187 protein-coding genes, 2 tRNA genes, 3 rRNA genes and 5 pseudogenes (1 of these 197 cut by a window edge) are annotated in these 230,686 nt (G+C 46.2%); 61 read left to right on the top strand and 136 right to left on the bottom strand.

Annotated features, from left to right (window positions below; translation table 11 throughout):
- Positions 1-3,132 carry the 5' portion of an alpha-amylase family glycosyl hydrolase gene (locus tag ACRRSW_RS00985; protein ID WP_432460656.1) on the bottom strand. It extends 468 nt beyond the left edge of the window, so 3,132 of the gene's 3,600 nt are visible here — the first part of the coding sequence; it begins with the start codon at positions 3,130-3,132; its stop codon lies off the left edge, out of view.
- Between the two features lie 65 nt (positions 3,133-3,197).
- Positions 3,198-5,243, bottom strand: a complete 2,046-nt coding sequence (locus ACRRSW_RS00980; RefSeq protein ID WP_432460655.1) for a hypothetical protein — start codon at positions 5,241-5,243, stop codon at positions 3,198-3,200.
- A gap of 485 nt (positions 5,244-5,728) precedes the next feature.
- Here ACRRSW_RS00980 and ACRRSW_RS00975 point away from each other — a divergent pair, with 485 nt between their 5' ends.
- Together ACRRSW_RS00975 and ACRRSW_RS00970 are read left to right on the top strand one after the other, a co-directional pair.
- Positions 5,729-9,283 (top strand): alpha-amylase family glycosyl hydrolase, encoded by a 3,555-nt coding sequence (locus tag ACRRSW_RS00975; RefSeq protein WP_432460654.1) that lies wholly within the window; start codon positions 5,729-5,731, stop codon positions 9,281-9,283.
- Between the two features lie 12 nt (positions 9,284-9,295).
- Positions 9,296-9,484, top strand: a complete 189-nt coding sequence (locus tag ACRRSW_RS00970; RefSeq protein ID WP_432460653.1) for a hypothetical protein — start codon at positions 9,296-9,298, stop codon at positions 9,482-9,484.
- A 287-nt stretch (positions 9,485-9,771) separates the two neighbouring features.
- On the opposite strand, the gene ACRRSW_RS00965 is transcribed toward ACRRSW_RS00970, so the two are convergent.
- The 4 genes from ACRRSW_RS00965 to ACRRSW_RS00950 all read right to left on the bottom strand — a co-directional run bounded on the left by ACRRSW_RS00965 (position 9,772) and on the right by ACRRSW_RS00950 (position 15,108).
- Positions 9,772-11,139, bottom strand: coding sequence for a (Fe-S)-binding protein (locus tag ACRRSW_RS00965; protein ID WP_432460652.1), 1,368 nt, complete (start codon positions 11,137-11,139; stop codon positions 9,772-9,774).
- 235 nt (positions 11,140-11,374) lie between these two features.
- Entirely contained in the window at positions 11,375-12,868 is a 1,494-nt protein-coding gene (locus ACRRSW_RS00960) for a methyl-accepting chemotaxis protein (protein ID WP_432456117.1), read from the bottom strand.
- 11 nt (positions 12,869-12,879) lie between these two features.
- On the bottom strand, positions 12,880-13,734 hold the full coding sequence (locus ACRRSW_RS00955) for a substrate-binding periplasmic protein (protein WP_432455065.1): 855 nt from the start codon (positions 13,732-13,734) through the stop codon (positions 12,880-12,882).
- A gap of 687 nt (positions 13,735-14,421) precedes the next feature.
- Positions 14,422-15,108: a hypothetical protein gene (locus ACRRSW_RS00950; protein WP_432455066.1), complete on the bottom strand. Its 687-nt coding sequence runs from the start codon at positions 15,106-15,108 to the stop codon at positions 14,422-14,424.
- Between the two features lie 248 nt (positions 15,109-15,356).
- Between ACRRSW_RS00950 and ACRRSW_RS00945 the strand changes: the two genes are divergently transcribed.
- A complete protein-coding gene (locus ACRRSW_RS00945; protein WP_432460651.1) occupies positions 15,357-17,537 on the top strand; it encodes a phosphatase PAP2 family protein in 2,181 nt (726 codons plus the stop codon).
- A 103-nt stretch (positions 17,538-17,640) separates the two neighbouring features.
- Here ACRRSW_RS00945 and ACRRSW_RS00940 read toward each other — a convergent pair whose 3' ends face one another.
- From ACRRSW_RS00940 to ACRRSW_RS00915, 6 genes are all read right to left on the bottom strand, one after another.
- Complete coding sequence (locus ACRRSW_RS00940) at positions 17,641-18,336, bottom strand: aspartate/glutamate racemase family protein (RefSeq protein ID WP_432460650.1); 696 nt, start codon at positions 18,334-18,336, stop codon at positions 17,641-17,643.
- 5 nt (positions 18,337-18,341) lie between these two features.
- Positions 18,342-19,064, bottom strand: a complete 723-nt coding sequence (locus ACRRSW_RS00935; protein ID WP_432460649.1) for an ABC transporter ATP-binding protein — start codon at positions 19,062-19,064, stop codon at positions 18,342-18,344.
- A 3-nt stretch (positions 19,065-19,067) separates the two neighbouring features.
- Positions 19,068-19,850 carry an ABC transporter ATP-binding protein gene (locus tag ACRRSW_RS00930; RefSeq protein ID WP_432460648.1) on the bottom strand — a complete coding sequence of 261 codons (783 nt, stop codon included), beginning with the start codon at positions 19,848-19,850 and terminating at the stop codon, positions 19,068-19,070.
- Positions 19,847-20,818 (bottom strand): branched-chain amino acid ABC transporter permease, encoded by a 972-nt coding sequence (locus tag ACRRSW_RS00925; protein WP_432460647.1) that lies wholly within the window; start codon positions 20,816-20,818, stop codon positions 19,847-19,849. The genes ACRRSW_RS00930 and ACRRSW_RS00925 overlap by 4 nt, the downstream gene beginning before the upstream one ends.
- A 4-nt stretch (positions 20,819-20,822) precedes the next feature.
- Positions 20,823-21,692 (bottom strand): branched-chain amino acid ABC transporter permease, encoded by an 870-nt coding sequence (locus tag ACRRSW_RS00920; protein WP_432460646.1) that lies wholly within the window; start codon positions 21,690-21,692, stop codon positions 20,823-20,825.
- A gap of 91 nt (positions 21,693-21,783) precedes the next feature.
- The gene (locus ACRRSW_RS00915) at positions 21,784-22,971 is read right to left on the bottom strand and encodes an ABC transporter substrate-binding protein (protein ID WP_432460645.1); all 1,188 of its coding nucleotides are present in this window, start codon (positions 22,969-22,971) and stop codon (positions 21,784-21,786) included.
- Positions 22,972-23,329: 358 nt separating this feature from the next.
- Between ACRRSW_RS00915 and ACRRSW_RS00910 the strand changes: the two genes are divergently transcribed.
- Positions 23,330-24,019 carry a GntR family transcriptional regulator gene (locus ACRRSW_RS00910; protein WP_432460644.1) on the top strand — a complete coding sequence of 230 codons (690 nt, stop codon included), beginning with the start codon at positions 23,330-23,332 and terminating at the stop codon, positions 24,017-24,019.
- Positions 24,020-24,189: 170 nt separating this feature from the next.
- Here the strand turns inward: ACRRSW_RS00910 and ACRRSW_RS00905 are convergent, their stop codons facing one another.
- The 5 genes from ACRRSW_RS00905 to ACRRSW_RS00885 all read right to left on the bottom strand — a co-directional run bounded on the left by ACRRSW_RS00905 (position 24,190) and on the right by ACRRSW_RS00885 (position 33,731).
- Positions 24,190-25,116, bottom strand: a complete 927-nt coding sequence (locus ACRRSW_RS00905; RefSeq protein ID WP_432460643.1) for a homocysteine S-methyltransferase family protein — start codon at positions 25,114-25,116, stop codon at positions 24,190-24,192.
- A 373-nt stretch (positions 25,117-25,489) separates the two neighbouring features.
- Positions 25,490-26,125 (bottom strand): outer membrane beta-barrel protein, encoded by a 636-nt coding sequence (locus tag ACRRSW_RS00900; RefSeq protein WP_432460642.1) that lies wholly within the window; start codon positions 26,123-26,125, stop codon positions 25,490-25,492.
- Positions 26,126-26,149: 24 nt separating this feature from the next.
- Positions 26,150-30,712, bottom strand: coding sequence for a thrombospondin type 3 repeat-containing protein (locus ACRRSW_RS00895; RefSeq protein WP_432460641.1), 4,563 nt, complete (start codon positions 30,710-30,712; stop codon positions 26,150-26,152).
- Positions 30,713-31,208: 496 nt separating this feature from the next.
- Entirely contained in the window at positions 31,209-32,288 is a 1,080-nt protein-coding gene (gene alr / locus ACRRSW_RS00890) for an alanine racemase (RefSeq protein WP_432455079.1), read from the bottom strand.
- Between the two features lie 78 nt (positions 32,289-32,366).
- The gene (locus ACRRSW_RS00885; RefSeq protein WP_432455080.1) at positions 32,367-33,731 is read right to left on the bottom strand and encodes an alanine/glycine:cation symporter family protein; all 1,365 of its coding nucleotides are present in this window, start codon (positions 33,729-33,731) and stop codon (positions 32,367-32,369) included.
- An 816-nt stretch (positions 33,732-34,547) separates the two neighbouring features.
- On the opposite strand from ACRRSW_RS00885, the gene dgcN reads away from it, so the two are divergent.
- From dgcN to cspE, 4 genes are all read left to right on the top strand, one after another.
- Positions 34,548-35,555 (top strand): N-acetyltransferase DgcN, encoded by a 1,008-nt coding sequence (gene dgcN / locus ACRRSW_RS00880; protein ID WP_432460640.1) that lies wholly within the window; start codon positions 34,548-34,550, stop codon positions 35,553-35,555.
- Entirely contained in the window at positions 35,555-36,529 is a 975-nt protein-coding gene (gene dgcA / locus ACRRSW_RS00875) for an N-acetyl-D-Glu racemase DgcA (protein ID WP_432460639.1), read from the top strand. The genes dgcN and dgcA overlap by 1 nt, the downstream gene beginning before the upstream one ends.
- 12 nt (positions 36,530-36,541) lie before the next feature.
- Positions 36,542-37,399, top strand: a complete 858-nt coding sequence (locus ACRRSW_RS00870; RefSeq protein ID WP_432460638.1) for a D-amino-acid transaminase — start codon at positions 36,542-36,544, stop codon at positions 37,397-37,399.
- Between the two features lie 340 nt (positions 37,400-37,739).
- Positions 37,740-37,952, top strand: coding sequence for a transcription antiterminator/RNA stability regulator CspE (gene cspE, locus ACRRSW_RS00865; protein ID WP_432455084.1), 213 nt, complete (start codon positions 37,740-37,742; stop codon positions 37,950-37,952).
- A gap of 670 nt (positions 37,953-38,622) precedes the next feature.
- Here cspE and ACRRSW_RS00860 read toward each other — a convergent pair.
- The 5 genes and pseudogenes from ACRRSW_RS00860 to ACRRSW_RS00840 form a co-directional block, all read right to left on the bottom strand.
- Positions 38,623-38,858: pseudogene (locus ACRRSW_RS00860) on the bottom strand (hypothetical protein); the annotation flags it as partial.
- 43 nt (positions 38,859-38,901) lie between these two features.
- A complete protein-coding gene (locus ACRRSW_RS00855) occupies positions 38,902-39,657 on the bottom strand; it encodes an EndoU domain-containing protein (RefSeq protein ID WP_432460637.1) in 756 nt (251 codons plus the stop codon).
- Between the two features lie 244 nt (positions 39,658-39,901).
- Positions 39,902-40,705, bottom strand: coding sequence for a PoNe immunity protein domain-containing protein (locus ACRRSW_RS00850; protein ID WP_432460636.1), 804 nt, complete (start codon positions 40,703-40,705; stop codon positions 39,902-39,904).
- On the bottom strand, positions 40,702-41,454 hold the full coding sequence (locus tag ACRRSW_RS00845) for a PoNe immunity protein domain-containing protein (protein ID WP_432455091.1): 753 nt from the start codon (positions 41,452-41,454) through the stop codon (positions 40,702-40,704). The genes ACRRSW_RS00850 and ACRRSW_RS00845 overlap by 4 nt, the downstream gene beginning before the upstream one ends.
- 8 nt (positions 41,455-41,462) lie before the next feature.
- The gene (locus tag ACRRSW_RS00840) at positions 41,463-41,780 is read right to left on the bottom strand and encodes a hypothetical protein (protein ID WP_432455092.1); all 318 of its coding nucleotides are present in this window, start codon (positions 41,778-41,780) and stop codon (positions 41,463-41,465) included.
- A gap of 314 nt (positions 41,781-42,094) precedes the next feature.
- Between ACRRSW_RS00840 and nfi the strand changes: the two genes are divergently transcribed.
- A complete protein-coding gene (gene nfi, locus ACRRSW_RS00835; RefSeq protein WP_432455093.1) occupies positions 42,095-42,769 on the top strand; it encodes a deoxyribonuclease V in 675 nt (224 codons plus the stop codon).
- On the opposite strand, the gene ACRRSW_RS00830 is transcribed toward nfi, so the two are convergent.
- The 22 genes from ACRRSW_RS00830 to tagH all read right to left on the bottom strand — a co-directional run bounded on the left by ACRRSW_RS00830 (position 42,762) and on the right by tagH (position 72,749).
- Positions 42,762-43,631 carry a hypothetical protein gene (locus ACRRSW_RS00830; protein WP_432455094.1) on the bottom strand — a complete coding sequence of 290 codons (870 nt, stop codon included), beginning with the start codon at positions 43,629-43,631 and terminating at the stop codon, positions 42,762-42,764. The genes nfi and ACRRSW_RS00830 overlap by 8 nt on opposite strands.
- Positions 43,631-48,028, bottom strand: a complete 4,398-nt coding sequence (locus ACRRSW_RS00825) for an RHS repeat-associated core domain-containing protein (protein ID WP_432460635.1) — start codon at positions 48,026-48,028, stop codon at positions 43,631-43,633. Before ACRRSW_RS00825 ends, ACRRSW_RS00830 begins: the two co-directional genes overlap by 1 nt.
- A 16-nt stretch (positions 48,029-48,044) precedes the next feature.
- Positions 48,045-48,923, bottom strand: a complete 879-nt coding sequence (locus ACRRSW_RS00820) for a hypothetical protein (RefSeq protein WP_432460634.1) — start codon at positions 48,921-48,923, stop codon at positions 48,045-48,047.
- The gene (locus ACRRSW_RS00815) at positions 48,916-49,203 is read right to left on the bottom strand and encodes a PAAR domain-containing protein (RefSeq protein WP_432460633.1); all 288 of its coding nucleotides are present in this window, start codon (positions 49,201-49,203) and stop codon (positions 48,916-48,918) included. The genes ACRRSW_RS00820 and ACRRSW_RS00815 overlap by 8 nt, the downstream gene beginning before the upstream one ends.
- Before the next feature lie 8 nt (positions 49,204-49,211).
- Positions 49,212-51,026: a type VI secretion system Vgr family protein gene (locus tag ACRRSW_RS00810; RefSeq protein WP_432460632.1), complete on the bottom strand. Its 1,815-nt coding sequence runs from the start codon at positions 51,024-51,026 to the stop codon at positions 49,212-49,214.
- A gap of 70 nt (positions 51,027-51,096) precedes the next feature.
- Entirely contained in the window at positions 51,097-51,576 is a 480-nt protein-coding gene (locus ACRRSW_RS00805) for an Hcp family type VI secretion system effector (RefSeq protein WP_432455099.1), read from the bottom strand.
- Positions 51,577-51,767: 191 nt separating this feature from the next.
- Positions 51,768-54,350, bottom strand: coding sequence for a type VI secretion system ATPase TssH (gene tssH, locus ACRRSW_RS00800; protein ID WP_432455100.1), 2,583 nt, complete (start codon positions 54,348-54,350; stop codon positions 51,768-51,770).
- Positions 54,351-54,381: 31 nt separating this feature from the next.
- The gene (tssG, locus tag ACRRSW_RS00795) at positions 54,382-55,359 is read right to left on the bottom strand and encodes a type VI secretion system baseplate subunit TssG (RefSeq protein ID WP_432455101.1); all 978 of its coding nucleotides are present in this window, start codon (positions 55,357-55,359) and stop codon (positions 54,382-54,384) included.
- The gene (tssF, locus tag ACRRSW_RS00790) at positions 55,356-57,185 is read right to left on the bottom strand and encodes a type VI secretion system baseplate subunit TssF (protein WP_432455102.1); all 1,830 of its coding nucleotides are present in this window, start codon (positions 57,183-57,185) and stop codon (positions 55,356-55,358) included. The genes tssG and tssF overlap by 4 nt, the downstream gene beginning before the upstream one ends.
- A gap of 3 nt (positions 57,186-57,188) precedes the next feature.
- Positions 57,189-57,665: a type VI secretion system baseplate subunit TssE gene (tssE, locus tag ACRRSW_RS00785; RefSeq protein WP_432455103.1), complete on the bottom strand. Its 477-nt coding sequence runs from the start codon at positions 57,663-57,665 to the stop codon at positions 57,189-57,191.
- Complete coding sequence (locus ACRRSW_RS00780) at positions 57,665-58,474, bottom strand: type VI secretion system accessory protein TagJ (RefSeq protein WP_432455104.1); 810 nt, start codon at positions 58,472-58,474, stop codon at positions 57,665-57,667. The genes tssE and ACRRSW_RS00780 overlap by 1 nt, the downstream gene beginning before the upstream one ends.
- Positions 58,475-58,478: 4 nt before the next feature.
- Positions 58,479-60,032 (bottom strand): type VI secretion system contractile sheath large subunit, encoded by a 1,554-nt coding sequence (tssC, locus tag ACRRSW_RS00775; RefSeq protein ID WP_432455105.1) that lies wholly within the window; start codon positions 60,030-60,032, stop codon positions 58,479-58,481.
- A 32-nt stretch (positions 60,033-60,064) separates the two neighbouring features.
- Positions 60,065-61,558: a type VI secretion system contractile sheath large subunit gene (gene tssC, locus ACRRSW_RS00770; RefSeq protein ID WP_432460631.1), complete on the bottom strand. Its 1,494-nt coding sequence runs from the start codon at positions 61,556-61,558 to the stop codon at positions 60,065-60,067.
- Positions 61,555-62,070 carry a type VI secretion system contractile sheath small subunit gene (gene tssB, locus ACRRSW_RS00765; RefSeq protein ID WP_432455107.1) on the bottom strand — a complete coding sequence of 172 codons (516 nt, stop codon included), beginning with the start codon at positions 62,068-62,070 and terminating at the stop codon, positions 61,555-61,557. The genes tssC (ACRRSW_RS00770) and tssB overlap by 4 nt, the downstream gene beginning before the upstream one ends.
- Positions 62,071-62,117: 47 nt before the next feature.
- Complete coding sequence (tssA, locus tag ACRRSW_RS00760; protein WP_432455108.1) at positions 62,118-63,230, bottom strand: type VI secretion system protein TssA; 1,113 nt, start codon at positions 63,228-63,230, stop codon at positions 62,118-62,120.
- An 8-nt stretch (positions 63,231-63,238) separates the two neighbouring features.
- The gene (locus ACRRSW_RS00755; RefSeq protein ID WP_432460630.1) at positions 63,239-64,048 is read right to left on the bottom strand and encodes a PP2C family protein-serine/threonine phosphatase; all 810 of its coding nucleotides are present in this window, start codon (positions 64,046-64,048) and stop codon (positions 63,239-63,241) included.
- A complete protein-coding gene (tagF, locus tag ACRRSW_RS00750; protein ID WP_432460629.1) occupies positions 64,042-64,728 on the bottom strand; it encodes a type VI secretion system-associated protein TagF in 687 nt (228 codons plus the stop codon). Before tagF ends, ACRRSW_RS00755 begins: the two co-directional genes overlap by 7 nt.
- Complete coding sequence (gene tssM / locus ACRRSW_RS00745; protein ID WP_432460628.1) at positions 64,710-68,249, bottom strand: type VI secretion system membrane subunit TssM; 3,540 nt, start codon at positions 68,247-68,249, stop codon at positions 64,710-64,712. Before tssM ends, tagF begins: the two co-directional genes overlap by 19 nt.
- Before the next feature lie 21 nt (positions 68,250-68,270).
- Positions 68,271-69,575 (bottom strand): type VI secretion system protein TssL, long form, encoded by a 1,305-nt coding sequence (gene tssL / locus ACRRSW_RS00740; RefSeq protein ID WP_432460627.1) that lies wholly within the window; start codon positions 69,573-69,575, stop codon positions 68,271-68,273.
- Between the two features lie 24 nt (positions 69,576-69,599).
- Positions 69,600-70,922, bottom strand: coding sequence for a type VI secretion system baseplate subunit TssK (tssK, locus tag ACRRSW_RS00735; protein ID WP_432460626.1), 1,323 nt, complete (start codon positions 70,920-70,922; stop codon positions 69,600-69,602).
- A gap of 19 nt (positions 70,923-70,941) precedes the next feature.
- The gene (tssJ, locus tag ACRRSW_RS00730; protein ID WP_432460625.1) at positions 70,942-71,406 is read right to left on the bottom strand and encodes a type VI secretion system lipoprotein TssJ; all 465 of its coding nucleotides are present in this window, start codon (positions 71,404-71,406) and stop codon (positions 70,942-70,944) included.
- The gene (gene tagH, locus ACRRSW_RS00725) at positions 71,403-72,749 is read right to left on the bottom strand and encodes a type VI secretion system-associated FHA domain protein TagH (protein WP_432460624.1); all 1,347 of its coding nucleotides are present in this window, start codon (positions 72,747-72,749) and stop codon (positions 71,403-71,405) included. The genes tssJ and tagH overlap by 4 nt, the downstream gene beginning before the upstream one ends.
- Before the next feature lie 386 nt (positions 72,750-73,135).
- Here tagH and ACRRSW_RS00720 point away from each other — a divergent pair, with 386 nt between their 5' ends.
- Positions 73,136-75,187, top strand: a complete 2,052-nt coding sequence (locus ACRRSW_RS00720) for a serine/threonine-protein kinase (RefSeq protein ID WP_432460623.1) — start codon at positions 73,136-73,138, stop codon at positions 75,185-75,187.
- A 104-nt stretch (positions 75,188-75,291) separates the two neighbouring features.
- On the opposite strand, the gene ACRRSW_RS00715 is transcribed toward ACRRSW_RS00720, so the two are convergent.
- The 7 genes from ACRRSW_RS00715 to dmeF form a co-directional block, all read right to left on the bottom strand.
- Positions 75,292-76,734 carry an efflux transporter outer membrane subunit gene (locus tag ACRRSW_RS00715; protein ID WP_432460622.1) on the bottom strand — a complete coding sequence of 481 codons (1,443 nt, stop codon included), beginning with the start codon at positions 76,732-76,734 and terminating at the stop codon, positions 75,292-75,294.
- A 1-nt stretch (position 76,735) separates the two neighbouring features.
- The gene (locus ACRRSW_RS00710; RefSeq protein WP_432460621.1) at positions 76,736-78,676 is read right to left on the bottom strand and encodes a MacB family efflux pump subunit; all 1,941 of its coding nucleotides are present in this window, start codon (positions 78,674-78,676) and stop codon (positions 76,736-76,738) included.
- A gap of 2 nt (positions 78,677-78,678) precedes the next feature.
- Complete coding sequence (locus ACRRSW_RS00705) at positions 78,679-79,860, bottom strand: efflux RND transporter periplasmic adaptor subunit (RefSeq protein ID WP_432460620.1); 1,182 nt, start codon at positions 79,858-79,860, stop codon at positions 78,679-78,681.
- Positions 79,861-80,156: 296 nt separating this feature from the next.
- A complete protein-coding gene (locus tag ACRRSW_RS00700; RefSeq protein ID WP_432460619.1) occupies positions 80,157-81,899 on the bottom strand; it encodes a methyl-accepting chemotaxis protein in 1,743 nt (580 codons plus the stop codon).
- Between the two features lie 422 nt (positions 81,900-82,321).
- The gene (locus tag ACRRSW_RS00695) at positions 82,322-84,070 is read right to left on the bottom strand and encodes a methyl-accepting chemotaxis protein (protein WP_432460618.1); all 1,749 of its coding nucleotides are present in this window, start codon (positions 84,068-84,070) and stop codon (positions 82,322-82,324) included.
- A gap of 437 nt (positions 84,071-84,507) precedes the next feature.
- Positions 84,508-84,924, bottom strand: coding sequence for a MarR family winged helix-turn-helix transcriptional regulator (locus ACRRSW_RS00690; protein ID WP_432460617.1), 417 nt, complete (start codon positions 84,922-84,924; stop codon positions 84,508-84,510).
- Between the two features lies 1 nt (position 84,925).
- The gene (gene dmeF, locus ACRRSW_RS00685) at positions 84,926-85,885 is read right to left on the bottom strand and encodes a CDF family Co(II)/Ni(II) efflux transporter DmeF (RefSeq protein WP_432460616.1); all 960 of its coding nucleotides are present in this window, start codon (positions 85,883-85,885) and stop codon (positions 84,926-84,928) included.
- 205 nt (positions 85,886-86,090) lie between these two features.
- On the opposite strand from dmeF, the gene ACRRSW_RS00680 reads away from it, so the two are divergent.
- The gene (locus ACRRSW_RS00680) at positions 86,091-86,564 is read left to right on the top strand and encodes an NYN domain-containing protein (RefSeq protein ID WP_432460615.1); all 474 of its coding nucleotides are present in this window, start codon (positions 86,091-86,093) and stop codon (positions 86,562-86,564) included.
- A 280-nt stretch (positions 86,565-86,844) separates the two neighbouring features.
- Positions 86,845-88,233, top strand: coding sequence for an ATP-dependent RNA helicase DbpA (gene dbpA / locus ACRRSW_RS00675; protein ID WP_432460614.1), 1,389 nt, complete (start codon positions 86,845-86,847; stop codon positions 88,231-88,233).
- Between the two features lie 74 nt (positions 88,234-88,307).
- Here the strand turns inward: dbpA and ACRRSW_RS00670 are convergent, their stop codons facing one another.
- Both ACRRSW_RS00670 and ACRRSW_RS00665 read right to left on the bottom strand, forming a co-directional pair.
- A complete protein-coding gene (locus ACRRSW_RS00670; RefSeq protein ID WP_432460613.1) occupies positions 88,308-88,907 on the bottom strand; it encodes a glutathione S-transferase N-terminal domain-containing protein in 600 nt (199 codons plus the stop codon).
- Position 88,908: 1 nt separating this feature from the next.
- A complete protein-coding gene (locus ACRRSW_RS00665) occupies positions 88,909-89,799 on the bottom strand; it encodes a DMT family transporter (protein WP_432460612.1) in 891 nt (296 codons plus the stop codon).
- A 566-nt stretch (positions 89,800-90,365) separates the two neighbouring features.
- Between ACRRSW_RS00665 and ACRRSW_RS00660 the strand changes: the two genes are divergently transcribed.
- Complete coding sequence (locus ACRRSW_RS00660) at positions 90,366-90,566, top strand: cold-shock protein (RefSeq protein ID WP_137672498.1); 201 nt, start codon at positions 90,366-90,368, stop codon at positions 90,564-90,566.
- 101 nt (positions 90,567-90,667) lie between these two features.
- On the opposite strand, the gene ACRRSW_RS00655 is transcribed toward ACRRSW_RS00660, so the two are convergent.
- The 7 genes and pseudogenes from ACRRSW_RS00655 to ACRRSW_RS00625 form a co-directional block, all read right to left on the bottom strand.
- Positions 90,668-91,360, bottom strand: coding sequence for an aspartate/glutamate racemase family protein (locus tag ACRRSW_RS00655; protein ID WP_432455128.1), 693 nt, complete (start codon positions 91,358-91,360; stop codon positions 90,668-90,670).
- Between the two features lie 23 nt (positions 91,361-91,383).
- Positions 91,384-91,631 (bottom strand): annotated as a pseudogene (locus ACRRSW_RS00650) (DUF2164 domain-containing protein).
- 2 nt (positions 91,632-91,633) lie between these two features.
- Positions 91,634-92,167, bottom strand: a complete 534-nt coding sequence (locus tag ACRRSW_RS00645) for a GNAT family N-acetyltransferase (RefSeq protein ID WP_432455130.1) — start codon at positions 92,165-92,167, stop codon at positions 91,634-91,636.
- 291 nt (positions 92,168-92,458) lie between these two features.
- A complete protein-coding gene (locus ACRRSW_RS00640; RefSeq protein WP_432460611.1) occupies positions 92,459-92,926 on the bottom strand; it encodes a GNAT family N-acetyltransferase in 468 nt (155 codons plus the stop codon).
- Between the two features lie 201 nt (positions 92,927-93,127).
- On the bottom strand, positions 93,128-94,339 hold the full coding sequence (locus ACRRSW_RS00635) for a quaternary amine ABC transporter ATP-binding protein (RefSeq protein WP_432460610.1): 1,212 nt from the start codon (positions 94,337-94,339) through the stop codon (positions 93,128-93,130).
- Positions 94,332-95,231, bottom strand: coding sequence for an ABC transporter permease (locus ACRRSW_RS00630; RefSeq protein WP_432455134.1), 900 nt, complete (start codon positions 95,229-95,231; stop codon positions 94,332-94,334). The genes ACRRSW_RS00635 and ACRRSW_RS00630 overlap by 8 nt, the downstream gene beginning before the upstream one ends.
- A gap of 58 nt (positions 95,232-95,289) precedes the next feature.
- The gene (locus ACRRSW_RS00625; RefSeq protein WP_432460609.1) at positions 95,290-96,282 is read right to left on the bottom strand and encodes an ABC transporter substrate-binding protein; all 993 of its coding nucleotides are present in this window, start codon (positions 96,280-96,282) and stop codon (positions 95,290-95,292) included.
- Between the two features lie 138 nt (positions 96,283-96,420).
- Between ACRRSW_RS00625 and ACRRSW_RS00620 the strand changes: the two genes are divergently transcribed.
- Positions 96,421-96,912 (top strand): MarR family winged helix-turn-helix transcriptional regulator, encoded by a 492-nt coding sequence (locus ACRRSW_RS00620; RefSeq protein WP_432455136.1) that lies wholly within the window; start codon positions 96,421-96,423, stop codon positions 96,910-96,912.
- A gap of 32 nt (positions 96,913-96,944) precedes the next feature.
- Here ACRRSW_RS00620 and ACRRSW_RS00615 read toward each other — a convergent pair whose 3' ends face one another.
- A complete protein-coding gene (locus ACRRSW_RS00615) occupies positions 96,945-97,505 on the bottom strand; it encodes a pyridoxamine 5'-phosphate oxidase family protein (RefSeq protein ID WP_432455137.1) in 561 nt (186 codons plus the stop codon).
- Between the two features lie 72 nt (positions 97,506-97,577).
- Positions 97,578-98,048, bottom strand: coding sequence for a YaiI/YqxD family protein (locus ACRRSW_RS00610; protein ID WP_432455138.1), 471 nt, complete (start codon positions 98,046-98,048; stop codon positions 97,578-97,580).
- A gap of 268 nt (positions 98,049-98,316) precedes the next feature.
- Between ACRRSW_RS00610 and ACRRSW_RS00605 the strand changes: the two genes are divergently transcribed.
- Positions 98,317-99,663 (top strand): DEAD/DEAH box helicase, encoded by a 1,347-nt coding sequence (locus ACRRSW_RS00605; RefSeq protein WP_432460608.1) that lies wholly within the window; start codon positions 98,317-98,319, stop codon positions 99,661-99,663.
- A 192-nt stretch (positions 99,664-99,855) separates the two neighbouring features.
- Here ACRRSW_RS00605 and folE read toward each other — a convergent pair whose 3' ends face one another.
- From folE to ACRRSW_RS00530, 15 genes are all read right to left on the bottom strand, one after another.
- Positions 99,856-100,536: a GTP cyclohydrolase I FolE gene (folE, locus tag ACRRSW_RS00600; RefSeq protein WP_432455140.1), complete on the bottom strand. Its 681-nt coding sequence runs from the start codon at positions 100,534-100,536 to the stop codon at positions 99,856-99,858.
- Between the two features lie 54 nt (positions 100,537-100,590).
- On the bottom strand, positions 100,591-101,328 hold the full coding sequence (gene folM, locus ACRRSW_RS00595) for a dihydromonapterin reductase (RefSeq protein ID WP_432460607.1): 738 nt from the start codon (positions 101,326-101,328) through the stop codon (positions 100,591-100,593).
- Positions 101,318-101,728: a dihydroneopterin triphosphate 2'-epimerase gene (folX, locus tag ACRRSW_RS00590; protein WP_432455142.1), complete on the bottom strand. Its 411-nt coding sequence runs from the start codon at positions 101,726-101,728 to the stop codon at positions 101,318-101,320. The genes folM and folX overlap by 11 nt, the downstream gene beginning before the upstream one ends.
- Positions 101,729-101,823: 95 nt before the next feature.
- Entirely contained in the window at positions 101,824-102,375 is a 552-nt protein-coding gene (locus ACRRSW_RS00585) for a DUF3833 domain-containing protein (protein ID WP_432455143.1), read from the bottom strand.
- Between the two features lie 78 nt (positions 102,376-102,453).
- A complete protein-coding gene (locus ACRRSW_RS00580; protein ID WP_432455144.1) occupies positions 102,454-102,660 on the bottom strand; it encodes a DUF3565 domain-containing protein in 207 nt (68 codons plus the stop codon).
- Between the two features lie 6 nt (positions 102,661-102,666).
- Entirely contained in the window at positions 102,667-103,098 is a 432-nt protein-coding gene (locus tag ACRRSW_RS00575; RefSeq protein WP_432461086.1) for an Lrp/AsnC family transcriptional regulator, read from the bottom strand.
- 241 nt (positions 103,099-103,339) lie between these two features.
- Complete coding sequence (locus ACRRSW_RS00570; RefSeq protein ID WP_432460606.1) at positions 103,340-106,492, bottom strand: efflux RND transporter permease subunit; 3,153 nt, start codon at positions 106,490-106,492, stop codon at positions 103,340-103,342.
- 3 nt (positions 106,493-106,495) lie between these two features.
- Positions 106,496-107,650, bottom strand: a complete 1,155-nt coding sequence (locus ACRRSW_RS00565) for an efflux RND transporter periplasmic adaptor subunit (RefSeq protein WP_432455147.1) — start codon at positions 107,648-107,650, stop codon at positions 106,496-106,498.
- Between the two features lie 494 nt (positions 107,651-108,144).
- Complete coding sequence (locus ACRRSW_RS00560; RefSeq protein WP_432455148.1) at positions 108,145-109,356, bottom strand: MFS transporter; 1,212 nt, start codon at positions 109,354-109,356, stop codon at positions 108,145-108,147.
- Positions 109,357-109,359: 3 nt separating this feature from the next.
- Positions 109,360-109,800 (bottom strand): pseudoazurin, encoded by a 441-nt coding sequence (locus ACRRSW_RS00555; protein ID WP_432455149.1) that lies wholly within the window; start codon positions 109,798-109,800, stop codon positions 109,360-109,362.
- A 35-nt stretch (positions 109,801-109,835) separates the two neighbouring features.
- On the bottom strand, positions 109,836-110,621 hold the full coding sequence (locus ACRRSW_RS00550; RefSeq protein WP_432455150.1) for an ABC transporter ATP-binding protein: 786 nt from the start codon (positions 110,619-110,621) through the stop codon (positions 109,836-109,838).
- A gap of 2 nt (positions 110,622-110,623) precedes the next feature.
- Positions 110,624-111,679, bottom strand: coding sequence for a FecCD family ABC transporter permease (locus ACRRSW_RS00545; protein WP_432455151.1), 1,056 nt, complete (start codon positions 111,677-111,679; stop codon positions 110,624-110,626).
- Entirely contained in the window at positions 111,679-112,776 is a 1,098-nt protein-coding gene (locus tag ACRRSW_RS00540) for an ABC transporter substrate-binding protein (RefSeq protein ID WP_432455152.1), read from the bottom strand. Before ACRRSW_RS00540 ends, ACRRSW_RS00545 begins: the two co-directional genes overlap by 1 nt.
- A gap of 567 nt (positions 112,777-113,343) precedes the next feature.
- Positions 113,344-113,988 (bottom strand): outer membrane protein OmpW, encoded by a 645-nt coding sequence (gene ompW / locus ACRRSW_RS00535; RefSeq protein WP_432455153.1) that lies wholly within the window; start codon positions 113,986-113,988, stop codon positions 113,344-113,346.
- Between the two features lie 330 nt (positions 113,989-114,318).
- Positions 114,319-115,101, bottom strand: coding sequence for a PhzF family phenazine biosynthesis protein (locus ACRRSW_RS00530; protein ID WP_432455154.1), 783 nt, complete (start codon positions 115,099-115,101; stop codon positions 114,319-114,321).
- Between the two features lie 225 nt (positions 115,102-115,326).
- Between ACRRSW_RS00530 and ACRRSW_RS00525 the strand changes: the two genes are divergently transcribed.
- On the top strand, positions 115,327-116,205 hold the full coding sequence (locus ACRRSW_RS00525) for a DUF2167 domain-containing protein (RefSeq protein ID WP_432455155.1): 879 nt from the start codon (positions 115,327-115,329) through the stop codon (positions 116,203-116,205).
- A 57-nt stretch (positions 116,206-116,262) separates the two neighbouring features.
- Here the strand turns inward: ACRRSW_RS00525 and cobA are convergent, their stop codons facing one another.
- Positions 116,263-117,057, bottom strand: coding sequence for a uroporphyrinogen-III C-methyltransferase (cobA, locus tag ACRRSW_RS00520; RefSeq protein WP_432455156.1), 795 nt, complete (start codon positions 117,055-117,057; stop codon positions 116,263-116,265).
- Positions 117,058-117,396: 339 nt separating this feature from the next.
- Between cobA and yjeH the strand changes: the two genes are divergently transcribed.
- The 3 genes from yjeH to ACRRSW_RS00505 all read left to right on the top strand — a co-directional run bounded on the left by yjeH (position 117,397) and on the right by ACRRSW_RS00505 (position 120,569).
- Positions 117,397-118,671 (top strand): L-methionine/branched-chain amino acid transporter, encoded by a 1,275-nt coding sequence (gene yjeH / locus ACRRSW_RS00515; RefSeq protein WP_432460605.1) that lies wholly within the window; start codon positions 117,397-117,399, stop codon positions 118,669-118,671.
- Between the two features lie 348 nt (positions 118,672-119,019).
- Positions 119,020-119,961, top strand: coding sequence for a DMT family transporter (locus tag ACRRSW_RS00510; RefSeq protein WP_432460604.1), 942 nt, complete (start codon positions 119,020-119,022; stop codon positions 119,959-119,961).
- A gap of 104 nt (positions 119,962-120,065) precedes the next feature.
- Positions 120,066-120,569, top strand: a complete 504-nt coding sequence (locus tag ACRRSW_RS00505; RefSeq protein WP_432460603.1) for a M48 metallopeptidase family protein — start codon at positions 120,066-120,068, stop codon at positions 120,567-120,569.
- Positions 120,570-120,581: 12 nt separating this feature from the next.
- Here ACRRSW_RS00505 and ACRRSW_RS00500 read toward each other — a convergent pair whose 3' ends face one another.
- From ACRRSW_RS00500 to ACRRSW_RS00485, 4 genes and pseudogenes are all read right to left on the bottom strand, one after another.
- On the bottom strand, positions 120,582-120,797 hold the full coding sequence (locus ACRRSW_RS00500; protein WP_432460602.1) for an NAD(P)-dependent oxidoreductase: 216 nt from the start codon (positions 120,795-120,797) through the stop codon (positions 120,582-120,584).
- 322 nt (positions 120,798-121,119) lie between these two features.
- The gene (locus tag ACRRSW_RS00495; RefSeq protein ID WP_432460601.1) at positions 121,120-122,010 is read right to left on the bottom strand and encodes a DMT family transporter; all 891 of its coding nucleotides are present in this window, start codon (positions 122,008-122,010) and stop codon (positions 121,120-121,122) included.
- Between the two features lie 99 nt (positions 122,011-122,109).
- Positions 122,110-122,289 (bottom strand): hypothetical protein, encoded by a 180-nt coding sequence (locus ACRRSW_RS00490; RefSeq protein WP_432460600.1) that lies wholly within the window; start codon positions 122,287-122,289, stop codon positions 122,110-122,112.
- A 65-nt stretch (positions 122,290-122,354) separates the two neighbouring features.
- Positions 122,355-122,957: pseudogene (locus ACRRSW_RS00485) on the bottom strand (GNAT family N-acetyltransferase).
- A 599-nt stretch (positions 122,958-123,556) separates the two neighbouring features.
- Here ACRRSW_RS00485 and ACRRSW_RS00480 point away from each other — a divergent pair.
- The 5 genes from ACRRSW_RS00480 (at position 123,557) to ACRRSW_RS00460 (ending at position 129,831) form a co-directional block, all read left to right on the top strand.
- Positions 123,557-124,957: a TolC family protein gene (locus tag ACRRSW_RS00480; protein ID WP_432460599.1), complete on the top strand. Its 1,401-nt coding sequence runs from the start codon at positions 123,557-123,559 to the stop codon at positions 124,955-124,957.
- Positions 124,958-124,966: 9 nt separating this feature from the next.
- Positions 124,967-125,950: an HlyD family secretion protein gene (locus tag ACRRSW_RS00475; RefSeq protein WP_432460598.1), complete on the top strand. Its 984-nt coding sequence runs from the start codon at positions 124,967-124,969 to the stop codon at positions 125,948-125,950.
- Between the two features lie 13 nt (positions 125,951-125,963).
- The gene (locus tag ACRRSW_RS00470) at positions 125,964-127,139 is read left to right on the top strand and encodes an ABC transporter permease (protein WP_432455164.1); all 1,176 of its coding nucleotides are present in this window, start codon (positions 125,964-125,966) and stop codon (positions 127,137-127,139) included.
- Positions 127,136-128,308, top strand: coding sequence for an ABC transporter permease (locus ACRRSW_RS00465; protein WP_432460597.1), 1,173 nt, complete (start codon positions 127,136-127,138; stop codon positions 128,306-128,308). The genes ACRRSW_RS00470 and ACRRSW_RS00465 overlap by 4 nt, the downstream gene beginning before the upstream one ends.
- Positions 128,309-128,430: 122 nt before the next feature.
- Positions 128,431-129,831: a metallophosphoesterase family protein gene (locus tag ACRRSW_RS00460; RefSeq protein WP_432460596.1), complete on the top strand. Its 1,401-nt coding sequence runs from the start codon at positions 128,431-128,433 to the stop codon at positions 129,829-129,831.
- 88 nt (positions 129,832-129,919) lie between these two features.
- Here ACRRSW_RS00460 and ACRRSW_RS00455 read toward each other — a convergent pair whose 3' ends face one another.
- The 9 genes and pseudogenes from ACRRSW_RS00455 to ACRRSW_RS00415 all read right to left on the bottom strand — a co-directional run bounded on the left by ACRRSW_RS00455 (position 129,920) and on the right by ACRRSW_RS00415 (position 138,561).
- On the bottom strand, positions 129,920-131,317 hold the full coding sequence (locus ACRRSW_RS00455; protein WP_432460595.1) for a sensor histidine kinase: 1,398 nt from the start codon (positions 131,315-131,317) through the stop codon (positions 129,920-129,922).
- Positions 131,256-131,936, bottom strand: coding sequence for a winged helix-turn-helix domain-containing protein (locus tag ACRRSW_RS00450; RefSeq protein ID WP_432460594.1), 681 nt, complete (start codon positions 131,934-131,936; stop codon positions 131,256-131,258). Before ACRRSW_RS00450 ends, ACRRSW_RS00455 begins: the two co-directional genes overlap by 62 nt.
- A gap of 135 nt (positions 131,937-132,071) precedes the next feature.
- Complete coding sequence (locus tag ACRRSW_RS00445) at positions 132,072-132,623, bottom strand: PepSY domain-containing protein (RefSeq protein ID WP_432460593.1); 552 nt, start codon at positions 132,621-132,623, stop codon at positions 132,072-132,074.
- 251 nt (positions 132,624-132,874) lie between these two features.
- Positions 132,875-133,534 (bottom strand): substrate-binding periplasmic protein, encoded by a 660-nt coding sequence (locus ACRRSW_RS00440; protein ID WP_432460592.1) that lies wholly within the window; start codon positions 133,532-133,534, stop codon positions 132,875-132,877.
- 119 nt (positions 133,535-133,653) lie between these two features.
- A complete protein-coding gene (locus ACRRSW_RS00435) occupies positions 133,654-135,255 on the bottom strand; it encodes a M48 family metalloprotease (RefSeq protein WP_432460591.1) in 1,602 nt (533 codons plus the stop codon).
- 2 nt (positions 135,256-135,257) lie between these two features.
- Positions 135,258-135,659, bottom strand: a complete 402-nt coding sequence (locus ACRRSW_RS00430; protein ID WP_432455172.1) for a hypothetical protein — start codon at positions 135,657-135,659, stop codon at positions 135,258-135,260.
- A gap of 32 nt (positions 135,660-135,691) precedes the next feature.
- Positions 135,692-137,341: a CHASE2 domain-containing protein gene (locus ACRRSW_RS00425; protein WP_432460590.1), complete on the bottom strand. Its 1,650-nt coding sequence runs from the start codon at positions 137,339-137,341 to the stop codon at positions 135,692-135,694.
- 261 nt (positions 137,342-137,602) lie between these two features.
- Positions 137,603-138,049: pseudogene (locus ACRRSW_RS00420) on the bottom strand (PLP-dependent transferase); the annotation flags it as partial.
- Positions 138,050-138,105: 56 nt separating this feature from the next.
- On the bottom strand, positions 138,106-138,561 hold the full coding sequence (locus ACRRSW_RS00415) for a MarR family winged helix-turn-helix transcriptional regulator (RefSeq protein WP_432460589.1): 456 nt from the start codon (positions 138,559-138,561) through the stop codon (positions 138,106-138,108).
- Between the two features lie 112 nt (positions 138,562-138,673).
- Here ACRRSW_RS00415 and ACRRSW_RS00410 point away from each other — a divergent pair, with 112 nt between their 5' ends.
- Entirely contained in the window at positions 138,674-139,096 is a 423-nt protein-coding gene (locus ACRRSW_RS00410) for an organic hydroperoxide resistance protein (protein ID WP_432455175.1), read from the top strand.
- Positions 139,097-139,229: 133 nt separating this feature from the next.
- Here the strand turns inward: ACRRSW_RS00410 and ACRRSW_RS00405 are convergent, their stop codons facing one another.
- The 12 genes from ACRRSW_RS00405 to ubiE form a co-directional block, all read right to left on the bottom strand.
- Positions 139,230-139,709: a GNAT family N-acetyltransferase gene (locus ACRRSW_RS00405; RefSeq protein WP_432455176.1), complete on the bottom strand. Its 480-nt coding sequence runs from the start codon at positions 139,707-139,709 to the stop codon at positions 139,230-139,232.
- Between the two features lie 128 nt (positions 139,710-139,837).
- On the bottom strand, positions 139,838-139,927 hold the full coding sequence (locus ACRRSW_RS00400; protein ID WP_432460588.1) for a DUF1294 domain-containing protein: 90 nt from the start codon (positions 139,925-139,927) through the stop codon (positions 139,838-139,840).
- Positions 139,928-140,076: 149 nt separating this feature from the next.
- A complete protein-coding gene (locus tag ACRRSW_RS00395) occupies positions 140,077-140,721 on the bottom strand; it encodes an FMN-binding negative transcriptional regulator (RefSeq protein ID WP_432460587.1) in 645 nt (214 codons plus the stop codon).
- 293 nt (positions 140,722-141,014) lie between these two features.
- A complete protein-coding gene (locus tag ACRRSW_RS00390; protein ID WP_432455179.1) occupies positions 141,015-142,958 on the bottom strand; it encodes a methyl-accepting chemotaxis protein in 1,944 nt (647 codons plus the stop codon).
- Positions 142,955-143,878: a hypothetical protein gene (locus ACRRSW_RS00385; protein WP_432460586.1), complete on the bottom strand. Its 924-nt coding sequence runs from the start codon at positions 143,876-143,878 to the stop codon at positions 142,955-142,957. Before ACRRSW_RS00385 ends, ACRRSW_RS00390 begins: the two co-directional genes overlap by 4 nt.
- Positions 143,879-144,069: 191 nt before the next feature.
- Positions 144,070-144,879, bottom strand: a complete 810-nt coding sequence (locus ACRRSW_RS00380; RefSeq protein WP_432455182.1) for a TatD family hydrolase — start codon at positions 144,877-144,879, stop codon at positions 144,070-144,072.
- The gene (gene tatC, locus ACRRSW_RS00375) at positions 144,857-145,603 is read right to left on the bottom strand and encodes a twin-arginine translocase subunit TatC (protein WP_432455183.1); all 747 of its coding nucleotides are present in this window, start codon (positions 145,601-145,603) and stop codon (positions 144,857-144,859) included. Before tatC ends, ACRRSW_RS00380 begins: the two co-directional genes overlap by 23 nt.
- A gap of 3 nt (positions 145,604-145,606) precedes the next feature.
- Positions 145,607-145,987: a Sec-independent protein translocase protein TatB gene (gene tatB, locus ACRRSW_RS00370; RefSeq protein WP_432460585.1), complete on the bottom strand. Its 381-nt coding sequence runs from the start codon at positions 145,985-145,987 to the stop codon at positions 145,607-145,609.
- A 2-nt stretch (positions 145,988-145,989) separates the two neighbouring features.
- Positions 145,990-146,235, bottom strand: a complete 246-nt coding sequence (gene tatA / locus ACRRSW_RS00365) for a Sec-independent protein translocase subunit TatA (RefSeq protein WP_432460584.1) — start codon at positions 146,233-146,235, stop codon at positions 145,990-145,992.
- A gap of 44 nt (positions 146,236-146,279) precedes the next feature.
- Positions 146,280-147,908 carry a ubiquinone biosynthesis regulatory protein kinase UbiB gene (ubiB, locus tag ACRRSW_RS00360; protein ID WP_432460583.1) on the bottom strand — a complete coding sequence of 543 codons (1,629 nt, stop codon included), beginning with the start codon at positions 147,906-147,908 and terminating at the stop codon, positions 146,280-146,282.
- Positions 147,905-148,504, bottom strand: a complete 600-nt coding sequence (locus tag ACRRSW_RS00355; protein ID WP_432460582.1) for a ubiquinone biosynthesis accessory factor UbiJ — start codon at positions 148,502-148,504, stop codon at positions 147,905-147,907. Before ACRRSW_RS00355 ends, ubiB begins: the two co-directional genes overlap by 4 nt.
- 9 nt (positions 148,505-148,513) lie before the next feature.
- Entirely contained in the window at positions 148,514-149,266 is a 753-nt protein-coding gene (gene ubiE / locus ACRRSW_RS00350) for a bifunctional demethylmenaquinone methyltransferase/2-methoxy-6-polyprenyl-1,4-benzoquinol methylase UbiE (protein WP_432460581.1), read from the bottom strand.
- A 487-nt stretch (positions 149,267-149,753) separates the two neighbouring features.
- On the opposite strand from ubiE, the gene ACRRSW_RS00345 reads away from it, so the two are divergent.
- The 3 genes from ACRRSW_RS00345 (at position 149,754) to ACRRSW_RS00335 (ending at position 153,242) form a co-directional block, all read left to right on the top strand.
- Complete coding sequence (locus tag ACRRSW_RS00345) at positions 149,754-150,119, top strand: hypothetical protein (RefSeq protein ID WP_432460580.1); 366 nt, start codon at positions 149,754-149,756, stop codon at positions 150,117-150,119.
- 1,145 nt (positions 150,120-151,264) lie between these two features.
- Positions 151,265-152,365 carry an ISAs1 family transposase gene (locus ACRRSW_RS00340; RefSeq protein WP_432452595.1) on the top strand — a complete coding sequence of 367 codons (1,101 nt, stop codon included), beginning with the start codon at positions 151,265-151,267 and terminating at the stop codon, positions 152,363-152,365.
- A 202-nt stretch (positions 152,366-152,567) separates the two neighbouring features.
- On the top strand, positions 152,568-153,242 hold the full coding sequence (locus tag ACRRSW_RS00335; RefSeq protein ID WP_432460579.1) for an ankyrin repeat domain-containing protein: 675 nt from the start codon (positions 152,568-152,570) through the stop codon (positions 153,240-153,242).
- Positions 153,243-153,419: 177 nt separating this feature from the next.
- Here ACRRSW_RS00335 and ACRRSW_RS00330 read toward each other — a convergent pair whose 3' ends face one another.
- Both ACRRSW_RS00330 and ACRRSW_RS00325 read right to left on the bottom strand, forming a co-directional pair.
- Positions 153,420-153,956 (bottom strand): hypothetical protein, encoded by a 537-nt coding sequence (locus ACRRSW_RS00330; RefSeq protein ID WP_432460578.1) that lies wholly within the window; start codon positions 153,954-153,956, stop codon positions 153,420-153,422.
- An 8-nt stretch (positions 153,957-153,964) separates the two neighbouring features.
- Positions 153,965-154,852 (bottom strand): hypothetical protein, encoded by an 888-nt coding sequence (locus tag ACRRSW_RS00325; protein ID WP_432460577.1) that lies wholly within the window; start codon positions 154,850-154,852, stop codon positions 153,965-153,967.
- A gap of 158 nt (positions 154,853-155,010) precedes the next feature.
- Here ACRRSW_RS00325 and ACRRSW_RS00320 point away from each other — a divergent pair.
- From ACRRSW_RS00320 to ACRRSW_RS00310, 3 genes and pseudogenes are all read left to right on the top strand, one after another.
- Positions 155,011-155,961 (top strand): annotated as a pseudogene (locus ACRRSW_RS00320) (transposase).
- Between the two features lie 800 nt (positions 155,962-156,761).
- Positions 156,762-157,268 carry a hypothetical protein gene (locus ACRRSW_RS00315; RefSeq protein WP_432460576.1) on the top strand — a complete coding sequence of 169 codons (507 nt, stop codon included), beginning with the start codon at positions 156,762-156,764 and terminating at the stop codon, positions 157,266-157,268.
- A gap of 429 nt (positions 157,269-157,697) precedes the next feature.
- Positions 157,698-158,297, top strand: coding sequence for a hypothetical protein (locus tag ACRRSW_RS00310; RefSeq protein ID WP_432455194.1), 600 nt, complete (start codon positions 157,698-157,700; stop codon positions 158,295-158,297).
- A 107-nt stretch (positions 158,298-158,404) separates the two neighbouring features.
- Here the strand turns inward: ACRRSW_RS00310 and ACRRSW_RS00305 are convergent, their stop codons facing one another.
- Together ACRRSW_RS00305 and ACRRSW_RS00300 are read right to left on the bottom strand one after the other, a co-directional pair.
- Entirely contained in the window at positions 158,405-159,337 is a 933-nt protein-coding gene (locus ACRRSW_RS00305) for a ketopantoate reductase family protein (protein WP_432460575.1), read from the bottom strand.
- Positions 159,338-159,720: 383 nt separating this feature from the next.
- Entirely contained in the window at positions 159,721-159,972 is a 252-nt protein-coding gene (locus ACRRSW_RS00300) for a hypothetical protein (RefSeq protein WP_432455196.1), read from the bottom strand.
- Between the two features lie 517 nt (positions 159,973-160,489).
- Between ACRRSW_RS00300 and ACRRSW_RS00295 the strand changes: the two genes are divergently transcribed.
- On the top strand, positions 160,490-161,422 hold the full coding sequence (locus ACRRSW_RS00295) for an AEC family transporter (protein ID WP_432455197.1): 933 nt from the start codon (positions 160,490-160,492) through the stop codon (positions 161,420-161,422).
- A 124-nt stretch (positions 161,423-161,546) separates the two neighbouring features.
- Here ACRRSW_RS00295 and ACRRSW_RS00290 read toward each other — a convergent pair whose 3' ends face one another.
- The gene (locus ACRRSW_RS00290) at positions 161,547-161,831 is read right to left on the bottom strand and encodes a hypothetical protein (RefSeq protein ID WP_432455198.1); all 285 of its coding nucleotides are present in this window, start codon (positions 161,829-161,831) and stop codon (positions 161,547-161,549) included.
- 852 nt (positions 161,832-162,683) lie between these two features.
- Between ACRRSW_RS00290 and ACRRSW_RS00285 the strand changes: the two genes are divergently transcribed.
- The 6 genes from ACRRSW_RS00285 (at position 162,684) to ACRRSW_RS00260 (ending at position 171,840) form a co-directional block, all read left to right on the top strand.
- On the top strand, positions 162,684-163,439 hold the full coding sequence (locus ACRRSW_RS00285; protein WP_432455199.1) for a GntR family transcriptional regulator: 756 nt from the start codon (positions 162,684-162,686) through the stop codon (positions 163,437-163,439).
- On the top strand, positions 163,436-164,311 hold the full coding sequence (gene prpB / locus ACRRSW_RS00280) for a methylisocitrate lyase (protein ID WP_432460574.1): 876 nt from the start codon (positions 163,436-163,438) through the stop codon (positions 164,309-164,311). The genes ACRRSW_RS00285 and prpB overlap by 4 nt, the downstream gene beginning before the upstream one ends.
- A 457-nt stretch (positions 164,312-164,768) precedes the next feature.
- Positions 164,769-165,893 carry a bifunctional 2-methylcitrate synthase/citrate synthase gene (prpC, locus tag ACRRSW_RS00275; protein ID WP_432460573.1) on the top strand — a complete coding sequence of 375 codons (1,125 nt, stop codon included), beginning with the start codon at positions 164,769-164,771 and terminating at the stop codon, positions 165,891-165,893.
- Between the two features lie 119 nt (positions 165,894-166,012).
- Positions 166,013-168,607, top strand: a complete 2,595-nt coding sequence (gene acnD, locus ACRRSW_RS00270; RefSeq protein WP_432460572.1) for a Fe/S-dependent 2-methylisocitrate dehydratase AcnD — start codon at positions 166,013-166,015, stop codon at positions 168,605-168,607.
- Positions 168,608-168,616: 9 nt separating this feature from the next.
- Positions 168,617-169,795, top strand: a complete 1,179-nt coding sequence (gene prpF, locus ACRRSW_RS00265; protein ID WP_432460571.1) for a 2-methylaconitate cis-trans isomerase PrpF — start codon at positions 168,617-168,619, stop codon at positions 169,793-169,795.
- A gap of 104 nt (positions 169,796-169,899) precedes the next feature.
- On the top strand, positions 169,900-171,840 hold the full coding sequence (locus tag ACRRSW_RS00260) for a propionyl-CoA synthetase (protein ID WP_432455204.1): 1,941 nt from the start codon (positions 169,900-169,902) through the stop codon (positions 171,838-171,840).
- Positions 171,841-172,263: 423 nt separating this feature from the next.
- Here the strand turns inward: ACRRSW_RS00260 and efpL are convergent, their stop codons facing one another.
- The gene (gene efpL, locus ACRRSW_RS00255) at positions 172,264-172,839 is read right to left on the bottom strand and encodes an elongation factor P-like protein EfpL (RefSeq protein ID WP_432455206.1); all 576 of its coding nucleotides are present in this window, start codon (positions 172,837-172,839) and stop codon (positions 172,264-172,266) included.
- Positions 172,840-173,565: 726 nt separating this feature from the next.
- Between efpL and ACRRSW_RS00250 the strand changes: the two genes are divergently transcribed.
- Positions 173,566-174,789, top strand: coding sequence for a dicarboxylate/amino acid:cation symporter (locus ACRRSW_RS00250; protein ID WP_432460570.1), 1,224 nt, complete (start codon positions 173,566-173,568; stop codon positions 174,787-174,789).
- Positions 174,790-174,922: 133 nt separating this feature from the next.
- Here the strand turns inward: ACRRSW_RS00250 and ACRRSW_RS00245 are convergent, their stop codons facing one another.
- The 3 genes from ACRRSW_RS00245 to ACRRSW_RS00235 are packed head-to-tail and all read right to left on the bottom strand — an operon-like array spanning position 174,923 to position 178,221.
- The gene (locus ACRRSW_RS00245) at positions 174,923-176,284 is read right to left on the bottom strand and encodes a sigma 54-interacting transcriptional regulator (RefSeq protein WP_432455208.1); all 1,362 of its coding nucleotides are present in this window, start codon (positions 176,282-176,284) and stop codon (positions 174,923-174,925) included.
- A complete protein-coding gene (locus ACRRSW_RS00240; protein WP_432455209.1) occupies positions 176,271-176,795 on the bottom strand; it encodes a hypothetical protein in 525 nt (174 codons plus the stop codon). Before ACRRSW_RS00240 ends, ACRRSW_RS00245 begins: the two co-directional genes overlap by 14 nt.
- A complete protein-coding gene (locus tag ACRRSW_RS00235; protein WP_432460569.1) occupies positions 176,785-178,221 on the bottom strand; it encodes an ATP-binding protein in 1,437 nt (478 codons plus the stop codon). Before ACRRSW_RS00235 ends, ACRRSW_RS00240 begins: the two co-directional genes overlap by 11 nt.
- A gap of 345 nt (positions 178,222-178,566) precedes the next feature.
- Between ACRRSW_RS00235 and ACRRSW_RS00230 the strand changes: the two genes are divergently transcribed.
- The 6 genes from ACRRSW_RS00230 (at position 178,567) to ACRRSW_RS00205 (ending at position 184,863) form a co-directional block, all read left to right on the top strand.
- Entirely contained in the window at positions 178,567-178,914 is a 348-nt protein-coding gene (locus ACRRSW_RS00230; RefSeq protein ID WP_432460568.1) for a hypothetical protein, read from the top strand.
- Positions 178,915-179,333: 419 nt separating this feature from the next.
- Positions 179,334-180,443, top strand: a complete 1,110-nt coding sequence (gene asd / locus ACRRSW_RS00225; protein WP_432455212.1) for an aspartate-semialdehyde dehydrogenase — start codon at positions 179,334-179,336, stop codon at positions 180,441-180,443.
- A 368-nt stretch (positions 180,444-180,811) separates the two neighbouring features.
- The gene (locus ACRRSW_RS00220; protein WP_432460567.1) at positions 180,812-181,837 is read left to right on the top strand and encodes a GGDEF domain-containing protein; all 1,026 of its coding nucleotides are present in this window, start codon (positions 180,812-180,814) and stop codon (positions 181,835-181,837) included.
- Between the two features lie 375 nt (positions 181,838-182,212).
- Positions 182,213-183,052, top strand: a complete 840-nt coding sequence (locus ACRRSW_RS00215) for a hypothetical protein (RefSeq protein WP_432460566.1) — start codon at positions 182,213-182,215, stop codon at positions 183,050-183,052.
- An 11-nt stretch (positions 183,053-183,063) separates the two neighbouring features.
- Positions 183,064-184,083: a Gfo/Idh/MocA family oxidoreductase gene (locus ACRRSW_RS00210; RefSeq protein WP_432460565.1), complete on the top strand. Its 1,020-nt coding sequence runs from the start codon at positions 183,064-183,066 to the stop codon at positions 184,081-184,083.
- Positions 184,084-184,146: 63 nt separating this feature from the next.
- Positions 184,147-184,863 (top strand): sulfite exporter TauE/SafE family protein, encoded by a 717-nt coding sequence (locus ACRRSW_RS00205; protein ID WP_432455216.1) that lies wholly within the window; start codon positions 184,147-184,149, stop codon positions 184,861-184,863.
- A 39-nt stretch (positions 184,864-184,902) separates the two neighbouring features.
- Here the strand turns inward: ACRRSW_RS00205 and ACRRSW_RS00200 are convergent, their stop codons facing one another.
- From ACRRSW_RS00200 to ACRRSW_RS00185, 4 genes are all read right to left on the bottom strand, one after another.
- Positions 184,903-185,217 carry a DUF3301 domain-containing protein gene (locus tag ACRRSW_RS00200; RefSeq protein WP_432455217.1) on the bottom strand — a complete coding sequence of 105 codons (315 nt, stop codon included), beginning with the start codon at positions 185,215-185,217 and terminating at the stop codon, positions 184,903-184,905.
- Positions 185,218-185,292: 75 nt separating this feature from the next.
- A complete protein-coding gene (locus tag ACRRSW_RS00195; RefSeq protein ID WP_432460564.1) occupies positions 185,293-185,712 on the bottom strand; it encodes a secondary thiamine-phosphate synthase enzyme YjbQ in 420 nt (139 codons plus the stop codon).
- A gap of 292 nt (positions 185,713-186,004) precedes the next feature.
- A complete protein-coding gene (locus ACRRSW_RS00190; RefSeq protein ID WP_432455219.1) occupies positions 186,005-187,597 on the bottom strand; it encodes a GMC family oxidoreductase N-terminal domain-containing protein in 1,593 nt (530 codons plus the stop codon).
- A complete protein-coding gene (locus tag ACRRSW_RS00185; protein WP_432460563.1) occupies positions 187,590-188,120 on the bottom strand; it encodes a twin-arginine translocation signal domain-containing protein in 531 nt (176 codons plus the stop codon). The genes ACRRSW_RS00190 and ACRRSW_RS00185 overlap by 8 nt, the downstream gene beginning before the upstream one ends.
- Before the next feature lie 328 nt (positions 188,121-188,448).
- Between ACRRSW_RS00185 and ACRRSW_RS00180 the strand changes: the two genes are divergently transcribed.
- Positions 188,449-189,087: a TetR family transcriptional regulator gene (locus ACRRSW_RS00180; protein ID WP_432460562.1), complete on the top strand. Its 639-nt coding sequence runs from the start codon at positions 188,449-188,451 to the stop codon at positions 189,085-189,087.
- 107 nt (positions 189,088-189,194) lie between these two features.
- On the opposite strand, the gene ACRRSW_RS00175 is transcribed toward ACRRSW_RS00180, so the two are convergent.
- Complete coding sequence (locus tag ACRRSW_RS00175) at positions 189,195-190,103, bottom strand: LysR substrate-binding domain-containing protein (protein WP_432455222.1); 909 nt, start codon at positions 190,101-190,103, stop codon at positions 189,195-189,197.
- A gap of 114 nt (positions 190,104-190,217) precedes the next feature.
- Between ACRRSW_RS00175 and ACRRSW_RS00170 the strand changes: the two genes are divergently transcribed.
- Positions 190,218-191,108 carry a DMT family transporter gene (locus tag ACRRSW_RS00170; protein WP_432455223.1) on the top strand — a complete coding sequence of 297 codons (891 nt, stop codon included), beginning with the start codon at positions 190,218-190,220 and terminating at the stop codon, positions 191,106-191,108.
- On the opposite strand, the gene ACRRSW_RS00165 is transcribed toward ACRRSW_RS00170, so the two are convergent.
- The 3 genes from ACRRSW_RS00165 to ACRRSW_RS00155 are packed head-to-tail and all read right to left on the bottom strand — an operon-like array spanning position 191,076 to position 192,210.
- Positions 191,076-191,462, bottom strand: coding sequence for a GIY-YIG nuclease family protein (locus tag ACRRSW_RS00165; protein WP_432460561.1), 387 nt, complete (start codon positions 191,460-191,462; stop codon positions 191,076-191,078). The two genes, ACRRSW_RS00170 and ACRRSW_RS00165, sit on opposite strands and share 33 nt — an antisense overlap.
- Before the next feature lie 17 nt (positions 191,463-191,479).
- Positions 191,480-191,818: an MGMT family protein gene (locus ACRRSW_RS00160; protein ID WP_432460560.1), complete on the bottom strand. Its 339-nt coding sequence runs from the start codon at positions 191,816-191,818 to the stop codon at positions 191,480-191,482.
- Entirely contained in the window at positions 191,803-192,210 is a 408-nt protein-coding gene (locus ACRRSW_RS00155) for an SMI1/KNR4 family protein (protein WP_432455226.1), read from the bottom strand. Before ACRRSW_RS00155 ends, ACRRSW_RS00160 begins: the two co-directional genes overlap by 16 nt.
- Before the next feature lie 91 nt (positions 192,211-192,301).
- Between ACRRSW_RS00155 and ACRRSW_RS00150 the strand changes: the two genes are divergently transcribed.
- Positions 192,302-192,958: an alpha/beta hydrolase gene (locus ACRRSW_RS00150; RefSeq protein ID WP_432460559.1), complete on the top strand. Its 657-nt coding sequence runs from the start codon at positions 192,302-192,304 to the stop codon at positions 192,956-192,958.
- A 10-nt stretch (positions 192,959-192,968) separates the two neighbouring features.
- Here the strand turns inward: ACRRSW_RS00150 and ACRRSW_RS00145 are convergent, their stop codons facing one another.
- Positions 192,969-193,898, bottom strand: coding sequence for a LysR family transcriptional regulator (locus ACRRSW_RS00145; protein ID WP_432455228.1), 930 nt, complete (start codon positions 193,896-193,898; stop codon positions 192,969-192,971).
- 106 nt (positions 193,899-194,004) lie between these two features.
- Between ACRRSW_RS00145 and ACRRSW_RS00140 the strand changes: the two genes are divergently transcribed.
- On the top strand, positions 194,005-195,348 hold the full coding sequence (locus ACRRSW_RS00140; protein WP_432455229.1) for an aspartate aminotransferase family protein: 1,344 nt from the start codon (positions 194,005-194,007) through the stop codon (positions 195,346-195,348).
- Positions 195,349-195,367: 19 nt separating this feature from the next.
- Positions 195,368-196,858, top strand: a complete 1,491-nt coding sequence (locus ACRRSW_RS00135) for a CoA-acylating methylmalonate-semialdehyde dehydrogenase (RefSeq protein ID WP_432455230.1) — start codon at positions 195,368-195,370, stop codon at positions 196,856-196,858.
- A 56-nt stretch (positions 196,859-196,914) separates the two neighbouring features.
- Here ACRRSW_RS00135 and pssA read toward each other — a convergent pair whose 3' ends face one another.
- From pssA to pepQ, 10 genes are all read right to left on the bottom strand, one after another.
- On the bottom strand, positions 196,915-198,264 hold the full coding sequence (gene pssA / locus ACRRSW_RS00130) for a CDP-diacylglycerol--serine O-phosphatidyltransferase (RefSeq protein ID WP_432455231.1): 1,350 nt from the start codon (positions 198,262-198,264) through the stop codon (positions 196,915-196,917).
- Positions 198,265-198,611: 347 nt separating this feature from the next.
- Positions 198,612-198,727, bottom strand: a 5S ribosomal RNA gene (gene rrf / locus ACRRSW_RS00125).
- Positions 198,728-198,837: 110 nt separating this feature from the next.
- Positions 198,838-201,725: ribosomal RNA gene (locus ACRRSW_RS00120) — 23S ribosomal RNA — on the bottom strand.
- Between the two features lie 235 nt (positions 201,726-201,960).
- Positions 201,961-202,036 (bottom strand) — tRNA-Ala (locus ACRRSW_RS00115).
- Positions 202,037-202,058: 22 nt separating this feature from the next.
- A tRNA-Ile gene (locus tag ACRRSW_RS00110) sits at positions 202,059-202,135 on the bottom strand.
- A gap of 75 nt (positions 202,136-202,210) precedes the next feature.
- Positions 202,211-203,753: ribosomal RNA gene (locus ACRRSW_RS00105) — 16S ribosomal RNA — on the bottom strand.
- Together the 16S, 23S and 5S rRNA genes with 2 tRNA genes alongside form the textbook arrangement of a ribosomal RNA operon.
- A gap of 432 nt (positions 203,754-204,185) precedes the next feature.
- The gene (gene hemG, locus ACRRSW_RS00100) at positions 204,186-204,731 is read right to left on the bottom strand and encodes a menaquinone-dependent protoporphyrinogen IX dehydrogenase (RefSeq protein ID WP_432455232.1); all 546 of its coding nucleotides are present in this window, start codon (positions 204,729-204,731) and stop codon (positions 204,186-204,188) included.
- Positions 204,732-204,733: 2 nt separating this feature from the next.
- Complete coding sequence (locus tag ACRRSW_RS00095; protein WP_432455233.1) at positions 204,734-206,191, bottom strand: TrkH family potassium uptake protein; 1,458 nt, start codon at positions 206,189-206,191, stop codon at positions 204,734-204,736.
- Between the two features lie 69 nt (positions 206,192-206,260).
- Positions 206,261-206,893: a YigZ family protein gene (locus ACRRSW_RS00090; protein ID WP_432460558.1), complete on the bottom strand. Its 633-nt coding sequence runs from the start codon at positions 206,891-206,893 to the stop codon at positions 206,261-206,263.
- Entirely contained in the window at positions 206,884-208,209 is a 1,326-nt protein-coding gene (gene pepQ, locus ACRRSW_RS00085) for a Xaa-Pro dipeptidase (RefSeq protein WP_432455235.1), read from the bottom strand. The genes ACRRSW_RS00090 and pepQ overlap by 10 nt, the downstream gene beginning before the upstream one ends.
- Positions 208,210-208,480: 271 nt before the next feature.
- Here pepQ and fadB point away from each other — a divergent pair, with 271 nt between their 5' ends.
- The 11 genes from fadB to ACRRSW_RS00030 all read left to right on the top strand — a co-directional run bounded on the left by fadB (position 208,481) and on the right by ACRRSW_RS00030 (position 223,929).
- On the top strand, positions 208,481-210,640 hold the full coding sequence (fadB, locus tag ACRRSW_RS00080) for a fatty acid oxidation complex subunit alpha FadB (protein ID WP_432455236.1): 2,160 nt from the start codon (positions 208,481-208,483) through the stop codon (positions 210,638-210,640).
- A gap of 14 nt (positions 210,641-210,654) precedes the next feature.
- Positions 210,655-211,818: an acetyl-CoA C-acyltransferase FadA gene (gene fadA, locus ACRRSW_RS00075; RefSeq protein ID WP_432455237.1), complete on the top strand. Its 1,164-nt coding sequence runs from the start codon at positions 210,655-210,657 to the stop codon at positions 211,816-211,818.
- 133 nt (positions 211,819-211,951) lie between these two features.
- Positions 211,952-212,668: a response regulator gene (locus ACRRSW_RS00070; protein ID WP_432455238.1), complete on the top strand. Its 717-nt coding sequence runs from the start codon at positions 211,952-211,954 to the stop codon at positions 212,666-212,668.
- Positions 212,658-214,097, top strand: a complete 1,440-nt coding sequence (locus ACRRSW_RS00065; protein WP_432455239.1) for an ATP-binding protein — start codon at positions 212,658-212,660, stop codon at positions 214,095-214,097. Before ACRRSW_RS00070 ends, ACRRSW_RS00065 begins: the two co-directional genes overlap by 11 nt.
- A 106-nt stretch (positions 214,098-214,203) precedes the next feature.
- Complete coding sequence (locus ACRRSW_RS00060; RefSeq protein WP_432455240.1) at positions 214,204-215,454, top strand: ABC transporter substrate-binding protein; 1,251 nt, start codon at positions 214,204-214,206, stop codon at positions 215,452-215,454.
- Positions 215,455-216,432: 978 nt separating this feature from the next.
- On the top strand, positions 216,433-216,684 hold the full coding sequence (gene tusA, locus ACRRSW_RS00055) for a sulfurtransferase TusA (RefSeq protein ID WP_432455241.1): 252 nt from the start codon (positions 216,433-216,435) through the stop codon (positions 216,682-216,684).
- A 127-nt stretch (positions 216,685-216,811) separates the two neighbouring features.
- Positions 216,812-217,717, top strand: a complete 906-nt coding sequence (gene glyQ, locus ACRRSW_RS00050) for a glycine--tRNA ligase subunit alpha (RefSeq protein WP_432455242.1) — start codon at positions 216,812-216,814, stop codon at positions 217,715-217,717.
- Between the two features lie 10 nt (positions 217,718-217,727).
- The gene (glyS, locus tag ACRRSW_RS00045; protein ID WP_432455243.1) at positions 217,728-219,806 is read left to right on the top strand and encodes a glycine--tRNA ligase subunit beta; all 2,079 of its coding nucleotides are present in this window, start codon (positions 217,728-217,730) and stop codon (positions 219,804-219,806) included.
- A gap of 242 nt (positions 219,807-220,048) precedes the next feature.
- Complete coding sequence (locus ACRRSW_RS00040) at positions 220,049-220,501, top strand: hypothetical protein (RefSeq protein WP_432455244.1); 453 nt, start codon at positions 220,049-220,051, stop codon at positions 220,499-220,501.
- A gap of 75 nt (positions 220,502-220,576) precedes the next feature.
- The gene (locus ACRRSW_RS00035) at positions 220,577-222,406 is read left to right on the top strand and encodes an alpha-amylase (RefSeq protein ID WP_432460557.1); all 1,830 of its coding nucleotides are present in this window, start codon (positions 220,577-220,579) and stop codon (positions 222,404-222,406) included.
- 275 nt (positions 222,407-222,681) lie between these two features.
- Positions 222,682-223,929 carry a valine--pyruvate transaminase gene (locus ACRRSW_RS00030; protein WP_432460556.1) on the top strand — a complete coding sequence of 416 codons (1,248 nt, stop codon included), beginning with the start codon at positions 222,682-222,684 and terminating at the stop codon, positions 223,927-223,929.
- A gap of 59 nt (positions 223,930-223,988) precedes the next feature.
- On the opposite strand, the gene ACRRSW_RS00025 is transcribed toward ACRRSW_RS00030, so the two are convergent.
- The 5 genes from ACRRSW_RS00025 to dnaA all read right to left on the bottom strand — a co-directional run bounded on the left by ACRRSW_RS00025 (position 223,989) and on the right by dnaA (position 230,686).
- Positions 223,989-224,459 (bottom strand): Hsp20 family protein, encoded by a 471-nt coding sequence (locus tag ACRRSW_RS00025; RefSeq protein WP_432455247.1) that lies wholly within the window; start codon positions 224,457-224,459, stop codon positions 223,989-223,991.
- 188 nt (positions 224,460-224,647) lie between these two features.
- The gene (gene gyrB, locus ACRRSW_RS00020) at positions 224,648-227,065 is read right to left on the bottom strand and encodes a DNA topoisomerase (ATP-hydrolyzing) subunit B (protein WP_432460555.1); all 2,418 of its coding nucleotides are present in this window, start codon (positions 227,063-227,065) and stop codon (positions 224,648-224,650) included.
- Entirely contained in the window at positions 227,058-228,143 is a 1,086-nt protein-coding gene (recF, locus tag ACRRSW_RS00015; protein WP_432460554.1) for a DNA replication/repair protein RecF, read from the bottom strand. Before recF ends, gyrB begins: the two co-directional genes overlap by 8 nt.
- Before the next feature lie 15 nt (positions 228,144-228,158).
- Entirely contained in the window at positions 228,159-229,262 is a 1,104-nt protein-coding gene (gene dnaN / locus ACRRSW_RS00010; protein ID WP_432455250.1) for a DNA polymerase III subunit beta, read from the bottom strand.
- A 20-nt stretch (positions 229,263-229,282) separates the two neighbouring features.
- Positions 229,283-230,686, bottom strand: a complete 1,404-nt coding sequence (gene dnaA, locus ACRRSW_RS00005) for a chromosomal replication initiator protein DnaA (protein WP_432455251.1) — start codon at positions 230,684-230,686, stop codon at positions 229,283-229,285.

Here is a 230,686-nt window from a genome sequence, read left to right as displayed (position 1 = left end):
CCGTAAATATAGGGTTTTGGCATAAGGACCGAGATCAACCTTGCCGTGAGTATCTTCATAAACCAGTAAGCTAGGATGCTCGAGATCCTTAGCATCTAAACTAAAGATGTAGCTGCCTGGATGTTCCACCGCAATAGTTAAGTCATCCGACTCGCCAGTACTGACAGCGACTTTCTGATCAACTTTAATATTTTTATTGTCTGATACGGCTATGCCATCCATTTTTAGTGCATAAGTCCCCGCTTGCTCAATACGAACTTTCAACTGATATTTATTTTTATCAAGATAAGCAAAACGTAAATCGCCTTTAATTTTCCAATGTTTCGGTAGGTATTCTAAGGCCACAGGTTTCGCCAAAGGCCCAGGTACTGGCTGCAAATGATGAAAGCGATACACCAGCCCTTGCTCATCAGACATGGTGAACAAACGAAACTCAAAGAGCTCATCACGAACAAAGATGTCGTTAAGATTTGCTGGGTTATCACTCTGCACTAAACCAAGTTTTCCATACGCCCCTCCCAAATTGAACGCCGTCCAATTAGCGTCAGAAAACTTGAATTCACTGCCTCCCATTTTAACCAGTCTAGTGGCTGCATAGGAGCCGTCGGCTTGCTTAAGCATTTGGTCAACGGCCGCCCATCCGTTCATCGAACCTCGCAAGAAAAAAGGTTGTTCAAGCGGGTCGACCATATGTGTCAAGGTCGGGGGTAAGGCTTGATCAACCGCATGCTCTTGTTTAGTCAACTGTTGCAGATTATTCACAAAAATATCGGATTTAAGACCGCCATCTTTGAGTTGGTGGCTTCCTTGTACTAAATGAGAGCGCTCAACCAAAAACGGTCGGTCAAACTGATAGCGCCCGGTTTTGACATCGAAAGACTCAAACACCACAAATTGTGCCGCATCATTATCGCCCCACGGTAGTTGGATCTGGTTCTGTTCCACCGCAAGTGGTCCGCGAAATGCCCCTTGGTCGCTAATCGCAAATGCCTGAGTGCGACGATTGCCATTTTGGTAGTGCAAGGAGATTTCGTCAGGGATCCGTCGATCAACCACTAAATCAATCGACTGACTGAGTTGCAGACCCTGGGTATTCACCAAAGTAGCGGTCAACTCGACTTGAGTCCCATCGTCAATGCCAGTAGGCGTCCAAAAAATCCTGTAAGGTGCTGACCAATCAGCTCCTAATTGAATTTCTTCTGTGCTCCCTTTTTCGTGATATGAAAACTCAATTTTAGCCAAATCAACTGCCGCTGGTTTCAATCCGTCAACCGTCACCTCTATACGACTGCGGGCACTAATCACATCCCCTCTATTGACCCCAGTAAATGAGAGTGCCGCCTCTGATAAATCCACCGCTTCGAGAGCAGTCTGCGACTTCCAGATAGCAAAACTAAGTGGAGCCAAACTTACTTCAACTTGATTATTTTGTTGCCGCGTTAGCTCTGCGGGATCCTCTTGATAGACTAACCGATAGCTCTGGCCCGTCGCATCCAAGCTCACTTGCTTAGCTTGATTGGCGGTATTAAAGACCACTAAATAATCCAAGCCTTCTTCAGGGATCACCCGTGAAAAGGCATATATGCCAGCACTTTCATCGTTATCGTCATAATAGCGCTCGAACTGCTTGCCTCGGCGTAACGCGGTCTCTGACTTAAATACATCAATGTATTTTTTCAGACTTAAGTACAAAGGATGCTGTCGATCGAAATTGGCTTCTGCAGTCGTGGCATCTGTGGCCAACAGATCGTTGTCATTAAAAGACTCGGTTTGACTGGCTAACATATCTTCGCGCGCATCCCGATCCTCTCCGTCACCGACAAAACCCTGTTCATCTCCGTAATAAATCACAGGAACACCACGCGCGAAAAACATGAAAGCATGGGCCAACTTAAAACGTTTAATCAATTCGGCTTCAGAAGCTTCAGGTAAGTCCTTACGCAGGAAATAAGCAAACCGGCCCATATCATGGTTACCGACAAAATTGACTAGGGTGCCTGCACTCGATTTAGCACCAATATAATAATCGTCAGAAGAAAATAGATAATGCATCGCTTCGTTCGCTTGACCATTCGAAATAACGGAACGAACCACACCTTGAAAACTAAAATCGAATACCGAAGGCAAATTACCGACGGTCATGTACTCGCTGCGATTTTCGACGCTGTAATCGTAAACTTCCCCGAACATAAAAAAGTTTGGCTTTCCCTTTTGCTTCGCGTAATCCAAAATTTGCGGCGCCCACTCACGCCAAAAGCCAATATTGACATTGCGCACCGTATCGATACGAAAGCCATCGATCCCAGCATCAATCCAGTGCTTAAATATTTCCACCATGCCCTTGACGACCCGCGGGTCTTCGGTATTAAGGTCATCCATCCCTTCAAAATCACCATTCAAGGCATCTTCACCGGCAAAAGTCGTATCACCTTGATTGTGATAAACACTGATATCGTTCAACCAAGTGGGTTTTTTAATATTGGCAAAAGCTTCTGGCACAAAAGGGGTATAGGGTGATGTTTGACTTTCTTCGAGAGAGCGATAAGGACAAACCGTTTGCTTCGTCAAGAATTGACCTTGAGCATTATGACACTCTCGAAACTTGATGATGTCAGCGGTGTGATTGGTAATAACATCAAATAGTACTTTGATCCCTCGGCGATGCGCTTCATCAACAAAGTGCTGAAGATCTTGATTGCTCCCAAAGTGTGGATCGATCTGGGTAAAGTCAATGGTCCAATAACCATGATAAGCGGCAGACTCTGTGCCATCGGGCCCCACCTGTAAAGGCAGATTTTTAAGCACTGGCGACATCCAGATCGCGGTAATGCCTAACTGTTGAATATAATCGAGTTTTTGTTGTAAGCCCTTTAGATCTCCACCATGGTAATAACCGGTGTCGGACGGATTAAAGCTATGTTGGTAGATCGTCCCCTCGAGACCTCCGAGATCATTATCTTGGTCGCCGTTATAAAATCGATCGGGAAGTACAAAGTAGACCACTTCATCTTCCATTTTTCGTTCATTCATATTTCGCGGATCATAAACGTCCGCATTGGCGCGACATAACACCAATAGCGTGAATAACATCAAACCGTTCAGGCATAACCTTCGCCGAGCATCAATTTGCATAAATGTTGTCCTTATTAACTAAACGTATTCCATTCGGCCGGACACTACCGGCCTCGCTTAGCTTGTTAAGCTCTTGAGTGAAGGCGCAAAAACTCCAGCGCCTCTTTCTCACTAAAAAAAGTTTGCTGAAAAGGAGCCAAGTACCACACCTGCATCCCCGTGGTCTCTCGATCCAAGGGGACCAATTCTCGCTCCCAGTGATCAACTTCGAAATAGTTCAAAATAAGGTGATGACTGGGTTCAAGTGACAAGGTAAACGCAGCATCATCAGCTACCTCAAGTAACAGCGTGTAAACCCCAGCAACTGGGATGTCAAAACTCAATTTTTTACCCTGTTGACGCAATTGGCTGGATGCCAAACGGATGTCTGAGGTTTGTATATCTTTAAACTGAAAGTCGTAATGTCCTAGGGTTAATGACAACACCATTGCGTAGCAATTATCCCCCTGATAATCCATCCGCGAAGCTTGATTCCAGTCATGCAGACCGGCTAATAACAACGGTTTTTTCAAGGGCCCCAATGCAGGTTTGGTAGCGCGGCTATAAAAAATAAAATGTTGCGGAACTGAAACACTAAGAGGCTCGTAAAGGTGATATTGCGCAAAGGTCTCACGTAATTGATAACGACTCTTCAAGGCATTGAGTATGTCTGAACTAAACCTCGCTTTGGCGTAAGCTGGCACGTTATCGAGGTCAAACAATAAAACCGCCCCCGCATAACGACGATCGAGTAACGATTCGACAACTGGTGAAGGATCCCATAGGCCTTGCCCTGCTAATTGCGTCATAATAAACGGTTGAAAACTTAAGGGCTGGCCTGCAACCGAGAGCAAGGTCATGTCCTCAGATATTACCTCTCCAGTGCGACTACGAAGCCAATCAACGACTCGATCTAACTGCTGTTGATGCGCCACTTCATTTCGAATATTTCGCTCCCCCATTGCCACTTTAAGACTTCTATAACTTGCTTTGAATTGACCGTGATATTTCAAACTATGAAAAGTTGTGACCGCGACAGCGAACATCAGCATCACGACTAAACCAGCCTTAGAGGCAATCAGCTGCGATTGGCGAATGATAATCAGCAGAACCAGTCCAAAGGCAATGCAAGCAAGCGCAAGAAACTCAATGTAATAGTTAAAATTAGAACCCACTTTACCAATTGAAAGCGCGGTTAAAAATGCAATCCCAAGGTAGATGATTATCAGTAAAATACGCGGGTCGAGCTGACTTCTCAGTGCTCGATATAACCAAAATGTTAACAACAACAAACTCGCGACTAAATATAGCCAATTGTCTCGAACCATTAGCCCGAGATACTTAGCGACATCCGACCAATAAAAATTATTTTTGTTCGCAATCACTAAATTTTGCCATGCTCCCCCCTCGCTGTTCCATACCAGGAGAGCCAAACCACTCGCGCCTAAAATTCCTATAGCGATGCTAAAACGGAATCCGTCTTGGCGCGATTTCAACAGAAGGTAAAGAGCAACAGCCATCGGTGCGGCTAAAGTCGATTGCTTAGTAAATGCAGCCAAACAAAACCACAAGATAGCCCCCCAAAGCCCATCTTGTTTTGGATAACGCCAGATAAACCAAGCCAATCCACAGAGCGTTAATAGCAACGCGAGCATGTCTACCCGCATCAGCGCGGCCCACATATATACGTAGTCCAATCCTAGAAATGCAGCCCCACTCAGCATCGCGACAAATAGCCGTGTTTTTTTAGAAATATCTAGATTATTCGACAAACTGAATACACAACAGGCGATGACCGCCGCAGCACCCCAGGTACTCATAAATGACACCAGCCGTCCCGCTTGTAAAAACGACCCAACGAACGGAGTGAGCGCAAGAGAAAAGTAATGAAAAACAGGAGGGTAGTTGGCCACCGTATAGGGAGCTTGCGAAAAGTCATGATAAATATTAAGCCCCTGCCCCAGTAAAATAGTCTGAGACAAAATTGGCCCTTCCCCATAATCAAGCTCATAGGGGTAGGCAAGCGCTAACATCCCATCTTTCAACAAAATATAAGCATCAAAAAGTAAACTTCCAGATAGCAATGCTAAAAAAAAAGCACCGGCCCAAAACCGTAATCTAAAGCCGCGCATATAACCGAACCTTTTCGAATTTAAGATAAGCATTCATAAACCATTCGAGAATGGCATCCATAAATAAAAACTAACTAAACACAGACAAATAAATCAACGCAGGTTGCAAATAACAATAAAAACAATAGCAAAATAACAAACTTATTACAGATGAAATTAATAAATACACAAGAATAAAAAATAAAATAGCGTTGAAAACGCTTTATCAAAGTACAAAATAAACATGAAAACGATTTCCTGACTTTATTATTAATAATGACGTAGACACTAAATCAAAGTTAACTTAGAATCCGTCACCAGTAACATAAACCAAATAAATACATTAGTGATACTCATATAATATGAATATCACTAAGAAAGAATCACACCTCTAGTTATATATTTATATATTAAATACTGGTGAAAATGGATTTGAGATCGACGACAGGGATAGATAAGAAACAATGAAAATAGGATATTTTGCAAGCATAGCGCTGCTAATTTTTATGAGCCCATTATCTATTGCAAACAATAATATCTATAAAGATATTTCGGACCCCAATAGATCGCCTGAAGATGAGTTTATCTACTTTGTTCTACTAGACCGCTTTGCAAATGGAAATCCAGATAACGATAACGCTTATATTAAAGGTTCTCGCAGCGAACATGGTTTTGATCCAAGCAACGAAGACTACTACCATGGCGGTGACCTCCAAGGACTGAGTGAGCATTTAGATTATCTAGAAAATTTAGGCGTTACTGCGCTGTGGTTGAGTCCTGTGTTCAAAAACCACACTATCAGAGTTAACTCAGACTTAGTTGAATCAGCCTCCTATCACGGCTATTGGGTCGAAGACTATCTCAATGTAGACCCTCATTTAGGTACGAATGCCGAGCTCAAATCACTGATTGAAAATGCTCACGCAAGAGGGATTAAAATATATCTAGACCTGGTACTCAACCATACGTTTGATGCCATCAAGTTTCGAGAATGTCATGATGAACAAGGAGCATTTGCAAATCCGCCTTTTGTAATAAACCATGGCAATACACAAGTAAATTATTACGACTGCACATATCGCGGGCCAGATTCCGCCCACCCTTATACCCCCTTTCTACCTGAGCCATACAAATCTATCAAACACCCAGCCTGGCTAAACGATATCAGTAATTACCACAACTATGGTGATACTAATCACGCTGGTGAAAGCGCTCTGCTTGGGGATTTCAATGGTGGCGATGACTTAAATACCAGCAAACCAGAAGTGATCAACGGACTGATTGATATCACAAAGTTTTGGATGAAGAACTTCAATATCGATGGATTTCGAGTCGATACGGTTAAAAATATCGAAATCGAATTTTGGCAAACCTGGAATAATGAGATCCAGTCATACGCCAAACAACTGGGTAAACCCAACTTTTTTATTTTTGGCGAAGCTTTTGATTACAGTGCAGCGGGTCGTAGCAAGTATTTAAAAGCCGGGCATTTCCCCTCTTTACTCGATTTTGGTATCCAAGGTACCATTCGCAGTGTGTTTTCAAAGCATGAATCGCCGGAACAACTTGACTCACTATTTTTGAATGATGACTTCTATATCACGCCAAATACCCAAACCAATACCTTGGCGAATTTCATTGGAAACCACGACATTGGCCGATTTGCATATTTTGTTGGCTTAGAAAACAAGGGCATCTCAGCGCAAGAGCAACTCAAGCGAGTAGAAGTCGCCAATGCCTTTATGTTTTTTGCTCGAGGGATACCAACCCTATATTACGGCGATGAACAGGGTTTTGTTGGCACAGGGCCTGATAAAGAGTCACGTGTCGATATGTTCAAAACCAAGACTCAAAGCTATGCCACAACCCCACTACTTGGCACCAACAAGACCGCCGCAGACTCAAACTTTGATTATAACCATCCGCTATTTAAAAGTATTCGAGCGTACGCCCAGTTATATAAAAATGAACCCGCGCTACGACGTGGAGCAATGTATCCCTTGTATCACGATAGTGATGGTCCCGGTATTTACGCCTTCTCTCGAGTGTTAAAACAAGAGAGTATCGATTATCTCATCGTATTTAATTCCGCCACAACAGAGAAACAAGTCTCACTGCCAGTAAGCCGTCCCAGTTACCAATTACTACTGACAAATAGCAAGCTGAATGAAGCCATGAAGCCAGACCAGAACGGGAAACTGAACTTACATCTACCAGGGCTCAGCTTCGCCGTATATAAGGCCGAGCAAACCGTCCCTTCGGCCCCCAACACCGCAACAGTAAAGTTTGACACCCCTATTAAAACTAAAGTTCTCAGTGGTCAAGTTCAGCTCAAAGTCAGCCTGGATGGCCTCACCACCCCCCTACAAAGCAGTGCCGTTCGTTTTTATGTAAATACCGGTGATGGGTTTCATTTTATCGGCACTGATACCGCACCACCTTATCGCTTGTTCTGGGATGCATCGCATACCAACAACGGTGCTCAAGTCACATTCAAAGCGATCGCCGAACTCAACAACCGAGAAATAGAAGTGAGCACATCCAATCTGGTTGATAGTCGCTTACCTTCTCCAATTACTCTGTACTACCAAAACGGCAATGCACGTGACTCACTGTTTATCATTGATGATCATGGACAACTCGCGACCGAAAAGGCTAATGCAAAGCAGGGGGCCCACTACGTTTGGCATGACAACGTCAAAACTATCGGCTTGTTCCCTGCCACTCGCAACCATCATCAATTCAGGTTCGATCGGCCAATCTTTATTAATCGTTCACAATTACTTCAGTATTCGACAGAGGATCCTGACGGCAGTCTTAAGGCGACGCTCTTCATCGACAATAATGGCGACATTTCTCAGCACAAACAAACGAGCAACAATAAGCCGCAAAGCCTCAAGTTTTCAGCGGATCCTACAAGCCAGTTTACTGACTTAACTTTCTTCCTAAGGGGGTCCATGAACGGATGGGGTTTAGCCGATGAAATGATAAACCAAGGCAATGGACAGTATTCGGTGAGCAAAATGCTTGATAAAGGAACCATAGAATTCAAATTTGCCGACCAGAGTTGGACCAAAATGAACGTAGGACTTCCTTTCGCAGAACAAGGTTTATCGAATTCAGAAGTATCGGAGAATATATTTAGTTCAATAGATAAGCGCCAGTTATATAACTTTTACTACTTTGCCTATGATGACATTAAGTTCCATTTACTACTGCCTGATCCAGGACCATTCGGGCAGACAATTCAGCTATACAGTGATCTTTGGCATGATCAAGGCGCCAAGAGTCTTCGCTATATGGGGGACAACTTCTACCAATTAAACTTCTCCACATTAAAACCAGGCTTGTATCAGATGGGCGAACATTCAAATCCATTATCCTCCGAGCACTCGAGCGCAATCCAACTGAAGCCAAATGTTCGAACGCCAATTAATAATTTCCAGTCTTTAGTACTGGATATTCCGGCCGCAGCCAATTACAGCATCCGATTTAACTACCAAAATGGTGGTCCTACGATTGCCGTGATGACACAACAAAATAAAAGTATTGATTATGGTCCCCTTAACAAAAAGGTTTTTGTTCGCGGCAGCATGAATGCTTGGGAGACAACCATTCCCTTAAATTACGGAGGAGACCTTATTTACCGTGGTCTGTTATTCCTAAAACAGGGAAATTACGAGTTTAAAGTTTCCGACAACAATTGGAGCGCAGCGGTCAACATTGGAACTCAGCCTACCGGAAATCATACGCTGCAACTCGCTCAGGAAAAAACCTTATACAATGGTTCTGATAGCGAGAATATTAAAACCCAAATTAAGCAAACCGGTACCTACAACTTTACCCTCAATGCATCAAACCCCAGCCTCCCGACCTTAGTCATCGAAGAATCGAATAAATTCATCGTTCATTACTATTTGCCAAATAAGCAGCAATGGGACATTCAAATATTGGATTCCGGCGACAATACACAAGGCTCGGAAATCTGGTATATCGACCAATTACAGCAATACTTTGAAACCCAAGAAGAAGCAATGACCGCCTTAAACAATATTCACTAATGGAGTCTATCAATGAAAAAAATATCTTTAATTTTGTGCGTATTTACCATTTGTTGTGGCAGCTCAACTGCATATGCCGATTGTAACCCGGCTTCAGGGACAAAAGCCGCTTGCCAACAGATCCAAGAAAACGAAGCGATTAAAGGCGCGGCCAAGAAAAACATTCTTGAAATGTTAAAAAGTAAACCCAAAAAGCAATAGTTGGAAGTAGCACTATGGCAGCCAATCCTCACCGAGGGGCGGGTTTCGCTTGAGTGCTTTTTCAGCCCTATGTTATTTATTGAGGTAAAGCTGGCCATGTGTCATCGAGTTGAACCATGGCAGCGCTAAATAATCAATCACCAGCCATCCGCTCAAAGCGATTTACGTTTGGTTACACCCCATTTGCTTAACGAACCAAATGCTATACCTCAGACTTCAATTAACTATTTTTGTCTCCAGCGAAAATTTAATACAAACAGCACTCTCTATTATGCAATGGCCAAACCTCAGCGAGGCCTTTTAATTAGACTCGCTAAGAAGCTGGCCAAATGCAGTGGTTTACGTCCACTGAGTTGTTCTATTTGATAAGCACAGCCAAAGCCATTACTGATAATCGTCGCCTCGGTTTGCTGGGCCAGTGCAGGAAGCAGACCTTGCGCAGCCATGGCATGAGCCTGATCGATGTGTTCCGACTCTAAGCCAAAGGTACCTGCCATACCGCAGCAAGTGGAATCGATCATCTTAAACTGTAGGCCTGCGACTAAGCGCAATACTCGACGCATCGATTTCATAGCGCCGACCGCCTTTTGATGACAGTGACCATGCACCAGCAGCGGCTTTGATTGCGGTTCAGCAACCAGCTTTAAGGCGAAATCAGCCATCTGACTTTCGCGAGCTAAAAACTCTTCAAAAAGCAGCGCTTTTTTAGCGGTTTTTTCAGCCGCCTCCCCCAAACCAAGTGTTAAGAATTCATCCCGTAACATCAGTAGCGATGAGGGCTCTAAACCAATAATCGGGCGCTCAAAATGCACATGGACCGCCAGTGCTTCCAGCAAGTAGCTGGCCTGTTGACGAGCGCTATCAATCAAGCCTTTACTGAACAAAGTTCGACCCGAATCCAAAACCCTATCGGCTTGCGACTCCGGATGAACCAGCCACACCACATAACCGGCGCTACGCAATACGTGCAAAGCGTCATCAGCCTGTTTGGGGTGAAATAATGCAGTAAAAGGGTCAATCCATAACACCACCGAACGCGGAGGTCGGTCGCTCAATGACTGATAGGGATAGTAAACTCGTTTTTCTGGAGCAAAGCGTCGAGTCGCCAGCTCAGGCAAGGCGATACGCGCGCTAATACCCAGCCAATGATCGCTAAGTTTCGCAAGATAAGCAGCCCGATTACGCAAACCAATCAACTTTCCCAACCACCGATGCCGATAGAGCAACTGGGGCAGATGCGCAAATAACCAATCGCGCCGCGACAACGGCTGTTGCACCAACTTTTGAGCCAGATATTCGGCCTTGATTTGTGCCATGTCGAGGTTACTCTCACACTCGCGCTTGCAGCCCTTACACGCCACGCAACTATCCATCGATTGATCTAAAGCGGCCATTAACTGAGGCTCTGGTTCACAAGCCAGATCACGATTCAAATATTGCTTAAGTAGCCGAACTCTCCCTCCAGGAGACTGCTCTGGATCCTGAGTGATCCGAAAACTAGGACACATCACACCACGTTGATTACGCTCACAATGACCGCTGCCAATGCAAACCGCCACCGCTTTAGCAAAGTCGCCACCCTGCTTAGGGATTCCAGCATAGGCATCACCCATGCCTTGCTCTGCAAAAGCTGACCAATCCAGTTTATTATCCATTGATGCGACGCTCGTGTGTTGTCATAGTTAAAGAGCGTTATCAAGAAGTATGCCTAGAGGAATCAGGGGGTAGCCCGCCATTTAGCCCTTGGCAAGCGAGCTTTGTCGTTTGTCATACCCACAATTGAAGGTCAATGTCACAATCCAGACACATCGCAAAAATGAGTACCACTGTCGCTAAGCCTAGCCGCTGAAATAAGCGGCCTCTGGATCCAGAGGCCGTGAAGTAAACTATTTAAACGTGGAAATTCGCCAATAATTTTTTAATGCTATTGCTAAGATCATTCAGTTGCTCACTGGCTAACTGCACATTTTCTGCATTAGAGGTAATTTCATTAGACAAGGAAAATATTTCAGTTACGTTGCGACTCACATCAGAAGCAACCATATTTTGCTCATCCGATGCGGCAGCTATTTGCAAGTTCATATCATTAATTTGATTAATATTCTCGAGTATCTCTTCTAGAGTTTGGTTCGCCAGTTGTGACTCTTCAATGGTTGATTGAAGCGCCTCTTGACTGGATAGCATTGAACCGCTTGCGTTAGAAGAGGCTGCTTGTAACTCTTCAATAATCCGTTCTATTTCGATGGTAGATTCCTGAGTACGTTGTGCGAGATTACGAACCTCGTCGGCGACCACCGCGAACCCCCGACCTTGCTCGCCCGCACGGGCTGCTTCAATCGCCGCATTAAGCGCTAATAGATTGGTTTGCTCTGCAATGCCCTTAATCACGTCGAGCACCGAACCAATGGTGTCACTTTGAGTACTCACATGAGTAATTTTATCGGCAGTTGCGGTCATTTCATCATTCAGTTGGTTAATTTGCGAAGCAGTATTTAGCACCATTTGGTCGCCTTTTTTTGCCAATTCCGAACAACTTCGCGTATGTTCGGCGGTTTTGTTGGCACTTTTGGCGACTTCATTAGTCGCTGATGACATCTCATTCAAAGCCGTTGCAGCTTGTTCTGTTTCAGATAATTGGCGCTGAATGGCGGCTAGGTTATTACTGGCAGAATCTTTGATGCCAGAAGAGGTGGTAGCCAGTTCCGTGGCATTATCGACCACATTGCCAATCAAGCCCTGCAACTGCTCAATAAAATGATTAAAGTTTGTGGCTAGCTGTCCTACTTCGTCATCGCGTTTCACTTCCAATCTTTTGGTTAAATCTCCGCCCCCCGCCGCGATGGTGGCTAAGGCATCCGCGACCACCTTAATCGGACCAACCACAAATTTAGACAACGTAAACCAACTGGTGGCTTGTAAAGTAATTAACAAGACAACCGCAATCGCCACAAAAGTAAATTTGACCATGTTAAGCAAGGCATCATTGCTATCGGTTCTAAAGGTCACTGCCAGCTTACCGATCGGATCGTTACCACTCCAAACTACCTCGACATCTTGGCTCACCAGTGCCGAGCTATCGGGAGTGGGGCCACTTTCGGTCACTTCGGCCAATAACTTACCACGATGGTCAAAAGCAGTGATCGAATGAATAATTGGATCATCAATAAAACCTGCGGAAATATCCCGAATAAGATCTTTATCATAAGAGAAAATCGGCTCACGCAGAACAATACTGAAGGTCTTTTTCAGTCCAGAGATCTCTTGCGCTTCGACTCGCTCAAAATAATTGATTGCGAGGGAATAACTCACTGAAAAGACAATAAGCATCACCACAAGCGAGGTGCTTGAGAGCATCAGCATCGACTTATGAGTAATTGATTTCATCACTTACCTTCCTATAATTTATTAATATCAAGCCAAAACTCAGGACGATCCGTTGGCGTGTCTTGGTGCATGTAAGGATTGTCGATATGGATCCGGATCCGCGGACCTAAGTTCGCTTGTTCGAGCACCGCTTTGATCATTGGATGGTTAAAAAATAGCGTATCGAAGCTGCCATCCTCGATTGCCATTTCAAAACCTTTATAAATCAAATCATGTAATTGCTGGTTGTTTTTGCCTACATAGAAATACATCGCGAAGGGATAGATCAGCATCAAATTTTTTTCTACCGTTAAGTTAAGCTCTTGATGGCCTTTCACCTCACTCCAAGGTTCATGCACGGCTCGCGGGAAATAGTCATAGCGCCCCCCTTCAAGCATTGGGAACAAATTATTATATTTGATGGTGGTAACGGTAGGGATATTGGCGGTTTTAAGCACCTGAGTATCCCCCCAGAAGGTGCCTTGACCAGCTTTTAATTGTTTTAAATCACTTAAGTTTTTAATGTTATCAAAGCGATGCTGGTCGCCATTACGAATAATAAAAATCCGATGTCCGAGTAAACCCTTCAATACTGGAATACGTACCACCCGCATCTGTTCTTCATTGGCCGTAGAGGCCCCGCCCCAAATTACATCAATATTGCCAGCGATCACTTCATTAATTAACCGACTTTCGGTCATCTCTTCATTGGCTTGATTAAAACTGAGCTCCGGTGAAGATTTACTTAGCGCAAGTTTTAATATGCTAAAGATTAATAGCTCCTTATCACCCTCAACTTTTTTGACGTTTATCTGCTTGGCGACAACCAAAGGGCTCAGCAAGATCATCAGAGAAAGGGCAATTGCCGATAAAACTTTATTGTTCATATGAGGACTCTCTATCTAGCCATTTTATGCTAATAACCTAAACTAACGATTGAGTTGCTATTTTATATATAGCAGATCCGCGATGTTTTGCTGCAATCGTGCGGGTTTAATCGTGCAAAATCACAAACTAAATGCTCCATTTGTCTTCAAGATCAACTGTCGCTTCCTTAGAACTCTGCCTATTTATTTACAATAACAGCTCACTCGCTTATTAGGCAGAGTCCATCAACATAGACCAAGCGCACCAAAAAAAACCGAAGAATAATCAATCCGCAACAAACAAAATATCCAACTTAAGTGTCAAATGCTATTGAAACTATTTTGTTAAAAATAATCCTCATTTTAAAATCAACAAATTTAATTTGTAACTCAATAAAAAATTATTTCTTAATCGAAGAACAAGATATTTATACTTTTTAGATAGAGTTCGTGATGAAAATGGTATCGTGATTATTGCTGGTAATACCTGCGGGATGAATAAGCTTATTTTCCAGATAAACCGATGTAAACACCATACTTTTAATTGTGAAGTTACCGGATTGATAAATAATAGCTACCGACGGCCATTTTACCGAGAGTGATTGGATATCTCTATTTTATCAATGCCAATGATTACTGCTCGCGCACAGAGTCCTTATTAAATTGGGAGCAATACCGAACGATTCGCTTTGATTTGAGTGTCACTTATTAACGTTCAAAGTAGGTGTTGTCAGAATAGTCATATAACCAATGCGGACAGTAGACCACCATCAACGTCACCGCCATGCCATTCAGTAAGGCTTCAGGGAAACCCAATAATGGAATAATTAACAAGTAGTTCTGGTTCAAGAAATCCCAGCTGTAGTCTTTACTCAACCACAGCCAAACCGACCATGCCAGAATATGAAAGATGATCGACAAAAAGGCATTCAAAAATGCCCCACAAAAAATATAAACGAACAAGTGATGGGGTAAATACTTAAATACCTGACTATACACGGCAAAACATAAAAAAGTCGGTAAGGCGACCACCAACAAGCCATAAATAGCAAAATCGAAGGGCTGTTTTAACATCAATGTGGCGAAAAACATCGTAGGCAACATCGCCATCACCGTGGCCATTCGCCAACCATACATCAACATTAGGGTGACTAAGCCCAGAAAATGAACATGGATCCCCTCAGTCACACTCCCGTCGAGTAACCACAATCCATTCATCGCCGTCAGCACGAGCAATAACTTGGTTTGCTTATTACCATCCTTGAGCAAGGCCTCAATGGCCTTGGCTGGCCATATAGCCCATAACCATAGCGCTAAGAGTAACATGGCAAACAACTGCCCTTGATTGCAACTCCAATCGATTTGCACAAAGCGTTGTAGCAAAAATTCCTTCATTGCTCAGGCCTCTGAAAAACCATCTTGGTTCGTGATATTTTATTTATAGACTACCACGACTTGAGTATTGCACCGTGATCAACCAAACCATGACTAGCCAACGAACTCAGAGAGGAGTCAAATTCACCCTCAGTACCCCATAAGCTACTAATCTTTCACGTAATAACTGAAACATAAATTAAATAAAAGTGAAATATATATCCATTAGCATCGCGACGTAATTAATCGACCAAATGGATAACCAACACATGAAGTTCAGCAGTAGTAACAAACCGCTCTTTAAGCTCAGCACTATCGCACTTGCTGTGAGTTTACTCTCCGCCTGTAATAATGACAGCGACACAGCAGTAACCATCACCGAACCAGCTCAGCCTCGAGGTGTGGGTTTCGAACAATATGTGGCTATCCCCGATGTAAGCGATCCACTCCCCAGTGTTGCCTATATTCCACGCAGCGATGGCAATGGCCGTTTCACCCTCAGCAGCAATCCGATCAATACCTTATTGAGTGGGATTAACGATGTATGGAAAGGAACCACCGATCATTGGCAGGAATATGCTAAAGATTACACCGATGCAGACAATGGTTACAAAGCCGGTGATGGCCCCAATCCGCACAATGCAGCCAATGGTCAGCCGAGTGATTATGTAGCCGCGGGTAGCGAAATTAAAGACCCGGCCACCTGGCAAGCCAACATCAAATATGTAGTGGATGTTACTGCTCAGCGTACCGAACAACAAACGCTCTATGCATTCTTAGATGATATTCGCAGTAAAAACTACAGCACTATCGATGGTTTTGGCCCACTCACCGAAGACTACGCGGCAAACTCAGGTGCTTTTGCCAGTTTTCAAGAGATCTTAGTCAGCGATGTCACCGACAATACTCGTTACAAGCCTGGCGACAACGATAGCTTTTCCACCTATGGTGGACTTGCCGACTCAACCTTAGGCGATGTGGTCAAGCTCGCCCAACTGTTTAGAAATTCTTACGCGTCCACCAGCGGCCCTAAATACCTATTTGGCACGCCGCGTCCCTGGCGCATGAATGACCAAGGAGAAACGGACTTCATCACCGTGGAAACCTTTAGCTGTATTGATGGCAGCAGTGCCAGCCGTGCCAACGCCGATTACCGAATTGACAAATACACTACCAGTGTCAAGGTGATCCCAGGCCTGTTCTGTGCCCGTCGTGCCCACTCGAGCAGCCATGAAGCCGACTCTTTATATACCCCTACCACCGAAAACCGTCGTAAAGATAACGGCTACCCCAGTGGTCACACGAATGCCGGTATTCTGGCCTCTTTGGCCTATGCCTACGCCTTGCCCGAGCGTTTTGATGCGCTGGTTGCCCGTGGCTCGGACTTGGGTGAAAACCGCATCTTAGCTGGTATGCACTCTCCGATTGATGTGATTGGTGGACGAGTACAAGCGATGATGATCGCAAGCTTTGCCTTAAATACTCAACCAGATGTTGCCGCGGCAGCCTTTAACAAAACACGAGACTACTTCGGCGGCAAAGCCACCGCTGCCAGCATGAGCCTTTATGACTATGCAAATCAAACCGTCACCAACGAAGGAAGCTTCAAAAACGATGACGGTACCCTCAACGTGAATGTATTTAACAACAACCGCTACCGCGATCATCAGGCCCTAAAAGACGCCTACACCTTCCGCCTCACCTATGGCCTACCGCAAACCGGCACCAAAGGACTGGCACCCATCGTTCCCGAAGGCGCCGAAGCCTTGTTGGCCACCCGCCAACCTTACTTGAGTGATGCACAACGCCGCGCAGTACTCGCCAGCACCGAAGTCGATTCAGGCTACCCAATGTTGGATAAAACCAATGGCTGGGGACGTATCAACCTGGTTGCTGCCGCCGATGGTTATGGTGCCTTTGATGGCGATGTGCATGTCACCATGGTTCGCAGCGAAGGTGGTTTCGCCGCGCAAGACTGGTGGCGCAACGACATCAGTGGCGAAGGCATGCTCAGCAAAGATGGTACAGGCCAACTCAACCTAAGCGGCAATAACAGCTATAGCGGCGGAACTTTGTTACTTGGCGGAGTATTAACAGCGCAATCACCAACAGCCTTTGGTCAGGGCGACCTCTACCTCAGCAGTGGTGAAGTTCAGGTAGATAGCCGTGGCGCGCTGGAAATTGACGGTGACTTTACTCAAAAATCGGGGGTGCTTAAACTGGTACTCGACGCCGATGCCGAGCAAATCAAGATTGCGGGTGTCGCTTATGTTAATCAAGGCAACATCCAGCTTGAAGCCGGCCAACAAGCGCTTAAAGCAGGAGACAGCTTTACCCTCATCAACGCTGCCAAAGGCCTGAAAGGTGAATACGCCACGGCAAGCTTAGCCGGGCACTCTGTCACCCTGGAATACACCGCTAATTCTGTGATTGCCCACATTAACGAGTAATGCTCAGCAACCAAGTATAGAAAAATAGAAAAAGGCCCCTCTCGGGGCCTTTTTTATTGCGAAGATAAACCTTGTCACTTGGCTTAAAGGCTCGCTGGCAAGCTTAACACTTGTCCACTGCCGCCGCATAACCACCCAAACGTGAGGTTTTCACGCCTAAACGCACCAAACTTTCACATAGCGAAATCGCACAGGACACCCCATCGAGTACTGGTAAACCATATTTATTGGCAAGCGTTTCAGCCAAGTCAGTCATTCCGGCACAACCCAATACGATGGCTTCGGCACGCTCCTGCGCGATGGCTTGCTCTATCTCTGAACAGATCTTGGCGAAAGCCTGGGGATTCGCTTGCTCCAGCTCCAGCACCGCCACTTCCGAAGAACGAACCTTAGCGCATTTTCGTTCCATCCCATATTTCAACAAGTTATGTTCCAGTGCCGGTACCGAGCGCGCCAAAGTCGTCACCACCGAGAATTTATTGGCCAGCATCGAGGCCACATGACTGGCTGCCTCACCGATCCCCAACACCGGTTTATCGGTAACACAACGCAGGGCGTCGAGGCCAGTATCATCAAAACAGGCAATCACGATGGCGTCATAATTCACCACCGTTTGGATCGCCGCCAGCATCCCCGGCACACTCATCGCCTCATCGTAGTAACCTTCGATGGAGGCAGGGCCCTGCAGTGAATGCACCGCTAGCACATCGGTGCCCGGTGCGGCCACCAGTCGGGCAGAGGCGGCAATTTTTTCGGTCATCGCCGCCGAGGTATTTGGATTCACTAGCAAAATTCGCATCGCGTTTACACCTCGCCCCCCAGATAAGCGGCTTTCACTCGCTGATCATGGATCAATTCTCGGGAAGTGCCCTCCAATACCACCGAGCCGGTTGATAAGGCGTAGGTGCGATTGGATATCGACATCGCCATACGACTATTTTGCTCCACCAGCAACACACTTACCTCCTGATCGCGGGAAATAGCAACAATCGAGCGGGCAATGTCCTGAACCAGCTTCGGCGCAATCCCCAGGCTGGGTTCGTCGAGTAATAACAACTTCGGTTTCGCCATCAGGGCGCGTCCGATCACCATCATCTGCTGCTCGCCGCCAGACAGGGTACTGGCCTGCTGATGATAGCGCTCGCGCAGGCGCGGAAAACGCTCTAAAACACTCTCCAGCGTCTCGGCGATGCCCGCCTTGTCACTGCGAGTAAATGCGCCCATCAGCAAATTATCTTTAATCGACATCAACGGAAATACCCGCCGCCCTTCCGGTACCATGGCAATGCCCTTTTTCACGATCTCGGCGGCGGCAGTGCCATCGAGGCGCTCCCCGCAATAATTAATCGACCCTGAGTGAATGGCAGATAAACCGGTAATCGCCCGTAAAATCGACGACTTGCCGGCACCATTGGCCCCAATTAAAGCCACCGTTTCCCCTTGCTGAAGATTCAAACTGACTCCCTTCAGGGCATATACGTGGTCGTAATACAGTTCTACATTATCCAAACGCAGTATTTCGCTCATAGTTTACATCCCGATCGCGGCGTCTTCAGAGCCCAAATAGGCCTCGATGACTTTGGGGTTATTTTGAATCTCAGAAGGGGTGCCTTCAGCGATTTTCTGGCCAAAGTTAATCACAATCAGCCGATCTGAAATCTTCATCACCGCTGGCATGTCATGCTCGACCAGCAACACCGTCACCTGGCGCTCATCTCGCAGTCGTTTCACCAACGTCACCATTTTCATGGTTTCGTCGTGATTCATCCCTGCAAAAGGTTCGTCGAGCAATAACACCGCCGGATCGGTGGCCAGGCCAATCGCCATGCCCAACGCTCGAAGGTGGCCCTGAGGCAGGTTGGAGGCCAGTTCATCCGCAATCGCCTGCATTTCCAGAAATTCGATAAGATTATCTGCCGATTCACCGAAGTAGCGCTCGTCGGCACGGGCTGCCCTAGTGCCGAAAAAGAACCCCAGCAAGGAAGCTTTAGAGCGCAGATGATGGGCGGCAATAATGTTCTCGCGCACCGTCATTGACCGAAACACCGTGGTTTCCTGAAAGGTGCGCACAATGCCCTTACGCGCCACAATATGCGGCGCGAGATTATTGACTCGCTGCCCCCTGAACAAGACCTCGCCACTACTGGTGTTCAGGAACGATGAGATCAGCTGGAACAGGGTCGACTTCCCCGCGCCGTTGGGGCCAATCACCGATAGGATCTCGCCCTCCGCCACCGAGAAGCTAATATTGTTAACCGCAGTTAAACCACCAAAACGCTTGGTCACAGCGCGCAATTCGAGTAAGGCTGTCATGAGCGCTCCTTATTTCGTTCCAGCAGGCTCAGCACGCCGTTGGGCAGCGCCAACATCAAAATAATCAACAAGCTAGAGAAAATCAGCATTTGATACTTACCCGCGGTAAACAACAGATCCCAGCCAAAATACAGCATCAAGGTGCCGAGCATCGGGCCAAACACATAACCCAAGCCGCCCAAAAAACAATTCAGCATGAAGTTCACGCTGTCGGCGACCTGGAATGACGAAGGATAAACCGACTGCGAAATTGCCACAAAACTGGCACCCGCGATCCCGCCAAAGCAAGAGGAGATGGCATAGGTCACCACACGTAAGTAGGCGGTATTCACTCCTATCGAGGCCGATAGCTCTTCGTTTTGCTGGAGCGAACGGCACAGATGACCCAACCGAGAATTCACCAAACGCCACACCACTCCATAAGCGACGATCATCATGCTCACAGCCATCAAATAAAAAGCCAGCTTGGGATTTTCCAGGCTGGAAAAATCGGGGATCAATCTGAATCCGAAGATCTCCAGCGCCTGAGGCAGCGGAATGGAAGTAATCCCCTTCGCTCCCTGAGTCACCGGAAGCGCCAGGGCGGTGAGTCGCATCACCTCAGTCAACACCAGCGTGACCATAGCAAAATAGACGCCACGCAATCTTAAGATGGGCAAACCAATGCATACCGACAGCAGCGCGCAAAAGATGCCCGCCAGCGGCAGGGTGAGCCAGAAATTAAGCTCAAACTGTGTCACCAGGATCGCCGAAACATAGCCCCCAGCCAGTGCGTAAGCGCCCTGGCCGATATTGATCCGACCAATCGAGAAGGTTAACCATACTCCGGCCGAGGCAATGGATAGCAGTGCCACCGAAGTGAGCGTGTAATAAAAATCACTGCGGCCACTGAGCATGATTAGCAAGGGCACCAATAAATAAACCGCAGCCAGAAATAGCGCCACGTTCAATACTGTTTTTCTATTCATTTGCTTAGCCCCAAGGTTTGCCCATCAGCCCCTGCGGGCGAATGGCTAAAAAGACCATCAAAGAGACAAATATCACCAAGTAGGCAATATCACCATATTCCGAAAGCACCGATAGGCCGACACTCTCTAACATGCCAAGAATAAATCCGCCGGCTATCGCCCCCGAAATCACCCCCGCTCCGCCAATCATGATCATCATGAAGGCTTTAATGGACGCCGGTCCGCCCATACCAAGATTAATCCCGGTAATGGTCACCAGTAAGCCGCCCACCACACCAGCAAGACTGGCGCCCAGCGCAAAACCAATCATCTGATAGCGGTCCACATCCACCCCCATCAACTGAGCGGCCACCTTATCTTGAGCCAGCGCTCGCATGGCTCGCCCCGGCTTTGAATACTGCATTAATAAAATGAAAACCACGATCATGGCGATGGCAATCAGGCCTATCACAATCCGGTCATAGGGCATAATCACTCGAAAATCCCAGTTGAAAACACCCTCTACAATTTTCGGGACGCCACGCTGCTTCTCACCAAAACTCAGCAGGATCACCGCATCCAGAAAAAACGCAATACCGGCCGCCAGTAACATCGAACTCTCGTCTCGTTTGGATTTTTTAATCACTGGTCTAAATAAGTATTTTTCGATCAGCGCTCCCACCACAGCCAGCGTCAGCGCCGATAAGATCAAGCCCACCATGAATGGCAACTGAAATTGCACCACGATGGTATAGGTGACAAATCCGCCTAATACATACATCTGTCCGTGGGCGAAATTGAGTACATTCATCAGCGAGAAAATTAGGGTAAGTCCTAAGGCAATCAGTGCGTACTGCGCCCCAAGGTAGAGACCATTTACAATAATCTGTTCCATAACCAAGCCTTCACAAAGCAAACTTATAAAGCGCCTGATCGCTCCTGCAAGCGACCAGGCATCGGCAGCCTAAAGCGCTGCCAGCAAGCAACTAGTCGACATTGGCGACAAATAAGGTCTCAAATTTGCCATCACGATAGACATTCACCACCAGCGGCACCGACACTTGACGCTTTTGACCAAAAGACGACATGCCGACATAACTCAACTTGGCATCACCCACCATATAAGGGTTGGGCGCCTCAAAGGTATCCATGGTGGTTTGAAAAGCCGCCACATCGTCAATCGCGCGAGGATTGGCTTTCAGCGTTTCAAGAATGTACTCCAGGGCATAAACTTTGGTATTTGACTCGTCATTATATTCACCAAATTTCTTGGTGTAGCGCGCGACAAATTCACGCATGGCATCAGAGGCCAACTCAGGTGTCGATGCGCCCCCCACCGAGATAAAGCCATCGGCCAGCTTGCCGGCACCTTCTTGGAGTACGTTGGCATCTTGCGCCGTTTCGGTGGAGATCAGGCCGCTGTAACCTAACTCACGTGCCGAGCGGATCAACTGCGGTGCGTTGGCCGGAGAGACTCCCGATAATACCAATAAGTCTGGACGAGATTTAATCACTGGCAATAACACCGGGGTAAAGTCGGTGGTATCCACCTGGTAAGTCACGTTGCTCGAGACCACATCCAGGCCCAGGGCTTTGGCCGCCGCAACCCCACCGTTTCTTTGACTCAGCGGATCGGACTCATTGGCAGCCACAAAGGCGACCTTTTTTACGCCCTTTTGTTTCATCAGGTAGGTATAAATAGCAGGCCCCGACTGATAGTTTGCCACCATGCCCAAGACCGCATTTGACGCCGGTTTGGTATATAAAGATTTGGGGAAGGCATAGGGAAAATACATAATGCCCTTTTGCTCGGCCACCGGTCTAACCGCTGCTGCGCCGTCATCCACGTTTGGTCCCACCACATAGTGAATGCCTTCCTGCGCCATTTTCTCCATACCGGCAATCGAGCGTTTTGGATCTTTTTGATCATCGAAGGCAACAATTTCGATATCGTAGGTCGTATCACCGATGGTGACGCCGCCGGTTTCATTGAGCCAATCGGCGCGTGTCTCCATGGAACGTTGGTTAGAAATCCCCCAGGCAGCCGCCGGACCAGAGGTTACCCCAACAAAGCCAACTTTAAGTACCGGATTGGCGGCAAAAGCAAAGGTAGAACAAGTCATACTGATAGCACTGGCTAACAGGCCATACTTTATAAAATTGCGATATTGCATTGGATGATCTCCTTTAAAGCACACATTTATGCTTCTCACTGAACAGCAAATAAAAAATGATCGGTTTCGTTTTCCTTGAAACTCATAAATCGTTAACCACAAACAATAAATTGTTAACAATACATGCTTCACATCGTTAACAAGCAAGGCTTATGCCATGCACTGGTTAAGCCGTTCATTTTTTACGCAATAGCGCTAGCAGCCCCGTTTTGTTGGGCATCGCGCGAACCTGCCTCATCTCGGGCAACAAAACAATGCAGGCTAATTCAGCGAAATGTCGTAAGATATGAATGAAAATAGTGCAGCGTGGTTTAAAATGTTGCACCGCTTGAATCGCCAGGAAGGTTAACAATTATCCATGAATGACAATAAAATCGCCGATAGCGCCGAAGAAGAAATGATTGTAGAGCGCATTTATGAGGCCATAATCGACCAGCGTCTGGCGCCCGGCACCAAATTGGCAGAGTCTGAACTGTGTAAGGCCTTTAGCGTTGGGCGCATGCGAGTACGGCGGGCATTATTAACCCTGGCCAATCGCCAGCTGGTAGTGTTGCAACCCAATAAGGGCGCCTTTGTTGCCAGCCCAACCACAAAACAGGCCCAAGATGTATTCGAAGCCCGTTTAGCCATCGAGCCCAGTATCATGCGTTTAGCTGTCCAGCGAGCCCAGCTCGGCGACCTTGAGCGCTTAAGCCAGCACCTCGAACAGGAATCTGTGGCGCATGCCGCAGGCGATCGACGCAAAGCCATCACGCTTTCGGGGCAGTTTCATATTAGCTTGGCTCAGGTGGCAGATAATGCGGTGATGCTGCGTCTGGTGAAAGATTTAGTCACTCAGTCTTCGTTAATTATTGGTATGTTTGGGGCGGTCGGCATGAGTAATTGCCGCGATGATGAACACTTGCAAATTGTGCAGGCGATGCGTGCTAAGGATGAAGCGTTGGCAGTGCAGTTAATGCAGCAGCATATCGATCACATCAAAGCCAATATCAACCTGACCAGTCGGCCTGATCATCGCCCCGATCTCGCCAGTCTTTTTTCAAATTAGTGTACCCAGCCCATGATTAAGGGGCTGGGTAGGCAACAGATGCTGCGAGTGGTTCTTCGCGAACTAGCCAGCGCATCACTGGTCGCTAAGTTAATTCAAGTTATCCATCAGCCACGCGGTCCTCAGCCGATAAAGCTGAAGAAAGCATGAGTGATGGGGATGTTTGCTCGCTAGGCAGAAGTGGGCGCTGAAAAATGTGCTGCCAGGGCCGCAATATGCTCCGGCCCAATGCCGCAACATCCGCCAATCAGCGAAGCGCCCTGGGCTTGCCACTTCTCCGCCCAGCCAAGATAAGCCGAAGGCGATAGATCTTCGCGCAACTCATCTAAGCCGTCATTCGCCGTCGCGTCTTTAGGTTGTGGCGGGAAGGCATTCGCGTAAGCACCTAAGCGAATGCTCTGCTCCGGATGGGCAGCTAACTCGGCCTGGGCCACCTGCAAGGCTGCTTCAATAATTTCGGGCTGACAACAATTGAATAAGATCGCTTCAATCCCTAAGCCAAACATCGCTTTCACCGCTGCCTGCACCGTTTCACCGGAACGCAGACAAGGTTCGGCGGTCGGCTCTGCATCTTCCAGGGTAAAAGATACCCAAATAGGCTTTTGCTCGGCGCTAAGCTGTTGAATAAGTTGAGCCACCGATTGGGTTTCTTCAATCAGACTCTGCGTTTCCAGCAACCAAAGATCCACATACTCCGCTAAGCCACGAATTAACGGGGTCGCCACCGTCTCAACCTGCTCTGCACAGAATAAATCGGCTCGATAAGAGCCAAATAAAGGAGGAATAGAACCCGCGACCTTACAAATCGACCGTGCCTGCTCTACCGCTTGGCGAGCCACCTCACCTGAGCGCTGTACCAACTCGAGTCCTTGTTCGATGAAACGCTGCTCGCCAATATGAAAGGGCACCAAAGCATAACTATTGGTGGTAATAACTTGCGAACCGACTTCGATAAAGGCCTGGTGTACCTGTTGCACCATGTCTGGCGCTTCAATCATCGCCAGAGCAGACCATTCGGGCTGACGAAACGGCGCCCCACGTTTAGCTAATTCTCGGCCCATGCCGCCGTCGAGGATGGTGATGCTAGTTTGCGACATTAATTTTTCTCTTTAACTGTCTTTAAGATTTCAAAATTCTACCGATCTGGATGTATAGATGTCCATAAATAACAAAAACAATCTCAAGATTTTCTCAATCGCTGTCTCTGCGAAGGGAAACTTTTGTGGGAGCGGCGCGTGACAACGGTGAAAACATCGCGAATGTCTGAAATAACAAGACGAAGGAAGCACTCAAGATAGGCGGTGATCTAGGCGAACAAGAATGAAGCGATCATTAGTTAGATTGGTATTAAAGCGAACAGCAGCTCAGCAGCCCCATAAAAAAACCAGACAAGCTTGGCTTGTCTGGTTGATTCACAGAGCTTGGCAAACTAATTGCTCAGCTGAAGCTCACGCGACGCAAGAGAGCCTACTAATGAAAACTCACACTCAAGGAGATCAAATCATTATTGTCGGAACCAAAATAACCGCGGTCCCAACCAATGCCAACGGCCCAACGCCGTGCAACTTTCCATTCAACACCCGCACCAAGCAAGACATCAACGCCACTTGAATGACTGGTATTGATTAAATCATTACTTGCATTCACCTTGGTCTTCCAAAAATAAGGGCCAACACGACCATAAACCGACATGTTATTCACCACTCGGTAAGATGGCCGCCAAGTTAGCGCGAATCCTCTCGCAGAATGTGGGAAATTGTCATTCAGTGCCGCTTGTAGCTCATCTGGATCCACCATGTCACCACTGATAGTCCCCTGAATGTCACCAAAGTCGACATAACCAAGCTCCACACTATGGTGAGCAGACCATTGATAAGCCAACCAAGCACTCAAACCTAAGCGACTATCATCAAAATCAGACACCTGAACATCTTGCCCTGCTTGACTCAAGCCTCGGTTTATCTCAGACACATCGCTATTACTGAATACCCGCCCTGCTCCAAGGGTTAGTTTCCAAGGACTGCCCTCATCATAACTGGCGGCTTGCACCGAGCCCATCCAAGCGATGGTCGCCAAAATACATCCATAGACGAATCGTTTTTTCATTCTCAAAAATATCCTTATCACTGCTTACGAAAAACGACGGCGAACCATCACCAGCACAACCAATAGCAAACCCGCCACGCCACCAAATGAGCCGCCACCAGAAGCACTCACCCCTTCGGTAATTGGCTGACGAGTCGCCATACCACTTGGATCGACAATGCTTCCATTGGCTGTCGCATCATCATCATTGGGACCTCCATCTTCGATCGTTAGCTGTATACACCAATACCCGCTCACCAAGCCAACTTCAAACGCAGGATCTCCAGGGGGTGGACAATAACCTTCTGAGCCTGGGGCTGACGAAATCAGATTGTTAGCATCTTCCACATAAGTACGCCAGCCACCCTCCGGAGACCATTTACGATAAACCGCATTTTCGGGGATCTGAGCACGCTGAGGGATCACCACATTCACCGATTGCCCATGCTCAGGAATATTGTGAACTTCAAAATCAAAGATCCCTCCAACATGTGTAACCACATCACTGTCAAGCGATTGAGTATCACTATACATGTCATTTTCTTCCACTAAGGTGCCTTCACGACCATCCTGCAGCGCACCTTGACCCAGCCGTAAACTGGTTCCGGGATCTGATTCAAGTAAGTTATAACTGCCTTCCGAAATGAGATGACCGACAACATTAGACGATAAATTTTGATTATCTAAGTAATCATAAATACCGTCTTGGTCTGTATCCTGGTAACCCTCTTCAAAGTCGGACAAACCATCTTGGTCACTATCGACACTATTCGACAAGGCTGGCAGGATCGAAGTGACAGTAAAGCTAGTCTGCACGCTGTCACTTAACGAAGGCGAACCTGAATCCGTCACCACCACCGCGATCGTATAAACACCAGCGGCTAAGTCACTTGGATCAACACTCAAAGTATCGCCCTCAGGTGCTAGTCCCGTTAGGCTGTCGGGTAAATCCCACACCATAGTATGAGTATCCGTTGCATTTGCATCACTCACCTGTACTTGAATGCTGACCATGCCTTGATCTTGTGCGATCACTGCCCGTAATTTCTCATTTTGACGGATCGCAAATTTCGCTTCGGGCGCGATATTCTCTTCACTAATTGTCACCAGGTGGGAAGTTCTATTTCCCATATTCAATTCAGCGCTATCACCAAGCAAGCTTAGTTCGATAGTTTCGGCGTCATCGGCAATCGAATCGTTTAAACTATCAAAGCTAATTTGCGCTTGTTTGCCTGATTCAATAACAAAGTTGCCATCCTCTAGCACATAATCCAATCCATTGCTCGCCGTACCAGACACAACATAAGGAATCGTGAGTGGATAAACCGGCGATTCGCCATTTAACACAACGCCTACCGTTACCGAATCCCCTTCAAAAATGGTTTGGTCCTTCGTAAAGTTTATCAAGGGTCTCACATTCACAGTTTGATTAACTTCTGCGATATTACCCGCCGCATCACTGGCGCGATAAGTCAACGTATGTACCCCTGGCTCCAGTAAGGTTTGTCCGGCGACCATCTCAACTGCAATTTCACCATCTAAATGATCGGTGGCTGAAACAGCAGTCAATTCAAGCTGAGTAAATAAGCCTGTGGCATTAAACCAAAGTTCAGGATCAAGCGTTATTACAGGCGCCACGGTATCGCGGAGCGGATCACTGCCCTTGGTAAATTCTTCCAGGTTACTCTCACCGTCACCATCAGAATCTAAAGCAGCATCAGCACTATCGAGAGGATCAAGACCATTAGCAAGCTCCCATTCATCACTCATGCCATCGCCATCGTCATCGGTGTCGGCATTATTACCGGTACCGTCGCCATCAGTATCGACAGATTCCCCAGCATCAAGTGGGAAAGCATCGTCCGCATCTAATACGCCATCACCATCATCGTCGGTGTCGGCATTGTTACCGGTGCCATCACCATCGGTATCGACAGATTCCGTAGCGTCAAGTGGGAAAACATCATCAGCATCTAATACGCCATCACCATCATCATCAGTATCAGCATTGTTACCAATACCGTCGCCATCAGTATCGACGGATTCGGCTGCATCAAGTGGGAAAGCATCAGTGCTATCGGCAACCCCATCACCATCATCGTCGGTGTCGGCATTATTACCAATACCATCGCCATCGGTATCGACAGACTCCGCAGCGTCAAGCGGGAAGACATCAGTGCTATCGGCAACCCCATCACCATCATCATCCGTGTCGGCATTGTTACCGATACCATCACCATCGGTATCGACGGATTCCGCTGCGTCAAGTGGGAAGGCATCGGTGCTATCGGCTACGCCATCACCATCATCATCGGTATCAGCATTGTTACCAATACCATCGCCATCGGTATCGACGGATTCTGATACATCAAGCGGGAAGGCATCATCTGCATCTAGCACATTATCATTATCATCATCGGTGTCGGCATTGTTACCGATACCATCGCCATCGGTATCGACAGATTCCGCTGCATCAAGAGGGAAGGCATCATCTGCATCTAGCACATTATCATTATCATCATCGGTATCGGCATTGTTGCCGATACCATCACCATCGGTATCGACGGTTTCAGCAGCATCTAAGGGGAAGGCATCGCTGGCATCGGCGACCCTATCACCATCATCATCGGTATCAGCATTGTTACCAATGCCATCGCCATCGGTATCGACGGTTTCGGCAGCATCTAAGGGGAAGGCGTCGGTGCTATCGGCTACGCCATCATTATCATCGTCGGTGTCGGCATTATTACCCATGCCATCACCATCAGTATCGGTAGATTCCCCAGCATCAAGTGGGAAAGCATCGGTGCTATCGGCTACGCCATCACCATCATCATCGGTGTCGGCATTGTTACCGGTGCCGTCACCATCAGTATCAATAATTTCACTACCATCCAATGGAAAGGCATCACCAGTATCGGCAACCCCATCGCCATCATCATCGGTATCGGCATTGTTACCGGTACCATCACCATCAGTATCGACAGATTCCGCAGCATCAAGTGGGAAAGCATCATCAACATCTAACACACCATCGCCATCATCATCGGTATCGGCATTGTTACCGGTACCATCACCATCTGTATCAACTGATTCCCCAACATCAAGTGGGAAAGCATCATCCGCATCTAACACGCCATCGCCATCGTCGTCGGTGTCAGCATTGTTACCGGTGCCATCGCCATCGGTATCGACGGATTCCGCTGCGTCAAGCGGGAAGGCATCAGTGCTATCGGCTACGCCATCACCATCATCGTCGGTGTCGGCATTGTTACCAATAGCATCACCATCGGTATCGACGGATTCGGTCGGGTCTTCGGGGAAAGCATCATCTTCATTAAGGACACCATCGCCATCAATATCTTCATCCGCCACATCCGCCGAACCATCACCATCTGAATCGCTGAGAATAGTAAATGTCACCGTGCTAATATCCGAACTGTATGCTGAATTAGAACTATTCCAGGCCTGCCAGGTGAATTGGTCGGTCCCTACAAAATCTTCATCGGGGGCATAGCTAATCAGATTATAATCGGCACTATTAATCTCTAACGCCTCACTGATCGTGGCTCCATTTAATGTAAGTTCACCATGTTCTGGCAATGAAGCGATACGAATTTTAGAAACAACATTTCCTTGAGCATCAACAAAGTCTTCATCTTCGAAAGCCACCGGCACGTTTTCAACAACATCTTTACCCTGAGCCGCGTCATAAATGGTCTGAGCCAAAGCTTGCAGTTCAGATGAATCACCTGCGGCGTAATACCAAGTAAAGGAGTCCGTCTCGCCGGGCGCAAGATCCTTCATCCGTAAATAAAAACCATAAGCGTCGTCACCAGTGGCGGTAATGGCAGAAGTACGAGGATCTTGAGCGGTAACCCTTTCAAAACCACGACTAACGCTGTGGATCACATAACCATTATCAGCATTTACATAAAACAACACCCCACTAGTGCTGGAGCCACTATTACTTTCAATTTGTAAGCCTTGCGCTTGCTCCGCTGACGTAGAAATCGGCGTGAATACACCATCCACTAAATTACCACGTGTTTTGGTGGGGCTATCATCGGTCCCCACATAATCATCTCGCGTCCCCATCCAGAAACGAAGATTTTCGACGTTGCTAGTCCCCAAATTGCTCAAGCTAATGGTAATCGAAACATAGGGAGAGTCTTGCTCGACGGTAAAACTCGCCTGATAACCCAAATTGGCCTCATCTATGGCAAGCGAACCACTTGTGGTAAGCGTTCCATAACCCTTTACGCCATCATACAAAGTAAAGGCCGAGCTATCGATGGTCTGATTACTTAAAGTAGGATCTTGAGTAATAGTGCCATTAACATTCCAAATCTCGGAGCCATCCCCGCCAAACCCAATCGCACTGCTGAGAGGGTAGCTCGAATAAGTCAGTTTGTACCATGTGCTATTCGCATCGTCGTAATAAAAAGGTTGTTTTAGTACACCAGAAGCAGTGATCGATGTTTCTGCACCAGAACCAAAACGCAGCTGGCCACTATCGAGGGCATAAGTGTCATTAGCCGCGAAGGCCGGAATAGATAGCCCAAATAATGCTGCTACAGCAATTGAGGATAAACTTGATATGCGCATAAAACTCCCTTTTAACGCCCGACATTGGATCATCCTACTCAATGATGATGGCAATACTTAGTTAAAGCTTTGAAAATATAAATCGAGAGACAACAATAGAATAGATCGATAAAACGCAACCTATCATTAACAAAATATCTGAATTTGATTTATATCATGTTTCTTAAAATAGATTCAAGTATACAATGAGTTGCACGAACTCAAATAGATGAAAAAGGTTGATTCGTCGGTGTAGAAGTAATTTTTCAACAAAAAATAAACAAAAATCTTGGTAGGTTCTATCTGGCCTTCAACTTAAGAATATAAAAATGACTAAAGCGAATACTTTTTTACTCCCTTAGACATGCTCTAGACAAGCTTAACAAAGGTATCGACAAACCAAACTAAGCGAGTACCTTCTATATCGATAGTTTTAAGGAAGAGATACGGCGGGAAACTGGGGCAATTATTCTGCCCCTTAATAACAATATAATAGTGTTAGCAGAATACCACTTCGCTAGGTAAACGCCTTACTTTTAACGACTCGCTTAGTCAACTTAATACACAATTCATAGGGGATGGTATCAATGGCTTGAGCCACCGTTTCAATGGGTAATTGACGACCCCAGAACTCGACGCTATCACCCACTTGATCGCCGGCATCAGCGCCCAAATCAACCGTGAGCATGTCCATCGATACCCGACCCACAATGGGGACAATCCGTCCGTTAATATAGACTGGCGTACCTGCGGGTGCCGAACGAGGATAACCATCACCGTAGCCCATGGCGACCACTCCTATCAGCGTATCTTCTGTGGCTCGCCAAATTTCACCGTATCCAATCGGTTCACCTTTGCGGTGATGACGCACCGAAATCAATTTCGACTTCAAACTCATCACTGGTTTTAACTGATGTTGCTGACCAATTTGTTGCTCATTAGGAGCAATACCGTACAACGAGATCCCGGCGCGCACATAGTCATATTGCGCATCGGGCCAATACAGCGCGCCAGCCGAATTCGCAAGGGTTTTGGGCCCAGAATAGTCCTTGGTTAAGTCTTCAAATAAGGCTATTTGCTGGCGGGTGGTAGCTGAATCTAAGTCATCAGCGCAGCTCAAGTGGCTAATAAAACCCAGCTCACCGGCGAGATTAACGCAGCCCTGAAGCTGCTGAACAAAGTCATTAAACTGGGGACGCTCAATCCCCACTCGATGCATGCCTGTATCGAGCTTCACCCACACGTGCAAAGGCCTGAGCAAATGTGCTGCGGTAAACTGTTGTAACTGGAAGTCACTATGGATCACGGTGTGAAATTGGTGCTCGGCAGCGAGCATTAAATCTTCGCTACAAAAACAGCCTTCTAACAGTAGGATCGGCGTGATAATACCTGCTGCGCGCAGTTCCAGCGCTTCTTCAATTCTCGCCACGGCAAACATATCAGCACTAGGCAAGGCTTTGGCGACATTCACCGAACCGTGGCCGTAAGCATCACCTTTAATCACTGCAACCAACTGCTGCTTGGGACAAAGCCGCTTCAAAACCTGATAATTGTGCTGTAAAGCCTGTAGATCGATCACAGCTTCTGCAGTGAGCATCCTTCCTCCTTCACTAGAAAATTAAAGATGGCACCTTGCCAAGGTCGAAGCTTGGCAAGGCTGATTCACACAATAAAATTATGACTCGGTAACCCCATTAGGCGCTTGCTGCTGACTAAAGTAGCGCTTGGTTAACTTAAAGACCACCGGACTTAACACCGCTAAGGCAACTAAGTTAGGAATAGCCATCATTGCATTCAGGGTATCACCCAGCAACCAAACAAAGTCTAACTCCATAATTGCGCCGACCGGCAAAGCCACAATGAACAATAAACGAAACGGTAGAACGGCCTTAGGACCAAACAGGTATTCAGCACAACGCTCGCCATAAACAGACCAACCAACGATCGTGGTAAAAGCAAATACAGCAAGGCTAATAGCAACCAAGTAACCGCCCCAGCCAGGTAAAATTTGCTCAAAGGCGGCAGAGGTCAACGCAGCCCCCGAGGCACCTTCGGTCCAAGCGCCTGAAATCACAATCACCAGACCGGTAATGCTACAAATAACCAAGGTATCAAGGAAAGTTCCTAACATGGCAATCAAGCCTTGACGAACAGGTTCATCAGTTTGAGCACTCGCATGGGCAATCGGCGCAGAACCGAGACCGGCTTCGTTAGAGAACACCCCGCGCGCCACCCCAAAACGGATCGCCATCCAGACTGTTGCACCAGCAAAACCACCTTGAGCCGAAGCCGGCGTGAAGGCATGTTCTAGAATCGTCATAATCGCTGGACCAATTTCTCCAAGGTTCATCAGCAAAATGATAAGGCCACAAACGATATAGGCAACCGCCATCACTGGCACCAAGGCACCAGCAAACTTACCCACTCGTTTTAAGCCCCCAAGGATAACCCCGCCCGCCAGTACCATAATGATTAAGCCAACCATTAACGGCGAAAATGAGAAGTTAGACTCTAGCACCTGGGCAATCGAGTTTGACTGCACCGCGTTGCCAATCCCAAAACATGCCACCGCGCCAAATACCGCAAACAAGGTGCCCAGCCAGGCCCATTTCTTGCCCATGCCATTTTTGATGTAATACATTGGGCCGCCAACATAGCTGCCATTTTCATCTTTTTCACGGTAGTTAACCGCTAATACGGCTTCGGCGTATTTGGTGGCCATCCCTAATAAAGCAGTCATCCACATCCAGAATAATGCTCCCGGACCACCAATAAAGACCGCTGTCGCAACCCCCGCGATATTACCCGTACCAACAGTGGCTGACATCGCCGTCATCAATGCCTGAAAAGGCGGGATTTCACCTTTACCACTTGCTCCTCGGCCATCCCACATCAGTTTAAAAGCCGGGCCAATATTGAGGATCGGCATAAACTTCAAGCCTACGGTGAGAAATATCCCGACGCCCAAAATTAACACCAACATTGGTACACCCCAAACGATGCCATTGAGCTGGCCAATCAGCCCAGAGATAAAGTCCATTTATTTGTTCTCCATAATTATATTTAAGAAAGCGATTTAGATTAGTCACAGCAAGTAGTAGACCAATCTACCAAACACCATCCATAACGGCGTGTTATGAGTAGCTTAGCGACGACCAACACTAACAAATGTTAAATAGTCATAACATGGACACAGCTTATTACTCACTAGAATAATTCGCCATATTACAAGCCAAAAGCAAGAATAAAACGCTATCTATAAATGCTCTATTTAAACCTCTTTTATCGACAAAAGGCAGATAGAAACATACTGATACATTTTATTAACATTTGACATAGTAGTGTAAATCAATTCGAAAAAATAGCTAAATAGCACCAAATATGTGCAACATCACAGAACAAAGCCCCATTTGGGTGCAATAAATAACCGCAGTTCCTCATTCACATTCGATGTACCTACATGAGACGAAATAAAAAGTCAGATGGGATGAATAAAAATATCAGACAGAGGCGCAGAGCATCCATCTACTGAGGAACTTAAGATCAATATTATATAAATCCAAGTTTCCATCATTGCTGATGAAATATTCTGGAACGCAAAATTTTTAAGACATTAATCCCCACCAAAAACAAAAGTAACAGCATTTCCTAAATATGATAAGGCTATCAAAAATACCCTAGTTCTGTCATCTGCCAACAGATCCTCTCATTTTGAGTAAAGTGTTTTTGACCATAAGAAGCACTACATGCGAAATTTTGTCATGTTTCTTGCAGAGAGTTTTTATCAACATTCAAGATCAATGACGCTGCTGATGCCTAAATAGTGACTCACCAGCAACACGTTTACGGAGTATTAATGATGGAACTGAAAAAACCTTATCTATTGTTTCTTGGCGACGCAGCCGATCAACTTGCAGCCAAAGTAGCCCAAGGCATTAAAACCTGGCATCCCGAGTATTGTGTGGGTCAATTTCGCCTCCCTTCTTGTAATGCGGATTGCGGCTTAGAGGACCTCTCGATTGCGGCAGCTGCAACTGCAGGAGCAAAAACTTTGGTCATTGGTGTCGCTAATCGCGGTGGCATCATCTCCGATGAATGGGTTAGTGTATTAATTGAAGCACTAGAATCAGGTCTTGATATCGCGGCGGGTCTACATAACAAACTCAGCGACATCCCAGAACTCGTTGCATGTGCCGAGAAGCATGGTCGCCAATTATTCGATGTTCGCTACCCAAGCCAAGCCTACCCAGTCGCCAGTGGTAAAAAACGCGCCGGAAAACGTCTACTCACGGTAGGTACCGATTGTTCAGTCGGTAAAATGTATACTTCATTAGCTATCGAAAAAGAAGCTCAAAAGCAGGGTTTTAATGCCGACTTTAGAGCCACCGGACAAACCGGAATATTAATCTGTGGTGAAGGCGTGAGCGCCGACTGCGTGGTGGCCGATTTTATTGCCGGAGCCATTGAAACGATTGCACCAGCCAATAGCGCTGACCACTGGGATATCATCGAAGGTCAAGGTTCTTTATTTCACCCTTCTTTTGCCGGCGTAACTACAGGTCTCATTCACGGTTCACAAGCTGACGCACTGGTATTATGTCATGAGCCAACCCGCACCCATATGCGTGGCGTCCCCGACTATTCACTACCTGATATCGACACTTGTATGCAGGCCAACTTAGCAACTGCCAGCCTCACCAATAAAAACGTACAATTTGTTGGTATTTCAGTGAATACTTCTCAGCTAGAAGAAAAAGAAGCTCTAGATTATATGGCGCAACTTGAATCAAACATTGGTTTGCCAGTCGTTGATCCATTCCGTCAAGGTGTAGGCCGTATTGTTGAAAAATTAGCGGAGCTATAATGAAGGTTCGTTTCTCTACAAAAAGTTGGCCAATCCGCGGAACTTTCACCATCTCTCGCGGCAGTAAAACCGAAGCAGAAACGGTTATTGTCGAGCTGGAAGACCAAGGAAAAATTGGCCGTGGCGAATGTGTTCCTTACGCCCACTATCAAGAATCTATCGACAGTGTACTCGCTCAGCTTGAAGGGATTTTGCCACGCTTACGTGAAGGCCTGTCGCGCCAAGAGCTACAACTGTTATTACCTTCGGGTGCCGCGCGTAATGCCGTAGACTGCGCCTTGTGGGATTTAGAATGTAAGCACGAAGGTATTTCCATTTGGCAAAAAGTGTCAGCCACGCCAGCGGCTCTCACCACCGCCTACACCTTATCTTTAGATACACCGGAAAAGATGCAGCAAGCCGCGACCGAAAATGCGTTTCGCCCCTTGCTTAAGCTGAAGCTCGGTGGAGCTGAAGATTTGCAACGCGTCGCAGCCGTCCGCCAAGGTGCACCAAACGCCAAGATCATCTTGGACGCTAACGAGGCTTGGACAGTTGAACTCTATAACTCACTGATCCCTGAGCTGATTAAGTTAGATGTAGCGATGATTGAACAGCCTTTTCCAGCGGGTGACGATGAGGCTTTAAGAAGTCTATCGCGACCGATCCCTATCTGCGCCGATGAGTCATGTCACGACCGCGCGAGCCTACCGGGCATTATCGGTAAATATGACATGATCAACATAAAAATTGATAAAACTGGCGGTTTGACCGAAGCACTGGTTTTAAAAGAACTTGCCGAACAAGCCGGTCTACAAATCATGGTGGGTTGTATGCTCTCTAGCTCGCTTAGCATGGCACCAGCTTTTGTAGTAGCGCAGGGCTGTGAAATTGTTGACCTCGATGGTCCCCTGCTACTCAGTGAAGACATCGAACACGGCTTTGAATTTAATAATAATGAGATGTTGCCTTTCACAGCACAGCTGTGGGGCTAAGAGGAAATAATCATGCAACGTATCGTGTATGTGAATGGGGAATATGTCCCTGAGTTAGAAGCAAAAGTTTCGGTATTTGACCGTGGATTTTTATTCTCGGATGCGGTTTACGAAGTCACCGCGGTGCTCGATGGCAAGCTCATCGATAATGCCGGCCACTTGGCCCGCTTAGAACGCTCATGCGCTGAGCTCGAACTGACCTTGCCAGTGAGCGGCGAGCAGCTCACCGAGATCCAACGCGAACTGATCAAGCAAAATGGGCTAACAGAAGGTGGCATTTACTTGCAACTTAGCCGTGGTAATGCCGGTGATCGCGACTTTGCTTTTCCAGCAGACACCGCTCCGACCTTGGTATTATTCACCCAATCCCGCCCACTGATCGACTGCCCCAAAGCCGCCAAAGGCATGAAGGTGATTTCCATCCCTGATATTCGTTGGAAACGTCGCGACATAAAAACCGTAGGCTTACTTGCCCCCTGCCTAGCGAAACAAGCTGCGCTAGCAGCTGGTGCTAGCGATGCCTGGTTGATTGAAGACGGTTATGTCACCGAAGGAAGCTCAAACAACGCTTATATCGTCACCGAGCAAGGGAAAATCATTACTCGGCCTTTAAGTAACGACATTCTACATGGCATCACTCGCGCTAGCTTATTACAACTCGCCGAAGATGCTCAACTGGAAGTGGAAGAGCGCAACTTCACCATTGAAGAAGCTTATGCAGCGAAAGAAGCCTTTGTGAGTTCGGCAACCACCTTTGTATGGCCGGTGATTGAGATTGACGGCAAAGCGATTGGCGATGGCAAACCAGGTCCTATTGCCCAAAAGCTACGTGAAATATACATTAAAGTCACACAAGCGGCAGCAATATAAGTCGCTCAAGACAATTCTCAGACCTGATACAAATGTGTATCAGGTCTTCCTTCTCTAGCTGAGCTTCAGCGTAAACACTATAAAAACATGCCCCGACAGGATCCACTGAATTTATATATTTCAAATATGGCTTTACAATACTCGAAACTCAGGTACTATTATCTTGCTCTGCTATACAGAGTTATTAGTGAACCATCAAGTAAATGTAAACCTCAGAATTTCTTCGTTACGGTTGTTATCCTCAGTTTTCCCTTAGCTTTATCGTCACATTCAATAATTCAATTTCAGCGCTCGCATTATCGCGATAACTTTATGAATTTTAAATATTAAGGGACACAATATGTCTAATAAAACAACTGGTTCAGTAAAATGGTTTAACGAAGACAAAGGTTTTGGTTTTATCACTCAAGACAACGGTGGCGCTGACGTATTCGTACATTTTCGCGCAATTGCTTCAGAAGGTTTTAAAACCCTTGCTGAAGGCCAAAAAGTATCATTTGACGTAGAGCAGGGCCAAAAAGGTCCTCAAGCTGCTAACGTAGAAGCAATATAATATATGCTATCAACGTAAATGCTACATTGGCATTTACGTTGGCTCTATTAACGATTAATCCACTATTTATTCTGTAACTTAGATCATCAACGCATTTCCAATAACGACTTCTTGTTAGTGTCATGACCTCCTCTATTTACTTCATAATAAATACATCGATAATTTAAATATCGCATCGTACCGCTTCATTAAATAAAAATTATAAGGACATCTATGTCTCGTTCAACAGGTCGACAACGGTTTTGGTTTCAACAATCACGCCAACAAAATAATAAACCCGCTAAGTAGCATATTTCTTCTCAAACTACATCATGTTCTAATAACGGCAAACACAAATAGCCGTTGTTAAATCATCGTGAGCATCCATATTGCTCAAACAAACATATAAACCAAGCCTTTACTTATCAAGACCTAAGATAGCTCCCATTTTGAAGAATACGGCGGTGGCGATTGGGCTCGTACACATACCAGATAAATTGGCCTTGGGCGGTGATTTTACGGCTACGGCGACCTTCTTCCCGCGCGCGTTGTAGCGATATTCGGTCAGCCCCTGCTCCGAGCTATGCTCGGCCACCAGGCGGCGGCCGTCATCATAGCCCCAGCGCCACTGCCTGCTGCGCTTTTCAACCAGCTTGCCGTTATAATTCGGTTGGGTGTCTAGTTAGGCAGTAGCATAGGCACAAACATCGATGGCAAACACCTGAGTTAACAGAAGAATACGCTGCTCTACCCACTCTATGCGATGCTCATAGCTCTGCCCGGAGTGAGAGGCTTGCCACAAAGAAATCCACGCCGAACACAGCGGGAGACACATTGATAGTACGGTGTATCTTGGAGACTGACCTGTGATTGACGTGAACGCGACACAAACAAGCACCCTGTATATTTGGATATGAATATAAGCATTGTTGCTTATGCCTACTTTTACCAATTAGGGTGGGTGTCTAGGTTATCTTCTAGGTGTTACACCGCTCCATTTATTTCCAGTAACCACCTTATTTTGGTAAGCAGCATCCACCTCGACTTTAATTCGATCTGCGGACCACGAATCTGGAAACATCGTAGATATACCACCATTATTAGTTTTAGGTAAGAAATCACCAGGACTAGACGGGTCTGGTACTTCTATCTGAGCGGTATATACGCCTTGAGCATTTGGTTGAGACTCAGTTCCTGGTATCACACGTACATTACCTGTCGCTGTCGAATAACCACCAACCACATTTCCATTTGGTTTGACTTCTCCACTCAGAATGTGACCATCGAAATCAATGGGTGCGGTAACATTACCAACATCTCTAGTCGCAATTGCATTTAAATCGACAGACTTATCTGAAACACTATCCACCAACTCAGAGGGCTTACCACGAGACTTCCACTCTTCAATACTCCCATCGCCACCATTCGCCAACCACGTGCGATGTCCCAGCTCATCTTGCTGAGCTTGTTGCTGAATAAAACCGGCTACATCATCTGAACCCGCTCCTACTTCAGCCGAATAAAACAGCAGTGCCCATGGTGTTTTGGGTATCAATGACGCCAATAAGGACCTTTCCGCAACAGCATAAACCGCTTGGTTGGCGGCTTGCCGCGTAGCGTATTGTCCTAATACTTGCGAGCCTGTTGATGCTAAGGGCTGAGCAGCCGGAGCCAATAGAGGGAGTCCAGCAACCAAAGGGGCACCATCCTCTTTACACAAACCCAATGGGTCTACCCAGTTAGTCGGGCTTGGAGTGTATTGGTAGAGGTTTAAGCCACCGAGTAGTTCAATCGGGTCTTGCTGGATGTAGCGCCCTTGCTGTGGGCAGTAGTAACGGTGATGGTTATCATGCAGGCCGCTTGCTCTGCTTTTATGTCATTAGGTTTATTGACACCACCCAAGCCAAGGGATTAGGTGATTGCTTACTTAGCCTTGTAAATATAAAAATCTATAAATGAAAGTTGAATCATTAGCCTCGAACAACCCCCTTAATTAAGGCGCGGGGAAACATTACATGCTCATTCATGGATGCTTTAGGAGTGTCAAAAAGCGTGACTATTAAAGCCGCTTCAAAGCACCAGTAGCCAACGTAATAGTCGGTGTATTCAAATTCACAGTCACATAAATGCTTATCGAACCAATCTGCATCTTCTAGGCTGTCGTACCACTGCCTTATAAACACATTCAGATGTTCTGCTTGAGCATCGCCTTTACTATTTATGGCATCCAATAGCGCTTGATATGTGCAGGGGTAGTAAAGTGTGGAAGAAATGGGGCGGTCATACCCTAACTTATGGGCAATACGGTCTAATAGCGCATCGTTACCCTGTTCACCAATCATGTCTAGAACTTGTTGAATATGCGTTTGCTCTGCACCCACCGCAACCAACAAGGCTAACCACCATAAAGCGTAAACATAGCGATTAATATTGGCTGAGCCGCAGGCTTCACCTACCCCACCTAAACGCTCAAAGTCTTGGCGATAACATTGGTGTACAGCGGGCAGTTTATCTGCGGTGGCACTTAGCTGCTGGCGATAAGGCAATATCGCCAACACGGATAACTTAAGAGAGGCCATATCGCTACCATAAGAGTAATGCGCGACTGCACGCATGATGGCAAGCTGGAAGAGTTGCTGGGCCACATCGACTTGTTCACTGAGCGAGGTAAAAACCCCTTCATCTAGCGCCTGTTGGGTTTCTGCTAGCGCTTCGTCTAAATCGCTTAACAGCTCGCTAAAATAGGCCTCATCACGGCGTTGGTCTCGAATCACTGCTCACTCCAGTGAACCAAGTCTTTGGGGTAGTATTGATGGTCGATATAGAGGCGGTCATCTATCTCATAAAGCTTAGTAATTAAAGCCGCTTCCCAGCACCAATAACCATCGTAAGCCTCTCCATCCATCAAGTGGTAATCTGGGCTACCCTCTAGCTTGTACCATGCATCTAAGTAAGCCAACATCAGCTTAGGGCGCTCAGCAGGTTCAGCCTCAATCACTTTGAACAGTTTGTTGAAGCGGCGTTTGAACAAGACGCTCTCTGCAACTTCGCGCTCGGTATCGCCCAGCCTAACCGCGATGTTATCAAACAAGGCATCTCGACCTTGGTTTCCAATTAAATCTAAGACCTCTTGGTAGTAGGCTTGCCCCATATCTAAGCAATAGGCAAAACTCAACCATTTCAAAAAAATGTCTGCCAAATAATCTTCGCGAATTTCTTCCCAACCAATACGATCTTTTTGCTCATTTGAAGGCAAGGCATCTGCGAATTGCTTCTGTTTGCGGCGATACTCAATAGCCATTTCTAAGAGATACTCAAACTCACTTAAGTCATCCCCAAGCGAATAGCGTTCTTGCATTAACACAATATGATTTGTCAGTAGGCGGAAAGACAAATTGAGCTTGGTTGAAACACCCAACTCAGCTTGTGATGAAAGCTTTAGAGCTCTTTTTTTAATCGACTCTTGGCTGTAGTCAACTAACTCTTCAAAATATTCTTTGCTTTTATTCGTATCCCTAATCATCTTGTACCTTATAAAATCAATCCTGAACTAACAACTTTAGCGTGCTTATCTAATCGCTTTGCGACGACTGTGCCATCTGCTTTATTGCGGATTAACATTTTTTCAACACTACCATCACCCTCGTCAAGCGCGTCTAGAATCCTATCACGCTCTTTCCTGCTAGTGATGCCTGCATCCCTTAGGCGCTTGTCCGTCACCCAGTCATCACTCATCTGCTTGCCAGTCGTTGTCTTACCCAAGCGCGATTTGCCGTATTTCGCCTCGGTAATCACAAAATCAGGGGGCGGATTGGGGTGTTGGTAAACACCATCGGGACGAGTACTCACGTTCTGATGTCAGAACCATGCGCACTGCGTGTTCACGGACTTCTGGGGAATAGGTAATTCTTTTGCTCATTGGCTAATTCTCTCAAGAAAGTTAGCCTCCGAAAAACTAAGGGCGATTCACCCTTTACAACAACTGAAAACGTGCATAATATGCTGATTAATTATAGCCTTTGGGACAAAACGATCACCCAAAGCAATAGAATGTTTCTAACCACTACATGCAACTGAATGCATAACGAATGGGCAATACATAAGTATATTGGATTAAGTGCCCATGATGTTCATTGCTGTAACCAAACAGATACAGATTTCTTATGCAGCCAGTCATTACACACTCTTGGGATATTACTGAAACAGAAGCCTTGCAACTTCAGCACTCACTTGCAGCTAAAGTAATACAAAAAGATCAATTTGGTAAAATTCATCTGGTTGCCGGAGTTGATGTCGCCTATTCCAAGGAAAGCAACAAACTAATAGCTGCAGCCGTCATTCTTGACACAACTACTTTAGAAGTAATCGAAACAGCGACAGCAACTGATACTGTTAATTTCCCTTACATTCCTGGTCTATTTTCTTTTCGCGAGCTACCACCGCTAATGAAAGCCTTTTCAAAGCTTAAACACACACCTGACTTAGTCATTTGTGATGGACAAGGTCTTGCTCATCCCCGGCGCTTTGGGTTGGCCTGTCATTTGGGAGTGATCTTTGATGTACCGACTGTCGGCTGTGGCAAGACACGATTACTCGGAGAACATGAAAATCCAGATACAACAAGAGGCGCAATTGCGCCTCTTGTTGATAACAATGAAATAATTGGTAATGCATTAAGAACGCAAACTGGTATCAATCCTATTTACGTTTCAATCGGCCACCGTATTTCACTCGCAACGGCCTGTGAATGGGTACTAAAACTCTCTCCTAAATACCGGCTACCAGAGACAACTCGACAAGCGGATCAAACAGTTCGTGCAACCTTAAAAGCTAAATAATAACTTCTTCACCATTAAACCTCACATAACAGTTAGGATGTGCTAGTTTGAAATGCTTTACATCATCATTTGTCAAAATGTCAGATTCCACATACAACTCAGAAAGCTTAATCAGTCTGATTATTTTTTGAAAACTTACATTAGTTATACCAGTATTATATATTTGAAGCTGCTGAGTGTCTTTCAGTCCATCACCCTGAAGTAAATCACTAAACATACTATCAGTTATATTCGAACCAGAGATATTTAACTTCGTTCCGCCACTAATCTCTCTCAAGAAGTCTGGACTATAAAACTTATCAACTAATACTAAGCCTTTTGATGCTTCTATTTCTTGGAAATAGTGACCACGTACAGTCAATAACGATATCTTTTCTTCAGACTCAAAATGCAGGGCCATCTGAAACTTACCTACAGCATGAATACAAAAGTCTTTAATACTTCCACCCTCATCCCATACATAATCTTGTGTCATGCGATCATCCTGTTCAGCATGCTCTAAACTTTGTAAAATGCCATTTAAATACTTTGCTTCCGAGACTTCCTCTCCATTGTCATACTGTTTTACTATCGAATGTTCACCCTTATAAAAAAAGTAAGCAACACCGTTATATAGCTCTCCTCGAAATTTAAAAGGTTCGTCAAATCCGTCTAAAAATTCAGCATCAATTTCTAGTTTACTGGTTTCATAAAGTGGAAATGGTAAGGTGTAATCGCCAACTATTTTCCCTTGGCGACATATTTTTTTTTCAACCACAACACCATCGACAACATCTATAATGACACCACTAAACAAGCTCCCGCAATAGAACGCTTTATTGAAACTATCAAATTCAAGTTCACTTTTAACTACTATCATCATCAATGACCAGTCAATATATCAAAACCCTGTAAAATACCACTACAATGATTACAAGCTGTAAATGGCCCACCTTGACCAGGGCTGTTCTGAAGCTTATAGGTTGAAACTTGTACGTTACTAATATCAAAACCTGGCTTTGCTTTCACTTGATTCAACACATAATTTGCAGACTGTATTTCCGCATGAAGCCCTGGCATACCCTTCAACCCTTTTTCATCACGAAGTCCAAACTCGGCACCTTGCCTCACATGCGCTTTGATTTGGTCCCTTATCACAGGATTTAAATCATTACCAGTTTTCGCATACAGCCTTGTTACTTCATCCAAGTAAGCCGCTTGGTCTGTTATTCTGATGAAACCATTATTTTCCCCAAACCTCTCAGTGCCCGGGAAAGTTCTTCCTTTTTTCATAGAGAAAGGAATATTTTGAAAGGTTTCACCCACAATGCCTTGCTCAGCTATACCAGCACAAGAAAGTGCTACCCCATCCGTTCTACCTGCTGCAATTAATGCATTAGCTTCAATTTCAACTCTAGAATTTAAATTATCTCCAAATATTTTTCTGATAGAAACTATATCATTTTTCTGCCCATCGCTCAGCTTAAATTCATCTGCCAAGCCAGTTTCCTCAGTAACATTAGCCACCAACTCAGAGGGCTTACCCCGAGACTTCCACTCCTCAATACTACCATCACCACCATTAGCCAACCACGTTCGATGCCCCAGCTCATCTTGCTGAGCTTGTTGCTGAATAAAACCGGCTACATCATCTGAACCCGCTCCGACTTCAGCCGAATAAAACAGCAGTGCCCATGGTGTTTTGGGTATCAATGACGCCAATAAAGACCTTTCCGCAACAGCATAAACCGCTTGGTTGGCGGCTTGCCGCGTAGCGTATTGTCCTAATACTTGCGAGCCTGTTGATGCTAAGGGCTGAGCAGCCGGAGCCAATAGAGGGAGTCCAGCAACCAAAGGGGCACCATCCTCTTTACACAAACCCAAAGGATCTACCCAGTTAGTCGGGCTTGGAGTGTATTGGTAGAGGTTTAAGCCACCGAGTAGTTCAATCGGGTCTTGCTGGATGTAGCGCCCTTGCTGTGGGCAGTAGTAACGGTGAAAGTTGTGGTGTAAACCACTCTCATCATCATGATATTGGCCTTGAAAACGCAGCGGGTTGCTAATTTGGTTAATACTTAGTTGCTCTATTGCACCGTAGGCCTGATAGTGGGCTTGCCATACGATGTTGCCTTGCTCATCACTTAAACGAATAGGCGTGCCGAGGTGGTCTAGGTGATAGTGGTAAACCTGGCCTTGTTTAATCATGGCCAGTGGGCGGTGACTATTAGGCTCGTACACATACCAGGTAAATTGCCCTTGGCAGTGTTCACCGATTAACTGTTGGCCCTCCCAGAGATAGTCAGTGGTGCCGCTGGAGGTGATTTTACGGCTACGACGCCCAAGAGCATCGTAATGATATTCAGCATGTTTCCTCCCCTCACTCAGCCGAACCAGTTGGTTTAAACCATTAAATACCCGCTGCTGACGCACCTTACTTTGGCTAGCGAGTACTTGATTGCCGTAGCGGTCGTAGCGGTAACTACGCTCGTTGAGCATCAGCAGCTTATCGCCGGCCAACTCGCCTTGTTTGGGATTAGCAAAACTGTCGAAACTAAAGGCTTGATTGTCACCGCTGTGAGAGGTGGCTTTGGTGAGTTGGCTAAGCGGGTCGTAGCTGTAATTTTGTGCGCCCAGCTCACTATCGTTGACCCCCAGCAATTGGTCGCCATCATCAAAACGGTAGTCACGCGCCAGATTTAATGTGTCGCCCTGCCACTCTTGCTTCAGCAAACGCCCTTGAGGGTCGTAATGATTATGCTGTTGATGACTAGCACTGAGCTCGCGGTTTAGCTCGCTGCCGCTGGCATTAAACTGGCGGGATATCAGTGCTTGGCCATTCAATGTTAGTGCACTTAAGCGACCGTGTTCATCGTAGCGATAACGAAGCATACTGCTGTCAGGTAAGCGGGTTTGGCTGCGCAAGCCTTGCTGATTAAGCTGATGGCGGATATGCCAGTCGTCTTGCCAGTGTTCCTGTAACTGACCATTGGCAAAGTAATTAAAACGAATTTTACGAGCGCTATTATTGGCTTGGCTTAGTTTGCCTTGTAAGTTGTAAGCAAAGTCGTTAATTAAAGTCATGCCATTGGCGGTGCTGCGCTGCTCAATCACTTGGCCTAAGCTATTTCGCTTCAGCTGCACCAAGCGCTCGCTGTTTTCCACTAACTGTATTAGTTGACCAGCCAGGTTGTATTGATAGGCTTGCTCGCGCCCATCAAAACCGATGGTTTTACGTATACGCTCACAACTGTCGTATTCCAATTGATAACGCTGACCGTCGCTACGCTCAATGGCTGTTAGGTTGCGCTCTTTATCGTAGCTAAAAGCAAGCCATGAACCATCGGGGTTAATCTGTTTACTAGGCTGCGATAATCCTTGATATTCAAAGTTGGTGGTATGACCAAGCGGGTTGGTTCGGGCGCTGAGCCGTCCAGCTTGGTCATAGGCGTATCGCTGGCACCGGGTGTGCTGTGGCTGGTCTTGGTGATAATGAACTACCTCAATCAGCTGCCCTTGGGCATTACGAACATACTGACTAACCCAACCGTAGGCATTCACTTCACCATTACATTCTCCAATAGCGTTATAGCTGTAGCGCGTCAGGGCATCGCCCACTTGCTTGGCGCTCAGCAGACCTTGTTCGTTCCACCAAAATAACTGTGCAGGCTGATTACCGGCAGACTTGTTGATTAAACGACTGTGCGCATCGTAGCGATATTGAGTGACCACACCTTGCACGTCGATTTCTTGGGTAAGTAAACCTAAGCTGTTGTATTCCCGTTTGAGTGATGAACCATCGGCATAGTCAATCTGATTCACAAAACCTAAACGATTATAGGAATAACAAGTCAAGCTTTGGTTCGGATGGAGCTCGGCAACTAACTGGCCTGCACTATTATAATGGAAACACGTAGTTGTCCCATTTGGTTCAGTTTGGCTAATTTTTCGCTGGAGCTCATCATATTCAAATCGCCAAGTGGCACCATCGGGCGCAATTTTTTTAAGAATTTGTCCCTGTGGGTTATGCCAATAGGTCCAACAGTTACCGTAACTATCAAAACTGCGGCTTAATCCCTGTTCAGGCTGGTATTCAAAGCGGTAGTGATAGCGTTCGTTGTCGCCCCATTGCTCGATACAACGAGCATCTTGAGCGGAGCCATCCCAAGAAAAATAGTGACTAAAACCCGAGGCGCGGGTGCGCTGAATAAGCAAACCCTGTTGATAGCGATAGCGTTCTTGTTGAGCAAAACGATTCGTCGCGTCGACCAACTGACCAGCGTCGTCGTAACTATAGCTTGCATAAATTTGCGCATCTTGAGCTCTACTTGAACGCACCTCAAGTAAATGGCCATTTAGGTCGTAACGTAAGTAAATGCTCTGGCTTCGATTTACTTCTACAACCGTAAGCCGCTGCGCCGCTGAATAAGTCAAACGGAAAGTGCAATCGACACCTTCACTTAACTTGGTAAGCAGCCAATGTTGTTGGATTTTACTAAAGCGCAATAATTTGCCATCAGCATGAGTGATAATCATTTCATCACTTTGATGCCGAAGTACCATACCCGACCTGAGCTGGACACTTTTGGCTCCCACCGCAACATAGGGAAAGCGGAATACTTGACCCAATGCGTCGGTAAATTGCCAGCACGGCTGTTCGCCGAAATCTTCCTCTAAGCTATAATGAAAATTACTACGCCAACCCAGACCCAGTCCCAGATCAAGGTGGGAGCAACTAGAACGATAAATACGCTGCCAGCACAGTGCTACATGCCCCTGTAGATGAACATCTACCAACTGAAGGACTTCCTCACCACTACTCATCGCAACAGGATCGCCGCACAATACGGTATCTTGATGATCAATCGATTGTGCAACAGGCTCACTTGCGTGCTGGTCTTGAGTTTGTACTTGAGTCTTCGAGCGCCCTCCCGGAGCTTTGGGTTCATTTTGGACGGATGAACTCCGAGAGGGAGTCGAAGCAGGAGATGAAATCGGCAACTGTTTTACCCGCTGCTGATAACACCAAATTTCGCCAGAGAGTAAAGCATTTACAAGCTGTTGCCGCGGCTGCTTTCGCTTATTTAAAGGCAACAAAAGATAAACCGTATGCAGCCCTTTTCCAGCAGCATTGACGGCCCCATTAAACTTCGTTAAAAACAGCTCAACGCTCGCGACATCAGTAAAAGAAATTGATGTTGAGGTATTTTTTTTAATGCCTTTAAAAAACTCATAAGCAAAACCATCGTTAGCGGTTACAACTTGTTTTTGGGTTCCATCCATACTACTGTTTACACCACTAAGCGACCCAACGAAGCGTCATTGCGCTCCGATAGGCATCATCGGAAAGAGCCAGCTGAAAGCTTGTTCCAACATATTTTTGCTGCTGATACAGCATTAAACAATGGCATAAGTTATAGATACCACTACACACCCCCAAGTCGCCAATCAGTGCATCGGCAAAGATAAACTGGCTGCGCGATGTAAGGCTGTCTTGAAAATACTCAACACTGTGTAACCAGCCATCCCTCAAAGCTTGCGGCAACGCAGTTGGGAAATAACATTGGCTGAGCGACTTGCCGCATTGACGCTGATAGCGCTGAATCAGTGCTGCAATCGTAGCTTGAGTGCTTTTATCTGAAGTCTGCACTTCGTAACTGGTCCAAGGGATCACAAAGCCTTTGTCTGCTGGACGCAGTCGGCCGGCAATAAAACATTGGCTGGCAGGAGTGCTCGGTTCTCTCACAAGAGTGATTAAACGCGGGTCCTCATGGTAGGCAATGAGCTGAATATCACTCACTTGCTGTAGCGAAATCAGCTTAACCGCTTGACGCATAGCTAATTGCAAAGCACTCCGGCCATAGGGGAACAAATACACTTTGGCTAAACCTTTTATACTAGGGATCAAGTCAAGAAGCCGCTGATAGTCTTTCCCTTTAGCCTGAACAATCGGGGCCTCGGGTAGTAATATGAAAACCGCATCGGCATCCCAACGAAGCTCAAGCAAACGCTCGGTAACTGTGTGGTCAAAACTAAAATGGCGTAAGCAGCCTTGCTGATGGAGCCTTAATTCTGGCTGCAAGGCCTGCTTCTCGCTAAGCTCAAAAATATTGACTGGGTCATCGTATTGGCCCAACTGCATCGCTTCAATGTCTAGTGTTAAAATCATCTTAGCCAATTAACACCGTTGGATTACCTGCCAATATCTTGCCACCATGGTCGGTCGAGTCACCTAAGCGAGCTACCGCTTTTCCCCCTACAGTGACCGAACCGGAGCCCGTAGAAATTGAATCTGGAGGGCCAATGCACACTAATTTGTCACCAACACAGGTAACTGGCATCCCGCCCACAGTGACTCCTCCATTACCACTGGCAACGGGCCCTCCCACATGGGGTACTTTATTTTCAACCTTAGGGCACATATGAAACGACCCCAACGTTGCGACTGGCTTACCCATGTAATTTCCTAGTTTAACGAGATGGAAGGCGCCTTAAGGGCGATAGCCGAACCATTAATAGAAATGGACGAGCCCTTAATGTCGATATTGCCACCACTCGATAAAATAATAGAGGCACCACCAGCCTTAATTGTGACCTGACTGCCAGCCACCAAATCGATATTTTTGCCAACATCGATCAGCAAGTTTTTACCAATGGTTTCAGACTGGTTTTCCACAACTTCAACCGTTAAATTTTTACCGATTTTTTCGGTTTGGCAGTTCTTAATCTCTGTCTGTAAATCCTTCTCCGCCTGCAGATAAAGTAATTCTTTTCCGGCATCGTCATCAAAACGAATCTCGTTGAAGTTACTTTCCCCGCCCCCCTTCGTAGAACGCGTTTTAATACCCGACTGGAATTTCTTACTGGGTAAAGCGTAGGGCGGCATTTGATCACCGTTGTACAACGCTCCGGTAATCACTGGTTGGTCGGGATCACCATTAAGGAAACTCACCAGTACTTCTTGGCCCACTCTCGGTAAAAAAAATGCGCCATAGCGGCTACCCGCCCAATTTTGCGCCACTCGGATCCAGCAAGAACTACTGCTATCCGGCTTGGCTTCACGATCCCAATGAAATAAGACTTTAATCCGGCCATATTTATCCACGTGGATATCTTCACCTGGATCGCCAGTGACTAAAGCGGTTTGAGAGCCATGGATCAAGGGGCGCGGGGTGACCTGTAAAGGTCTGAATAGCACCTCGGAAGGTATGCACGAAAACTGATTGTGTAATACCTGACCACTATTTTTCGCGGCTCCCGTTTGACTAACGATGGCGACACTTAAAGACAGCTGGGTAATCAAATAACTTTTGTTCAGCTGTTTTGGATCTTCATGAGACTTGAAAGTAAAGTATTGGCCTGCCGAAAAAGTCGCGCAAGTACTACCACCAGCACACAACAAGGTATCTCTTTGCATCGCTTCTAAAGCAATATTCGCAGAATTTTGCAACTCCGGGTTTAATTCAGAACCAGCATAGTATTCAAAGACTTCACTACTTAATTGCTGTTTACTTACGGCTACTTTTTGTTGCTCGCCCTTTGGTTTTACTTTGGGCTTTATAAAATCAAAACCATACTTAACCGAGCGTCCAGCAGGGAGCTGAAAATTACCGTTCCAAGAAAAAACATGCGCTTCGGCTAAGGAGCCGGTAGTAAAAACGACCTGCGACTCTTCAGCCTCTCGGTAAGCGGTCAAAGCATCGACTAAAACCACAGAATGCTTGCTCTTACGATGTTCTATAAAATAAAAAATGCCCGCCTCTTCTAATAGGCGATGCACAAAGTCTAAGTCACTTTCGTTGTATTGAACCTTAAAAGCCAAATTCGAGTAAGTTGACTTAAGCTCGCTCTGCATCGGTACACCGTGTTCAGTAAGTATCTTTTTGACAATTTGTTCTACACTAAGCTTCTGAAAAATTCTGCAATTGATTCGTTGCTTTAAAAAATGTAAACCCGATACCAGCTGCAAACGATAATCCTGATATTTTTCCCCTTCGGCTTCGCTAGAAATACGACTACCTAATGCATGGATGCTAGAAACAAAACCATTAAAATAGCGAGTAACAGTTTCTTCAGATTTTTGGTAATCTAATTTAACCGTCACTGATTTACCAATAAGATCATCCTGAGAAATAAGCTGACCATTGCTATAACAAGAAACATTTATAGAAAAAGGAATAGAGATACCTTCTTGAATATCAAATTGAGTAAGGTGGAGTACATCCTTACCTAAAGGTGTTTCTATTTGTATGATATTCTTGCTCTGGCTTGCCTTTTTCATATTTCTCATTTTTCACAATAAATAAAGATAAAAACGGGATAGTTAAAAACTACCCCATAGGTAAGAACAATTACATTTGTTGACCTTTAACACCGCTATAGCCGTAAACAAGTGGTGCTTGAACATTATTTTGATCATCAGTTGGGGTAACGGTCATCATCATTTCAGTGTAAGAAATCGTGATGTGCTCTACCGGACGATCATCTTGAATCGAAACGGCATAACTAGAAATCATCGCATCGGTTAACTCGATTTTCATGATTTCTTCAATTTTTTCACCTTGCTTAGTAATGTGGAAAACTGCTGGTTTACCCTTACCAATAGTGGCTTCTTTGAATAAATCAGGCGAAGCTTTATCTTGCATTTTTGAAATTGTGACATCACATAAGCGCGTTGCGCTCGCTTCACGATCTTGGGCAGTCCCCGTATGAGAAGTGATCTCACGACTCACCGACCAATCAACTGATAACAGCGTAATTAGATCTTTGTACTGCTCAGCGGTTGCTTCGCCTTTAATATCACCATATTTCAAATAAGTATTTGCTTGCATGCTAAGTTCCTTTAGCTAATTTTTAAAAATATACCCATAAGGGCTAGGTTATTAATGCATCGCCTTAAACGAGCAAATTTACTTGTCGCAGCCATCTCACAAATCAATCCAGTAAAAAACAAATTAAAAAGACAACCATCACAACTTCGAAGAACACATTATAGATATTTACATCAATAAATAAACACAAATCACTCTGTTTCTACACAATAATTAGAATCACGTATATCGATTAAGATTGAACCGACGTTTTTCTTAGAAAAAACAGCCTCCAACACCTTTTTCGATATAATCGGTAATAAATCATTTTGAATATTATTTTGAATCGCCCTCGCACCTATATCTGCGTTATTTGATTGTTGGTTCAAATATTCAGCGACTTGCTCAGAAAAACGTAATGTTCCTTTATAACTCTTGGAAAACCGTTGTTCGACACGCTGTAACTGCAAACGAACAATCTGCTGCAGTGTGACGTGATTTAGAGGAATAAAAGGGATCACATTTAAGCGACCGATAAAAGCCGGCTTAAATACGGCGAGCAGGTCATCGTTAAGCGCCTGTTTTAAGCCGTCAATATCAGGGGCTGTTTCTTGATCCTCAAACAAAGCAGTGGTGGTATCAGTTCCAACATTCGAAGTCATAATGATGATGGTATTTTTGAAGTCTATGTCTCGACCTTCACCATCTTTAATCGAGCCTTTATCGAAGACCTGATAAAATATGTCTTGCACTCCGGGGTGGGCTTTTTCCATCTCATCCAGTAATACCACGCTGTAAGGTTTGCGCCGCACAGCCTCGGTGAGCACGCCCCCTTCACCATACCCCACGTATCCCGGAGGAGAGCCGACTAATAAAGAGACCTTATGCTCCTCCTTAAACTCCGACATATTGATTACCGTGAGGTTATCTTCACTGCCATAGACCTGTTCAGCCAAAGTTAAAGCGGTTTCCGTTTTACCTGTACCGCTGGGTCCCGTGAGTAAAAACACCCCATTGGGCTTACGCTCGTCACTGAGATGAGCACGGGTGGTTTGTACTACTTTGCTGATTAAATCTAGAGCGTGATCCTGGCCGATAATCCGCTCGGCCATTTTCTGTGATAAGTTCAAAACCGTAGTTATCTCATTAGCTTGCATCCGCCCAAGAGGAATACCCGTCCAATCAGCAATCACCTCTGCAACGAGTAATTCATCAACTTCTAAGAACACCATCGGTTGAGCCACTTCCGCTAAAGAGGCTTTCAAATCCACCAGCTGACGACGTAACTCAAGCCGATCGTCATGATCCACATTTAAGATCTCATCAACATACTGCTTGGCTTTTTTCACCAAACCCTGTTCGTCACGCCAAGTGCTTTCGGCTTGCGCAAAGGCAGCTTGAACATCTACCAATTGGCAGCTAAGTTGGCTGAGTAGAGCTTGATGATTAGAACCCGTTAACTGTTCTCTCTCTAATTGCTCAATTTGAGCACTGAGTTGTTGCTGCTGTCGCTGTAAATGCTCTACCTGGCTTGGCGTTGCCGCTTGGCTCATCGCTACCCGGGCACAAGCTGTATCGAGCAAGGCCACCGCTTTATCGGGTAGTTGACGACCATTAATGTAACGATTTGAAAGACAAACTGCTGCCTGTAAAGCTTGATCGCTAATACTGACTCGATGATGCTTTTCCATCGCTGGCAGCAAACCTCGCAACATGACGATCGCTTTGTCTTCACTAGGCTCTTCAACTTTCACCACTTGAAAGCGACGCGTCAAGGCAGCGTCTTTCTCAAAATATTTCTTGTACTCAGCCCAAGTTGTAGCGGCAATTGTTCGCAGTTCACCCCGCGCCAAGGCTGGCTTGAGTAAATTAGCAGCATCGTTCTGCCCAGCTTGGCCGCCACTGCCAATTAACGTATGCGCTTCATCGATAAAAACAACGATTGGGATTGCCGAGTTTTTTACCTCGCTGATCACCGACTTTAAACGATTTTCAAACTCGCCCTTCATCCCAGCACCTGCCTGTAGCAAGGCTAAATCCAAGACCTGAATCCTCACATTCTGTAATGATTCAGGTACATCTTTGGCGACAATACGTTGAGCTAAACCTTCCACAACGGCCGTTTTACCCACCCCAGCCTCACCTGTCAAAATTGGGTTATTTTGCCGTCGACGAGTTAAAATATCGATCATCTGACGGATTTCATCATCACGCCCTAAAATTGGGTCGAGTTGGCCCTGTCGAGCTTGCTCGGTTAAGTCGATGGTAAACTGCTCTAAGTTAGGCGTTTTAGCTGAGGATTGAGTCTGAACAGTGCCATCACCAACGTTATTTTGCAGGCCCGACCAAATACGGCTCAGTTGACTCACCTCAATGGCTTCCAAATGTTGCAAATAATCCATGGTGGTGAAACTTAAAGTATCGTCACTCAATAAAGCGTGAAGAATATGCACTGGAAAAATGCTGGTTTGCTGGTATTCAATCGTCGCGACCATCCATGCTGCACTTAATAGACTCACAATTTGCGGAGACAAACTTGGGGTTTGTGGATTACCCGTTTTAGCTTGTTCAAGACTACGATTTAAATCCTGAATAAAGCCCGCTAAATCAAGCGAATAATACTGAGCGATGATGTATAAATCCTCACTGCGCTGCTCACACATTGCCAACAGCCAGTGCTGAACTTCAACACTAAAATGACTACGGCTATTAGATAGCGCGGCGGCCGACTCTAAACTTTGCTTGGCAGCTGGCGACAGCTTCTCAACCATTGATTTCAAACTCATTGTGGTCATTTTTATTCCCTTTCCTTGCTTTCGAATGCGCTTACGCAATCACTATCTTGGTGTACTGTTCCATGTGCCGACTATTCATGCTTAAGGATGCGCCGCGCCCAAGAGCCAAGCTGCAATGACCTAAACGCCCACTCGGCATATCTCGATAACGTGCACTTAAACTCCAACGAGGACGAATATGATTCGGTAAATATGCGGCCACGGTTTGTTGCAATAGATCCAATAACGGCCCTCCTGGTAACAAACGCTGAGCCGCCGCTTGACTGTCGGCCTGAATATCAATGTCAATGGCTGAGCCCACATCCCATATTTTGCTGCCCAAGGTGGCACTTCTGCCAAGCTGAGCATGCTGACCTTCAGGGGTGAATCGGCCTCCTAACTGCGTTTGCTCAGATTCATTTAAACTCAGCCACTGCCCGACTCGCTGATGAACCACCACCTGACAGCCTGATATCAGCTGAACGATTTGTTTTAAGGCTTGTGCACTGCGTATGGTTTGAGAAAACAGTCCGCCGACATAAAGTTGACTAGAAGTAGAAGTCCCCGCTAATGCGTGCAAAGCCAAAGAAATAGGATCGGATTGCCCAGTTTGTAAGCGACGCAGATATTGCAGTGGGTACTGATATTTCTCCCAAGCGCGGTGGTACAAAGAAATAACGCGGTGATGAAAGATGTCTAAAAAGTCACGCATCGATTCATCTTTTTGTTTGCAACGTTCCATGACCCATTCACTATAATGGCTGGGTAATACGCCACTAGGCCCGGTTAGGCCCATGAAATTGACGTACACCTGGTAAGGTTGCGAGGCCGACTCTGGCACCACCACCTTCGCTAAGGCTTTTCCCGGAAAACCTAAATTTTGCGGCACTTTAAAACGCAGCGCTTCGTGCTTTGGCAGCGTATCGGAGCCTATTCCATGATGAACGCCCCCCCGACTTGCTTGGATCGCGACCACACTATGATGAAAATCTTGTTCGCTGCCACTATTTAAGCCTTCAAAGAGATTCATAACAGCTCCATATCTCCCGCCAAGGCGGGCCAGCGATGCAATGCTTGAGCATGGCCCAGTATTCGAATCGTTAAACGGGTAAAGCTATTAATGGTGGTGTATTGTGCAAAAAAGTGTGCCAGTACATTGCCAAAAAAGAACAGATTGGTGCCAGACAAATCTTGGTTGGTAAATACAAGCTCGATGTCCGAACCGTGGCAGAAACCAACTCGACCATTTTGTACGACTCTTGCGGTTGCTCGCTGAACATCCAGACTGGTGATAGCTTCAATCAACACCTTGGTTTGCGGTAACTGTTTAAAGTCGTACAACTGCAACAACTCCTGCAACAACTGGACTGCATTTGCCTGAGTAAAGTGATTGAGCGTTAGGTGACTGGCCAATTGCCAGCGAGAAGCATCAAACATTGCCGGTCGCACCGGTTCGCTAAATGGCAGCAAACAGCGAACATTTTTTAGAGAGTCAGCGCGACTGGGCATCACGACCGAGGGTTGACCCCCACCAAAGGGCAGTCTTGCAGGCAAATTTCGATTACTGCACAGAGCTTTCGCTGAAATCAGCCATTGTTCATGCTGCTCGATATCCAGCGGCTTCGCATTGCCATCAACCACTGATAAATAGCTCTCTACGCCCGGCTCGTCATGGCCTCCCGCCCATTTGTTGAATTCACGACGCAGCGTCCAAAATAGATGACCCGCAGGCACATAATGAGGAAGCTGACTACCATAAAAAGGCGTGACTGCAACACCATTGTCGTGCTGATCAAAAGCTTCTACATCTAATATGCGAATCACTTCGGAGATATCCGCATCACGATAGCGAGGCACCAGACGATGCTCAAACCGAGCGGGATCTAAGCGCAGCGGCTCCAACTCATCTTCGAACAGATTCACCACAGGTACACAACCAAGTAAGATGTTATCTGCACTAAGCTGTTTCGCCAGAATATCAGAATCGGCGTCAAGATAGATATATAGGTCCACTTCATGCTGCTCACCAAACCAATTGGGCTCCAGATCTTGAAGCTCAAAAAACATGAATTTCTCAGGACATAAAAAATGCTCAACCAACAAACGGTAGCCATTAAAACTACGTTGTTCGTAAGGTACGACCTTTTCTTCATCGGCAAAGCCGACCGCATGTATATGCCTTGCTTGCAAATATTGGCGAGCCTGCATACTGTCAGGATTGGCAAATGCCATACCAACACTCGATTGAAAAATTAATTGATAAAGTTGATAGCTCAGCTGTGGTTGGCCGTGAATATAGAATCGCAGCTTGTCGATACCTAAATCACGGAACGACACATCATCAAATTCGCAACTCAGTCTTAATTTTAAAACGGCGCTAACATGCTTTTGAAAATTGGGCCGAGGCGCTTTAAAGGGGGCACTTTCAAAACTCGCTTTAGTAAGCTCTATCGGCCACATTTGCACGTCGTAACACGTATTAAAACGACAACTTTTATAGCCCGGAACTTGGGTATCTAATTCCGTCCCTTTAGGGATCATCAAACTATAGTCAGTGACGTTTTGAGTGCTCATCTTAATCACTGACATCGAGGGGATCGGTGCATGATAATCAGGGTAAAGTTGACCAAGTAGAGCTTCCGTAAGCTCAGGAAAACTGTCATCAAGCTTTTGCCGCACTTGAGCAGTTAACAAAGCAACGCCCTCTAATAAACGAGATACATGCGGATCTTCGACACTTTCTTCGCTGATCCGCAAACGCCCAGCCACTTTAGGATAACGTTCGGCGAACTCGGCCCCCATATGACGCAGATAAGCAAGTTCACGATTGTAATACTTTAATAGTTCATCACTCATGACTTACTCAACTATTTTTATGCCTAAGCAAACGGGTTCAACTTCGGAATCGAAGGTCATCTCTTCCGGTTCAGGATCGGCATGACACAAGGCATGGATCCGCAAACGTAATACTCGATCCAGCGGTTGCTCATCGCTTACCGTCGACACCGATACATCAATAAAGCGCGGCTCAAATTTGCGGATCGTTTGTTCAACAATCTGACAGAGCCTCTCTCTTCCATCCTGACTACTTAAAGGCATTGACGAGAAATCGGGTAGTCCGTAGCTAAATAAAGAAAGATCGAGCTCGTGGTACCACTCTGGCCAGGTATGCCAATGCAATTTAGCATTCAGCAAGGCCTCTAGATCTCGACGAATACTTTGCCGATAAGCCTGTCGACCATAGCTAGAGTAAACGCCGTTTGAAGCCAGCGCGTCATCATGGGTATTACACAAACGATCAAGTAAGGACAGTTGCAAAGCTGGTAAACCACTCATCACTCAACCGTCTCTGTGCAGCTAAGAGTAGAGCAAGACTCAAGCAAAGATATAGCCAGCGCATTATCGTTTACTAGCCACATTTTTAGCCCTCGTCCTTGAAAGAACTCACTATTTAACAAGGGCTGCCAATCTGTTTCGCGACCCAATTTTTCAGCGTCGCTCTCACTAGCGAGGTAAGTCATCGGCAGGAATACTTCACCTGAAGGACCATCTTTTATATCTAATTCAGCACGACGCCAGATCTGTTCGAATAGACTGGTCGCGGGGAGTAACTTTAGCCAAGTCACATCGGCAAAAGACACAAAATAATACAAGCCATTTGAGCCAAACACTTCCAAGTAACCCGCTAAGCTGTCATCTAAATCACGAAGTTCAGTGCAAGTTTGATCGTTGATTGTTAACTCAGCAGATTCACGCAAATGCTCCAACTGCTGCGCTGCACGCGTTAATGCACGCTGATCTTTATTGAGCAACGCTAAACGCAATTCAATAAGCTGAGTTAAGCTTTGCTTTGCACCACTCACCAAACTGGCGGTATCGCCACCGTGCGCAAAATCAACTCGAGATTGAGCCGCGTGTACTAACTGACGCATGTTTAATGCCCCTGGTACACATTGCGGGTGCTGTTTCACCAATAGATCTAACTGCTGATCGGCGCGCTCTAACTGGCCATCAATACACAACAACTCAATAAAGCTACTGCGCGTATCTAAATCTTTAGGTTTTACTTTTAAATGCGCGATAGTCGCGGCAATTGCTTCACTTAACTGTCCCTGTTGAATCAACTGTTTTATTTGTTGTTGCATCTATTTATCCTGCTTGGTGGTAGCTTGGCGATAACTCGGTTATCAAGCGAATACTGGATACCATCTGATCCAGCTGAAAATGTGGTCGTAAGTGAATAATGGAGTAGTAATGGCCGGGTTTACCCCGCTGCTCTTTAACCTGGATACTGGCTTCATTCAGCGGATAACGGGCTCGGATTTCGTCAGATGCCTCATCGGAGGCGGTGGTATAGCGATGCAACCAACGCTGTAGATCACGTTCGATCAAGTGGGCACTATCAAATCTGCCGACCCGGTCACGTCCTATAATCTTGAGATAATGAGCAAATCGCGAGACACATAATACATATTGCAACATTGAGGAGAGGCGCGCATTCACCGCCACCGCCATACTGTCATAATGCTTAGGTAGATTCACCGAAGCATTGCTGTACAAGACTAAGTGCTCGGTGTGAGGAACAGTGGAGACCGGAATAAAACCGCTATCAGACAACTGTTTCTCTAGTCGATCTCCCACCTGCAAATTAACTGGGGGCTTCGCTGAACGAATATGCCGTGACAGCTTAAAATCTGAACCAGGCAAGTCAAACACCAGACCATGTTTATATTGACCCGGCTGTAAGCCTCTAATTTGACTGAACCAACCCGACTCTCTAAATGCACGTACCGCTACCGAAGCCACACCATAGGCCGCATTTCCCCATAAATAATCGCGTTCCGGATCATTCACTTGCTCAACAAACATAAAGCCTTCTTGACGTCGGCCATCTTGCTGATATGGCTCCCGCATCAAGATATTTGGTGCAGCAATACCTAAGAATCGCGAGTCTTCCTGACTTCTTAACTTGCGCCACAACAGGTATTCATCTTGAGAGAACTGCGCCGCAATATCACGCACCGACGCCAATTCACTGAAATAATCGACCCCCAACATTGAAGGATCTGCCCCCGTGACAAAAGGAGCAAAAGCGGCTGCGGCGGTAAGACTAATAGCCCGCAGCGCTTCTAAATCATTTATCGCAATACCGTTACGCGCTTTATGACTCACTCGATAATCGCCGACAAGCATGCCAAAGGGCTCTCCACCAGGCATATTAAATTCATTGCTATAGATCTGTTTAAATAACTCACTTTGATCAAATTCGATGGCTCTAGAGACATCGCGACACAACTCTTGCCAACTGATACTAATCAACTTCACTTTGGTCACAAGGCTGTGTTCTTGCGGACCTATTTGGGCAGTAAGATACTCAAGCCCCCGCCAACTTGCCTCTAACTGTTGAAAGTGAGGATGGTGAATAATCGCATTCACTTGGTTATTCAGGCGCTCATCAATATCACGAATAGCCCGCAGTAAAATTGGCCGCAAGCGCTCTGCAGACCATGATTCAAGCTGCTGATTATCCTTCTCCAGCCAAATACGCAAGGCGAGATAGGCATCTTCAGTGGCCAGAAATTGATCCACGACTTCACTTTGGGCACACCAATCCGCATCGATCCGCAACGGTTCAACATCAATTTGTTGCAAAGTTTGGCTATCCACAAAGCGCAGAGATGGTAAAGTTTGAGTCATTGTCATGAGAAAACGCGGACCTTGCGGCCCGCTTTTAATTATCCGCCAATTTCTGGAATTTTTGCGACCAGGCGCAACGATGTGGTGAGTTCTTCCATCTGCAACCAAGGCCGTAACCAAGCCACGGCGTTGTAGGAACCCGGCGCACCAGGGATCTCTTTTACCTGAACCTTAGCGTCAGCTAATGGGTATTTCGCACGGATCTCCTGACCGCCTCCCTCAGAGGCGTTGACATAACTTAAGATCCATCGATTCAACCAATTCTCAACGTCTTCAGCTTCCATAAAACTGCCAATTTTGTCGCGAGCCATCACCTTAAGGTAATGAGCGAAACGAGAGGTAGCCATGATGTATGGTAAACGTGAAGAAATAGCCGCATTTGCAGTGATATCTGGATTATCAAAGCGCTTGGATTTTTGACAGGTTTGCGCGCCAAAAAACACTGCGTAATCGGTGTTTTTATAGTGACACAAAGGCAAAAAACCTAATTTACTCAATTCCGCTTCACGTCGATCAGTAATGCCAATTTCAGTTGGGCATTTCAAATCTGGATCGCCATCATCGGAAACAAAGAGGTGCGAAGGCAGGTTTTCAACCTTGCCGCCTCCCTCGGCACCACGAATAGCAGTACAAAAACCATACTTAGCGAAAGCTTCGGTCATCCGCGCACCTAATACATAGGAAGCATTCATCCAACAGTATTCATCATGCTCAGTGGTTTTGGACATGCCAGTTTGCGGATCAAGTTCAAACTCTTCATAACGAAATTCTTCAATCGGCGTTGTCGCTTCACCATAAGGTAAACGCGCCAATACTCGCGGCATAGCTAGCGTCACAAATCGAGAATCATCACTTTCGCGGAATGAACGCCATTTGGTGTACTCTAAAGACTCAAACACCTTCTCAAGATCACGAGGCTTGGTTAGTTCGGTCCAGTTATCAAAACCAAATAAAGCCGGTGATGATGCCGATAAGAAGGGCGCAAAGCCGGCCGCTGCAACATTCGACATCAAACTTAAACTTTCGATGTCCTCTGGATGATTGGTAAACTCATAATCACCAACTAAGGCACCGTAAGGTTCACCCCCTGGCGTTCCAAACTCAGATTCATAAACCTTTTTGAAAATTTGGCTCTGATCAAATTCAACCGCTTTGCTCAAATCTTTATGCAACTCTTTCTTACTCATGCTGAGCACTCGAATTTTCAGAGTTTGACTAGTTTCAGAATTCATCACTAAGTAATTCAAACCACGCCAAGATCCTTCCAGCTTTTGGAAACTTGGGTGATGCATCACCTCAGCAAGCTGCTTGGAAATAAGTTCATCAATCCCGGCAATCGCTTCTCGAAAAGTTACGGTAAGATTTTTATTCCAAGTCACGGTACCTTTCAACGCTTCTTCAGTAAGTGTTCTTAACAATTCTTTTGAGCGAGAGTAGTCCGTCTGCTTCGTCGCGCCAATCGCCTGCTCCAAGATAGAGCCCTGCGCTTGTTCAACACTTGGGTCTAGAACGGTTTGGCTTTCAAGACTCATGCTGCGCCCTCCGGATTAACATCTTTCGTTAGTTCACCCGCTAATTTTTGCAAAGAGTCGGTATTATTTAAGACCTCTTCCAAAATATTTTCTAAGTCTTCTGAGCGATCGACTTTGGTCATCAAATCACGAAGCTTATTACGTGTATCCATCAACTTACGTAATGGCTCGACTTGATTAACCACGGCTGCAGGATCAAAATCTTTCATCGACTGGAAAGCCAATTCGACGGACATCAATGAATCATCGTCCGCAAGTTTGTTATCCACTTTAAACTCTAATTTAGGATTCATTCGCTTCAATACATCATCAAAATTGTCGCGATCGATCTGAATAAAACGACGGTCTTTAAGCGGCTTCAATGCCGTGGTATTGTCGCCCGCAAAATCCCCCATCACTCCGACGACAAACGGTAATTCTTTTTTAACTGCAGCACCTTCAGTTTCCACATCGTAAGTAATGTGAACTCTTGGTTTGCGTACCCGAGACAACTTGCCGTGGATACTGTCCATATCAATCTCCTTGTTATTGATTAACACGTAGAGCGCTAAGCACCACGTTAGTCTTGTTGTTCCGATATAATTCCGGTCAATCGGAAATACCCGGTTCGAGCATCGTTATCTGTAATCAGCTCTTGGAGTAAATCCGGTAAGCTCATTCCACTCCAACGAACCACTTGCTCAATGGCATAAGCCATTGGCGAGTGAGGTTCTGTTTGCTTAAAAAAATCTGCTATTGTTGTCAGTTGAGCAATCGCCTCTACCCGGCTATTTAACTGCGAATGAGGACTAACTGCGTCCGCGGCAGAAAGCGCGCCATCTGTCGAGGCCATACTCACTTGCTGCGTCATTGACTGGCTTTCAGCTTCAGCCAATTTATCAGCGGCGATATAACGTACCGCCTCTGCACATTCAGTAAGACGCTTAGCGATGTGAGAACTGGGCTGCGGTTCGCCAACCGCCTCATCAATGCACTGTGATAAAAGCAGATAGGATTCCATGGCGGCTTCAATATCACTTAACAACTCAACAAAAAAACTGCCGCGAGTCGCTTTCACCGTGTGAGTAATATCTTCCAGCCGCACCGCGCCAGCGGCATAACGCTGGCTACGCTTAGTATCATCGAAACGCTCCACTTCGCTCGCTTGTTCAAATTCCCACAAGGAATAGGCTTGGTCTTCAACCAGCTCGGTTAAAGGCACACAAGCAATCGGCATTAACAGGGTGCCTTCACCGTCATAACCATTAAGTCCGATCAAAGGCGCGACGCGAGTAAGTAGCCCATCTTCATCTGGGCTGGGGTACAGATCTTCCCAATGCTGTTCAATCAGGCTACGCGCAACATCAAAGCCCAGTTTTATGCCCTTAAATCCTTTGCGGCGCACCAAGGCTTCAATCAGCCAAGCCGCGAGTTCTAAATCTTTACAAGTATCGAGCAATACCTCGGGAACTCGCTGAATAATGGGGTCCCATTCATGAGCGAGACTCAAAAGCGGCTCGTTATCCACCAAGGCATTACGCTCTGCGGCCCGAGCACCGTTACGAACATCTTTAAGCGTAAAGTAGGTCGATAAAGGTGAAGCATCTAAGCGCGGGTCTTCACCGCAAGGTCGCGCTTCAGATAGAGGCTTTGCTAATGCCAGAAAATCAATCTCGAACAGTTGGTCAAACATTTAAGCTCCTAGCGCCGATTAAAAAATACGGGAACCGTATCGTCACAATGTTCTTCATCAGTTCCGGTATCGCTTTGACATACCTTCACCAACACACAACTCACATTGTCACTCGCGCCTTTCACCAAAGCGGAATGCATCAAGGCCAAACCAATATCAGAAACACTGTTCGCTTGCATGCACATCGCCAAATCAGCATCACTGAGCTCTTTGGTTAAACCATCGGAGCACAATAAAAATTGATCTCCCGGTAGCAACTGACCGGAGCTTTGATCCACGGTCAGCGCTTCACTTACCCCAATGGCTCGAGTAATCACATTCGACAAAGGGTGCTGCTCTGCTTCAGACTCAGCAATTAAACCTTGTTCGACCATTTCCATGACTTGGCTATGATCGCGAGTTTTACGCTGTAACTGCTGATCGCGAAACAGATAAATACGACTATCCCCGACCCAAAGACAATGATAGAAACCATCTCGAATCTGCAGTAACACAGCCGTACTGCCTGCCGTTTTCCCCGCTAAGTGCTGCTGCGAATAGTCAATGATTTGCTGATTGGCACCAAGTAAGGCCTTGCGTAGGCAATCAATACTTAAATGCTCAGTTGGGCTTGACTCAACACTTTGCGTCACACTATCAATCACCATTTGACTGGCAATGTCTCCGGCCGCATGGCCCCCCATGCCATCGGCAACCACCCACACGCCAGCTTCACGTAAATCAAGCACAGCATCTTCATTATATGGACGCACTTTTCCAGGATGGCTTCGTGCGAAGCTCACAAAAAATCCGCCTAACAATGTTGAATGCGCTACCATCCCCAATGCTCCCATTGCCCATCTAACATGGCTGAAAACTGGCTAACTAACGGCAAACTTTCGGTCACCAGCGTGCATTCAGGTACATGCTCAGAACCATGAGTCCACCATATGCAGTAGCGCCCTAAGTTCTGACGTAGTTGCAAATGCAATAAGTTTTCACTGTTGATTACTTGCTCACTCTCTAATACCAGTTGTTGAGAGTCTTTGGCGCCATTTAATACTGGATTAGCTACTGCGATAGATTCCAACCAGTCGAGTTGACGAATGCTTTCAGCCCAACGTTGTACGTCGGTATCATCATCAAGCAATTTAAGTACTTTCTCTTCACTGTGCTCGCTCCACTCTCGCTGCTGCCAAAGACTGACTGGCTGCACATTCACAGGTTTTGCCATAGTGAAGTAGAAGTGGCGACCAACTTGGTCAACACTAGGCATCAACGTTCCCCCCATCGCAGACTCTCCTGATACGCCAGCAGAAAGAGCAAAATGCCAGATGGGGCTGGTCAGATAACGATCTAACCATTGCTCTCCGAGTTGTTCGCGACTGACAGCGGTCACGGCTTGCAACCATTCACGCCAAGCGCTCACAAAATCATTGGGTAAATGACCTTGAATAAAATCACCTCGAGCTGGGACTTTTCCAAAATAACCAAATCCGCTTATAGGCTGACTGGACATGCGAACCTCGCCAAATCGTTAGACCAAAAAGGGTGCATGGCAGTATTCGGAATTAACTCGAGCTTTACCTTATTCCCTTTAATTTCGATATCGAGAATGTTGTCTTTACGACTCGCTGGACGCTGCGCTAACAAACCATCGAGCATTCGAAACAAGCCCCAATTGCCAGGGAACGTCTCAGAAATTGAATGGCCCGATTTAGGTGGTACAAAAGCTAAACGGGTACTGCGACTGGCGTCGCCAGGCCAAATGAAATGCGAAGTACGCCGCGGTCCATGCCGGTAAACCAACTCCTGCTCACCCATTTCAACTCTGAAGTTATTGATATGGGCATCCAGAGATAGGGGTTTTAAACCAAATTCCACTCGCGGTATTTGGGTACCAGGTTCGAAAAATACGTCGCGGATCCGTCGCGCTTGTTGAAAGACCTTGAGGGAGTCTGCATCAATTCCCACCGAGCGTTCTAGCTTCCAGACTCGCTTACTGGTATCGACCGAAGACTTTAGGTAACGCTCAAAGAACTGGTCCATGGTTCCGCCATAACCGAAAAAGCGAGAGAAATCTTTGAGTCTAACGTCTTCAGTGGCTTTATGACTAAACGGGTACTTACCTCGAATAGCTGCTCGGTATTCCTTGTAGACGCTATCCTTCCAAATCGTATTCACATGAACCTGCGCGCCTCGTTTAGCCAAGGCGACGGTTTGATTCGACAACTCACTCATCCATGAGGCAAAAGGAGCTGGTAACATTTTTCGACTACGGCGTAAGGCACTACTAACCGCAGCCTGGCTACTATCATTTATTAAACTGGTATAAGCGCGTTTATTATTCGACTCCGATAAAACCTCTAAATAATCGCGAAGCTCTAATAGTGAAGCTTGCAAACCTTCTAAGTCAGCCTCGTTAATACTGAGTAAATCTTCAAACTCCGCTTCAACTTCCACGCCGGGCAAGGAAAGCTTCGCCGACGACATATCGTTGGGTAAAAAACGGTTAATTCGAGCCTTTTGATTTTTAAACGCCACGTCGGCCGCATTGGCCGCGACATCCCCTGCCAGCTTAGCTTTATCACTAAGCGTAACATCGCTTAAGCGCAACTCTTTTTGCACCGCAAGGATCAAGCTTTGCATCGGCCGCTCAGAGCCTGTGAGCTTTTGAACTAACTCGGCACCTTCTCGTGCCGAAGCGTAAGGTTTCAGTTGAATGTCTGCGAGTAACTGCTCCCACTCATAAACATAGTCTTTAAAGTAACGCTCTCTCACCGCTTGCACCACTTCATCGCGAGTGGCTTCATCAATCGATAAGCTATCGCCATACACCCAGCTGTCTTCCATCAAACGTTTAACAATCCGATTATTTTCAATGCGGAATAAACCGTGGAATCCACTATAGGTATACAAACCAGGGATCCCCTCATGCAAAGGGGTACCACTTGAACGATTGAACACTTGGCGACCTTGGCGTCCCAACACATCACTCAACTTAAAATCAGCGACATGGCTTGAAAGAAATTCGATACGCAAGCGTTGATAAGCCCGTTCGGCCAAAGGCATCCGGGTTAATACACTACGCGCCTGCGCTATCGCCTGCTCATCGACAGCAACCGTATTGACCCCAACACGAAACAAATTGCGAGTATGGGCCATCAGATCCTGGCGAAGGGTTTGATTAATTTCGCCCGGCAGTTTGCGTTCGTAATACACCTCAAACCAACTATATAACAGCTCTAGATCTCGATGCTCAGCATCGTAAATCATTAAGTAAGTCTTTAATGACTCATAGAGGTACTCCAAATAGACCTCATTTTCGGCTAACTCAGTTTTCAGCGCATTGGTGAGGTAAGTCGCAAAATATCCCTGTAAGGCTCGTTGGTATGCCGCTTGTGCTGGTTGACCAATTTTATCACCTTGATACAAACCCATCCGCTGAACATCTTTATCGACCAGCTGATGGCTAAAACCTGCGGGTAAGTCACGCAACAGATTTAAAGCCTGGACAAGGGTTATCACATCGGTATCTTTACTTAAGCTCGGCTTAACCAGATCCTGATATTGACTAACCGCCATCTCACTATGATCAACGAGCTGCTTGTTCCAACGATAACTGTTGTACCAGAACACGCTGCATAGCAATAAACTCAAACAACAAGTACCAATCACCAATCGGCGAGTCCACAAGGCATTTTTTTGGTGATATCGATTAACCGAGCCAAGATATTGCTCAGGGAAAATCACATCCTCTAATAAACGTTTAATGAAATAGCCTTTAGTTTCCCCGGCCTGTTGTTTCAGTGGCACCTGGCCCAAACCTAAACCACTAGACGTTTCGGTCATCACACGATCAATTGGCTTCCCTTCTTGGGTTGCGCTCGCAATGTATAAACCACGTAACATAGGCGCTTCTTCAAAAGCATTCGGCGAGAAAACCTCTTTTAGAAAATCATCAATACTCGATTGCAATAAATGCATTTGTTTCGGGAATTCGTACATCAAGGTTCGTTTATCGATATCTCGTTCTTGCTGTAAACGCTGATTTAATCGACCTTGGATCCGCTTCAGAAGGCCATGAAATTCTCGATTAAATTGACCAACAACACCCAACTCCGGATTTTCCGCGACCAAAGGAAAGGTAATTCCCCAAATTTGCTCGCGCTCATTCGCATTCAAATCAGCAAAGAATTCACTAAATCCTGCGATTAGATCGGCCTTAGTTAAAATCACATAGACTGGAAATTGCATCCCGAGCTGATTTTTAAGCTCATGAATACGCTGCTTAATTGCCCGAGCATGTAAATTGCGTTCGGTACGAGTTTGCTGCAATAGACTCGCCAAACTGACCGTAACAACAGCACCATTAATTGGCCGCTTGGTTCGATACTTTTTAAGTAATCCGAGAAAACCCAACCAAGCTCTAGCGTCTTTTACGTTGTTACTATCTTGAGTGGTATAACGACCTGCGGTGTCGATTAATACGGCCTTGTTGGTAAACCACCAGTCACAATGGCGCGTCCCACCCACGCCAGCTAAGGGGTCATCTCCCAATTTGTCTTTCAAGGGAAATTCTAAACCTGAATTTTTTAGAGCCGTGGTTTTTCCGGTTCCCGGAGGGCCGATCATGATGTACCAAGGCAATTGATATACCCCTTGGCCTCTTGCCAAGTTGGAATTCTTAAGTACTTCTAATGCAGTCACCACTCGCTCGCGTAACGTCTCAACTTCTCTACGACTATCTTCATCGTTACTCTGTTCCCCTTCACCATCGAGTAACGATTGAACCGCTTGTTGATCTTGTTTATGACGGCGTAAATGCTGCCATAGCTGATACACGGTGCAGATCATCGCAACAATAAGAATCGTCAAACAACGCGCTAATGCCCCCACGAAGGGCTCTGCGCCAGCAATAGCAATGAGCGGACCACCAAACCAAATTAAAAAGGATAAAGCTAAAAAGCCAATCACTTTAATCGTCCATTTGGATTTTAATAACTGTAATAAGCGTTGAAAAAACAACCTGATAAACATTTTTAGATCCTTTAACAATGCTTAATAAAGCAAATCAATCTCAACCCGACGGTTTAACGCCCGCGCAGATTCTGAGTCATTACTTGCTCGAGGCTCAGAGTCACCTCGTCCCTCCGGCCACAAGCGCCCCTGCAACAAAGTGCCCACCGACATGGTATTAGCAACGGCGGTCGCTCGCGCTAACGAAAGATGCCAATTAGATGGGTAACGACTAGTAAAGATCGGTTGATTATCGGTATGTCCGGTGATTAGGATCCGACCACTGGTTGACTCTAAAGCTCGAGACAGTTTTTGTAATATCGGCACCAGTGCAGACTTCACTTCTGCACTTCCTGGCGCAAATAACTCGCTTGAATGAATCGTGATACGAACTCGATCACTGAGCGGATGAATCTCCAGTAATTGCCGATTAACTTCTGTTTGTAAACGCTGCTGCAACATCAATAATTGTTGGTCATCTCGCTCAACCGAAGTTTCGACAGCAGCGTCCCATCGCGCCAAAGTATTGAGTCGATTGAATACCTGATCTGAATAGTTATTAATGAAATAACTGCTGGCCATATAAATCGACAGCAGTAGCACACCCCAAATAGCCATCAGCACCCAGATTGGGATCCCACCACCAGCCTCCTTCATCATATTGACACTAGCGTTACTTTGTGAAGATAAGGCAGTTTCAGACTCACCATGTATCATTTGTAAACGTTCAAATGCTTGTTGACGATAGGCTTCTAGCTGGTCTTGACCTCGCTCTGCTACTCGCATTTTTCCGACAAACCCTAAGGCTAAACATAAATATTGCAGCTCTAATAGGGAGGCCTTTTGATGAGGGGCGACTAAGTTTTCATCGAGTAAGGTGAAAAAGTACTCACCCCCCCAAGTTTGCGAGTGAAAAGTCGAGAGTAAACTGTCACTCGCCCAAATCGACTGTCCACCCCAGTTAGTATTGAGTACCGTCTCGTCGATAAAACAGCACATGCAGTAGCGTGCCGCCTCAATTTGCTCGGCACTAATTTGTAGGTGACGTAAATTGGCTTCGTAATCCCGAATTTTATCGATGCACACTTGGCGTAACGACGCGATATCTCCATGCTTCGCAGTACATCGAATTTGCCCCACCATCGATAACAAAACACTCGCTTCGTCAATCAAGGGATTATCGCCAAACTTAGGGAGTTGACCCCCCCGTTCCTTATTTTTCGAAGGCGTGATAACCACGGTGCATTCGGCTTCTGCCGCGCTAGCCGCAATTTTGCCTAAATCGCTGACAGACTTGTTCGCGCCGCGATTCCCTGGCCGAGGCTTCATCACTGTAGCTTCTGACATCAATACTCTTCCTTGGTACTCAAATTACTGACTAATCGCCCAGAGATTCATTTCAAGATCTGGATAATGACCCGACAAATGGATGGCAATCCCACCACTCGCGCTTAGGCGCGCCCAATAGTCGTTACTCTTATCCAATTTGAAATAATGAAAACCGGCATGATAGGGAATTTGCCGCGGTGCAACTGGCAAACCAACAGCGGAAATACCCGGCAATTGGTTGTTAACCAAATCCCGAATATGCTCTACCGGACCAATTTTCACTTGCGCGGGGAAACGCTTGCGTAACTCATCGGAACTAAGGCTGGCAGTAACCGCCAACACAAATTCAGCGCGATCAAGCAGCCCTTTATCTTGCACTTGAGCAATCCGAATACCATAATTAGTTTGATCTAAAGGCAACTGAATCGCGGTTTGCTCAAGCACCATGCTTAGATATTGGTTAAGCACTACCATCAAGTCACCAAATACTCCTGTGAGTTGTTGATGCTGATATGCAGGCAACTGCGGTGCTCGCTTATTCTTACTAGAAAAAGTAGCGAGTTCCCCAGCCAAACTCGCTAATTCTTGATATAGGCGTTCAGGATGCAAACCGCTGGTATGTAAGGTATGTCCCAGCAATGCATCATAGCGATTCAGTAACTGCAACATTAAAAAATCGGCAATTGAGCTAGTACTACCCTGACCAGCGCCAATCCGTGCAGCTAAAGCTTCTGCCCGTTGACGCATCACACCATGAACTTCTAATAAGTGCTGCTTTAGCACCGCATTGTTCTGCGCATTCAGCCAAGGAGGTACAAATTTTCCATCTAAAGTCACTTGCCCCTCTTTAGAAACAGCACTAATTTTGGCAACCGGCAAAGTTGTATAACCCGATAAATTGTCGCTTTCTAGCTTCAATTCAAAGCCAGCCTGGGCCAACTGCAGTACCTCTATTGCATCATTACCGAGCGAGGTATCAGCAACTTCGTGATCAACAAAACGGTAACGCGTGACGCTATTCGCTTGAGCCGATACATTCATACTATTCGACTTTTCGGTCGCAATCGCAATTAACACCATCTGGTCGCGAACACGACTATCTAGCGATAGCGGTTCCGGTAATGGATCGCGTTCAGGAGAAACCATCAACGCGCCATCAGGTAAGTAAGCCTTTATCTTTGACAAACCGAACTTCGCATGACTTAACAATGCGTTGTCGATCACTAACTCATTGATTCCCCAAAAGTAGTTTGACTGCTGCAACATTTGTTGTTGCTGAAAACTTAAACTACGTTCTTGTTGCTGAAAATGCTGAGGACGCAAAAACATACCCTCAGTCCAAGCCACACGACAAAAATCGCTCATTTCTTGTTCCCCAATTGCATCATGGGTTACCAACAAATACGGCGAGTTCGCCGACATGAATATTAAAAGTTTTGTAATTGGTAGGATCGATTGTGACAACTTCTCGCCAACTCGCGGTGTCGATATCTCGATACGCAACTAAAACGCCGGCATAACGTACCCCAGGGGAAAGTGACAACTTATATTCAGACTGACTGCCAGGTTCAAATTCAAACTCAGTCTTATGAATCAAGTCTGGGCCTAAAACTTGGGCTGCATCATCATATAAAGCAAAAAAATCTTGGCTATCAAACAAGGTTCTTGAAGACAATTCGAAAACCTTCACCACCACAGGAGAAGCTCGCCCAGTAATATCGGGGTTAACATTTTTAGCCACACTAAATTGCAGTTTTGAATATGGTTCGACTACATAATTGGCTACCGTGCAGCCCAACATTGACATACTCAGCAGCATACTAAGTACTAATTTCCCTATTTTGCTCATCGTTGTCCCTTTTGGTCTATGCGCTTTAAAGTCGCCTCATAAGCCTTCGCAAAATCTTCCATATAGAAAGCATTGTTGTTTTGGCTAAATTCATGTTCTAAATCACTGTGTACCGAACAATAACGATTCCAGCTTTTATGCTTTTCAATTGCCGAATAATACTTCGCGATGCCCTGCGTATTGTGGACCTTCGACGCTATCGATTTGGGGTCAAGCAATTGCATGACACTCGCCACGGCCCCCTCAACACCGGAAAGCAAGGCGTATTCATGTCGCTCGAGATCAATAAAGGCTTCCTTTACCGCTCGTTCAGGAGGGAGAAACCCTGAAGTCTTACGCTGTAGTAAGTTATGAAGGGCGTCTTCAGCATTGGTTGAAAATTTCAATGGATTGTTTTCATTTTTACGAAAAGTCGTCTGGTTAATCCGAGTATTTTCTTTAAATGCTGCTCGATTATGTAAAGTGTTCATAATCCCATCGAGAGAGTCCCTAGTTATCCCTCCTAATTGATGCCACCAACGGATCGGATTTTCTTGAGAAATAAGATCGGCAGAAATGCCCATCCCTTCTAAAAAAGCACCAAGATGCGTCTGCTCATCAATCGAATTTGCTGAGAGTGGTGTTGCCGATGGACGAGACTGAGCCCGATCAATATCCGAAACAAAAGCTGACGTCAGCTTTTCTGCTTTGGCAACGCCAGCGTTGAGTGTCTGCGAATGGACTATTTTTGTATTAATAGGCTGTTCTTCAGTCACTTCAGGCTCAAGGCTTAACGATTTTTCAATCCTAGGATCGTTAGCAAATAAAGCATTCCAATCCTCTGGAATATTTGATGACGAATCTTGCGTCAGAGCTGAGGGCAAGATAAAAGCATCACTTAGATTGGCATTTAGACTGGAATCTAAACTGAGCGAGTTAGGAGCTGGCGATGACGGCTCAGCAAGAACGCCAAAATCTTCTGCAGCTACAGGCGCAGAGATTACTTTTTGAGTTTGCAAGTCCTCCGGTAAAGCAGACAAATTGACCGCTATTTCATAATCACCAATCGCCAAGATATCACCATCAACCAATTGATAAGGTTTATCTTTTTCGATGGGTTCAACCGAACGATTAACAAAAACCCCATTAGTTGAGGTATCGTAAAGCCAAAATACCCCCTGATTGAACTCGACCCTAGCATGACGGCTAGAGATCACTCTTTCTGGATCAGGTAAACACCAAGAGCATTGACTCGCCCGCCCAATCGTCAGTACCGATTCCCCTGAATCACTGAAGAAATGTTTTTTTTCTTCCACGCCAGAGGTAAACCTGTGATAACTCATCACAGATAAACACAAATCCATAATCTTCCGTCCCCTAGAAGCATTCTCTTTTACTTTGAGTAGAACCCATCAACCCAAGATAACTAATGACCAAAATATCATTACAAAAAAGAGGCCGTATTATTACACTCAAGGAATAATTTAATCAATAAAAATAAAAAACTTTTTATAAATATAAATTAACTAGAATTTTACTAGTGATTATATTGTTGTTAATGTAATTTAAATTATTTAGACTGAAAGAACTGAGAGGACCGACTCCCAATAAGGAAAACTCAGTAAAGATTGGCATCATACTCCACTGATAATATATTGGTTATTAGTGGCAATAAAAAATAAACTCATTTATATGACAAATTAAATAAATCACCATAACAAAATTTGGTTAAATTATATACGGCGGCTTCATGGATGATTCAAGTAAAAAACATACTGACAAAAAATTAAAAGACGAAACCAAGGTCGGTCATACACAAATATATCAATCGAATAACCTAGCAGACTCAAAAATCCAAGAAAGCGAAACGTCCAACAGCAATGACTGTAAAATGATCAATCGGGTGATCAAAAAACGTTATCAAATTGAAGGTCTGGTAGGACACGGTGGGATGTGTGATGTCTATCGAGCGAAAGATTTATTACTTGAAGCGGCTGGTGATAGCCAGCCCTATGTTGCGATTAAACTGCTACAGAAAGAGTTTCATAACCAGCCCGACGCAGCTCGGATCCTGATCAGAGAAGCCAGAAAAACCCAGCGTTTGAGTCATCCAAATATCATTAGGGTTTATGACTTTGGAGTTGACCAAGAAGACTATTATTTGATCATGGAATGGCTAGACGGACAAACTCTAGATGAAATAATTAAAAGTCACCGTCCTCATGGACTGCCTTTCAAGAGCGCCCTTGCTTTACTGAAGCAATTACTATCGGCCCTAGGTTATGCGCATAACAACGGTGTAGTTCATGCGGACCTAAAGCCTGGCAACATCATGCTGGCACGTGATGGAACCATTAAGATCTTCGATTTTGGCGTATCCCGAGCGCTTAATTTAAATGCAGATCAATATGCGGCTGACAAGCCAGAAGAAACCTCTCCAGTTAGTGGCTTTACCCCCACTTATGCGTCTCCAGAGTTATTGGCAGGCGCAACCCCCAGCATCGCCGACGATGTGTTTGCCTTTAGTTGCATCAGCTATGAATTACTTACCAGTAAGCACCCATTTAATCGCAAGCCCGTCAATCAAGCGGCAAAAGAAAATATATTCCCTGACAAGCCCAAGCATGTCTCCATATTACGCTGGGCAAGTTTAAAAAAAGGTCTAAAATTTAACATTAAGCAACGAACAACTGATTTAGCTACACTCGAAAAAGACTTAACCAAAAGCTATATAAACCCAACCCTAAGTGTTTGCTTGACCTTCGCTCTGATTGCCTCCGCAGGTGTGACTTATCAGCACTTACACCAACAGGTCCAACAGTCACAACTCGACTTGGCTTCGCGACAACAAATCGAACAAGCCAATCGTGAATTATTAGCACTAAGCCCACAACAATTTCTGCCGCTGTTAGCAACAATTACCGATCAACAAGCAATCCCTAAACAAGCCTTATTGCGTCAAAAGCAAGGCTTGGTAATTAATTACTATGAAAAAAAAATTGACAATCTGCTTAATAATAAAGGCATAGCTTATCCTGATTACTATGCCATTCAGTCTCTATTACAAGAGGTAAATCGCATCTATCCAGACTCTTACGCTCTTGCCCTAACCGCCAAAGATATCAATCAGGGATGGATGAGCACAGTGGAAGCACTCAGCCAACGTCTCAATACACATCTAGAGCAAGGTCGTTACCAACATAGTGAAGACGGTGATGATATCTACACCATCTACCGCGATTTAATGCAGGTTAGAACAGATTTTCAGTTTCAACCTAACCAGAAATCAGAGCAGGTATTCACCCAATTATTTGACAATGCGCGCGACAAGCTCGATGTAATCAAACTCGCTTCAATGATCGAAGCTGGCGAAGCCTTCTTTGGTAATAGCGAACAACAGCAGCAACGCCTTGCCCAAGCAAATGCCTTAAAGTCAGCAATTCAGCAAATGGCGGATTACCAGCAAGCCAAAGCCAAAAATCAACAGATTGACTTCCCCTACCATGCGGCTGAATTGGTATATCAACACCAATTTGATGACCTTCAGCAACGCATCAATAATATGAACCGAATCAAATCACTCGATAAGCTGGCTAAAGAAGTACGATCGATGGCGAAACAGCTTCCTAATGATTTCTCTTTGCTGGTACAGACTCGTCAACGTATGGCAAATAAATACTTACGCTTTTCCGACTACTTACTACAAAAACGTCGCACTAAAGAAGCCAGCGCAGTGATCAAAAAAGCACAAGATTTAATGACTCAAGTACAAGATGCCCGCGCCACTGCCGAGAATGCTTAATTAAGTAAAGTACTCGAGCTCGTAGCGCATTTTTGTTCGAGACTACAAACTTGTGACTGCAATAAGTTAAGCCGCCAGCGAGTAAAGCAGCTGCGGCTCAACAACTAAGACTTTATATCGCTCGATTTACCAGCTAACTGTGGGGCAATGTCACTTCCCCCTAAAGCTAAGTACAAGGTCGCCTGAGTAACAAACTGTTGGTAACGATTTTCCAGTAGCAAAGCCTCGGCGTTACGCAATTGTTCTTGCGCATCTAGCCAATCTTTAATCCCAACGGCACCATTTCGGTACTGACTTTGATAGATCCGCTCCACCTCTTTGGCGCTTTGATATTGCTCAATTAAACGCTGCCCTTGATATAGATACTGCTGGCGTGCCGATAATGCGTTATCAACATCTTCAAATGCTTGATAGAGAGTTTGACGGTATTGGACCACTGCCGACTGATACTGCACTTCGGATATCTGCTGATTAAGCTGCAATTGATTCCATTGTAAAAAAGGTAACGCTAACTCTGCTCCCAACGTCCCAATAGGGTTACGTAACAACTCTTTCAGCTGATTCGAAGAGCTACCTAGCGATCCCGTTAGGCTCAAGGCGGGCAAGTAACTCGCAGTGCTTGAGTCTTTGCCGGCCAAGGCTGCCTTCAGTTGATACAGCGCGGCCTTCACATCGGGACGCCGCACTAAAATATCAGCGGGAACGCCTTCGATCACCAAGGGCATCGGCCCTTCGGGTAATTGCTTTATCTGCAGTTGGTCCTCTGCAGGAGGTTGATTAAAAAGGATTGCCAAGGCATTTTGCGCCTCGTGAAGCTGTTGTAACCACTGGCTATGATTGGCTTGCAGGCTGGCCAGACTGCGCTTCGCCTCCAATACATTGAGAATGGTCACCGCCCCCGATTGGTACTGGGACTGAGTTAACTGCAAGGTTTGCTGCGCGTCTTTAATACTACCATTACTGAGACTAACACGCTGCTTGAGATATCCAAGTTGCCAATATAGTGAAGCGGTGGTGGCAACTAAACTTTGTGCGGTACTTTCACGATCTTCAGCACTGGCAATGGCTAACCAACGCGCCTGATCGATATCTGCCGCAACCTTACCCCACAGATCGACTTGATAACCCACCGAAATATTCGCCTGATAGGAGCCACTGCTGGCCCCATCATTGAAGTCTTTACTGCGACCAGCAGACAAACTCGAAGACAACTGAGGATAGAGTTGATCTTCACTCAAGCCAGCTTCTAAACGGGCCTTATGCAAGGTTAAAGTTGCCAAGCTTAAATTGTTGTTGGTCTGCAATACCTGTTCGATGAGTCGATCCAACTCAGGATTATTAAATTTCTCCCACCAACGATCTTGACTAAGCGAACGGCTAGCAAGCGTGTTTGTTGTCGCCTCACTTGGTTCGACTGCGTCTTGCCAAACTTGCGGCGTAAGCACCTCGGGTGGATGAAACTCACTGCGACTGAAATGAGAACAAGCCGTCAATAAGCTCATTGCGAGCCCAACAGTGCTGTACTTATACAACTGTGAATTCATCATGCTACTCCCTTGCCAGTGCATCAACGGGATCAAGTTTGGCGGCATTCCGGGCGGGTAAAAAGCCAAATAAAATACCTATTAAGGTGGAACAAGCGAAGGCTGCCACAATCGAGCTGGTTGAATATATCATCTGAAAACTACCGCCAGTAGACGCAAAAACAAACCCAATCAGATATGCTAGGCCGATACCAATCGCCCCACCGCACAAACAAACCAACACTGCTTCAATCAAGAATTGACGTAAAATATCGTTTTGACGCGCACCAACCGCCATCCGCACGCCAATTTCTTTGGTTCGTTCGGTCACCGATACCAACATAATATTCATCACACCAATGCCACCAACCACTAAAGAAATCACCGCAATAGCAGAAATTAATAGGGTCATGGTAGCGGTGGTCTTCTCGATATTTTGTCGGATGGTATCGGTATTAATGGTAAAAAAGTCTTGCTTACCGTGACGCATTTTAAGCAAGCTAATAATCCCTTGCTCGGCAGCATTACTGGGGGCAGACTGATCGATGCGCACCGTAATGCTATTGAGGTAACGCTGGCCAATCATCCGCCCTGCAACCGTGGTATAAGGTAACCATACTTTTAGCGAATCGCTATTGCCAAAAGCACTGGTTTTGGGCTGAGTGACGCCGATAATGCGGATCGGTAAACTGCCCAGAAACACCACTTGACCCAGCGGGGACTGGTCAGGAAACAACGACTTAAGGGTATTGCTATCGATGACCGCTTGTTGCGCTAAGGAATCGACACTGGCTTGATCCCAAAATTGACCCTGCGCGAGTTGATAACCCTTTACTCGAAAATACTCCGGCCCCACACCTTCCACGCTACCTGTTACCGCTTGATTCTCAAAACGAATGGTGACATTGGTACTTAAAGAAGGCGTCACGCTATCGACGAAAGATAGCTGTTTTAGCGCATCGGCATCGGCTGCGGTTAAGCTACGAACCCGACCCGAACGTCGGTCGCCAAAACCGCTACCCGGTCGAATATCAATGGTATTGGTACCCATCGAAGCGATATTTTTTAAGATGGCTTGTTGTGAACCAGCACCCAAGGCAACCACCGATACCACCGAAGCAATCCCAATAATAATACCTAACATGGTTAAAAAAGTGCGTAAGCGATGACTCGACATCGCTAACAGGGCCATCTTCAAGGCCTCTAAGTAGCGGTCCCAAGCAAACCACCCGGGCTTGTTCGTTGACATCACTTTAGCCAGTGTCGCTGTCGAACCAGCGCTACTGCGGCGATCACTGAGAATTTCACCGTCCTTGATTTCAATAATACGATCAGCAAATTGTGCCACGTGCATATCATGAGTCACTAAAATAATAGTATGACCATCGTGATGTAACTCGCGTAACAGCGCCATCATCTCTTCGCCACTTTGGCTATCTAGTGCGCCAGTGGGTTCATCCGCAAGGATCACATCACCACCATTCATCAACGCGCGCGCAACACTCACGCGCTGTTGTTGGCCACCGCTGAGTTGGCTCGGCTTATGGTCGAAACGGTCAGCCAGACCTAAACGGCTCAGTAAATCCTGTGCCCGTGCTTTACGCTCGACCTTATTCTTACCCGCATATATCGCCGGCACTTCAACGTTGGCCACCGCACTTAAATCGCTCAGTAAGTGGTAACGCTGAAAAATAAACCCAAAGTGCTCACGTCGCAGGGCGGCTAACTGATCTACATCCATGGTTGAAGTATCCTGACCTTGGATTAAATAACGTCCCTGAGTCGGCTTATCTAAGCAACCTAGAATATTCATCAAGGTGGATTTCCCCGAGCCCGAGGCTCCCACAATTGCGACCATTTCCCCTTTTTGGATCGATAAACTCACTTGCTTGAGAACCGTCAGCTGCTGCTCTCCAGCACTAAAAGAACGCGAAATGTTGGAGACTTCTAGTAAGGCTTCACTCATGACTAAAAACCCATTGGCGAACGACGGCGATTACCTGCGGCGTTACTCTCACCAGGAGCCCCCACAACCACTAACTCACCTTCATTTAAACCCCTAAGTATTTGGGCATGGATCTTATTGTTAATGCCCACTTGCACATCTCGATACTCCAGCTGCTGGTTCACCAACACCGGCACTTGATAGCGGCCTTTAGAACCCGGCTTTCTCTGTAGCACTTGAGCGGGAACCAGTAAGGTGTCTTGCGCCTTATCCAACACAATCGACACTTGAGCTGTCATGCCAATTCGTAAGGTATGACCGGGATTTTCCACTTCAAATAAACCATTGTAATAAATCGCTTCATTGTCACTGACACTCAGATCGCTATCATCACCATCCATTAAGGTAGGTCCAGGCTCGATGGCCTGTAATTGCGCACGATAGGGGTGTTTGGCTTGACCCAAAATGGTGAAATAAACGTCTTGGCCAGGATGCACATGAATCACATCCGCTTCCGAAATTTGCGCCTTCACGATCATGGTGTCGAGTTGTGCCAATTCGATGATGGTTGGAGTGCTTTGATTCGCATTTACGGTTTGCCCCTCTTCTACTGAGGTGTATACCACCGTACCAGCCATGGGTGCAGCAATCGTGGTATAACCTAAATCAACCTTGGCGCTATCTACGGTAATCGCAGCTTGTTGCTGCTCGGCTTTTAATTGCTCCAGATCAGCCTGATAGATGGCAAGATTTGCCTCTGCGACTTCATAATCCGCACGTGAGCTGGCATTATCGGCCTGCATTCGTTGTTGCCTTTGATACTCAAGTAAGGCCTGATGAATTTGCGCCTGCTTAGCACGATACTGCGCGTTAATACTGGCTAATGACGCTTGCGCTTGCTTCAAGGCATTTTGCTGACTCAGGCTATCAATTTGAGCAATCAATTGGCCCAGTGTAACTTCATCGCCAAGCCCAACAGCTAAGTGTTTGATTTGCCCGGATTCTTGCGCCCCAACATTGACTAGCTTGGCAGGGTGCAACATGCCGTTTGCCAATACGGTATTTTCAATATCACCGCGTTGTACAGCTTCAGTCACATAAGCGGGTTCGGCTTCAGGGCGAGAGCTGTAATAGAGCGATCCAACTGCTGCTACGAACAAAAACAGCACTAAAACCATCGATAAACGTTTCGCAAATTTTTTCATACTATTCAGACATCAAAGTTACAGCTAAAAATTTAGCCTGATAATTCAGCAGGTTATTTAGTATAACGATTTCATTTAAAAGAGGCAGTCTTACAAGTGTAAAGAAGCGTAAAGGTATCGCTGACAATAGCCGCCAGCGGCTAAAGATGATGCAATAGAAAATTGAACCTCGTCCGTTTAAACGCGAGGTAGTAATGGCGCGACCTAAACAGTATAACGAACGAACCGATACACTGAACTTCGACGCCACTACGTCAGCATGCTTCGCGAAAGCACACCGCTCCTAGTATGTAACCTTAACTGAGCTTAAATTGGCCCACCTGTGCTTCTAAGGCATGGTTGTAATCCGATAAGCCATTGGTACTGATAAGGCTCTCCTCTCCTCGTTCCCGCAGCGAATGCACCACGTCACCAATGGCAATCATATTGCGATTAATCTCCTCTGCCACCAAGCTTTGTTCTTCCACCGACGTCGCGATTTGAGTCGCCAAATCATTAATCTCTAACACCGCATTTGCCATCACATCCAATGAGCCCATCACCTGTGAAGTATTCTCGGCACTACTTTGACAACTGCGTTTTGTCGCTTCCATGCTATGCACGATATTTTGATTTCCACTACGCAAGGTCCCTAACATCGCATCAATTTGTTCGGTACTGTCGCGAGTTCGACCCGCCAATGCTCTCACTTCATCAGCTACCACCGCAAAACCACGTCCTTGCTCTCCTGCTCGGGCTGCTTCTATCGCCGCGTTTAATGCTAATAAGTTAGTTTGTGCTGCAATATCTCCTATCACCTTCAGCACTTCGCCAATCATTTGAGTATCTTCGGTGGTCTTTTGTACCGACTCCGACATCCCATCAACTTCCGTCACCAATTGATTCACACTTTCAACGGCTAACTGAACCACCTCTCGAGAGCGTTGTGCCTCTTCACTCGCTTGCTGAGTCAGCGAAGCCGTATCTGCAGCACTTTGCGCCACCGATTCCGAGGTCGAACTCATTTCAGTGACTGCTGTCACCACCTGTTCCGTCTCTTGGGTATGTTGATTTAACAACTCTTGGTTCGCGTTAACCCGCTCCGAGAGCTTGCTCACTTCTCCCGCTATTTTTTGCCCCGCTCCCGCAACTTCCAACATCATCGCTTGCAACTTCATGATGAAATGATTGATGTCTTCTGCTATTTGACCCAATTCGTCGTGGCTTTCCACCTGTAAACGCCGTGATAAATCACCATCACCTTGGGCCAAGTCGTGTACCAATTGACGTAAGGAATTAATCGGTTTAAACGCTAGTCGTAAGGCAAAAATACTCAGGGCCACAATAAATAACGAAGCAAGTAGCAAACTCAAGGTAATCGCATTGTTCAACCGGTTGGTATTGGCTTGAATAAACGCCGGGTCAATAAAACCCGTTAACTGCCACTGCTTACCATTCACGCTGATGGGCATCGGGATGGCTTCTAAATCGGCATTCTGTTGTTGCGGTTTATCGCTGTATAATTGCTCGCCATTGTCATCAACCAGTTCCATATAGCTACCGTCGATGGAAGAGTCCTGCAACAGGGCGACCAGATAACTTAAATCCAGATAGAAAAACTCACCATCCTTAGGGCTAATAATTTCCAACAAAGGACGCTGTTCTTCAAATACCACCTTGGTTGCAATATCTTGCCCTTTGGCCGCTTGCCATTGGTCGAAATACTGTTTGAGTGCATCCCCCTCTAGCATCTCTTCGTTAGTCGCACCAATTTGTGATGAGATCATTTTCAGCACTCGATAAAAACCGCTTTGCTCAGGTGCTGTTTTTACACTCAACAAGCCAACATCAATATTTTTAGCCAGCAGGATCTTGGCGTTAATATCTGAAGCTATCTTGTCTTGTACTAAGCGAAGATGAACCCGAATGTTAGTGCTATCTGAGCGATAAATATATTGGCTGATGTAGTGATTCACGCTGACATAAGAGGTAAGCAAAGTCACCGCTATAATCGCAACAAATAATGCTATCAATTTGCCCTTAAATGAAAAACCTTTCAAAGCTTTTACTCCATAAATACAAGGGCCCTGCGTTTAAGGGCAAACTGCTAGTCTATATATCAAAAAAATCTATTTCTTTGAGTCGATCGGCAGATTTACAATTTTTACGATAAAATACAAACAGTTAATGGTCATACCAGTGTGCAACACCCTTGACCTTTCCGAGACTATTTGGCAAACGTTATGGGTAAGTCAATGGGGGGGGATATACAAAAATGAGAAAATTTGGCCGATGCCCATGCCATACATCCGCGCTGCTGGTAGACATTTAACGGCTGATAAACAGGCACACGCCAATCAATCGACACCAACGACATGCTCTGAAAAGAGATAACATAGCTAAGGGGAAGTTCGTCGAAAATAGAACCAGTCATAGGCTATTTTCGACGAATGTAGCGAAATAAACGTTCTTAAACGCAGAATTAACTGAGCTTAAATTGGCCCACCTGTTCCTCTAAAGAGTGGTTAAAATCAGATAAGCTATTGGTATTTGCTAGGCTTTCGTCGCCACGCTCTCGGAGCACATGCACCACGTCGCCAATGGCAATCATATTGCGATTAATTTCCTCTGCCACCAAGCTTTGTTCTTCCACCGACGTCGCGATTTGAGTCGCCAAATCATTAATCTCTAACACCGCATTTGCCATCACATCCAATGAGCCCATCACCTGTGAAGTATTCTCGGCACTACTTTGACAACTGCGTTTTGTCGCTTCCATGCTATGCACGATATTTTGATTTCCACTACGCAAGGTCCCTAACATCGCATCAATTTGTTCGGTACTGTCGCGAGTTCGACCCGCCAATGCTCTCACTTCATCAGCTACCACCGCAAAACCACGTCCTTGCTCTCCTGCTCGGGCTGCTTCTATCGCCGCGTTTAATGCTAATAAGTTAGTTTGTGCTGCAATATCTCCTATCACCTTCAGCACTTCGCCAATCATTTGAGTATCTTCGGTGGTCTTTTGTACCGACTCCGACATCCCATCAACTTCCGTCACCAATTGATTCACACTTTCAACGGCTAACTGAACCACCTCTCGAGAGCGTTGTGCCTCTTCACTCGCTTGCTGAGTCAGCGAAGCCGTATCTGCAGCACTTTGCGCCACCGATTCCGAGGTCGAACTCATTTCAGTGACTGCTGTCACCACCTGTTCCGTCTCTTGGGTATGTTGATTTAACAACTCTTGGTTCGCGTTAACCCGCTCCGAGAGCTTGCTCACTTCTCCCGCTATTTTTTGCCCCGCTCCCGCAACTTCCAACATCATCGCTTGCAACTTCATGATGAAATGATTGATGTCTTCTGCTATTTGACCCAATTCGTCGTGGCTTTCCACCTGTAAACGCCGTGATAAATCACCATCACCTTGGGCCAAGTCGTGTACCAATTGACGTAAGGAATTAATCGGTTTAAACGCTAGTCGTAAGGCAAAAATACTCAGGGCCACAATAAATAACGAAGCAAGTAGCAAACTCAAGGTAATCGCATTGTTCAACCGGTTGGTATTGGCTTGAATAAACGCCGGGTCAATAAAACCCGTTAACTGCCACTGCTTACCATTCACGCTGATGGGCATCGGGATGGCTTCTAAATCGGCATTCTGTTGTTGCGGTTTATCGCTGTATAATTGCTCGCCATTGTCATCAACCAGTTCCATATAGCTACCGTCGATGGAAGAGTCCTGCAACAGGGCGACCAGATAACTTAAATCCAGATAGAAAAACTCACCATCCTTAGGGCTAATAATTTCCAACAAAGGACGCTGTTCTTCAAATACCACCTTGGTTGCAATATCTTGCCCTTTGGCCGCTTGCCATTGGTCCACATACGGGCGCAGTTGTTCATCTTCTTCCAACATCTCTTCGTTAGACACCCCCATGTCTTCCGAAATTAGCTTCACAATCCGATAAAAGCCGCTTTGATCATGAATTTGTTTAACATTCACCAGGCCAACATCAATATTTTTAGCCAGCAGGATCTTGGCGTTAATATCTGAAGCTATCTTGTCTTGTACTAAGCGAAGATGAACCCGAATGTTAGTGCTATCTGAGCGATAAATATATTGGCTGATGTAGTGATTCACGCTGACATAAGAAGTAAGCAAAGTCACCGCTATAATCGCAACAAACAAAGCAATCAACTTCCCTTTAAATGAAAACGTTTTCAACATAGTAACTCCATTAACTTACCTCGCGAGAGGCTGCTGAATAATTTTAGATATCTTCAAGCCTGCGCAGCATTGAATGCCTTTGCCATAACTCAGTAAAACGCCAGAACTTCATGTCAAGCAAGCCTAGCGCAGTACAAACCGATTTAGTTATAGAACTAAGTATAATCTCAAATTCCAAATAGTCAGTTTTATAGCCATAAAGAAGGCAGTTACAACAACGACTACCCTATTGATATTTATATAGGAAAATAGTAATGAAAGATAAGAATTGCACTCTAAGGGGATTGACAAGGCAAGTGCAAGCGAAAGTTCATGAATACGCAAACTAGCTCTCAACTCATCACAAACGGCTTGCAAATATGAGAGAGCCTTGTTATTTCGACCTGACTTTAGTGAAGCGGTGAAGCGCTCAATTGAAACAAAACCACTCACCAGACTTAAAATTCACGATTCATTTTTTGCATGCTATCGATTAAGGCCTCTAGCTGTGGCGCGTCGATATGACGAGTTAAATCCGTGACTAATTCAAGATGGCGTTGGTTATGATACTGATGGACCTGCAAACCCTGTTCGGATAAAGCCACCACAATAGCCCGCCGGTCATCTTGTTGTGCGCGTCGCTCAATTAAACCAGCGGTTACTAATTTATCTACCTGCACCGTCAGCGTCCCCGTGGTAATGGCCAATTTCTCAGCCAATTCTTTCATCCGCATGGCCCCATGATTACCCAGCACCTCAATAGTATGCACCTGAGCCAAGGAGTAAGCACTCTCTTTAACCACCGACAATTCCCAAGAAGAAAACTTGTCGTAAAACTCGGTCAATAAATGATTAAGGGTGGTTAGGGATTGCATGTCACGCTCCATGGCTCACTTCAATAGTTAGATGATGGATCTTATCAAATTGGGCTAAGCGCTGCTTGTATTCACTTAAAGGCCGTGGCGATGGGCTAATAATTGAAATCGCTGCACAATAATGATCGGCACTCACTCGCCAAATATGAATATCGCTGACCTTGTCCCCTCCTAGCTCCAAACAAGCAAGAACTTTTTGCTGATAGACTTGTGCAATATTCGCATCCAGTAAAATTGGACTGGTTTGCTTAATCAAACCCCAAGACCATTTACTGATCACCAAAGCGCCCACCACACCAATCACCGGATCGAGCCAAGTCCAGCCAAGATATTTACCAATAAATAACGCAGCAATAGCCAACACCGAAGTAAGGGCATCCGCCAGAACGTGCATATAAGCGGCTTTTAAATTGTGGTCCTGCGGATGAGAACCTTGACGGTCGTGGTCGTGGTCGTGGTCGTGGTCGTGGTCGTGGTCGTGGTCGTGGTCGTGACCATGATGATGCCCTTCTTGTAATAACAACATACTTGCAAGATTAACCAACAAGCCAAGCAGTGCCACACCAATAGCTTCGTTAAACTGAATTGAAAGCGGGTTAAACAAGCGTTCTATCGATTCTACCGCCATTAACAACGCCACCATCCCTAAGGCGATAGCGCTACTATAACCGCCTAATACACTCACCTTACCGGTCCCAAAGGAAAAATCCGGATTATTCGCATGAGTACGCGCATAACGGTAAGCAAACAGCGTAATCATAAAGGCGGCTGCGTGGGTACCCATATGCCAACCATCAGCCAACAAGGCCATCGATCCAAATAGGCTTCCAGCGGTAATTTCTAACAACATGGTCACCACGGTGAGAGCTAACACATAACGCGTCCGACTCTCACCTTGAGGACTATGACTAACAAAGGCCCGACAACGACGTTGAGTAGCAGGATCAGACTGATGCAACATTTTGTTTTAACTCCAAATTATTTGAAATAAATAATATTTGATAATCAAACTATTTGTCAACCGAAATACTTTAATATTCAAGCCTTAGCGAATAACCCACAAAACTAATGCTCGCTCTCAATGCCAGTCTCGTCAGTAGGCTTTCGATTGCATCCGACTCAACCAGCCGCTAGTCTAGAGTGCTTGCTATTTGATTGGACTATTTGTGAAAAAAATCGCCCTGTTCGCCGATGTACAGAACATCTATTACACTTGTCGCGAGGCTTATGGTCGGCAATTTAACTATCGTCGGCTTTGGCAACAACTGCAACATCAAGGGGATATCGTCAACGCCTATGCCTATGCCATCGATCGCGGAGATAACCAACAACAAAAGTTTCAAGAAGCGCTAAAACACATCGGTTTTGAGGTCAAACTCAAACCATTTATTCAGCGCCGCGATGGTAGTGCCAAAGGCGATTGGGATGTGGGTATTACCATCGATGTGCTCGAAGCCGCACGCCATGTAGATATGGTGGTGCTGTTGTCTGGAGACGGCGATTTTGCGATTTTGCTAGATAAGCTCTCGGATGACTATACCGTTGAAACGCTGGTATATGGGGTTCCCAGCCTTACCGCACACGCGTTAATCAACTCGGCCAGCGCTTATCAAGCCATCGATCAAGATCTGTTGATCTAACATGTCGAGCAAACCCTGCGGCAAAAACACAAATGCCGCTTAGCTAAGCAAAGTTTGCTTTGTATCGGCAATAATCTGAGCATAATAAGCAATAGTCGGCATCTTTGCTGCTCGCTTATATACTTGATTACTAAGATTATTGGCAATAACGGTTCTCACTAGCGGGCAAAAAATTGCTATTTTTTACCCAATTGTGCGCGGTTTTCAGCTATCATCGCGCCCCCGATGCAATTGCTGCTGCGGTCGACACTTTATTTTCACCCTCGAAGAGGACGCCATTGTGAGCCAAACTGATTTTTCTACCCTTGCCCTGCACCCTGATTTATTAACAAATCTGGAAACCCTGGGTTATTGCTCGATGACGCCAATTCAGGCGCAAAGTCTCCCCCCAATCTTGGCAGGTAAAGATGTGATTGCTCAAGGGAAAACTGGCTCGGGTAAAACGGCTGCCTTTGGTTTAGGCTTACTCAATGCGTTGGAAGTGAAACGTTTTCGAATTCAAACGCTGGTGCTATGTCCTACTCGAGAGTTAGCCGACCAAGTTGCCAAAGAAATTCGTAAGTTAGCTCGCAGTATCCATAACATTAAGGTACTCACGCTGTGTGGAGGCATGCCCTTTGGCCCACAAATTGGTTCCTTAGAACATGGGGCGCATATTGTCGTTGGCACCCCCGGTCGTATTGAAGAACATCTCAGCAAAGGCACTTTACGCTTAGACCACATCAAAAATTTGATCTTAGATGAAGCCGATCGAATGTTAGAAATGGGCTTCCAATCCGCGATCGACGCGATCATTGATTTGGCACCGAGTGAACGTCAAACTCTATTATTTAGTGCTACATTTCCAGAACAAATCGAGAGTATTTCGAAACACATTATGCGTGAGCCGGTTCGCATTGAAGTCGCCAGTACCCACGATGACAGCTCAATATCTCAACATTTTTTCAAGGTCGATGACAACCAACAACGAATGCTGGCCCTGCGTTTACTGTTGTTACAACATCGCCCTAAATCAAGTGTAGTATTCTGTAATACCAAACGGGAAACTCAGGAAGTCGCCGACGAATTACGACAGTTAGGCTTTCATGCCTTAGCATTACATGGCGATTTAGAACAACGCGATCGTGACCAAACACTGGTGCAATTTTCCAATCATAGTGCTTCCATCTTGGTCGCCACCGACGTTGCGGCCCGTGGTTTAGATATTGACGCCTTAGATGCCGTAATTAACTACCAGATTGCCCGTGATGTAGAAATCCATGTGCATCGCATTGGCCGTACTGGCCGAGCAGGTAGTAAAGGGATCGCCTGTTCATTTTATAGCGATAATGAGCATTACAAAGTAGCCTTATTAGAAGACTATTTAGCACGCCCAATCGTCGATGAAGACTTACCGCCAATGACTTTGTTGAATAAGACGCCCCCCCCAGCAACCATGGCCACCCTACAAATTGATGGCGGCAAGAAACAAAAGGTTAGAGCAGGGGATATCCTGGGCGCTCTCACCGGAGAAGATGGTATCGCAGGAGCGCAAGTGGGCAAAATAAACCTATTCGATAACCGCGCCTATGTTGCTGTAGAGCGGGAAGTTTTAAAGCGCGCACGCAAAAAGTTGGAGCACGGAAAAATGAAAGGTCGCTCGTTTCGGGTTCGCCATTTACCCTGCTAAAAGCTGCTGAAGCCAAGTGTACAACTACAGTACACCTGGCTCATTTTAAGCCAAATCTCAAGCCGCCGCGTCCGTTACCAACGCTGAGCGTCGGCCAGCGCATCCTTAAATAGCCGCCACCCAAGTAAGTACTGTTGATAAGCACCCGCAGCACCCTCAAAATCAATCCCGTAATGGTGTAAGCGCTGGGCCATAACCGCATAAAACGCATCCACCGCCCCTGGCTCCCCAAAAGCAAAAGCGGCTCCAAACTGTTGCCAAATCGCTTGCAAGCGCGCCAATTCTTCAGTCAAACCACTACCATCGGGTTGAGTGCTCAGCGGAGCAAACTCAAAGGGAAGCAGAGTCCTGATCCGGCTAAAGCCCGAATGCAACTCGGCTAACAAACTACGACAATAGGCGCGTTGCCTCGGATCGACTGGGAATAACTTCCCAGCCGAACATTCATTCAGGTATTCAACAATGGCCAGCGAATCATGAATACTTAAATCGGATAATTGCAGCACTGGTACCAAGCCGTTCGCCGAATACTTTGCCAAAACCTCTCGGTAACCCACTTCGCCCAAGGCGATTACCTTTAGATCGAACTCAAATTCAATCAGTTGTAAACACAAATAAGCTCGAATAGACCAAGTCGAGCCACGCCCCACCACCAGATTTAGAGAACGGGTCATTTTATTTCCTTATTGAGGGAGACCGTTGCCGCCCCGCAAAAATAGTCAGTAGAATACCGCCTAACACCAAACTTGCCGATAGTACAAAACTTGGATCCAAAGACTCATTGGCAAATACCCAGCCACCACTCGCGGCAATAATCGGGACCAGTAACTGTACGACTGCGGCTTGGCTTGCCGATAAGCCCGCTAAGGCAATATACCAAATCCAATAGCCTAAACCGGAAGCAATCGCACCAGATAACAAGGCCAATAATAGCGCTTCGCTACTGATGATTTTTATTGAGCTCAAGTAAGGGATTAGCAGTAATAAAAAAGGCAGACTACGCAAAAAATTAAATGTGGTATCCACTCGAGGACGAACAGAATCTCGGCCTTTAAGACTATATAAACCCCATGCAATCCCGGCGACGGCCATTAAACTAAAACCTAATGGCGAAATCTGCAGACGCTCATTGGAAGGGATCAATAACCATAGCAAACCACTAAAGGCCAAAATAACGCCCAATAACTCCGCCAAATGTAAACGCGCACCTTTGAGTACCGCCATCCCAATCATGCTCAATTGCACCGCAGCAAATAGGATTAAGGCACCAATACCGGTATCGAGATAAAGATAAGCAAAAGAAAAACAACTTGCATAAATGAATAACAAACCGCCCGAGTACCAACTTCCGCGCGCACCCTCAGTATTTTTTCTAGACTGCATACCCAGCAATAAACTCAGCATTAATGCGCCAGAAAATAAGCGCACACTGGTAAAGGCTGCAGCATTCATCTGTTGTTCCGCTAAAGCCAAGCGGCATAAAACTGAATTACCCGCAAAAGCAATCAAAGCGATGATGGTGGCCACGCTAGTTTGCCAACGGGAGGACCATTTAAACACAGGCATACTCTCAATCAAACGGGATATGAGTCAGCATACTGGAGTTCGACTCGTGGATAAATCTTCACCTCTGTTCTATCTCAGAAGTCATCATCAGACAAGCTCACTAAAGCGCCTTAGCTCGAACAAAAAATACATCCAAATAACACCAGCCCGTAAATGATCACTATCCATATCAATCATGGCGGATCGCCCTCAAGCAACGTCACCAGAGAATGAAACCTTAAAACTGTAAACAATCAGTGCCATAAATGAAATTTTAATGACAAGATTGGCACAATAAGCGAGCTACAGCCAAGCAGTACGCGCTTCCAGGCGAGATAATCCAGTAATATTGCTTATAAACTACTCGAAACAGATCGAGAAGATCACACATTCACCTTTACATTGCCCCAATATAAGTTACACTTCTGCTCGCTGGTAAAGGTTACAGCGGATATTTATGCCCCATACAATTGCATGATTTTCGGATCATTACTTGTTTGTTCGTCAGTAATTTCTGCATCTTTCGGCACCCTATAATTTGCCCGCTTTTGGCGTAAATTTTATTTATTATATTTTGGAGATTACTCATGGCTACAGGTCGCGTAAAATGGTTCGATGAGCAAAAAGGTTTTGGTTTCATTGAGCGTCCAGACGGAAAAGACGTATTCGTTCACTTCCGTGCAATTAAAAGCGACGGTTACAAAACCTTAGCTGAAGGTCAAGAAGTTCAGTTTGAAGTTGAAGAAGGTCCAAAAGGTCCTCAAGCTGCAAACGTAACTGTTGCCTAAGCTGCTTTTAAGGCATTAGTATCCAATTAGTCTACGATTAATTAGACACTAGCTTTAAGCTAATAAAACGGTCCTTTGGGGCCGTTTTTGTTTTTCTGCCTTTATTCTTCTAAGGCAAATTCTACCGCAGCTGCAACGTGCAAAGCCGTTGTATCATATAGTTTGATCGCAGTGTCTTGCTGTTTCACTAACAAACCAATCTCGGTACAACCGAGGATAATCGCTTCGGCCCCTCGAGCATGCAGCGCTTCAATTTGCTGCAAATAAATCGCTCTAGAAGCTGCCGAAATCATGCCCTGACATAATTCCTGATAAATGATATCGTGAACCAGTGCCATGCCATGCTCATCGGGAACCAATACCTCAAGCTGATGCTCCCGCAGACGACCAGCATAAAAATCCTGCTCCATGGTAAAGCGGGTTCCTAATAAACCTACGCGACGGATCTGGTCTTTGCGCAAACATTGGGCAGTCGCATCGGCAATATGCAGTAATGGAATATCGAGCGCATTCACCACCTGAGGCGCTAACTTATGCATGGTATTCGTAGCAATCAGCAAAAAATCTGCACCTGACGCTTGCACCGCCAAAGCCCCCGCGACCATTTTATCGGCCAAAGCGTCCCAATCACCACGATGTTGCAAAACTTCTATTTCAGCAAAATCGACACTGACTAAATTAATTTTGGCCGAATGTAAGCCGCCCATAGCCTGTTTAATGCCTTGATTGAGTAACTGATAATAACTCAAACTAGACTCCCAACTCATTCCCCCTAAAATGCCAATTGTTTTCATGATGACGCTTCACTCCTCATCCATTACCACTTAGTGGGTTTCTCAATTTCATACAGTGCATCGCTGATGCTATCAACTCGACTCTGTACCACTGTTTGGGCGTCTTGCAAACCTTGGTTATAATAGAATGCGCCAAGCTCTTCGGAGAAAAATCGAGCAAAAACTCAGCATCAAACTGGCCTATCTCGAGATTCAGCTGTTGCTCACAATATGCTTGGACCTTAGCGACCAAAATATCTTTGTGTTGTTTAGAAAAACTAATTTCAGACATGGTTAAGGTTCCAGATCCGTACTTGCTTCTAGCTGCAGCAGTTGTTGTTCGGTTTTAATATGTCGCTGCCAGTAAGCAACGCTGATCCAAGTCCCAAATTTGCGTCCAACCCGTTCAATTTCAGCCACATTTTTAAAACCCAAAACTTGGTGCAAGCCAATGCTGGCAGGATTAGGCAAGGATATTCCAGCTAAAATAGTAGCCACAGGATAATCTTTCAGGGTCTCAATGAGTTGCTGATAAAGTGCTCGACCGACACCTTGACCAGCAGCATCCGCGGCAACATAGATCGAACTTTCTACTGAAAAACGATAGGCACTGCGCTCCTTCCAAGGACTCACGTAGGCATAAGCCAAGACCTTATCCTGCCCTTGATAAACTAAACAAATAAAACGCTGGGTAATTTTTTCGATGCGCTGACTGAAATCCTCCAAACTCACTTCATGTTCTTCAAAGGTAGCAACTGAATTACGTATATAATGGTTATAAATGGCACACATTTGCGCCAAATCCTGCGGTTCAACGCTTCGTATCATGACGACTCCAAAGACTTAAAAGCCAGATAATAAAGTCACAATTTAAACAAAGCACCTCACAATCACAAGCAAAGTACCTTCAATAGGGTAACGCAGAGCAATCCAAGCCGCTATTCACTGACTTTACTAACAAAAAGCAGGTTGGCTAAATGGCTTCTGCTACATGAACAGTGAAGAAGGAGAAATCTGGAGTGGCATATTAGAAATCATCAATTTAGATGAAGTACTGGCCCTAGCTTAAACACCACAACAAACACGCTGGTGATTCATCACTGGCGTGTTTCTCACGACTCAGGCGGATATAAAATTTTTATCTGCATTCATTGCTAGGGACTTTAGCATCCACACATCACAGCCATCATGAATGCTACCGCAAAAGGGCTCCACTAATCGTTTAAATCCCAAAGAAGTGTATAAGTGAATTGCCGACTTCATGCTACTCAAGGTACCTAAATAGCACTGTTGATAAGCTTGCTCCGTCGCAAATTGAAGACAATGCAGCGCTAAAGCCTTCCCAATCCCCCGGCCACGATAGTGCGCTGATACAAATAGCTTGCGTAGTTCACAGCTGCCATTCGCTGGATCCAAGCAAGCAATACCACCGCATCCAGCGACCTGACCATCGACCAAAGCGACCCAATAACCTGCTTTTGGCTGACGATAGTGCTGGCTCATGAACTTCACTTCTACGTCGGAAGGACCAAATCCCTCCCCCACAGCGCCAAACTCCAAGCCTGCATGCTCGATAATTTGGCTCACTTCCAGATCATGATTTGCCGCGATTGGCACAATACTAAAACTCTGGACTACATTCTCCCGTAGACTCAGTATGACCAAACTTAGGGCATTATCTTGGATAGTGAGCGGTAATCTCGAACCTACAAATTCCCAAGTTCAACAGCCCCTAGTAAAACAGAAGCCATATTCGGAGAACAGTACCTGTAGTTGAACGAGAAGACTTTATTTTACCGAACTCGCTTCAGAATCCGAGTCGGCAAATACCTCTGCCACCGAGCGACGGGTAAGCTCGCCCTTTAAGTTCCCTTCATCATCAACCACTGGCAGCGAATAACTCGTTTCTAAAGAATCGGTGAGCACACTCTCAATCGCCGCATCCGGAGAAATTGTCGGGACATCTTGATATTCACATTCACTCGACGTAAAGCAGGCATCACCATGGGTTTTCGAGGCAGCCTCCAATGCGTCTTGGGTGACGATTCCTTGATAACCCTCCTCCGTCACGTGATAGGCATAGTCGCCTTTGATCTTTTTCATCTGCATCAAGGCTTCACTAATGGTATCGGCAGTAATTCGACGCGCGGGAGGCTGCATAACCGTCTCCACTGTTAAGGCTCGAGCACGGTTCACATCTTTCACGAAGGCTTCTACATAATCGGTGGCCGGATTCAATAAGATATCGTCTGGCGTGCCCTGCTGCACCACTTCTCCATCTTTTAAAATTGCGATCCGATCTCCCAGACGCAAGGCCTCATCCAAGTCATGAGTAATAAAGATGATGGTTTTATGCAGGCTTTCTTGTAACTCGATCAACTGATCTTGCATCTCGCTACGGATCAAAGGGTCTAAGGCAGAAAAGGCTTCATCCATCAACAAGATTTCAGCATCGGTACACAAGGCCCGCGCCAAACCAACCCGCTGCTGTTGTCCTCCCGATAACTGTGAGGGATATTGTTGCTCATAGCCACTTAAACCGACGGTATCTAGCCATTGCTGCGCCTTCGCCAAACGTTGTTCTTTAGCAAGCCCCTGCACCGTTAAACCATAGGCGACATTTTCAATCACACTGCGATGAGGCATTAAACCAAAACGTTGAAAAACCATCGACATTTTATGGCGACGGAAGTCCTGCAACTGCTTAGGGCTTAACTTCATCACGTCGGTGCCTTCAATACTAATCACCCCTTTAGTCGGGTCTATCAGACGATTAAAATGACGAATTAAGGTCGACTTCCCGGAGCCAGAAAGCCCCATAATTACGAAAATTTCACCCTGTTTGATCTCTAAATTAATATCCTTCAAACCTAGAGTATGGCCAGTTTCAGCGAGGATTTCGTCCTTAGACTTGCCAGCCTCAACCATCGACATCACTTGCTTCGCATTTTCCCCAAACAACTTATATAAGCCTTCAATCTTAATTAGCGACTTAGTCATGTTTGAGTCCTTGTAAATGCGCTTGAGTACGCTTGGCATAAGCCTGAGAGGTCCGGTCGAAAATAATTGCCAGCGCAACAATTGCCAGTCCATTGAGTAGACCTAGAGTAAAATACTGATTCGTAATCGACTTCAGTACGGGTTGGCCTAAACCCTTCACCCCAATCATGGAAGCGATCACCACCATCGATAAAGCCATCATAATGGTTTGGTTTATACCCGCCATAATCGTTGGCATCGCCAAGGGTATTTGCACCCCAAATAACCTCTGCCAAGCGTTAGCGCCGTAGGCCGTGGCCGCTTCCAAAACCTCTTTATCTACTAAACGGATCCCCAAATTAGTGAGGCGAATGACCGGAGGAATACCATAAATAACCACGGCGATAACACCTGGAATCTTACCAATACCCAACAACATCACCACCGGAATCAAGTACACAAAGGCTGGTAGCGTCTGCATCACATCAAGCATTGGGGTGATGATGGCTTGCGCACGATTAGAGCGCGCCATTACGATCCCAATGGGGATCCCTAAAGCAATCGCCAGCATGGTGCAAACGGTAATAATACTCATGGTACGCATCATGTCTTCCCACATACCAAAATATCCCACCAGCAATAGCGATACCACGCTGCCGATCACCAGTTTCCAAGAACGGCTGGCCAGATAAACTAACACCGCGCAAACCAATAAAACTAACCACCATGGTGTGTTGATAAGTAATTTTTCGAACCACACTAAAAATTGTAGTAAGGGATCGAAAAACGACTCAATGGCCTCGCCATACTCTCGGGAAAAACTTCGATATGCCCCATCTAGGCCTTTGCGTATCATAATAAGATCGGCTCGGCTCATTTGTGGAAAGCTATCCAGCCACGACGAATCCGCCATAAAACTACCTCTTAATAAATGAAAAAGGCCAGCTGAGGCTGGCCTATAAAACAATCAATTACATACTCGCTAGCGCTTGACTAACTTTTGCAGCCACTTCGGGTGAAACCCAAGCTTTCCAAGTCTCTGGAAATTCGCTTAAGAAATGATACATAGCAGCATCACCATCAGCTTGATTGTCTTCCATCCATGACAATAATTGATTCATTTGGGCATTACTAAACGCTCGCTTAGTAATATATCCATAAGCTTGTGGTGCTTTGCTGGCAAAACTTTCGGTCGTCACCGAGTACACCGCAGAAGGTGGGTACATCGTCACTTTAGGATTAACGCAGTCTTCTTGTGTGGTGCAGCTCAAAAACTCTTGCTCATCGATATCACTACCAAGGTCAACTTTGACCATCTTGTACTTTCCCAATACCGCCGTAGGTGCCCAATAATAACCAAACCAACCCTGCTTGCGTGCATAGGCTTTTGCGATAGAGCCAGATAAACCAGCACCCGAACCAGGATCAATTAATTCAAAGCCCGACTTTTCTAGCGCCAAAGCAGTAAATAGATGCCCAGATGAAATTTGGCAATTCCAGCCCGCCGGACATCCATAAAATCCCCCAAGTTCTTTACTTTCAGGATGTGGGAATAAATCGGCATGTTGCTTAATGCCTTCGATAGTGGCCAGTTCAGGGTATTGGTCAACCATATATTGTGGAACCCAAAAACCTTCTTCTCCGCCATCGGAGAGCGAACGTCCAGCAAAACGAATGCGTTTTTCGGCGACCCCGCGTTCCAAGGCATCCTTGGCCGAGTTGGTCCACAACTCTGGCGCAATATCAGGTTCGCCTTTTTCAATCATCGAAACTGTGGTTGGCATTGTATCACCAGGAACTAGCTCCGCTTCACAGCCATACCCCTGCTCAAGGATAAACTTGTCTACATTGGCGATCAGCGATGCAGAACTCCAATTCATATCGGCAATGGTTACACTGCCACAATCCTCTTCTGCCTGAACAAAACCACAGACTAACAGCAATGCTGCGTATCTAAATTTCATGATTATTTCCTTCCTTGATGCCTCAGTTAGTGGCGCTAATAATACATCTCTAATAATTAGAGTTCAAACGAATAGCTGAACATACCCTGTAGGCTAAGTATGGGATATACTAGGCAAAAATCAAAAAGCTCGGTGACCATGGAAAAATCAGCGTACTGGCAAGATGTTCTCATCTCGCTTCGAAAAATTATCCGCGCGACTGACTTACAGTCGAAACGCATTGTAAAAGCCTGTGGCTTAACAATTCCTCAAGTGATGGTCCTCAGGGCAATTGAAGAATTAGGCACAGTAACGGTAAAGCGGCTATCTGACCAAGTCTCGTTAAGCCAGGCCACGGTTACCACCATCCTGAATCGCTTGGAAGAACGGCTGCTTATTGAACGCGTTCGTAGCGCGACCGATCGACGCATCGTCAACCCACGGCTCACCGAGCGAGGCATGGACATATTAACCACGGTTCCACCGCTATTACACGAGCAATTTATTAAGCGTTTTGAAAATTTGAACGACTGGGAAAAAACTCAGATCTTATCCTCGTTACAACACGTTGCAGCGATGATGAATGCCGAAGAAATTGATGCGTCCCCATTATTAGACATTGAAGCACCAAATAAAGAACTACAACGTTAAAAATTACTTACAGCTCAAATGATAATTTGAGCTTAAGTGGCTGGCTTAGATAAGTTGACAATATGGGTAGCCACGCCATCGAGACTGCGTTGATTTTTCTTAGCCCAATACTGTTCAATACCTCTTTCGCCTTGTTTTTCAGCCCACGAACTTAACTCATCTCGCGGTCCCACAAAGTCAAAAAATGGGACTGATAGACCACAAGAACCTTGCACCATCTCTATCTCTAGCAAGAATATTTGGCGAGCGCCTGCTTGTGCAGGAAACATCGAGATATAGTCTTGCCAAGCCTCATCAGCACGGTGAATAGCCGTCGCCTGACCATATAAACGAAGGATCAACGGTTTCCCCTGAAAGGCGCAAAACATCACTGTCATCCGAGGCAGCTGCTGCACATGGGCTGCGGTTTCGTTACCACTACCAGTCAAGTTAAGCCAAAGCACTTGTTGCGAATTGAGTACCCGAAAAGAATCCATTCCCTTGGGTGAAACATTCACTTTGCCTTGTGCGGCTGCCGTGGCAACAAAAAATAGCTGTTGTTGCTCAATAAACTCAATATGCTGATGACTCATCGACACAAACTGCTTTCCCATTTGCTCCTCCTTTTCATATTTGCTATCAAAATCAACGCTGAAACGAGTCAACTATAATATCGCGACTGACACTCACGATGGCTTCGTCGGCGACTCGCGCAGGTAACGAGCCAAAATTCTATCAAGGTGACTGGCAAAAGCCTTTCGATCCGATTGATTCATCGCCGCAGGGCCTCCTGCATGCATCCCACTGGAACGCAAGGTATCCATAAAGTCCCGCATATTCAGCCGCCCTTTAATATTATTTTTCGTATACAGTTCACCCCGTGGACTCAGGGCTTGCGCTTGCTTACTAATCACCTCGTCGGCTAAAGGAATATCAGCGGTAATTACCAAATCCCCCGGTGCTACCCGCGCCACAATTTCATTATCCGCGACATCAAAACCTGCACTAACCTGAATACTGCTAATCAGCTTCGAAGGCGGCGTGTTAATATATTGATTAGCCACTAAAATCAACGGTAATTGCATACGTTCGGCAGCCCGAAACAGAATCTCTTTAATCACCACCGGACAGGCATCGGCATCAACCCAAATTTTCATACTGTAACTATCTTCCTTACTTCACTTAATAGTTTTCACTATGCCTAAAATCTGCTCAATTACAAGCCAAGCTCCCATCAACAGCGACCAACGCGACTCCATCAAGCCGGGGAAAACAAGACAGAGTCGGTTGCGGCTGCCATAATCAATGGCAAAACCTTGCATCAGTAACTGCAAGGATGGCGCTCTTGGCGAACTTGCTGTAAGCTGCACGCCCAGCCAATTCGGCGGCCATGTTTTAACCACTTACCACAAGAGACAATTTTCTATGAGCTTTGATTCCCTGGGTTTATCCAAACCCCTTCTTGAAGCCGTTGCCGAACAAGGCTACGACACACCTTCAGCCATTCAAACCAAAGCTATTCCTGTGATTTTAGAAGGTAAAGACATCATGGCAGCCGCGCAAACCGGTACCGGTAAAACCGCCGGCTTCACTTTGCCGCTGTTAGAAATATTATCCAAGGGGCCAAAAGCCCGAGCCAATCAGGTGCGAGCGCTAGTATTAACGCCCACCCGCGAGTTAGCGGCTCAAGTTGGTGAAAGTGTCGCCACTTACGGTAAGAACTTACCTTTAAGCTCTACCGTGGTATTTGGTGGGGTTAAAATTAACCCGCAAATGCAAAAACTACGTCGTGGCGCCGATGTCTTAGTGGCAACGCCAGGCCGTTTACTCGATTTATACCAGCAAAATGCCTTTCGCTTCCAACAACTGGAAGTCATCGTATTTGATGAAGCTGACCGGATGTTGGACATGGGCTTCATCCATGACATTCGAAAAATTCTGGCTTTATTGCCCAAACAGCGTCAAACCTTAATGTTTTCAGCGACTTTCTCCAATGAAATTCGCACGCTAGCCAAGAGCTTGGTAAAAGATCCGGTCGAAATTTCTGTGACGCCGCGTAATGCGGCAGCCAAAACGGTCGAGCAATGGATCGTGCCTGTTGATAAAAGCAAGAAGTCAGGCTTATTGACCCAACTCATCAAACAAAATGACTGGCAGCAAGTTTTAGTATTTAGCCGAACCAAGCATGGAGCGAATCGCTTAGCCAAACATCTGGAACAGCGAAACATCAGTGCAGCGGCAATTCATGGTAATAAAAGCCAGGGTGCACGCACCAAAGCTTTAGCCAACTTTAAAAGTGGTGAAGTAAGAGTCTTAGTCGCCACCGACATCGCGGCGCGCGGCTTGGATATTGACCAACTGCCACAAGTGGTCAACTTTGATTTACCGAATGTATCTGAAGACTATGTACATCGCATCGGTCGAACGGGTCGCGCAGGCGCGACTGGTCAAGCCATCTCATTGGTCTGTGCCGATGAAGTTGCCGATCTGAGTGGTATCGAGCGCTTAACTGGAGCACTATTGGAGCGTAAAGAAGTGGCCGGTTTTGAGCCGAGTGTCGTGCTACCACCGACTCGCTTAGACGGTCGCCCAATAAAACCGAAAAAACCCAAAAAACCGAGAAATCCACGCGTTGAACACCAAGACGGACAACGCTCGAGTGAAAATGCCCGCGGCAATAAGCCAGTTGGGAAAAATCGCCGACATACTGGTGGTACAGCCAAGAGTAAACGTTTCGCGAAACCTGCAAGCAGTACTTCAGGCAATAAATAAACTGAATGTTCCCCTGTTGTAATAGGCAATAGGGGAAAACACCTTCACCAAGGTGCCTTGAACAGCAACGCTGAATTTTGCTTTAAAATGAAGCGTTGTTTAGACATCCCCCATGTCATACATCACCCTGCTTTGGGCTGCTTCATCAGTCAAATCAAAAATAGCGGTAAAATTAATCACTAAATCCGGGCCTTAGGCCAAGAACTCTCTACGCGTGGATTGACTCGACTTAAATTGACCACCAAAAGCAGAGGTTTGGGTAGAAGAACTTGCATCCATCACCCCTCGCGCCTTCACGCAAAAATGGGTCGCGACCATCGAAACCGCCACATCTTCGGTGCCTAATAGGCTTTGTAGAGCAACTAAAATTTGCTGGGTTAAACGCTCCTGCACCTGCGGACGCTGGGCAAAGAAACGAACAATACGATTAATTTTCGACAAACCAATGATGTTATCTTTGGGAATATACGCCACTTTCGCCAAACCATCGATGGTCACAAAATGATGTTCACAGGTACTGGTAAAGGAAATGTCGGCAACTTTCACCATTTCTTCCACCGCCATTTTATTCTCAATGATGCTAATTTTGGGAAAACGCGAATAGTCCAAGCCTGAGAACACTTCATCCACAAACATTTTAGCAATCCGATGCGGAGTTTCCGCCAAACTATCATCACGAAGATCCAAACCCAGAGTACTCACCACCTCAGTTAATGAAGCCTTTATTTTTTGGTACTTTTGCTCGTTGCTTAACTGATTTTCTAGCAAGGGGGTTTCGATACCTCTTGCAATCAAGGCTTGGCGTACTTGAATTGCCTCCGGTGACAAGCAAGCGTCTTTGCTAAATTTTTTTTCGGCTAACGCTACTTTCATAATCACTTCCTTTAGATTGTCTTGATAGGTCAAGCCCATGCAGGGCTATTCACATTAAACGAGGTGACGACCGCCGTCTAAAGCAATGCAGCGACCCGTTAAATATTGACTGTTCATAATAAAATTCACCGCGGCGACCGCTTCAGTCGCGCCGCCTTCTTTCGCCATCAGCGATTTGGCCGATGCCTTACGACGATACGCTGCGTCATCGTGCTGATTAAACATCAATAACGAAGGCGCAATGCTATTAACTTTCACGGCAGGCGCGAGCCGAGCAGCAAAAGAGAGACTCAAGTTGGCCAGACCAGCTTTACTGGCAGCATAGGCGATATGTTTGGCACTGCCTTTTTCTGCCACATAATCCGTTAAATGAATAATATCGCTGGTCTCGCCAGTTTGATGCTGTTGATTTAATAGACTTTCGAAGGCCAAATTCATCTGATACGGAGCCGTCACATGCACACACCACATCTGACGCATCAACTCATGTTCATCGTCTAAAGCTGCATTTTTTAACCACTGCGAAGCGTTATGGATCACCGCCCGCAACACCGAATAATGGTTTAACACATAAGTAATAAAACTTTGAATACCGGCATCTTGGCTAAAATCGGCCGCCACACAGTCCGCCCCCAGTTCACGTAGCTCGGCAACACCAGCGGTTTCACTACGGTAGCTAATCAGAAGCGGATAGCCCTGAGCTAACAAGTCTTTAGCAATGCTTAATCCGAGTCGCTGTCCAGCACCAGTAATCAAAACTGGCGCGTGAATTTCACTAACCTTAATCGGCATTACGAGTGCCCGATAGAGTCACCGATACCGAATCGGCAAACCGCAAGGCATGCGGTTTATCCACCGTAATCCGTGCGTTAATCACTCTTGGTTCACTCATCGCCAGATTCAGCAAATCGGCACATAATTTTTCGAGCAGTCTGAAATGCCCCTGCTCCACATGGGCAATCATCGCTTTGGTGATCAGCTTGTAGTTCAGCGCCAAATCTTCACTATCCGCGACACAGGCTTGGCTAGCCTGATAACGAATTTCTGCGTTAATCACCACATCTTGTTGTTTACTCAGCTCTTCTTGATTAAAACCAATAAAGGTACGAAGCCGCAAATTAGTAATCGTAATCAGGGCAGGATCTAAACTAAAACTGCTCGCCAGAGGCGCTAGATTAGACACATTCGACATCCAATTCTCTCTTATTAAATGATGCTATTCATAATACCTAGTCTAGTTTACTAGAAATTAACAAGGTATTTACTTTATTTAATTAGCTTTTGTGCTCAAGGCAGCTTCTGGATCACCAAGCTCACAGAGCCAAGCGTAAAACCAAATTTACTGATTTGCGATTCGTTAATGATGGTACGCGGGTTCACCAAATACATTTTGTCCTTCACATTAACGTCCAAAGGCTTCCCTTGGTATTGCAAACTTAATACATATTCCATAAACAACGCATTGCCGGAGATCCGCATGCTTGCTGGTTGACTCACATCATTAGCACTGGCGAGGTAACCACCATCTTCCTGCGGCTGTAAAGTCCATATCCGCCGTTGTCGTTCCCCATCATCAAATTCGAAGTGTTCGTCAAGTGTTCCCTGCCCCTGCTCATCCCAACGGGCCTGCATGCTAACATTAAAATAGCGGATTAATTCACCATCTCGGTTTTTTACAATACCATGGGCGGTTAACTCACCATTGAAAAAATCTTTCAGTATCAATTGTGGGTGGTTTGCAGCATAAGCACCCACATCATCACGAGCACAACCGAATAGGCCAGCCAGTAAAACGATGAAAAGTAAATAGCGTCGATGTCTGCCTTGCGCCAATCGCATAACAATCTACCTTGCAGCCTAATCCTATGCTTATAACGGGGAAACAACTGAAAACGATCGATGAAATTGAAATAATGATTAAATCCAATCGGCAGGAACCGATTTGAGGCATTTGGTACAGTACAAGGTTTGACCTAGGCGACTTAAGCGAGCGTGATGATCGAACACCCAAGCACGATTTTGCCATGGTGGCTGATGCCGTAAATGCTGGCTATGGCCACAGGCGAGTTTTGCAATCCAATGTTGCTGCTCATCCAGATGAAAGCCCACAATCACTTGATCCATATGAAGTTAACGATTAAACATTTCGCGTAATACCATGTGAGTGCGAACCATCACCATTTTTTCCATCTGCTCCAGCTGCAGACGAATCGCCTCTAAACGAGCCATCGACTCCACCTCAACATAGAGCAACATATCCACATCGCCACTGATCGACTGACAACGTTTGATTTCAGGAATTTTTCGCATAAACGCCGCGTAGGCTTCACAATGATGTTCGTTATAACGTAATTCAAAATGCGCTGCAATCAACGGTGACTGGTCGCCATACCCAAGCTCTGCATGATAACCCTTAATGATCCCATGCTTTTCTAAATTATGGATCCGTTCAGCGGTCGCCGAACGCGACAGGCTCACTTCACGGGCAACTTGACTCACCGGCATACGGGCATTATCTACCAACAACGCAACAATCTGTTGATCAAATTTATCCAAAAACATCATTCCATCATATCAGCACCAGCAAATGTTATAGCAGGCTCTTTGACCGTACTCAACAATCAAACACAGGGAAATCGACTCCTACACGCTGGCGAGCGTCATCAACGACCCGCGAGAAATTTATCCATGGCTATCGTTTTCGCATAAAAAAACACCATCAGCCAAGCTGATGGTGTTGAAACATGTCGAACAAAATTGGCTTAAAGCACTATCAATTCCAATAAGCGCGCGGCCTACTCGATTAATTATCCTCTGTAGTCTGCTCAATTCCCGCTGTTTGCTGAATAGTGTTTGGCTGGGTACGAAATAGACGCATCACCAAAACAAAGAACACTGGGACAAAAAATATCGAGAGTACCGTGGCTGAAATCATACCACCAACAACCGCCCAACCAATCGCGTTACGGCTAGCAGCCCCAGCACCAGAACTTAAGGCCAAAGGTAATACTCCTAAAATAAAGGCCATAGAAGTCATGATAATTGGGCGTAAACGCATCCGACAAGCTTCTACGGTCGCAGCGATAAGGTCCATCCCTTGGTCATATTGTGCTTTCGCAAACTCAACAATCAGAATGGCATTTTTCGCCGACAATCCCACCGTTGTTAATAGCCCAACTTGGAAATACACATCATTGGATAAGTGATGGAAAGTTGCAGCAATAATTGCCCCAAAAATCCCTAGTGGCACCACCATTATCACCGAGAATGGTACACTCCAACTTTCATATAAGGCCGCCAAAGAAAGGAATACGATCAACAAGGAGATCGAATATAGCAAGGCCGAGTTCGCCCCACTTTGCTTCTCTTGGTAAGACACGCCATTCCAAGCTAAACCCACTCCCTGCGGCAACTGACTTACAATCGCTTCAATCGCATCCATCGCGTCACCAGTACTCTTACCCGGCGCTGCCGCACCTTGAATATTAAGCGCTGGTGACCCATTAAAGCGCTCTAAACGTGGTGAACCATAGCTCCAATGAGTGCTTGCAAATGCGCTAAACGGCACCATTTCATGGTTGGCATTACGAACATGCCATAACAAGAAATCGTCTGGGTTCATACGAAATGGCGCATCTGCTTGAACATATACTTTTTTAACCCGCCCATTATCAATGAAATCATTCACATAATTAGAACCCCAAGCGGTTTGCAAAGAGCTATTGATGTCACTCACCGCAACGCCCATTGACATGGCTTTTTCATAATCAATCTCAATTCGAAATTGAGGGGCATCTTCCATGCCGTTAGGTCGCACCGCGTTTAAATTCGGATTATTAGCAGCCATCCCCAGTAACTGATTACGCGCCTGGATCATTTTTTCGTGACCTAAATTACCTTCATCAATCAGGTAAGCATCAAAACCACTGGCGGTGCCTAATTCAGGGATTGGCGGTAAATTAAAGGCAAATATCGAGGCTTCTTTCACCTGAGATAAAGCCCCCCAAGCTCGACCTATAATCGCCTTCACCGATAGCCCTGGATTGGTACGCTGATCCCAATCCTTCAGCTTCACGAAAGTCATCGCCATATTCTGACCACTGCCCGCGAAACTAAAACCAGCCACCGAGAACACCGACTCCACGGCGTCCTTTTCACCCTCGAGAAAGTGCCCCCGAACCTTATCCAATACTGCCATGGTCCGCTCACGAGTAGCACCAGTAGGTAGTTGAATCATCGCCATCAATACCCCCTGATCTTCCTCGGGAAGAAATGACGTTGGCAATTTATTCCACAGCGAAGCCAAGGCAGCAATCACCGCAATATAAACGATCCCATAGCGGATTTTTTGATGTACACCACGTTGCACTACCCCTCGATATTTTTGGGTACTGGCATTAAAGCCTTGGTTAAACCAGGCTAAAGGCCCACGTTTAGGGGTATGCGCGCCTTCACTGACCGGCTTTAACAACGCTGCACATAGCGCCGGGGTTAACACCATCGCAACGATCACCGATAACACCATGGCCGAAACAATCGTTAAAGAAAACTGTCGATAAATCGCGCCTGAAGCGCCCCCAAAGAAGGCCATTGGTACAAATACTGCGCTCAACACCAGAGCAATCCCCACCAGTGCACCAGTAATTTGTCCCATCGATTTTCGCGTGGCATCACGCGGAGACAAGCCTTCTTCGGCCATCACCCGTTCCACGTTCTCAACCACCACAATCGCATCATCGACCAACAAGCCAATCGCCAGAACCAAGCCAAACATGGTTAAGGTATTGATCGAGAAGCCAAATGCCGCCATCACTCCAAAAGTTCCCAATAATACAACAGGAACCGCAATAGTTGGGATCAAGGTCGCCCGAAAGTTTTGGAGGAACAAGAACATCACCAAGAATACCAATGCAATGGCTTCAAAGAGCGTTTGCACGACCTCTTCAATAGAAATTCTGACAAATGGCGTGGTGTCGTAGGGATATACCACTTCCAAGGATTCAGGGAAAAATTTCTGCAACTCAGCAACTTTTGCTGTCACCGCTTCGGCAGTATCCAAGGCATTCGCCCCACTAGCCAAAGTAATCGCCAAGCCAGTTGCATAGTGGCCATTATAACGCGCCACCGAAGCATAGCTTTCCCCTCCCAGCACCACTCTCGCAACGTCTTCTAAGCGGATTTGCGAGCCATCGCTATTTACCTTTAATAGAATGTTTTCAAACTGCTTCACCGATGACAAACGCCCTTGCGCGGTCACGGTCACATTCAGCTGCTGACCCGGCACCGAAGGAGCGCCGCCTAATTCACCCACCGATACCTGGGTGTTTTGCGCGCTAATAGCGTTGGTCACATCAACTGGCGTTAAACTATATTTATTCAGCTTATGTGGATCGAGCCAGATACGCATAGCATGTTGAGAACCAAATACCTGCAGTTCACCAACCCCTTCGGTTCGACTCAAAGGATCTTTCACCTTAGAGACGACATAATCCGCCAAGTCGATATTGTTCATGCTACCGTCTTTGGAATAAAAGCCGATCACCATCAAAAAGCTACTGGATGATTTGGCAACCGAGATCCCTTGATTCACCACTGCAGTCGGGAGTAAAGATTCCGCCACACTAAGCTTATTTTGAACCTGTACTTGCGCAATATCTGGATCGGTGCCTGACGCAAAGGTCAAGGTGGTAGAGAAGCGTCCCGAAGAATCACTGGTCGATGACATGTACAATAAATTATCAATACCATTCATGTTTTGTTCGACAATTTGCGTCACACTATCTTCTACGGTTTGTGCCGAAGCGCCTGGATAATTCCCAGAAATACTCACCGCTGGCGGAGCGATTGTCGGATATTGCGCCACCGGTAGTGACGTAATCGATAACACCCCTGCTAACATAATAACAATGGCAATTACCCATGCAAAAATGGGCCTATCAATAAAAAAACGAGCCATAGTTTACTGTCCTTCATCAAGTGCTAAGATATTCAGCTGCACTGCACTTCCGGGTTTCACTTTTTGTAGGCCATTCACGATCACCTGATCGCCCACACTTAAGCCAGCATCAATCAACCACTGAGTCCCCACCACTCGAACTGCATCAACCACTTGATCTTCAACTACATTTTTTGAATTCACCAACATCACATGAGCGCGTCCGGTCACATCCCGGCTAACCGCCCGCTGCGGCACCAGAATCGCTTCAGCACGAGTCTCGGTGGGGACTTCGGCCCGAACATACATGCCTGGTAATAACAACAAATCGGGGTTAGGTACCAAGGCGCGAAGATTCACCGTGCCTGTTTCTTGGTCTACACTCACATCCGCAAATTGCAAGCTTGCTGGTTCTGCTACTGGTGTCCCATCGTCCAGCGACAACTGAATCGCACCCAGTGTTTTTTCGCCCAGAGGATGATTACTGCGTAGTTTCATCAAATCAGAGCTAGACTGAGAAATGTCTACATACAAAGGATCCAGCTGTTTAATCACCGCCAAATAAGTTGTTTGATTTGCGGTCACTAAGGCTCCTTCAGTCACCGCCGACAAGCCAATACGACCCGAGATAGGGGCCTTAATCTTGGTATAATCTAAATTAATTTGCGCCGATTTAACCGCCGCTTTAGCTGACATAATCGATGCCACCGCCTCACGATAACTCGCTTGGGAATCTTCGTAAGTTTGTTGACTGATCGCTCGTTTTTTTATCAAAGCTTGATAACGATTCAGCTGTAGCTCTGCTCTTTCGAGTACCGCTCGCGCTGAAGCAAGCGTCGCTTGAGCACTATCTAACGCGACCTCATAGCTTGCAGGGTCAATTTGAAATAACACATCACCTTTTTTGACCGTGCTGCCTTCAACAAACAAGCGTTGCAAAACAATCCCTTCCACCTGTGGCCGAACTTCTGCAACCCGAAAAGCACTGGTGCGACCCGGAAGACGGGTTGCTAACTCTATAGGCTGGGTTTTGATGACAACCGCATCGACAGTAACCGCAGGCATCGCTGGAGCCGCTGCAGGTTTCGCCTTGGTTGTTTCAGTGTCACAAGCAAGAAGGGAAAACGCCACCGCTAAACCGAGCAAAGTAAAACGGAATGATTTAAATACTTTAGTCATGCATAAATCTCCTGACTGCAAAAATGGCTGAATACTTGCTCGACGCAACATGCGCCTAAGCCTTAATTAGGAACTAAATACTCACTGCAAGCCTGTAATTACAGTAGATATTGAGTCATTTGAATGAGCGAATGGTGTGTGAATGAGAACAAAATTGATTAGCAAACCACCATAGTGCTTAAGCTTTAATCTTTCTGTCGTGTTTTTGTCATCAAAGTCGAAAAAGCTAAGAGTTAATGACTGAAAATTTCGTCAAAAACTATCTAAATCCTTGCCCTCTACTCCATATAAAATTAACTAAAATAATGATTTTTATATCTTTGACTTTAAATAGATATAAAATTTACATTTCTTTGCAATAGGCAACTACGGCTTAAGCAACACTCGGAATGCTAATGACGAGCGCTCATTTATAGTCGTGGCGGTTAGCACACCACAATCAAGTCATTCGCCATGCTGATCCTGCCAAATCAATCACCAATCCACCTCTAGCACTAAGGTAAATGACGAACCTGTCGATACAGGCCAAAGCCCGAGCAACAACCGATCAACGCAAGCCCGAGCCAAACCGACTGGCGCGGTAAAGCATCGACGTCTAACAACCAACCCACTGCAACGTTACCAAGCAAAGCCACAACCCCGCCAATACAGGCGTATAAACCATAATGGCTGGCCAGCTCAGCTGCGCTGCAAAAACGGGCCACATACGAGCCCAGTAGGGGTAAAACCAGCATCGAGCCGAAACTAAACATCACCGCATAAGCGATAAAATTGGCGGCCTGCCAAGAAGATACACTGACTAAAAACCACAAAAAGGACAGGCCCATTAGGGCTAAACCGATGCCCATCGCCGCGGCCGGACCAATATTTCGAGCCACCCAACGACTGATGGGCATCTGTAAGCCAATACCCAGTGCCGAAGAGGTCATAAATACCCAAGTGATCACATCTGAATTCAGGCCGCGCATTTGCACCTCATTGGGTAGTGCCAAATACAATTGATGAAACAACAACTGAAAGGCGCAGGCAAAGCCAATAAAGCCCATGAAATGCCGATGCTGTAACATCGACCGCCACTGCAACCAAAAAGGCTGGGCTCCCTGCTCACGATTTGCCTGAGCCGCTAATTTGGGTAGGTAGCGCCATTGGATCAAAAACAAAATCGCAAAAATCGCGGCGGCAGAGCAGCCAACCCACATAAAATTTTTGGCGACCAAAAGAATGCCCAGCAAGGGACCTAACAACATGCCCGCTTCACTGGTCCAGTTTTGCAGCGCAAAAATCCGGTCTCGACGCGCCAGATCGGGCGCCTCATAAGCCAGATAGGCGTTGCTGGATGGGGTAAAGAGCGCTCCGGCAAACCCCGTAAAAAAGGCGCCGAGTAACAACCAGGGAAGGCTTTCGGCGACGCCTAATAGAGCAAAACCAGCCACCCGTACCACGCAGCCAGCCAGAATTAGGCGCTTGTAACCGAAATAATCGCCGAGAGTGCCCCCCACCAGAAACATGCCCTGCTGACTAAATACCCGCAAGCCAATCACCAGACCAACGTACCAAGGCGACAAACCAAGCGAACGCTGTAAATGATCTGCCAGATACGGCAATAACATATAGAAGCCAAGATTAAAGCTAAAGCCATTAATCACCAATACACGACTGGCAGCTGACAAGCCTTGCCAGTCGGCCAGCAAATGATTTGCTTTCATCGACTATTTGATCTGGGCAACAACAGCATCCACTCGCTCTGGGCTGAGTGCCACTTTAGCACGTAAACGCGGATATTTTTGTTCAAAGGTGGCTTTATTCACCGCCTCACCAACCTGAATCAACCCTACCATGCCCATCATTAAATGCGGTGGGCAGTAATACAAAAACAATCCCTGTTGCTCCAGCGTAATGGTATAAGCTTGATCCATTTTAGAGGCCCAGCCCGACGCGCCCTCCGGCACCACATAAGACTTAACAAAATGTCCTGACTGGCTGGGAACAAAAGTAACGCTGTCGCCAACTTCCGCCTGCAAAAATGCGGGCTCAAATACCATCGAACCAGCGTCCCCATAACTCAACATTTTAACCTGCCATTCCTTTGCCGACAGCGGACTGACAGACAAGCATGCCAACAGGGCCAAAACAAGGTATTTACTCGACATCTTCATTTCCTTCGATCGATTTTATTTGATGGTTTTTATCCGTGAACGGCTGCGTGACCGGGCCGTCGCGTTCGAATAAACGGCGCCCCTAAACTGTCCAGTTGAATGTCTACTTTTACCCCGTACACTTTATCAATTAGCTCTGGATACAAAATATCTTTTGGTGCCCCCTGAGCAATCAAGTGACCATCTTTCAACACCAATAAGTTGTCGGCATACTGCGCCGCCAGATTAAGGTCATGCAGGATCATCAGTGAAACCCAGTGCTTGGCTTTGGTTTGCTGATCGAGATGGTTCAGTAGCACTTGCTGAAAATGCAGATCCAAAGCGCTCACCGGCTCATCCAGCATTAAAATCTTAGGCTGACGCATCAAAGCCTGAGCGAACAAAACCATCTGGCATTGGCCGCCACTCAAGGTTCGCACATCGCGATTTGCCAAGTGCAATAAACCAATGGCGTCCAGAGCCTGTAAGGCTTGCTCGAGCAAGGAATCGTCTAGTTTGAGGGAAAGTGCACTCATTTTTCCCAACAGCACCACCTCTAAGGCACTCAAACCCACATCCAGACGAATATCCTGCGGCATATAGCCAAACTGCTGGCGCCAAGGATTCAGGTTGGACTTGGTCAACCGGGTATGCTCAAACAGTACTTCTCCGCCTTGTGGCTGAATGTCACCAAACAAGGTTTTTAGCAAGGAACTTTTACCGGTCCCATTGGGGCCGATAATCACATGGGTCTTTCCGGCAGCCAGCGAAAAGCTAAGACGATCAGCCAACACTAAGTCATCAAATGCCAGAGATAATTCACGGACTTCCAGCATGCTTAGCGCCTCTTACTCATAATCAACCAAAAGAAAAACGGCACACCAATAATCGCGGTTACAATACCGATGGGGAATAAAGCGCCGGGTACAATCACTTTCGACAACACTGAGGCGCTGGACAGCAAAAATGCCCCCACCAAAAATGATAATGGCAAGAAGTAGCGCTGATCTTCACCCACCAGCATACGGGCAATGTTAGGCGCCACAATACCAATAAAGCCGATAATGCCAACAAAACTGGTAGCGGTTGCGGTCATAATGGCCACTATAATCAGAGTCTTAATACGCAAGCGAGCCACATTCACGCCAAGACTCTTCGCCCGTTCTTCCCCTAAGCGAAGCGCTGTTAGTTGCCAGGCATCTTTCAGCAACACCGCGACACAAATCAGCGTTACGATGGCGGTGATTAGAAAATTGGTCCAATTGGCTTTGGTTAAACTACCAAATAACCAAAACAAAATTTGCTGGCTTAATTCCGGCGATGAGATGAATTGCACCAAGGAAAGCAGCGACTGAAACAAAAATAGCAAGGCGATGCCGGCCAGAATTAATTGACCGGAAGTGATATGTCGCATCATCGCCAGGCCAAACAACAAACTTGCCGATAACATGCAACAGGCGAAGGCACCCAGCGGCACCGCAATTTGCGAATGTAAACCCAAGCCGCCAAGATACAACATAAAGGCGGCGCCAAAACCCGCTGCAGCCGCCATCCCCAAGGTATAAGGGCTGGCCATCGGATTATTGAGTAAGGTTTGCATTTCAGCGCCACCCACCCCCAGAGATCCACCAACCACAACCGCCATTAAGGCGATGGGCAAACGCAGATTCATCACGATCACTTTAGTGGTAGTGGTCACCTCAACAGGCGCACCAAGCCCCTCCATTAAGGCCCGAAACACATCCGTCAGGCCCAATAATGAAGGTCCGGTTGCAATATCCAGCAAAAAGGAAAATGCCAGTAACAGCAGTAAGCCGGCCAAAACCCACCAACGCCGCTTTTCCGAGCGACGTTGGTGATTGACCGCATCTGCAATGAGGCTGGATGCTAGCATTAATCAGTCATTTGTACGGCAAAGCTGCCTTTAGGACTTACAGGCAAATACTTATGATAAAAATCAAGATAATTTTGTGCCGGATCGAGTGCTTTGAAAAGCTCTGGGTACTGCGCTTTTGCAATAAATTGCAGCATGCTGCCGTCAAGGATGGTGCGCGATGCACCTTGGTAAATACCGAACAGACGTTTGTTCTTGACAGCGTCCAGGCTTTCCCAGCCAGCACGTTGAGTGAAACCTTTAAGACGCTCTACCGCCAGCGATTGAGCAATCCCTTGACCCATCACCATGGCATCCGATTTTTTGCCCGATTCGGTGCCCGTAATGAAGATCACTTGCGGGTTGGAGGCTAATACTTGCTCTGGATTGATTGGTCCCCACCACTCGATGAATGGCGCGGCAATGTTATCGCCACCCGCGCTGGTGACCATCGCGCCCCACATATTTTTACCATAGGTGAAAGAATACTCACTAGGACCCTGGTTCCCAAACTCTACGTAAGTACGTGGTTTTGGTAACTTGGCCTTGGCGATAGTGTCGTGAATATGCTCAACCACCGTCTGATACTCATCAGCAATTTTCGCGGCGCGTGCTTCCTGGCCAGTTAATTCACCGATAATTTGAGTACTTTTTAAGTGACGCTCCAAGGTTTGAGCATTGTAATCCACCACCACAATCGGAATACCGGCGTCTTCAATGGCGTCTACATCCATTCCAAGGCCCTTATACTGCCAGTCAGCCAATAACAACACACTGGGGTTTAGGCTCAGAACTTTTTCAACGGAGAAGGTTTGCGACTCAACTTCACCCACATCTGGAATGGCTTTTAGTGATGGGCGATAGTCGGTGTACAACTGCCAACTCGCGGGGCGCCAGGCTTGCCAAGTATCTTTAGAGATCCCAACCACATGATCAAAGGCCTTCTCAGTACCAATTGCCATGTAGTCTTCAGCATAAAATCCTAGTACCACGCGCTCTGCTGGCACATCCACTTGCACGGAGCGACCCAATACATCTTCAATTATTTTAACTTCTGCTTGAGCCGTCATCGACCACAAAGACATCCCTAAAGCTGCGCTAAACGCCAATCCTTTCATTTAAAACCTCATAAAGCATCTAAAAAGCGAGTGATAATGATTATCATGTGCATTCTATGGATTACTAAGATTGAAGCAAGTTAAATTTCACCTGAATTTTTTAAGCGAGACTTATCCAAGAAAGAGCTAAGATCCAGAAGCAGAGCAATGCTCAGAAAAGAAGGGCTGATGTCACTGCGCACTATAGATGATGGCATATAGCATCACGCTAAGCGCAGTAGCCGAGCTCCATGCAGTAAACTAGTTCATTCAACAAACTAACAGGCTTTAAGCTGCGGGACTCTAGCTGGGGAATGACAGCAAGCGTTTAGTTGAAGGTGTTGCAATTTCCCTAAAATTTGAAACTAAATATTGAACAGTAGATTAAATTATACGAGTTTTGAAATAAGCGCTAACTCATCGAGTTAGCCGCCAATCAATTCGCTTAATTTGTGCTTTATGGCCCGTAGTCAAAAAAACTAGACCATAAAACTCAAATTTAACAGCCAATACTTTGATCCTTTGATACCGCGCTAATCAAGCACTACGCAAGAAAAATGTATTCGCGTTTCTTTCAATCGCGCATCATTAAAATTTGTAGCCACCAGAGAGCATCACCACAACCGGGTTGATCTTCACATCTGTAGATTTACTCTCCGTGCCCGCTTTGTAGTGAGCAGTGGTTTCAATATTGGCATACCATATCGAGGCATTTAAGAACCAATTTTCATTGAGTTTATAATCCACCCCGATATTCGCAGCAAGTCCCCAAGAATCATCAAGACTCAAGTCACTGAGACCGGCATTGGTGCCAGTGCTATTAAAAGAACTATCAAAAAAGGTCGTATAATTCACCCCCGCACCGATGTAAGGACGCCAGGCTGATTGCGAATCACCAAAGTAATATTCCGCCATTAAAGTTGGCGGTAAGTGTTTGGTCTTGCCGATATTTCCAAGCCCCCCCAGATCGGTAGAAATCTCATGCGAGAAAGGTGTTGCGGCGAGCAACTCTATTCCAACATTATCACTCATCATATAATCAAGGTTCAGGCCTAATTGAGTATCCGAATTAACCGCCAACTGGCTCGAAGTCCCCAAAATACCATCACTACTGTCATTCGGTATCACACTCGCAACCCCGGCACGCACAAAGAAATCCCCTTTCTCGTGAGCCAATACATTGCTAGAACTGAATGCGGCAACAACAGCAATCGCACATAACGTCTTTTTCATTTTATTTTTCCTTTACTTATGGTTGATCAAACGTTGCTATTTTGTTTGCGCACAGTAACACGAAATAACCATACGACTTTGATGGATATCAATTTGCAACAAAATACAGCATAAATTATTTCGACGCGTGATCTTAATTAACATTTGCCAATAAGTGTTGACATGGCGATAGATATTGACCAAAGCCTTTAAAACCAGTCATTAAAATGGACAAGCAGTAATCCCTCAGAATCACTTGTTTAACAGAAATGTTCGGTGCGAGATCTAAGCTGGTTGTTGGTGGCATGACAGGAAAAACAAGACCTTTGAGGCCCCATTCAATCGCCTAAACTAGATCCGTGGTTTCGCCTGAGCAGAGAGCACGATGGCCTGATTCGACGCTTTTTCGATTTTAAATTGTCCACCACTGCTGGAAAGCTGGCGTGCATATAGCTCTCGACACTTTAATTGATCGAACCAATAGGGCGCCAAAGAACAATGCGCAGAGCCAGTTGCGAGATCTTCGGGGATCCCAATCTTGGGGGCGAAGTATCGCAGTACATACTCATTATCACTGGATTGTGCCGTCACCATAAAGGCATGCTGATCTTCGATTAATTTGAGCTGTTCAAAATCGGGTTTAAAACTCGCTACAGCCGCTTCAGAATCCAAAACAAGAACCATATCTCGGGTGGTAAATACATCCCGATGTTTAGGTAGCAAAAATTCATTGCCCAGCATATTTGAGGCATATGGTTTTGCCCGCCAACTAGGTAGCGTCATTGAAAAAAAACCTTGGTTCTCCGATACCCTTAGCTGACCATAACGACTTTGAAAGTCGACTTGCTTGCGCTGGTAGCGCTTGATGATTTCGGCCCCCGCCCCCAGACTGCCATGCCCACAAAGGTTTATTTCACCCAGCAGTGAAAACCACCGAATGTGGTAAGTTTTGTCTTCGACAAGTACAAAAGATGTCACTGGCTGGGCAATTTCTCTGGTTAAGTCGAGTAACTCAGCATCACTCAGCCAGCGCTCGAGCACCACCACGCCACAAGGATTGCCTGCGGCAAATTCACCACAAAACACATCGTAGACATATGATTTGATATTCCAGCCCCTTATTTTGTCGTTCAAAGCGCTTCGCGAGCCCCCTTGCTCATGTGTTAGGCATTGAGTCTATGAAATGAGCCTCATGAGAGTCGCATTGCCTGATGCATCTCATCTTACACCATCCATGGCACTAGCAAATAAAAGTAGCTCATTTACAACTACTTGTAACGATGGAGATTTGAATCAATAAAATAGGCAGCAAGTCATTTACAATAGCCGCCGACATCAAATACGAGAACAGGGATAGTTATGTTTTACCGAATCATCTTCAGCAGCCTGCTGTTATGTTTATCCGCAACGGCCAGCAGCAACGATGCAAACGATCAAGACTACCAACAGTGGGCGCGTGGGATCTGGCAGTCCTTAGATCGGCAGACCGGTGAAATTGTCATTTCCGATGCCAACGCCACCTTGAACGTTCCCGATTCTTTTTATTACTTAAATCCGGAAGACTCAAAAACGGTACTGGAACAAGTGTGGGGTAATCCACCGGGACAGCAGGTTTTAGGCATGCTTTTCCCCGCAGAGTATACCCCTTTTGATTCAGATTCATGGGCAGTCAGTATCCAGTACGAGGAAGATGGTTACGTTTCAGATAGCGATGCCGAAGACATCGACTATGTTGAACTACTGCAAGAAATGCAAGCCGATACCAAGGCCGATAACCAGCAGCGGATCGAACAAGGCTATGAAAGCATCCAATTAGTCGGCTGGGCAGCAAGCCCTTACTATGATGCTAGTCACCATAAACTACACTGGGCAAAAGAACTCAAATTTGGCGACCAAGAAGTCCATACCCTAAACTACAACATTCGGATCTTAGGTCGAAAAGGTGTGTTAGTACTAAACTTTATTGCCAACATGGATCAGCTGGCAACCATCTCTGCAAATCTGGATTCGGTATTAGCTTTAGCCAACTTCGATCAAGGCTCTAGCTATCTCGATTTCAATCCCGATATCGACCAAGTGGCGGCCTACGGCCTAGGCGCTTTAGTGGCAGGGAAAGTGATAGCTAAAACTGGTTTCTTCGTGGTCGCACTGTTATTTTTAAAGAAATTTGCAGTCATTATCGTGGTCGGTTTAGGGGCGCTGCTAAAAGGTCTTTTTCGCCGTAAAAAAGCCGATTAAATCATTCGCTATCCAAGCTAAAGCCGGACGATGTTCGGCTTTATTAATCCAGCAAAATCAATCACTCAGCTCTGGCTTGAACCATCCCAGTTGCTGATGTAATTTGGTCACGCTACCCACCACGATCAGCGAAGGACTTTCGGCCTGCGCCGCCAGCTCAGCCAATTGCGCCAAACAACCCGTGAAAACCCGTTGCTGTGGCGTGGCACCGCGTTCAATAATCGCACAAGCAGTACTAGCCGCTAAGCCATTGCTCAACAAATTAGCTTGGATCTGCGGACATTGCTTCAAGCCCATATAAAATACTAAGGTATGATTCGCGTGGGCCAAAGAAGGCCAATCTATATCTTCACCGTGCTGTTTTAAGTGACCAGTAATAAACTGCACGCTCTGGGCGTGGTCTCGATGGGTCAGTGGAATGCCCGCATAGGCGGTGCAGCCTACCGCAGCCGTAATACCAGGTACCACCTCGTAGCGAATCGTCGCCTCGGCCAAAGCTTGTAATTCTTCACCACCGCGGCCAAAAATAAACGGGTCGCCGCCCTTTAAACGCACCACATGTTTACCCAGTGTGGCTTGCTCAACCAAGATTTGGTTGATCTCGGCTTGCGGCACAAAGTGATGGTCCAACTTTTTACCCACATACACCATCTCGGCTGTGGGTGAGGCCAAATCAAGAATCTCTTGCGAGACTAAGCGATCATAAACAATCACATCGGCGCAGCGGATCCGTTTCACCGCTTTGACCGTCAATAGCTCAGGATCACCGGGACCCGCTCCCACCAACGAGACAAAGCCCTGTTGCTGTTGAAAGGAGTTGGTATATTGGTCATCAGGCTTACTGTCAGACATGCTTATCTCGCTATAAAATTAAAGTCTATGTTTTATAAAATAATCTAAGCCATTGTTTTGTCTTACCATTTATTGGAAGTCATCACAGCGGTTAAACTGTATTTGGGCTAGAATACCAGTAAGCTAAGAGGATGAACACCGTCCTTAAAAATGTCTTGATATTGCTCAAATTCAACGCATTCTCTGCCATCGACTCTACTCATCAAACCTCACCACGCGCACCGTTAAATTCACGGTCAGTACCGACACTCTGTCGCGCAATTCCGTTGACTTAACAGCTAGCAAAATTGCGGTTCGGCGTTATCATCTCTAGCTAACCGTTATCAAACAGAGTCTAGGATGAGCCGTTTAAATCAACAATTGGGTATTGGCCAAGGTGTCGCCTTACTCGCGACCTCATTATTAGGAACCGGAATTTTTGTGGTACCAGCCATGGCCGCCAGTATCGCCGAGCGAAGTGCTTTGGTGGCATGGTTAATATTGCTGGCACTGGTATTACCGATTGCCTTTACCTTTGCCGCACTCGGCAAGCGTCACCCCCATGCCGGAGGTGCGGCCCATTTTGTAGGAAAAGCCTTGGGTGACCGGGCAGAAAAGATGACCGCCTTTCTGTTTATTTCGGTGCTACCCGTAGGTTTGCCAGCAGCCTTAGTGATGGCCACAGGTTTTTGGCAATCACTGTTTCAGCTCAGCGCCTTCAGCGCACTGGCAATCCAACTATTGAGCCTCTTCGCAATGCTACTCTTGGGATTAGGAGGCGCAAAACTATCTGGAAATGTACAGGGTTTAATCGCTATTGCCATCATCACGTTGGTGGGCATGTTATGGTGGAAAGCCGATATTCACCTGACCGATGTACAGCTTCCCCGTCATATTGATGTGCCCAGTATCGCCCCAGCACTCACCGTTATGTTTTGGTGTTTTGTCGGCATCGAAGCCTTTGCCCACATGGGCGAAGAGTTTCGCCGCCCAGAACGGGATTTTCCGATCGCGCTATTACTCGGCGCGCTATTGGCTGGCATTGTTTATTGGGCGGCCTCGGTGGTGGTTTTAAAATACGGAGCCTTTGGCAACCAATACGCGAATACTCAATCCCTGCCCCATTTGGTCGCCATATTGTTTGGCCCGCAGGCCAAATGGCTGGCGGCGATGGTAGGTTACTTGGCTTGTTTTGCCAGCATTAACATCTACATTCAAGGTTTTGCTCGGCTCATATGGAGTATGGCCGACGAACAGCAACTGCCAAGCTTATTTGCACATTTGTCTAAGAGCAAGGTGCCAACAACTGCCTTATTTAGCATCGTGGGTGCCTGCGGACTCAGTTGTATCGCTGCTTGGCTCCTCGACTTACCCCTAGAGCACCTGATCCGCTACGCCAATGGCAATTTTATTGTGGTCTACCTACTCAGTATGCTCGCCGGTAGTATTCTTCTGCCGGGAGTGGCTCGCTACCTCGCACTATTTAGTGCAGCCCTGTGTGCTCTGCTGTTATTCGAACTCGGTTGGCAAAGTGCCTATGCACTGTTACTCTGCTTGGCTTTCCTTAGCGGACACGCCCTGTTAAGAGCCAGAGCCAGAGCCAGAGCCAGATCAAAAATAAACCAAGCCGGATAAGGGATAAATTAATGTCTTTGCCGCATCGCAGCGCCCTCAGTGGAGCGGCGCTGCCTGTTTGACCCGCGCTTTATCCCGATTTAACAAAATACCGCCTTGAATTCACAGGGCATTCCACTTAGATTAAAGATCCACCATCAAGGATCAAGCATGCACTTATTCCATCACACCTTAAGCAACAGTAAGCTGCTGCTCCGCACCAATGCGAGGTGTCAAGGGCTTGATCTGTGGTGGCAGCTGAACTCGAGCAGCGGTGAACAATAAGATTTAATTGTTACTGGCTGCGAAGCGCAGCCGGTGAACATGCCTTCGTAGCCTCTTTCTCTCTCCATAGAAGGCAGCCAAGACATGAATATTACCCACTACTTTCGCCTTGCCACACGACGGCGCATCCCCCTAGCTCCCAGCAGTCTTGGCTTACTGTTTGCCTTGCTCGCAACCGCCTTATTTTCACTGAAAGGCATTTGGATAAAACTCGCCTACCAACATGGCATCGACCCCACTAGCCTAATGACCCTGCGCATGGCCTTTAGTTTACCGCTCTATGTCGGCCTTGGCTTATGGTGGTGGCAACAGGGCCATTTTACTCACAAGCCGATCGCCAGCCACCTCTTAAAGGCAGCAGCAGTTGGCATCAGCGGTTACTACCTTGCCAGCTATTTGGATTTAAGTGGATTGCAGTATGTCTCAGCCCCCTTGGAACGTGTGGTGCTCTACGCCTACCCCAGTTTTACCATCATCCTGAGTTGGCTGATTTACCGCCAAAAACCACAACGACTGGTGGTGTTCGCTTTACCTCTCAGCTGGTTAAGTGTTGCCATGATGATGTGGAGTGAAACCAAGGGCCAAATGGTCAATCAAGATCTACTGCTAGGCACCGGGCTGGTGATTGCCAGCGCCTTTAGCTTTGCCTGCTATCTGGTTTTCAGTAAAACAATAGTCAGTCAAATCGGTAGCCAGGCTTTTACCTGTATTGCGATGATTGCCGCAAGTTTAGCTATCTTTGTTCACTTTTCATTGCAAGATAGTTCAACTCAGCTCAACCACTATGCTCCGTCCGTTTATGGCTATGCGCTGTGTATGGCGCTGTTTTCAACGGTGATCCCCTCCTTTCTGTTTAGCGAAGCGATCCATCGAATCGGCGCACAAAAAACCGCCATCTCTGGCAGTGTCGGGCCGATCTTTACCCTCTTGATGGCCTGCTATTTATTAGAACACTCGGTCAGCTGGGGGCAAATCCTCGGCATCGGTCTGGTGGTGGCGGCCGTGACGCTGCTGAACCGCAAATAAACTTAAGCCTTGGCGCCAAATTCGTTATAGTGCGCCAGCCCCGCCCGGCCTTAAGCGCCGAGTGGGTATTGAATTAACCCTTGCACAGGAGCCACAGCCCGACCATGTCGACTCTTAAATACCTCAGTGCCTACCCCAGCGAATTAAGTGACCGGATCCAGTACTTACTCGACCAGCAACAATTAGCCGAGTTTTTACTGAACAAATACCCCAAGGTCCACCAAATCCATAATGACAAAGAGCTACGCGACTACGCCACCGAGTTAAAAAATCGTTATATTCGTAAATCGGCCCCCTTAAGCAAGGTGATTTACGATCCAAAAATTCATGTGGTAAAACATGCGCTGGGCCTACATAGCTATGTTTCCCGAATACAAGGCAGCAAACTCAAGAGCAAGAACGAAATTCGCATCAGCAAACTGTTTCAAAAAGTTCCGGAACCTTTTTTAAAGATGATTGTGGTGCACGAGCTGGCCCATCTCAAAGAAAAAGAGCATAACAAAGCCTTCTATCAGCTCTGTCAGCATATGCTGCCCAACTACCACCAGCTAGAGTTTGATACTCGGGTCTACCTTACCCAACTGGAAGAGCTCGGGCCCATTTATTAGTGTTTTCACAGGCTAAATTTGATGCAGCAAAGCTAGGCCTTGGGCCAATCGACGGGTATTTTCCAGCAGCTGCGTCACAATTGCCGTATTCGACGCTTCAGAAGCCATATGGGGGGGCACAGAAACCTTGGGATGTAGCCATAAAGGATGTTTTGCGGCCAAAGGTTCTTCGTCAAAGACATCCAAAATCGCCCCGCGCAAACGTCCTTGATCGAGCGCAATAAGCACAACAATCAATCAGGAGGGAGTGACTAATACCAGCCAGATCGATGATTAAACGGACCCTGTTCATTCAGGGGCCATCCCATGTATTCGGACCTATCAGAAATATAATAAGGAGACAGGTTGTCGTGAACCTGACGAGATCCCAGTTCAATGTCCCTGAGCGACACCTTCATCGAACACCTTCTGGCTCTATCCTGCCTGCACCGCAGACAAATGGGCTAAGGGACAACCACGGAGCTAATTTAGCCTTCATAAACAGTCATACGGTGTACCCGCAGCGGACCGTCGCTCACTTTAAGGTACCCACGTAGATTGCTAACTTCCACTACGAATCAACCGGGCTAGCTCTTTTGCCAAGCACCCAAATACTGAGCATCAGCAATCCGCCGCCCAGCAGTTGCAGGTGACTCATCTGAGCTCCGAGGATGAAAGCCGAGAGCACTACCGCGGTGAGGGGCTCTAAAAGCGTGGCGACGGTAAGGGTTGTTGGGCTCAGTTTGGCAGCCCCCCAACTAAATGCCAACAGCGCCAGAGCCGCAGTCACCACGCCCAAATATAGAAACCAAGCTTGTGGTGGGACCGCAACTGGCCAGCTTAATGGTCGAAACAGTCCAAAGATCGCCATCACAAGTGTCGCAATGACGGTGAGGCAGGTGGTTGACTGGCCCGCGCCTAACACCTTCGACAAGCGGCCACTAGTCATCGAAAATCCAGCATAAAGAAAAGCCGATACCAGCGAGAAAGCGATGCCGATGACCACATTTTTAAAATCTGCCGCGGTATTCGCCTCGCCATGCTGAAACACAATCAATATGGTGCCAATAATCGCCGCAACCAATACGCTGAAGAGTTGACGGTCAATGATTTCCTGGCCTCGAACAACCGCAACCATAGTCACTAAAACCGGAGGCAGGCAAAGTGCGATCAGAGTCGGCACTGCTGCGCCCATCCGCTCGATGCCGAGAAACCAGCACAATACATAACCAGCCATTGCGATACCAGCGATCGTCAAGCGACCTAAAACCGGCTGAACCAAGCGCCAATGAATGTTTTTACCAAAGATCCCAAGCAAAACCACAGAACCAATCGCAAAACGCCAAAATGATATATTCTCTGGCGTGAAACCATGCTGCGCCACCAATAGGTTCACCACCAATGCCCCCGTTCCCCAAAGAAAACCCGCACCACAAGCGGCAAGCAGTGCTAAGACTGGCATAGGGACGGCCCTCTCAAACGGTATGAAAGGTCCGAGTAAAGCCACTTTCCAAAGCTATTGTCGTATTTCATCATTTGCTTCACAGTTTATACTTCCTGATTACTTGATTAGCTGCGCTCCATGACTCAAGCCAAGCGAGTCGCATTTTTGACGAGAGAATTCATCTTCTTGATAACGCGGTAAATCGGCAGTTAATCTGCGTTGACAATGAATCACGTTGCTAATATCGCCAGTTAATCTGCGTTGAATCGAACCACACAAACAACTCCCTTTATCCATAATTGCCGCTCTGCCTTGCTATTCCCTGTTTAGCCAAAGACTAAGCATACGGAAATGATCGTTCGCTAAGATTTCGAAGCGCTGAGTCCGGTGCTTTTTGCTTGTGAAAAAACCGACAAAGGCTGTTTTTCGAGCCACTGTTGTTTCGTGATTTGATACAGGCAATGCCGCTCCAATCGATGTCCAGCCGATAATTGAGGATGATTAAAATCTTGCTGAGTATTTAGCATCCCCAATTTCAACATCACCCGCTGAGAGGCTCGATTCTGTATTGCCGTAAATGCATACACCGAAGTCACAGCTAACTTTAAAAAGGCAAATTCCAAGGCTTTTTCCGCCGCTTCGGGGGCGTAGCCGAGTCCCCAACAGTCTGAAGATAAACGCCAGCCAATTTCAATCAATGGCGCATCAGGAATGCCGCTAGTGTCATCTTACTGATGCAGTCCAACAAATCCAATAAATTGGCCCGTCGATTTCAACTCAAGGGCCCAAAACCCCCAGCCTCTTTCTGAAATAAGATTTTGAATACGCTTGGCTTGTTGGTCGCTTTCCGGGGTTGAAAGGACTGCCGGAAAATAGCGCATCACTCTGGGATCTGCATTCAATTGCGCATACGCTCGATAATCTGCACAAGTCCATTGCCGAAGGACTAATCGCTTGGTTTCCATTTTTATCGTCTTTGTTACTCCTAAGCAAATGATATCTGCAGCACATTGCTTGCAGGCTAAAGCAGCAGCTTGATATTTATGAATTAATTGGTGCTCTAATACAATAAAAAATCAGCTTAAAAAGCCGGCTACTCAAGCAAAGGCCACTCGGTATGCCAGCCTGTTATTCGCAGACTTCACCAGCATGACAATGGCCCCTGCTTCACAATCTCGTCTTAGCTGCTGCAACATCAGCTGTCATGGTGGCGTCGATATCTCTATTGTTATTTTTCCAGACAAGCACATAAGCAGATAGCACAGCTTCGTGACAAAACCACCACTGAAGCCCTGCTTCCTACTCCCATCTATCGCGGGCTCTCAGAGCCTAAATTGAGTAAAGAGCCAGTCAATTGAAACAAAACTGCTATTGCTCAATCTCATGATGATCAATAGTGGCCAAGATCCTTAGCAAATAACGCGACGCTGCCCCAGTAATCGGCTTATAAAAGGATTTACACTAAGGCTTGTCCAGACGCACATTGCAACCACGAAAGGCTTGAACCAGCCTTAAGGATTAAGCTAGAGTAAATATTCTAATTGGATAGGGATCGACCATACTGATGAGGTACTTTTTACGCTGCGCGATTACCGCGACTTGCTGGTTTGGCGCAAGCGCATTCATCTTGATCTCCACAGCACAGGCCATGAGTTTCGAGCAGGCCTGGCAACAAGTACTGCAACATAACGACAGCTTAGCCGCCGATAAAGCCAATTTGGCGCGCAGTGAGGCTTTGCGTGATGCAGCGACCGATCTGTATTACCCCAAAATAGATCTCAGCGGCAGCTATACCCGTTTGGAGAAACCAGTCGCGCTCGATCTCAAAGACCTAGAACCTCTGGCCTCGCTCGACCCAAGTGCCCTAGACCCAGTGCTGGCACAAATTCTTGGACCGCTACTTCAGTTACCCACGACGACCAACTTCACCGAGCAAAATATCACCACCAGTTCCATCCGCGCTATTTGGCCGCTTTACCTGGGCGGCCGACGCGGTGCCGCGATTGATATCGCGCGCGAACAACATATCGAAGCCGCTAAAATCTTAGCGATGCGACAGCAGGCGAAGTTTGAAGATTTGGCTCGCGTCTATTTTGGCGTGGTTCTCACCACTCAGGTCGCCCAAACCTACCAAGAAGTCGAAGATGGTCTCGCCAAACATCGACGCAACGCGATGAAGCTAGAGCAACAAGGACAAATCGCGCTGGTAGAACGTCTGCAGGCCGATGCATCCTACGATAAGGCCAAAGTTGATACCAAAAAAGCGCTGCGCAACTACCAAATCGCGCAACTCGCCTTAAGTAAGCTATTACATCAAGACACGGCGATCCAGCCGGCCACCAAGCTATTTACCGAACCTCGCATCCCAGCCCTCGCAGCTTTTATGTCAAAAACACTCAGCAGCTACCCCGGCCTCGCGATTCTCGACAGCAAGGCAGAGCAGGCCAAAAACATGCAGATTATTGCCAAAAGTCTTTACCAGCCAGAGGTTTACATGTTTGGTAACTACCAACTTTACGAAGGAGACAGTCTGGCAGCTAAAGTCTCGCCTGACTGGATGGTCGGCCTTGGCGTATCAGTGCCCTTAGTCGATAACAGCGGTCGCTCGGGCAAAGTACAAGCCGCCCATAGCAACCTTGTCCAAATCCATTATTTACATGCTCAAGCCGAGCGAGACCTGAGCCTACTCGTTGAAAAAACCTACCGCGAAGCCGAACAAGCCTTAGAAGAATATCAGGGTCTGGAATCCAGCCTCGCCCTAGCGCAAGAAAACCTGCGGATCCGTCTCAAGGCTTTTAGCCAAGGTTTAGCCACCTCATTAGATGTGGTGGATGCTGAACTATTTCAGGCGAAGGTCAAAACCCAACGCCAATCGGCAGCTTATAATCATGTTATCGCGTTGGCTAAGCTCACTGCACTGAGTGGTGAAATGGACCGGTTTTCACAATATTATCGATTTAACTAAGGCCTGATTATGCGTAAGTTTTCCGCTCTATTACCCATCGCACCGTTACTGGCAATTATTGCTTGGGTCGGCTATTCCTTTTGGCAAGCCTATCAACCGCAGGCACAAACTCTGCAGGGGCAAATCGAGGCCCAGCAATACAACATTTCTTCAAAGGTAGCGGGACGGATCGATCAAGTCTTGGTTAAAAAGGGTGAACAGGTTGAGCCAGGACAACTGATCTTCTCAATTACCAGTCCTGAACTCGAAGCCAAACTAGAGCAAGCCAAAGCCGGTCAACAAGCCGCGTCGGCAATCGCCGAACAGGCTGAAAATGGGGCTCGCAGCCAAGAAATATCAGCGGCCAAAGATCAATGGCAAAAAGCTCAAGCGGCCACTCAGCTAAGCGAAAAGACCTATCAACGGGTCAATAACCTCTTTAAAGACGGTGTGGTCTCTGAGCAAAAACGCGACGAAGCCTATACCCAATGGCAAGCAGCCCGCTACACTGAAAATTCGGCATCCGAAATGTATCAAATGGCCAAGGCTGGCGCGCGTGACGAAACCAAAAAAGCCGCCGTCGAACAGCTGCGAGCTGCCGCTGGGAAAGTGGCCGAAGTGCAAGCCTATGCCAGTGATACCTTAGTGAAAAGCTGGCACGCTGGCGAAGTCAGTCAAATTTTGCTGCAGCAAGGCGAGCTCGCCCCTACAGGTTTTCCAGTCGTTTCAATCATCGACATGCAAGATGCCTGGCTGATTTTACATGTGCGCGAAGATCAACTCAGCCGATTTCAGAAAGGTCAGCAGTTTAGTGCCACGCTGCCCGCCTTAAATAATCAACAGGTTGATTTTAAAGTTTCCCATGTGGCGGTAATGGGGGATTTTGCCACCTGGCGGGCCACCGACAGTCGCACCGGGTTTGACCTGCGCACCTTTGAAATTGAAGCGAGGCCCACCCAAGCAGTACCGCAACTGCGAGTCGGCATGAGTGCCATTATCACTCTTGAACACTAGGCGAAACCTGCTGATGTCTTCACCATCACCTCGCTTTTCACAACTGCTGGCGCAACAGTGGCACCAGCTGCGACAAGATGCATGGTTAAGCGCCTTGCTCAGCTGGGTTCCCTTACTGTTATTTGTACTGTTATGGTGGATTTTTTCCGCAGGGCTTACCCGAGATTTAACCATCGCAGTGGTCGACCATGATCACAGCCAATTGTCGCGTAGCCTTATCGCCCACTATGATGCCAGCCCAAGCTTGCAGGTGCAGAGTGTAGCCGACCAAGTGGAGGCAGGGGTCCTGCTCCGCACTGGTCAAGTGAACGCGTTACTCATTATCCCCAATCAGCTTGAACAACATACCAAACTGGGTCAGGCACCTACCGTGGCCGCCTATTATAATGGCCAACTGATGGTGGTGGGTAAGCAAATCAACTCGGCATTGCAAAAAAGCCACGCCACTTTTAATGCCAAAGTTGCACTGCTCAGAGTCCTCAGCCAAGGGAATACTCAAACCTCGCAAGCACTGGCCCAAGCTGTCCCCATTCGCAACCAAATTAGTGCGCTGTTTAACGGCAATAGCAACTACGCTCAATTTATCGTTTCGGCAGCCCTACCAGCTTTTTGGCAAGTGCTCTGCATGGTGGTGATGGTACTCGCCCTTGGCGCAGAACTGCGTGAGCAAAGTTTTCGGTCTTGGCTTAAAAAGGATGCCAGCAAGAAAATTGCCGCTAAACTATTATTTTTTGGCGCCTTGCTATGGCTACAAGGAGTGTTGTTTTGTAGCCTAATGTTTACCAGCTTCGACTGGCCAATGCGGGGCTCGTGGAGCATCCTATTGCTGGCCTTAGTGCTTTGTGTATTGGCCTCACAAGCCATTGCCCTGCTGTTTATCTTATTATTTGAAGATCTTGCTCGCGCTTTAAGTTTCGCCGCCGCCCTCACCGCGCCAAGTTTCGCCTTTATGGGGGTGACCTTCCCAGTGAGTGATATGCCTTGGTTTGCCCAATTCTGGCGAAGCTTAATTCCGGTTTGCCACTACATCGAGATCCAAATCACTCAGGCAAACTATGGGGCACCAGTGTTGCAATCACTGCCCGCACTCAGCCACTTACTGATATTCCTATTGGCTTTCGTCAGCGCGGCATGGCTAGTCAAGCTGCGTTTTCAGGGATTATCACAACCTGATGAGTCCGTATCATGAACAGCTACCTATTGCTGCGGCTAGAGATACGGCGGCTGTTCGCCAATCGAGCCCTGTTACTCACCGCCATTGGGGGCTTGCTGTTTTATGCCTTTCTCTATCCACGACCCTATATGCAACAAAGCCCTCGAGAACAGCAGATAGCAGTGGTCAATCACGATGGCAATCAGTTCAGTCGACAACTACTTAGGATGGTCGATGCCAGCCCACTGATCAAAGTAAGCGCACAGGTGGCCAGCATTGAACAGGCTCAGCAACTGCTAGTGGAACGCCGTGTTGGCGGCTTACTGGTGATCCCGAAACACTTTTATCGTGACCTATTGCAGGACCGCTCTCCAGCGCTCTCCTATGCTGGCGATGCTTCTTATTTCTTAGTTTACAGCACCATTGTAGAAGGCCTAAGTACCACCGCGGGTACTTTAGCGGCGCAAACCAAGGTCAGCAAAATGCTTATCGAAGGCATCCCCCTTAAAGGTGCCGCCGAATCACACACGCCCATCAAGCTGAGTAGCAATCCGGTTTTTAATGCCAATCAAGGCTATTTAGATTATGTATTACCCGCTGTCTTTATTATCTTGTTACACCAAACTTTGTTAATCGCCGTAGGCCTACACGCCACTCCCAGTCGCCCTGCACTCAAACCCAATTATCTGCACTTTGTGCCCGCCTGGAAGTTGGTGCTGGTACGCAGCCTGTTGTTTGTGGCCCTCTACAGCGTACTCAGCTGCTTCTATCTTGGTTTTGTACTTGATTATTACCAGGTTCACCTCTGGGGACATATGGCAGACATCGCGGCCATGCTGCTGCCCTTTCTGCTTGCAAGCTGCGGTTTTTCAATGTGTATCGCAACCCTATTACCAAAACGCGATTACGCCACGGTGGTCGGTGTGATAAGTTCTCTGCCGATTGTATTTGGCTGCGGATTTATTTGGCCACAGAGCGCGATCCCGATGCCAATCAACATGCTAGCCGATTTAGTTCCCGCCAAACCAATGGTGCTGGGCCTATTAAAGCTCAACCAAATGGGCGCCAGCTTTACTGAAGTGCAAAACCACTTTACTCATTTATGGTTGTTGGCGGTCATCTACTTACTATTGGCGGTGGCGATGAATCAATATAAGTCGCCAAGTTCTAAAGACAATAATTCAAAATTCTCAAACCATATTTAAGCCTGAATTCATTATCTATTTGTTCTAAATCAATAAAAAAAAGCCTTTCATAATTCTGTCACCCAATAGTCATCCGACCAGCCTAGCGTGAATTCATCTTTCATCAATCAAAGAGAAAATTCATGACTAATTTTAATCGAAGAAAATTTTTAAAGACCACTGCATTACTAGGCTCTACTATCACTCTGGGTCACAGCTTAAGCGCATGTCATCAGAGCAGTAGCTCACAAAGCCGCAGCGCTTCAGACACCCTGCGCTTTGCGGTACTCTCCGATCCTCACGTCTATAACCTCGCATTAGGTACGACTGGGCAGGCCCTTGAAAATTACCTCGCAGAAGATCGTAAAATGCTCCTCCAAAGCGGTGAAATCTTAAGTGCAATTGTGCAGCAGTTACTGCAACAACCGGAGCTGGATGCATTGTTAATCCCCGGCGACCTTACCAAAGATGGCGAGCTCGTGTGTCACCAAAAAGCACTCGAATTATTACAACCATTACGCGATGCGGGGAAAAAAGTGTATGTCATACCGGGCAATCACGACATCAACAATCCCGACGCGGTCTCCTTTAATGGCGATACAACGAGCGCGGTCGAAACTGTCAATGCTGAACAATTTGCCTCTTTATATGCAGATTTTGGCTACCAGCAAGCACTCTATCGACACGACAACTCTTTGAGCTATATCGCCGAGCCAACTAGCGGGGTCTGGTTAGTCGCACTAGACTCTTGCAAGTATCAAGATAACGCCAGTCTCGGCTCCCCGGAAACCTCTGGCGCTTTATCTGATGATTTACTGGGTTGGCTACAACCACTACTCACTGAAGCACAGGCACAAAACAAATTAGTGTTTGGGATGCAACACCATGGCCTCGTTGCGCACTTTGCCAGCCAACGGACCATTTTCCCTGAATACCTGATTGATGACTATGAGTCCGTCGGTGCGATGCTGGCAGCTTATGGCTTAAATTTAGTTTTTACCGGACATTTTCATGCGCAAGATGTCAGCATGGCTGATTATAATGGAGATGGTTCAACTCTTTTATATGATGTAGAAACAGGCTCCACCGTCACTGCGCCCTGCCCTTATCGTCTAGTGGATGTAAACATCGCGAATCAAAGCTTCAATATCTCGAGTCTCTTCATCGATAGCATCACTTCCATGAGCAACTTTGCCGAATATAAAGAAAACTTTATCAACCAAGGTATGCTCAGCCTATATCGTCGCTATCTGGCTCAAATGGGATTGACCGGCGATAGTCTGAATCAATTTGCCAGCTTAGCTGCCTCGTTACACGTTGCTCATTACAAAGGCGATGAGTCCACCGAAACCAGCACTCTCACTACGTTACAGGCCTTGGCTTCTAGCCCCGATGCCAACACCGCTTATTTGGGAAATGCGCTATTAGGCTTAGCCGTCGATCCGGGATTAAGTGATAATCAACTCGCGTTGTCACTCTCTGGGGAAAGCATTGCTCTGTTCACCTTGATCAAGCGAGTACTCCATCGCAAGGCGCTCGCTTAGCGCGAGTGTCTAAAACAGAGAAGCAAACCAACACCAAGTACTCAGGTAATGGCTGGACATTCCGCCATTACTTTTGCCAACAGGCGGCTTATACAAAAGCTTCATTTTGGCTAAAACTCACGCTGACTCTAAGTCCCGGTTGGTTATCGCTGAGTTTAATCTCACCACCATGCAAAGCAACAATCGCCCGAACTAAGGGCAGCCCCAAACCGTAACCGGGGCTATGACGGCTACTCTCCAAACGATATAAGCGTTGGAAGACCTTCTCGCTTTCCATCTCGGGAATGCCAGGGCCATTGTCACTGACGATAAAGCCATCACCGCTGAACTCAAAACTAATTTGGGTCTGTGGTCCGGCATACTTACTGGCGTTTTCCAATAAGTTATAGATCGCGCGAAACAATAAACTGGCATCCCCTTGCAAGGGCTTTGCCGCGCTAGCATTAAACAAACATAAATGCTGGTCTTGCTGTTGGCTTACCGGCAACAATAACTCGATGGCATCCTCCGCAATTTGAACTAAATCCACGGCACTAAACTGTGCCTGTTGCTGGTGCTGCTCCAAGCGAGTCAACTCTAACATGGCGCTAAAAGTGACTAATATGCCGTCTAATTCGGCTAACATGGCGGATACTTGCGTCGAACTCAGCCGCTGATGTTCCACATCAATGAGGCTTTGCTCTAAAGCCAATCGCAGTCGTCCTAAGGGGGTTCGTAAATCGTGAGCAATCGCATCGGTAACCCCTGCAATCGCCTGAAAAGAGTACTCTAGCTGAGCCAACATTTTGTTCATATGTTTCGCCAGATGGTCAAATTCATCGTGGTGGCGACTCAAGGGCACTCGCGCATCCAGCTGCCCTTGCTCTACGGCCAAAGCAACTTGATTGATCCGGTTAATTCGGCGTAATAACTGAGCCGAGAACCACCATCCGGTAAGCAGTCCCAAGGCCAGAGCCAAAGCTAAGGCAATCATACTGGCGTGAATGAAGCGCTCGCGCATCTCAACCAGCGCTTCATCGTCGGTGGCCACCAGCAAACGACCCGTGTTGAGCAACTCAACACAACCAGAAAATAAACGAATTTCGTTGTAGCTATACACCGGAAAACGGCTCAACGTCGGACAAGTACTGATTTGGGAAGGAATACTCTGTAAACGACCATAGCTGCGCTCAGGGCTAATAAAGACTAATACAAACTGTCCAGCTTGCTCCGCTTGCAGCTCAAACTGACGAATAAAATCTGCTGGCTGTAACTCTTTAGCCAATAAGGTTTGCTGCTGTAACAACTGACTAATTTGCTGGGCTTGGCTACGACTTAACTGCCCCACGCTCAGCTGGTAAAGAACCCACAGTAAAATACCCACCACCAGCATCAATAAGCCGGTATAAATACCAGTTAGTCGCCAAATGGAGCTGGCTTTAAAATTATTTTGCCAGCATTCGGTAACCCACACCACGAACAGTTTCAAGCAGTGGTCGATGGCCATCCAGTTCTACCTTCTTTATTAGACGTGCCACATGCACATCGATCACATTGGTTTGGGGGTCAAAATCATAATGCCACACGGCTTCAAATAATAGGGTTCGGGTCACCACTTGGCCTGCATGCTCCATTAAATAGTGTAACAACTTAAATTCTTTGGGTTGCAGTAAAATTTCCTGCTCACCACGCCACACCCGACGCGCCAGCAAGTCGATACTAAGATCCGCAACTTGAAGCCGATTGCTGGCGAACGCAGCTGGGCCTCGCGGACGCTTTAACAGAATGTCGATCCGCACTAATAGCTCGGCTAAGGCGAAAGGTTTCACTAAATAATCATCTCCCCCTTGACGCAAACCTTTGACCCGTTCATCAACACTATCTAAGGCACTTAAGATCAACACCGGTAGTGTTTTATTGGCATCACGTAAAGTGCTTAACAGGTTTAAACCATCCAGTTTAGGTAACATTCGATCCAGCACCAACAATTGATAGTCATGCTCTAAGGCTAAAAACAACCCCGCTTGACCATCACTGGCAACATCCACCAGATACCCCTGCTCACTGAGAGCGCGTTGTAAAAACTGTTGGGTGGTTCGATCATCTTCAACAACTAATATTCGCACCTAACTTACCTTTGATTGCTTGACCTCAGATGGGTCATGGGCGGCCTTACCCACCCCATAACTCATCCCCAATAAACCAATAAGCACTACCTGATCGAGGTAACTGCAACACTGATTCGTGATAATTCAAACCTGTTAGTGTTTCAATACCGGAATGGTTTCACCATTTAGTACATCCACAATCACTCGCTGCTTACCTTGCTCACCGAGTAACTTGAATTTGTAATAAGTGATGCCCTTTTCATTTTCTAATTCCAACTCTAGCACTTGCGCCTGAAACTTACTGCTAAGCATCGCCACCGTTTGGCTCAAAGAAAAATCTGCTTGGCTTAGCTGCTCCAGCGCTAAACGCTCATCCTCATCCAATTTACTGATACCTAACAGCGTCAACTTGCGGCTTTCATTTTTTAACATTTCGCCATCGCTCAAACTCAATTTAAGCTTGTGTTGCTGTCCTTGGTTTAGGTTCACGACTTCTATTTCATAAACGGCCTGACCATGATAGTCATCCAACTCAAGTTCGGTAATTTGTCCAGCGTAAGTATTGTGAACCTTTTCGATAGCCTGCTCTAAGCTAAAGTTGGCCCGCTTAATGGCTAAAGCAGATAACGCCTCGTCATCGGCCATCGCTGCGGTAGAACTGAATGCAAGCGCAGCCGCCAGACAGATTTTTGTTGATAATCTCATGGGGGATCTCATCACTTGTGGTCCTGTGTTATGTCACTGCACTCACTATAAGCGATCCCTCCTTACCGCAAGGTGGCGATCACATTACATTTTGTTCATGTTCCAATCCGTCACCACAAGCACCAAGAAAAAGCGCCATTATCAATGGCATTCACCCACGCATGCTCTGCATGAGATTGGTCAATTCTTATCTTCAGAAGTTTAGTTTGAACAAACCACCATCCATGCAACAGAGTCAAATTCGAATCTGCTTATTCAGATTGAATCGTGAGTTGCTGCAGAATGTGCGTGAGCTCTGAGGCAATAGCCTGATGCTTTTGATTCAAGTAATGATATAAATAAATCTGGTCGATCGGCGGAGTGACGGCTCTAGTCTGTTTATGCCAATACTTTTTAATCGCATACTCTCCGATCTGCTTCGGTAAAATAACCACATCTACGCGACCCCGCTCTAACATCGTAATCGCTTGATTGGCACTGGTAAAATACTCCACAGCAGGATGGTTTTTTAGCTGCTCATGAAAAGCCAAATGACCTCGCACCAAGCCTACGCGATAGGGGGTTAATTGCTGCCATTGACTCACATGAATGCTGTCATCGACAACAAATGCGGATACCACCAGCGTTTTTACCGGAACCGGAATTCGAATATAGTTGGTCAAGTAGTTTTCCACCAATTGACTACGGGCAAGTTCGGCATCAATATTGGGGTTGTCTCTAGCCTGCCGTAAGGCACGTTTTGCCGGCATTCCCAATAATTCAATTTTATAGCCCATGATCGCATATGCGGAAGAGATCATATCCAGCACCTCTGGTAGCGCATTGGCACCAGCTGCAGCAGAAATCCGCATGGTTGATCCCGCCATCAAGGGAAAGCAAATAAACAAAAACACAATCACCAAAGCTTTCATACAGTCCCTACGCTTTGCTTATTTAATTGATTAGTCATTTTTATTCTAGCCAACTTATACATTAAATCATCATTAAGTGTTTTTTTTCCACAGCTATATCAAACAGCTGGTTCGCAATGCTAAAACAGTGTATTGATCCTTTCTAGCAGCGACTCTGTTGGCGTCGCTTGTTCGGGGATCACCACTGGGATTTTCGCAGCCGTGTTACAACGTAAACTCAAATCTTTACGACCGACGGCTCGACATTTATCTAACCACTGATTCAAAGCTTCAATATCGTTCTCTTGATAATACAAACTCACCCACTGTGGATACAAAATACTTTGCTCGGTCAATTGCGCTTGGGTCTGCCGTAAAATTTTTTCCGCTTGGCGATAACGCTCAGCCAACTGATAGGTCTTCACCGCATAGAGACTTGACTCCAAAGACAAATTTTTCCAATCCTTAATTAAATCGAGATTCTTTACCGCCTTGTTCAATTGACCCTGTTGTAAACGAATTTGAGAAAACACTATGCGAGGATAGCCATCGCTGCCGGTTGGTTTTGACACCGCCTTTCTAGCCGATTTTTCGGCACTCACTAGATCGCCCTGCTGCATCGCCTGAATGGCATTGCTTGCATGCCAATAATTGCGGGTAATTTGCACATCGGTACCAGACTTAACCTGCGCCTGGTAACGTTGTTGATGTAAAGGACGCAGCTTAATTGAACTCGCTTTATATTGGCGTTGGATGTACTTACTCAGATCCGCGCTACGTAACTGAGCGGAACGATGGCGTTGCGCAAAAATTTGTAAAGCCTGAGTCGCCGCTTCGTTACCGGCATAATAGATCAAGCGCTGTGACAAGGAATCATCTTGCGGAATTTTTGACTCGGATAAAATAGTCACCACTTTTTGATATTCTTGTTTCTTCTGCAGCAGTTGCTGTTGAGTGAAAGTCTGGCTACTTTCAAGTCGTTGCAACGCCACGTCGTAGGCTCGTGGGTTATAACCCGCTCTCACTAACAGGTCGATGGCCAGTAAATCGGCTTCATCCTCATGTTCTCGGCTCATACTGGAATTAATCACATCCCGGCTCAGGCGATTAATCGCTAAACTGGTTTTAAATATGTCCTTATAGGTATTTTGCGTGTGCTGGCTGTTCTTACTCTCCACTTTAATCTGTTGCTGATCGCGACTCACTTCAAGATCGCCAATGGCCATTCCTAAGTTTGCCAGCTGGGCCATTTCTTCAACCGTTTCATGCTGTCGCTTAAAATAGGCGTTGGTATTATTGTGTCCCAACAAAATATGCGAAAGCTCATGGGCAATCACAAAAGCAATCTCAGCTTCTGTTTCACAATCAGAGATCATCCCCATCGATAGCACGATCTGCTGGCGGGTGGCGTAAGCGCTGTAACTTCGCGAAAGTTCAATCGACAAATCAATCTCGGGTCGATGACCCGGCCAACTAGATAACAACTGATTTAAGATCCCATCAAAGTAGCGCAGCAACTGCTGATGACTGAGTCGATCTTGGCTGAGTATCACATCCTGAGCTAAATCATCGGGTTCACTGAGCGAACTTGCTTGAAGCGCTAAGCTAACGTCTTCACTGTCCAAAAATTCGCCCTCAAATTGGTCTACTTTATTGGTCGAGGCCAAATTCAACGACGGAAAATTCTGAGTGGCACAAGCGCTTAACAGCAGCGTAAAAGAGATGATTTTCAATATCTTCATGGCTAGCATCCCTCTCCAAATCCAGTCGATGCGTAGACCTTAGTCCCTTGGTCGTTAGAAAGACTTTGCGTAACACACGGTCCTAAAGATTTTGCCTTTTTGTCCGTTTCGACGCTGTCTTGAAAGATCCACACCTTTTCCCCCGATATATTTAACTCGACCATACCAGGGTCAACAATATGCTGTAACACGGTTAACGAGCTTGTTTGCAAATTGGGAAGCTCACTATGAGGGCTTTCTTTACAAGTAAACTCTCCCTGCGAGTCTCGATAACAAAGCTCTATCGGATCGTACTTAAAGCGCAACACTTTAGCGCCAACCAACGATAGCGCCTGCACTGGTGGTAGTAAAAGCAAACCCACGACGAGTAAGAGTAAGCTGAAATAAAGTCGTAATCTCATCATATTCTCCTTCCAATAAATGGCTTAGGCAGCCATTACTTTCCTTTCATCAAACGTGATACCAAGTCATGGAAGCCGATCAAGGCAAGCAGACTCAGCAAAAATACCGCCGCGTAATAGAACCAATGGATCAACACCAAGCCAGTCAACCAAGCTAAACCGAGCAAAGCCAGCAAGATCAATTTGTTGTTTTTGATTAAGCTCCAGCAGCAAGTCAACTTCGCCATCCGCGACAATGGCGAATAGAACATATGGAGCAACTCGCACTTGAAAAGTGTCAATTGATTGGAGTAGAAAGCCATCAACTGAGCGAATAATTGGTGTAAAAACGTAGGGATAATGGTCAATAAAATTAGAATAAAGGCATACCAATTGACCGGTCCGTATTTCAAATACTGATATGCGGATAAGACGCAGAGAAAGGTCAACAAAATCGCCAGCAAGGCCATGATGAGTCCTTTCCAATGATGCTGATGCGGCTTAGCCACGGCGTTTAAAGCGCTATTCTCCAGATAGTGAAATCGATAATAGAGGGCCGCATATAAAAATATAGTCTGTAGTATTCCTTCAATAAGATCGCTCACATTAATCCCTAAGCCATCGATGGTTGTAGGCACATGCCAATAGTTCTCACCAAAATTAATCAGGTTATCGAGCGCAACGGCATGTAAGAAGACCCCAGCCAACGACCCATTCACTGGTGATTCCACCAGATCGGGAGAACCTTCGATCCCATAACCCACCAAAACCAAGCGCTGCTGCAGTCGCCTGAGTTTGGCAGCTTGATCATCTTGAAAAAACTTAGTAGCGGAAATCGTCAGCACTTGCGGGCAAGGGTAAGCTACTGATTTTTTAAGCGCCTCTCCAGATAATCCCGAATGAAACAACGCCAAAAAGTTATCTCGCAAGGATTGAAGGCGCCGATAGAGTCTAATCAAGGTTGATTGCTCAGCCTTTAAGGTCCGAGGCTGGCACTGGACACCTTCCGGTAAGTAGGCAAAATCGGACTGGTTTTCAGCCGCTTGATTACTCCATTGCACGATCATTGGCGCGGTAAACCGCCCGCTTTCCACCAAATCTTCATCGCTATAAGGACATACATTTGGCTCACTAAGGCACCAAATACGATATAAATCCATAGCAGCCGAGCGGTAAGCTTTGCCATCCAACTGAAAATTTAGCGGATAATAATGCTGATAATCGCTCCAACCAACGGCACTAAGCTGACTAGCGGCGGAAATGCTCTGGCGCAAGCCAGAATCTTTCTGGAAGTATTCCGAACGATCCATATGCGGAATACTCGCCATAAAAACCGGGAATTTTTGATTGGTCTTGCGTAACCGTTCGGTCCACAAACTTTGATAGTTTGAGCTTGGGTAATATTGAAGAATATCGAAAAAAACAGCTTTTGGCTGATAGTGTGCAATACGGATCAACAGCTGATTGAGCGAGCTATAATCAACCGGATATCGGCCAGCATAATGTCGAATAAAGGCTTCATCCAGCAACACCACGGCGAGCTGTGCTTGTGCCTCAAGCGGAAACAAGGGGGCATTAAAACCAATGATAAGATCTTCATTGTATTTTTCTGAAGCGCTCCGTAATCCAAAAGGATTCAGAAAAAAAACCAGCATCAATAACAGCGAAATCACGGCTGCCTTGAGCTGAACCACCCTATTATCCATCGATGCTTCCTTGCTTGCGAACTCCGAGCCTCACATCAGGTTCACGAAATCACGACTTTTCCCTAAGCGTGATATAACGACAACCCAGAAATTTAACTAAATTGCAACCTAACGTTAACTATAAAACAATTATTGATAAATCCAAAAATGTAAGTTTTACCGCATGTATCTCTGGCTTGACACCCATCGACTGGCTCATTATTTGAGACACAAAAAAGCCAGCACAAAGCTGGCTCAATATGAATATGCAATCTGCCTTGCTTAACTTTTATCCAGGGCTTGGCTCACATCATCAATAATGTCATCGATGTTTTCTATCCCAACCGAAATCCGCACCAAATCGGCACTCACCCCTGCCGCTGCCAACTCCTCATCATTCAGCTGACGGTGGGTTGTTGATGCGGGATGACAAGCTAAAGACTTTGCATCACCAATGTTCACTAAATGTAAAATCATCTGCAGCGCATCAATAAACTTTCCACCAGCATCTTTACCGCCCTTCAAGACAAAACTTAAAATACCCGAGGCTTTCCCCCCGACAATTTTATTGCAAAGTGCATAGTAAGGGCTGGTGGGCAAGGCCGCATAATTAACCCAAGCGACTTTAGGATGCTATTTTAAGTAGAGGGCTAATTTCTCGGCATTCTCACAATGGCGTTCCATACGCAAGCCTAAGGTTTCTAAGCCCTGTAAGATTTGGAAGGCATTAAAAGCGTTTCAATCAAGCTTTCTCTTTCTCATACCGATTGCTTTATGCCGAAATTTTATTTTAGCAATTGACTCAATAAGTGCTCACAGCCTTGCTTCAAAGCCTGCAGCTCTTCTAAAGGCATGTCTACCTGACACAACATCGCTGTAGGAATGGCCAGCGCCTGTTCTCGCATCGCTTGTCCCGCGTCACTTAAGCTAATCACCCGCACTCGCTCATCTTGCTCGCTACGTGCGCGAACCACCAAACCTTTCGCTTCTAAACGTTTCAGTAGCGGCGTTAAGGTACCCGAATCCAGATGCACCTTTTCCCCCAGCTGTTTCACACTCACGCGACGCTGCTCCCACAACACCATCATCACAATGTATTGCAGGTAGGTGAGGTCCAGTTTTTCTAATAAGGGGCGATAAGCTCGCCCCATCGCATTGGAAGCACTATAAAGGGCAAAACACAGCTGCTTATCTAAACTCAGGCTAAAGGATTGTAGTTTATCTTTAGAAGCGTCACTCATGGCTAAACTCGCTCGGAATTAAATTGTGCACAATATACTTGCATTCCAACCAGAACTCAATTAGAGTTGCTAACAACTTAATTGCACACAACCTAAATAAAAGGGATCCAGTATGTCTACTTTATACACTACCTCTGCCACTGCATTAGCCGGCCGTAACGGTCAAGTCACTACCGACGACAACAAACTCGATTTAGCCTTAAGCTATCCAAAAGAAATGGGTGGTAGTGGCGAAGCGACCAATCCAGAGCAACTGTTTGCAGCTGGTTATGCCGCTTGTTTCTCGAATGCAATTTTACATGTGGCGCGCGAAGGCAAAATCGCGATTAAATCAGCACCAACGACCGCGATTGTAGGGATCGGCCCCAATGAACAGGGTGGTTTTGTGCTCAGCGTAGCCTTAGCCGCTGAATTAGAATTAGAGCAAAGTGCCGCGGTCGAACTGGTTAAAACCGCTCACCAAATATGCCCTTACTCAAATGCAACCCGTGGTAACATCGATGTTAAACTAAGCGTCAACGGTCAAGCACTTTAAGCACCTCCATCGCCGATAAAAAGCCAAGCAAGAGCTTGGTTTTTTTTGCTTGATGAACTCGCAATGATAGGCGAACTCGGAGTTTAAAAACCAATACACACCCTAAAGCGAGAGCTCACAGCGAGCCAAGCCTTTACCATCCTGATAAAGCGGTTAAATCTTTACTCATACTGTAGTTTTCCAGCGTTTGGCCGCGAATGTGCACCTGATTTTGTTTTAACAGCATAAAACCTTGTCCAACAAAAAATTGTTTTGCCCGCTTCGATGCATCCACCCAAAGGCGCTCCAGCCCTCGCTGTAAAGCTAGCGTTTCAATATGCTGATATAAAGCACTGGCCACCCCTTGCCCCTGAAACTGGGGATGCACATAACAACAATCGATATAGTCGCCATCAAGTTCAATAAAACCTAACAGCGTCTGCTCGTGCAAAGCCAAAAAACAACGTTCGGGCAATAAACGGCTTCGCCAAAGCGTCTCATCAAAGGGCTCCGGTGCCCATGCCTGTTTTTGTAGCGGGGAATAAACCTCATCATCAATGGCATGCACCGCCGCAGTAAATAGCTCGGCGACCAACAGAGCATAGGGCTCAGTATAATGACAGATTTTCAACATCGCCCTCCTCACATCAATCGCTTGGTCAACCAGACTCGATAAACTGTCGTATAAGGGCTATACCAATCCCCCAGCAAAGCACCGTGAATCACAATACTCTGATAGTAAACCCGACGAAAACTGGCCTTCTACGTTTTATGGCGAAACCATGGCTGCGCGAACATCGTGCCCGGCCAGCCACCTAGCAGCGCCAGCCCATGCAGGTAAGGCTCTTTCACTCACCACGCCCCGCGTCGCGTAGCCGATTGATCAAATGCGTAAACTGCCACCGACAACAGACTCATCAACAAATAAATGACCGCGAGAAGTAAAAGTTTATAGCGCTAAGCCGCATAGCAAGCCTAAACCCCACCGCATCAACTGTCTGTTAATTACTTTCAGACTGGATCCCTGACATTTGCCGAGCCAATACTTCTGCCATCGGGTGTTGGCGCTCAGCCAAGCCCCGCAGTACCCCAGCTTGATTCTGTGGACTTTGGTTTTGACTCATTTTACTTTTTGCTTGTACTTGCTCAACACTCACCTCAATCCCCAGTATCGCCTTATTCAATTGCTCAATGTAGGATTCTGGCGCATCGCGGAGCTGCCAAGGTTGCGGCTGTTGCGCCTCGTGTGTTTTAGTTAACTCGGCTAATAAGGCCAGTTTCCATTGGCTATCATCGATCCCGCGCAATTGGCCATTAATATGCACAACCTGATAATTCCAAGTCGGCACAACCCTAGGATCACTTTGCTTGGTAGGGTAATCATTAGGCGAAATATAGGATTGTTCCGCCTGAAATATCACCAGCACAGACAGAGGCTGAGCCAGTCTTTTAGCTAAAGGATTCCCCTTGGCAATGTGCCCACGTAAAACCCATTGTTCAGGCTGCACCTCATGCAATAATAGCGGAATATGTTCCGCCACCAAACCGGTTGCGCTTTGACTCACAATACAGGCTAAAGGGTAGTTACCGAGCAACTCAACAGTGCTCGACCAATCATCTTGGATGAAGGGCTTAGGAAGATACATTAGAACCTCTAAAGATACTCTGGAAACGGAAGCAAAGCCGTTCCTAGGAAAACTTAAGCTGGCCGATGTCCATCATACAAAACAGCATCAACTTAACTATAAATTGCTGAATATTATAAATTATGTTGCAAATTTTTAGCTAAGGCTAGTGATCAGTAGAAATCAGCAGGGAACGTAGTATCCATCAAACACCTGCACAGCTGGCGCACTCAGCTAAGTTCCAGCGACGTGATTTAAGAGCTTGAATGCCACAAACACTGAAGCGGCTCACTTAAGCCACTTCAGTGCCTTGGTCATACTTTGAAGTTCGCGATGCTCGCTTGGATCTGATGGCTAAGTTGTCCAACTTTTTCAGCTTGCAGAGCCGTATGCTCGGTCCCTTCTAAACTACGCTGCGCCCCTGATTCCATTCCTTGCATTTCATTGACCACCGTCTCAGAAGTATTCAATTGCGTATCACAGGCACCACTCACCTCGTCCAACAAGCCGGTAATATGGCTGGCTAACTCATGGGTTTGGGTCACCGAGCCTTGCATTTCTGACATCAATTCAAAACTACTACTGGCTTGAGAACGCCCTTCACGCATTTGTATTTCAGTTTTCTCCGCACCTTTCACTAAATCTGACATCATCTGCTCAATCTGCTCCGTTGAGCCACGAGTTTGCATTGCAAGATTTCGAACCTCATCGGCCACCACCGCAAAACCGCGGCCATGCTCGCCTGCGCGCGCCGATTCAATCGCCGCATTCAGCGCCAAGAGATTGGTTTGTTCGGCGATACTGTTGATCACTTCTAATATTTTACTGGCATCTTTACTATTTTTAGCCAGTTCACGCATATCTTCCGAAGCGCCATCCACTTGAGCCACTAACTGCTTAATTTCGCTAGTTGCCGATTGAGTTAATTGACTGCCCTGCTCCGAGGCCTGATTAATGGAGACTGCCGAACTATCAGCATTACGCACCAAATCGGCCACTTCGCTAAAACCTTGCGACAGCTGGCCAATATGACCACTAACCTCTGATACCACCCGCTGCTGCTCACCCATTTGAGTTTTTGACTGTTGCGCTAAAGTATTAAGTTGCCCCGCAGCCCCATTCAGCTCGGCAACATGCTGATTAATATTAGTGACGGTGGTTTGTAACAGTGCAATAAACTGATTAAAGGCCGAGGCCAACTGAGCAAGCTCGTCGCGCCCTTTTACCACTAAACGCTGCGTTAAATCCCCATCGCCTTGGGCAATTGCTTGCATCGCCTGCACCATCGCTACCACGGGCTGGCGAATTAAACGAGTAATAATCAAGCCCATCACCAAAGAAATCACCACAATCGACAAACCAAAGGCCATGTTAGTCCATGCTGTTTGCTGTAGCTGCTCACTAATCGCTGAACTCGATTGACTCACCATTTGCCACTGTTGTTGCAGGGTATTACTGGCCGCCGCGACCACTTGCTCTGCCGCAGGGTTAAGTAAGTCATCCTTCAAGAGTTGCTGCTGCTCAACCAGATCAAATAAACGATCAGCCGAGTCAGCGAACAACTGGACCTGCTGTTCTACCAACTGGATCCACTGTTGATGACGCTCTCGATTTAAGCCCTTGATCAAATCGAGTAAGGTGTTTTGTGCGCCAAATAGCTCTAAATAAAAACGGTCTTTACTGCGACTATCTTGCCGGTTGAGATGGCTCATTAAGGCAATCGAGGCGGCCTGTATATGATTCGCCAAGTTAACCGTGAGCGAGGGCAGCATGCCTGAACTGGTGATATCTAAGGTGGCATGAATATCCGAGAGCTTAGCCAAAGTTTGTGGGACTACATCACGTAATACACGGCTTTCTAACTGACTAATTTCAGCCAATAATGGTACTAATCCCTCAACAAAGTGTTGGTCGAGTAGTTCGCTATTAGCGGTAATTTGCGCGGCATCGCTAAACCCGCGCAGGTGCGGGCTCTGTTCCAATTGCTTCGCTTGTTCGGCCAGTTGTTGATACTGCTCAAGTAGCGCAGGCGCTTCGGTTTCACTAAAGTGCGACTGCAACACTAAACGTTGCAGCGCATTGACCGATAAATCTCCAGCTAAACGAGCGCTCGGTTCAACCTCCTGAGAGAAAGCCTTGGTTTTCTGTTGTACCCCTGTCAGCGAATGATTACTACTCCATATCATCAAGACCATGAGTAATACGATACCAACCGGAATAAGCGCGATTTTTTGACTCAAACTTAATCGATTAATCATAGGGCTGGCGCTCCCAGCATGCTTAGTAAGCCATCACGTAGTTGAATAAAAGCAGCATAACTTTGGTTCGCATCACTCAGCAAAGGAGGATCCATCACTTGGCTATCCTGCTCAATTTTAAGAATGGTTTTACCGCGATGTAATTCGGCGCGGATCAGAATACTGGTATCACGAACCGCCTCAATACTCGATTCGCCAACGGGTAAACGATCGGGCTTACTTGGTTCAATATCCAATTGGCGAAATAAACGCTCAATCAGATACAAGCTCTGATAAGCCAAAATATTCACATCGGTCATTTGACGGTCATGGTACTGACCAAGTGAACCGAGTTGCAAAGGAAGGTTTTTCGCTTCACTAATCAGCTGCAAGTCGCCGCGGATCAACGCCAAATCTGCGCTCATCGCAGAGACCGTTTGCGGCTCAATCAAACCCTCAAACAATTGTTCTATCACCACTAGCTGCTGATAAACATCATTTTCAGTCATTCCTAGTGGACGCTCCAATTCGGGGCCCTCTGGTAGTGCTAAGTGCTTAGCGACCGCGGCCAACTGTTGCTCAACCTGATCTAAATAAGGCAGCACATTACGGGGGCGCATCACACTATATGCAACCGCTAAAGACGACGTGATTGGCAAAGACATTTTTTGCTGTAAGGCCGCAGCTAAACGACCAATTTGCTGGGTTTTAAAAACCAAGTGTGAAGCCAACTTATCGGCGACAATTTGTGGTTCGGGCTCTAAGGTAGGTAACTGTTGCTGGGCACGGATAGCCTGAACTTGCAGGGCTATCTGCTGTACTTTTTGATACAGATGATTGTTATTTACAATCGCCGCCAGGCTACTCGAACTGAACAGTAGAATACCGCTAATAAACACCAAGCGTCGAATAATTAAGTAAAAACGTATTTGCAGAGTCACGATATATTCTCTTCCTTAAGTTCGGTTTTCACGCCTATTTTATAATGTTATTTACTTAACTATAGACATATCATCTAAGGATTGGCGTGTTCCATTCACAATTGCAAGCAAGATGCACACCTAGATGTTCACTCAACGGAAATCTACTAGCTCAGTATTAACTTAGATCAACTTATTAAGAAAAGATAAACTTAAAATGAAAAAAGACGGCGAGCGTTTTGCTGCACTTGTTGCTGCAACTCGACCAACGACTCGCCTCGCAATTGCGCGACTCGCTGGTAGATATGTGGCAAATAACAAGGTTCGTTGCGGCGACTCTTGGGTTTGGGTTTTAAATCGCGAGGTAACAAATAAGGCGCATCCGTTTCCAACAACAGTCTATTGATTGGAATTTCTTTCACCCGCTGTTGCAAATCGAGACCACGGCGCTCATCGCACACCCAGCCGGTAATCCCAATATACAAATCCAGATCCAGACAGGCTTTTAGGGCCGCTTGATCGCTGGTAAAACAATGTAATACAGCGCCGGGCAGATGGTCGCGCCAAGGCTTAAGGATATCGATGAAGCGCTGATGCGCATCCCGCTCATGCATCACCACAGGCAGCTTAAGTTCTGCTGCAAGGGCTAATTGCGCCTCAAAAATAGCCTCTTGCTGGGGACGTGGTGAAAAATCACGATTAAAGTCTAAACCACACTCGCCCACCGCTAAAACCTGTGTTTGGGTAAACAGCGGTTTGAGAGTGGCGATATCGGTAGGACTTACCGACTTTGCATGGTGCGGATGCACGCCAGCGGTGGCATAACATACGCCCGGCCACTGTTGGGCTAAATCACTCACTTGCTGGCTTTCGGCCAAATCGCTGGCCAGCAGTAACATGCCACTCACACCCGCAGCCTGCGCCCGTTGTAGCACTTGTTCACGATCTTTATCAAACTGTGAGCTGGTAAGGTTCAGCGCAATATCAAACATCACCAAGCTAATCCGTCGCCTGTTCGGCATCGTCATCTTTGCGCACATAAAAACGCGCAAAGAACAGACCGACCTCAAACAATAGCCACATCGGCAAGGCCAATAGAGTTTGTGAGATCACATCGGGAGGGGTTAACAACATGCCCACCACAAAGGCTCCCACAATCACATAGGGGCGCTTGGCTCGCAATTGCGCAGGAGAGGTTGCCCCCGACCAACACAGCAACAAGGTTGCAATCGGAATTTCGAAGGCTAAACCAAAAGCAAAAAACAGCTTCAATACAAAATCGAGATAGTTAGAAATATCGGTGGCAATGGTCACCCCTTCGGGGGCAACTGCAGTAAAAAAGCTGAAGGCAAGCGGGAACACCACAAAATAAGCAAAGGCAACACCCGCATAAAATAACAAGGCCGAACCAAACACCAAAGGCACCAACAAACGGCGCTCATGTTGGTACAGACCGGGCGCAATAAACCCCCAGGCCTGAGCTAATAAATAAGGCATGGCCAAAAAAGCCGAGGTGACTAAGGTCAGCTTAATCGGCGTGAAAAATGGTGCCGCCACATCGGTAGCGATCATACTCGCATTTTCTGGTAATACGGCGAGCAAGGGCTGTGCGACAGCAGCGTAAATATCGTTGGCAAAATACACCAAGCCGAGAAAAATGATTAAGCAGGCGAATACACCACGCAATAGGCGATTACGTAACTCAATTAAATGCTCGATCAAGGGTTGTGCGGGGGCATCGCTCATAGCTTACTTATTGTCTTCTTGGCTAATGTCAGAATCGGATGGCACAGCTTGATTTGCAGCTTCAGCAGGCTGCGGGCTACCAACCGTCTTCTTTTGATAGGGGCGAGAAACTGACTCGGCACGCGCTTTTAGAGTCTCTACCGATGCTTGTAAATCACCATTAAGAGACTCTAAACCATTTTGTTCGGCCTGCTTCAGGTTTTGGTGCAACTCGTCTAACTCTAGTTCTTGTTTCAGTTCGGTGCTCACCGACGATACCGCCTGCTTCACCGAGCGCACCACAGATAACACGCTACGGATCGCTCCCGGCAAACGTTCTGGCCCCAACACCAACAGCCCTAATACCGAGATCAAGACTAACTCCCAAAAACCAATATCAAACATGCTTAACCTTGTTGGTCTTTGTCTTTGCTTGCTTGTTCTGCGGCTTGCTTATGCTGCGCAAGCTGTTCTGGGGTGGCTTTGTCGGTGGCATGATCACTAGGCTTGCTTTCATCTTCGCGCATCGCATTTTTAAAGCCCTTTACTGCCGAGCCCAAATCACCGCCCATGTTACGTAGCTTCTTGGTGCCGAATAACAACACCACAATTACAGCAACAATTAACAATTGCCAAATACTAATACCGCCCATTTAGTGATCCTCTTTCATCTTTTGTCGAGCCAAAGGCCCAGTATCTACTTCAATTGTTGCCAACAGATTAAACCCGCTAATCCGCTAGTCACCGCCAAGGCCAAGGCCAGCGCAGGTAAACTTGGATATATCACCGCCGCCGAAATTAAGCTTGCCGCTGCGGCTAAAGCCAAAGCCAAACTTCGTTGGCGTTGCTTCTGCTGCTGTAAATAACGTTCGGTAAAACGTTGAAACTTAAGCTGCTGCTGTTTCGCCAGTTGCAAGTTATCATAAACTAACTCCGGTAAATGCGGCAGTGTTTCCAGCCAATAAGGCGCCTTTTCTTTAATTGCAGAGAAGACCGCCTCGGGCCCCACCTGCTTACGCATCCAACGCTCTAAAAATGGTTTAGCAGTCGCCCATAAATCCAATTCGGGGTAGAGCTGACGCCCTAAGCCTTCTATATAGAGTAAGGTTTTTTGCAGTAATACTAATTGCGGCTGCACTTCCATATTAAAACGGCGCGCCGTATTAAACAGATTCAGCAGTACATGACCAAATGAGATCTCTGACAGCGGCTTGGCGAAAATAGGCTCACATACGGTACGGATCGCCGCTTCGAATTCTTCCACCTTAGTGTCGGAAGGCACCCAACCAGAATCAATATGCAGTTGTGCGACCTTACGATAATCACGATTAAAGAAAGCCAAAAAGTTTTCCGCTAAATAACGCTGGTCTTCTTTATTGAGGGTACCCACGATACCGCAATCAATGCCAATATACTGGGGATCTTCAGGATGCTCTCGAGACACAAAAATATTGCCCGGATGCATGTCGGCATGGAAAAAACTATCGCGAAATACCTGAGTAAAGAAGACTTCTACGCCTCGTTCGGCCAACAGTTTCATGTTGGTGCCCTGCGCTTCTAGTTCACCAATGTTCGCCACTGGGATCCCGTAGATCCGCTCCATCACCAACAAGGTTTTACTACAGTAGTCGCTATAAACCTCGGGAACATACAGCTCTTTAGCACCGCTAAAATTACGCCGTAGTTGGATCGCATTAGACGCTTCACGCGCTAAATCGAGCTCATCTACAATGGTCTTGCGATATTCTTCAACCACCTCTTTAGGGCGTAAGCGACGACCATCACTAAAGAAACGCGCAAATAAGCTAGCAACTCGCTGCATTAAAGCGATATCAGACAGAATGGTCGCTTCAATCCCCGGACGGATCACCTTCAACACCACATCGGCGCCATTCTCTTTTAAACGGGCAGTATGCACTTGAGCAATCGAGGCAGAGGCTAAGGCTTGCAAGTCAAAATCATCAAACAGATCCTCGACCGGCTGTCCCAGCGCCAATTCGACCTGTTGTTTGGCCAATTCGCCACTAAACGGCGAGACCTTATCCTGTAATAGCGCCAATTCATCGGCAATATCTGGCGGAAATAAGTCGCGCCGAGTGGACATCATCTGGCCAAATTTAATAAATACCGGGCCTAAGTCTTCCATCGCCATGCGAATACGCGCACCGGGCGCGCTTTGCTGGTGTTGATTACGCCACCAAAAAACCAAGCTGCGCAACAAGCGTAAGGGCCAAGGCCAAAAACGTTTCGGCAATAATTGGTCTATACCGTAATGGCACAGGGTGCGATTAATCTGCCGAAAACGCGCAAACTCTTTGGGGGTCATTGACTCAAATCCTGTATCCGAAGACTCAAGGTATCCACATCTTTAACCAGTAGCTGTAGTTGCTGTTGCCACGCTTGATATTCCAATTGACCCACCACTAAACCCCATTCTTCACTGGCTAACTCAGTTAGTTTTGTAGGGGCTTTATTGAACAGCGTGTTCAATGCTTGAGCCAACAAACGACTCTTGGACACGATTTGATAAGCGGCAACATCACCGATCCGCTGCGACAACTTTTCTTCAAAATCAGGGTCGAGTTGCAGGAACAAGTCGGCAAAATGTTGCGCCAGCTTAATATCACCTTCCAGTTGCAGCTTGTCTTGCTTAATCAAGCTGGGAATTCGCTCCGCCTGTTTTAATTCCATCAAGGTCAACAGCGACATGCTCAAGCTGCAATCCGGCTTGCCTTGATATTCATGAAGTACGTCGAGTTGCTGCTTGCTCACCACAAAATAAAAATTTGGCAATGGCCTAACTTGAATCGCCAGAACTTTGCCCGACAAATGACTGCGACGCTCGGCGCTGGCCTCATCAAGTGCCAACACTTGATTGCTTAAGACTTCAACACCGGCAGTAATCAGAGAAGATAGCGGCATAAGGGCCTCTTAAAATTTGTAAGCTCGGTGTAAGGCAACCACACCGCCAGTTAAATTGTAGTATTCGACGCCCTCAAGCCCAGCATCTTGCATCATCCCTTTTAAGGTTTCTTGATCGGGGTGCATTCGGATCGACTCGGCCAAATATTGATAGCTCTCGGCGTCATTAACAATCAATTTGCCCATCTTCGGTAATAAGTGAAAAGAATAAGCATCGTAAACTTTACTCAGCGCTTTCATTTCTGGTTTAGAAAACTCTAACACTAGCAAACGACCGCCGGGTTTGAGCACTCGAAACATCGATCGTAGCGCCGCATCTTTATCGGTCACATTACGCAAACCGAAGCTAATGGTAATCAAATCGAAGCAGTTATCGGGGAAAGGCAGCGCCTCGGCATTAGCTTGCACATACCGTACATTACCCACAATGCCTTTGTCGCGCAGCTTACTTCGGCCCATTTTCAACATCGATTCATTGATGTCTGCCAGCACCACTTCACCGCCATCACCTACGATACGTGAAAACTTGGCAGTAAGATCACCAGTACCTCCCGCTAAATCTAACACCTTTTGTCCAGGACGTGCGCCACTACAATCAATGGTAAAACGCTTCCATAAGCGGTGAATGCCACCCGACATTAAATCATTCATCACATCATATTTAGCGGCAACTGAATGAAATACCTCGGCAACCATGCCTACTTTCTCTTCGCGGTTTACCGTTTTATAACCAAAATCGATGGTTTCCTGCTCAACGCTCATCTTTACTTCCTGATAATGCCAACTGCCGCTAGTGTACTGTAGCCAACCCAATGCTCCAAGGCTTGTACATGCCAAGCTTTGGCTTTTTTGGCAAAAGCGGGTCTTTTCGAAAAAATAGCCAGAACCGAATTCTCAGTTCTGCATTCCCCTCTCAGCCGGTCTCAATTCATTGAGTGCGCAGATACTCCCACTCATTCAATGACCAAAATCACAATGTCATAGCAGTGACGATGGCTTAACACTTTTTAAATGATTAGAATTATCAACTCATTAACGCCAAACTTTTAGTGTTTGAACGTATATCTGAATCGTGCTTTTTTACGCCAGCCTGAGAGCTACGTCATTACAGTGGGATTCGCTTAGGCAAGGATGTTACTGCCGCTGTGATTTTTATTATGGGTGTTCATACTCCACTGTTCATATACGGCTCTGAGGTAACGGAAGGCATTCGCGGTAGGCGTAAAGGGGGGGCGAAAGCTAAATTAAAGTGACTCTGACCCTTTTTATTACTGAAGGCAAACTATTTGAGAAAGGAATTGCATGCTATGAGAACGCTCTTAAAATAGCGCCTGATTTCACCGACGTGTGGACAATTCTTATTTCAACGTACGCAGATTCTAATCAACATACCGAGGCAATCGACACATTTGAGCAGTTCTGGAATGAATATGAACTGCCAGATAAAGGCAACTATTTGTGGAGTGCAGTATTTGTCGTTGAACAATCATACATTGAAGAAGGGAAGCAAAAGCAGCTCTACCAAACTTATTCTCAGATAATACGCTCAGGTATCGAAGATGAAGAATTACAAGCTCGCTTTTTAAAACTAAAGGAAAGTATGGCAAAAGAATAATTTAAATGGACGGGGTACTCGACCCTCTATGGCACCGCGACGTTGTACGATAGCAAAATAAATAGTTACTCATTTGAGCAAGAAATGAGTTTAACGCCAATTCGCTTAAAAGTTTCATTTGACGCAAATGTATATATGGAAATCCTAAATGAATAAAAATACTAACAATAGTATCTCAATCGTGTGGCCTATTACTCTAGTAGGCCTGCCAACCTCTGCATTGATAATAATTATAACTTCGATATTATTCGGTACTATTGAGGAAGGAGAAAATATATTTTTCATAGTGATGAGCAGTGCATTTCTATTTGTGGTTTTTTCTTTTTTCAATGTTGCGTTTTCTATATTCACTATAGGGAGGTTTTGGAATGCACTGCCAAACAGAAAAAAAGTGAAATACTCGATAATCGTTCTTGTTGTAAATATAATTAGCGCATACCCAATATCTTCCCTGTGGAAAAAAAGCAACGTAAACATATATTCATTAAAAAACAAAAAAAGCCTTAGCCTATTAGCTTTATTTTTTTATTTTCTTATTTCCACATGTTTTATGCTTTCTTCATTTTTAAGTAGTGTTGAGTATGGCGTTGTTTCCTAAATTAACCTGTAAAAGAAATAGAAAAAGAAATAGAAAAAGAAATAGGACACCCACGAAATAAAGAGATAGGACACCCAAGTCTTTTTGGCAGCTCCCAACAACACTTCTAGGCTTTAAATGCACTCAAAGCCTTTTAGAGGTGCGGTGATGACTCGAGCACGTGAACAGCAAATTTGTTTAGACCAACAGAAGAAATAGCAGAAGAAATAGGACACCCAAGTCTTTTTGACATTAGGTGGTGGACTCGCATCGGTTCAAGCTTTAAGTACGGGAGCTAGTGCAATTACGTTTAACGCAGCTGGAATATCTGAAGGTACGATAACTAGATATAGATTGGATAGGCGTAACACTGAAAATATAGAAGCTTACTACAACAAAGGAGAAGGATTGCATATTCTGCAGAGGGAAACATCACAGCCAGAGGCTATAGGAAATATGGTAGAGTTGTCTCCAGTAGACTTTAATGGTCGTCCAGTTTACAGGGCGGGATCGCACTTTGTTAACAGATATGATCTAATACCTCTAAACCCTAAGCTACATAGTTATTTTGAACATAATTGAACATTTATCAGTCGTCGAGGATACTCGATCTGACATCAATCAAAAGCATGACCTTATTGACGTGATTTTCCTTGTTATCAGTGCTATCGCATCAGGATGTGAAGGCTGGCAAGACATTGAATATTATGGTGAAGAGAAGTTGGGCTGGCTGAGGAAATATAGACCATTTGAACACGGGATCCCAAGACGACACACGATTGCACGCATTTTGCGTTCTGTTGTCGCGGAGTCTTTGCTTGAGGCATTAGCTCTGTGGATTAACGAGCAGCGAACGAGTCAAAACAGAGCCATCATCGCATTTGACGGAAAAGTACTGCGTGGCTCGTACCGAAATAACAAGAAAACAGCATTACAATTGGTTACAGCCTATGATACTGAACGTGGTCTCGTTCTGAGTCAGAAACCGACAGCGAACAAGAACGGCGAGATTAGCGTTGTGCGCCAAATGCTTGATGTTATTAACGTAAAAGGCAGTGTTGTCACCGTTGATGCTCTACATTGTCAGCGCGATACACTAGAGAAAATCGCAGAAAAGAAGGCTCATGTTGTCGTTCAAGTAAAAAACAACCAACCAAAGTTGAGAGCGGCTGTTGTTGAGCAGTTTCAAGCCGTCTTTGATGCTGGTAAAGAGAAGGTCGTCACTGAAATTAAAGAAAAACACCATGGTCGTAGCGAAGAGCGATACGTCTTTCAACTAAAGGCCAAGTTGCCCGAAGAGTTAGCAAAGAAATGGCCAACGGTAAGAAGCATCATAGCAGTGGAACGTCACCGCGTGATAAATGGGAAAGGCACTGTAGATACCTCGTATTACATAAGCTCAATGTCACCGAATCACAAATTGTTAGGCCACTATATTCGTCAGCATTGGCGAATTGAAAACAGCCAGCATTACGTATTAGATGTTGTTTTTAAAGAGGATAACTCTCGCATTACTTTAGACGGAGCGGTGGAAAACATAGCTCTATTTAGACGTTTTGTGATGAACATGCTCAAACAATGCGATTGTGGAGCGCCAAGTCACAAAGTGAAGTTGAAGAAAGCGGGATGGAGCGACGATTATCGGGCACGAGTCTTCTTTGGGTTATAAATCCATCAAAGTATGCTCCCGCCCTAGTCCAGTCTACGCACAAAGTCTAGGTCCAATAGAACGACATTCGATGGGCTTAACAGCGCTTGCTTTGGCGCATTCATATCAATAGGGATCAGGAATGTGTAGATATGTACATCGTTTAGTATGTTTATTTTTGTATTGTGCTTTGATAAGTAGTTGCAGTGAGAAGAATAACGAAATGAAACTATCAGAAACATTTTCAGCGGAAACCGCCAAGTTTATCGAAGCGGTCGTAGAAAAGAATTTTGACAAAGCTAACGAGCAGCTGCTTAAGGGAGCAAATATTAACGAGATAGGGCTTAACGGAATCACTCCGTTGCTATGGGTTTATACTGACTCAAATGATGCGCATAAGCTAATAGAGTATATGCTACTCAACGGAGCAAACCCAAGTTACCGAGATGAACAAGGTTTCTCTGCATTGTATTTAGCTACCGGCGGAGATCGTAAAGAGATCCTTGAAGTGCTATTGAAATATGGTGGAGACCCTAATTTGGAAGCGCCAGAAAAATTGGGCGGAGCATTTAGAAGAACTATGTTAATGGTGGCTATTTCTAATTTTAGAGAAGAGTATTTTGACCTGTTATTGGATCATGGTGCAGATGTAAATTGGAATACAGAGGGCAATAAAGGTTCGCTAAATGTAATTCAATCAACAATTAATGTCGGGCGGTTTGATTGGACTTTATTTTTCCTTAAAAAAGGATTCAAGGGGAATTTACAAGAGGTTGCAGTGTCAGCTTACGTAATAAAGGTATCCGATGACATGAAACCTTATAAACAAGACGTTTTTAATTATTTAGAAACTAAAGGCGTTAATATACAGGAAGCTATAAATAATAGATTTAATTAGTGTAGTGGCACACTAGATTTGGCCACCAGAAATAATAATAGGATGAAAAAAAACTGAAAAAAAGGAAACAGTTCAAAAAGAAAGGACATCCAAGTCTTTTTGTTAGCTAAATTAAAGTGACTCTGCCCCTTTTATTCCTCGCTTCTTAGCGAGTATATTGTACTACTAATTTTGTCTCTACTCTCTATCTGCAAGCAGTTTGGCTATTTGGGCAGGTTCGTCTGGGTAGCCATATTGAGCTAATTTGTCGACTTCTGGATCGTTACAAAGGCTAAAGTCCTTTACCCATGCGTCGATGGTTGCTGAACCCATTAATAATGTGAAAGGGGGACAGGCTTGGTAGCCATGTTGCTCAGCAATTTTTTCGATACGGGATTTTTCTATAGATTGACCTGGGAAAATGAAAAGAAAGCCGATGACTGCAGCTACTGCAAAGACCTTTGTCGAAAGGTGTTTTGGGCCTAAACTCAAGTCAAACCGCTTTAAACAGATATATTGCCAGAACATAAATAGTCCAGCCGATAGTAGACCAAACGAAGCTCCAATCAGTCCAAAATATCCGGAGTCTAAATAGATCACTTTATAATCGTTATGGAGCTGAATTCCTAAATATCCAAGCGTTTTATAGCTTACTAAAATGAAGCCTGATAGTAGGCATAACGTGAAGCAAGCCAGTGAAGTTACTATTGCCTTTTGGGGAGAGAGTTTAACCATAGTACTTCCTAAAAAAATCGATATGTAGATTGGTTCATACTCGAAATGGCCCTCATTGTATCAACTCTCTTATTCAGCCCTTCAATTTCGTTTTTAGCTGAAATTTCGACAGACTGATTTAAACTAGCGACTATTGTTTCTTTTAGTTTTAGTTGATCCTCTGCGATACCTAATGCGGTTTGGATTATAAAGGCTATGCTAAAGCCTATCGCTAAAGGTATTACTACAACACTTGTTGCGCCAAATGCAGAAGCCACTAAGAAGCCTATACATGCTGCAATTGAAGCTTTTACGATATCTGAAGTAATATCTACCACCCAATTGGTCATCAAGTAGTCTTTTTTAAGTACTAACTCCAGAGTATGGTGTGATACTGAAAACACAACTGTGATTATTACACCACCACTAGCGGATGCTTTGAGCCCTTGTTGACCAATTCCGAGCTTAAGCATCTTAGTGTTTGTAGAGAGGTATCTAGTTCCTTTAATTACTGTCCTTAGCTTGTGATTACCTTTAAAACTAATGTAGCTTTTAGTGCCATTTTGAGTTATTTCGTATTTACCCAAAATACTCCCGCCACGCTGCATGTCTAGTGCTAGCGCTCCCATAGCTTTTACGTCTAAGGCTTGGCTAGCAAATTGGTTAGTGAGGCTAGCGGTATTTAGAACTAACTTTTGAGCGAGCTCCGATAAGCCTAGATCTTCCAATTTCTGACTAATCGCTGTTTGCTCAAGTCCTTGGTTTTGCTGTTTGGCTAACCATAGTGAGAAAAACTGCGGCCCATGCAGTACATAAAGGTCCACTTCTTTCATTTCTGAGGCGTTAAGTTTGCTTAAGCAAGCATCACGTTTGGCTTTGTTTCGTTGGGACAAGCATTGAAATTGATTGTGAGCCACTGCAAATATCTCCTTTAGTTGCAGGACAAGATAATAAACATGAATAATGACAAAGTAAACAATAAGGTGGCAAACAAGGTAACTAGACAGCCACACCAACTAGCCACACCCCGATAATAATCTAAACTACCAATAGTGGTTTTTGGGGCGTTAGTGCCATGCCTCGGTCAAGACAGTCGCAAGTGAGCTTGTCAGATACACCTTACTATCATTGTGTTTCCCGTTGTGTGCGACGGGCTTTTTTGTGCGGCGAAGACAAGGTAAGTGGTAAAAGCTATGAGCACCGCCGCCAGTGGGTCGAGGATAATCTACTCAAATTAGCGTCGGTGTTCGCGATTGATGTTTGTGCTTATGCCGTCATGAGTAATCATACCCACCTCGTGCTACATGTTAATCCGCAACAAGCAGAAGCTTGGTCAATGGATGAAGTCTTAGAACGCTGGCATAGCTTGCATCAGGGCACCTTACTGACTCAGGTGTATCTCAACCTTGAGTTACGTCCGCAGTTAAGTGAGGTGCAATTGCAGGCCGTTCGCGCTACCGCTGCAGTGTACCGAACTCGCCTCTTCGATTTAAGCTGATTTATGCGCCATTTGAATGAACACATTGCTCGAGCTGCCAATAAAGAAGACCAATGTACCGGGCGTTTTTGGGAAGGCCGTTTTAAATCCCAAGCGCTTTTAGATGAAGCAGCCCTAGCGGCTTGTATGGCTTATGTCGATTTAAACCCAATTCGCTCAAACATGGCGAGCACGCCTGAAACCTCAGCGCATACCAGTATTAAACAGCGCATTCAGCAAGCCAAACAAGGGCAACAGCCCAAACCTCTGATGCCCTTTGTCGGCAACCCCAGAGAAACCATGCCCAAAGGTTTGCCCTTTGAGCTCCAAGATTATCTGCAACTGGTGGAGCTCATCGGCCGCGTTATCAGAGAAGATAAACGTGGGTATATCGATGAAGAAAGCTGGTTAGCCTTGAGCACGGGTTTAGAGCATCACTTTGCCAGTGTGGTGGGCGCCGGTCACGCACTAGAGTGCTACAAGCGCCAGCACAATCAGCAGCGAATTAAAGGTATGGGAGCAGCCAAACGCTGGCTGGATGTTGGCTAAGTAATTTATGGTCTGATTTTTTGTCGACCGAGTAGGTATTTAGCATATCTCGAATCGCTGTGTTTGCTGTTTGGCTTCTTGCGGCTTTTCGTCGTAACACCTTTACCAATATTGCAATTTTCGACATCACGCTGCTTTTTATGTGAATGAGAAGTGATATTCATCGTATGATGTTGGCTGTTCAATCCTTAAGATGGCTGTCTCGAATGACTTTATAAGATTTAAAATTTCCTATTCCGCATCAAGACACGAGGCAAGTAAAAATGAGTGATAAAACGAACGGAGAAGTCTCTATAGCATGGCCTATAACGCTTCTAGGATTTCCAATTTCTATTGTGGCCTTTATTTTAATCCAGTTAATTTTTGGAAATATTGAAGAAGGACGTTACATATACCTTACGGTCATGGGTAGCGCTTTTTTGTTTTGTGTTTTTTCCGCTTTTAATATTATTTTTTCTGTATATACAATCTATACATTTTGGAAGAATATAAATAAACCTAAAAAGATAAAAGGTATAACAATGTGTTTCATAGGGACCTCTTTTAGTGCATATTTAATATCTAAGTTATGGATGAAATCAAGTGTCAATATATACTCCCTAAAAAATAAAAATAAACTCTCACTAATAGCCTTTAGCCTTTACTCTTTGATTTTAATGTGCGTTATATTCTCTTATTTCTTGACAAACTTAAGATATCCGTAAAAAGATAGAAACAAAAAAAGGACACCCAAGTCTTTTTGACAATCCCAAACAGCACTTCTAGACTTTAAATACACTCAAAGCCTTAGAGGTGCGGTGATGACTCGAGCTCGCGAACAGCAAATTTGTTTAGACAGTACGCCCTACTACCACTGCATCTGCCGCTGTGTGCGCAGAGCGTTTTTGTGTGGCGAAGACCGAGCAAGTGGTGCTAATTTTAACCACCGAAAACAATGGATAGTTGACAAATTTACTAAAAGAAGAGTAGAAGGAAAATTAAAAGAGGCTACCGGTCAAGTGTTAATTAAGGCTCATAAATTTGATTGTAGTAACCAAGTTACCTCTCAGAGTAATTTAAACTTACAAGAAGGCTCAAGAGTACAAGTATCAAATGCGAACACTAATCAACTAGAACGACAAAATGTTACTCCAGACATAGACGATATGTCAGCGATAGCGATAGCAATATCAAACAACTTTAATCCTTCTATTATCGAACAACATTTTATTATTATTGCAGACTCAGATTTAGGTATAAATGGAGCGATAGATTATTCAGCAATATTAGCCAAAGCTCGAACTGTAAGAAATATCAAAAATCGTTAAACGAAAAATCACAGCATTTTTTAGTTATAACAACGTACACTTATTTAAAGAAATCCAAGTAGAGCCGAAGAACTAGAGCCTTTAACCACCAGCCATTTGAAGTTGCGGGTGATTATTTCTAACCACTATCATTTAGTATTACGGATTAACCAAAATCAAGCCCAGATAAATAATAAAGTAGCCATCCCAACTAACGATCATGCATTGGTCGTCTAAATTATCATAAGAGGGGGCCGAAAGGTTCAAGATTATTTAGGCTATGACGTCATCACCAAATGTTACAGATTAGCAATAAATGTAAAAAACAAGCTCAATTAACGTTGCGCGCATATTTTATCAAGGTTCAATCTGACAATTATGTTACTTAGTGTTTATTAAATAATACAACTGTGAGAACATACCATTTTTATTAAATGGACTTTTGTTATTATGAAAAAATCAGCTTTTTATTGTGCCTTGCTTTTATTAACTGTAATGAGTTCTAGTGCCAGTGCAACCATTATTAATATCAGTGGTAGAACTAATGCCTCTTTAGCGGGCAGTAACGCGCTTAACGTGTCACTGGAACCTGGTGACTATCAATTGTCTTTTGTTCAAGACGTTTATACTGCTTTTAACCGATTCGGTTCGGTGAGAGCTTGTGATGGCTTGGGAGAAAACTGTGTTAGAGGCTGGGAAAATACAGTGGGTTATATTATTGATGATATAACTTATTGGTATGGCGAAAGTCAAGGGATCGCGGGTCTTGGGCCAATTAATCCTGGTGATGGCTATTATTCCTCAGCTGTCTATTCTCTCGCTAAATCAAGCGGTTTGTTTGCAAATTTTCACTTAGATTCGGTTACCAATGTTGGTTTTTATATTCCAGATAGTAATATTGGTGATAATATCGGCGGTGTGTCACTAGAGCTTAATTCAGTACCTGAGCCTGCTACATGGCTAACCTTGATATTGATTCTAGTAGGTTTGACTTTATCTCACTCTCGTAAAAAAACTAACTCTTCACCTGAGATGGCCGTTATTGTTTAAATATCTTAAACATTCAGACAGCCATTCCAATTGACGGTTTCTACAATCGTCTAAATATGATCCGGGTGCGTCCATGCCGATTTAGGGCAGGACGCATCGCGATTAGATTATGCCGAATGCTTTGTCTGATTCACCAACTGCAATAGCGCATAAATTGAATCAATATGCGGCGTTGCGACCTTCACTCGACGCGCCGCTTTGACTGTACTGCCCAAAATAGATTCCACCTCCATTTCACGGCCAGCCTCATAATCGAGTAGCATCGACGGTTTATATGGACACATTTTAAGGGTTCTATCTATATTTTGCTGAAGCACTGCATAATCAAACTCGGCACCAACGGCCTTTGCGACGTGGTAGACCTCTTCCATGATGTCAGTCACCAGTTGAGCGGTTTGTGGATTCGCCATAATCTGCTGGGTATTGGCCCCCCCAGCAAGCACTGAAAGTGGATTGTAAGGCGCATTCCACACCAGTTTCATCCATCTTGCCTGCTGGACATGAGCAGAGACCTCACATTGCACCCCTGCACGATTGAACATACGACCAAGCCGTTCTGCGCGTTCGCTCCTGCCTTGCGGGTAACGGCCTATCACCAAGTGACCATAATCTTGATGGTCAATCACACCCGGTTCAACACGCTGCACACAGATAAAACACAGGCCACTGATAATCTCTGCCTTTGGAAAAGCCTGCTGCACCGGCTCTTCGATCTCAACGCCGTTCTGCAATAAAACGATAGTGGTGCTTTCCGACACCACATCTTTAAGCAGTTCTCGGGTATCAATACCCGGCAGCACCTTGGTCGCCACAATCACATAATCAGCTATCCCCTGATAATCTCTAGGATGCTTCAAAATTTGACTCGGCTTAAAGGAAAAGTCCCCTTGATGACTTTGAATGGCATACTCGCCCTTGTGGCTCAGGCCGTCATAATCGGAACGAACCACCACAGACACCTCTGCCCCAGCCTGTGCCAAACGCGCGCCATAATAGGCACCAATCGCACCTGCCCCTATCACCAAAACTTTCGTCGACATAATCATTCCTTTCACCGCAAAAATATAACGCAGAGATCTCAAACAAGCTCAAGATGACAAATTCACAGTGACCCGAAAAATGCGAGCAACAAGAGATCCCTTATTTCCCTAGCTAAAGATATTAATCGACTTGCGAAATCATCTTTATTAAGCCCAATAACTTGAAATCGTTTGAGTATTATTAAACACAAAATACACAAAACAAATGGGTAAAACCATTGCAGTAGTAAATGTTTCTGCCTTTCTCTTGGGTAATATTATTAGATAAAATAGACCCAAGCGGCTTCAAACGACTTAAAAATGAGCGAGGTCTGGCTAAGTCTCATTTGATTGAATTACGTCCCTGTTATGCCCGCTACCGCAACACTATAGTTTGCCTTCACTTACAACGCCTGAATCACAGCCTCTGCCAACGCTTTCGCCGAAGCGGGGTTCTGACCGGTAATCAAACGCCCATCTACCACCACTTTATTTTCAAACATTGGTGATTTTTCAAATATAGCCCCAGTCTGTTTTAAAGCGGTTTCCAATTCAAAAGGTACGATCTTATCGTAATCCCGAGAGCTTTCTTCTTCTGGCGTGAACCCAGTTACATGACGACCTTTGATCAAGCTTTCGCCATTGCTTAACTTCACATTGATGAGTCCGGCCGGACCATGACAAACCGCGCTAACAATGTCTTTTTTTTTGGTACATGGTGCACACAATATCAATGAGCTCTGGGTTATTCACAAAATCCCACATTGGACCGTGCCCCACCCGCCAACCAGCAATATCACCGTATAGATGGACTGTTTCTTTATTTTTCAATAGCGGCAAAAAATCAGCCCAAACTAAGTGCATTCGTAGACATCTGCGCACAAATATTAGACCTTTAGCCATATTCAGAGAATTTTGGCGTTGAAAAATTTGCGGGAGCACCACTAACAACTCAATTTGACAACCAAGCGAGCTGACGACGATGATTGAATCATCCCGGCTCGCAGGAGGCTCGCTGCAAAGCCTCTAACCATAAAGCCTTGAATACAGCACCGTTAGGCTGTTATCCCGATTGCTGTCACCTCACTATTTGTATGATTTTTTAATCAAGTCCTTTACAATGGTGTTTTGCTAGCCGATTCAGGTCTAAGTGACTTTCAAGGACGAGTTTTAATGGAAGCTGTATTAAGCATTACTGCGCCTATTTTCTTCTTAATTTTCTTAGGTTATTTGGGAGTCCGCTTCCAAGTTCTCCCGCAAGACACCCTGCCCGGTTTAAGCCGTTTTGTGGTGTACTTTGCCTTACCTGCACTAGTCTTCACCAAACTATTAAGTATGGATTTAGCCGAAGTGGTTAACCTCGATTACATGCTAATCTACACCCTAGGTGGCTTATTCGCCTTAGTGTTTACCATTTTGTTGAGTCGCTTGGTATTTAAAGATTCCTGGGAAGCCTCTGGGGTAAGAGGTTTAGGTGCCGCCTTACCCAATAGTGCCTTTATTGGTTTTCCGGTGATCTTACAAATGTTTGAACACCCACCGGCACAAGCCTTCGCCATGAGTGTGATGGTGGAGAACATCGTGTTGATGCCAGCTGCCTTAATTTTCCTGGAAACCATGATGGGAAAACGCCAAGGGAATAAAGGCAGTGTATTTGTCCCTGTCGTGAAACGGATCAGCTCCAATCCAATTATTATCTCAGTATTTTTGGGACTGCTCTGCTCTTCGCTGGGCCTAAAAATGCCAGCCTTCATTAGCTATGGTTTAGGCATGCTATCTCAAGGAGCGGCCTGCGTGGCCCTGGTGGTAATTGGCGGCTCACTTTGCGGGGTATCCATCAAATGTAATATTGGCCAAATGTCTTTGGTAGCAATGGTGAAATTGCTGATTTTTCCAATGGTGGTATCGGGCTTGGTATTATTGTTTCCCGATCTGTCCAGCGATTTGAAAACCTCGGTAATTATCTTTGCCGCTGTTCCCATGTTTAGTATTTATCCAATTATTGGCGGCGAATATGGTGAACGCAGCTTTTGCGCCAGTACCTTGTTGGTGACCACCATTTTATCCTTTGTGAGTTTGAGCGTATGGCTCCACTTTTTAGTGTAATCCCCACCTTTGTATCACACAAAACCCTGCAATAAGCAGGGTTTTTTATTTTAGCGATTGCTTAACTTGGCTCATCATTGAAGATAAAGACCACCAATCTGCGCTCCCCTTCGGGAGCGCAGATTCACGTTCGAATTTTCAACGGTCTCTGTCGAATACGCCAAGCCTTGAGGTTTACTCGACGCTTTGCTCGCTCGCGGCGCTCTGGGCGTTCCACTTGATCGAGCTTAGTGCGGAATCGGCCATCAGCATCAGCACCAATATCTTTGGCAATATGTATATTCAAGCCTTCGACTCGCCAGCGTTGTTGACGCTGAGCCTTAAGCCATTGTTGGGTTTCCAAATGACGCTGGTAACGTATTAAGCTTTCTACGATGAAAGTAAGTAAACGAATTTTTAGTGACATCATGTCGCATTCTCCATTAAAGAGGGCGAAGTGATACAGCTAATATAGGGGTATTAATGATGATCCCTCACTGCAACACTTCGCAGCTCGGGTAAAATTGGGATGGGTCTCAATCTTAGCTAACTGCGTAGGCCTTTAGTAACACGCATCGTTTATTCATATTGAAAAAACGAGCTTGCGAAACGTTAGCCATTAGTCGTACGGAATGATGTGTAACACATGATAAATGTTTCATATTTCCCCTCGACTTATGCAGTAAATGATTGAAAACGTAAGATAACCGTTGAACGCTCAAATATCAAGCACCAACACCAATAAAATGACTTTTTTTATCATTGATTTTGAGTGAATAAAAATAATCCCTTCCATTCACATTGAAGGATCGTTCTCTCTCCCGTCGCACATGGTTTTTTTGATATTCATCGCCAACAAAATGATCGCTTGGTACGCTTAGTCGATCACGAGAATAAAACCTGTGAACTCAGAATTGTGCGCAATGTTTATTTTTCCAATCGGCGTTTTGCAGGCCCGTGAGGCCATCGGGTGAAGCTTCATTCGGCACGATTTAAACAACGAAGTCGCTGAGATAACTGTTTACTAGCCATGACAACTGGCAACGACTGCAGTCAAAATCCATCAAAATCATGCAGCCCAAATACCGAATCAACATTGAACAAATCCAACATTGTCGACAATAAACCATCTAGCCCAATCATTGTAAACAAAACAGACTATTAAGCGGTGAAAACTCGTCTAAAACTAAAGTATAAGACAAGATTGTCGACAATCCCTTGATCGTAGCTCACTATTTACACTACACTGTGCAACATCTAAACAACACAGACGTAACAACAGATGTCCGAACTAAGCCACCTAAAAGAGCAGAGTGATAAACAAAACCTGCTGTCGCAGAATCTCAGCGACACGCTAATCGAAGCCATCGTGAGTGGCCAAATTGCTCAAGGCGAGAAGATTTCAGAGCCCGAACTGGCTCGCCACTACGGGGTTAGTCGTGGCCCTTTGCGCGAAGCCATCTTAAAACTACAAGGCATGGGGCTGCTTGAGCGGATCCCCCATGTCGGTGCGAGAGTGGTGCAACTCAGTCCGCAACAACTCGTCGACATTTACTCGGTACGTGAGGCGCTGGAAGGCATGGCCTGCCGCCTCGCGGCAAGCCAATTGTCGACAGAACAACTGGCCGAGTTAAAATCATTACTAGAACACCATCAAGATTATCTACAGCAACACCAAGGCAAAGCTTATTTCGAACAACAGGGCGATTTCGACTTTCACTATCTCATTATTAAAGGCAGCGCCAATCAGCGTTTAGTCAACTTGCTCTGTGATGAACTTTACCACCTGTTGCGCATGTACCGTTACCAGGCCAGCAAACAAGTTTCGCGCCCCGAGCGCGCGCTCAAAGAACACTGGGCCATTTGGCAAGCGCTGGCCGATCGCGATGGCGAGTTAGCCGAAATGCTGATGCGCCGTCATATCGCACGCGCTCGTAAAGCCATTGAACAACAAAGTTTATTTGGATCCGACCAAAGCCCAGAGGCTTTAATGCCCACGGCCACATCCCCTCACGTATTACCAGGAGTGAACTCATGAAACTCTCAGCAGGAGCCCGTTTTCGGCATGCCGTCAGTAGCAATCAGCCGCTACAAATTGTTGGCACCATCAATCCCTACTGCGCAATGATGGCGCAACGCGAAGGCCATCAAGCCATCTATTTATCTGGAGGAGGCATCGCCAATGCTTCCTATGGATTGCCCGATCTTGGCATCACCACCATGAACGATGTGCTGGAAGACGTTCGCCGGATCACTGCCGCCTGTGACTTACCTTTGCTGGTCGACATCGATGTCGGTTTTGGCGGCGCCTTTAATATTGCCCGTACCATTAAAGAAATGATCCGCGGCGAAGCCGCCGCGGTACACATGGAAGACCAAGTGGCACAAAAGCGTTGTGGTCACCGCCCCAACAAGGCGATTGTCTCCACTCAGGAAATGGTTGATCGAATTAAAGCCGCGGTAGATGCCCGCCAAGATCCCGAGTTTGTGGTAATGGCTCGTACCGACGCCCTGCAAATAGAAGGGATGGGCGGTGCCATTGAGCGAGCCTGCCAATATGTAGAAGCCGGCGCGGATATGATTTTCCCCGAAGCGATGCTCACCCTGGAGCAATATCAGCAATTTTCCAAAGCGGTCAAAGTACCGGTATTAGCCAATATTACTGAGTTTGGCCAAACCCCCTTATTTAGCGGTGAAGAACTGGCTGCTGTCGGCGTCGATATGGTGCTCTACCCTCTGTCGGCATTTCGGGCCATGAACCAAGCGGCAGTCGATGTATATCGCGCCCTGCGGGATGACGGCCACCAGCGTAACGTGGTCGATAGCATGCAAACCCGCGCCGAGTTATACGATTATCTGGGCTATCACGCCTACGAACAAAAGTTAGACCAGCTGTTTAAACAAGATTAAGTCGCGCGGCAAAGAATACAAACGCAGCGCCTGCAACAGACTGGAAACCCAAAGCACCACATCACGTAGCGCTAAGCGTGATGAGAAACAACAAGGACCTGAACTAGCGAGTGAAACAAAGATTTGACCGTTAGCTCTACAACATAAAGAAATCAAGGAGAACATCATGGTTCAGAAGGCCATCAGAGGCGCCGGCTTACGCGGTCAAAGCGCTGGCGAAACCAAACTATCTAGGTGAGCGGACCAAAGCCTCGCCACTTAGCCAAGCAGAATAGAACAAAGCATGCACTGGCGAGTCAAACCAAGATTTGACCGCTGCGCCAGCAACAGACAGGAAACCCAAAGCACCACATCACGCAGCGCTACGCGTGATGAGAAACAACAATGACCTGAACTAGCGAGTGAAACAAAGATTTGACCGTTAGCCCTACAACATCAAGAAATGAAGGAGAACATCATGGTTCAGAAAGCCATCGGAGGCGCCGGCTTACGCGGTCAAAGTGCCGGCGAAACCAAACTATGTACCGTGGGTCAAAGCGGTTCGGGGCTCACCTATTGCGGTTACGACATTCGCGAACTAGCCGAGCAAGCCAGCTTCGAAGAGGTCGCCTACTTGTTGTTCAATGGTGAGTTGCCCAATCGCGAACAATTAGCGGCCTATCACGACAGCTTACATAACTTGCGTGAACTCCCGGATGCACTCAAAGCGGTGTTAGAACTGATCCCAGCAAACGCCCACCCGATGGATGTGATGCGTACTGGCGTGTCGATGTTAGGCAATCTGGAAACCGAAGCCAGCTTCGAACAACAGCAACACCACGCCAACCGCTTACTCGCCACCTTGCCCGGCATTATTTGTTATTGGTATCACTTTAGCCAACATGGCCAGCGGATTTCCACCCAAAGCTCGGCCAAGTCGATTGCTGGACATTTTCTGGAATTGTTACACGGTAAACCCGCCGATCCTTTACATGAACAGGTCATGCAATGCTCACTGGTGGTGTATGCCGAGCATGAGTTTAATGCTTCAACTTTTACCGGCCGGGTGATTGCTTCAACCCTCTCAGACATTCACTCCGCAGTCGCCGGAGCGATTGGCGCGCTGCGTGGCCCCTTGCATGGCGGAGCCAACGAAGCCGCCATGGCAATGATCGAACATTGGACCAGCCCCGAGCAGGCCGAAACCGAAATTATGGCGATGCTGGCGCGCAAGGACAAAATCATGGGTTTTGGTCATGCCGTCTACCGCACCAACGATCCACGCAATGCGCTAATCAAAGCCTGGTCGAAAAAACTCAGTGAAAACAGCACAGAACAGCATTTATTTGCAGTCTCGGAGCGAGTAGAACAAGTAATGTGGCGAGAAAAAGAATTATTCTGTAACGCCGACTTCTTCCATGCCAGTGCCTATCACTTTATGGGGATCCCAACGGCCTTGTTTACCCCGATTTTTGTTTGTTCGCGGGTCAGCGGTTGGGCGGCGCATATTATGGAACAACGGGCTAATAACCGCATTATTCGACCGAGTGCCGACTATACTGGTAGCGGCCCACGCAGTTATTTGCCCATAGACCAACGTTAAATCGCACGAATAAATTGGGCTGAGCAAACACCAGCAACTCAGCCCTGTCAGCTTATTTTTAGTCACAGTAGCGGATCCGGTCTCTCCTTAGTTACGACCGAGCATCCATGGATGAGTATATGAATAGTAAATACCGTAAAGCCTTGCCGAACAGCCAACTCGATTACTTTGATACCCGTGCTGCGGTAGAAGCCATCTCAGCCGGCGCTTATGCCAGGCTGCCCTATACTTCGCGGGTACTGGCCGAAAATCTGGTACGCCGCTGCCCACCGCAGCAACTAACGGCCGCCTTAGGACAGATCATCGAAAACAAGCGCGAACTTGACTTCCCATGGTTCCCTGCGCGAGTGGTTTGTCATGACATTCTTGGCCAGACCGCCTTGGTTGATTTAGCCGGCCTGCGTGATGCCATCGCCGCGAAAGGGGGCGATCCGGCCAAGGTGAACCCGGTGGTGCCAACTCAACTGATCGTTGACCATTCGCTGGCGGTGGAACATGCCGGTTTCGATCCACAGGCCTTTACCAAAAACCGCGCCATTGAAGATCGCCGTAACGAAGATCGTTTTCACTTTATCAATTGGTGTAAAAGCGCCTTTGAAAATGTCGATGTGATCCCGCCCGGCAACGGCATCATGCATCAAATCAATCTCGAAAAAATGTCACCGGTGATCCAAACTCGAGATGGTGTGGCATTTCCCGATACGCTCGTTGGCACCGACAGCCACACCCCACATGTGGATGCTTTAGGGGTGATCGCTGTGGGCGTAGGCGGGCTGGAAGCCGAAAGTGTGATGCTCGGTCGCGCCTCCTATATGCGACTGCCAGATATCATTGGTGTGGAACTGAGTGGCCTACGCCAGCCGGGAATTACCGCTACCGACATCGTATTGGCCATCACCGAATTTTTGCGCGAGCAAAAAGTGGTTTCAAGTTTTCTGGAATTTTACGGCGAAGGTGCAAGTCAGCTGACTTTAGGCGATCGAGCGACCATCTCCAACATGACGCCAGAGTTTGGTGCAAGCGCCGCGATGTTCTATATCGACGACAAAACCATCGACTATCTGCGACTCACCGGACGGGAAGAATCACAGATTAGACTGGTGGAAAACTATGCCAAAACCACTGGCTTGTGGGCCGATACCCTCCGTCAGGCCGAATACCAACGCGTACTGCATTTCGACCTCTCCAGCGTGGGACGAAACATTGCCGGGCCATCCAACCCGCATCGCCGCGTTCCCACTCGCGAATTGGCGAGCCGCGGAATTGCCTCTCCGGTACCTCAGCAAGCGGGGTTAATGCCCGATGGCGCCTGCATTATCGCCGCCATTACCAGCTGCACCAATACCAGTAATCCACGCAATGTAATTGCTGCTGGGCTACTTGCCCGCAACGCCAACCAACGCGGCTTAAGCCGCAAGCCTTGGGTAAAAACCTCGCTGGCTCCGGGCTCCAAGGCAGTGCAACTGTATTTGGAAGAGGCCAAGTTATTACCCGAACTCGAACAACTGGGCTTTGGCATTGTTGGCTTTGCCTGCACCACCTGTAATGGCATGAGCGGCGCTTTGGATCCCGCGGTTCAAAAAGAAGTGATTGAACGAGAGCTGTATACCACCGCCGTGTTGTCGGGCAACCGCAACTTCGACGGACGGATCCATCCCTATGCCAAGCAGGCCTTTTTAGCCTCTCCGCCCTTGGTGGTGGCCTACGCCATTGCCGGCAGCATCCGTTTCGATATTGAAAAAGATGCCTTAGGGCACGATGCTCAAGGTAAACCGATCACCCTTAAAGACATTTGGCCCAGTGATGAAGAGATTGATGCGGTGATCGCTCAAAGCGTCAAACCCGAGCAATTTCGCCAGATTTATCAACCAATGTTCGATATGAAGGTAGATTATGGCAATCACACTTCGCCGCTCTACGAGTGGCGTGCACAAAGCACCTATATTCGTCGCCCTCCCTACTGGGAAGGAGCTTTGGCGGGCAAACGCAGGATGCAGGGAATGCGCCCTTTGGCGGTATTAGGCGACAACATCACCACCGATCACCTATCGCCTTCCAATGCGATTATGCTGGACAGTGCAGCCGGTGCTTATTTGGCCAAGATGGGCCTGCCCGAGCAAGATTTTAACTCCTATGCCACCCATCGCGGCGATCACCTCACCGCTCAGCGAGCCACCTTCGCCAACCCCAAGCTATTTAATGAAATGGTCAAACAAAACGGTCAGGTTCAGCAAGGCTCGCTGACCCGCTTAGAGCCCGAAGGAAACGTGATGCGAATGTGGGAAGCCATCGAAATTTACATGCAACGGAAGCAGCCGCTGATTATTATTGCCGGTGCCGACTATGGTCAGGGGTCGTCACGCGACTGGGCCGCCAAAGGCGTGCGCTTAGCTGGGGTGGAAGTGATTGTAGCCGAAGGCTTCGAGCGGATTCACCGTACTAACTTAGTCGGGATGGGCGTATTACCACTACAGTTCACTACCGGCAATAACCGTCATAGTTACCGCATCGACGGCAGCGAAAGCTTCGATGTACTCGGTGAGCCCAGCGCTGGCGCAACACTCACCCTGATGATTACCCGCAGTAACGGCGAGCACATCGATTTACCCGTGTTATGCCGTTTAGATACCGCCGAGGAAGTTTCGGTGTATCAAGCGGGCGGTATATTACAGCGTTTTGCCGACGATTTTCTCGAAAGCTCGACTCAGCATTAAGGAGCCATCATGACTTATCCGGCACAGATCCGCATCCCAGCCACCTATATGCGGGGTGGCACCAGTAAAGGGGTATTTTTTAAACGCGATGACCTGCCACCAGCCGCGCAACAAGCTGGTGCCGCGCGTGATGCCCTGTTACTAAGGGTGATCGGCAGCCCCGATCCCTACGGCAAACAAACCGATGGCATGGGCGGGGGAACCTCCAGTACCAGCAAGGCGGTGATCTTATCCACCAGCCAACATCCAGAACACGATGTCGATTACCTATTTGGCCAGGTGTCCATCGATACCGCCAAAGTGGATTGGAGTGGTAACTGCGGCAACCTGACTGCGGCAGTCGGCGCCTTTGCGATTCATGCCGGGTTGGTCGATCCGCAACGCATCCCCGACAACGGCATCGCCGAGGTCCGAATTTGGCAGGCCAACATTGGCAAAACTATTCTTGCCCATGTCCCGATCAGCCAAGGCCAGGTCCAAGAAACGGGGGCCTTCGAGCTAGATGGTGTGACCTTCCCCGCCGCCGAAATACGCTTGGAGTTTCTCGACCCCGCCGACAGCGATGGCTCGATATTTCCCACAGGGAAACTGATGGAGCAGTTAGATGTACCGGGTGTGGGGAGCCTCAAGAGCACCATGATTAACGCCGGAATTCCCACCATCTTTATTCAAGCCGACGAACTGGGCTACCAAGGGACCGAGCTACAAGAGGCGATTAATAATGATGCGCGCGCCTTAGCCATGTTTGAGTCGATCCGTGCCCATGGCGCGCTGCGCATGGGACTTATTTCGTCGCTACAAGAGGCGGAGCAACGCCAACACACCCCCAAAGTTGCCTTTGTCTCACCAGGCAAAGACTACCAGAGCGCCAGCGGTAAAACCGTAAAACAAGGCGACATCGATTTACTGGTGCGGGCACTGTCGATGGGCAAGTTACACCACGCCATGATGGGTACCGCAGCGGTCGCCATTGGCACCGCGGCTGCCATTCCCGGCACATTGGTCAATTTAAACGCTGGCGGTAAGGCCCGCGAAACAGTGCGCTTTGGCCATCCTTCTGGCAGTTTAACGGTTGGAGCACAGGCACGAGAACTCAATGGCCAATGGCAAATCAGCAAAGTTGCGATGAGTCGCAGCGCCAGGATCTTAATGGAAGGTTGGATCCGAGTACCCGGCGACGACGATTAAAGCGCCACCAAGCACACTAAATCAGCCGCGGCACTGCCAGCGGAGCCAAGCAGACATCCGCCCCTTGCCAAGAGGTAACTAGCTTAGGGACGAGGAGGAAAAAGATGAATATGCAACACCATGAACCCATGCGCCCCATCGGCAACGAGCAACAAAACGGTGATTATCAACAAACCATCAACTATGCCAATCAGCACCGCGAGCAGTTTTGGTTAAGCCAAGCGCAACAATTAGCCTGGTACAAGCCACCCCAAGAGGCACTCAGCCAGGACGAATATGGCAACTATCGCTGGTTTGCCGACGGTGAAATGAACACCGCTTATCTGGCGCTCGACTATCATTGCGAGCAAGGGCGAGGCAATCAAACGGCGCTGATTTATGACTCTCCGGTGAGTCATAGTCAGCAAAAATTCTCCTACTTTCAGCTTCGCGATCAGGTAGCACAAACCGCTGGTATGTTGGCTCAGCAAGGCGTGAGAAAAGGCGACCGGGTAGTCTTGTACATGCCGATGATCCCCCAAGCCGCCATCGCCATGTTAGCCTGCGCTCGCCTAGGAGCCATTCACTCGGTGGTATTTGGTGGTTTTGCAGCCCAGGAATTAGCGGTGCGTATTAACGATGCTCGGCCCAAGGTTATCATGACCGCCAGCTGCGGCCTCGAAGGCAGCAAGGTGATTAACTACCTGCCGATGGTGAGCCTTGCCCTGGAGCAAAGCCAACAAATGGAAACCCCAGTTCTAGTATGGCAACGCCCACAGCAAGCGGTTGGTTTTAATCAACAGTACCTCAACTGGCGGCAGCTGCAACAACAAGCACCCGCCGCCGATTGTGTGCCGGTAAAAGCCACCGACCCGCTGTATATCTTGTATACCTCGGGCACCACGGGCAAACCTAAAGGCGTGGTTCGCGACAATGGCGGCCACGCAGTAGCGATGCACTATTCAATGCACAGCGTTTACCAAATGGTACCCGGCGAAGTATTTTGGGCGGCTTCCGATGTCGGCTGGGTGGTGGGCCACTCTTACATTGTGTATGCCCCGCTCATCAAAGGCTGCACCACCATTTTGTATGAAGGTAAACCAGTACGAACCCCCGATGCAGGTGCCTTTTGGCGAGTAGCAAGCGAACATAAAGTGAAAGTACTATTTGCCGCCCCCACCGCCTTTCGGGCCATTAAAAAAGAAGATCCCGAAGGGGCCTTGGTAAAAAACTATGACCTCAGCCAGCTACGCGATATTTTCATGGCGGGCGAGCGTTTAGACCCACCCACTCTCGACTGGACCCTTGCCAAAACCGATAAACCAGTTACCGACCACTGGTGGCAAACCGAAACCGGTTGGGCGATAGCCGGCAATCCTTTGGGTTTAGAGCGCATGCCAGTCAAGGCGGGCAGCGCCACCAAGCCATTGCCCGGTTATCAGGTAAGCATTTTAGATGAAATGGGTGAGCCCTGCGCTGCCAATCAGCAAGGTTTTATTGCCATCCAATTACCGCTTCCCCCAGGTTGCTTAAGCACCATTTGGGGCGATCAGGCCCGTTTCGAATCTGCCTATTTAAAACAATTTCCCGGCTACTATGTATCCGGTGATGGCGGTTACATCGATGAAGATGGCTACCTGTTTGTCATGGGTCGTATCGACGATGTAATTAACGTGGCTGGCCACCGCCTATCAACTGGCGAAATGGAAGAAGTGGTGGGCGCTCATCCGGCTGTGGCAGAGTGCGCGGTGATTGGCAGCCACGATGAGTTGAAAGGCCAAGTGCCCTTCGGTTTGGTGGTGCTTAAAGACGGCGTACAACAAGCAGACCATGAGATTTCAAAAGAGCTGATTAAAAAAGTCCGCCAAGAAATTGGTCCTATCGCCTGTTTTACTCAGGCGATTATCGTGCAGCGTCTGCCCAAAACACGTTCCGGGAAAATACTACGTCGCACCCTGCGTCAACTGGCCGATGGTGAAGACTACGCCATCCCCTCTACCATCGACGACCCCAGCAGCCTCAGCGAAATAGAAGAATTAATGCGCCAAGGTCGAGTGATGATTTAACAAAGCCTGGCTCCATCAGCGCTTAAAGCAATGAGAATAGAAAGCCACTTTTAAAAGTGGCTTTCTATATTGTGTTTAATAACAATAATCGCTAGTATTCGGCCTGTTAACTAAGATTAAATCCATCAATAGCAAGCTTAGACAAACGGTGGCCCCCCACACAGCCGGTGACTTTAGCCAGTCCCAAGCTAAAAGCCTACTCAAACGATGTTTACCAAAGCATTTATGCAGCGCTGGCATGCCGTAACCCCTAATGAATACCAGATTGGCCTCGACCAGCTCATGTTGAAGCAAGGACTCACCCAAATTCGCTACATAGGCTTCATTCGCACACTATGCACTGAGAGCCGCAAAATTTGTCTACCGGTTCAAAACCAAAAAAGCAGCTATAAAGCTGCTTTCCTATCCATCAATCACTGCAAATCACGACTTATCGGCGCGACTCATAAACTTCTTCTCGGTGGTGCTGATCTTAATCTTCTCACCACTGGAGATATACTCCGGCACCTGTACCGACAAACCTGTGCTTAAAATCGCAGGCTTCGTACGCGCACTGGCGGAAGCGCCTTTAATGGAAGGATCGGTTTCCACAATCAGCATCTCAACGCTGGCCGGTAATTCAATAGCCACAGGCTCTCCACTCACGGTGACCACTTGGATACCACTGGTCTCTTCGGTAATGAAGGGCACTTCGTCAGCAATGGTTTCTTTATTGAGGTTGTAGGGCGTGTAGTCTTCATTATCCATAAATACATACTCGTCGCCATCGATGTAAGAGAACATCACTTGATGACGACTAACATCGGCCAAGCTAATCATTTCGTCAGCTTTAAAGCTTTCATCAGCTTTGGCGCCTGTGGCGACATCGTAGAGCCGCATCCGGTATAAACTCGCGCCTGCTCGGCCACTAGGGGTAAGCTTCACAATATCTTTCACGAAAAAAACTTTGCCGTTATGTTCAATCGCGGCGTTCTTTTTAATGTCACTGGCCTTTGGCATGGCTGAGGTTCCTTAAATAATTCGAGCACAAAAAATATCATGATCTAATTTTAAGGCAATAGTTATGCTTCGTTTACGCCAACTTAAGCAGGCCAACACCCAACACGCCCCATCTCGCGCGCCAATTAATATGATAATGCGGCTGCATTAAACGGCAAAGGCATCAAACCAACAATTCACTTACTTCTTTCAAGAGGTTTCGGTACCAACTCAAGTAAATCATCAGCGAGGCACCTATTCACTGGTTGTCAGTTCTTTGCTGGCGCGATGATATTCTCCCGGCGCTGGTTTGTGGTAATGCTGTTATCGATGTAATGATTCACTTGCCAGACAAGAATCGGCGACAAGCAAGCCAAATTGTTGCGCCCCCCCTCCGAACGGTCTTTTCCCAATGCAATTAACAATCATGAAAGGTTCACCCAGCGAGGTAACGTTGAGGTCTGCGGAACCAAGACTCAAGCAGACGACAAGCCGCAGCTTATAAGGGTTTAGAACACTTGACGCAGACAACTGATAAAGAAATTTAAAGAAAAATTGCAGTGCAAACAACTATAGATGCAGAGAATAATTTTAAATTTGGCGAGTATTTAACCGAAAATATAATTTTTTATATCTTAAATTGCAATAATAACAGCATAAAGAATGACCAAATCCATCAATTCAAGTACAATGCGCGACCATCAAAAACAAGGGTGCAACCCCAAATCGATTCAAATAGGAATATTGATGGACGCAACACAACCGCTGTATAAAAATATTGGTATACAAGTCATCATCGCAATGATTCTTGGGACCATCGTTGGCACACTGATGGGAGAACAGGCGGCAATGTTTGCACCTCTTGGCGCCATCTTCATCCACTTAATAAAAATGCTGGTGATCCCACTGATTGGCGTCTCAATTATCGCGGGTGCGGCAAATTTAGGAAATAGCCCTGCAGCCGGTAAAATCGGCATTACCACCTTTGCTTTCTTCCTTGGCACTTCGGCGGTCGCGGTTATTCTAGCGCTGGTGATGGGCCATATCTTCCAACCGGGTAGCGGTCTGGACTTGAGCCAAGCCAGCCATTTATTCTCCAATGAATACGCCGACAAAGGCAGTGTACCCGGCGTGATGGAAACCATCATCGGCATGATCCCTCAGAACATCTTTGCTTCTTTAATGGATGCTAATATTCTGCAAATCATGGTGTTCTGCCTATTCTTAGGAATTGCTATTTCGAAACAACCTAAGGCCAAAACAGCCCCTTTAATGGAAAGCTTAGACACCATCATTTCTGCTTTCATTTGGATGATTAACATCGTGATGATCATTGCCCCTATTGGTGTATTTGGTTTGATGGCGGAGTCGGTAGGCACCCTTGGCTTCAGTATGTTAACGCTGGTTGCCAAGTTATTTGCAGTGTATGTCGCCGCGATTTTAATTTACGGCTTAGTATTCTACCCTCTCACCATCAAACTATTCTCCAAGACTTCGGTTCGCCAGTTCATGAATGTAATGACAAAGCCGCAAGCGGTCGCTTTATCCACCGCATCTTCGATGGCAACCCTACCGGTCACCATGGAAGTTGTCGAAGAAGAATTAAACATCTCTAAAGCAACCGCCTCCTTTGTATTGCCACTGGGCGCCACCATTAATATGAGTGGCAACGCCATCTATTACGGTTTAGTTGCAGTATTCTTCGCGCAAATTTTTCAGGTCGACTTAGGTTTTGCCGCTTACGCCGCGATTATCTTTACTGCAACGCTTGGTGCAATTGGTCAAGCGGGTGTACCCGGCCCTTCATTCTTAGTGGTCGCAGTCTTATTGGCCGCAGGGATCCCCATCGAAGGTCTACCGCTATTATTTGCCTTAGACCGAATCTTCGACATGCTCCGAACATCGCTGAACATCACTGGCGATGCCGCTTGTGCGGTGATCGTGGATCGTTTCAACGAGAAACACCTTTAAACACAAAAAGACTTGGAGTGCCACTGCTAGCGCTCCAATCTCTGGTGACTCAAAGACCAGCGAAAAGTGTTCTCTCGTCCCAAGCGATCACAGCAAGCGCGCGAAGTGCGGCAAGCAATGACACTTTGATTGATTAAGCGCGAAACGATTCGGGGCGTAGGTGGTGACGTTCCAGCAATTTATAAAATTCCGTGCGATTACGCATCGCTAACCTTGCCGCCTGACTCACATTCCCTTGAGTGAGACGTAATAGGCGAGCTAAATAACTTCGCTCAAACTCATCTCTGGCTTGTGAAAAGCTAACTAGCTCAGCTTTTTCACGCAGTGCTCGCTGCACCAGTTGCACAGGGATCAACGGCCCCGTGGATAAGGCATTGGTTTGCTCTACCACATTCATCAGCTGGCGAACATTGCCCGGCCAACGCGCCGCCACCAAACTGGCCATCGCATCGGGCGAATAGGTTTTAACCGCCACACCTTGTCGGTCGGCAATTTGCTGACTGAAATGATGCACCAACAGGGGAATATCTTCCTGACGTTTCGCCAGAGGCGGTAGGTCTAATTCCACCACATTGAGTCGGTAGTATAAATCTTCCCGAAACTGCTGTTGCTGTACCGCCTGATAAAGATCTTGGTGAGTTGCCGAAACGATGCGCACATCTACCGCAACATGTTTTGTCGATCCCACCGGGCGCACTTCGCGTTCTTGCAAAGCTCGCAATAACTTCACCTGCACACTTAAGGGGGTATCGGCAATTTCGTCCAAAAACAAGGTGCCGCCCTGAGCCGCCTGAAACAAACCATTGTGCGCATGAGCTGCGCCACTAAAGGCCCCTTTCACATGACCAAATAGTTCCGACTCAAATAAACCCTCGGGAATGGCTGCACAATTCACCGCAACAAAAGGGCCTTGGCTGCGCGAGCTTGCATAGTGAATCGCCTTAGCCAGCAATTCTTTACCCGAACCACTTTCACCTTGGATCATGATATTCACATCACTCGGTGCCACTTGCTGAATTTGCTTGAGCAACACCTCCATTACTGGACTACGACTAATGATATCTTGTCGCCAAGCTGGCGGCTCACAACTGCGAACCGACTCGCCTGCGGGTTGCTGTAAGTGCAGCGCTTCGGCCACCTTAGCTAATAACTCTTGACTGTCAAAAGGTTTGGTTAAGTAGCCAAATACACCTTGTTGAGTGGCGGCAATCGCATCCGGAATATTGCCATGAGCCGTCAATAACATTACAGGCAGACTGGGATAGCGTTGTTTAATGGCATTGAACAAGGCTAAGCCATCCATGCCATCCATGCGTACGTCACTGATCACCAATTCCGCCGGATAACTTTCTAATTCGGCCAGAGCTTGTTTGGCACTGGCAACCGCTCGTACCTGATAACCAGCCGATTGCAAACGCAAGCTAATCAGGCGCAATAAACTAGGGTCGTCATCGACAACTAAAAGGTTGCCGCCATGTGGGTTAATTTCGTTCATTTAATTGCTGCTCAATTCGAGTGAGTTCATCTAGTTGCATCTTTAATGCCGCAATTTGCTGTTGTAATAATAGCTGTTGCTGTTTTTGGTTAGCGCCCAAATTTTCATATTTATGCTGCCACTTTAGCGCATCACTCAATTGATCATTTAGCGCCAGCAGCATCCCCTGCTGAGCAAAGCTGCCTTGGCTGGCAAAAGCCTGGCTCAAGGCTGCATGAGCTCGATGCGGATTTTTCACTGGTGATCTCTTATAAGCATATAACAGGCCGAGTTTTACCGGATTATCACCCAACTGTGGATCTTGCAATAAAATCTCTAACTCATTGAAGATCTGATCATCGCTCATCTCCGCTAAGCGCAAATAATAGGCCGAGGGCGTAAAAATACCGTTCATACTCAACTGGGCGTCGCAAACTAGCGCCACCTGATTTTCCCCCTCAGGTAACAGCTGACAAGCCGTTAAACCGAGTGTAAATAAAGCCAATAAACCTAGCTTGGCACTACTTTTCATGCTGTTGGTTTCCTTGTAATCCTTCGACTAAAAACCGGCTGCCTGGACTTAAACGCTGATAGCGTAGCTGTGCGTGTTGTCGTTCAACCAATTCTTTGGCAATCGTTAAACCGAGACCGCTGCCCTTAAGGCGTGGATCTTTGGCTGCCGGCCCTTGCACAAAAGGCTGAAAGATTCGGCTTTGCAAATCATCGTCGATACCTTGACCTTGATCGTCGATATAGAGGCTCACCCCCGCAGACCCCACGAAAGAACCCAACACTATTTGACCATGATCGGGAGAGAACTTAATCGCGTTAGACAACAAATTGTCAACGATCACCCGCAGTTGCTCCTTATTTGCAACAACACTTGGCTGCTGAATATCCAATTGAGTCGTTAAGTGACGGCTACTTAAACTTAATCGATGACTTGCGAGAACCTGCTCCACCAGCGCCCTAATATCAACCCCTTGCGAAGCTTGTTGCAGCGGCGTATCCAATAGTAAATTGAAATCGAGTAAAGCCTCGATTAACTGTTGTAGTCGTAAGCTACTGTCTCGTAAAATTTCGGTGATTTCCTGTTGCTGCGCATTCAGTGGCCCAGCACTATTATCGTAGAGTAATTCATTACCCTCACGGATCGCCGCCAAAGGCGTTTTGAGCTCATGGGAAATATGCCGAATAAAACTGGTTTTTTGCTGCTCTAAGCTAAGCAAACGCAGTCGCATCTCATCTAAAGCATCGGCGATAGCCATCACTTCACTGGCACCACTCACTTTAATAGCTTGGTCAAATTCACCCGATTTAAGACGCGCGATTTGCGGCCGCAGTTGTTGCAGCGGTCGAGTAACGACCAGCACCAGTAATACCGCCGCAGCTAAAGCGAAGGGCAGCCCCAGCATACTTAACATCAAGCGCCGTTGCGCCGATTGGGTACTTTGCTCCAGTTGTTGAGCGAGCTCTTTCACCAAGATTTGACTACGTTGATCGAAACTCTTTCCTAATTCAGACAAGCGATTAAACTGTCGATTTAACTGCTTATTATCATTGGATTTCGGTTGCGCCATTAACTTACCGAGACTCACTAACTGCTGCTGTAATTGCGCGACAATACTCAATAGCGCGGGGTCATGATGTTGTTGCTGAAAGGCCACCAATCCACCCGACAACTTTTGCCATTGATCCTGGTATAAACTCAGTAGATTCTCGTCGGCTAATACCCTAAATTGACGGGCACTACGCTCTAAATCGAGTAAGTTCTCGTCTAAACGTTTACTACTGGAAACCACCTCAGCGGCCAAAAAAGCAGTTTGTTGGCCCTGCATGGAGACCTGTTGTAAATAGTAAGAAGCTAACAACAAACTCAATAACAGCGGCAACCCCAGAGTAGCCAAAGCCCAAAAACTCAGACGACGAATTGAAGCAAGCGCACGAAAATTAATCAATGGGCCAATCCTAGCAATAAATATCCGATAAATTGCGCCTATAATGCCAGAGATAGTTAAAAATTATACTGTCGCCAGATAGCGACAATGAGAAACGCGCCACAATCTATTGGTAAGTATTTGATGTCGATGTGATTTATCTGAATCGCTAGAATAAATTAGCCCTTGGCTAACACAGCACCAAACCACCTGTCGCCTTAGCACGACAGTATGTCCAGCAGTAATTAGTTAAACCATTGATTTGTAATAATTAAATTATTTGGCTCAATTTATGCTTTTGTAGGACCTATACCACGAGCCCCTCTAAACCGCTCGTCTAGCTTAAAATAAATAATAGGGACCACTATGCAACAGTTTGAACAGCGCTGCCTACGCATTGGCGATTGGATTTTTGAAATTAAGATGGTCCGAGCGATCAGAGTTAGCGAATATGGTCAGCCCTATGATGCCTGTGCCAATATCAACTTCAACGGCACTCAAGCGTATTTTGACAATCAACTGACTCGAAACGATAGCGCCTTTACAGCCAAAGACTTTGCCACCTTCGTGGAGTTTTGCCAAGAAATGGGGATCAGCGATGCCAGCTACGATCGCTATAGCCAAGGTAAACGCCGCACCCGAATCATTACCATCGGTGAAGATCCTCGCCAATCATCTAAAGTCGTTAATTTTCCCTACAGCGGTTCTGCTTAAGCGCAGAGCTCGTTATCAACGAGCTTAAAACTGCCGGTATCTATTGGAGATGCGAGGCTTGGTAGAACTTTGACGCTTAAGCTTGGTTTGGATTAAATAGTTTTAGTCACGAAAAAGGTCTAAATAAGTGACGCAAACCCTTCTCTGTTTTTCTTTCAAAATGGGAAGCAAGAAATAAAAACTGAATTATCAAACGTATCGGGCCACCGCAGAGAGTGCGCCCCCCCCTTCGCTTGAATTGGCATGCTTCCCATACCTAGCCTTCGCGATATAAACAAACTGCTGTAAAAATAATCACAAAAGCGCAACCGGGCCTAGTGTTCAGCGCTTGCCAATGGTAATCTCAAAAGTTCGTGAAGACGGCGTCTTGGCGAAATAGCAAACACTCAATATTATAAAATAAAGGATGTAAGCAAGCCATGAGAGTAGGTTTGGTTGGTTGGCGCGGTATGGTGGGTTCCGTGTTAATGCAACGTATGCGAGAAGAAAACGATTTTGCCCACATTGACCCTGTTTTTTTTAGTACTTCGCAAGTTGGCATTGCCGGCCCGGATGTCGGTACAGGTAAGACCAGCTTACTCGATGCCTTTGACATCGACAGCCTAAAAACCATGGATACCATCATTACCTGCCAAGGCGGAGATTACACCAAAGCTGTGTATCCCAAATTACGCGCCAGTGGTTGGGATGGTTATTGGATTGATGCCGCTTCAGCCTTACGTATGGAAGACGATGCCATCATTGTACTCGATCCAGTTAACCGCGATGTGATTGACCAAGCGCTCAACAAAGGGATCAAAACCTACGTGGGTGGCAACTGCACAGTGTCACTGTTACTCATGGCGATTGGTGGTTTATTTGAAAAAGAGCTGATCGAATGGGTAAGCCCTATGACTTACCAAGCCGCTTCGGGTGCTGGTGCGCGTAACATGCGGGAATTAATCAGCCAAATGGGCGCTATTCGTGATGATGTTGCCGAAGAGCTAGCAGACCCAGCCTCTGCGATCCTCGACATCGACCGTAAAGTTGCCGAGAAAATGCGTGCCGACGATTTCCCGAGTGATCAATTTGGGGTACCACTAGCGGGTAGCTTAATCCCATGGATTGACGTCCCACTACCAAGTGGCCAAAGTAAAGAAGAATGGAAAGCACAAGTCGAAGCCAACAAAATTTTAGGCACCAGCGAGCAAGCGACTCCCATCGACGGGATCTGTGTGCGAATTGGCGCAATGCGTTGTCATAGTCAAGCGCTGACCATCAAACTGAAAAAAGACCTCCCTGTGGCAGAGATCGAACAAATTCTTGCCGAGCATAACGATTGGGTAAAAGTGATCCCCAACCAGCGAGAGCTTTCAGTTGAAGAACTCACCCCAACCAAGGTCACTGGCACGCTCAGTGTTCCCGTAGGCCGCATTCGCAAACTCAGTATGGGGCCAGAGTATATCTCGGCTTTTACTGTCGGTGATCAGTTACTCTGGGGCGCGGCAGAGCCATTGCGCAGAATGCTACGTATTTTGATCGCAAAATAATCAAGCACTTCAGCCCAGTCAAACTTGCTGGGCTGACTTTACTTATCCCCCAGCAAAACTCCTCTAAATAAAAAAAACCTCGTGATAGCGTAAAGTTAACTAAGCTGTAATGAGTAATGGTTGGCAATTAAAAAATGGTTTTAAGCGCTCATTGACCAAGACTTAAACGATAGGTGAGCGATGACAAGATAGTCATACTCTTCCATTTATCTACGCATCAAAGCATTTAAATCACAATTATTGCTAATCAAATCACCTATAGTTGATCAGTAAATCAGTTATCATAGCCTTGGGTTTGGGTATGTTGCACTCTCCGTTACATTTCGCAATCACCAAACAGGGACAGTCTCAATATCGATGGAACTCTTATGAGCCAAAAACTATTTAAGAAAGCGACTCTAAATTTAAAGAAAGCTGTACCACTGATGATGAAGTATCAGATCCCGGCCACCCCCAACAATTATGCCTTGTGGTATCTGTATGTCGATGACCAAAATCCTGAACTAAATGCCGCTATTGATGAAATAATTAGTGAATATGACACAGTCCCCACCACCAATAGCCAAGTGTTATACCAAAACCATATTGCCAGCCAAGATCAATTAAATATCGAGAGCATGCGTCTTAACTTGGAAGCCATGGCTACCGAATTATCGCAAACCATGCTTGATACCGGCAGTGATGCGAGTACTTTTCAGTCCAATATCGACCGTAACTTTGCCAAACTCAATCGTATTGAAGAAGATGGCGTTCCCTTAGAGCAAGTGCTCGGATTAGTTCGTAACTTAGTCGAGGATGCCGCCAATATTCGTCAAAGTACCAATTTCTTTAATTCGCAATTGGGTAAAGCCAAGGCTGAAATAGAAAACTTAAAAAGCAAACTAAAAGAAACCGAAAAAGAAGCGCTCTACGATGCCCTCACTGGCGCTTTAAATCGTCGAGCCTTCGATACCGATTTTAAGCAACTATACGATACGACTCCGCAGGGACTCTGCATCATTTTAGCCGATATCGATCACTTCAAGGCCTTTAATGATAGTTACGGACACATTCTCGGTGACCAAGTTTTAAGAGTCGTGACCAAACGGATCCAAGAGGCCTGTAGAGACGGGGCTAAAGCCTATCGTATCGGCGGCGAAGAGTTTGCGATTCTCTGTCCGAAATCGAATATACGCTCGGCCAGGCAATTAGCCGAATCAGTCCGTCGCGCGATAGAAAAGCTTAGCCTTAAAGATCGCCGATCCCACCAGCGCATCGACAACATCACCTGCTCCTTTGGTGTTGCTGAATATAACCCTATTAGTAAATCACAGGCGATTGTCGAATCAGCCGATGCGCAACTCTACGAAGCAAAACGCTTAGGCCGAAATCGAGTAATGCCGATCGTCAGTTAAAATCCCGAGATACGGTGAACTCATCGACCAACAGTCACAAACTCGAAACGGCGGTAAACGCCATTTTATACTGACTAACTTATGCTGGTCGGCTGGTTGTTCCAGCCCAGAATTCTGTTCAGAACTGCTCATGTTGCGTTCCTCATTCATGCCATTAAAGCTATCCATAGGCTGCAACAATCCTATAAAAACACCATGAATTTTTGATGAACAATTTACTAACGCCTCAGCAAACGGCATAGTTGTGGCTACTCCACAATCCAAGAGTTAATTGCGACACCATGATTCAGCGAATGGCGCTCAAGCCTCGACCAAACTGCCAATTTTTGGCAACTCAAACGGTAGCTCATTCCCTCTGCATTCACGAGGATGCCAATGCTTAAAGTAATCGCCCTTATCGCCCTATTAATGTTCGGTACACTCGCTGGATTAGTGCTATTTCCACCGCCAAGCAGTGACTTTCAACACAGTCCTTTAGCCGATGAAACACTTAAGCCAGAACTAAAAGCCGAGTTAACTGGGATCCCTAATGCCGCCAGCTTGCTCTGGCAAACAGAGAAACAACAGTGGCTCATTGGCACGCTTGCCCCACAAACCGTCATGGTGAACGGCTCCGCTCAATTGGCTTATCTCAATCCCCAACTCAAGCGCGCAGAACTGGTACCACTCCCCACCAGCGGAGACATTGCAGACCTAACCATGATTGATCAACACTTACTGGCAATTTCTGCGGATGGACGTTTGCTATTCTTTAGCCAAGCCGGCGAACAGTGGAAGTTTATCGATAAACGGAAGTGGCTCAAGGGCGGACTAATCCATAAAACGGCAGGCGTGATATGGGACTCCCAAACCAAGCAATTGTATAGTTGCGAGCGAGAAGGCTTAAAACGTTGTTATCGCGGCAACCGCGAGGGCCAACAAGCAAGCTCATTTAACTTAGTGATGGCAGATCCGAATCAACAACAAAGCCTACAAGAATACCAATTGGGCAGTATGGCTTGGCATCAAGGCAACTGGTATATACTGAGTCCTCGCTTTAGCAGTCTATTAAAAGTTGACCCACAAAGCGGTCAAGTCCTAAAAATATCAGCGCTAGCACAGCCAGACACGGCCCAAGCGATTGCCAGTAATGGCAAACAATTATGGTTACTCAGCGTCACACGCCAGCAACCTGACCGAGTTAAACTCTCAACCATTCCTTTGTCTACCCCCTAACAGGAGCGGTCATGTTAAACGTTGCTATCATTGGTTTTGGTTTATCGGGGCGAGTATTTCACGCCCCGCTCATTCAAGCTTGTCCACAACTTAAGCTGTTCGCGATTGCCAGCTCGCAGCAGGCCTCGATTACTGAGCGCTACCCGCATGTTCTGTGTCTTGATCCGCAACAGGTCATCGACCACCCTGAAGTCGACATTGTAGTGATAGCCAGCCCGAATTCGGTACATGCCGAACAAGCAGAACAGGCCATGTTGGCAGGTAAACACGTGATTGTCGAAAAGCCACTGGCGCTGAATAGCCAACAATGCTTACGTTTGCAACAAGTCGCCCAACAGACAGGAAAGTACTTAAGTGTATTTCACAATCGCCGCTGGGATAGTGACTTTCTCACCATTCAAGGCCTCATCAAGCAACAACGCTTGGGGAAATTACATAGCTATAGCGCCCATTTTCACCGCTATCGGCCAGTTGTGAAAACCCGCTGGAAAGAACTCGACCCTCAGGGTGGCGGTGTTTTATATGACTTAGGCGCCCACCTGATTGATCAAGCACTGTGTTTGTTTGGCCCCCCCCAACAACTATGGGCTCATCTTGCCATGCAACGCCCTGGAGCTAAGAGTGTCGACAGCTTTGACTTACATTTAATCTATCCCGAGTTAAAGGTGCAGTTAAGCTGCAACTCTTTAATGCTTGAACCAGGCCCTCGCTTTCAGTTACATGGCGATCGAGGCTCCTACGCAAAATGGGGAATGGATCCGCAAGCACAACAACTAACGGTGGGACTGTCACCGAAGGCGCAACACTTTGGCAAAGACTCAAATCGTAGCGAAATTCATCTCGCCAACCAAGCCACCGTGCATCAAAGCTTAAGCAAAGGCAATTATCCGGCCTTTTATGATAACTTTGCCGCCGCAGTGCTCCATGGTGAACCGCTGGCCATTAGCGCTCAACAAGCCAGTGATGTGATTCGAGTAATAGAACTCGCCACCCTGAGCCACCAGCAGCAACAACGATGCAACTTCAACTAAACCCATCGAGAAATCGCTCACGGGCTAAGCCCTGTTAGCCCAATATCAATAAGGAATACTTTGGTGATTACCCTGCTGGCCTGCCTACTGATCTTTATCGGTTCGTTGGTCCAATACACAATTGGCTTTGGCTTGGCGGTGATTGCCGCGCCATTACTATTTCAGCTCTCGCCCATCTATGTACCTGGTCCGGTGGTGATTGTTGCGCTGGTGATCTCCATCTTCAGCGCCGTCGAGCATCGCAGCAGCATCTCATTGAATGGCTTAAAAGCAGCCATACTCGGTCGGATCCCTGGCACAATTGCCGGTGGCGCTTTACTCTATTGGGCAGACTTGGCCAGCTTAAGCTTTTGGTTAGGTTTATCGGTACTGATCGCGGTGGCCATCAGTTTATTACCAGTGCGCCTCGCCCCGACTCCGAAGCGCATGGCGATCGCAGGTTTTATGTCTGGGTTTATGGGCACCAGCAGTTCCATTGGTGGGCCGCCCATGGCATTGTTACTGCAGCATCAACAAGCAGGCTATTTGCGCGCAAACTTATCAGCATTTTTTGTGGTGAGCTGTTTATTATCACTGCTAGTACAAGTGCCTATCGGTTATATGTCGCTGCAACACTTACAAGCCAGTTTACCCTTAATTCCGGCGGCTTTAGCGGGCGTTTGGTGTGGCAGGCGCTACGGTAAACGACTGCCACAGCGATGGATGCGCAGCTTTTCACTAACGCTATGTGCGATATCGGGTGGTTCCGCACTACTCAGCTACTTTTTAAGTGCTCATTAGTACAGCAGCAAATATATTCAACTGTAGGGTCAACCTTTACTAATGTAAGGGTTCGAAGGATTCATCAATCCGATAGGCTGGTAAATCAAACTTATATTGGCTACCAGCCATGATCAACAAGGCCTGATAACGGCTCTCTCCGGTCGAAGAAAATTCAAATTGGTAGCAGCGGCACCAGCGCCAATGGCCAGCTATTTTTTGCGGTTTTTCTTGTTTAAAATTGAGATCGAGTAGCTGCAAATCAAGCTGCTGACATTTTTGCTTAATCAAATGTTGCGCACGCTCGGCGTCTTTACGGCGACGCCAAAAAAACAACACGATAGCCATAAAAATAAAGATCGCTAATAAGTCCATCGCACCATCTTCAGTTTGAGGAATGAACAAGATGTCGAGGAGGGTAACTCAGCACGTTGGAGTTCTTTACTCAGCTTATTCACCGTTGATCGTCACCACAATTTGCCGACGACCGCCTTGCTCACGATGTTCGCCTAAATAAATACCTTGCCAAATACCTAAGTTAAGCTCTCCGGAGCTGAGCGGCAAGGTGAGTTCGCAACCTAATAAGCTACTTTTTATATGTGCAGGCATATCATCGGGACCTTCATAAGTATGCTGATAATAGCCCGCATTCTCAATCACCATATGATTAAAATGAGCTTCTATATCATGCCGCACACTGGGATCGGCATTTTCATTCAAGCTTAAACTCGCACTGGTATGTTGTAACAAGAAATGACACAGCCCCACATTAAACTGCTTTAATTCTGGTAGCTGTAATAGTAACTCTTCGGTAATTAAGTGAAAGCCACGAGGCCGAGCCTTAAGTCTTACCAAACGTTGTAACCACATTAAATAAGGCCTTTAGTCTATGTTCTAGAACGTATTTCAAGTATAGCTGTCTGTCTCCTTGATACTGGGCAGCGCGAGGGCCAAAACAGGCAACCTACACACGCTTGAATCGATAAACAAATTAAACAGCATTCGATTAACATCCCTAGACTAACAGTGGGCGCTTAAGTTTGTAAATACACTAACTCTGCTTATCTTTCTCAATTACGATGACCACCGCAGGTTTATAGTTTATTCAGGTGGTACCGAGCAGTGGTTTAAGAGAAACAAGCATAGACCAAGCGCCCACCATTCAGGGCACACTCAGCGCAAGCTTGGCGGCAAGTCGCTGACTATTCCGCAAAGCTAAGGCATAGATCGTAAGCTGAGGATTTGCACCTAAACTGGTTGGAAAAACCGAACCGTCGATCACAGTCAAGCCAGCCAAGAGACGAAAATTGCCATCTTCATCAACCACCGACGATGCCGCTTCCCCCCCCATTGCACATCCCCCCATCACGTGTGCCGATGCCAAACGAGTGGCCAATGGCTGCATGGCCAATTGCTTGATAAACGACTGGGCCTCAGTCCAACTGTTCAGTTGCCGACTTTGTTCGTGTAAGGGGTAAACCTGTTTAGCCCCGGCGGCAAATTGTAACTCAGCGATACTCAGCAGCGCTCGCCTAGCACCATCCCACAGGTAATCACTCAGATGATAATCCAGCATCGGGCTAGCATCGTCTCGCAGCTTAACCTGCCCACCGTGACTTTGTTCATGAAAGCCATCCCGCAACAATCCAATCGTCACTTGTAGATGATTCATTTGTTGCATCATTTCACTATGAAAGCGGCCAAAGCCGGTCAGTTTGGTGGCCAATAAAATCGGATGAACCGGTGGTACTTCCAATTTGTAACCACAGCGCCCTTCTACACCATCACGCCATACAAAGTGATCGGAATATACGGACTGTGGCGCACCTTGATGACTTAATACTGGCTGTTCGAATAAGGCTCCACTAATCACACTCGGATGTAAAAACGTGCGTTTACCGATCAATTGATTCGGATCAGGTACCTTTGAGCGCAACAATATCGCTGGCGAACCAATAGCACCAGCTGCTAGGATCACGTGTCGCGCATTCACTTTAATTTCGATTTGCCTTGGACGTTGCTGTTGATCTAAGGCTTGTAAGCTTGCACCCCGCACCCGTTGTTGCTTAATATTTAAGCTTTCTACCCGAAATCGGCTTAGTAAACTGGCCCCTAGATTAAGCGCTGCAGGGATGGTGGTCACCAGCATCGACTGTTTTGCATTAGTCGGGCACCCCATCCCACAGTACCCCAAATTCCAGCACTGCCTGACATTCCGCGGAACCGCTTTATGAGACCAACCAAGCGCCTCACAGCCCTTGGCTAACAGCGCATTATTGGCATTATTGGCCAACCAGGGACGGATCCCTAACTGCTGCTCAACCTGTTCAAAATAGGGCTGTAAATTCTCGGATGTTAACTGACGAATGCCCCAACGCCGCTGCCAATGCAGTAACGTGGATTCCGGGGTTCGCAGCGAAGTCGTCCAATTTACGGTAGTGGACCCCCCAACACAGCGTCCCTGAAAAATGCTAATCGCTTTATCTTTGGTTTTACGAGCGGCAGATTCCTGATAGAGATCGGGATAGGCTTGACGCTCTTGCATTTTAAAATCTTGGCTCGTTTTTAGCGGTCCCTCATCAACCAAAATAACCTTGAAGCCCGCTTCTGCGATAACCTGAGCGCTAATCCCACCACCAGCACCACTGCCAATGATCAACACATCACAATCCAATTGACGATTATCTTGCAAACTTGCCCCATCAAGATGTGACCATCCGTCGGCAAGCCCTTCGACAATCCAATCTTTAATCATGAAACAGTCCCTTCACTTGGGCTGGTAATTGATAAGCCAACAGAGGCCAAACCTCGGGGTCGCCATAACAGGCCGCCATGATCAGCTCATGTAAGCCTTGATAAGTCTGGCGTAATAGCTGCAAATAATGCATCTGCCAGGTCCTCAACAAGACTATTTTTTGCTGAGTGCTGAGTTCACTAAGCTGACTACTTCCAGCACTGAGTAATAACCATCCGCCCCGCGACTGTAATAAGTCCAACAGTTGGCGTAATTCAGCCCGACTATGCGCAGCCAATCCACTGATCGCAACATCAACATTATTTAAAATACGCAGCATCGCGAGGTCATCCTGGTCACTAAATTGCCCCTGCACAAACACAGGGATCAACGCCAGCAGGATCTGTTGATGCTGCGCCGATAACGCGAGTTGGGGATTGGCTTGGTAGCGTAAGGGATAACTAGCAAATAACCACTGGCCACCGCCTGCCATCGCCGCGATGGCTGTAGCACCTTGCAAAAATTGTCGCCGAGAAATACTCACCCTCGCTCCCAATCCATCATCATTTCACCTTGAACTCAGATCAACAAAATAAGATACCATGAGTAACTTAGATAGCAGTTACTAAATAGTTTGGCAAGTTTCTATGGGTAACTTATTCTTAGACTGTAAACAAAATCGCAAAACACTACCTAATCAGGCGCTTGCTTGTGCGCGACTCACACTTGTCGCAGCGAGTACAACGCAGACCTAAAAGATAATGTTTGGGTAAGCGGCAGCTGCTTTTCTCTGCCGTCGTTAAAATGCATTGTTAACAAAGTTAAATTAGCAACAAAAGCGTAAGCCATGTAAAGGTGAAAGGAACCAACACTTGATAAAAAATGATGTCAATACCAGCATAAGAAAGCGCGCAATTAGTCCCGAACAAAAACAACAGCGTCGCGAACAGATCTTAGCCTCCGCCAAACAAGCCCTCACGGAGCATGGTTACGATCAGGTGGTGTTAAGCCACTTAGCCGAACAACTACAGTTATCGAAACCGGCGCTATATCGCTACTTTAAGAACAAAGAAAGTCTGTTTATGGCACTGTATTTAGACGAGGCAGCGCAGTTACTGCTTGCTATCCAACGCCTCGCCAACCACCCCTTACAAGCACGAGTTCTCGCTGAAACCATCGCCGCCAGACCGAGTTTTTGCTATCTCTCTGCAATTTTGCATACCGTATTAGAAAAGCAACAGAATATTGAACAAGCCATCGCCTTTAAACGCGAGCTGAAGCGACTGGCTGAACAACTCTGCCAATTATTTCAGCACTGGTCGCCACAACTCAACCAGCAGCAGGCACTCACCAAGGTCATGTTCCTATACCAAAGTATCATTGGCTGTTGGCATACCAGCCACCCCTCGGCCACCATGCAACAAGTATTAAGAAATGATGAATTTGCGATATTGCGGCTGAATTTTGTGGATAGCCTGAGCCTATTGCTAGTCAAACTATTAATGGATTAGTGCGAGCATGACTGTTTTGGAAAAAATATCACCCTCATCGGTGCCCTGAAAGAATCATGGATTGATCACAGAATTGTATAGCGAGCCAGTGTTGGATTGACGCCCCGTTAAACCTCTAACGGACTCGCGGCAGTTTCAATCAACCAAGAGGCCACTTGTTTTAACTCTTGTTCTCTGCCACGCGCCTGCTTGTAAGATAAATAGAAATGATAACCGGTCTCTACCCCACCAAACGGCAAGTCAACTAACTTACCCGCTCGTATATCCTGCTCCACCATAAAGTCACTCACCAAAGCGATACCTTGGCCACTTTCTGCGGCTTCCAAGGCCAGAACTTGATGGCTGAAGCTATGAAAAACTTGTTTCTTAGGCAGCTGTAAACCAAGCCCCTTAGACCAAACCATCCAGTCTGCGCCTGACTCGCTGATTTCATCATCTAAGTCGCTAGATAATAAAGGGAAATTCAATAAATCTTGACGCCAATTTTGATGACCGACTTCTTGATATAGAGCTGGCGAACAAACCGCCACCAATCGCTCTTTATGCAATAGATGGCTGATATAACCCTTCACGTTTTTCGCTAAACAGATAAACAAATCACCAGTTTTACTCGATAACACCGGTTCTTCGGTAATCATTTGCAAACGTAAATCAATTTCGGGATGACGAGCACGAAAGCTGGGTAACAGCGGCACCAGACGCTTCAGCGCGAAGGAACTATAGGTGGTTAAACGCAATTGCGCGATCCCCTCTCCTTTTACCTGTCGGGTAATCTGACTGAGTTCATTTAGAATCCGTTCCACCTCAACGGAGTAGCTGCGTCCGGCCTCGGTTAATTGTAGTTGGCGACCAACTTTTTCAAATAACAATTCTCCCAAATAGTCTTCAAGCAATCTTAAGCGATGACTCACCGCACTTTGACTAATGCCCAATTCGTCGCCAGCCTTAGCGACATGATGATGGCGAGCCACGGCGTCGAAAGCAACCAATGCATTAAGTGGAGGAAGAGTTCGCATACAATCCATGAATAATTTTCATCAATAGTAGATTATTATCATTTTTTTAATGCTTAACAAGTCTTTAGACTGTTTTATTCCAGCTTAATTTATTCGTGCATCACAGAGGCCCACTTGAAGCTTAATCCCACCTTAATTGCTATCATTATTTTGATTACCGCCAATCAGATCGCGGTATTTTCAGATGCCTTTATGAAAGTGGCGGGCGAGCAAGCCTCGGTGTTCGAAATATTACTTTATCGGCAAATCAGCACCCTGATACTGTTGTTACCTGCTTTTTTACTGACCAAGCACAAGCGTCCAGAAAAACCACTGGTCCACTTCTTTCGCGGTTACCTCTGGTTAGCGGGTTCAGGATTGATGGTTGTCGCCTTGGTCGCGCTCCCTTTAGCAACTGCCAATGCCTTATTCTACGCGGCTCCGATTATGATGTTACCACTTGGCATGTGGCTCCACCGAAGCCAAGTCAATCGCGCCCAAATATTCGCCGCCAGTATCGGCTTTATTGGAGTATTGGTGATTATTCGCCCTTCAGAGTTTAACTGGGGGGCCATTGCGGCGCTGGGGACAGCCCTCACTTTGGCCTTAAGTAACCTCACCGTAAAATACATTCCAAAAAAGGAGTCGGTGGTTACCAGTTTATTTTGGACCAACTTAATGGTGCTGCCCACGACAGTGGCACTGGCATGGCCAACGCTTACTGGAATGAACTGGTCAATATTCTGGCTCGCAGGCGCGAGTAGCTTATTTATTCTATTTTTACACGCAGGATCTATTTTTGCCTACAAAACTGCAGAGGCCAATACCATTGCCAGTTCAGAATACACAGGCCTGATTGGCGCTGCCGTGGTCGGCTGGGTAAGTTTTTCAGAAATGCCCGATGCCCTCACCTGGCTGGGTGCAGCGATGATTATTTTACCCTTAATATTGATTGGTAAGCGTAGCTTGCGCCAAAACAGAAACCGGCCGTCGTTAAAGCAAGCTGCGCCAGTCGAATTGACCTAATAAGAGCTGTTCTTTTTGCGCCTTACTTAATTGCTTAATTTTATATTCCAAACGCATTGCTTGTTGCTTACTGGCAAGGCCTTGCTGAAACTCTAAGTTGAGCGGACCTTTCCCACGTAACGCCTTGGCACCCTTCGAATTTCCCGATTGATGCTCGGCAAAGCGTCGAGCCACATCGGTACTGACACCAGTATATAATTGATTGTGTTTGGTTCTAAGAATGTACAAGTACCATTGGCTGACGACTGTCGCTTGCTTGGTCATTAACTTATTCCCACTCTCCTCGACCCCCAACAGAATTGGCGGATTGGCGCAATCATCGAAATACCGACGGTTTGTGATACCCATTGGCATCGAACAAACCCTAAATACTAATCACCAAGCCATAAATACTGCTTCAAAGGTACCCGCTGATGACGAAAAACAATCCCTTCCTCCTGAAGTCGCTGACGTTGCTTTTGATATTTAGCCGAGCCCTCAGGAAACGAGATCAGACCTTGAGCATTGATCACCCGATGCCAAGGCAGCGATGAGCCCTCGGGGAGCTGCTTTAGGCAGCGTCCGACAGCTCTAGCCATGCGTGGGTAGCCGGCCATGGCTGCAACGCCACCGTAAGTCGCCACTTTACCGCTTGGGATATGTGCAATCACCAACCAAAACTTCTCCAGATAGGGAGGGGGAGATGACGGCTGCGCTAACTTTGCATCCATACTTCCATCGCCCAATCCCAAATGCTATCCCATTCAGGAACCAAGTCTTCCGCAGCCTGGCCTTGCCAATAACCCACTTCCCCCTCCTGACTAATGAAGTAAAAGTTATCTCCATTTTGACAAATGGGAATAAATTCGCGGGGTAAACCCATGTTCCAAGCTGTCGCAGCCACCTCTGGCAAATAGGTATGCAGGTAAGGATCGCTAATCGTGACTGGTTCTAAGCTGCCATAAATCACATCGCTCACGGTCAGTTGAAAAGCCCGCAAATCGCTGGGCATCGGGATCAAAATCAACTCCTCCACTTCCACCAACTGACTGTCGCTAGGGAGTTCACTTGGATAAGCGCCAGACTGGTCTGCGGCTCTTATTTCATCAATTAATTCTTGCATACTTGTCTCTCTCAGCCATTTCAATACAATGCCTGTTCGCTAAATTGTTGCTCAGCTTAATAGAACTCTTTCATTCAGCAAAGGACTATCCATGCCAAATTCGGCTACCATCACGATTGAACCACCTCACCCGGCGACCCACTGCCTCATTTGGCTACATGGTTTAGGTGCAGGCCCCGAAGATTTTGCGCCCTTAGCAAAGCATTTTAAATTCAGCGACTCCATCGCGCTGCGCTATATTTTTCCGGCCGCGCCATTACGCCCATTAACCGTGCATCAAGGCTATCAACTCTCGGCTTGGTACGATATTTTAGCGATGCAGCCGCAGCGCATCATCAATCAGCAGCATCTACAAGAGGTGAGCCAGCAGCTTCAGCTTTTAATCGAGCAGCAAATGAACCAAGGGATCGCCAGCCAAAACATTGTGATTGCAGGCTTTTCGCAAGGCGGTGCAGTGGCTTATCAGCTGGCGTTAAACTTTCCTCAAGCACTGGGCGGATTGTTGTGTATGTCGACTTATTTACTCCCTGCCAGCCTCCCCAGCACTCAACAACAAACTAACTTAGACATATTGATCCAACATGGCCGCCAAGATGATGTGGTTGTTCCGGCTCTGGGTGAACAGGCTCATCAGCAACTGCTGCAACAGCAATATAATGCAACACTGGAATACTATGAAATGGCGCATAGTGTTTCCCCGAGCCAAATAAAGGCAATTAATCAGTGGCTCACCCAGCGCCTTCAGTAAAAGTAGCGGCTTAGCTGGACAGATGAACCTGAGTTAAGCACTCGATAAAGCAAGCCAAAATACGCGAAGGTTTTGGGGAGACACGTGTCACCGCTAAAAATGGACAGTGATAACTGAACTGCTCCCCACCCAGTGGCCGAATTAAGCCCTGTTCAATGAAGCTACGTGCATAGTGTTCCGGCAAATATGCCAAGTAACTGCCCGACAACAATAAAGTGGCAATTGCCTCCTGGTCATAAGCGGTGGCATGACGCTGAAAACCAAAACGTTGTGAAGTATCCATATTGGGCGAGTGATGTCCTAATCCAGCATATTTTTGTCCAACAATTTCCTCGGGACCAATGGTAATGTCACTGCGTGAAAATAGTGGATGATGATAACCGCAATAAAGCGACATCCGTTCATCAAACAAAAATTGATAATTGAGGCTCGCAGACTGACGTTGCCCCGGCACTACCCCCAAATGAAAGCGCCCCTCAATCACGCCACTTTCGATCACCGATAAGGTTTCAACATAAAGATCAAGCGTGACTTTAGGTGCTCGCTGGTCAAATAACTGCAAGGCTTGTGATATTTTTGCCTGCTGGTTAGTCACCGTTTTATCAAACAAAGCAATCGCCAGATTACCCGTCATATCTCTATGTAAACTTTGTACGTCAGCCCGAAACTCGTCTAAAGCGCCCATTAAGCGTAAACTGGACTGATAGACGTGCTGCCCTTCTGGGCTTAAAACAAAACCTGCTCGCCCACGCTGACAAAGATTCACCCCAAGGCGAATTTCTAAATCTTTCACGTGACGGCTAATCGTAGAACGACCAATATTAAGCTCCACCTCGGCAGCCGATATCCCCCCACACTCCACCACCACCCGAAATACTTTGAGTAGTCGTAAATCAATATCGCTTAATTGTCCAAGTCGCTGCTGCATAATGTTTCGCATTTATGAAACTTTAGATTGAAAGATACACATTTATGCAACTCAGATCTAGCGATAAGCTGCTTCAAAATATTTAGTCCATCTCAAACATATTATGAGGGAGTCAGCTATGGCGCATCATGAAGAGTTAAGTGTTAGCCAGAACCAACTGGATTGCCATTGGATGGCATATAGTGCCAATCGCCAATTTAAAAAGGACCCACGGATCATTACCCATGCCAAGGGTAATTACTATTTTGCTGACGATGGCCGCAAGATTTTTGATGGTCTATCAGGTTTATGGACTTGTGGCTTGGGTCATGGTCGCCAAGAGATCGTCGATGCGATTAGCCATCAAGCTTCTCGGCTCGATTACTCGCCAGCCTTTCAGTTTGGCCACCCGGGGTCATTTCAACTGGCGGAGAAAATCACCGAATTTATGCCTGAAGGACTAAATCGGATATTTTTTACTGGCTCGGGTTCAGAATCAGCTGATACCTCTTTAAAAATTGCGCGCGCCTATTGGCGTAAAAAAGGACTCGCGGGTAAAACCAAGCTGATTGGCCGCGGTAAAGGCTATCACGGCGTCAACTATGGTGGGCTTTCAGTTGGAGGGATCGCGCCAAATCGCGCACTATTTGGCAGCGGCCTCGACGTTGCCCATATGCGCTCTACTGTCTTGCCAGAAAATGTCTTCAGCAAGGGGCAACCTCAACAAGGCGCCGAGCTTGCCAATGATTTACTGGATTTGATCGCGGTTCATGATGCCTCAACCATCGCTGCCGTAATTGTTGAACCGATGGCAGGCAGTGCAGGCGTCATCCCCCCACCCGTCGGTTACTTACAACGCTTACGTGAAATTTGCGACCAACACCAAATTTTGCTGATTTTTGATGAGGTCATTTGTGCCTTCGGTCGCCTCGGTTATAAAACCGGAGCAGAAGCTTGCGGGGTGACACCAGACATGATCAATATGGCCAAGCAGCTTACCAATGGAGTAATTCCCATGGGAGCGGTCGCCTGTAAACAAGAAATTTACGATACCTTTATGGAAACTGGTGGCCCAGACTACATGCTAGAACTGCCACACGGTTATACTTATTCGGCACACCCGATCGCCTGTGCCGCAGGTTTGGCTTCGCTGGATTTATTACAACGAGACAACATGTTTGAACGCGTCCGTGAAATGTCCCCGGTACTGGAACATGCCGCGCATCAGCTCGCGAGCCTAGCGCTGGTGACCGATGTTCGCAATATGGGCATGGCTGTTGGGCTTAGTATTGCCCACGCTCCCGGTGAACCCGCGCTCAACCCATATTTAATCGCACAATCGATGTGGAAGCAGGGCTATTATGTCCGCTATGGCGGCGATACCATACAAATTGCGCCTCCTTTTACGGTCAGCAAAGAAGAAATCGACAGCTTATTTAACGCCTTAGGCGATACTATTCATCAATTGACAGGCCAAGCCTAGTCACACAAGGAAATCTTACATGTCTATTATTGGTCACTTAATTAATGGTAAAACCCAGTCAGAATATACTCGCTTACAGGATGTTTATAATCCTTCGACTGGCGAAGTAGCGAGTCAAGTCGCACTCGCACCAAAAGCCACAGTGGAGCAAGCGATCGCAGCCGCTGAAGCCGCTTTTCCAGCTTGGCGTAATACGCCTGTAGCCAAACGTTGCCAAATTATGTTTCGCTATAAGACCTTACTCGAACAACATGCAGACAAGATCTGCGAATTAGTCGGCAAAGAACACGGTAAAATCGTGCATGATGCAAAAGGCGAACTGGCTCGCGGGATTGAATGTGTTGAATATGCCTGTGGCGCACCAGAGCTACTCAAAGGCGAACATTCTCGCAATGTTGGTCCTAATATCGACTCTTGGAGTGAATTCCAAGCACTCGGTGTTGTGGCTGGTATAACCCCATTTAATTTCCCAATGATGGTGCCAATGTGGATGTTCCCTATGGCGCTGATGTGTGGCAATACCTTTGTATTAAAGCCTTCGGAACGCGATCCATCCGTCACCTTATTCATTGCCGAATTACTACACGAAGCAGGCTTACCAGCTGGTGTATTCAATGTCGTGAATGGCGATAAAGAAGCGGTTGATACACTATTAAGCGACCCACGAGTTGCCGCGGTAAGCTTTGTCGGTTCAACCCCAATTGCGGAATACATTTACAGTACTGCGACTGCAAATGGAAAACGCTGCCAAGCCCTTGGCGGGGCAAAAAATCACGCAATCGTAATGCCTGATGCTGATCTAGAGAATGCCGTGAACTCTTTGTTAGGGGCTGCATTTGGTTCTTCAGGCGAACGCTGTATGGCCTTATCGGTAGCAGTTGCTGTGGGCGATGAAGTCGCAGACAAGTTAGTGGCAGGGCTATCCGAAGCAATGCAAGGTTTGAAAGTCGGCGCATATTCTGACCAAGAAAATGACTTTGGCCCATTAATCACCGAGCAACAACGCGATAAAGTACAGATGTATATTAGCAGCGCAGAAGCAGCAGGGGCCACCGTAGTAGTTGATGGCCGTAACCCACAGGTGAGTGGTTATCCAAAAGGCTTCTTTGTTGGGGGGACTCTGATCGACCACGTAACCACCGCCATGCAAGCCTATCAAGAAGAGATCTTTGGACCTGTATTATGTGTGGTACGAGTTGATGACATGCAACAAGCCATGGACTTAATTAATGCACATGAATACGGAAACGGGACTTGTTTATATACCCGTGACGGTGAAGCGGCACGCTATTTCTCGGACAACATTCAAGTAGGAATGGTCGGGATTAACGTTCCACTGCCCGTTCCTGTGTCATATCACAGCTTTGGGGGCTGGAAACGTTCATTGTTTGGTGATTTACATGCCTATGGCCCAGATTCCGTGCGGTTTTATACCAAACGTAAAACCATCACTCAACGCTGGCCTTCTTCATCGATAAGAGAAGGTGTTAACTTTTCTTTCCCTAGTTAAGCGCTGACACCCAACGCTTTTTATGTAATGCCCAGCATCTTGCTGGGCATTGTTATTTATAAGATTTGTTTGAGTAGGCTGTCGGCTTTCACCCGGCCAATTCGTTTCAGCAAACGTTTGACTGGTTTCGGGTAATCATTAAGCGACTCGATATCTGCCAGTGTAGTAATTGGCTGAGTATGTTGCAGAATATTGTGTAGTTCTTGCTGACGCTGATGTTCGAGTAAAGCATGTGGATCATCCACTAACAAGCCATTCTCTAAGTCCAGATTCCAAGCTCTAGGATTCAGATTATTACCAGTGAGTAAGGCATATCGTTGATCGACCCATAATCCTTTCAAATGAAAGCTATTGTTAGCATGTTGCCAAACGTTCACGGTCAGCTGTCCACTCGCCAAAAATGCTTGCTTGCCCTTAATAAAATTACGGAGCGTTACTTCATACAGATAAGGCAAAGCGTGGATCACCTTAAACTTTTCGCTAGGCTCACTATAAAAGTCACTGGCTGTTTTATCACCCACAATCAAGTGCACTCGCACCCCGCGACTAAGCGCCTTAGCAACTTCACGACGCAGACTACGGGGAGGATTAAAATACGGCGTACAAATAGTAAGCTGTTGTTTAGCCTTAGACATTAATAGCTTAATGGTTTTATTTAATAAGTTGCGTCGCCGACCCAAACCGATGAGTGGAGTAATTCCAAGTTGCTGCGCATTTAGTTGTTGAGCGTGAAATTGGTACTGTTGCCGCTGTAAAGACAAGCGTAAACGCCTGATCGACGATTTAAGCGACCGAGTTGAGGCTGGATTGGCTACCGATAAACTCGTCACCGCACGAGTCGCCAGTAGTACTTGTTCTAAATATTCAACCATCGCATTTGCGAGATCTGAGTTACCAATTAATTGGTAACGATCGAAACGATAACGCTGCTGCTGAGCTAAATAGATATCGTTAATACTGGCACCACTATAAATGATCGTATCGTCGATGATACTTCCCTTCAGATGTAATACCCCGAATAGCTCTCGATTGCTTACAGGTACCCCCGAAATCTCAATTAAGCCGGGATACTTAGCAGCGTACTCCCGATACATTGCCGCATTACCTTGAGCCTGTTGTTCACCAATTAAACCGCGTTGTGCACGATGCCAATCAACCAACACCTTAATCTGCAGTTCCGGTCGTTGCTGCTTTGCCTGATATAAGGCATCCATCACTGAGCGCCCCGCCAAGTCATCTTCCAAATATAAAGCCACAATATAAATTCGAGAACGAGCCTGAGAGATTAACTGCAGCAATCTGATGCGGTAGTCTTCGGCGCTAAATAAAGTCATAAATTGACTCGGATCTTGAGCAATTTGAGGCAATGAGCGAAGCGAACGATTACGAGTAAAACGTGGGGTCATTTATATTTTTCTTGATAAAAAGCAACATGCAAGCCCTATTGTACCAAAGGATTTAGCGAGTCACTAAAAATCACATGCAGCAAATATAAAAATGGTGATACGAACACGCATAAACGCTTCGACTTCGGCCTAAAAACGCACACATTTTCGAAGCGTCCCATCCTGCTCACGAATAAAACCTTCGCGTTAACTGCGCGATGCAGCATTGCTAAATCCCAGACATAAAAAAAGCCTATCCGTAAAGATAGGCTTTCTCTCAATAGGCGCCTGGCAATATCCAGCCCACTTTCACATGGCAATTTCAGACATAAAAAAACCCAGCACATAGCTGGGTTTTTAAAATAAGTGCCTGGCAGTGACCTACTTTCACATGGGGAGACCCCACACTATCATCGGCGCAGTTGCGTTTCACTTCTGAGTTCGGCATGGGTTCAGGTGGTTCCACAACGCTATTGCCACCAGGCAAAAACTTGTTGTCTTTAACATTCGAAAAAACTGACATATCCCACGAGCCTAACAAGCACTCTTGGTTCTAAAATAAAGTATCTATAAGCAACACCCTTTAGGTGTTGTATGGTTAAGCCTCACGGGTAATTAGTACAAGTTAGCTCAATGCCTCACAGCACTTACACACCTTGCCTATCAACGTTGTAGTCTCCAACGGCCCTTCAGAGGACTTAAAGTCCTAGTGAGAATTAATCTCAAGGCCTGCTTCCCGCTTAGATGCTTTCAGCGGTTATCAGTTCCGAACGTAGCTACTGGGCAATGCTATTGGCATAACAACCCAAACACCAGCGGTTCGTCCACTCCGGTCCTCTCGTACTAGGAGCAGCTCCCTTCAATTCTCAAACGCCCACGGCAGATAGGGACCGAACTGTCTCACGACGTTCTAAACCCAGCTCGCGTACCACTTTAAATGGCGAACAGCCATACCCTTGGGACCGACTTCAGCCCCAGGATGTGATGAGCCGACATCGAGGTGCCAAACACCGCCGTCGATATGAACTCTTGGGCGGTATCAGCCTGTTATCCCCGGAGTACCTTTTATCCGTTGAGCGATGGCCCTTCCATACAGAACCACCGGATCACTATGACCTACTTTCGTACCTGCTCGACGTGTCTGTCTCGCAGTTAAGCTGGCTTATGCCATTGCACTAACCGTACGATGTCCGACCGTACTTAGCCAACCTTCGTGCTCCTCCGTTACTCTTTGGGAGGAGACCGCCCCAGTCAAACTACCCACCAGACACTGTCCGCATCCCGGATAACGGGACAACGTTAGAACATCAACACTACAAGGGTGGTATTTCAAGGTCGGCTCCACATCATCTAGCGACAACGCTTCAAAGCCTCCCACCTATCCTACACATGTAGGGTCAATGTTCAGTGTCAAGCTGTAGTAAAGGTTCACGGGGTCTTTCCGTCTAGCCGCGGGTACACCGCATCTTCACGGCAATTTCAATTTCACTGAGTCTCGGGTGGAGACAGCTTGGCCATCATTACGCCATTCGTGCAGGTCGGAACTTACCCGACAAGGAATTTCGCTACCTTAGGACCGTTATAGTTACGGCCGCCGTTTACCGGGGCTTCGATCAATAGCTTCGCTTGCGCTAACCACATCAATTAACCTTCCGGCACCGGGCAGGCGTCACACCGTATACGTCATCTTTCGATTTAGCACAGTGCTGTGTTTTTAATAAACAGTTGCAGCCAACTGGTATCTGCGACTGCCGTCAGCTCAGGGAGCAAGTCCCATCACCAACAGCAGCGTACCTTCTCCCGAAGTTACGGTACCATTTTGCCTAGTTCCTTCACCCGAGTTCTCTCAAGCGCCTTGGTATTCTCTACCCAACCACCTGTGTCGGTTTGGGGTACGGTTTCGTATAATCTGAAGCTTAGAGACTTTTCCTGGAAGCAGGGCATCAACCACTTCATCACCTTAGTGACTCGTCATCAATCCTCAGCCTTAGACACCCGGATTTTCCTAAGTGTCCAGCCTACAACCTTAAACGCGGACAACCAAACGCCGCGCTGGCCTAGCCTTCTCCGTCCTCCCATCGCAATTATACGAAGTACAGGAATATTAACCTGTTTCCCATCGACTACACTTTTCAGTCTCGCCTTAGGGGCCGACTCACCCTGCTCTGATTAACATTGAACAGGAAACCTTGGTCTTTCGGCGAGGGGGCTTTTCACCCCCTTTATCGTTACTCATGTCAACATTCGCACTTCTGATACCTCCAGCAAACCTTACGATTCACCTTCAACGGCTTACAGAACGCTCCTCTACCGCACTTGCAAAGCAAGTACCCGTAGCTTCGGTGCATAGCTTAGCCCCGTTACATCTTCCGCGCAGGCCGACTCGACCAGTGAGCTATTACGCTTTCTTTAAATGATGGCTGCTTCTAAGCCAACATCCTGGCTGTCTAAGCCTTCCCACATCGTTTCCCACTTAGCTATGACTTTGGGACCTTAGCTGACGGTCTGGGTTGTTTCCCTTTTCACGACGGACGTTAGCACCCGCCGTGTGTCTCCCGGATAGTACTTAGTGGTATTCGGAGTTTGCAAAGGGTTGGTAAGTCGGGATGACCCCCTAGCCTTAACAGTGCTCTACCCCCACTAGTATTCGTCCGAGGCGCTACCTAAATAGCTTTCGAGGAGAACCAGCTATCTCCCGGTTTGATTGGCCTTTCACCCCCAGCCACAAGTCATCCGCTAATTTTTCAACATTAGTCGGTTCGGTCCTCCAATTGGTGTTACCCAATCTTCAACCTGCCCATGGCTAGATCACCGGGTTTCGGGTCTAATCCCAGCAACTATGCGCGCAGTTAACACTCGGTTTCCCTACGGCTCCGCTATTCGCTTAACCTTGCTACTGAAATTAAGTCGTTGACCCATTATACAAAAGGTACGCAGTCACCCCTCAAAGAGGCTCCCACTGCTTGTACGTATACGGTTTCAGGTTCTATTTCACTCCCCTCACAGGGGTTCTTTTCGCCTTTCCCTCACGGTACTGGTTCACTATCGGTCAGTCAGGAGTATTTAGCCTTGGAGGATGGTCCCCCCATATTCAGACAACATATCACGTGTGCCGTCCTACTCGTTTTCACTTCAAATCACCTTTCGTGTACGGGGCTATCACCCGCTACGGCCAAACTTTCCAGCTTGTTCCACTAAATTATAAGAAGCTTAAGGGCTAATCCGGGTTCGCTCGCCGCTACTACCAGAATCTCGGTTGATTTCTTTTCCTCCGGGTACTTAGATGTTTCAGTTCCCCGGGTTCGCCTCGCAACGCTATGTATTCACGTTACGATACTGCATAAAATGCAGTGGGTTTCCCCATTCGGAAATCCATGTCTATTGCGTCTTTTATCGACTCAACATGGCTTATCGCAGATTAACACGTCCTTCATCGCCTCTGACTGCCAAGGCATCCACCGTATACGCTTAGTCACTTAACCATACAACACCTAAATGTTGTCGCTTAAATCACTTGAATGGTCAGGCTGTATAAATCCTGCCACTCGAGTACGATCACCTTATTTTTTGAATACCAAAAACACTTGTTATTTCACTCGTATTTTTGAGATATTTTTTTATCAGCTTTTCCAAATTGTTAAAGAGCATTGGTTCACAAAAAAACCAAAGCTAAATGGCCATCTTTTGGCGACTTATCTTTGGTTTTTAGGTAAGAAGTGGTGGAGCTATGCGGGATCGAACCGCAGACCTCCTGCGTGCAAGGCAGGCGCTCTCCCAGCTGAGCTATAGCCCCATTTCTTACTAAAGTTGCACCTTGGTAGGTCTGGGCAGACTTGAACTGCCGACCTCACCCTTATCAGGGGTGCGCTCTAACCAGCTGAGCTACAGACCTAAACAGGTGTCAACTTCTCTCTACTTTCTATCAAGCAATCTGTGTGAACACGTCACAAAACATAAACGTTCATAATAAGGAGGTGATCCAGCCCCAGGTTCCCCTAGGGCTACCTTGTTACGACTTCACCCCAGTCATGAACCACAAAGTGGTGAGCGTCCTCCCGAAGGTTAAACTACCCACTTCTTTTGCAGCCCACTCCCATGGTGTGACGGGCGGTGTGTACAAGGCCCGGGAACGTATTCACCGTGGCATTCTGATCCACGATTACTAGCGATTCCGACTTCACGGAGTCGAGTTGCAGACTCCGATCCGGACTACGACATGCTTTCTGGGGTCCGCTTGCTCTCGCGAGTTCGCATCCCTCTGTACATGCCATTGTAGCACGTGTGTAGCCCTGCCCGTAAGGGCCATGATGACTTGACGTCGTCCCCACCTTCCTCCGGTTTATCACCGGCAGTCTCCCTAGAGTTCCCACCATCACGTGCTGGCAAATAAGGATAAGGGTTGCGCTCGTTGCGGGACTTAACCCAACATCTCACGACACGAGCTGACGACAGCCATGCAGCACCTGTATCTAAGTTCCCGAAGGCACCAATCCATCTCTGGAAAGTTCTTAGTATGTCAAGGGCAGGTAAGGTTCTTCGCGTTGCATCGAATTAAACCACATGCTCCACCGCTTGTGCGGGCCCCCGTCAATTCATTTGAGTTTTAACCTTGCGGCCGTACTCCCCAGGCGGTCTACTTAATGCGTTAGCTGCGTTACCCACGGGTTAAACCCACAGACAACTAGTAGACATCGTTTACGGCGTGGACTACCAGGGTATCTAATCCTGTTTGCTCCCCACGCTTTCGTACATGAGCGTCAGTTTTTGTCCAGGTGGCCGCCTTCGCCACTGGTATTCCTTCAGATCTCTACGCATTTCACCGCTACACCTGAAATTCTACCACCCTCTACAAAACTCTAGCTTCCCAGTTCCAAATGCCATTCCCAGGTTGAGCCCGGGGATTTCACATCTGGCTTAAAAAGCCGCCTGCGTACGCTTTACGCCCAGTAATTCCGATTAACGCTCGGACCCTCCGTATTACCGCGGCTGCTGGCACGGAGTTAGCCGGTCCTTCTTCTGTCGCTAACGTCAAACAATATACGTATTAAGCATATTGCCTTCCTCACAACTGAAAGTGCTTTACAACCCGAAGGCCTTCTTCACACACGCGGCATGGCTGCATCAGGCTTTCGCCCATTGTGCAATATTCCCCACTGCTGCCTCCCGTAGGAGTCTGGGCCGTGTCTCAGTCCCAGTGTGGCTGATCATCCTCTCAAACCAGCTAGGGATCGTCGCCTTGGTGAGCCATTACCCCACCAACTAGCTAATCCCACTTGGGCTAATCTCTACGCGAAAGGCTCCGAAGAGTCCCCTCCTTTGGTCCGAAGACATTATGCGGTATTAGCAGTCGTTTCCAACTGTTGTCCCCCACGTAAAGGCATATTCCCAAGCATTACTCACCCGTCCGCCGCTCGTCATCTTCTAGCAAGCTAGAAATGTTACCGCTCGACTTGCATGTGTTAAGCCTGCCGCCAGCGTTCAATCTGAGCCATGATCAAACTCTTCAATCAAAGTTCTTTCGCTCAAAGTAAATACTGAAATTATTACTGTTAAAACAGTGTGTCACTCCAGTCCACTTAAGCTAATTTTTTTCGCTTAGTGCTCTGTGAGTGCTCACACAGATTGCTTGATAAATTGTTAAAGAGCGTTGCTTCTTGCGAAGCGAGGTGCGCATTCTACGCCATCCTCGGTGACTGTCAACCGCTTTCTTCAATCTTTTCCGAAGAACTTTTCTAAGGAAAGTTTGAAGCGTTTAACCGCCGCTGATAAAGCCTCAGGCCTTACCAACCCTGACCGCTTGCTGCTGCGCTATTGCGTGCTGCCCGCCGTGTCAGTGGAGTCGCATTATAGGGATCCGCGCTTACGGTGCAAGCCTTTTTTGAAGAAAATCACAGTTTTTTGTTTAACTGCTCAAAGCTTATACAGCCGCTTACAAAAAACCATCAACTTGCGCTTTTATTACTCAGCTTGCCAAACAAAATGGAGAATTGATTAACCTTTGCCCAATCGGTTAACTCTATATCTTGACTAGTATCGGTACTGCCACCCGTTATTTTCATGATCAACTGGATAATGAGAGTCTGCCACCAGTTATAACGTGAATAAAGCAGCGCGCCTGCAAATATCGCCTGCAAATTTGGCATCCAAGCGGCATTGTGATTTAGCTTCTGCATATAGACGCTGGTTTCCGGACGACTCTTTTCTGGTTTACGAGCCGTTAGACATACACCAAAAAAAGCCACCGGCATTTTTGCCAGCGACTTTTGATAGGTCGCCAGATATTCAAACAACTGCGGACGAAACTTACCATAACGGATTGAGGCACCAATCAGAACCTTGGTGTATTGACTGAGATCTGGCCAGCTTGTCCTCTGGTCAAGTGAGACATAGTCGACCTGAACATCTGGCTCGGCTTGTTGGGCAACGATATGCTGAGCAATTTTTAAGGTTTGACCCTCACAACTTGAATATAACACCAATAATTTCATGACTAACTTTTCCAAAAAACCGGAGTGAATAGTACTAATAAGGTAAACACTTCTAAGCGACCAAATAACATAGCAATCAACAATACCCACTTACTGGCATCGGTAATATCTGAGTAGTGTACCGCGACTTGACCCAGACCAGGGCCTAAGTTATTCAAACAGGCGACCACCGCTGAAAACGCCGATAACTCGTCCATCCCCGCCGCTATCAATGACAACATACAGATCACAAACACGAGGGCATACGCAGAAAAGAATCCCCAGACCGCTTCTAATACTCGGTCAGGAAGCGCCTTATTGGCCAATTTAATTTGGTAGACCGCACGAGGATGTACCAAACGCTTTAACTCACGCATGCCTTGTAAACTCAATAAGAAAACCCGAATCACTTTGAGTCCCCCGCCAGTAGAACCCGCACAGCCACCAATGAAGCTAGAAAAAACTAATAACACGGGTAGGAACAGCGGCCACTCAGAGAAACTGGTGGTGGTAAACCCAGCGGTTGTAGAAATAGAGACCGATTGAACAAAAGCTTGGTCTAAGGCAAATGCTGCTGAATCATAAACTTGTTGACCCAGTAACACTGCAAAACACACTAAAGTTAAACAAATTTGTATAAAGAAGAAGGCGCGGCATTCGGGATCGAGAAAATAGTATTTAAAAGTAATGCTTCTACTGTTGATGGCCGCAAAATGCAGCGAGAAGTTAATCCCCGAGATAATTAAAAATACCGCACAGATGGTATTAATTAAGGCGCTGTCAAAATGCCCTAAACTAGCATCATACGTAGAAAACCCACCAATCGCGATAGTTGAAAAAGCATGACAAACGGCATCAAATATTGACATTCCGGCCAGCCAGAATGCGACCCCACAACTCACCGTTAAAAATAAATAGATATACCAAAGCACCTTGGCGGTCTCGGCGATCCGCGGGGTCATTTTTTTATCTTTGACTGGACCAGGAATTTCCGCGCGGTAAAGCTGCATTCCTCCAACACCGAGGATCGGCAAAACAGCCACTGCCAAAACGATGATCCCCATCCCTCCTAACCATTGCAGCATTTGCCGGTAAAACAAAATCGCTTTCGGCAAATATTCAATCCCGACAATAACTGTCGCGCCGGTGGTCGTGAGCCCAGAGAACGATTCAAAGAAAGAATCGGTGATACTCATATTTGGCTGTTCGGACAAGATAAAAGGTAAGGCCGCAACACTCCCCAACACCGTCCAAAACAACACCACAATTAGAAAGCCTTCTTTAGCCTTTAGCTCTGTTTTTTGTTGCCGCTGTGGAAACCATAATAGAAACCCAGCGCTAATACAGATAGCAAAAGCAGCCATAAAGGCTTTACCGGCACCGTCTTTATATACCGCAGCGACAACGGCCGGAATAATCATGGTGAGGCTAAATAGCATCACAAGTAATCCGACGATCCTAACTATCGCCCTGATTTGCATCGGTATTGTTTCTCTTATTAGATTGAGATAATGCTGTATATCTTGAAGTAAAGCATCACCTATGACAACTTAAGCACGTAGCTTAGTCACGACAATTTGCCCACTCGATAAATTAATCAGCTGTTGTTTAAATCCAGCATATTCACTGATTGGTAAACTCACCTGCATTTTTGCCTGATTGCTAAATTCGGTCTCCAGTTTTACCCCTTGAACCTTATTCAGCAACATTTCTACTTGAGTCGTAAAGGCGTAATCAAATTCTAGATCACAACATCCACAAGCAATTACGGGTTCAGTTTGCAGTAATTTTAATGCTTGTTGTACGCCACCACCATAAGCCCTGACTAAGCCCCCAGTCCCCAACTTGATGCCTCCAGAATAACGAACCACCACCGATAATATTTGGCCTAAGCCGCTGCCTTGTAACTGCGCTAACATCGGTTTTCCCGCGGTACCAGAAGGTTCTCCATCATCACTAAAACCTAAGCACTGAGAATCCAGAGGATGGCCGGCAATAAACGCCCAGCAATGATGACGCGCCTGAAGATGCTGCGACTTTATCTCAGCAAGCTGTTGTTGGGCCTGCCGACGATCCGCTACTGGCGCGATAATACTAATAAAACGACTACGCTTAATTTCTTGTTCTCGGCTTACCAACTGCGAGGGACGTAAATAACTATCAGTTTGAATGTTTAACTCCAATTGCCCGCACGCGTTAAGTTGTCACAACTCAACGCGGTAATTACCACATTATCTTCGATACGGATCCCACCAAAGCGGCGCATTTCATCAACCCGAGACCAATTAATCAAGCGAGTGTGCTCAGATTCAGCCAATTCGGCTAATAAAGAAGGGATAAAATAAAGACCAGGCTCAATTGTCAGTACTTGTCGAGGTTCCAGCATGCGGGTACAACGCAGAAAGGGATCGAGAGTTGGAGCCGCGAGTACCGTACCATCTTCATCTTGCATCAAACCGCCCACATCGTGCACTTGTAAACCAAGGTGATGGCCCAAACCGTGAGGAAAAAAACAACGGGTAATTCCCGTTTCAACAGCTGCTGCGGCACTACAATAAACAAATTCAAAATCCACCAGCAATTTGGCCAATTTACGATGCGCTTTAAGGTGTAAATCGGTATAGCGATAACCCGGTTTCAGATCGTTCACCAGCGATTGTTGTAATATATCCATTTCCAGCACCAGCTCTGCAAATAAACCTTTTCTATAAGCATAACTGCGGGTGATATCGGCAGCATAGCCGCGGTACTCGGCCCCCGCGTCAATTAACAATGAATAACGTTTTTGCTCGGCTAACTTACTGGCACTTAAAGCGGTGTAATGCAATATGGAGGCGTTTTCATTTAAAGCTATAATATTAGCGTAAGGAAGTGAGTGCTCACCTCGCCCTAAGCTTGAGAGGTAAGCCAAGTTCATTTCAAATTCTGATGCACCCGCCAAAAACAGCTCCTTGGCGACTAGATGCGCTTTCACCGCACGATGATTCGCTTCCTGAATACACTCTAACTCGTAATCAGTTTTATAAGCACGGTAATAATGTAAGTAATTTAAAACCAACTCTGGATTGCGTTCACCAATTTCCAAAGCTTCGGCTAATTCAGGATGCTCCCCAATATAGGCGCAGCGTTGTCGTTGTTTCGGCAAAAAAGGCTCGATATCTTGTGGATGCTTCATCACTCGGATGTCAAAAAAGTCGACCCAAAATCCACTAGGGCTGGAAGTAGCCTTATGCCAGTAATCGCTCGCTTGATGATAAATCAGCGTCGGCTTATCAACACCGTTGACCACTAACCAACAATGCGGATGCTCGGTTAAAGGCAACCAATGTTTAAAGTGAGGATTGGTTTGAAAAGGGTAATGCTGATCATCCAAAAAAATTCGCAAAGGATAGCCAGAGTGAATGATTAAAGCCTCTAATTGCTCGCGCTCTAATACATCGGCAACCCGCAACTGTAACTGCTCTATATGCTGGGTAAACAGTTGTTGAATAGTTGGCATTACACTCTCCCTACGACTATTAGTTAGCTTGTTAGTTATAGCGCATTTAACACAAACATAGTTGGATCTAGAGCATTTAATTTAGCATGACTTAATTTTATTTACTCGTGTTTACAGCGACCTTTTGTGCCACAAACAACAAATTATCAAACAAGTGTTTAAAATGAGTGTTATATTTGCTTTAATGTTTGAGTAACAACTTGATTACATATTTAACCTCTAGTCCCTACACAAAACTGGTGCTATGTACATCAGCAACAAGGAGAGCAGAATGATATATCAAGGCGAGAACCTGAGTGTTCGCTATATTGCCGCTGGCATCGCTGAATTAACATTCGATGCCAACAAAGGAAGTGTCAATAAATTAGACCGCAGCACGTTAATCTCTTTAGCAGAAGCGATAGAGACCTTGCAGCAACAAAGTGAATTAACAGGCTTATTAGTCAGCTCGAGCAAAGATAGCTTCATCGTGGGCGCTGACATCACCGAGTTCTTAGGCTTATTTGCGCTTCCCGAGGCTGAACTCGCCGCGTGGCTCACCAAAGCAAATGATATTTTTAACGCCTTAGAAGATCTTAATGTGCCAACTATTTCGGCAATTAATGGCTTTGCGCTAGGCGGTGGTTGTGAGCTCATTCTTGCTACCGACTTGCGGGTTGCTGACAGTAACGCCAGCATCGGTCTGCCAGAAACTCAACTGGGTATTATGCCGGGTTTTGGTGGCACCGTGCGATTGCCACGGGTGATTGGTGCCGATAACGCCATGGAATGGATCACCACCGGTAAAACTTATAAGGCTGCCGAAGCACTCAAATTTGCTGCACTTGATGCGATGGTTCACCCCGATAACCTCAAATCAGCCGCTTTGAGTATGCTTGAAGATGCAATTACCGGCAAAATTGATTGGCAAGAGCGACGCCAAGTAAAGCTCAGTCCACTCAATTTAAATAAAGTTGAAGCAATGATGAGCTTTAACTGTGCCAAAGGGTTGGTGATGGCCAAAGCCGGACCTCACTACCCTGCTCCCATGACTGCAGTCTCGACCATTGAAAAAGCAGCCAGTTTTAAACGTACAGAAGCATTAGCGCTAGAAGGCAAAAACTTCATCGGTTTGGCTCAATCGGATGTCGCGCAAGCATTGGTTGGTATCTTCTTAAACGATCAACAGCTTAAAGCTTTGGCCAAGAAGTCCAGTAAAAACGCCCAGCGAATTGAGCAAGCAGCGGTACTCGGTGCAGGTATTATGGGGGGCGGTATTGCCTACCAAAGTGCCAGTCGTGGTGTACCCGCAGTAATGAAAGACATCAATCAGGCGGCTTTAGATTTAGGCATGAACGAAGCCAGCAAATTACTCAATAAACAACTGGAACGCGGTCGCATTGATGGCCTAAAAATGGCTAAGGTTCTATCGGCCATTCAACCGAGTTTAAACTACCAATCGCTCGCGAATAGCAATATTGTGGTAGAAGCGGTGGTTGAAAATCCCAAAATCAAAGCAGCGGTACTCAAAGAAGTAGAACAACATGTGAGTGAAAACACCATCATTGTTTCAAATACTTCAACCATTCCAATCTCTTTGTTAGCTGACAATCTCTGTCGCCCAGACAAATTCTGTGGGATGCATTTTTTCAATCCAGTACATCGCATGCCACTGGTAGAAGTGATCCGTGGCAAACACAGCTCGCAAGCAACCATCGACAGTGTGGTGGCCTATGCAGCCAAGATGGGGAAAACCCCGGTGGTAGTCAATGATTGCCCGGGTTTCTTTGTTAATCGGGTGTTATTTCCCTACTTTTTTGGCTTTAGCCGCCTCATTCAAGATGGCGCAGATTTTGTCAAAGTAGATAAGATCATGGAAAAACAATTTGGCTGGCCAATGGGCCCCGCTTACTTATTAGATGTTGTGGGGATTGATACAGGCCACCACGCCGGTGCGGTGATGGCCGAGGGTTTTCCTGAGCGAATGAGCAAAGTCGGCGAAGATGCCATTGATCTAATGTATCAGGCGCAACGCTTTGGTCAAAAAAATGGATTGGGTTTCTATGCCTATACCAAAGATCAAAGAGGTAAACCCAAAAAAGATGCCGACCCAAGTACTTATCAGCTACTCACGGCACTCAGCCCGCAAAGCCAAGATTACAGCAGCCAGCAAATTATTGCCCGGATGATGATTCCGATGATTAACGAAGTGGTGCGTTGCTTAGAGGAAGGCATTGTGCAGAGCCCCGGAGAGGCAGACATGGCCTTGGTTTATGGTTTAGGTTTTCCACCGTTCCGTGGCGGGGTATTTCGCTACCTCGATAGCATGGGCTTGGCTGAATATGTCGCCTTGGCCGACCAGTACGCAGCTCTCGGACCACTCTACCAGGTTACAGACGGCCTACGCGCCAAAGCCGCAGCAGGCGAAACTTACTACGCGACACAAGGCTAATGGAGGAATATAAAATGAAAGAAGTGGTTATTGTAGATTGTATTCGCACCCCCATGGGCCGCTCTAAGAATGGCTGTTTTAGACATGTTCGCGCAGAAGACTTATCTGCACATTTAATGAAAGGCTTGTTAAAACGTAATCCAGCTCTCGATCCAAATGATATTGAGGATGTCTATTGGGGCTGTGTTCAACAAACCTTAGAACAAGGTTTTAATATCGCGCGCAATGCCGCCTTACTGGCGGGTTTACCACATACCACTGGCGCGGTCACGGTGAATCGTTTATGTGGTTCATCGATGCAAGCCTTACATGACGCGGCACGTGCCATCATGGCCGACCAAGGAGATATCTTTATCGTTGGCGGAGTAGAACATATGGGGCATGTTCCAATGAGCCATGGCGTCGACTTTCACCCTGGAATGACCAAGTCGGTGGCTAAAGCGGCAGGCATGATGGGCTTAACGGCAGAATTACTGTCGCAAATGCATGGTATTAGCCGCGAAGCAATGGACGCCTTTGGCGCTCGCTCCCACCGTCTAGCCCATCAAGCCACCATTGAGGGGCGCTTTGCCAGAGAAATTCTTCCCATCGAAGGGCATGATACCAATGGGACACTGAGCCTGATAGAAACTGACGAAGTGATCCGCCCTGAAACCACTATTGAAGGTCTCGCGCAACTCCGCCCAGCCTTTGACCCGGTTAACGGTAAAGTGACCGCGGGTACCTCCTCAGCCTTATCTGATGGGGCGTCGGCAATGCTCATCATGTCTGCCGAAAAGGCCGCGGAGCTGGGTTTACCGATCCGCGCGAAAGTTCGCGCCATGGCCATTGCTGGCTGCGATCCGTCCATTATGGGCTACGGGCCAGTGCCCGCCACCCAAAAGGCTTTAAAACGTGCTGGTTTGACGCTCGAAGATATCGACCTTTTCGAACTCAACGAAGCATTTGCCGCACAATCACTTCCTTGTGTGAAGGAACTGGGCCTCATGGACCAACTAGAAGACAAGATAAATCTGAATGGCGGAGCCATTGCTTTAGGCCATCCACTAGGCTGTTCTGGAACCCGTATCTCGACCACTCTGATCAACCTAATGGAAGCCAAAGATGCCAAGCTAGGGCTTGCAACCATGTGTATTGGTTTAGGACAAGGCATCGCAACAATATTTGAACGCCCCTAAATCTGCGGATAAAGAACCAATGGGAGCATTTAGCTCCCATTTTTCTTGCTTAATGATGTGAAGCATTTCGCCCCTGCCACGTTGTTTGTTATTCTTAGTACAAATGAATAACACTAATATTGAATAGACAACCATGGTTTTTGCAAAACAACTGCTCGTCGTTGATGATGACTTAGAAATTAGAAGCTTACTTGAGCAATACTTAAGTAAATCAGGCTTTGAAGTGATCAGTGCCAATGACGGTATAGAAATGGCAAAACTACTGGAAACCAATAAACCAGAACTCATCATTCTCGACATCATGTTACCGGGCGATGACGGCTTTACCTTATGCCAAAAAATCCGCCGAACCTCCAATGTACCAATTATCATGCTCACCGCTAATTCCGATGAAATGGATCGGATTGTTGGTCTCGAGTTGGGTGCCGATGATTACATTGGAAAACCGTTTAACCCTCGCGAACTACTGGCGCGAATTAAGGCCTTACTGCGCCGCTCTCAAGTCACCGCCAATGCTCAGCAAAATACTCGCTACATTCGTTTCGGCCAGTGGCGCCTAGATACTCAAAGTCAGCAACTGGAACATGAAGACGGAGAGACGCTGGAGTTATCCAGCAGCGATTACCGTTTATTGCAGCTATTTTTGCAACACCCGAACGAAACCCTCGACCGGGATACCATTAGTGATGCCACTCGCGGCCGCGAAAGCTTACCCATGGAGCGAGGAATTGACGTACAAATTAGCCGGCTACGCCAACGCTTAAAAGATGATGGCAGTCAGGCTCGGCTGATCCGTACCATTCGAGGCTCAGGTTACATGATGGTGACTCAAGTGAGTCATGAAGTTTAATCGGCTATTACAGCGGATAAAGCCAAATTCTTTATTAGCAAGAATGCTATTGCTGCTATTGCTCGCCATTGCACTGGCCCAAGGTGCCAGTAGCTTCATTTGGTTTTATCAGTTGCGCCAATCAGAGAGTGAAGGCCTTAGTGCCACCTCTCGCAACCTAGCGCTGAGCTTAGCCTCGACGGTGACATTTTTTGAATCTTTACCTTCTGAATATCGCCACATTGTACTCAATCAGTTACGTAAGATGGGCGGCACTCGCTTCTTTGTGTCACTCAATCGAGAGTACATTAAAATCAATTCCATTCCTGACAGTTATCACAAAAATCTGGTAATTCAAACGGTCAGCGATGTTCTGCATCGAGAACTCAATCGCAGCACTAAAATTGACGTTGACTTTTCCTTGCCCGATCAATTGCATGTCTTAAAAAACGATATATTACTACAAGACTTACCCTCTTCTTGGGCCTCGCATAGCCTGCAAATAAAACCCTTGAACCCACCCATATTGGTCACCCAAATAGAACTAGAAAGTGGAGAGTGGATTTACCTAGCTGCGCTACTCCCAGCCCCATATATGAACTTGGATGATAGTTTATTACCCAAGGGTCGCGTAATGTTTATCACCTTAATGACGGTCTTTCTGCTGGTTTTCACCTTCATACTCGTGCGCCGACAAACTCGTCCGCTACGCCGTTTAGCAAAAGCCGCCTCACGCCTTACGATCGACTTATTCCAAGCACCTTTGGTAGAAGAAGGCAGTGATGAAATTCGCAAAGCGACCCGTGCCTTTAATACCATGCAAAGTAAGCTAAAACGTTATATTGAAGATCGAGAACAGCTATTTCGTTCCATTTCTCATGATTTAAAAACCCCGATTACCCGGCTACGGCTACGCGCAGAATTGCTCGATGATGACAATGTCATTGACGCCTTCAATCGAGATTTAGATGAACTGGAAATTATGGCTAAAGGTGCCCTGCAAACGGTAAAAGACACCGATATCCATGAAAATCTAACCGATATCAACATCATGTCTCATCTAAAGTATTGTATCGAACCGTATCTCGATAAAGTCAGCGTGTTTGGAGAGACGAATTCCCCTTACCGTGGTAAACCCCTAGCGATCAAGCGCTGCATCGCTAATTTGATTGAGAATGGAATAAAATACGGTGACAAAATCGAAATTTATTTGCTCGATGATGACAACGAGCTTTGCTTGCTATTTGTCGATCATGGACCAGGGATCCCAGAAGCTCAATTAAGCGAAGTATTCAACCCTTATGTTCGCTTAAATAAAGCGAAGTCAGGTTCAGGCTTGGGCCTTGGTATTGCTCGTAATATCGCCCACGCTCACGGGGGAAATATATGCTTACAAAACCTGCCTCAAGGCGGCTTAGAAGTGAAACTGCGACTCCCTCACATCAAATAGAGCTCTAGTTAAGATTTGCTTCATCGGTTGGGTTTTATCTGCAGTATTCAGGCTAGTATGCTCAACATAAGTGATAGAGCTTAAATAAAAATAATAAGGTCTAACTATGCGCAAATTAACGACTTTCTTCTCCACTCTTATATTCTGCTATTCGCTTAATTCCGCCTACGCGGGAGAAGTTGAGGTTTTACATTGGTGGACCTCCGGCGGTGAAGCCAAATCGGTGAATGTTTTAAAGAAAATGCTTGAAGCCCAAGGGCATAGTTGGAAAGACTTTGCGGTTGCTGGAGGAGGTGGAGAAAGCGCGATGACGGTGTTAAAAACCCGCGCAATTTCAGGTAATCCACCAGCCGCTGCACAACTAAAAGGCCCCGATATTCAAGAATGGGCAGAACTAGGGTTCTTAAGTAACCTTAACGACGTCGCAGCAGAAGAACATTGGGACGATGTGATCCCCAAAGTCGTGACAGATATTATGAAGTATCAGGGCAACTACGTTGCCGTCCCGCTAAATGTGCATCGAGTAAACTGGTTATGGGCAAACCCAGCTGTATTTGCAAAAGCAGACGCAAAAATCCCAACCACCTTGGCTGAATTTTTCACCGCTGCAGACAAACTACAAGCCGCCGGGTTTATTCCCCTCGCCCACGGTGGGCAGAATTGGCAGAATGCGACTTTATTTGAGACGCTAGCCTTAGATATTTTAGGTGCGAAAGACTACCTGAAGGCTTTCGTAAAACTAGATGATAAGACTTTAGGCGGAGACAAAATGGTCGAAGTCTTTCGCGTATTAAAAAAAATAAGCCACTATATCGATAGTGACTCCCCCGGACGAGACTGGAATATGGCAACCAGTATGGTAATTAATGGTACAGCCGGCATGCAAATTATGGGGGACTGGGCCAAGGGTGAGTTTATTGCCGCAGGTAAACAACCAGGTAAAGACTTTGTTTGCGTCCCCGCTCCCGGCACACAACAGCAATTTATCTTTAATATCGACAGTTTTGCAATGTTTGAACTAAATAAACCTGAAGATATTAAGGCTCAAAAAAGCCTCGCAAAAACCATTCTCACCCCCGAGTTCCAAACCATATTTAACCTCAACAAAGGCTCTATTCCAGTTCGGATCGATATGGATATGAAGCAATTTGATAGCTGCGCTTTAGACTCGATGGCCGCATTTAAAGCCAGTAACAAATCGGGTGATTTGGTACCGAGTATGGCCCACGGCTTAGCGGTAAGCGAAAAAGTGCAAGGTGCCATCTTTGATGTGATCAGCAATTTCTTAAACGATCCAAAAGCCGAGCCCCAATATGCAGCTATCAAACTAGCGCGGGTTGTCAAAGCAGCCAAGTAGCTAAAGCTAAAAGAAACACACTATTGGTGAATTACATTCTTATAGCGTTCGAAATTCGATATTTGAATCGCCACTGACTTCATCGATGCCCTAAAACAAAGATTTGAAGAGTAAAAATAATAGATCCGTCATCAAAAAACCAGCGATCGCTTCAATCAAGAGGGTTTGTGAATTCGTTTCTACAATCACTTGCGAATGATGAATAGCTTGGCCACATAACGATTGCCAATACTGAGGTAAGGTTTGTTTTTATACATCACCAATAGCTCATCAGAAATGTACTCCCTGCTTCAACCTGCCCATGAGTATTTAGATACTCCTGACGAGCAAAAAAACCAATGTGGTGGTTTTTCTATTATCCATGGGGCGTTCACGACGCATAGCAATATCGATATCATCTTGACAAAAGTTAGCCAACTTTATATCCGCAGCAACTACAAAACTGATTTTCGGGGCAATCTTTTTAATTTGCTTTAGCGTATCAACAACAAAGTATTGGCTTAACTGAATATCTCGTTCTAAACCAGTTATATACGGCACCAACACAGAAAGTACGTTACAGCGACCTTACTGAGCGGGTCGGTTTAAATCCGCCAGGCCTAGCTTATAAACGCTATAGAGAACCCCTATATGTTAAGGCTTCAAAAACTATATTAGTCACCGTAGCAACAAGAAGAATTGGGGAAGCCTCTTCTGAGGAAGGTGCCAATCTTGTCGTCACTGATATCAATCATAAATCGGGTATGGAATTAGCGAACCACTCTACGATCGACACCTTGATGTGAGAAAAAGGGAAGATTGGATTGCAGCGAGCAAGTTTGTAAAAAACAAAAAGTACCGTCTGCTGAAATAGCCTTAGTGGAGTAGTAAATGCCAAAACTATCGAAAACATGCCAAGCTGTTGGTCAAAGTTGACAGCTGCAAATCTAACCGTAGCTGTTATACAATGTAAAAGTCATTCATTAAGGGGATAAATCAATGAGTAGTTTGATAGATTTTAACCAAGCCGATCACCAATTAGACGCACTCGGTCTACGCTGCCCTGAACCAGTAATGATGGTAAGAAAAGCAATTCGTAACATTGCTCTAGGGGAGACCTTATTAATTCAGGCTGACGATCCCTCTACCACCCGAGATATGGTTAGTTTTTGTGAATTTATGGATCACACACTAATCGCTAAGAAAGTAGACCAAATGCCCTTTCAATACTTGATCAAGAAAGGAAGTTGAGCGATTTTTTAAAAAAAGTCTCGGTTATCAGTGATTCCTGAGGTAACAGCACTAGGGTCTATCTGCTTGCTAGGGTATACTCCGTCAGTTATAAAACCGATTACTTTTCATACGCGCGACACAAATCATGCATAAATACGATATAAAAACCTTTCAAGGCCTAATATTGGCTTTACAGGACTACTGGGCCCGTCAAGGCTGCGTCATTGTTCAACCTTTAGATATGGAAGTAGGTGCTGGCACCTTTCATCCGCAAACCTTTTTGCGCTCTATCGGTCCAGAACCGATGTATAGTGCTTATGTACAACCCTGTCGTCGCCCTACCGATGGACGCTACGGTGAAAACCCAAACCGTTTACAACACTACTACCAATTTCAAGTCGTGTTGAAACCGTCGCCAGACAATATCCAAGAACTCTACCTCGGTTCACTAGTTGAACTTGGTATTAATCCCGAGATCCATGATATTCGCTTCGTAGAAGACAACTGGGAATCACCAACACTTGGTGCTTGGGGTCTCGGTTGGGAAATTTGGTTAAATGGGATGGAAATCACTCAATTTACCTACTTCCAACAAGTTGGTGGTTTAGAATGCTCCCCGGTAACCGGTGAGATCACCTATGGCTTAGAACGCTTAGCCATGTATATCCAAGGTGTTGATAGCATTTACGATTTAATCTGGACCGATGGTCCGATGGGGAAAGTGACCTACGGGGATATTTTCCATCAAAATGAAGTTGAGCAGTCTACTTTCAACTTTGAACACGCTGACACAGGCGCGCTATTCACTCAGTTTGATCAATGTGAAAAAGACAGCCAAAAATTAATTGAAGCAGGTCTTCCCTTACCTGCTTACGAACAAGTAATGAAAGCTTCTCATGCCTTTAACTTACTCGATGCTCGTCATGCAATTTCGGTGACCGAACGCCAACGCTACATTCTGAGGGTAAGAGCCTTATCCAAAGCCGTAGCAGAAGCGTATTACCATGCTCGTGAAGAGCTTGGTTTCCCTTTATGCAAAGATAAGAAGTAACGGAGGCAGCATGAGTAACGAAAACCTATTAGTAGAAATCGGCACCGAAGAATTGCCACCCAAAGCTCTGCGCGGCTTGGCAGAGTCTTTCAAAAGCAATGTCCAACAAAGCTTAGAAAAAGCCGGTTTTGAGTTTGAAAATATCGAATGGTTTGCGGCACCTCGTCGTTTAGCACTTTCTATTCAAGCATTAACCGAAAAAACACCAGATAAAGTGGTCGAAAAACGCGGCCCTGCGGTAAGTAGTGCCTTTGATGCAGATGGTAAACCAACCAAAGCGGCTGAGGGTTGGGCTCGTTCCAATGGCATTAGCGTTGAACAAGCAGAGCGTCTCAGCACCGACAAAGGTGAATGGCTACTGCATAAAGCTGAAATCAGCGGTCAAACCATTTACCAGCTATTCCCAGAAATTGTCGCTGAGGGTTTAGCTAAACTGCCGATCCCTAAGCCTATGCGTTGGGGAGCAAAAGCAACTCAGTTTATCCGTCCAGTGCATACCATCACGATGCTCTATGGTGAGAAATTGGTTCAAGGGAATATTCTCGGCATTGAATCTGCGCGTACTATTCGTGGCCACCGTTTTATGGGCGAAGCTGAATTTGAGCTTAACCACGCCAACAACTACGTTCAACAATTAGATCGCCGCGGTAAAGTGATTGTTAATTATGAACAGCGTAAAGCGATTATCCGCGAACAAATTGAAGCGGAAGCGGCTCGCGAAGGTGGCATTGTTGAGATTGATGAAGCGCTGCTTGAAGAAGTCTGTTCATTGGTGGAATGGCCGGTTGCGATGGTTGGCAGCTTCGAAGACAAGTTCTTGGACGTCCCAGCTGAAGCTCTCATTTACACGATGAAAGACAATCAAAAGTACTTTCCAATCTTAGATACCAAAGGTAACTTATTACCTCGTTTTATCTTTGTTTCGAACATTGTCAGTAAAGATCCTCAACAGGTGATTGCGGGTAACGAAAAAGTAGTTCGTCCTCGCCTTGCCGATGCAGAATTCTTTTTTAACACCGATAAAAAATCACGGTTAGATAGTCGTTTAGACCAACTGGCCAACGTAGTATTTCAGCAGCAGCTTGGCAGCTTATTAGATAAGTCAAACAGAGTCTCTGAATTAGCAGCACAAATTGCTGGAGAGATCGGAGCCAATAGCCAGCATGCACAGCGTGCAGGCCTTCTATCTAAAGCCGATCTCAACAGTGAAATGGTCTTGGAATTTGCTGATGTTCAGGGTGTTATGGGCATGTATTATGCAAAATTTGACGGCGAACATGATGATGTCGCCAATGCCTTACAGCAGCAATACTGGCCTCGCTTTTCTGGCGACAAATTACCCGAATCAAAAGTCGCCGCAGCGGTCGCTATCGCCGACAAACTTGATACCTTAGTGGGCATTTTTGCCATTGGCCAGCTACCAAAGGGAGACAAAGACCCCTTTGCACTGCGTAGAGCCTGCTTAGGTATTATTCGAATTATCCAAGATAAGGGCTTTGACCTGGACTTGGATACCTTGATTAATAGTGCTTTGTTACTGCTACCTTTAGAACTTGAGCAAGCGACTCAAACAAAGGTTCACACTCAGCTTATCGAGTTTATTTACGCCCGTTTAAGAGCGATGTACCTAGAACAAGCTATTGATCCGAGCGTGATAACCGCAGTACTTGAGCGGAAGCCGACTAAACTGGCAGATATTGAACAGCGGATTAAAGCGGTGAGTCACTTCCGCACTTTGGAGCAAGCCCAAGCTTTGGCTGCTGCAAACAAGCGGGTTTCCAATATTTTGGCGAAAAACCCAGATTTCGTGAAACCACAAATCGACGCTTCGTTATTAAAAGAAAGCCAAGAGCAAGCTCTCGCTGAGGCTGTCGCTAGTATGCAAATCAGCTTAGCGCCCTTGCTTGAGAAAGGTGATTATCAACAAGCGTTAATTGAGCTGGCAAGCCTCCGCGAGGTGGTTGATGCTTTCTTTGATAATGTGATGGTGATGAGTGAAGATGATGCTTTAAAAATAAATCGTTTAAGTCTGCTCAGCTCACTTCGTCAATTGTTTTTAGAAATCGCGGACATTTCTGTGATTCAATAAATCACGAGAACAGCAAAACCGAAACAAGCCGTATTCTTTACAGAATACGGCTTTTTTGATCCACTTAACTGTTTTAATAAAATAGTTCATTTCATGAAATGCTTTTCAGAATAGGACTGTGAGCTTGGCACGTTTTTTCATGAGAAGCTCCGTTATAACTGACAACGAGTTCAGTTCAGCTCGTTAGGTAATGTTTGTCTGTAGAGACAAAGGAAAGTTATAAAATAAGAAAGGAATTGAAAATGCTTAAAAATATCTTGAAAGCGGGTGTTCTTGCACTGATTACGGTGGTGGCCGTGGGCTGTGCTTCTGGTAGTGGCGGCGATAGCAAATTAACCCGCGACGTGCATTTACGCGGTGTATTTAGTTGGTGGGATGCAACCCCAGAAAATAAGTTAATGCCAGTTGAAGGCAAAACTAATGTATGGAGCGCCACCTCTCCTGTAGACGAGCCACTGATTGCCGATGGTCAACCATACGAATGGAAGTTTGGTGATGCTGCATGGCAATGTGGTACTAACTTCGGTTTCTTATCCGGTGAAGCGCCAATCAAAGTTGGAGAGCGTCGCGAGTTAAACAAATGCGCCGCCTTCGATAACTTTAAATTTACTCCAGAAGAAGATGGTGTTTACCGCTTCTACCTAGATTGGTCAGGCGAAATCCCTGTGGCTTATATCGAAAAAGTAGAAATGTAAATTTTCATGGTAGTTCGAGCCCCTGAAAAGGGGCTTTTTTATTTGTAAAGGTCAGCAATTAAACGGATGTAAAACATGAAAAATTCACTTAAACCTACGCTATTAGCATGTTTTGTTAGTGTAATCATTGCAGGCTGTGCTTCCACAGAGCAAACCACTAACCAAACTCAAACATTCTCCTCACCTCATAAACAAACAGCACAATGTCTGCAATGGGACGGTCAGCCGATTACCGTCGATGTTAGCGCCAGCTTTAAAGAAGGTTCTACGGTTAAAGATTTTTACAGCGGTCAAATTAGTACCGTTCAACAGGGTAACGTAACATTCACCCCTGCCGCTGATAGTGGTGGTTTGTTACTCCTAGAATCGACCCATAAAAAAGCTGATACCTTTAGTTGGGACAGTGCCTCGATCTATTTTGTCATCACCGATCGCTTTTATAACGGTAACCCGACGAATGATCATAGTTATGGGCGAAGCAAAGACGGTCAAAAAGAAATTGGTACCTTCCACGGTGGAGATATAGCCGGTCTCACCAAAAAGCTCGACTATATCGAAGATCTAGGGATCAACGCGATTTGGATCACTGCGCCCTACGAACAAATTCGAGGTTGGGTTGGAGGAGGCATGAGTGGTGATTTTAAACACTACGCTTATCACGGTTACTATGCTCAAGATTATACGCTCATGGATCAAAACATGGGTACAGCCAAAGAATTTAAACAATTTGTGGATCAGGCTCATCAACGCGGTATTCGAGTCGTGATGGACATAGTGATGAATCATGCAGGCTACGCTACTCTTGCCGATATGCAGGCCTTTAAGTTTGGGGAAACTCAAAATTTTGACCAGCCTATCGAGACTTATCTCACCGAAAAGTGGACCAATTGGACCCCTGCGAAAGGGGAAACTTGGCATAGTTTTAACGACTTTGTTGACTATGGTAAACGAAAATCTTGGCAACAATGGTGGGGGCCGGATTGGGTTCGTACTGATATCTCAGGCTACCCTAGCCCAGGGGCTAATGACTTAACCATGTCTTTAGCTTATTTACCTGATTTTAAAACCGAATCCAAAAAGGTTGTGGGCCTTCCCACCTTCTATAAAAATAAACCAGATACAAAAGCGGTTGAAATACCCGGTGCAAGCGTACGCGATTACTTAGTCACTTGGCTATCCGATTGGGTTCGCGAATACGGTATTGACGGCTTTAGAGCAGATACCGTTAAACACGTCGAGCCAGAAGCTTGGCAAGCCTTAAAAAAGGCCTCGAGCCAGGCATTTCAAGAATGGAAATTAGAGCATCCTGATAAAGTTCTCGACAACAATGAGTTTTGGATGACAGGGGAATATTGGGGACAAGGTTTAAGTGATTCAAAATTATTTGAGTACGGCTTCGACTCCCTAATAGATTTTAGTTATCAAACAGACCTTGCTAAAAAGGGCATGAACTGTTTTAGCGCAATGCAAGATGGCTATCAACAATACGCTGATATACTCAATAAGCGAGACGGCAAGCTACTCAGTTATGTATCATCGCATGATACGAAGCTAGCCTACGGCAGCATTGCCAAAACACTGGATAAGCAAAAACAACTCGGTTCTGCTTTCTTACTAATGCCAACCGCGGTACAAGTCTTTTATGGCGATGAGACAGCACGCGAAAAAGGTTCAAGAAGCTCCGACAAAAAACAAGCCACTCGCTCAGATATGAATTGGCAACAGTTCGATGCCGAACACCTCGCGGTAAAAAAACATTGGCAAAAGTTGTTACAGTTCCGTAAGCGCCATCAAGCGGTCGGGGCAGGACAACACATCTTGTTAAGTAACACGCCTTACGCTTTTGAACGCCGTAAAAACGACGATGTAGTAGTCATCGTTTATGCTGGTCAAATGACTAAGTAGATAACGATAAGGCCAAGCAAAGCGGCTTTAGCCACTTTGCTTGGCCTATATGATGACAAGAGTAGATTCTCAATTGAATTCTGCCAGCTCGCTGATTGACCATCGATAATTAGATTATTGAGCCTATCAAACTATCTGAGATATTAGGCCCTCCAAAATGTCCTTACAGCGAGCCTTGCATTCACTTCAACCCTATCATTAACCAAATCGGACTAGCGAATACCATTCCTCACATTTGTTTGTTATTGTGACGCCTAGTTCGAAGAAGGTGCTTTATGACGTATTCAGATTTTGGTAATAAGTTCACCCGTCATTCGGGGATCACGCAACTGATGGATGACTTGGATGAAGGGATCCGAGCGGGTGACGAAATGATAATGCTCGGGGGTGGAAATCCAGCACAGATACCACAAATGACCGAGTTATTTCAGCAACACCTCAACACAGGGCTAAGTAATGGCAGTTTACTCAAAGCCTTATGTAACTATGACTCCCCCCAAGGTAATAAGGAATTTATATCTAACTTATCTTCTTTATTAAGTAATCAGTTTCATTGGGATATAAAAGAAGAGAACATTGCACTCACTAATGGCAGTCAAAGCGCATTTTTCTTCTTATTTAATCTTTTTGCCGGTAAGGGGCTGCAGCAGGATAAAAGAGTGTTATTTCCACTCGCTCCTGAGTATATAGGATATGAGGATAGTGGTTTAAGCGAACAAATATTTGTCGGTAACAAGCCTTCTATTGAGTATTTAGCCAACCGCCAATTTAAGTATCATGTCGACTTTGAACGGCTGGTCGTTGATGAGTCGATTGGATTAATTTGCGTCTCTCGACCCACCAATCCTACAGGTAATGTGGTTACCGACGAAGAACTCACCAAACTATCACAACTTGCCGAACAACATCAGGTGCCATTATTAATCGATAATGCTTATGGCCTTCCTTTTCCAAACTTGGTCTTTACCGAAGACGCAAAACCATTTTGGAATAACAACACCATACTTTGCTTAAGCTTATCAAAATTGGGCTTACCCGGAACACGCTGTGGAATTGTAATTGCTAAGCCTTCAACGATTCAGGCAATCAGCAATTTGTCAGGCATTATTAATTTATCCCCTGGCGGAATTGGTCCTGCTTTAGCCAATGAGATGTTAAAGGATAATAGCCTACTCGACGCCAGCAACCATATCATTCGACCTTTCTATAAACATAAATCTGAGCAGGCTATCACTTGGTTACAACAAGCTATCCCCTCTGCAAAATTTAGAATTCACAAATCTGAAGGGGCGATGTTTCTTTGGTTGTGGTTTGAAGACTTACCGATTAGCGATAAACAGCTTTACCAACAATTAAAAAATAAGGGTTTACTAATCGTACCTGGAAGCTACTTTTTCCCCGGAATAGACAAGGATTGGCGACATACCCAAGAGTGCATTCGTCTCAACTTCGCTCAGAGTGAAGCCAATCTAAGACAAGGTATCGATATTTTGGCCTCTGTGGTTAATCCGCTGCTCGCTTAAAACAATACTAAAAAGGGCCACTGTTGGCCCTTTTTTCACTCTTCATCATCCCTTGGCAATCAAGCCGATTTAGTCTCCAATACTTCAACCGAAGCCAACTTTCCATTAATAGGAATTTGTTTTGGCTTTAGAGCTTCAGGAATTTCTCGTTCTAACTCTATAACCAATAAGCCATGTTCTAAGTTAGCCGCGCTCACCTTTACGTGATCAGCAATTTGATAACGTCGTTCGAAGCCTCGTTCTGCGATCCCTTGATGCAGATATTTAATCTCATCTGATTTTTTCTGTTTAGTACCGGTAACAATTAAAGCATTTTGCTGAGCAACAATAGATAACTCATCTTCAGCAAACCCAGCCACGGCGAGAGTGATTCGATAATGATTATCATCGACTGCTTCAATATTATAAGGCGGGTAGCCTGTATTTTGAGATTGGGCACTTTGGTTTGATGCCGCTTCAATGAAATTAGCTAAACGATCAAAGCCGATGGCCGTACGATAAAGTGGTGAAAAGTCATATTGATTACGCATGTTTGTTATCCTCATAGAGCAATAATTTAAATTGACCAGCACAAAGGCTGCATCTCTGTCTTAACAAAACCCATGATCATGGCATCTTGTTATGAATAGATATGGGGATAGACTCTAGGCTTTCAAGCACAAAAAAGGCAATATTTTCATATTGCCTTTTTTAAGCTTAATACGGTAGATACTAAATGTTAGACATCTAGGTTTTCTACATTAAGTGCATTCTCTTCAATGAAATTACGACGAGGTTCAACTTGATCACCCATTAAGGTGGTGAAGAGCTGATCACAAGCAATTGCATCCTCAACCGTCACTTGCAACATCCGTCGAGTCTCTGGGTCCATTGTCGTTTCCCATAACTGATCCGGATTCATCTCACCGAGTCCTTTATAACGTTGGATATATAAGCCACGACGCGATTCAGACATTAACCAATTGAGCGCTTCTTCAAAACTCTTCACTGGTTTGGTTTTTTCGCCACGCTTAATATAAGCACCCTCTTCCACCAAATTATCTAAATTCCTATACAGGCTGCAAATATCTCGATAATCATTCGAAGCAAAAAACTCGGGTTCAAAGTTAAAAGATACATCTACCCCATGTTGACGGAGTGTTGCTACAGGGAAGTAGATGTCACGCTCAGGATGTTTTTCAACCGCTACCGAATAGTAGTTACCACTAGGTAATTCCGCATTAACCGGTGCGATCAGTTGTTCAGCCCATTCTTTGAGTACGCTGGCATCTTGTAGCTCTTCTGTTTTTAGCGGTGGTTGATAAATCATTTGGCTAAGCAAAGAGATAGGATAACGACGAGATAAACGTTCGTTATTCTTCCATACCCGACGGTATTGAGTAACCAAACTTTCCAGAGGCTCACCACTAATACTTGGTGCTTCCGCATTCACATATAGCCCAGCGTTATCTAAAGCTAAAGTTGTGAGATATTCGGTCAGAGATTCTTCATCTTTCACATAACGTTCTTGCTTGCCTTTCTTCACCTTATATAAAGGTGGTTGGGCAATATAGATATAACCACGTTCGATAATTTCCGGCATTTGACGGTAGAAGAAAGTCAGGAGTAAGGTTCGGATATGTGAACCATCCACATCAGCATCGGTCATGATGATGATGTTGTGATAACGAGTCTTATCAGGATTATACTCATCACGACCAATACCACAGCCCATCGCGGTAATCAGTGTTGCAACTTCTTGTGATGACAACATCTTATCGAAACGCGCTTTTTCTACATTAAGAATTTTACCTTTCAGCGGCAAAATAGCCTGATTCTTGCGGTTACGTGCTTGTTTAGCACTGCCCCCCGCAGAGTCCCCTTCCACAATATATAGTTCAGAAAGCGCAGGATCTTTTTCTTGGCAGTCGGCGAGTTTACCCGGTAGTCCAGCTAAGTCTAAGGCACCTTTACGACGCGTCATATCGCGAGCTTTACGAGCGGCTTCACGAGCCCGAGCAGCATCCAATATTTTCTGGGTAATGATTTTTGCTTCAGTCGGATTCTCGAGTAGATACTCGCTCAGTTTCTCTCCCATCGTTTGCTCAACCGCAGACTTCACTTCAGAGGAAACCAACTTATCTTTGGTTTGGCTAGAAAACTTAGGATCAGGTACTTTCACCGAAATAACGGCCGTTAAACCTTCTCGCGCATCATCACCTGTTGCGTTATTTTTGTCTTTCTTGTTGATGCCTTCTTTTTCCATATAACTATTGAGCGTACGCGTTAATGCCGCCCTAAACCCAGCCAAGTGGGTTCCACCATCTTTCTGTGGAATATTATTGGTAAAACAGTACACATTTTCTTGAAAACCTTCGTTCCACTGCATCGCTAGTTCTACCGCGATACCATCATCTCGTTGGAAGTTGAAACTAAACGCTCTAGGGTGAATCGGTGTTTTATTGGTATTGAGGTAAGAAACAAACGCTTCTATCCCCCCTTCATACATAAAGTGATCTTTGCGACCATCGCGCTCATCTTTTAAAATGATCGAAACACCAGAATTAAGAAATGACAGTTCGCGTAATCGTTTTGCCAAAACTTCATAATGAAATGTTGTATCAGAGAAAATTTCTTCACTAGGCCAAAAGCGTAATTCGGTTCCTGTTTTATCAGTATCCCCCACCGCAGCCAAGGGAGCATCGGGAACACCTAAAGTGTAAAATTGCTCATAGACATGATTTTGTCGTTTTACCGTTAGCTGTAGCTTTATAGATAAGGCATTAACAACCGAAACACCTACACCGTGTAATCCACCGGATACTTTATAGGAGTTATCATCGAACTTACCACCGGCATGCAGAACAGTCATAATAACTTCTGCTGCAGACACGCCCTCTTCTTCATGCATATCTACAGGAATACCACGGCCATCATCCGACACAGAGACAGAGCCATCATTATGAATGGTAACCACCACATCTTTACAGTGCCCAGCCAACGCTTCATCGATAGAGTTATCGACGACTTCAAATACCATGTGATGTAAACCTGAGCCATCGTCTGTGTCACCAATGTACATCCCAGGACGTTTTCTTACGGCATCAAGACCTTTTAAAACCTTAATACTCGATGAGCCATATTCATTTTCAGCCATGTTTTACTCTCGTTTTATAGTCGCTGATAACACCATGTTCCACGTGAAACACTGTGCATCCTTCTAAATCAAATCCATCCAGCATTTGTTTCTCAATCGCAGAAACAAAGACCTGAGACCCATGTTGTTGCAGCCACTTAGCTAACAACTGGCGTTTAGACTTATCTAATTCTGCCGCAAAATCATCGATCAAATATACCGTCTGATTACCGCTATGCTGCTGTGCATGTTGCCCCTGCGCTAAAATCAACGCACAAACAAAAAGCTTCAACTGACCTCTAGAAATAAGGTCAACAGCATTTACGCCATTAAATTTAAACTTTATATCGGCTTTATGGGGGCCACATTGGGTATAGCCCAAAATACGGTCCCTCTGAAAACCTTGCTGTAGCAATACAGCCAAATCCTTTTTTTCTTCCCAACCTTGATGAAATGCCAATTCAAACCGATACTCAGGCAAAAACTCGGCAACTAAGTCAGTCAAAGTTGTACGAATACTTTCCACATAAGCAGCGCGTAACCGACTAACAATCATGGCAAACTCAACCAGTTGCTTATCCCAATATAATAAGTCTTGATACTGTTTTGTTTGCTTTAATAATGCATTACGTTGCTTCAATGTCTTTTTATAGTTTTGACTAGCCGCGTGAAACTGTTGTTCCACGTGAAACACTCCCCAATCTAAATATGCCCGTCTGTAGCGAGGACTACCATCCACCAAGCCGTAGCCTTCCGGATGTAGGATCTGCAAAGGTAACAATGAAGCCAATACCGACTGACTGCGTACCGTTTCCTTATTAATTCTTAAAACCGTGTCGCCACTCTTAAACTTCTGCAAGCCAATCTTATGCTGCTCCAATTGAGCGAATACAACAAAGCTATCCTTGCTATGACTGACCACTTTACTGGCGAAGTTACTCCGAAAGGAACGCCCAAAGCCCAAATAATAAATGGCTTCTAGTACACTCGTTTTACCGCTACCATTCTCGCCCAAAATCACATTTAACTTGGGGTTCAAGGTTAAACTAGCTTGCTCAATATTTCTAAAATTTTGCAAACCAAGACTTTGTATATACATTAATTTAATTTGTCACTAGAGTCGCATTGGCATAACAACGTACATCGCTTTGCCACTCTGCTCACTATCTTCAATCAAGGCACTACTATTGCTATTACTCATGTTGATGCGGATCTGATCGCACTTTAACGCATTCAATACATCTAAAACATAAACAACGTTAAAACCAATTTCCAAAGCTTCTGCATTATAATCAACATCCAGGATCTCTTCCGCTTCTTCCTGCTCAGGATTATTCGCAGTAATTTTCAAAATGCCCGCCTCTAACTGCAGACGAACCCCGCGAAACTTCTCGTTGGAAAGAATAGCAGCTCGAGAAAATGCCTGTTTCAATTCATCCCTTCCAGAAATAAGAGCCTTATCACTATTAGAAGGCAATACCCGTCGATAATCAGGAAAACGTCCATCAACCAATTTACTGGTAAAGGTAAAACCTTGCACACTAGCTCGAATGTTATTGCTGCCAATTTGCAGCTCAACCAGTTGGTCCTCGTGTTCCAACAGACGAGATAACTCAATCACCCCTTTACGTGGAACAATCACCTGTTGAGGCTGTAATGGTGTCTCAAAAGTTTGTTCGGCTAATGCCAAGCGGTGGCCATCAGTGGCAATGGTTTTAAGTCCTTTCTCATCCGTCTCAAACAACATTCCATTTAAATAATAACGAACGTCTTGGCTCGCCATTGAGAACTGAGTGCTATCGATCAGATTCTTTAATTGCCCCTGAGTCAACTGAATCACCTGCTGACTCTGCCAATCTTCTACATTAGGAAAGTCATTAGCCGGAAGTGTCGCTAAAGAAAAACGACTACGTCCAGAACGCAATACCAAGCGATTATCATCCGCTTTACAACTAATTTCACAGCCATCAGGTAAACCACGACAAATATCAACAAACTTCTTCGCTGGTACTGTCACGCGCCCTTCATTTACAGTACTTTGCAAAGGCAAGGTCGCGACTAGTTCTACTTCCATATCGGTACCAGTAATAGACAACTGGTTATTACTAATATCCAACAATACATTACCCAAAATAGGAATGGTTGGTCGACCACCTAAAGCAGCACTAACCTGCTGCAGGGGTTTAAGTAGTTGTTCCCGATTGATACTAAATTGCATACCTACCAACGCCTCTCCGATTATGACGATAATGTACGAATTAAATTCTGATAGTCTTCTTTAATGTCGTGACTTTCTTCTTTAAGCTGACTTATTTTACGACAAGCATGCAACACCGTTGTATGGTCGCGACCGCCAAAAGCATCACCAATTTCAGGCAAGCTATGGTTGGTTAATTCCTTTGCCAGCGCCATCGCTAGTTGCCGAGGTCGCGCCACGGATCGAGAACGACGCTTAGACAATAAATCAGCTATTTTAATTTTGTAATATTCAGCAACTGTTTTTTGAATATTATCGATAGTGACTAGCTTCTCTTGCAATGCCAATAAATCACGTAAGGCTTCACGTACAAAATCGATGGTAATCGCGCGACCGGTAAAATTAGCGTTTGCGATCACCCGGTTTAAAGCCCCTTCCAACTCTCGAACATTGGAACGTAAGCGTTTTGCGATAAAGAAAGCGACTTCATCAGGCAAGCGAATATTATTTTCATTCGCCTTGGTCATTAATATGGCGACCCGAGTTTCTAACTCCGGAGGTTCGATAGCAACCGTCAAGCCCCAACCAAAACGACTTTTCAAACGATCTTCTACGCCATCAATTTCTTTAGGATAACGATCACTGGTTAAGATAATTTGCTGATTACCTTCAAGTAAGGCATTAAAAGTATGGAAAAATTCTTCCTGAGAACGTTCCTTATTGGCAAAGAATTGAATATCATCAATAAGCAATGCATCAACACTACGATAATAACGCTTAAAATCCTCTATCGCATTGTTTTGCAAGGCCTTTACCATATCTTGAACAAATCGTTCAGAATGCATATACACGACTTTGGCATTCTTTTTATTGGCAATAATACCGTTACCCACCGCATGCAGCAGGTGCGTTTTACCAAGACCAGTTCCCCCATATAAAAATAAGGGGTTATAAGCGCCACCAGGATTATTCGCAACCTGAGTCGCAGCAGCACGAGCCAACTGGTTAGACTTACCTTCAACAAAATTATCAAACTGATAGGTGGCATTTATATTGTTACGATGATTCGCCTCTAAAGCAGATTTAACCGCGGGCTCTTTATCCCAACTCTTACCATTATCATACTGATTATTTTGCTGGTTAGCGGTGCCAGCTTGAATCACGTTAGTTCTAGTTTTTGTTGCTAGCGGTTTAGTTGCAGGTCGACTGCCAACCTCAAAGCGCAAACTAGGTTTATCGTTCCCACAAAACTCTTCCAGTAAAGCATTCACTCGAATCAGATATTTATCTTTTACCCAATCAAGTACAAAACGATTGGGTGCATATAACACCAATAGTCCTGCATCTTGCTCAACTTGAAGTGGTCGGATCCACATACTAAATTCTGTTGCCGGCAATTCATCTTGTAAACGAACTAAGATTTGTTGCCAAAGAGACCCACTCAC

The organism is Agarivorans sp. QJM3NY_25 (assembly GCF_050870875.2).
GTDB lineage: Bacteria > Pseudomonadota > Gammaproteobacteria > Enterobacterales > Celerinatantimonadaceae > Agarivorans.
The sequence above is the reverse complement of the archived record's forward strand: the minus strand, read 5'-3'. Positions and strand labels throughout refer to the sequence as shown.

Excerpts from the sequence above, each read along its gene's own strand:
- ACRRSW_RS00355 (WP_432460582.1), bottom strand. The coding sequence starts at position 148,504 with ATGCCGCTATCTTCTCTGATTACTGCCGGTGTTGAAGTCTTAAGCAAT.
- ACRRSW_RS00160 (WP_432460560.1), bottom strand. The coding sequence starts at position 191,818 with ATGGATGCAAAGTTAGCGCAGCCGTCATCTCCCCCTCCCTATCTGGAG.
- ACRRSW_RS00245 (WP_432455208.1), bottom strand. The coding sequence starts at position 176,284 with ATGAACGAAATTAACCCACATGGCGGCAACCTTTTAGTTGTCGATGAC.
- ACRRSW_RS00445 (WP_432460593.1), bottom strand. The coding sequence starts at position 132,623 with ATGAGATTATCAACAAAAATCTGTCTGGCGGCTGCGCTTGCATTCAGT.
- ACRRSW_RS00635 (WP_432460610.1), bottom strand. The coding sequence starts at position 94,339 with ATGACTAAGTCGCTAATTAAGATTGAAGGCTTATATAAGTTGTTTGGG.
- asd (WP_432455212.1), top strand. The coding sequence starts at position 179,334 with ATGAGAGTAGGTTTGGTTGGTTGGCGCGGTATGGTGGGTTCCGTGTTA.
- ACRRSW_RS00210 (WP_432460565.1), top strand. The coding sequence starts at position 183,064 with ATGTTAAACGTTGCTATCATTGGTTTTGGTTTATCGGGGCGAGTATTT.
- ACRRSW_RS00260 (WP_432455204.1), top strand. The coding sequence starts at position 169,900 with ATGAATATGCAACACCATGAACCCATGCGCCCCATCGGCAACGAGCAA.
- ACRRSW_RS00430 (WP_432455172.1), bottom strand. The coding sequence starts at position 135,659 with ATGATGAGATTACGACTTTATTTCAGCTTACTCTTACTCGTCGTGGGT.
- ACRRSW_RS00035 (WP_432460557.1), top strand. The coding sequence starts at position 220,577 with ATGAAAAATTCACTTAAACCTACGCTATTAGCATGTTTTGTTAGTGTA.
- ACRRSW_RS00815 (WP_432460633.1), bottom strand. The coding sequence starts at position 49,203 with ATGGGTAAGCCAGTCGCAACGTTGGGGTCGTTTCATATGTGCCCTAAG.
- ACRRSW_RS00690 (WP_432460617.1), bottom strand. The coding sequence starts at position 84,924 with ATGCAATCCCTAACCACCCTTAATCATTTATTGACCGAGTTTTACGAC.
- ACRRSW_RS00560 (WP_432455148.1), bottom strand. The coding sequence starts at position 109,356 with ATGAAAGCAAATCATTTGCTGGCCGACTGGCAAGGCTTGTCAGCTGCC.
- ACRRSW_RS00935 (WP_432460649.1), bottom strand. The coding sequence starts at position 19,064 with ATGAGCGAAATACTGCGTTTGGATAATGTAGAACTGTATTACGACCAC.
- ACRRSW_RS00925 (WP_432460647.1), bottom strand. The coding sequence starts at position 20,818 with ATGAATAGAAAAACAGTATTGAACGTGGCGCTATTTCTGGCTGCGGTT.
- ACRRSW_RS00230 (WP_432460568.1), top strand. The coding sequence starts at position 178,567 with ATGCAACAGTTTGAACAGCGCTGCCTACGCATTGGCGATTGGATTTTT.
- ACRRSW_RS00575 (WP_432461086.1), bottom strand. The coding sequence starts at position 103,098 with ATGTTTTTGGATAAATTTGATCAACAGATTGTTGCGTTGTTGGTAGAT.
- ACRRSW_RS00905 (WP_432460643.1), bottom strand. The coding sequence starts at position 25,116 with ATGTCGCAAACTAGCATCACCATCCTCGACGGCGGCATGGGCCGAGAA.
- ACRRSW_RS00605 (WP_432460608.1), top strand. The coding sequence starts at position 98,317 with ATGAGCTTTGATTCCCTGGGTTTATCCAAACCCCTTCTTGAAGCCGTT.
- ACRRSW_RS00645 (WP_432455130.1), bottom strand. The coding sequence starts at position 92,167 with ATGATACGAAGCGTTGAACCGCAGGATTTGGCGCAAATGTGTGCCATT.
- ACRRSW_RS00915 (WP_432460645.1), bottom strand. The coding sequence starts at position 22,971 with ATGCAATATCGCAATTTTATAAAGTATGGCCTGTTAGCCAGTGCTATC.
- ACRRSW_RS00250 (WP_432460570.1), top strand. The coding sequence starts at position 173,566 with ATGGACGCAACACAACCGCTGTATAAAAATATTGGTATACAAGTCATC.
- glyQ (WP_432455242.1), top strand. The coding sequence starts at position 216,812 with ATGCATAAATACGATATAAAAACCTTTCAAGGCCTAATATTGGCTTTA.
- ACRRSW_RS00980 (WP_432460655.1), bottom strand. The coding sequence starts at position 5,243 with ATGCGCGGCTTTAGATTACGGTTTTGGGCCGGTGCTTTTTTTTTAGCA.
- ACRRSW_RS00570 (WP_432460606.1), bottom strand. The coding sequence starts at position 106,492 with ATGGCTCGTTTTTTTATTGATAGGCCCATTTTTGCATGGGTAATTGCC.
- ACRRSW_RS00200 (WP_432455217.1), bottom strand. The coding sequence starts at position 185,217 with ATGGACTTATTAGCGATCTTTATTTTTATGGCTATCGTGTTGTTTTTT.
- tssG (WP_432455101.1), bottom strand. The coding sequence starts at position 55,359 with ATGAATCTCTTTGAAGGCTTAAATAGTGGCAGCGAACAAGATTTTCAT.
- ACRRSW_RS00135 (WP_432455230.1), top strand. The coding sequence starts at position 195,368 with ATGTCTATTATTGGTCACTTAATTAATGGTAAAACCCAGTCAGAATAT.
- tssJ (WP_432460625.1), bottom strand. The coding sequence starts at position 71,406 with ATGAGCAAAATAGGGAAATTAGTACTTAGTATGCTGCTGAGTATGTCA.
- ACRRSW_RS00540 (WP_432455152.1), bottom strand. The coding sequence starts at position 112,776 with ATGAAAGGATTGGCGTTTAGCGCAGCTTTAGGGATGTCTTTGTGGTCG.
- ACRRSW_RS00290 (WP_432455198.1), bottom strand. The coding sequence starts at position 161,831 with ATGATGTCACTAAAAATTCGTTTACTTACTTTCATCGTAGAAAGCTTA.
- ACRRSW_RS00885 (WP_432455080.1), bottom strand. The coding sequence starts at position 33,731 with ATGGACTTTATCTCTGGGCTGATTGGCCAGCTCAATGGCATCGTTTGG.
- ACRRSW_RS00810 (WP_432460632.1), bottom strand. The coding sequence starts at position 51,026 with ATGAAAAAGGCAAGCCAGAGCAAGAATATCATACAAATAGAAACACCT.
- tssF (WP_432455102.1), bottom strand. The coding sequence starts at position 57,185 with ATGAGTGATGAACTATTAAAGTATTACAATCGTGAACTTGCTTATCTG.
- ACRRSW_RS00545 (WP_432455151.1), bottom strand. The coding sequence starts at position 111,679 with ATGCTAGCATCCAGCCTCATTGCAGATGCGGTCAATCACCAACGTCGC.
- tssE (WP_432455103.1), bottom strand. The coding sequence starts at position 57,665 with ATGAGTGGTTTACCAGCTTTGCAACTGTCCTTACTTGATCGTTTGTGT.
- folX (WP_432455142.1), bottom strand. The coding sequence starts at position 101,728 with ATGTCGAATGTGTCTAATCTAGCGCCTCTGGCGAGCAGTTTTAGTTTA.
- ACRRSW_RS00705 (WP_432460620.1), bottom strand. The coding sequence starts at position 79,860 with ATGAAAAAATTTGCGAAACGTTTATCGATGGTTTTAGTGCTGTTTTTG.
- ACRRSW_RS00585 (WP_432455143.1), bottom strand. The coding sequence starts at position 102,375 with ATGCGATTGGCGCAAGGCAGACATCGACGCTATTTACTTTTCATCGTT.
- ACRRSW_RS00780 (WP_432455104.1), bottom strand. The coding sequence starts at position 58,474 with ATGCAACAACAAATAAAACAGTTGATTCAACAGGGACAGTTAAGTGAA.
- ACRRSW_RS00630 (WP_432455134.1), bottom strand. The coding sequence starts at position 95,231 with ATGGCGGATTCGTCGTGGCTGGATAGCTTTCCACAAATGAGCCGAGCC.
- ACRRSW_RS00975 (WP_432460654.1), top strand. The coding sequence starts at position 5,729 with ATGAGCCCATTATCTATTGCAAACAATAATATCTATAAAGATATTTCG.
- ACRRSW_RS00655 (WP_432455128.1), bottom strand. The coding sequence starts at position 91,360 with ATGAAAACAATTGGCATTTTAGGGGGAATGAGTTGGGAGTCTAGTTTG.
- tssB (WP_432455107.1), bottom strand. The coding sequence starts at position 62,070 with ATGGACAGTATCCACGGCAAGTTGTCTCGGGTACGCAAACCAAGAGTT.
- tssK (WP_432460626.1), bottom strand. The coding sequence starts at position 70,922 with ATGAGCGATTTTTGTCGTGTGGCTTGGACTGAGGGTATGTTTTTGCGT.
- ACRRSW_RS00580 (WP_432455144.1), bottom strand. The coding sequence starts at position 102,660 with ATGGATCAAGTGATTGTGGGCTTTCATCTGGATGAGCAGCAACATTGG.
- dgcA (WP_432460639.1), top strand. The coding sequence starts at position 35,555 with ATGAAGGTTCGTTTCTCTACAAAAAGTTGGCCAATCCGCGGAACTTTC.
- prpC (WP_432460573.1), top strand. The coding sequence starts at position 164,769 with ATGGTTCAGAAAGCCATCGGAGGCGCCGGCTTACGCGGTCAAAGTGCC.
- prpF (WP_432460571.1), top strand. The coding sequence starts at position 168,617 with ATGACTTATCCGGCACAGATCCGCATCCCAGCCACCTATATGCGGGGT.
- ACRRSW_RS00440 (WP_432460592.1), bottom strand. The coding sequence starts at position 133,534 with ATGAAAGCTTTGGTGATTGTGTTTTTGTTTATTTGCTTTCCCTTGATG.
- tssC (WP_432460631.1), bottom strand. The coding sequence starts at position 61,558 with ATGAGTCTTGAAAGCCAAACCGTTCTAGACCCAAGTGTTGAACAAGCG.
- ACRRSW_RS00910 (WP_432460644.1), top strand. The coding sequence starts at position 23,330 with ATGAATGACAATAAAATCGCCGATAGCGCCGAAGAAGAAATGATTGTA.
- ACRRSW_RS00310 (WP_432455194.1), top strand. The coding sequence starts at position 157,698 with ATGAAAAAATCAGCTTTTTATTGTGCCTTGCTTTTATTAACTGTAATG.
- ACRRSW_RS00465 (WP_432460597.1), top strand. The coding sequence starts at position 127,136 with ATGAACAGCTACCTATTGCTGCGGCTAGAGATACGGCGGCTGTTCGCC.
- ACRRSW_RS00475 (WP_432460598.1), top strand. The coding sequence starts at position 124,967 with ATGCGTAAGTTTTCCGCTCTATTACCCATCGCACCGTTACTGGCAATT.
- ACRRSW_RS00955 (WP_432455065.1), bottom strand. The coding sequence starts at position 13,734 with ATGAACAATAAAGTTTTATCGGCAATTGCCCTTTCTCTGATGATCTTG.
- ACRRSW_RS00480 (WP_432460599.1), top strand. The coding sequence starts at position 123,557 with ATGAGGTACTTTTTACGCTGCGCGATTACCGCGACTTGCTGGTTTGGC.
- ACRRSW_RS00505 (WP_432460603.1), top strand. The coding sequence starts at position 120,066 with ATGTCGACTCTTAAATACCTCAGTGCCTACCCCAGCGAATTAAGTGAC.
- ACRRSW_RS00460 (WP_432460596.1), top strand. The coding sequence starts at position 128,431 with ATGACTAATTTTAATCGAAGAAAATTTTTAAAGACCACTGCATTACTA.
- ACRRSW_RS00410 (WP_432455175.1), top strand. The coding sequence starts at position 138,674 with ATGTCTACTTTATACACTACCTCTGCCACTGCATTAGCCGGCCGTAAC.
- ACRRSW_RS00470 (WP_432455164.1), top strand. The coding sequence starts at position 125,964 with ATGTCTTCACCATCACCTCGCTTTTCACAACTGCTGGCGCAACAGTGG.
- ACRRSW_RS00965 (WP_432460652.1), bottom strand. The coding sequence starts at position 11,139 with ATGGATAATAAACTGGATTGGTCAGCTTTTGCAGAGCAAGGCATGGGT.
- ACRRSW_RS00175 (WP_432455222.1), bottom strand. The coding sequence starts at position 190,103 with ATGCGAACTCTTCCTCCACTTAATGCATTGGTTGCTTTCGACGCCGTG.
- recF (WP_432460554.1), bottom strand. The coding sequence starts at position 228,143 with ATGTATATACAAAGTCTTGGTTTGCAAAATTTTAGAAATATTGAGCAA.
- ubiE (WP_432460581.1), bottom strand. The coding sequence starts at position 149,266 with ATGAGCGTTGAGCAGGAAACCATCGATTTTGGTTATAAAACGGTAAAC.
- ACRRSW_RS00610 (WP_432455138.1), bottom strand. The coding sequence starts at position 98,048 with ATGAAAATTTGGGTTGATGCCGATGCCTGTCCGGTGGTGATTAAAGAG.
- ACRRSW_RS00565 (WP_432455147.1), bottom strand. The coding sequence starts at position 107,650 with ATGACTAAAGTATTTAAATCATTCCGTTTTACTTTGCTCGGTTTAGCG.
- efpL (WP_432455206.1), bottom strand. The coding sequence starts at position 172,839 with ATGCCAAAGGCCAGTGACATTAAAAAGAACGCCGCGATTGAACATAAC.
- ACRRSW_RS00155 (WP_432455226.1), bottom strand. The coding sequence starts at position 192,210 with ATGCAAGAATTAATTGATGAAATAAGAGCCGCAGACCAGTCTGGCGCT.
- ACRRSW_RS00960 (WP_432456117.1), bottom strand. The coding sequence starts at position 12,868 with ATGAAATCAATTACTCATAAGTCGATGCTGATGCTCTCAAGCACCTCG.
- ACRRSW_RS00070 (WP_432455238.1), top strand. The coding sequence starts at position 211,952 with ATGGTTTTTGCAAAACAACTGCTCGTCGTTGATGATGACTTAGAAATT.
- ACRRSW_RS00845 (WP_432455091.1), bottom strand. The coding sequence starts at position 41,454 with ATGATTAGGGATACGAATAAAAGCAAAGAATATTTTGAAGAGTTAGTT.
- ACRRSW_RS00095 (WP_432455233.1), bottom strand. The coding sequence starts at position 206,191 with ATGCAAATCAGGGCGATAGTTAGGATCGTCGGATTACTTGTGATGCTA.
- ACRRSW_RS00030 (WP_432460556.1), top strand. The coding sequence starts at position 222,682 with ATGACGTATTCAGATTTTGGTAATAAGTTCACCCGTCATTCGGGGATC.
- ACRRSW_RS00240 (WP_432455209.1), bottom strand. The coding sequence starts at position 176,795 with ATGAAAAGTAGTGCCAAGCTAGGTTTATTGGCTTTATTTACACTCGGT.
- ACRRSW_RS00870 (WP_432460638.1), top strand. The coding sequence starts at position 36,542 with ATGCAACGTATCGTGTATGTGAATGGGGAATATGTCCCTGAGTTAGAA.
- ACRRSW_RS00335 (WP_432460579.1), top strand. The coding sequence starts at position 152,568 with ATGAAACTATCAGAAACATTTTCAGCGGAAACCGCCAAGTTTATCGAA.
- ACRRSW_RS00720 (WP_432460623.1), top strand. The coding sequence starts at position 73,136 with ATGGATGATTCAAGTAAAAAACATACTGACAAAAAATTAAAAGACGAA.
- tatB (WP_432460585.1), bottom strand. The coding sequence starts at position 145,987 with ATGTTTGATATTGGTTTTTGGGAGTTAGTCTTGATCTCGGTATTAGGG.
- ACRRSW_RS00395 (WP_432460587.1), bottom strand. The coding sequence starts at position 140,721 with ATGTATCTTCCTAAGCCCTTCATCCAAGATGATTGGTCGAGCACTGTT.
- ACRRSW_RS00830 (WP_432455094.1), bottom strand. The coding sequence starts at position 43,631 with ATGATGATAGTAGTTAAAAGTGAACTTGAATTTGATAGTTTCAATAAA.
- ACRRSW_RS00140 (WP_432455229.1), top strand. The coding sequence starts at position 194,005 with ATGGCGCATCATGAAGAGTTAAGTGTTAGCCAGAACCAACTGGATTGC.
- ACRRSW_RS00040 (WP_432455244.1), top strand. The coding sequence starts at position 220,049 with ATGCTTAAAAATATCTTGAAAGCGGGTGTTCTTGCACTGATTACGGTG.
- ACRRSW_RS00895 (WP_432460641.1), bottom strand. The coding sequence starts at position 30,712 with ATGCGCATATCAAGTTTATCCTCAATTGCTGTAGCAGCATTATTTGGG.
- glyS (WP_432455243.1), top strand. The coding sequence starts at position 217,728 with ATGAGTAACGAAAACCTATTAGTAGAAATCGGCACCGAAGAATTGCCA.
- ACRRSW_RS00455 (WP_432460595.1), bottom strand. The coding sequence starts at position 131,317 with ATGGCCATCGACCACTGCTTGAAACTGTTCGTGGTGTGGGTTACCGAA.
- ACRRSW_RS00390 (WP_432455179.1), bottom strand. The coding sequence starts at position 142,958 with ATGATTAATCGATTAAGTTTGAGTCAAAAAATCGCGCTTATTCCGGTT.
- cobA (WP_432455156.1), bottom strand. The coding sequence starts at position 117,057 with ATGTCTGACAGTAAGCCTGATGACCAATATACCAACTCCTTTCAACAG.
- ACRRSW_RS00380 (WP_432455182.1), bottom strand. The coding sequence starts at position 144,879 with ATGCCGAACAGGCGACGGATTAGCTTGGTGATGTTTGATATTGCGCTG.
- fadB (WP_432455236.1), top strand. The coding sequence starts at position 208,481 with ATGATATATCAAGGCGAGAACCTGAGTGTTCGCTATATTGCCGCTGGC.
- ACRRSW_RS00695 (WP_432460618.1), bottom strand. The coding sequence starts at position 84,070 with ATGTTGAAAACGTTTTCATTTAAAGGGAAGTTGATTGCTTTGTTTGTT.
- prpB (WP_432460574.1), top strand. The coding sequence starts at position 163,436 with ATGAAACTCTCAGCAGGAGCCCGTTTTCGGCATGCCGTCAGTAGCAAT.
- tssA (WP_432455108.1), bottom strand. The coding sequence starts at position 63,230 with ATGTTTGACCAACTGTTCGAGATTGATTTTCTGGCATTAGCAAAGCCT.
- ACRRSW_RS00195 (WP_432460564.1), bottom strand. The coding sequence starts at position 185,712 with ATGTGGTTACAACGTTTGGTAAGACTTAAGGCTCGGCCTCGTGGCTTT.
- ACRRSW_RS00615 (WP_432455137.1), bottom strand. The coding sequence starts at position 97,505 with ATGGGAAAGCAGTTTGTGTCGATGAGTCATCAGCATATTGAGTTTATT.
- ACRRSW_RS00525 (WP_432455155.1), top strand. The coding sequence starts at position 115,327 with ATGTTTTACCGAATCATCTTCAGCAGCCTGCTGTTATGTTTATCCGCA.
- ACRRSW_RS00930 (WP_432460648.1), bottom strand. The coding sequence starts at position 19,850 with ATGACAGCCTTACTCGAATTGCGCGCTGTGACCAAGCGTTTTGGTGGT.
- ACRRSW_RS00295 (WP_432455197.1), top strand. The coding sequence starts at position 160,490 with ATGGAAGCTGTATTAAGCATTACTGCGCCTATTTTCTTCTTAATTTTC.
- ACRRSW_RS00670 (WP_432460613.1), bottom strand. The coding sequence starts at position 88,907 with ATGACCCGTTCTCTAAATCTGGTGGTGGGGCGTGGCTCGACTTGGTCT.
- ACRRSW_RS00950 (WP_432455066.1), bottom strand. The coding sequence starts at position 15,108 with ATGAAGGAATTTTTGCTACAACGCTTTGTGCAAATCGATTGGAGTTGC.
- ACRRSW_RS00060 (WP_432455240.1), top strand. The coding sequence starts at position 214,204 with ATGCGCAAATTAACGACTTTCTTCTCCACTCTTATATTCTGCTATTCG.
- nfi (WP_432455093.1), top strand. The coding sequence starts at position 42,095 with ATGCAGCCAGTCATTACACACTCTTGGGATATTACTGAAACAGAAGCC.
- hemG (WP_432455232.1), bottom strand. The coding sequence starts at position 204,731 with ATGAAATTATTGGTGTTATATTCAAGTTGTGAGGGTCAAACCTTAAAA.
- acnD (WP_432460572.1), top strand. The coding sequence starts at position 166,013 with ATGAATAGTAAATACCGTAAAGCCTTGCCGAACAGCCAACTCGATTAC.
- folE (WP_432455140.1), bottom strand. The coding sequence starts at position 100,536 with ATGAAAGTAGCGTTAGCCGAAAAAAAATTTAGCAAAGACGCTTGCTTG.
- ACRRSW_RS00305 (WP_432460575.1), bottom strand. The coding sequence starts at position 159,337 with ATGTCGACGAAAGTTTTGGTGATAGGGGCAGGTGCGATTGGTGCCTAT.
- gyrB (WP_432460555.1), bottom strand. The coding sequence starts at position 227,065 with ATGGCTGAAAATGAATATGGCTCATCGAGTATTAAGGTTTTAAAAGGT.
- tssM (WP_432460628.1), bottom strand. The coding sequence starts at position 68,249 with ATGTTTATCAGGTTGTTTTTTCAACGCTTATTACAGTTATTAAAATCC.
- ACRRSW_RS00665 (WP_432460612.1), bottom strand. The coding sequence starts at position 89,799 with ATGCCTGTGTTTAAATGGTCCTCCCGTTGGCAAACTAGCGTGGCCACC.
- cspE (WP_432455084.1), top strand. The coding sequence starts at position 37,740 with ATGTCTAATAAAACAACTGGTTCAGTAAAATGGTTTAACGAAGACAAA.
- ompW (WP_432455153.1), bottom strand. The coding sequence starts at position 113,988 with ATGAAAAAGACGTTATGTGCGATTGCTGTTGTTGCCGCATTCAGTTCT.
- tssH (WP_432455100.1), bottom strand. The coding sequence starts at position 54,350 with ATGACCACAATGAGTTTGAAATCAATGGTTGAGAAGCTGTCGCCAGCT.
- ACRRSW_RS00510 (WP_432460604.1), top strand. The coding sequence starts at position 119,020 with ATGAATATTACCCACTACTTTCGCCTTGCCACACGACGGCGCATCCCC.
- ACRRSW_RS00715 (WP_432460622.1), bottom strand. The coding sequence starts at position 76,734 with ATGATGAATTCACAGTTGTATAAGTACAGCACTGTTGGGCTCGCAATG.
- tagH (WP_432460624.1), bottom strand. The coding sequence starts at position 72,749 with ATGGATTTGTGTTTATCTGTGATGAGTTATCACAGGTTTACCTCTGGC.
- ACRRSW_RS00550 (WP_432455150.1), bottom strand. The coding sequence starts at position 110,621 with ATGCTGGAAGTCCGTGAATTATCTCTGGCATTTGATGACTTAGTGTTG.
- alr (WP_432455079.1), bottom strand. The coding sequence starts at position 32,288 with ATGCTCACTGCAGAAGCTGTGATCGATCTACAGGCTTTACAGCACAAT.
- dmeF (WP_432460616.1), bottom strand. The coding sequence starts at position 85,885 with ATGTTGCATCAGTCTGATCCTGCTACTCAACGTCGTTGTCGGGCCTTT.
- yjeH (WP_432460605.1), top strand. The coding sequence starts at position 117,397 with ATGAGCCGTTTAAATCAACAATTGGGTATTGGCCAAGGTGTCGCCTTA.
- ACRRSW_RS00900 (WP_432460642.1), bottom strand. The coding sequence starts at position 26,125 with ATGAAAAAACGATTCGTCTATGGATGTATTTTGGCGACCATCGCTTGG.
- ACRRSW_RS00710 (WP_432460621.1), bottom strand. The coding sequence starts at position 78,676 with ATGAGTGAAGCCTTACTAGAAGTCTCCAACATTTCGCGTTCTTTTAGT.
- ACRRSW_RS00405 (WP_432455176.1), bottom strand. The coding sequence starts at position 139,709 with ATGTTGAAAATCTGTCATTATACTGAGCCCTATGCTCTGTTGGTCGCC.
- ACRRSW_RS00825 (WP_432460635.1), bottom strand. The coding sequence starts at position 48,028 with ATGGATGGAACCCAAAAACAAGTTGTAACCGCTAACGATGGTTTTGCT.
- ACRRSW_RS00755 (WP_432460630.1), bottom strand. The coding sequence starts at position 64,048 with ATGGTAGCGCATTCAACATTGTTAGGCGGATTTTTTGTGAGCTTCGCA.
- ACRRSW_RS00415 (WP_432460589.1), bottom strand. The coding sequence starts at position 138,561 with ATGAGTGACGCTTCTAAAGATAAACTACAATCCTTTAGCCTGAGTTTA.
- ACRRSW_RS00145 (WP_432455228.1), bottom strand. The coding sequence starts at position 193,898 with ATGCGAAACATTATGCAGCAGCGACTTGGACAATTAAGCGATATTGAT.
- ACRRSW_RS00620 (WP_432455136.1), top strand. The coding sequence starts at position 96,421 with ATGGAAAAATCAGCGTACTGGCAAGATGTTCTCATCTCGCTTCGAAAA.
- tusA (WP_432455241.1), top strand. The coding sequence starts at position 216,433 with ATGAGTAGTTTGATAGATTTTAACCAAGCCGATCACCAATTAGACGCA.
- ACRRSW_RS00660 (WP_137672498.1), top strand. The coding sequence starts at position 90,366 with ATGGCTACAGGTCGCGTAAAATGGTTCGATGAGCAAAAAGGTTTTGGT.
- dgcN (WP_432460640.1), top strand. The coding sequence starts at position 34,548 with ATGATGGAACTGAAAAAACCTTATCTATTGTTTCTTGGCGACGCAGCC.
- ACRRSW_RS00215 (WP_432460566.1), top strand. The coding sequence starts at position 182,213 with ATGCTTAAAGTAATCGCCCTTATCGCCCTATTAATGTTCGGTACACTC.
- ACRRSW_RS00945 (WP_432460651.1), top strand. The coding sequence starts at position 15,357 with ATGAAGTTCAGCAGTAGTAACAAACCGCTCTTTAAGCTCAGCACTATC.
- ACRRSW_RS00920 (WP_432460646.1), bottom strand. The coding sequence starts at position 21,692 with ATGGAACAGATTATTGTAAATGGTCTCTACCTTGGGGCGCAGTACGCA.
- ACRRSW_RS00190 (WP_432455219.1), bottom strand. The coding sequence starts at position 187,597 with ATGATTAAAGATTGGATTGTCGAAGGGCTTGCCGACGGATGGTCACAT.
- ACRRSW_RS00220 (WP_432460567.1), top strand. The coding sequence starts at position 180,812 with ATGAGCCAAAAACTATTTAAGAAAGCGACTCTAAATTTAAAGAAAGCT.
- ACRRSW_RS00970 (WP_432460653.1), top strand. The coding sequence starts at position 9,296 with ATGAAAAAAATATCTTTAATTTTGTGCGTATTTACCATTTGTTGTGGC.
- ACRRSW_RS00805 (WP_432455099.1), bottom strand. The coding sequence starts at position 51,576 with ATGCAAGCAAATACTTATTTGAAATATGGTGATATTAAAGGCGAAGCA.
- ACRRSW_RS00025 (WP_432455247.1), bottom strand. The coding sequence starts at position 224,459 with ATGCGTAATCAATATGACTTTTCACCACTTTATCGTACGGCCATCGGC.
- ACRRSW_RS00625 (WP_432460609.1), bottom strand. The coding sequence starts at position 96,282 with ATGAAATTTAGATACGCAGCATTGCTGTTAGTCTGTGGTTTTGTTCAG.
- ACRRSW_RS00490 (WP_432460600.1), bottom strand. The coding sequence starts at position 122,289 with ATGGATAAAGGGAGTTGTTTGTGTGGTTCGATTCAACGCAGATTAACT.
- fadA (WP_432455237.1), top strand. The coding sequence starts at position 210,655 with ATGAAAGAAGTGGTTATTGTAGATTGTATTCGCACCCCCATGGGCCGC.
- ACRRSW_RS00315 (WP_432460576.1), top strand. The coding sequence starts at position 156,762 with ATGACTCGAGCTCGCGAACAGCAAATTTGTTTAGACAGTACGCCCTAC.
- ACRRSW_RS00940 (WP_432460650.1), bottom strand. The coding sequence starts at position 18,336 with ATGCGAATTTTGCTAGTGAATCCAAATACCTCGGCGGCGATGACCGAA.
- dnaN (WP_432455250.1), bottom strand. The coding sequence starts at position 229,262 with ATGCAATTTAGTATCAATCGGGAACAACTACTTAAACCCCTGCAGCAG.
- pssA (WP_432455231.1), bottom strand. The coding sequence starts at position 198,264 with ATGACCCCACGTTTTACTCGTAATCGTTCGCTTCGCTCATTGCCTCAA.
- tagF (WP_432460629.1), bottom strand. The coding sequence starts at position 64,728 with ATGTCCAGTCAGCCTATAAGCGGATTTGGTTATTTTGGAAAAGTCCCA.
- ACRRSW_RS00065 (WP_432455239.1), top strand. The coding sequence starts at position 212,658 with ATGAAGTTTAATCGGCTATTACAGCGGATAAAGCCAAATTCTTTATTA.
- folM (WP_432460607.1), bottom strand. The coding sequence starts at position 101,328 with ATGCCGATTAAGGTTAGTGAAATTCACGCGCCAGTTTTGATTACTGGT.
- tatC (WP_432455183.1), bottom strand. The coding sequence starts at position 145,603 with ATGAGCGATGCCCCCGCACAACCCTTGATCGAGCATTTAATTGAGTTA.
- tssC (WP_432455105.1), bottom strand. The coding sequence starts at position 60,032 with ATGACAATGACTCAAACTTTACCATCTCTGCGCTTTGTGGATAGCCAA.
- ACRRSW_RS00150 (WP_432460559.1), top strand. The coding sequence starts at position 192,302 with ATGCCAAATTCGGCTACCATCACGATTGAACCACCTCACCCGGCGACC.
- ACRRSW_RS00285 (WP_432455199.1), top strand. The coding sequence starts at position 162,684 with ATGTCCGAACTAAGCCACCTAAAAGAGCAGAGTGATAAACAAAACCTG.
- ACRRSW_RS00425 (WP_432460590.1), bottom strand. The coding sequence starts at position 137,341 with ATGGATAATAGGGTGGTTCAGCTCAAGGCAGCCGTGATTTCGCTGTTA.
- tssL (WP_432460627.1), bottom strand. The coding sequence starts at position 69,575 with ATGTCAGAAGCTACAGTGATGAAGCCTCGGCCAGGGAATCGCGGCGCG.
- pepQ (WP_432455235.1), bottom strand. The coding sequence starts at position 208,209 with ATGCCAACTATTCAACAACTGTTTACCCAGCATATAGAGCAGTTACAG.
- ACRRSW_RS00435 (WP_432460591.1), bottom strand. The coding sequence starts at position 135,255 with ATGAAGATATTGAAAATCATCTCTTTTACGCTGCTGTTAAGCGCTTGT.
- ACRRSW_RS00165 (WP_432460561.1), bottom strand. The coding sequence starts at position 191,462 with ATGCCAATGGGTATCACAAACCGTCGGTATTTCGATGATTGCGCCAAT.
- ACRRSW_RS00555 (WP_432455149.1), bottom strand. The coding sequence starts at position 109,800 with ATGTCGAGTAAATACCTTGTTTTGGCCCTGTTGGCATGCTTGTCTGTC.
- ubiB (WP_432460583.1), bottom strand. The coding sequence starts at position 147,908 with ATGACCCCCAAAGAGTTTGCGCGTTTTCGGCAGATTAATCGCACCCTG.
- tatA (WP_432460584.1), bottom strand. The coding sequence starts at position 146,235 with ATGGGCGGTATTAGTATTTGGCAATTGTTAATTGTTGCTGTAATTGTG.
- ACRRSW_RS00330 (WP_432460578.1), bottom strand. The coding sequence starts at position 153,956 with ATGGTTAAACTCTCTCCCCAAAAGGCAATAGTAACTTCACTGGCTTGC.
- ACRRSW_RS00495 (WP_432460601.1), bottom strand. The coding sequence starts at position 122,010 with ATGCCAGTCTTAGCACTGCTTGCCGCTTGTGGTGCGGGTTTTCTTTGG.